This is a genomic window from Christiangramia sediminis (genome assembly GCF_020552705.1).
Taxonomy (GTDB): Bacteria; Bacteroidota; Bacteroidia; order Flavobacteriales; family Flavobacteriaceae; genus Christiangramia; species Christiangramia sediminis.
In genome coordinates, this window is sequence record NZ_JAJBZG010000002.1 from 403,700 (window position 1) to 634,385 (window position 230,686).

215 protein-coding genes, 9 tRNA genes and 1 other RNA gene (2 of these 225 cut by a window edge) are annotated in these 230,686 nt (G+C 37.2%); 110 read left to right on the forward strand and 115 right to left on the reverse strand.

All coding sequences use genetic code 11. The features are described from left to right. Both LGQ90_RS06155 and LGQ90_RS06160 read left to right on the forward strand, forming a co-directional pair. Nucleotides 1–460: the 3' portion of a phosphocholine cytidylyltransferase family protein gene (locus LGQ90_RS06155; protein ID WP_229339245.1), read on the forward strand. Its footprint begins 221 nt before the window's first position; the window shows 460 of its 681 coding nt (coding positions 222–681); the start codon falls outside the window, past its left edge; it ends in the stop codon at nucleotides 458–460. Nucleotide 461: 1 nt separating this feature from the next. Continuing rightward, nucleotides 462–1,505, forward strand: a complete 1,044-nt coding sequence (locus tag LGQ90_RS06160; RefSeq protein WP_229339247.1) for a CDP-glycerol glycerophosphotransferase family protein — start codon at nucleotides 462–464, stop codon at nucleotides 1,503–1,505. 11 nt (nucleotides 1,506–1,516) lie between these two features. Here LGQ90_RS06160 and LGQ90_RS06165 read toward each other — a convergent pair whose 3' ends face one another. The 3 genes from LGQ90_RS06165 to LGQ90_RS06175 are packed head-to-tail and all read right to left on the reverse strand — an operon-like array spanning nucleotide 1,517 to nucleotide 4,189. Then, nucleotides 1,517–2,281: a lipopolysaccharide kinase InaA family protein gene (locus LGQ90_RS06165; RefSeq protein ID WP_229339249.1), complete on the reverse strand. Its 765-nt coding sequence runs from the start codon at nucleotides 2,279–2,281 to the stop codon at nucleotides 1,517–1,519. Nucleotides 2,282–2,285: 4 nt separating this feature from the next. Further along, on the reverse strand, nucleotides 2,286–3,074 hold the full coding sequence (locus tag LGQ90_RS06170; RefSeq protein WP_229339251.1) for a glycosyltransferase family 2 protein: 789 nt from the start codon (nucleotides 3,072–3,074) through the stop codon (nucleotides 2,286–2,288). Next, nucleotides 3,071–4,189, reverse strand: a complete 1,119-nt coding sequence (locus LGQ90_RS06175; protein WP_229339253.1) for a glycosyltransferase family 4 protein — start codon at nucleotides 4,187–4,189, stop codon at nucleotides 3,071–3,073. Before LGQ90_RS06175 ends, LGQ90_RS06170 begins: the two co-directional genes overlap by 4 nt. 94 nt (nucleotides 4,190–4,283) lie before the next feature. Here LGQ90_RS06175 and LGQ90_RS06180 point away from each other — a divergent pair, with 94 nt between their 5' ends. The 6 genes from LGQ90_RS06180 to LGQ90_RS06205 all read left to right on the forward strand — a co-directional run bounded on the left by LGQ90_RS06180 (nucleotide 4,284) and on the right by LGQ90_RS06205 (nucleotide 10,218). Next, complete coding sequence (locus LGQ90_RS06180) at nucleotides 4,284–5,405, forward strand: glycosyltransferase family 4 protein (RefSeq protein WP_229339255.1); 1,122 nt, start codon at nucleotides 4,284–4,286, stop codon at nucleotides 5,403–5,405. Continuing rightward, entirely contained in the window at nucleotides 5,392–5,961 is a 570-nt protein-coding gene (locus LGQ90_RS06185) for an L-threonylcarbamoyladenylate synthase (RefSeq protein ID WP_229339257.1), read from the forward strand. The genes LGQ90_RS06180 and LGQ90_RS06185 overlap by 14 nt, the downstream gene beginning before the upstream one ends. 3 nt (nucleotides 5,962–5,964) lie before the next feature. Next, on the forward strand, nucleotides 5,965–7,398 hold the full coding sequence (locus tag LGQ90_RS06190; RefSeq protein ID WP_229339259.1) for a CCA tRNA nucleotidyltransferase: 1,434 nt from the start codon (nucleotides 5,965–5,967) through the stop codon (nucleotides 7,396–7,398). Between the two features lie 109 nt (nucleotides 7,399–7,507). Beyond that, nucleotides 7,508–8,533, forward strand: coding sequence for a COX15/CtaA family protein (locus LGQ90_RS06195; RefSeq protein WP_229339261.1), 1,026 nt, complete (start codon nucleotides 7,508–7,510; stop codon nucleotides 8,531–8,533). 24 nt (nucleotides 8,534–8,557) lie between these two features. Beyond that, nucleotides 8,558–9,070 carry an IS1096 element passenger TnpR family protein gene (locus tag LGQ90_RS06200; RefSeq protein ID WP_229339263.1) on the forward strand — a complete coding sequence of 171 codons (513 nt, stop codon included), beginning with the start codon at nucleotides 8,558–8,560 and terminating at the stop codon, nucleotides 9,068–9,070. Nucleotides 9,071–9,159: 89 nt separating this feature from the next. Then, nucleotides 9,160–10,218, forward strand: a complete 1,059-nt coding sequence (locus LGQ90_RS06205; protein ID WP_229339265.1) for a nucleoid-associated protein — start codon at nucleotides 9,160–9,162, stop codon at nucleotides 10,216–10,218. 115 nt (nucleotides 10,219–10,333) lie between these two features. Here the strand turns inward: LGQ90_RS06205 and LGQ90_RS06210 are convergent, their stop codons facing one another. Continuing rightward, the gene (locus tag LGQ90_RS06210) at nucleotides 10,334–11,398 is read right to left on the reverse strand and encodes a hypothetical protein (protein WP_229339267.1); all 1,065 of its coding nucleotides are present in this window, start codon (nucleotides 11,396–11,398) and stop codon (nucleotides 10,334–10,336) included. A gap of 94 nt (nucleotides 11,399–11,492) precedes the next feature. Here LGQ90_RS06210 and LGQ90_RS06215 point away from each other — a divergent pair, with 94 nt between their 5' ends. The 5 genes from LGQ90_RS06215 to LGQ90_RS06235 all read left to right on the forward strand — a co-directional run bounded on the left by LGQ90_RS06215 (nucleotide 11,493) and on the right by LGQ90_RS06235 (nucleotide 18,243). Continuing rightward, entirely contained in the window at nucleotides 11,493–12,398 is a 906-nt protein-coding gene (locus tag LGQ90_RS06215; RefSeq protein ID WP_229339269.1) for an ABC transporter ATP-binding protein, read from the forward strand. Beyond that, entirely contained in the window at nucleotides 12,398–13,234 is an 837-nt protein-coding gene (locus tag LGQ90_RS06220; protein ID WP_229339271.1) for an ABC transporter permease, read from the forward strand. The genes LGQ90_RS06215 and LGQ90_RS06220 overlap by 1 nt, the downstream gene beginning before the upstream one ends. 20 nt (nucleotides 13,235–13,254) lie before the next feature. Beyond that, on the forward strand, nucleotides 13,255–14,862 hold the full coding sequence (locus tag LGQ90_RS06225; protein WP_229339273.1) for a T9SS type B sorting domain-containing protein: 1,608 nt from the start codon (nucleotides 13,255–13,257) through the stop codon (nucleotides 14,860–14,862). Between the two features lie 69 nt (nucleotides 14,863–14,931). After that, entirely contained in the window at nucleotides 14,932–16,935 is a 2,004-nt protein-coding gene (gene uvrB / locus LGQ90_RS06230; RefSeq protein WP_229339275.1) for an excinuclease ABC subunit UvrB, read from the forward strand. A gap of 90 nt (nucleotides 16,936–17,025) precedes the next feature. Next, a complete protein-coding gene (locus LGQ90_RS06235) occupies nucleotides 17,026–18,243 on the forward strand; it encodes a hypothetical protein (protein ID WP_229339277.1) in 1,218 nt (405 codons plus the stop codon). Nucleotides 18,244–18,300: 57 nt separating this feature from the next. Here the strand turns inward: LGQ90_RS06235 and LGQ90_RS06240 are convergent, their stop codons facing one another. Further along, entirely contained in the window at nucleotides 18,301–18,744 is a 444-nt protein-coding gene (locus LGQ90_RS06240) for an Hsp20/alpha crystallin family protein (RefSeq protein WP_229339279.1), read from the reverse strand. Nucleotides 18,745–18,942: 198 nt separating this feature from the next. Here LGQ90_RS06240 and LGQ90_RS06245 point away from each other — a divergent pair, with 198 nt between their 5' ends. Continuing rightward, nucleotides 18,943–20,238, forward strand: a complete 1,296-nt coding sequence (locus LGQ90_RS06245; RefSeq protein ID WP_229339281.1) for a DUF2254 domain-containing protein — start codon at nucleotides 18,943–18,945, stop codon at nucleotides 20,236–20,238. Nucleotide 20,239: 1 nt separating this feature from the next. Further along, complete coding sequence (locus LGQ90_RS06250; protein WP_011710164.1) at nucleotides 20,240–20,476, forward strand: DUF1456 family protein; 237 nt, start codon at nucleotides 20,240–20,242, stop codon at nucleotides 20,474–20,476. Nucleotides 20,477–20,556: 80 nt separating this feature from the next. Here LGQ90_RS06250 and ettA read toward each other — a convergent pair whose 3' ends face one another. The 3 genes from ettA to LGQ90_RS06265 form a co-directional block, all read right to left on the reverse strand. Continuing rightward, complete coding sequence (ettA, locus tag LGQ90_RS06255) at nucleotides 20,557–22,248, reverse strand: energy-dependent translational throttle protein EttA (RefSeq protein WP_229339283.1); 1,692 nt, start codon at nucleotides 22,246–22,248, stop codon at nucleotides 20,557–20,559. A gap of 66 nt (nucleotides 22,249–22,314) precedes the next feature. Next, nucleotides 22,315–22,794, reverse strand: coding sequence for a DinB family protein (locus LGQ90_RS06260; protein ID WP_229339285.1), 480 nt, complete (start codon nucleotides 22,792–22,794; stop codon nucleotides 22,315–22,317). A gap of 13 nt (nucleotides 22,795–22,807) precedes the next feature. Beyond that, a complete protein-coding gene (locus tag LGQ90_RS06265; protein WP_229339287.1) occupies nucleotides 22,808–22,987 on the reverse strand; it encodes a CAL67264 family membrane protein in 180 nt (59 codons plus the stop codon). A gap of 184 nt (nucleotides 22,988–23,171) precedes the next feature. On the opposite strand from LGQ90_RS06265, the gene LGQ90_RS06270 reads away from it, so the two are divergent. The 4 genes from LGQ90_RS06270 to LGQ90_RS06285 all read left to right on the forward strand — a co-directional run bounded on the left by LGQ90_RS06270 (nucleotide 23,172) and on the right by LGQ90_RS06285 (nucleotide 27,830). Further along, a complete protein-coding gene (locus LGQ90_RS06270) occupies nucleotides 23,172–24,800 on the forward strand; it encodes an acyl-CoA carboxylase subunit beta (protein ID WP_229339289.1) in 1,629 nt (542 codons plus the stop codon). Between the two features lie 3 nt (nucleotides 24,801–24,803). Beyond that, the gene (locus tag LGQ90_RS06275) at nucleotides 24,804–25,688 is read left to right on the forward strand and encodes a hypothetical protein (protein WP_229339291.1); all 885 of its coding nucleotides are present in this window, start codon (nucleotides 24,804–24,806) and stop codon (nucleotides 25,686–25,688) included. After that, nucleotides 25,681–27,315 (forward strand): M1 family metallopeptidase, encoded by a 1,635-nt coding sequence (locus tag LGQ90_RS06280; protein WP_229339293.1) that lies wholly within the window; start codon nucleotides 25,681–25,683, stop codon nucleotides 27,313–27,315. The genes LGQ90_RS06275 and LGQ90_RS06280 overlap by 8 nt, the downstream gene beginning before the upstream one ends. A 92-nt stretch (nucleotides 27,316–27,407) precedes the next feature. Beyond that, the gene (locus tag LGQ90_RS06285; protein ID WP_229339295.1) at nucleotides 27,408–27,830 is read left to right on the forward strand and encodes a DoxX family protein; all 423 of its coding nucleotides are present in this window, start codon (nucleotides 27,408–27,410) and stop codon (nucleotides 27,828–27,830) included. Between the two features lie 16 nt (nucleotides 27,831–27,846). On the opposite strand, the gene LGQ90_RS06290 is transcribed toward LGQ90_RS06285, so the two are convergent. From LGQ90_RS06290 to holA, 10 genes are all read right to left on the reverse strand, one after another. Beyond that, nucleotides 27,847–29,178 (reverse strand): M24 family metallopeptidase, encoded by a 1,332-nt coding sequence (locus LGQ90_RS06290; RefSeq protein WP_229339297.1) that lies wholly within the window; start codon nucleotides 29,176–29,178, stop codon nucleotides 27,847–27,849. Between the two features lie 186 nt (nucleotides 29,179–29,364). Beyond that, the gene (locus LGQ90_RS06295; protein WP_229339298.1) at nucleotides 29,365–29,706 is read right to left on the reverse strand and encodes a CIA30 family protein; all 342 of its coding nucleotides are present in this window, start codon (nucleotides 29,704–29,706) and stop codon (nucleotides 29,365–29,367) included. Between the two features lie 56 nt (nucleotides 29,707–29,762). Beyond that, nucleotides 29,763–30,860, reverse strand: coding sequence for an AMP-binding protein (locus LGQ90_RS06300; protein WP_229339300.1), 1,098 nt, complete (start codon nucleotides 30,858–30,860; stop codon nucleotides 29,763–29,765). Nucleotides 30,861–30,984: 124 nt separating this feature from the next. Further along, the gene (locus LGQ90_RS06305; protein ID WP_229339302.1) at nucleotides 30,985–31,725 is read right to left on the reverse strand and encodes an LVIVD repeat-containing protein; all 741 of its coding nucleotides are present in this window, start codon (nucleotides 31,723–31,725) and stop codon (nucleotides 30,985–30,987) included. Between the two features lie 6 nt (nucleotides 31,726–31,731). Beyond that, nucleotides 31,732–32,238, reverse strand: coding sequence for a hypothetical protein (locus LGQ90_RS06310; RefSeq protein ID WP_229339304.1), 507 nt, complete (start codon nucleotides 32,236–32,238; stop codon nucleotides 31,732–31,734). 114 nt (nucleotides 32,239–32,352) lie between these two features. Next, nucleotides 32,353–33,270 (reverse strand): CPBP family intramembrane glutamic endopeptidase, encoded by a 918-nt coding sequence (locus LGQ90_RS06315; protein ID WP_229339306.1) that lies wholly within the window; start codon nucleotides 33,268–33,270, stop codon nucleotides 32,353–32,355. Between the two features lie 8 nt (nucleotides 33,271–33,278). Next, on the reverse strand, nucleotides 33,279–34,313 hold the full coding sequence (locus LGQ90_RS06320; protein WP_229339308.1) for an o-succinylbenzoate synthase: 1,035 nt from the start codon (nucleotides 34,311–34,313) through the stop codon (nucleotides 33,279–33,281). Beyond that, on the reverse strand, nucleotides 34,314–34,994 hold the full coding sequence (locus LGQ90_RS06325; RefSeq protein WP_229339310.1) for a metal-dependent hydrolase: 681 nt from the start codon (nucleotides 34,992–34,994) through the stop codon (nucleotides 34,314–34,316). A gap of 93 nt (nucleotides 34,995–35,087) precedes the next feature. Then, the gene (locus tag LGQ90_RS06330; protein ID WP_229339312.1) at nucleotides 35,088–35,990 is read right to left on the reverse strand and encodes a 1,4-dihydroxy-2-naphthoate polyprenyltransferase; all 903 of its coding nucleotides are present in this window, start codon (nucleotides 35,988–35,990) and stop codon (nucleotides 35,088–35,090) included. Nucleotides 35,991–35,992: 2 nt separating this feature from the next. Next, nucleotides 35,993–36,997: a DNA polymerase III subunit delta gene (gene holA, locus LGQ90_RS06335; RefSeq protein WP_229339314.1), complete on the reverse strand. Its 1,005-nt coding sequence runs from the start codon at nucleotides 36,995–36,997 to the stop codon at nucleotides 35,993–35,995. A gap of 83 nt (nucleotides 36,998–37,080) precedes the next feature. Here holA and LGQ90_RS06340 point away from each other — a divergent pair, with 83 nt between their 5' ends. The 4 genes from LGQ90_RS06340 to LGQ90_RS06355 all read left to right on the forward strand — a co-directional run bounded on the left by LGQ90_RS06340 (nucleotide 37,081) and on the right by LGQ90_RS06355 (nucleotide 40,691). Continuing rightward, nucleotides 37,081–37,530 carry a type I restriction enzyme HsdR N-terminal domain-containing protein gene (locus LGQ90_RS06340; protein ID WP_229339316.1) on the forward strand — a complete coding sequence of 150 codons (450 nt, stop codon included), beginning with the start codon at nucleotides 37,081–37,083 and terminating at the stop codon, nucleotides 37,528–37,530. Continuing rightward, nucleotides 37,527–38,519, forward strand: a complete 993-nt coding sequence (locus tag LGQ90_RS06345; protein ID WP_229339318.1) for a glycosyltransferase family 2 protein — start codon at nucleotides 37,527–37,529, stop codon at nucleotides 38,517–38,519. The genes LGQ90_RS06340 and LGQ90_RS06345 overlap by 4 nt, the downstream gene beginning before the upstream one ends. Before the next feature lie 97 nt (nucleotides 38,520–38,616). Further along, nucleotides 38,617–39,462, forward strand: a complete 846-nt coding sequence (locus LGQ90_RS06350; RefSeq protein ID WP_229339320.1) for an OmpA/MotB family protein — start codon at nucleotides 38,617–38,619, stop codon at nucleotides 39,460–39,462. Between the two features lie 128 nt (nucleotides 39,463–39,590). Further along, nucleotides 39,591–40,691, forward strand: a complete 1,101-nt coding sequence (locus LGQ90_RS06355) for a neutral zinc metallopeptidase (RefSeq protein ID WP_229339322.1) — start codon at nucleotides 39,591–39,593, stop codon at nucleotides 40,689–40,691. Between the two features lie 47 nt (nucleotides 40,692–40,738). Here the strand turns inward: LGQ90_RS06355 and LGQ90_RS06360 are convergent, their stop codons facing one another. From LGQ90_RS06360 to LGQ90_RS06375, 4 genes are all read right to left on the reverse strand, one after another. After that, a complete protein-coding gene (locus tag LGQ90_RS06360; RefSeq protein WP_229339324.1) occupies nucleotides 40,739–41,575 on the reverse strand; it encodes an alpha/beta fold hydrolase in 837 nt (278 codons plus the stop codon). Between the two features lie 104 nt (nucleotides 41,576–41,679). Beyond that, the gene (locus LGQ90_RS06365) at nucleotides 41,680–42,300 is read right to left on the reverse strand and encodes an L-threonylcarbamoyladenylate synthase (RefSeq protein WP_229339326.1); all 621 of its coding nucleotides are present in this window, start codon (nucleotides 42,298–42,300) and stop codon (nucleotides 41,680–41,682) included. Between the two features lie 46 nt (nucleotides 42,301–42,346). After that, nucleotides 42,347–42,559 (reverse strand): hypervirulence associated TUDOR domain-containing protein, encoded by a 213-nt coding sequence (locus LGQ90_RS06370; protein ID WP_229339328.1) that lies wholly within the window; start codon nucleotides 42,557–42,559, stop codon nucleotides 42,347–42,349. 300 nt (nucleotides 42,560–42,859) lie between these two features. Next, entirely contained in the window at nucleotides 42,860–45,181 is a 2,322-nt protein-coding gene (locus LGQ90_RS06375) for an ATP-dependent helicase (protein ID WP_229339330.1), read from the reverse strand. A gap of 161 nt (nucleotides 45,182–45,342) precedes the next feature. Here LGQ90_RS06375 and LGQ90_RS06380 point away from each other — a divergent pair, with 161 nt between their 5' ends. The 3 genes from LGQ90_RS06380 to LGQ90_RS06390 are packed head-to-tail and all read left to right on the forward strand — an operon-like array spanning nucleotide 45,343 to nucleotide 48,756. Then, nucleotides 45,343–46,623, forward strand: a complete 1,281-nt coding sequence (locus tag LGQ90_RS06380; protein WP_229339332.1) for an amidohydrolase — start codon at nucleotides 45,343–45,345, stop codon at nucleotides 46,621–46,623. Beyond that, nucleotides 46,623–48,218 (forward strand): FMN-binding glutamate synthase family protein, encoded by a 1,596-nt coding sequence (locus tag LGQ90_RS06385; RefSeq protein ID WP_229340057.1) that lies wholly within the window; start codon nucleotides 46,623–46,625, stop codon nucleotides 48,216–48,218. The genes LGQ90_RS06380 and LGQ90_RS06385 overlap by 1 nt, the downstream gene beginning before the upstream one ends. 16 nt (nucleotides 48,219–48,234) lie before the next feature. Beyond that, the gene (locus tag LGQ90_RS06390; RefSeq protein ID WP_229339334.1) at nucleotides 48,235–48,756 is read left to right on the forward strand and encodes a DUF7935 family protein; all 522 of its coding nucleotides are present in this window, start codon (nucleotides 48,235–48,237) and stop codon (nucleotides 48,754–48,756) included. Here the strand turns inward: LGQ90_RS06390 and LGQ90_RS06395 are convergent. Genes LGQ90_RS06395 through LGQ90_RS06405 form a run of 3 tightly spaced genes read right to left on the reverse strand, consistent with a single transcriptional unit; the run spans nucleotide 48,740 to nucleotide 52,681 of the window. Further along, nucleotides 48,740–49,663 (reverse strand): patatin-like phospholipase family protein, encoded by a 924-nt coding sequence (locus tag LGQ90_RS06395; RefSeq protein WP_229339336.1) that lies wholly within the window; start codon nucleotides 49,661–49,663, stop codon nucleotides 48,740–48,742. The two genes, LGQ90_RS06390 and LGQ90_RS06395, sit on opposite strands and share 17 nt — an antisense overlap. Continuing rightward, entirely contained in the window at nucleotides 49,663–50,565 is a 903-nt protein-coding gene (locus LGQ90_RS06400) for a patatin-like phospholipase family protein (protein ID WP_229339338.1), read from the reverse strand. Before LGQ90_RS06400 ends, LGQ90_RS06395 begins: the two co-directional genes overlap by 1 nt. 1 nt (nucleotide 50,566) lies before the next feature. Then, a complete protein-coding gene (locus LGQ90_RS06405) occupies nucleotides 50,567–52,681 on the reverse strand; it encodes a M1 family metallopeptidase (RefSeq protein ID WP_229339340.1) in 2,115 nt (704 codons plus the stop codon). Nucleotides 52,682–52,807: 126 nt separating this feature from the next. Between LGQ90_RS06405 and recG the strand changes: the two genes are divergently transcribed. The 3 genes from recG to pheT all read left to right on the forward strand — a co-directional run bounded on the left by recG (nucleotide 52,808) and on the right by pheT (nucleotide 58,576). Next, complete coding sequence (gene recG, locus LGQ90_RS06410) at nucleotides 52,808–54,907, forward strand: ATP-dependent DNA helicase RecG (RefSeq protein WP_229339341.1); 2,100 nt, start codon at nucleotides 52,808–52,810, stop codon at nucleotides 54,905–54,907. 197 nt (nucleotides 54,908–55,104) lie between these two features. Continuing rightward, nucleotides 55,105–56,013 (forward strand): tetratricopeptide repeat protein, encoded by a 909-nt coding sequence (locus tag LGQ90_RS06415; protein WP_229339343.1) that lies wholly within the window; start codon nucleotides 55,105–55,107, stop codon nucleotides 56,011–56,013. Between the two features lie 136 nt (nucleotides 56,014–56,149). Beyond that, nucleotides 56,150–58,576 carry a phenylalanine--tRNA ligase subunit beta gene (pheT, locus tag LGQ90_RS06420; protein WP_229339344.1) on the forward strand — a complete coding sequence of 809 codons (2,427 nt, stop codon included), beginning with the start codon at nucleotides 56,150–56,152 and terminating at the stop codon, nucleotides 58,574–58,576. A 58-nt stretch (nucleotides 58,577–58,634) separates the two neighbouring features. Here pheT and LGQ90_RS06425 read toward each other — a convergent pair whose 3' ends face one another. Beyond that, nucleotides 58,635–59,213: a DUF4136 domain-containing protein gene (locus tag LGQ90_RS06425; RefSeq protein WP_229339346.1), complete on the reverse strand. Its 579-nt coding sequence runs from the start codon at nucleotides 59,211–59,213 to the stop codon at nucleotides 58,635–58,637. Nucleotides 59,214–59,348: 135 nt separating this feature from the next. Beyond that, nucleotides 59,349–59,915: a fasciclin domain-containing protein gene (locus LGQ90_RS06430; RefSeq protein WP_229339348.1), complete on the reverse strand. Its 567-nt coding sequence runs from the start codon at nucleotides 59,913–59,915 to the stop codon at nucleotides 59,349–59,351. Between the two features lie 181 nt (nucleotides 59,916–60,096). Here LGQ90_RS06430 and LGQ90_RS06435 point away from each other — a divergent pair, with 181 nt between their 5' ends. The 3 genes from LGQ90_RS06435 to LGQ90_RS06445 all read left to right on the forward strand — a co-directional run bounded on the left by LGQ90_RS06435 (nucleotide 60,097) and on the right by LGQ90_RS06445 (nucleotide 61,337). Next, nucleotides 60,097–60,822, forward strand: a complete 726-nt coding sequence (locus LGQ90_RS06435) for a hypothetical protein (protein ID WP_229339350.1) — start codon at nucleotides 60,097–60,099, stop codon at nucleotides 60,820–60,822. 70 nt (nucleotides 60,823–60,892) lie between these two features. After that, entirely contained in the window at nucleotides 60,893–61,135 is a 243-nt protein-coding gene (locus LGQ90_RS06440) for a putative signal transducing protein (protein WP_229339352.1), read from the forward strand. Then, nucleotides 61,095–61,337, forward strand: coding sequence for a hypothetical protein (locus tag LGQ90_RS06445; protein WP_229339354.1), 243 nt, complete (start codon nucleotides 61,095–61,097; stop codon nucleotides 61,335–61,337). Before LGQ90_RS06440 ends, LGQ90_RS06445 begins: the two co-directional genes overlap by 41 nt. A gap of 30 nt (nucleotides 61,338–61,367) precedes the next feature. On the opposite strand, the gene LGQ90_RS06450 is transcribed toward LGQ90_RS06445, so the two are convergent. Next, complete coding sequence (locus LGQ90_RS06450; protein WP_229339356.1) at nucleotides 61,368–62,378, reverse strand: 3-oxoacyl-ACP synthase III family protein; 1,011 nt, start codon at nucleotides 62,376–62,378, stop codon at nucleotides 61,368–61,370. Between the two features lie 135 nt (nucleotides 62,379–62,513). On the opposite strand from LGQ90_RS06450, the gene LGQ90_RS06455 reads away from it, so the two are divergent. Further along, entirely contained in the window at nucleotides 62,514–64,988 is a 2,475-nt protein-coding gene (locus LGQ90_RS06455; RefSeq protein ID WP_229339358.1) for a S9 family peptidase, read from the forward strand. Between the two features lie 119 nt (nucleotides 64,989–65,107). Here LGQ90_RS06455 and LGQ90_RS06460 read toward each other — a convergent pair whose 3' ends face one another. Further along, complete coding sequence (locus LGQ90_RS06460) at nucleotides 65,108–66,415, reverse strand: ABC1 kinase family protein (RefSeq protein ID WP_229339361.1); 1,308 nt, start codon at nucleotides 66,413–66,415, stop codon at nucleotides 65,108–65,110. 16 nt (nucleotides 66,416–66,431) lie between these two features. Then, nucleotides 66,432–67,103 (reverse strand): TetR family transcriptional regulator C-terminal domain-containing protein, encoded by a 672-nt coding sequence (locus tag LGQ90_RS06465; RefSeq protein WP_229339363.1) that lies wholly within the window; start codon nucleotides 67,101–67,103, stop codon nucleotides 66,432–66,434. A 206-nt stretch (nucleotides 67,104–67,309) separates the two neighbouring features. Here LGQ90_RS06465 and htpG point away from each other — a divergent pair, with 206 nt between their 5' ends. Both htpG and LGQ90_RS06475 read left to right on the forward strand, forming a co-directional pair. Then, nucleotides 67,310–69,199, forward strand: coding sequence for a molecular chaperone HtpG (htpG, locus tag LGQ90_RS06470; RefSeq protein WP_229339365.1), 1,890 nt, complete (start codon nucleotides 67,310–67,312; stop codon nucleotides 69,197–69,199). Between the two features lie 160 nt (nucleotides 69,200–69,359). Beyond that, nucleotides 69,360–70,115 (forward strand): DUF6503 family protein, encoded by a 756-nt coding sequence (locus tag LGQ90_RS06475; RefSeq protein ID WP_229339367.1) that lies wholly within the window; start codon nucleotides 69,360–69,362, stop codon nucleotides 70,113–70,115. A gap of 2 nt (nucleotides 70,116–70,117) precedes the next feature. On the opposite strand, the gene LGQ90_RS06480 is transcribed toward LGQ90_RS06475, so the two are convergent. Then, nucleotides 70,118–72,358, reverse strand: coding sequence for a tetratricopeptide repeat-containing hybrid sensor histidine kinase/response regulator (locus tag LGQ90_RS06480; protein WP_229339369.1), 2,241 nt, complete (start codon nucleotides 72,356–72,358; stop codon nucleotides 70,118–70,120). A gap of 153 nt (nucleotides 72,359–72,511) precedes the next feature. Between LGQ90_RS06480 and LGQ90_RS06485 the strand changes: the two genes are divergently transcribed. Continuing rightward, entirely contained in the window at nucleotides 72,512–72,871 is a 360-nt protein-coding gene (locus LGQ90_RS06485) for a DoxX family protein (RefSeq protein ID WP_229339371.1), read from the forward strand. Nucleotides 72,872–72,874: 3 nt separating this feature from the next. Beyond that, the gene (locus LGQ90_RS06490; RefSeq protein ID WP_229339373.1) at nucleotides 72,875–73,459 is read left to right on the forward strand and encodes an alpha-ketoglutarate-dependent dioxygenase AlkB family protein; all 585 of its coding nucleotides are present in this window, start codon (nucleotides 72,875–72,877) and stop codon (nucleotides 73,457–73,459) included. On the opposite strand, the gene LGQ90_RS06495 is transcribed toward LGQ90_RS06490, so the two are convergent. After that, the gene (locus LGQ90_RS06495; RefSeq protein WP_229339375.1) at nucleotides 73,456–74,238 is read right to left on the reverse strand and encodes a S1/P1 nuclease; all 783 of its coding nucleotides are present in this window, start codon (nucleotides 74,236–74,238) and stop codon (nucleotides 73,456–73,458) included. The two genes, LGQ90_RS06490 and LGQ90_RS06495, sit on opposite strands and share 4 nt — an antisense overlap. A 122-nt stretch (nucleotides 74,239–74,360) precedes the next feature. Between LGQ90_RS06495 and LGQ90_RS06500 the strand changes: the two genes are divergently transcribed. The 8 genes from LGQ90_RS06500 to mqo all read left to right on the forward strand — a co-directional run bounded on the left by LGQ90_RS06500 (nucleotide 74,361) and on the right by mqo (nucleotide 81,383). Further along, nucleotides 74,361–75,221, forward strand: a complete 861-nt coding sequence (locus LGQ90_RS06500) for an SPFH domain-containing protein (RefSeq protein WP_229339377.1) — start codon at nucleotides 74,361–74,363, stop codon at nucleotides 75,219–75,221. Nucleotides 75,222–75,224: 3 nt separating this feature from the next. Next, nucleotides 75,225–75,698 (forward strand): hypothetical protein, encoded by a 474-nt coding sequence (locus LGQ90_RS06505; RefSeq protein ID WP_229339379.1) that lies wholly within the window; start codon nucleotides 75,225–75,227, stop codon nucleotides 75,696–75,698. A 3-nt stretch (nucleotides 75,699–75,701) separates the two neighbouring features. Further along, the gene (locus LGQ90_RS06510; RefSeq protein WP_229339381.1) at nucleotides 75,702–76,640 is read left to right on the forward strand and encodes an alpha/beta hydrolase family protein; all 939 of its coding nucleotides are present in this window, start codon (nucleotides 75,702–75,704) and stop codon (nucleotides 76,638–76,640) included. A gap of 3 nt (nucleotides 76,641–76,643) precedes the next feature. Then, nucleotides 76,644–76,811 (forward strand): type II toxin-antitoxin system antitoxin, encoded by a 168-nt coding sequence (locus LGQ90_RS06515; RefSeq protein WP_229339383.1) that lies wholly within the window; start codon nucleotides 76,644–76,646, stop codon nucleotides 76,809–76,811. A gap of 2 nt (nucleotides 76,812–76,813) precedes the next feature. After that, nucleotides 76,814–77,623: an HAD family hydrolase gene (locus LGQ90_RS06520; protein ID WP_229339385.1), complete on the forward strand. Its 810-nt coding sequence runs from the start codon at nucleotides 76,814–76,816 to the stop codon at nucleotides 77,621–77,623. 67 nt (nucleotides 77,624–77,690) lie between these two features. Beyond that, nucleotides 77,691–78,956, forward strand: coding sequence for a DUF819 family protein (locus tag LGQ90_RS06525; RefSeq protein WP_229339387.1), 1,266 nt, complete (start codon nucleotides 77,691–77,693; stop codon nucleotides 78,954–78,956). A gap of 54 nt (nucleotides 78,957–79,010) precedes the next feature. Then, nucleotides 79,011–79,760, forward strand: a complete 750-nt coding sequence (locus tag LGQ90_RS06530; protein WP_229339389.1) for a DUF4369 domain-containing protein — start codon at nucleotides 79,011–79,013, stop codon at nucleotides 79,758–79,760. A 126-nt stretch (nucleotides 79,761–79,886) separates the two neighbouring features. After that, complete coding sequence (mqo, locus tag LGQ90_RS06535; RefSeq protein ID WP_229339391.1) at nucleotides 79,887–81,383, forward strand: malate dehydrogenase (quinone); 1,497 nt, start codon at nucleotides 79,887–79,889, stop codon at nucleotides 81,381–81,383. A gap of 66 nt (nucleotides 81,384–81,449) precedes the next feature. Here mqo and LGQ90_RS06540 read toward each other — a convergent pair. From LGQ90_RS06540 to LGQ90_RS06565, 6 genes are all read right to left on the reverse strand, one after another. Further along, nucleotides 81,450–81,523 (reverse strand) — tRNA-Thr (locus tag LGQ90_RS06540). Nucleotides 81,524–81,531: 8 nt separating this feature from the next. Continuing rightward, a complete protein-coding gene (locus LGQ90_RS06545) occupies nucleotides 81,532–81,798 on the reverse strand; it encodes a hypothetical protein (protein WP_229339393.1) in 267 nt (88 codons plus the stop codon). 64 nt (nucleotides 81,799–81,862) lie between these two features. Beyond that, nucleotides 81,863–82,315: a peroxiredoxin gene (locus tag LGQ90_RS06550; protein WP_229339394.1), complete on the reverse strand. Its 453-nt coding sequence runs from the start codon at nucleotides 82,313–82,315 to the stop codon at nucleotides 81,863–81,865. A gap of 1 nt (nucleotide 82,316) precedes the next feature. After that, nucleotides 82,317–82,727 carry a 6-pyruvoyl trahydropterin synthase family protein gene (locus LGQ90_RS06555; RefSeq protein ID WP_229339396.1) on the reverse strand — a complete coding sequence of 137 codons (411 nt, stop codon included), beginning with the start codon at nucleotides 82,725–82,727 and terminating at the stop codon, nucleotides 82,317–82,319. Continuing rightward, nucleotides 82,724–83,242 carry an isopentenyl-diphosphate Delta-isomerase gene (idi, locus tag LGQ90_RS06560; RefSeq protein WP_229339399.1) on the reverse strand — a complete coding sequence of 173 codons (519 nt, stop codon included), beginning with the start codon at nucleotides 83,240–83,242 and terminating at the stop codon, nucleotides 82,724–82,726. The genes LGQ90_RS06555 and idi overlap by 4 nt, the downstream gene beginning before the upstream one ends. Nucleotides 83,243–83,310: 68 nt before the next feature. After that, nucleotides 83,311–84,918 (reverse strand): OmpA family protein, encoded by a 1,608-nt coding sequence (locus LGQ90_RS06565; protein WP_229339401.1) that lies wholly within the window; start codon nucleotides 84,916–84,918, stop codon nucleotides 83,311–83,313. Between the two features lie 164 nt (nucleotides 84,919–85,082). Here LGQ90_RS06565 and LGQ90_RS06570 point away from each other — a divergent pair, with 164 nt between their 5' ends. Together LGQ90_RS06570 and LGQ90_RS06575 are read left to right on the forward strand one after the other, a co-directional pair. Then, nucleotides 85,083–86,672: a peptide chain release factor 3 gene (locus LGQ90_RS06570; RefSeq protein WP_229339403.1), complete on the forward strand. Its 1,590-nt coding sequence runs from the start codon at nucleotides 85,083–85,085 to the stop codon at nucleotides 86,670–86,672. Between the two features lie 184 nt (nucleotides 86,673–86,856). Continuing rightward, nucleotides 86,857–88,227, forward strand: a complete 1,371-nt coding sequence (locus LGQ90_RS06575; RefSeq protein WP_229339405.1) for an alanine/glycine:cation symporter family protein — start codon at nucleotides 86,857–86,859, stop codon at nucleotides 88,225–88,227. A gap of 208 nt (nucleotides 88,228–88,435) precedes the next feature. Here LGQ90_RS06575 and LGQ90_RS06580 read toward each other — a convergent pair whose 3' ends face one another. The 19 genes from LGQ90_RS06580 to rpsU all read right to left on the reverse strand — a co-directional run bounded on the left by LGQ90_RS06580 (nucleotide 88,436) and on the right by rpsU (nucleotide 104,487). Further along, nucleotides 88,436–88,756, reverse strand: coding sequence for a DUF3467 domain-containing protein (locus LGQ90_RS06580; RefSeq protein ID WP_229339407.1), 321 nt, complete (start codon nucleotides 88,754–88,756; stop codon nucleotides 88,436–88,438). Nucleotides 88,757–88,797: 41 nt separating this feature from the next. Continuing rightward, the gene (locus LGQ90_RS06585; RefSeq protein WP_229339409.1) at nucleotides 88,798–89,253 is read right to left on the reverse strand and encodes a DinB family protein; all 456 of its coding nucleotides are present in this window, start codon (nucleotides 89,251–89,253) and stop codon (nucleotides 88,798–88,800) included. 69 nt (nucleotides 89,254–89,322) lie between these two features. Further along, nucleotides 89,323–93,624 carry a DNA-directed RNA polymerase subunit beta' gene (rpoC, locus tag LGQ90_RS06590; protein ID WP_229339411.1) on the reverse strand — a complete coding sequence of 1,434 codons (4,302 nt, stop codon included), beginning with the start codon at nucleotides 93,622–93,624 and terminating at the stop codon, nucleotides 89,323–89,325. A gap of 72 nt (nucleotides 93,625–93,696) precedes the next feature. Next, nucleotides 93,697–97,509 carry a DNA-directed RNA polymerase subunit beta gene (gene rpoB / locus LGQ90_RS06595; RefSeq protein WP_229339413.1) on the reverse strand — a complete coding sequence of 1,271 codons (3,813 nt, stop codon included), beginning with the start codon at nucleotides 97,507–97,509 and terminating at the stop codon, nucleotides 93,697–93,699. Nucleotides 97,510–97,641: 132 nt separating this feature from the next. Next, nucleotides 97,642–98,016, reverse strand: coding sequence for a 50S ribosomal protein L7/L12 (gene rplL / locus LGQ90_RS06600; protein ID WP_229339415.1), 375 nt, complete (start codon nucleotides 98,014–98,016; stop codon nucleotides 97,642–97,644). Between the two features lie 57 nt (nucleotides 98,017–98,073). Next, entirely contained in the window at nucleotides 98,074–98,595 is a 522-nt protein-coding gene (gene rplJ, locus LGQ90_RS06605; RefSeq protein ID WP_229339417.1) for a 50S ribosomal protein L10, read from the reverse strand. 9 nt (nucleotides 98,596–98,604) lie between these two features. Next, nucleotides 98,605–99,303, reverse strand: a complete 699-nt coding sequence (rplA, locus tag LGQ90_RS06610; protein WP_229339419.1) for a 50S ribosomal protein L1 — start codon at nucleotides 99,301–99,303, stop codon at nucleotides 98,605–98,607. Between the two features lie 19 nt (nucleotides 99,304–99,322). Continuing rightward, nucleotides 99,323–99,760, reverse strand: coding sequence for a 50S ribosomal protein L11 (gene rplK / locus LGQ90_RS06615; protein ID WP_011710241.1), 438 nt, complete (start codon nucleotides 99,758–99,760; stop codon nucleotides 99,323–99,325). A 73-nt stretch (nucleotides 99,761–99,833) separates the two neighbouring features. After that, complete coding sequence (gene nusG / locus LGQ90_RS06620; RefSeq protein WP_041250350.1) at nucleotides 99,834–100,385, reverse strand: transcription termination/antitermination protein NusG; 552 nt, start codon at nucleotides 100,383–100,385, stop codon at nucleotides 99,834–99,836. A gap of 11 nt (nucleotides 100,386–100,396) precedes the next feature. After that, nucleotides 100,397–100,594, reverse strand: a complete 198-nt coding sequence (gene secE / locus LGQ90_RS06625; protein ID WP_011710243.1) for a preprotein translocase subunit SecE — start codon at nucleotides 100,592–100,594, stop codon at nucleotides 100,397–100,399. A gap of 18 nt (nucleotides 100,595–100,612) precedes the next feature. Next, a tRNA-Trp gene (locus LGQ90_RS06630) sits at nucleotides 100,613–100,685 on the reverse strand. A 58-nt stretch (nucleotides 100,686–100,743) separates the two neighbouring features. After that, nucleotides 100,744–101,931, reverse strand: coding sequence for an elongation factor Tu (gene tuf, locus LGQ90_RS06635; protein WP_229339421.1), 1,188 nt, complete (start codon nucleotides 101,929–101,931; stop codon nucleotides 100,744–100,746). A 57-nt stretch (nucleotides 101,932–101,988) separates the two neighbouring features. Further along, nucleotides 101,989–102,060, reverse strand: a tRNA-Thr gene (locus tag LGQ90_RS06640). 240 nt (nucleotides 102,061–102,300) lie between these two features. Next, nucleotides 102,301–102,373 (reverse strand) — tRNA-Gly (locus tag LGQ90_RS06645). Nucleotides 102,374–102,513: 140 nt separating this feature from the next. Continuing rightward, nucleotides 102,514–102,595: transfer RNA gene (locus tag LGQ90_RS06650), tRNA-Tyr, on the reverse strand. 201 nt (nucleotides 102,596–102,796) lie between these two features. Then, a tRNA-Thr gene (locus LGQ90_RS06655) sits at nucleotides 102,797–102,870 on the reverse strand. A gap of 103 nt (nucleotides 102,871–102,973) precedes the next feature. Beyond that, the gene (hpf, locus tag LGQ90_RS06660) at nucleotides 102,974–103,276 is read right to left on the reverse strand and encodes a ribosome hibernation-promoting factor, HPF/YfiA family (RefSeq protein WP_229339423.1); all 303 of its coding nucleotides are present in this window, start codon (nucleotides 103,274–103,276) and stop codon (nucleotides 102,974–102,976) included. Nucleotides 103,277–103,309: 33 nt separating this feature from the next. After that, nucleotides 103,310–104,200 carry a tyrosine-type recombinase/integrase gene (locus LGQ90_RS06665; RefSeq protein WP_229339425.1) on the reverse strand — a complete coding sequence of 297 codons (891 nt, stop codon included), beginning with the start codon at nucleotides 104,198–104,200 and terminating at the stop codon, nucleotides 103,310–103,312. Between the two features lie 92 nt (nucleotides 104,201–104,292). Next, nucleotides 104,293–104,487 (reverse strand): 30S ribosomal protein S21, encoded by a 195-nt coding sequence (gene rpsU, locus LGQ90_RS06670; RefSeq protein WP_041250351.1) that lies wholly within the window; start codon nucleotides 104,485–104,487, stop codon nucleotides 104,293–104,295. Nucleotides 104,488–104,641: 154 nt separating this feature from the next. Here rpsU and LGQ90_RS06675 point away from each other — a divergent pair, with 154 nt between their 5' ends. Next, nucleotides 104,642–105,511 carry an MBL fold metallo-hydrolase gene (locus tag LGQ90_RS06675; RefSeq protein ID WP_229339426.1) on the forward strand — a complete coding sequence of 290 codons (870 nt, stop codon included), beginning with the start codon at nucleotides 104,642–104,644 and terminating at the stop codon, nucleotides 105,509–105,511. Nucleotides 105,512–105,561: 50 nt separating this feature from the next. Here the strand turns inward: LGQ90_RS06675 and LGQ90_RS06680 are convergent, their stop codons facing one another. The 9 genes from LGQ90_RS06680 to LGQ90_RS06720 form a co-directional block, all read right to left on the reverse strand. Beyond that, nucleotides 105,562–106,728, reverse strand: a complete 1,167-nt coding sequence (locus tag LGQ90_RS06680; RefSeq protein WP_229339428.1) for an acyl-CoA dehydrogenase family protein — start codon at nucleotides 106,726–106,728, stop codon at nucleotides 105,562–105,564. A 90-nt stretch (nucleotides 106,729–106,818) separates the two neighbouring features. Next, nucleotides 106,819–107,682 carry a ComEA family DNA-binding protein gene (locus LGQ90_RS06685; RefSeq protein WP_229339430.1) on the reverse strand — a complete coding sequence of 288 codons (864 nt, stop codon included), beginning with the start codon at nucleotides 107,680–107,682 and terminating at the stop codon, nucleotides 106,819–106,821. Between the two features lie 13 nt (nucleotides 107,683–107,695). Then, entirely contained in the window at nucleotides 107,696–109,783 is a 2,088-nt protein-coding gene (locus tag LGQ90_RS06690; protein ID WP_229339432.1) for an amino acid carrier protein, read from the reverse strand. 205 nt (nucleotides 109,784–109,988) lie between these two features. After that, a complete protein-coding gene (locus LGQ90_RS06695; protein ID WP_229339434.1) occupies nucleotides 109,989–110,219 on the reverse strand; it encodes a PspC domain-containing protein in 231 nt (76 codons plus the stop codon). Between the two features lie 9 nt (nucleotides 110,220–110,228). After that, nucleotides 110,229–111,512 carry a DUF2851 family protein gene (locus LGQ90_RS06700; RefSeq protein ID WP_229339436.1) on the reverse strand — a complete coding sequence of 428 codons (1,284 nt, stop codon included), beginning with the start codon at nucleotides 111,510–111,512 and terminating at the stop codon, nucleotides 110,229–110,231. A gap of 52 nt (nucleotides 111,513–111,564) precedes the next feature. Continuing rightward, nucleotides 111,565–112,257, reverse strand: coding sequence for an SGNH/GDSL hydrolase family protein (locus LGQ90_RS06705; RefSeq protein ID WP_229339438.1), 693 nt, complete (start codon nucleotides 112,255–112,257; stop codon nucleotides 111,565–111,567). A gap of 133 nt (nucleotides 112,258–112,390) precedes the next feature. Then, the gene (locus LGQ90_RS06710) at nucleotides 112,391–114,499 is read right to left on the reverse strand and encodes an amino acid carrier protein (RefSeq protein ID WP_229339440.1); all 2,109 of its coding nucleotides are present in this window, start codon (nucleotides 114,497–114,499) and stop codon (nucleotides 112,391–112,393) included. A gap of 45 nt (nucleotides 114,500–114,544) precedes the next feature. Next, nucleotides 114,545–115,525, reverse strand: a complete 981-nt coding sequence (locus tag LGQ90_RS06715; protein WP_229339442.1) for a PLP-dependent cysteine synthase family protein — start codon at nucleotides 115,523–115,525, stop codon at nucleotides 114,545–114,547. 84 nt (nucleotides 115,526–115,609) lie between these two features. Next, nucleotides 115,610–116,842: an ABC transporter permease gene (locus tag LGQ90_RS06720; RefSeq protein ID WP_229339444.1), complete on the reverse strand. Its 1,233-nt coding sequence runs from the start codon at nucleotides 116,840–116,842 to the stop codon at nucleotides 115,610–115,612. Between the two features lie 6 nt (nucleotides 116,843–116,848). Here LGQ90_RS06720 and LGQ90_RS06725 point away from each other — a divergent pair, with 6 nt between their 5' ends. Then, nucleotides 116,849–118,087: an exo-beta-N-acetylmuramidase NamZ family protein gene (locus tag LGQ90_RS06725; protein ID WP_229339446.1), complete on the forward strand. Its 1,239-nt coding sequence runs from the start codon at nucleotides 116,849–116,851 to the stop codon at nucleotides 118,085–118,087. 266 nt (nucleotides 118,088–118,353) lie between these two features. On the opposite strand, the gene LGQ90_RS06730 is transcribed toward LGQ90_RS06725, so the two are convergent. Next, nucleotides 118,354–118,845 (reverse strand): YkgJ family cysteine cluster protein, encoded by a 492-nt coding sequence (locus LGQ90_RS06730; protein WP_229339448.1) that lies wholly within the window; start codon nucleotides 118,843–118,845, stop codon nucleotides 118,354–118,356. Between LGQ90_RS06730 and LGQ90_RS06735 the strand changes: the two genes are divergently transcribed. Next, nucleotides 118,845–119,549, forward strand: a complete 705-nt coding sequence (locus LGQ90_RS06735) for a class I SAM-dependent methyltransferase (protein WP_229339450.1) — start codon at nucleotides 118,845–118,847, stop codon at nucleotides 119,547–119,549. The two genes, LGQ90_RS06730 and LGQ90_RS06735, sit on opposite strands and share 1 nt — an antisense overlap. Nucleotides 119,550–119,637: 88 nt before the next feature. Further along, nucleotides 119,638–120,417: a hypothetical protein gene (locus tag LGQ90_RS06740; protein ID WP_229339452.1), complete on the forward strand. Its 780-nt coding sequence runs from the start codon at nucleotides 119,638–119,640 to the stop codon at nucleotides 120,415–120,417. Between the two features lie 70 nt (nucleotides 120,418–120,487). Here the strand turns inward: LGQ90_RS06740 and LGQ90_RS06745 are convergent, their stop codons facing one another. Further along, nucleotides 120,488–121,441, reverse strand: coding sequence for an FKBP-type peptidyl-prolyl cis-trans isomerase (locus LGQ90_RS06745; RefSeq protein ID WP_229339454.1), 954 nt, complete (start codon nucleotides 121,439–121,441; stop codon nucleotides 120,488–120,490). Between the two features lie 80 nt (nucleotides 121,442–121,521). Between LGQ90_RS06745 and LGQ90_RS06750 the strand changes: the two genes are divergently transcribed. From LGQ90_RS06750 to LGQ90_RS06760, 3 genes are read left to right on the forward strand one after another with little or no spacing between them, the layout of a single operon-like run. Next, nucleotides 121,522–121,929, forward strand: a complete 408-nt coding sequence (locus LGQ90_RS06750; RefSeq protein WP_229339456.1) for an RNA-binding S4 domain-containing protein — start codon at nucleotides 121,522–121,524, stop codon at nucleotides 121,927–121,929. Next, nucleotides 121,922–122,497, forward strand: coding sequence for a TPMT family class I SAM-dependent methyltransferase (locus LGQ90_RS06755; protein WP_229339458.1), 576 nt, complete (start codon nucleotides 121,922–121,924; stop codon nucleotides 122,495–122,497). The genes LGQ90_RS06750 and LGQ90_RS06755 overlap by 8 nt, the downstream gene beginning before the upstream one ends. Before the next feature lie 3 nt (nucleotides 122,498–122,500). Further along, entirely contained in the window at nucleotides 122,501–123,001 is a 501-nt protein-coding gene (locus LGQ90_RS06760) for a phosphoribosyltransferase domain-containing protein (RefSeq protein ID WP_229339460.1), read from the forward strand. Here the strand turns inward: LGQ90_RS06760 and LGQ90_RS06765 are convergent. Continuing rightward, nucleotides 122,993–123,514 carry a shikimate kinase gene (locus LGQ90_RS06765; protein ID WP_229339462.1) on the reverse strand — a complete coding sequence of 174 codons (522 nt, stop codon included), beginning with the start codon at nucleotides 123,512–123,514 and terminating at the stop codon, nucleotides 122,993–122,995. The two genes, LGQ90_RS06760 and LGQ90_RS06765, sit on opposite strands and share 9 nt — an antisense overlap. Nucleotides 123,515–123,640: 126 nt before the next feature. Here LGQ90_RS06765 and LGQ90_RS06770 point away from each other — a divergent pair. From LGQ90_RS06770 to LGQ90_RS06805, 8 genes are all read left to right on the forward strand, one after another. After that, nucleotides 123,641–123,713: transfer RNA gene (locus tag LGQ90_RS06770), tRNA-Lys, on the forward strand. Nucleotides 123,714–123,814: 101 nt separating this feature from the next. Next, nucleotides 123,815–123,887 (forward strand) — tRNA-Lys (locus tag LGQ90_RS06775). A gap of 81 nt (nucleotides 123,888–123,968) precedes the next feature. Then, nucleotides 123,969–124,052: transfer RNA gene (locus LGQ90_RS06780), tRNA-Leu, on the forward strand. Nucleotides 124,053–124,228: 176 nt separating this feature from the next. Continuing rightward, complete coding sequence (locus LGQ90_RS06785) at nucleotides 124,229–125,131, forward strand: MerR family transcriptional regulator (protein WP_229339464.1); 903 nt, start codon at nucleotides 124,229–124,231, stop codon at nucleotides 125,129–125,131. A gap of 9 nt (nucleotides 125,132–125,140) precedes the next feature. Beyond that, nucleotides 125,141–126,607 carry a phytoene desaturase family protein gene (locus LGQ90_RS06790; protein WP_229339466.1) on the forward strand — a complete coding sequence of 489 codons (1,467 nt, stop codon included), beginning with the start codon at nucleotides 125,141–125,143 and terminating at the stop codon, nucleotides 126,605–126,607. A 1-nt stretch (nucleotide 126,608) separates the two neighbouring features. Then, complete coding sequence (locus LGQ90_RS06795; RefSeq protein WP_229340059.1) at nucleotides 126,609–127,448, forward strand: phytoene/squalene synthase family protein; 840 nt, start codon at nucleotides 126,609–126,611, stop codon at nucleotides 127,446–127,448. Between the two features lie 12 nt (nucleotides 127,449–127,460). Next, the gene (locus LGQ90_RS06800) at nucleotides 127,461–127,910 is read left to right on the forward strand and encodes a sterol desaturase family protein (RefSeq protein ID WP_229339468.1); all 450 of its coding nucleotides are present in this window, start codon (nucleotides 127,461–127,463) and stop codon (nucleotides 127,908–127,910) included. Nucleotides 127,911–127,926: 16 nt separating this feature from the next. After that, nucleotides 127,927–129,063, forward strand: a complete 1,137-nt coding sequence (locus LGQ90_RS06805; RefSeq protein ID WP_229339470.1) for a lycopene cyclase family protein — start codon at nucleotides 127,927–127,929, stop codon at nucleotides 129,061–129,063. A gap of 3 nt (nucleotides 129,064–129,066) precedes the next feature. Here LGQ90_RS06805 and LGQ90_RS06810 read toward each other — a convergent pair whose 3' ends face one another. From LGQ90_RS06810 to LGQ90_RS06830, 6 genes are all read right to left on the reverse strand, one after another. Next, the gene (locus tag LGQ90_RS06810) at nucleotides 129,067–129,627 is read right to left on the reverse strand and encodes a TlpA family protein disulfide reductase (RefSeq protein WP_229339472.1); all 561 of its coding nucleotides are present in this window, start codon (nucleotides 129,625–129,627) and stop codon (nucleotides 129,067–129,069) included. Nucleotides 129,628–129,713: 86 nt separating this feature from the next. After that, the gene (locus LGQ90_RS06815) at nucleotides 129,714–131,981 is read right to left on the reverse strand and encodes an aconitate hydratase (RefSeq protein ID WP_229339474.1); all 2,268 of its coding nucleotides are present in this window, start codon (nucleotides 131,979–131,981) and stop codon (nucleotides 129,714–129,716) included. Between the two features lie 176 nt (nucleotides 131,982–132,157). After that, nucleotides 132,158–132,586, reverse strand: coding sequence for a PLDc N-terminal domain-containing protein (locus LGQ90_RS15070; protein WP_423738444.1), 429 nt, complete (start codon nucleotides 132,584–132,586; stop codon nucleotides 132,158–132,160). Continuing rightward, complete coding sequence (locus LGQ90_RS06820; protein ID WP_229339476.1) at nucleotides 132,480–133,430, reverse strand: AAA family ATPase; 951 nt, start codon at nucleotides 133,428–133,430, stop codon at nucleotides 132,480–132,482. The genes LGQ90_RS15070 and LGQ90_RS06820 overlap by 107 nt, the downstream gene beginning before the upstream one ends. An 8-nt stretch (nucleotides 133,431–133,438) precedes the next feature. Then, a complete protein-coding gene (locus LGQ90_RS06825; RefSeq protein ID WP_229339478.1) occupies nucleotides 133,439–134,887 on the reverse strand; it encodes a peptidylprolyl isomerase in 1,449 nt (482 codons plus the stop codon). Beyond that, nucleotides 134,850–135,710 (reverse strand): peptidyl-prolyl cis-trans isomerase, encoded by an 861-nt coding sequence (locus LGQ90_RS06830; RefSeq protein WP_341481957.1) that lies wholly within the window; start codon nucleotides 135,708–135,710, stop codon nucleotides 134,850–134,852. Before LGQ90_RS06830 ends, LGQ90_RS06825 begins: the two co-directional genes overlap by 38 nt. A 196-nt stretch (nucleotides 135,711–135,906) precedes the next feature. Here LGQ90_RS06830 and LGQ90_RS06835 point away from each other — a divergent pair, with 196 nt between their 5' ends. Continuing rightward, nucleotides 135,907–136,359 (forward strand): SRPBCC family protein, encoded by a 453-nt coding sequence (locus LGQ90_RS06835; RefSeq protein WP_229339482.1) that lies wholly within the window; start codon nucleotides 135,907–135,909, stop codon nucleotides 136,357–136,359. Nucleotides 136,360–136,429: 70 nt separating this feature from the next. Beyond that, nucleotides 136,430–136,972 (forward strand): OmpH/Skp family outer membrane protein, encoded by a 543-nt coding sequence (locus LGQ90_RS06840; protein WP_229339484.1) that lies wholly within the window; start codon nucleotides 136,430–136,432, stop codon nucleotides 136,970–136,972. Nucleotides 136,973–137,037: 65 nt separating this feature from the next. Here the strand turns inward: LGQ90_RS06840 and guaB are convergent, their stop codons facing one another. Further along, complete coding sequence (gene guaB, locus LGQ90_RS06845) at nucleotides 137,038–138,510, reverse strand: IMP dehydrogenase (protein WP_229339486.1); 1,473 nt, start codon at nucleotides 138,508–138,510, stop codon at nucleotides 137,038–137,040. A 244-nt stretch (nucleotides 138,511–138,754) separates the two neighbouring features. Between guaB and LGQ90_RS06850 the strand changes: the two genes are divergently transcribed. Continuing rightward, nucleotides 138,755–138,997: a hypothetical protein gene (locus tag LGQ90_RS06850; protein ID WP_229339488.1), complete on the forward strand. Its 243-nt coding sequence runs from the start codon at nucleotides 138,755–138,757 to the stop codon at nucleotides 138,995–138,997. 2 nt (nucleotides 138,998–138,999) lie between these two features. Here the strand turns inward: LGQ90_RS06850 and LGQ90_RS06855 are convergent, their stop codons facing one another. The 7 genes from LGQ90_RS06855 to LGQ90_RS06885 form a co-directional block, all read right to left on the reverse strand. Next, on the reverse strand, nucleotides 139,000–141,465 hold the full coding sequence (locus tag LGQ90_RS06855) for a TonB-dependent receptor (RefSeq protein WP_229339490.1): 2,466 nt from the start codon (nucleotides 141,463–141,465) through the stop codon (nucleotides 139,000–139,002). Further along, nucleotides 141,446–142,810: an HTTM domain-containing protein gene (locus LGQ90_RS06860; protein WP_229339492.1), complete on the reverse strand. Its 1,365-nt coding sequence runs from the start codon at nucleotides 142,808–142,810 to the stop codon at nucleotides 141,446–141,448. The genes LGQ90_RS06855 and LGQ90_RS06860 overlap by 20 nt, the downstream gene beginning before the upstream one ends. Nucleotides 142,811–142,819: 9 nt before the next feature. Next, nucleotides 142,820–143,932: an imelysin family protein gene (locus LGQ90_RS06865; protein ID WP_229339494.1), complete on the reverse strand. Its 1,113-nt coding sequence runs from the start codon at nucleotides 143,930–143,932 to the stop codon at nucleotides 142,820–142,822. 58 nt (nucleotides 143,933–143,990) lie between these two features. Continuing rightward, nucleotides 143,991–145,193 (reverse strand): DUF4856 domain-containing protein, encoded by a 1,203-nt coding sequence (locus LGQ90_RS06870; RefSeq protein WP_229339496.1) that lies wholly within the window; start codon nucleotides 145,191–145,193, stop codon nucleotides 143,991–143,993. Between the two features lie 132 nt (nucleotides 145,194–145,325). After that, nucleotides 145,326–146,189, reverse strand: coding sequence for a hydroxymethylglutaryl-CoA lyase (locus LGQ90_RS06875; RefSeq protein WP_229339498.1), 864 nt, complete (start codon nucleotides 146,187–146,189; stop codon nucleotides 145,326–145,328). A 109-nt stretch (nucleotides 146,190–146,298) separates the two neighbouring features. After that, entirely contained in the window at nucleotides 146,299–146,913 is a 615-nt protein-coding gene (locus LGQ90_RS06880) for a LysE family translocator (protein ID WP_229339500.1), read from the reverse strand. 1 nt (nucleotide 146,914) lies between these two features. Then, the gene (locus LGQ90_RS06885; protein ID WP_229339502.1) at nucleotides 146,915–147,937 is read right to left on the reverse strand and encodes a quinone-dependent dihydroorotate dehydrogenase; all 1,023 of its coding nucleotides are present in this window, start codon (nucleotides 147,935–147,937) and stop codon (nucleotides 146,915–146,917) included. Between the two features lie 196 nt (nucleotides 147,938–148,133). Between LGQ90_RS06885 and pepT the strand changes: the two genes are divergently transcribed. Together pepT and LGQ90_RS06895 are read left to right on the forward strand one after the other, a co-directional pair. Further along, nucleotides 148,134–149,375: a peptidase T gene (pepT, locus tag LGQ90_RS06890; protein WP_229339504.1), complete on the forward strand. Its 1,242-nt coding sequence runs from the start codon at nucleotides 148,134–148,136 to the stop codon at nucleotides 149,373–149,375. A 15-nt stretch (nucleotides 149,376–149,390) separates the two neighbouring features. Continuing rightward, nucleotides 149,391–149,984 (forward strand): YdeI/OmpD-associated family protein, encoded by a 594-nt coding sequence (locus tag LGQ90_RS06895; protein WP_229339506.1) that lies wholly within the window; start codon nucleotides 149,391–149,393, stop codon nucleotides 149,982–149,984. 55 nt (nucleotides 149,985–150,039) lie between these two features. On the opposite strand, the gene yajC is transcribed toward LGQ90_RS06895, so the two are convergent. From yajC to LGQ90_RS06915, 4 genes are all read right to left on the reverse strand, one after another. Next, nucleotides 150,040–150,342: a preprotein translocase subunit YajC gene (gene yajC / locus LGQ90_RS06900; protein ID WP_229339508.1), complete on the reverse strand. Its 303-nt coding sequence runs from the start codon at nucleotides 150,340–150,342 to the stop codon at nucleotides 150,040–150,042. Between the two features lie 8 nt (nucleotides 150,343–150,350). Then, nucleotides 150,351–150,809: a DUF1573 domain-containing protein gene (locus LGQ90_RS06905; protein ID WP_229339510.1), complete on the reverse strand. Its 459-nt coding sequence runs from the start codon at nucleotides 150,807–150,809 to the stop codon at nucleotides 150,351–150,353. A gap of 53 nt (nucleotides 150,810–150,862) precedes the next feature. Next, nucleotides 150,863–151,807, reverse strand: coding sequence for a transcription antitermination factor NusB (gene nusB / locus LGQ90_RS06910; protein WP_229339512.1), 945 nt, complete (start codon nucleotides 151,805–151,807; stop codon nucleotides 150,863–150,865). Between the two features lie 84 nt (nucleotides 151,808–151,891). Then, nucleotides 151,892–152,995, reverse strand: a complete 1,104-nt coding sequence (locus LGQ90_RS06915; RefSeq protein WP_229339514.1) for a Glu/Leu/Phe/Val family dehydrogenase — start codon at nucleotides 152,993–152,995, stop codon at nucleotides 151,892–151,894. Nucleotides 152,996–153,128: 133 nt separating this feature from the next. Here LGQ90_RS06915 and LGQ90_RS06920 point away from each other — a divergent pair, with 133 nt between their 5' ends. The 5 genes from LGQ90_RS06920 (at nucleotide 153,129) to LGQ90_RS06940 (ending at nucleotide 160,708) form a co-directional block, all read left to right on the forward strand. Then, the gene (locus LGQ90_RS06920) at nucleotides 153,129–154,886 is read left to right on the forward strand and encodes an ABC transporter ATP-binding protein (RefSeq protein ID WP_229339516.1); all 1,758 of its coding nucleotides are present in this window, start codon (nucleotides 153,129–153,131) and stop codon (nucleotides 154,884–154,886) included. A gap of 75 nt (nucleotides 154,887–154,961) precedes the next feature. Then, the gene (locus LGQ90_RS06925) at nucleotides 154,962–155,351 is read left to right on the forward strand and encodes a PUR family DNA/RNA-binding protein (protein WP_229339519.1); all 390 of its coding nucleotides are present in this window, start codon (nucleotides 154,962–154,964) and stop codon (nucleotides 155,349–155,351) included. A gap of 78 nt (nucleotides 155,352–155,429) precedes the next feature. Beyond that, nucleotides 155,430–157,946, forward strand: coding sequence for a M14 family zinc carboxypeptidase (locus LGQ90_RS06930; protein WP_229339521.1), 2,517 nt, complete (start codon nucleotides 155,430–155,432; stop codon nucleotides 157,944–157,946). Nucleotides 157,947–158,099: 153 nt separating this feature from the next. After that, entirely contained in the window at nucleotides 158,100–159,890 is a 1,791-nt protein-coding gene (locus tag LGQ90_RS06935) for a TrkH family potassium uptake protein (protein ID WP_229339523.1), read from the forward strand. 110 nt (nucleotides 159,891–160,000) lie between these two features. Then, nucleotides 160,001–160,708 carry a potassium channel family protein gene (locus LGQ90_RS06940; protein WP_229339525.1) on the forward strand — a complete coding sequence of 236 codons (708 nt, stop codon included), beginning with the start codon at nucleotides 160,001–160,003 and terminating at the stop codon, nucleotides 160,706–160,708. 1 nt (nucleotide 160,709) lies between these two features. On the opposite strand, the gene LGQ90_RS06945 is transcribed toward LGQ90_RS06940, so the two are convergent. Beyond that, the gene (locus LGQ90_RS06945; RefSeq protein WP_229339527.1) at nucleotides 160,710–161,048 is read right to left on the reverse strand and encodes a tRNA-binding protein; all 339 of its coding nucleotides are present in this window, start codon (nucleotides 161,046–161,048) and stop codon (nucleotides 160,710–160,712) included. A 65-nt stretch (nucleotides 161,049–161,113) separates the two neighbouring features. Between LGQ90_RS06945 and LGQ90_RS06950 the strand changes: the two genes are divergently transcribed. Both LGQ90_RS06950 and LGQ90_RS06955 read left to right on the forward strand, forming a co-directional pair. Continuing rightward, on the forward strand, nucleotides 161,114–161,671 hold the full coding sequence (locus LGQ90_RS06950; protein ID WP_229339529.1) for a thioredoxin family protein: 558 nt from the start codon (nucleotides 161,114–161,116) through the stop codon (nucleotides 161,669–161,671). A 99-nt stretch (nucleotides 161,672–161,770) separates the two neighbouring features. Beyond that, entirely contained in the window at nucleotides 161,771–162,415 is a 645-nt protein-coding gene (locus LGQ90_RS06955; RefSeq protein ID WP_229339531.1) for a peroxiredoxin, read from the forward strand. A 33-nt stretch (nucleotides 162,416–162,448) separates the two neighbouring features. Here the strand turns inward: LGQ90_RS06955 and LGQ90_RS06960 are convergent, their stop codons facing one another. From LGQ90_RS06960 to LGQ90_RS06970, 3 genes are all read right to left on the reverse strand, one after another. Continuing rightward, on the reverse strand, nucleotides 162,449–162,994 hold the full coding sequence (locus LGQ90_RS06960) for a YfiT family bacillithiol transferase (RefSeq protein WP_229339533.1): 546 nt from the start codon (nucleotides 162,992–162,994) through the stop codon (nucleotides 162,449–162,451). Between the two features lie 215 nt (nucleotides 162,995–163,209). After that, complete coding sequence (locus LGQ90_RS06965; protein WP_229339535.1) at nucleotides 163,210–164,142, reverse strand: peptidylprolyl isomerase; 933 nt, start codon at nucleotides 164,140–164,142, stop codon at nucleotides 163,210–163,212. Nucleotides 164,143–164,178: 36 nt separating this feature from the next. Continuing rightward, nucleotides 164,179–165,810, reverse strand: a complete 1,632-nt coding sequence (locus LGQ90_RS06970) for an amidohydrolase (protein WP_229340061.1) — start codon at nucleotides 165,808–165,810, stop codon at nucleotides 164,179–164,181. 157 nt (nucleotides 165,811–165,967) lie between these two features. On the opposite strand from LGQ90_RS06970, the gene amrB reads away from it, so the two are divergent. Both amrB and LGQ90_RS06980 read left to right on the forward strand, forming a co-directional pair. Then, on the forward strand, nucleotides 165,968–167,032 hold the full coding sequence (amrB, locus tag LGQ90_RS06975) for an AmmeMemoRadiSam system protein B (protein ID WP_229339537.1): 1,065 nt from the start codon (nucleotides 165,968–165,970) through the stop codon (nucleotides 167,030–167,032). Nucleotides 167,033–167,060: 28 nt separating this feature from the next. Then, the gene (locus LGQ90_RS06980; protein ID WP_229339539.1) at nucleotides 167,061–168,437 is read left to right on the forward strand and encodes an amidohydrolase family protein; all 1,377 of its coding nucleotides are present in this window, start codon (nucleotides 167,061–167,063) and stop codon (nucleotides 168,435–168,437) included. 73 nt (nucleotides 168,438–168,510) lie between these two features. Here the strand turns inward: LGQ90_RS06980 and LGQ90_RS06985 are convergent, their stop codons facing one another. Together LGQ90_RS06985 and LGQ90_RS06990 are read right to left on the reverse strand one after the other, a co-directional pair. Next, complete coding sequence (locus LGQ90_RS06985; RefSeq protein WP_229339541.1) at nucleotides 168,511–170,247, reverse strand: TonB-dependent receptor; 1,737 nt, start codon at nucleotides 170,245–170,247, stop codon at nucleotides 168,511–168,513. A gap of 26 nt (nucleotides 170,248–170,273) precedes the next feature. Then, nucleotides 170,274–173,294, reverse strand: coding sequence for a tetratricopeptide repeat protein (locus tag LGQ90_RS06990; RefSeq protein WP_229339543.1), 3,021 nt, complete (start codon nucleotides 173,292–173,294; stop codon nucleotides 170,274–170,276). Nucleotides 173,295–173,454: 160 nt separating this feature from the next. On the opposite strand from LGQ90_RS06990, the gene LGQ90_RS06995 reads away from it, so the two are divergent. Then, nucleotides 173,455–174,138: a cell division ATP-binding protein FtsE gene (locus LGQ90_RS06995; protein WP_229339545.1), complete on the forward strand. Its 684-nt coding sequence runs from the start codon at nucleotides 173,455–173,457 to the stop codon at nucleotides 174,136–174,138. Between the two features lie 220 nt (nucleotides 174,139–174,358). Continuing rightward, nucleotides 174,359–175,105: a polyphosphate--glucose phosphotransferase gene (gene ppgK, locus LGQ90_RS07000; RefSeq protein WP_229339547.1), complete on the forward strand. Its 747-nt coding sequence runs from the start codon at nucleotides 174,359–174,361 to the stop codon at nucleotides 175,103–175,105. 66 nt (nucleotides 175,106–175,171) lie between these two features. Here the strand turns inward: ppgK and LGQ90_RS07005 are convergent, their stop codons facing one another. Both LGQ90_RS07005 and typA read right to left on the reverse strand, forming a co-directional pair. Next, nucleotides 175,172–176,071: an EamA family transporter gene (locus LGQ90_RS07005; RefSeq protein WP_229339549.1), complete on the reverse strand. Its 900-nt coding sequence runs from the start codon at nucleotides 176,069–176,071 to the stop codon at nucleotides 175,172–175,174. A 155-nt stretch (nucleotides 176,072–176,226) separates the two neighbouring features. After that, a complete protein-coding gene (typA, locus tag LGQ90_RS07010; RefSeq protein WP_229339551.1) occupies nucleotides 176,227–178,029 on the reverse strand; it encodes a translational GTPase TypA in 1,803 nt (600 codons plus the stop codon). Nucleotides 178,030–178,390: 361 nt separating this feature from the next. On the opposite strand from typA, the gene LGQ90_RS07015 reads away from it, so the two are divergent. Further along, the gene (locus LGQ90_RS07015) at nucleotides 178,391–178,939 is read left to right on the forward strand and encodes a hypothetical protein (protein ID WP_229339553.1); all 549 of its coding nucleotides are present in this window, start codon (nucleotides 178,391–178,393) and stop codon (nucleotides 178,937–178,939) included. 52 nt (nucleotides 178,940–178,991) lie between these two features. Here the strand turns inward: LGQ90_RS07015 and LGQ90_RS07020 are convergent, their stop codons facing one another. Then, on the reverse strand, nucleotides 178,992–179,477 hold the full coding sequence (locus LGQ90_RS07020; RefSeq protein WP_229339555.1) for a DinB family protein: 486 nt from the start codon (nucleotides 179,475–179,477) through the stop codon (nucleotides 178,992–178,994). A gap of 129 nt (nucleotides 179,478–179,606) precedes the next feature. Between LGQ90_RS07020 and kdsA the strand changes: the two genes are divergently transcribed. From kdsA to LGQ90_RS07045, 5 genes are all read left to right on the forward strand, one after another. Then, entirely contained in the window at nucleotides 179,607–180,425 is an 819-nt protein-coding gene (gene kdsA, locus LGQ90_RS07025) for a 3-deoxy-8-phosphooctulonate synthase (RefSeq protein ID WP_229339557.1), read from the forward strand. A gap of 82 nt (nucleotides 180,426–180,507) precedes the next feature. Further along, entirely contained in the window at nucleotides 180,508–181,662 is a 1,155-nt protein-coding gene (locus LGQ90_RS07030; protein WP_229339560.1) for a hypothetical protein, read from the forward strand. 20 nt (nucleotides 181,663–181,682) lie between these two features. After that, nucleotides 181,683–183,314 carry a BCCT family transporter gene (locus LGQ90_RS07035; protein WP_229339562.1) on the forward strand — a complete coding sequence of 544 codons (1,632 nt, stop codon included), beginning with the start codon at nucleotides 181,683–181,685 and terminating at the stop codon, nucleotides 183,312–183,314. Then, nucleotides 183,311–184,165 (forward strand): universal stress protein, encoded by an 855-nt coding sequence (locus tag LGQ90_RS07040; RefSeq protein WP_229339564.1) that lies wholly within the window; start codon nucleotides 183,311–183,313, stop codon nucleotides 184,163–184,165. The genes LGQ90_RS07035 and LGQ90_RS07040 overlap by 4 nt, the downstream gene beginning before the upstream one ends. Nucleotides 184,166–184,359: 194 nt before the next feature. After that, nucleotides 184,360–185,676 carry a mechanosensitive ion channel gene (locus LGQ90_RS07045; protein WP_229339566.1) on the forward strand — a complete coding sequence of 439 codons (1,317 nt, stop codon included), beginning with the start codon at nucleotides 184,360–184,362 and terminating at the stop codon, nucleotides 185,674–185,676. Between the two features lie 49 nt (nucleotides 185,677–185,725). Here the strand turns inward: LGQ90_RS07045 and LGQ90_RS07050 are convergent, their stop codons facing one another. Then, nucleotides 185,726–186,556: an endonuclease/exonuclease/phosphatase family protein gene (locus LGQ90_RS07050; protein WP_229339567.1), complete on the reverse strand. Its 831-nt coding sequence runs from the start codon at nucleotides 186,554–186,556 to the stop codon at nucleotides 185,726–185,728. A gap of 282 nt (nucleotides 186,557–186,838) precedes the next feature. On the opposite strand from LGQ90_RS07050, the gene LGQ90_RS07055 reads away from it, so the two are divergent. From LGQ90_RS07055 to LGQ90_RS07085, 7 genes are all read left to right on the forward strand, one after another. Continuing rightward, nucleotides 186,839–187,483, forward strand: coding sequence for a hypothetical protein (locus LGQ90_RS07055; RefSeq protein ID WP_229339569.1), 645 nt, complete (start codon nucleotides 186,839–186,841; stop codon nucleotides 187,481–187,483). Then, on the forward strand, nucleotides 187,480–187,791 hold the full coding sequence (locus LGQ90_RS07060; RefSeq protein WP_229339571.1) for a winged helix-turn-helix domain-containing protein: 312 nt from the start codon (nucleotides 187,480–187,482) through the stop codon (nucleotides 187,789–187,791). The genes LGQ90_RS07055 and LGQ90_RS07060 overlap by 4 nt, the downstream gene beginning before the upstream one ends. 95 nt (nucleotides 187,792–187,886) lie before the next feature. Further along, nucleotides 187,887–188,168, forward strand: coding sequence for a hypothetical protein (locus LGQ90_RS07065; protein WP_229339573.1), 282 nt, complete (start codon nucleotides 187,887–187,889; stop codon nucleotides 188,166–188,168). 18 nt (nucleotides 188,169–188,186) lie between these two features. Then, on the forward strand, nucleotides 188,187–189,431 hold the full coding sequence (locus LGQ90_RS07070) for a hypothetical protein (protein ID WP_229339575.1): 1,245 nt from the start codon (nucleotides 188,187–188,189) through the stop codon (nucleotides 189,429–189,431). Nucleotides 189,432–189,478: 47 nt separating this feature from the next. Continuing rightward, a complete protein-coding gene (locus tag LGQ90_RS07075) occupies nucleotides 189,479–190,249 on the forward strand; it encodes an oxygenase MpaB family protein (protein ID WP_229339577.1) in 771 nt (256 codons plus the stop codon). 21 nt (nucleotides 190,250–190,270) lie between these two features. Further along, a complete protein-coding gene (locus LGQ90_RS07080; RefSeq protein ID WP_229339579.1) occupies nucleotides 190,271–190,993 on the forward strand; it encodes a DoxX family protein in 723 nt (240 codons plus the stop codon). A 29-nt stretch (nucleotides 190,994–191,022) separates the two neighbouring features. Beyond that, nucleotides 191,023–191,427 carry a ribosomal maturation YjgA family protein gene (locus tag LGQ90_RS07085; RefSeq protein ID WP_229339581.1) on the forward strand — a complete coding sequence of 135 codons (405 nt, stop codon included), beginning with the start codon at nucleotides 191,023–191,025 and terminating at the stop codon, nucleotides 191,425–191,427. Here LGQ90_RS07085 and LGQ90_RS07090 read toward each other — a convergent pair. Continuing rightward, nucleotides 191,400–192,608, reverse strand: coding sequence for an NAD(P)-dependent oxidoreductase (locus LGQ90_RS07090; protein ID WP_229339582.1), 1,209 nt, complete (start codon nucleotides 192,606–192,608; stop codon nucleotides 191,400–191,402). The genes LGQ90_RS07085 and LGQ90_RS07090 overlap by 28 nt on opposite strands. A gap of 348 nt (nucleotides 192,609–192,956) precedes the next feature. Here LGQ90_RS07090 and ssrA point away from each other — a divergent pair. Then, nucleotides 192,957–193,356, forward strand: a transfer-messenger RNA (tmRNA) gene (gene ssrA / locus LGQ90_RS07095). Between the two features lie 297 nt (nucleotides 193,357–193,653). Here the strand turns inward: ssrA and LGQ90_RS07100 are convergent. After that, nucleotides 193,654–194,856 (reverse strand): proline dehydrogenase family protein, encoded by a 1,203-nt coding sequence (locus LGQ90_RS07100; protein ID WP_229339584.1) that lies wholly within the window; start codon nucleotides 194,854–194,856, stop codon nucleotides 193,654–193,656. 465 nt (nucleotides 194,857–195,321) lie between these two features. Here LGQ90_RS07100 and LGQ90_RS07105 point away from each other — a divergent pair, with 465 nt between their 5' ends. Beyond that, nucleotides 195,322–195,771, forward strand: a complete 450-nt coding sequence (locus tag LGQ90_RS07105) for a pyridoxamine 5'-phosphate oxidase family protein (protein ID WP_229339586.1) — start codon at nucleotides 195,322–195,324, stop codon at nucleotides 195,769–195,771. A gap of 101 nt (nucleotides 195,772–195,872) precedes the next feature. After that, nucleotides 195,873–196,259: a DUF302 domain-containing protein gene (locus tag LGQ90_RS07110; protein ID WP_229339588.1), complete on the forward strand. Its 387-nt coding sequence runs from the start codon at nucleotides 195,873–195,875 to the stop codon at nucleotides 196,257–196,259. Between the two features lie 96 nt (nucleotides 196,260–196,355). On the opposite strand, the gene LGQ90_RS07115 is transcribed toward LGQ90_RS07110, so the two are convergent. The 4 genes from LGQ90_RS07115 to LGQ90_RS07130 form a co-directional block, all read right to left on the reverse strand. After that, on the reverse strand, nucleotides 196,356–196,802 hold the full coding sequence (locus LGQ90_RS07115; RefSeq protein WP_229339590.1) for a hypothetical protein: 447 nt from the start codon (nucleotides 196,800–196,802) through the stop codon (nucleotides 196,356–196,358). Between the two features lie 59 nt (nucleotides 196,803–196,861). After that, nucleotides 196,862–197,311 carry an Hsp20/alpha crystallin family protein gene (locus tag LGQ90_RS07120; RefSeq protein ID WP_229339592.1) on the reverse strand — a complete coding sequence of 150 codons (450 nt, stop codon included), beginning with the start codon at nucleotides 197,309–197,311 and terminating at the stop codon, nucleotides 196,862–196,864. A gap of 296 nt (nucleotides 197,312–197,607) precedes the next feature. After that, the gene (locus LGQ90_RS07125) at nucleotides 197,608–198,459 is read right to left on the reverse strand and encodes a universal stress protein (RefSeq protein WP_229339594.1); all 852 of its coding nucleotides are present in this window, start codon (nucleotides 198,457–198,459) and stop codon (nucleotides 197,608–197,610) included. 185 nt (nucleotides 198,460–198,644) lie between these two features. Beyond that, nucleotides 198,645–199,700, reverse strand: coding sequence for a response regulator (locus tag LGQ90_RS07130; protein WP_229339596.1), 1,056 nt, complete (start codon nucleotides 199,698–199,700; stop codon nucleotides 198,645–198,647). 232 nt (nucleotides 199,701–199,932) lie between these two features. Between LGQ90_RS07130 and LGQ90_RS07135 the strand changes: the two genes are divergently transcribed. Continuing rightward, on the forward strand, nucleotides 199,933–200,805 hold the full coding sequence (locus LGQ90_RS07135; protein ID WP_229339598.1) for an RsiV family protein: 873 nt from the start codon (nucleotides 199,933–199,935) through the stop codon (nucleotides 200,803–200,805). Nucleotides 200,806–200,842: 37 nt separating this feature from the next. Here the strand turns inward: LGQ90_RS07135 and LGQ90_RS07140 are convergent, their stop codons facing one another. The 3 genes from LGQ90_RS07140 to LGQ90_RS07150 form a co-directional block, all read right to left on the reverse strand. Then, nucleotides 200,843–203,500, reverse strand: a complete 2,658-nt coding sequence (locus tag LGQ90_RS07140) for a cation-translocating P-type ATPase (protein WP_229339600.1) — start codon at nucleotides 203,498–203,500, stop codon at nucleotides 200,843–200,845. 82 nt (nucleotides 203,501–203,582) lie between these two features. Further along, nucleotides 203,583–204,437: a universal stress protein gene (locus LGQ90_RS07145; protein ID WP_229339602.1), complete on the reverse strand. Its 855-nt coding sequence runs from the start codon at nucleotides 204,435–204,437 to the stop codon at nucleotides 203,583–203,585. A 9-nt stretch (nucleotides 204,438–204,446) separates the two neighbouring features. After that, complete coding sequence (locus LGQ90_RS07150) at nucleotides 204,447–205,295, reverse strand: universal stress protein (RefSeq protein ID WP_229339604.1); 849 nt, start codon at nucleotides 205,293–205,295, stop codon at nucleotides 204,447–204,449. A gap of 434 nt (nucleotides 205,296–205,729) precedes the next feature. On the opposite strand from LGQ90_RS07150, the gene LGQ90_RS07155 reads away from it, so the two are divergent. From LGQ90_RS07155 to LGQ90_RS07165, 3 genes are all read left to right on the forward strand, one after another. Next, nucleotides 205,730–206,146 carry a hypothetical protein gene (locus LGQ90_RS07155; RefSeq protein ID WP_229339606.1) on the forward strand — a complete coding sequence of 139 codons (417 nt, stop codon included), beginning with the start codon at nucleotides 205,730–205,732 and terminating at the stop codon, nucleotides 206,144–206,146. A gap of 62 nt (nucleotides 206,147–206,208) precedes the next feature. Then, nucleotides 206,209–206,970 carry an SDR family NAD(P)-dependent oxidoreductase gene (locus LGQ90_RS07160; protein ID WP_229339608.1) on the forward strand — a complete coding sequence of 254 codons (762 nt, stop codon included), beginning with the start codon at nucleotides 206,209–206,211 and terminating at the stop codon, nucleotides 206,968–206,970. Nucleotides 206,971–207,034: 64 nt separating this feature from the next. After that, entirely contained in the window at nucleotides 207,035–207,709 is a 675-nt protein-coding gene (locus LGQ90_RS07165; RefSeq protein ID WP_229339610.1) for a peroxiredoxin, read from the forward strand. Nucleotides 207,710–207,755: 46 nt separating this feature from the next. On the opposite strand, the gene LGQ90_RS07170 is transcribed toward LGQ90_RS07165, so the two are convergent. Then, nucleotides 207,756–208,607, reverse strand: coding sequence for a universal stress protein (locus LGQ90_RS07170; RefSeq protein WP_229339612.1), 852 nt, complete (start codon nucleotides 208,605–208,607; stop codon nucleotides 207,756–207,758). Between the two features lie 486 nt (nucleotides 208,608–209,093). Between LGQ90_RS07170 and LGQ90_RS07175 the strand changes: the two genes are divergently transcribed. Further along, nucleotides 209,094–209,966 carry a universal stress protein gene (locus LGQ90_RS07175; RefSeq protein ID WP_229339614.1) on the forward strand — a complete coding sequence of 291 codons (873 nt, stop codon included), beginning with the start codon at nucleotides 209,094–209,096 and terminating at the stop codon, nucleotides 209,964–209,966. A gap of 99 nt (nucleotides 209,967–210,065) precedes the next feature. Here the strand turns inward: LGQ90_RS07175 and ppsA are convergent, their stop codons facing one another. Together ppsA and LGQ90_RS07185 are read right to left on the reverse strand one after the other, a co-directional pair. Next, complete coding sequence (ppsA, locus tag LGQ90_RS07180) at nucleotides 210,066–212,444, reverse strand: phosphoenolpyruvate synthase (RefSeq protein WP_229339616.1); 2,379 nt, start codon at nucleotides 212,442–212,444, stop codon at nucleotides 210,066–210,068. Nucleotides 212,445–212,456: 12 nt separating this feature from the next. Next, nucleotides 212,457–212,846 carry a hypothetical protein gene (locus tag LGQ90_RS07185; protein WP_229339618.1) on the reverse strand — a complete coding sequence of 130 codons (390 nt, stop codon included), beginning with the start codon at nucleotides 212,844–212,846 and terminating at the stop codon, nucleotides 212,457–212,459. A 314-nt stretch (nucleotides 212,847–213,160) separates the two neighbouring features. Between LGQ90_RS07185 and LGQ90_RS07190 the strand changes: the two genes are divergently transcribed. Next, nucleotides 213,161–213,964 (forward strand): patatin-like phospholipase family protein, encoded by an 804-nt coding sequence (locus LGQ90_RS07190; protein WP_229339620.1) that lies wholly within the window; start codon nucleotides 213,161–213,163, stop codon nucleotides 213,962–213,964. 4 nt (nucleotides 213,965–213,968) lie between these two features. Here the strand turns inward: LGQ90_RS07190 and LGQ90_RS07195 are convergent, their stop codons facing one another. The 5 genes from LGQ90_RS07195 to LGQ90_RS07215 form a co-directional block, all read right to left on the reverse strand. Further along, nucleotides 213,969–214,952, reverse strand: a complete 984-nt coding sequence (locus LGQ90_RS07195; protein WP_229339622.1) for an MlaD family protein — start codon at nucleotides 214,950–214,952, stop codon at nucleotides 213,969–213,971. A 5-nt stretch (nucleotides 214,953–214,957) separates the two neighbouring features. Further along, nucleotides 214,958–215,710, reverse strand: coding sequence for an ABC transporter ATP-binding protein (locus tag LGQ90_RS07200; RefSeq protein WP_229339624.1), 753 nt, complete (start codon nucleotides 215,708–215,710; stop codon nucleotides 214,958–214,960). Continuing rightward, nucleotides 215,710–216,486 (reverse strand): MlaE family ABC transporter permease, encoded by a 777-nt coding sequence (locus tag LGQ90_RS07205; RefSeq protein ID WP_229339626.1) that lies wholly within the window; start codon nucleotides 216,484–216,486, stop codon nucleotides 215,710–215,712. The genes LGQ90_RS07200 and LGQ90_RS07205 overlap by 1 nt, the downstream gene beginning before the upstream one ends. A gap of 302 nt (nucleotides 216,487–216,788) precedes the next feature. Continuing rightward, entirely contained in the window at nucleotides 216,789–217,901 is a 1,113-nt protein-coding gene (locus LGQ90_RS07210) for a leishmanolysin-related zinc metalloendopeptidase (RefSeq protein WP_229339628.1), read from the reverse strand. Between the two features lie 173 nt (nucleotides 217,902–218,074). Further along, nucleotides 218,075–218,953, reverse strand: a complete 879-nt coding sequence (locus LGQ90_RS07215; protein ID WP_229339630.1) for a DUF808 domain-containing protein — start codon at nucleotides 218,951–218,953, stop codon at nucleotides 218,075–218,077. Between the two features lie 185 nt (nucleotides 218,954–219,138). Here LGQ90_RS07215 and LGQ90_RS07220 point away from each other — a divergent pair, with 185 nt between their 5' ends. The 4 genes from LGQ90_RS07220 (at nucleotide 219,139) to LGQ90_RS07235 (ending at nucleotide 223,359) form a co-directional block, all read left to right on the forward strand. Continuing rightward, complete coding sequence (locus LGQ90_RS07220; RefSeq protein WP_229339632.1) at nucleotides 219,139–220,197, forward strand: NAD-dependent epimerase/dehydratase family protein; 1,059 nt, start codon at nucleotides 219,139–219,141, stop codon at nucleotides 220,195–220,197. Nucleotides 220,198–220,221: 24 nt separating this feature from the next. After that, the gene (locus tag LGQ90_RS07225; RefSeq protein WP_229339634.1) at nucleotides 220,222–220,848 is read left to right on the forward strand and encodes an SGNH/GDSL hydrolase family protein; all 627 of its coding nucleotides are present in this window, start codon (nucleotides 220,222–220,224) and stop codon (nucleotides 220,846–220,848) included. Between the two features lie 78 nt (nucleotides 220,849–220,926). Then, nucleotides 220,927–221,790, forward strand: coding sequence for a hypothetical protein (locus LGQ90_RS07230; RefSeq protein WP_229339636.1), 864 nt, complete (start codon nucleotides 220,927–220,929; stop codon nucleotides 221,788–221,790). A gap of 141 nt (nucleotides 221,791–221,931) precedes the next feature. Then, nucleotides 221,932–223,359 (forward strand): exonuclease domain-containing protein, encoded by a 1,428-nt coding sequence (locus LGQ90_RS07235; protein WP_229339638.1) that lies wholly within the window; start codon nucleotides 221,932–221,934, stop codon nucleotides 223,357–223,359. A gap of 8 nt (nucleotides 223,360–223,367) precedes the next feature. Here the strand turns inward: LGQ90_RS07235 and LGQ90_RS07240 are convergent, their stop codons facing one another. Continuing rightward, nucleotides 223,368–224,678, reverse strand: a complete 1,311-nt coding sequence (locus tag LGQ90_RS07240) for a DEAD/DEAH box helicase (RefSeq protein ID WP_229339640.1) — start codon at nucleotides 224,676–224,678, stop codon at nucleotides 223,368–223,370. Nucleotides 224,679–224,921: 243 nt separating this feature from the next. Here LGQ90_RS07240 and LGQ90_RS07245 point away from each other — a divergent pair, with 243 nt between their 5' ends. From LGQ90_RS07245 to LGQ90_RS07270, 6 genes are all read left to right on the forward strand, one after another. Then, nucleotides 224,922–225,440: a hypothetical protein gene (locus LGQ90_RS07245; RefSeq protein WP_229339642.1), complete on the forward strand. Its 519-nt coding sequence runs from the start codon at nucleotides 224,922–224,924 to the stop codon at nucleotides 225,438–225,440. Between the two features lie 58 nt (nucleotides 225,441–225,498). After that, nucleotides 225,499–226,353, forward strand: a complete 855-nt coding sequence (gene rlmF, locus LGQ90_RS07250; RefSeq protein WP_229340063.1) for a 23S rRNA (adenine(1618)-N(6))-methyltransferase RlmF — start codon at nucleotides 225,499–225,501, stop codon at nucleotides 226,351–226,353. 66 nt (nucleotides 226,354–226,419) lie between these two features. Beyond that, entirely contained in the window at nucleotides 226,420–227,550 is a 1,131-nt protein-coding gene (locus LGQ90_RS07255; RefSeq protein ID WP_229339643.1) for a helix-turn-helix transcriptional regulator, read from the forward strand. An 82-nt stretch (nucleotides 227,551–227,632) separates the two neighbouring features. After that, nucleotides 227,633–229,168 (forward strand): alanine/glycine:cation symporter family protein, encoded by a 1,536-nt coding sequence (locus LGQ90_RS07260; RefSeq protein ID WP_229339645.1) that lies wholly within the window; start codon nucleotides 227,633–227,635, stop codon nucleotides 229,166–229,168. A 330-nt stretch (nucleotides 229,169–229,498) separates the two neighbouring features. Next, nucleotides 229,499–230,089, forward strand: a complete 591-nt coding sequence (locus tag LGQ90_RS07265) for an HD domain-containing protein (RefSeq protein ID WP_229339647.1) — start codon at nucleotides 229,499–229,501, stop codon at nucleotides 230,087–230,089. Between the two features lie 280 nt (nucleotides 230,090–230,369). Beyond that, nucleotides 230,370–230,686: the 5' portion of a sodium:solute symporter family protein gene (locus LGQ90_RS07270; protein WP_229339648.1), read on the forward strand. It continues 1,507 nt past the right edge of the window; only the first 317 of its 1,824 coding nucleotides appear in the window; it begins with the start codon at nucleotides 230,370–230,372; the stop codon falls past the right edge of the window.

Below are 230,686 nucleotides of genomic sequence, written 5' to 3' on the forward strand. Positions count from 1 at the left end.
TGACGCCACTAACACTTCAAAAAGTCTTTTAAAAGCCTTGCTTAAATATCGAAATGAGGATGTTCTTTGGCTCAACGGAGATGTGATCTTTGATGCTGAACTTTTCTCCGTTTTAAATAAGGAGATCGAACAAAAAAATTCTTTCGTATCTGTAAATACTTCCCGCGTAGCCGATGAAGAGGTAAAATACACCCTAAAAAATGATCATATTCACAAATTATCAAAACAGGTAAAGAACGGCCTTGGAGAAGCGGTGGGAATCAATTTTATCGCTAAGGAAGATATGGCGGCATTTATTCAGCAGCTTGAAAATTGTGATGATAATGATTATTTCGAAAAAGGAATAGAAATGGCAATTCAGGAAAATAACATGAAAGTGAAAGCGGTGGACATCTCAAAATTCAGGTGTGTGGAAGTCGATTTTAAAGAAGACCTGGAAGCTGCAAATAACATGTTCTAATATGAAATTTATTCTCTTCTGCCAAAATCCCTATGCTTTCGGAATTCTGGAACCTATTATGCAGGTATTGAAGGAAAAAAATTATGACTACCTCTGGTTCTTACCCCCTAATCTTTCAGAGAAATTTCCTTTTCAGGAAGAACCGCATACTTTTGATATAGATGAGCTAATTGCATTTAAAAGCGATGCCATACTTTGTCCGGGTAATGAAGTACCATATTATTTGCGGGGCCTAAAGGTGCAAATCTTCCATGGGCTTGCCGGAGAGAAAAAAGGACATTTCAGGATACGCCATTATTTTGATCTTTATCTCACGCAGGGACCGTACTTCACCGAAAAATTTAAACAGTTAAAAAGAAAGTACAAAAATTTCGAGGTGATTGAAACCGGATGGCCGAAACTGGATATTTATGGAAAGGATTCTGAAAAGTACAAAAGTGAAAAAGAAGAGCTTCTGGAAAATTTCAATGCTTCAGCGATTGTTTTATATGCTCCAACTTTCTCCCCTTCGCTTACCTCTGCTCCTTTTCTTCTGAAAGAAATTGAGCGTCTGGCAGAAAATAAAAATTACCTCGTACTAATAAAGTTTCACGACCTTATGGCTCCTGAAACCATTTCGCAATACAAAGAGCTCGCAGGAAAAATCGATAACCTCATTGTAGAAGAAGAGCCTAATATTGTAAAGTTTCTATTGATGGCAGATATCATGATAAGTGATACCTCATCGGTAGTATATGAATTCCTTTTACTCAATAAGCCAGTGATCACTTACCGGAATAATTCGAAAACGATTCTATGGGATAATGCTACCGAATATAGAGAACTGCCAGAAAAAGTAATCTCCAACCTTGAAAAAGATGAATACAGGGAACAACGACTAAAAGTTATAGAAAATTACCATCCCTATAATGACGGTAATTCTGCGCTAAGGATGGTAGAAGCTATTGAAAATTATATTTCAGCCCATGGGGTCCCCGAAAAAAGAAAACTTTCTTTTCTGAGAAGGCGAAAAATAAACAGCATGTTCAAAAGTAAAAAGAACTGAAGCTAGAATCATTATTTCTTTTTCCAGAATTTGAGTTTTTTCTTTAATTCCTTTTTTCTCTTGAATTTCTCCTGAAACTGATTGGTATAAAACCACATTTTCTCAAAAACTTCTGCGGCAGGTTTATCTATAAGTTTTGAGTACTCATCGGCCATGATCTCCACCATTTCTTTCTTTGGGGTAAGCCGGGAGAAATTGAGCATTCTTTCTTCAAAATTCAATTCTTTAAAGTTCATCCTGTTAAGATCAACGAGAAAAAATTGAAAGCTATCCCCTTCTTTTTGGATCAGCGTATTTCCGGGAGAGTGGTCCAGAAACTGAATTTGCTTTTCATGAAGCTCAAAAGTAAATCTTGTAAATGCTCTTAATATATTTTCATGATCGGGATAATCGGGATCTGTGACAAGCTGACGATAGGTAAGCTCACATTCTAAATGCTTACACACATAAAAACTATTCAGAAAAACAACTTGAGTATAATTTTCTGAATAAGCTACAGGGTCTGGCGTTCCTACACCTTTTTCTTTAAGTATGCTAGCATATTTAAAGGATCTTTCGGCTTTTGATTTTCTGAAGAATTTATAAGAGATCTTGTTTATTAAGTTCGGGATTCGGAAAGATTTCACGCTGAACTTAGCTTCGTTAATTTTAAATATTTTGATAGTATTTCTACCGCTGGACATTAGCTCACCATGTGTAGGATCATCAAAATGATTAATTAAATTTTTAATTTGGGAAGAATCCTTAGAGTATTTAGTATTTATATGATACTTCAAAATATTATTTTAAATATTTATTTACTCCATTATCACAGCTTATCTTGTTGTCTTTTATGGTTGATTGCTGAATTTTATTATTGATCTCAAGATTATCTTTTGAAGCTTCTGGATGAAAGATATGATAAATTATTCCTCCAAATTTTAATCTCCGCCCCATGACACCCGAATTTAACATTCTTAAAATTAATTCTGAATCCTCTCTTCCCCACCCACTAATATCTTCATTATAACCATTGACCTTAAGAAAATCCTTACGCCAAAAAGAAAGGTTGCACCCCCTTACCTTACTACTGAACTCAGGTTTAGCCTGGTATCGATTACGAAGTAATGGAAATCTAAACGTTCGTCCCCTTTTCTTAATTCCCGAACTAAAGAATGAAAAATCGATTTTCTCCCCCTCTAAAACTTTATTTTTTATTTTTTTTCCAATATTTACTCTGGAACCAAAAATAAAAACTTTGTCTTCTGCCATTTGTATATGGTCCTCTATAAAATGATGATGCATTATACAATCTCCATCAATTTGAACTATATAATCTACAGCAGTATTGGCAATTGCTTTATTAAGAATCTCAGATTTTCTAAATCCATTATCCTCATGCCAGAAATGTTTTACAGTAACAGAATACCTATTCTTAAAATCATCAATTACAGATTTGGTTTTATTAGTAGATCCATCATCAGCAATTAGTATTTCATCTGGAAACACACTTTGATGTTCAATACTTTTAAATACCAGATTAAGGGCTTCAGGCCAATTATAAGTGGAAACCAATAAAGCAGTTCTCATCTATTCAATTTTTTTTGCATCATTTCCTTATAAACTTTAAAGGTAGTTTCTCCCAATCGTTCAGCAGTAAATTTTTCCATAAAAATATTATAGGATCGCTCCGCAAAATCTTCTAGTAATTGCGGTTTATTCATTAAAGGAATAATCTTTTCTGCCAGCATTTTTGGTTGCTTAATAGGTGTTGAATATCCATTAATGCCATTTTCAATAATTTCTTCTACTACCCCAACCTGTGTAGAAACAACAGGGGTTTTATAATACAAAGCTTCCACGAGCGATGAGGGCCCGCCTTCTCTATCAGAGGTAATCAAGAACACATCAAATTGTGGTAAAAATGTAGAGGCCTTTTTTAAAAATCCGGTCAATACAACATAATCCTGCAAATTCTTTTCACTGATTAAATTTTTAATTTCAGGAGTTAATTTTGAATATTCCCCAATTTGAATCAGAAAAACGTTCTTTATTCCTTGCTTATTCACGATCTCGTCCAAGGTCTTTACTAACACCAAAAGATCTTTTGCTTTTGTATGATTAGCAATATTGCCAATTAAAAAATGATCTTCAGGAATATTAAATTTATTCCTCATTTGGAAATCAGCTTTCGGTTTTTTATCCAATACTTTAACACCATTGTATACAACTACCAATTTCTCCTGGTTCTTTTCGGTCAGAATCTTTTTAAAATGTTGTTTTACATATTGCGAGATGCAAAGTATAGTATCAATATTTCTGTAATTGTATTTATACTTACTAAGTAAACTTGTTTTACGTCGAATCCCTTTTCGGGCAAAAAGTGTTCGGGTTTTCAGTTTATAAAAAAGATCTGAAACTACATAACCGGTAACTGAATCACTCGTATGTAAATGGATAATATCTATCTGATGACTTTTAATAATATCCTTTAAATAACTTCTATAATTTTTAGAAAAGGGTTTGCAATAAGGAAAAGATAACAATTCTACTGGACGAAGAGAAGCTTCTTTTGCAATTGGGGTATCTTCAAAACAAAACAATTTTTGAGTAACATTATATTTCGGCAGCTCATCCATCAAATACATAAGTTGCTGTTCATTCCCACCCCAGGACCTTGCTCCGGAAATATGTAATACGGTCATTTATATATGTACATTTGATGCAAATATAAATATTGTAATTTAAGGTGGAAATTATCATTTATTATAAGTTTGCCACTTATAACTTATAGTCGCGTTGAAAAAAAGACTAAGCCTTTTACATTTATCTGCCGCTAAGAACTGGGGTGGCGGCGAAAATCACGTAGAGAATCTTTGTTTTGAACTCCAGGAAATGGATGAAAAAGTAAAGAATATTATTCTATGTGTAAGAAATGCCTCTTTTCACCAAAAGATAAAAGACACAGATCTTCATGTGGAAACCGCACCCATGCTTATAAAACTGGATCTCCGCTATACTGCAAAAATTATTTGGGTGTGTAAGAAATATGAAATAGACCTGATTCACATTCACGATTCAACTGCGCTCGCCCTCGCGGTTATGGCCACAAAACTCGGAAAGTTGCCGCCATTTGTTTTAAGTAAAAAAACATCTTTCCCCATAAAAGACCGGCCCAGGACTTTATATAAATACAATCACCCCCAGATTCAGAAAATACTTTGCGTTTCTGAAAAAACTAAAGAAGTGACCTCGAATAGTGTGAATGATGCTTCAAAACTTGTGACTGTCTATCATGGAACAAGAATTAATAAAACTGAAAAAGCTCCCTTTAATCTTAGAGAGAAATTGAATCTTCCTAAAGATAAGATCATCGTTGGCATGATTGCCAATCACATTCGGGCAAAGAATTTGAAAACCTGGGTGGAAATGATCAATTTCACGATCAACATTAAAAAAGAAAAAAAATTCCATTTTGTCCAGATTGGTAGTTATTCAGATAGATCTCAAGCCTATATTGATCGTATTAATGAGCTTAACTTAAAAAAACATGTTAGCTTTCTGGGCTTTATTCCAGATGCAGCTGCTTTAATTCCGCAATTTGACATTTCGCTGTTAACTTCTCAAAGTGAAGGATTACCTCAGTTTATTTATGAAAGTTGTTATTATAAAGTTCCGGTAGTAAGTACCAATGTTGGAGGAATTCCCGAAATAATTGAAGACGGGGTAAATGGCATGTTAAGCAATCCTTACGAAGCGCAATCTTTAGCAGATAAATTAATAGCTTTGTCCCAGGATAAGAATTTGATGGAGAAATTCGCAAAATTATCGCATCAAAAACTCATCGAAAACTTTACCACCAGAAAAATGGCTGAGCAAAGCTTAGCCGAATATAAAAAAGTGCTTTATGGAAAGAATTGAACAGGAAGTTAGAAATTGCCTTGATATACTCAAAAAAGGAGGAATTATTCTTTATCCAACAGATACTGTTTGGGGAATTGGCTGTGATGCCACCAACGCCCGGGCTGTAGACAAAATATATCAGTTAAAGAAAAGAGAAGAATCAAAAGCATTAATATGCCTGGTTTCCAATTTTAAGATGCTTGAACAATATGTTGAAAATGTTCCCGAAACGGCCTACGACATTCTAAAATATGCCAAGAAACCAACTACAGTTATTTATGACAAGCCTGTTCATATAGCTGAAAACCTGGTAAGTGATGATGAATCTCTGGGAATTCGAGTGGTAAGAGATACTTTTTGTTCTGAACTGATCAAGAAATTAAAAAGACCTTTGGTTTCTACTTCGGCAAACATAAGTGGCCAACCTACCCCCCAATCCTTCGATCAAATTACTCCACAAATTTTAAAAGGTGTGGACTATGTAGTAAATTTGCAGCGTTCAAAAAAATCACCTAAACCTTCCGCCATAATCAAGTTAGGTAACGATGGTCTGGTGAAAGTGATACGCAAATAACAGATGCCGAAATACCACAATTACAGTAAAGCTTTACATCATAAAATTTTCAGGGTAATTTCAGAAGCTTCAGAAGAACTTTCTGTGGATTCCTATGTAATTGGTGGATTCGTACGTGATCATATCTTAGAACGCGGAGAACCAAAAGATATAGATATTGTTGCGGTTGGCAGTGGAATTGAACTGGCGAGGAGAGTATCTGAAAAGCTTCCGAACACTCCGAAAGTTCAGGTTTTTAAGAATTTTGGCACAGCGATGCTACGTTCTGAAGATATGGAAATTGAATTCGTAGGTGCCAGAAAAGAAAGTTATCGCCAGGACAGTAGAAAACCCATTGTTGAAGATGGCACCCTGGAGGATGATCAAAATAGACGGGATTTTACCATCAATGCACTGGCTCTAAAACTCAATAAAGATGGTTTTGGAGATCTTTTAGATCCTTTTAACGGCTATGAAGATCTACAGCAAAAGATCATTAAAACTCCTTTGGATCCCGATATTACTTATTCCGATGATCCATTAAGAATGTACCGCGCGATCAGGTTTGCTTCCCAGCTAAATTTTATGATCGAAGCTAATTCCTTAAAAGCAATCAAAGCCAATAATGATAGAATTAAGATCATCTCGAAAGAACGGATTGTTGATGAACTTAATAAAATCATGCTCAGCGATCAACCCTCAAAAGGATTGGCGCTCCTATTCAAAACCGGTCTACTGAAGAAAATATTACCTGAATTAACTGCTCTGCAGGGAATTGATGAAGTTGAAGGCCAAAAACACAAGGATAATTTCTGGCATACGCTGGAAGTAGTAGACAACATTTCTGAAAACACCGATGATCTTTGGTTGAGATGGGCGGCATTACTTCATGATATAGGAAAAGCACCTACTAAGAAATTTCATAAAAAAATAGGCTGGACCTTCCACGGGCATGAATTCGTGGGAGCAAAAATGGTCTATAAATTATTTAAACGCTTAAGATTACCACTGAATGAAAAAATGAAATTTGTTCAGAAAATGGTGTTGATGAGCTCCAGGCCCATTGCAATTGCAGATGACAGTGTCACAGACTCTGCGGTGCGAAGATTAATCTTTGATGCAGGCGATAACATAGAAGACCTTATGACGCTTTGTGAAGCTGATATTACCACTAAAAACCCAAAAAGATTTAAAAAATATCACAACAACTTCAAACTGGTGCGCCAAAAGATCCAGGAAGTTGAAGAACGCGATCATGTAAGAAATTTTCAGCCACCAGTTAGCGGTGAGGAGATCATGAAGACTTTTGACATCCAACCTAGTCGGGAAGTGGGTCTAATAAAAGACGCTATAAAAGAGGCAATTTTGGAAGGCGATATTCCTAATGAATATGAAGCAGCACGAGAGTTTATGTTGAAAAAAGGTAAAAAATTGGGTTTAAAAGTGAGTAGTGAGTAGTGAGTAGTGAGTAGTGAGTAGTGAGTAGTGAAATTAATAAATTATTATAGAAAGGATTTAATCTAAACTTTAGATCCACTTTTTTACTTTCTAACTTTCAAACTTTTTCATGTATAGAAAATCTGTAAAAATATCCCTTATTCTCGTCTATCTCGTAATTATTGCGGGTGCAGTAGTTAGAATGACCGGTTCCGGAATGGGATGCCCGGACTGGCCTAAATGTTTTGGATACTATATTCCGCCTACTGAAAAATCGGAACTGGAATTTCAACCCAACAGGGAATATAAAGAAGGACAGGTTATAATTGTTGATGAAAGGCTGAAAGTAGCTGCAAGTAATTTTACTTCCGAAAAGACTTATGTAGAAGATAACTGGCAAAATTATGAAAAGCATGATTATGCCATATTTAATCCGACACACACCTGGGTTGAATATATAAACCGACTGGCCGGAGCATTAGCTGGCTTAGCGGTATTGATCATGGCAGTATTTTCCTGGAAAAAAAGAAAATATAAAAAAAGGATTCCCATTTTATCCTGGCTCTGTGTATTTCTAATGGGATTCCAGGCGTGGCTTGGAGCAACCGTAGTTTATTCAGTACTGGCCCCGGCAAAGATCACAGTCCATATGGTAATGGCATTGGTGATTGTTGCTGTATTGATCTACCTTTTGAAGATATCTTCGGAAAAAGAAACGAATCAATTCAGAACCAGATCATTTCAAACTTTACTGATCATTGCGGTGATCATGACCCTTATCCAGGTGGTTTTGGGAACCCAGGTAAGACAATTCGTAGATGAACAGGTTCGCAGTTTAGGCTATGATGCAGAAAGTATGTGGTTGGCAAATCCCGACCTGACTTTCTACGTGCATAGATCCTTTTCTATCCTAGTACTTGGAATCAATGCATTTTTATGGTGGAAAAATAGAAAACTGAATCTCAACCTCAACAGGATAAATATCGTAATGGCACTTATTCTTTTGGAAGTTGCTACCGGTGTGGCTATGTACAATTTTGATTTTCCGTTTCTTTCCCAACCACTTCATCTGGTCATTGCCTCCCTCCTGTTCGGATTCCAGTTTTACCTGTTAATGGAAAGTATTTATGCCACTGAGAAAATTAAAAAATTGTAACTTTGCCCTCCAAATTTTTTAGATATGGTTTATAGATTCCGAGTAATTCTCGATGCCGATGAAGATGTTTTCAGAGATATAGAAATGCTACAGGAAAGTACCCTGGAAGACTTGCACAATACTATCGTTCAGTCCTTTGGATTTGATGGATCTGAAATGGCTTCGTTTTACATAAGTGATGATGAGTGGAATCAGGGAGAAGAGATCCACCAATTTGATATGAGTGGGCATGACACTTCTATTAAATTAATGAATGAAACTTCTTTAGACAGCATACTTTCTGAAAAACAAACGAAATTGATCTACGTTTACGATTTCCTTAAAATGTGGACTTTCTTCGTGGAGCTAGGACAAATTGCTGAAATCGAAGAAGGACGCGATTATCCAAATCTTATGTATGTGCACGGCCAGATCCCTGAAAGCGCTCCAGAAAAAGAATTCAAGGGAGAAGACGAAGGCTTACTGAATGGCGATTATGACGATGATTATAATGATGAGGGCTACGACGATTTCGAATTTGATGAAAACTGGAATTAATTCTTCAGGAAATCTCATTGATTTATTCTGAAAAACTTCTTTCAGGATTCACATTTTTCAACTTTATTTAGTCAAAATTTCAGATATAAATGATCAATCTTTTTAATGCTCAAATTGAATCACTTTCCATACATCGTGTTGGAAATAAGAATCGTGGTGAGAATATATTTATTTCGGCTTCCACATTTCATTTGAATGACGAAATAAAACCATTGATCAAGGAATATTTTCTGAAACCTTTCCGTGAAAAAGAAGAAACCTACTATCGTTTTCATCATGAGACCGATATTGAGTTCAATGAGCTTTATAATTTAGCAAATCAGATCTTTGATGATTCTTATAATACTCATGAGTATTCTAAAAAGATCGCCACTTTATTATATGAGCAATCCACACATCCGCATATTAAAAGTGGAGAGGTCTATATCGTCTATTTTGAAGGAATGCAACTAGATAATGAAAAAGTTTCGGCTATTGGAATTTTTAAATCTGAATTAAAGCACGATTTCCTTCAGTTTGAGCAGAAGCAAAGCAATCTTGAAATGGTTGTGGAACAGGGAGTAAATCTTCAAAAATTGGATAAAGGCGCCATCATTTTTAACAAAAACCGGGAGGAAGGCTATAAAATTCTATCTGTAGATTCTAACCGTTACGACACTAAATACTGGCTGGAAAATTTTCTTGGCGTCGATGTGCTGGCTGATGAAAATTACTTCACGAAGAATTATTTGAATTTCGCCAAAAACTTTGCGAAAGATGTAGTTCTGCCTGCGGAAGACAAGAAACAGGAAGTGATGTTCATGAATAGAAGCATGGACTATTTTGCCAAGAATGACGATTTTGAAGAATCAAATTATATCAATTCGGTAATTGACAATCCAGCTTTAATTCCTGAATTTCAGAATTACAAGGTAGAAAAGGCTCCAAAATATAAAGTAGAGGACCTCACCAATTTCCCTATTGCCAACAAAGCGGTGACCGATGCCCGTAAGAAGATCAAAAATGTGATCACGCTGGATACGAATATCCAGATAAAACTGGATTTCGTCAATTCAGAATCTGCCGAGAAATTTGTAGAAAAAGGCTGGGATGAAGAAAAGCAGATGTACTACTACCTGGTTTATTTCAATAAGGAAGAGAAAAAATAAAATTTTAAGCTAAAAGCACATTTTCTGTCATTCCGAGCACAGCGGAGGAATCTAATCAATTTTTTTATCTTTTCCCAAATACCTCCTACCCTTCTTGGAGAGGCAGGGAGAGGGCTTATTCCAGCAGTCGCTGCATATTCACAGTGTCATAATTTCGTTTTACAAAATCAAGCGCTGTTCTAAGGATCTGTCCCATTGTACTCGCTCGCTTGAACTTCATATCTTTTGAAAAGGCATAGAGATCATTCCGAAGCTGCTTCACATTGTCCTTGGTAGAAACATGATCATTGATCATACACCTAATTAATTCTTTATACCTGCTTTGAGTATTGATCATCCTTTTTGCGAGAAGCGATCGCTCCTCTTTACGATATTGCTCGATGGATGAATTCTCCAGTTTATCTGAAACCAATTGCACCATCTGGAAATTCTCTTTGAAGAATTGAGGTCTGTACACCTTCAAATTTCCCTCAAAGCATTGCTGATCAAAATCTATAGCCCGTATCTGGTATTCTACATGATCAAAATCATGAGTTGGAATCACCACGTAATTATAAGAACGCATATCTCCCAATAGTCTTACCGTGCAACGTTCATTGAATTTTACGAATTGCTTAGCAATCTGGGTTTGTGCACGTAGATCACATTTTGGCAAATGATCTTCGATAAAAACATCTCCAGGAATTCCGGCAATATGCTCTTCAATCAAAGTATCCTTATAAACCAGGAAATTTATACGGTGTGGAGAAAGTAAATGTTCAAACTCCAATCCATACAAACGCGATGCATCGGCTTTCTTTACGTAGAAATAAGTAAAACTATCATTTAGAATATTTCGAACCTTTACCCTAAATGGCTTGGAATTTCCGAAAGTACAATAATCGATCGCATCGACGTTCAGATACTCCAGTGAATCGTCACTACCATCTGAATGAAGAATGGTATAAACCTTTTTCAGGCTGATATCTATCTCCACTCTTTCATGGTCTGGATAATAACAGCGAACCCAGAAAGTATCTTCGTCATGTTGGTCATAAACTACTATAGATCCTGAAAACCTAAGAAGATCGTCATAAAAAACGGGAATTTTTGTATTGCGGTTATACTTTGCAAGATATCGGTTAAAGCGTTCATTTACAGGAAATGCAGGCTTCTTCTTAGACATCAGTTTTTCTTCCATAGGTATCCTCGTTTTGCTCAAAATTAAGCTTATTATAGGGAAACCTGTAACAAAATCCTATTTTAGGCGTCGTATTTTAAACACTTCATCAATCTTGGAAACAATTTTAAGTTTAAATAATCTCACAAAAAGATTCGGTAAGGTCACCGCAGTCGACAATTTAAGTTTTAGCATTGAAAAAGGAAACGTCTATGGCATTCTGGGACCTAACGGTAGTGGAAAATCGACTACTCTGGGAATGGTTCTCAATGTTGTAAACAAGACTTCCGGTGATTTTAAATGGTTCAATGGCAAATTATCTACCCATGAAGCCCTGAAAAAAGTAGGTGCTATCATTGAACATCCCAACTTTTACCCATATATGACTGCAGAGCAGAACCTTGCTCTGGTTTGTAAGATCAAGGGAACAAACAGGGATAAGATCCATGAGAAACTGGAAATTGTCGGACTTCTGGATAGAAAAGACAGCAAATTCAAGACTTTTTCATTGGGAATGAAGCAACGTCTTGCGATTGCTTCTGCCCTGCTCAACGATCCTGAAATTCTTATTCTGGATGAACCTACGAACGGTTTGGATCCCCAGGGAATTCACCAGATAAGAGAGATCATTAGAAAGATCGCTGCCGGGGGAACTACTATTTTGCTGGCTTCGCACCTTTTAGATGAAGTAGAGAAAGTATGTTCTCACGTGGTTATCATTAGAAAAGGAGTGAAATTATACAGCGGACCGGTTGATGAAATTATTAACAGTCACGGCTTTTTTGAATTAAAAGCCAGCGATATGCAAAGATTGGAAGAATTATTAAAAGATCATCCAAAGATTGGAAAGATCACGGACAAGGAAGGACTTCTAACCGCATTTTTAGATGACCCCATGGATGCAGAAGAAATCAACCGCTATTTATTTGAAAAAGGTCTTTCGCTCTCCTACCTGATCAAACGTAGAGAAAGCCTGGAAGAACAATTCCTTCAATTAACCAATCAAACCTCCTCAAACTAATGTTACGTTTACTCGAAATAGAATATAACAAATTACGCTATAGTCGTTCAGCAAGGATATTGATCATCACCTACTTTATCCTGATCACTTTTATCGCCTTAATCGCTTCTATTGAATTCAATATTGGTACTATAGAATTCCGTGTGGCAGACCAGGGCATTTTCAACTTCCCATATATATGGCACTTCAACAGCTACATTGCAGCCATTCTGAAATTATTCCTGGCTATTGTAATCGTATCCATGATGTCTAATGAATATAGTAACCGAACTATAAAGCAAAATCTAATTGATGGCTTAAGTAAAAAGGAATTCATCTTATCAAAATTTCTAACTGTTTTAGTGTTTTCAGGAATTTCAACCATATTTCTTTTTATAGTGAGTCTGATTCTGGGATATTCTTTTTCTGATTTCACAGAGTTCTCTATAGTTTTCTCAGATCTTGAATACTTGCTGGCGTATTTTATAAAATTAACCGGCTTCTTCGCCTTTTGTATGTTCCTCGGTATCTTGGTAAAGAGATCTGCTTTTGCCTTAGGTTTTCTAATAGTGTGGTTTATTTTTGAAGGAATTTTATACGCAGTATTAAATTTCAAAGTTTTTAAAGGAACAGATATCGCCACGAATATTATGCAGTTCTTTCCACTGGAATCGATGAGCAACCTAGTGGTGGAACCTTTCTCCAGACTTAATGCTGTACAGACTGCAGCCACTCAAATTGGAGGAGAATTAACCAAAGACTACGGTATTCACTGGTATCAATTATTGATAGTGATCGTTTGGACGATCATCTTTATTTATTCATCGCTTGTACTACTAAGAAAGAGGGATCTTTAAGATCCCTGAAGCAATCAAAAATGAAAAAACCTTTTCTATTATTTTTCTTCATTTTGAATTTATACTGTCTCAATGCTCAAAATCCAGTTAGCGACTGTTCCGGAGCTATTAAAATTTGCGGAGACGGAGCAATATCTAGTAATGCTGATGGGGCAGGAATACAGGAATTAAATGGTTCTAACAACTGTTCTAGCTCTGAAAATAACAGTCTATGGCTTGAAATTGAAATTACCAAAGCAGGATCTCTAGGTTTTGAACTAATCCCTACCAGCAGCGATATAAATATAGATTATGATTTTTTCATATTTGGACCTAATGCTACCTGCGGAAACTTAGATTTTGCCATACGCTGCTCCACCACAAATCCTGCCGGTGCCGGTGCTATAAACAATCATACAGGAATGAATGACCTTGAAACTGATATCAGTGAAGGTCCCGGGCCCGATGGTAATAGCTTCGTAAAATCATTAGATGTCCTTCCAGGAGAAACTTATTTTATAGTAATTGACAGGCCCATTGGCAACAGTCCTTTTAGTCTCAACTGGACGGGTTCAGCAACAGTTGGTGGTTATCCTTTTCCTGAAGGCCCTGAAATAAATGAAGCTGAAGACCTTCAAACCTGTAATGCTAATGGGCTTGCTGAATTTGATCTTTCTCAGAACAACAGTTCCATCACTACTCAAAACAATACTACGCTCACCTATCATGAAAGCCTGGCAGATGCCTCAGATAATTTAATGACGCTGAGAAATAATTATACCAGTAATGAACCCAAAAAAACTATATATGCCAGAGTTGAAAACGACCTCACCGGCTGCTTCAAGATCACAGAATTTGATTTGATCATTAATGATGGCCCACTAATAGAACCTGCTTTAAGTTTAGAAGAATGTGATCTGGATAGAACCGGAGAAGAAAACTATACCCTTACAGATACTAATGCTGAAATCATTTCAGGATTGGATGCTTCTTCTTACGATATTGAATATTTTGCTTCAGAGGCAGATGCCAGGCAAAATCTAAATACACTCGCCAATAATTATAGTTCAGCTGGGAACGAAACGATTTATGCCAGGGTTTCCGAGGTAAGCAATCCAGACTGTTATAATATTTCTGAAATTGAACTCATTCTGAATGCTCCTCCCGAAATTGATTCATATAATATAGTTCAACCTTCAGTAAATTCCAATAACAATACGGTAGAGATCAGCCTTCCTAATGCTTCTGAATATGAATATTCCATAGGCAACATCGACGGTCCTTATCAAACAAGTACTACATTTCAAAATGTAGCATCTGGATTTAAAACCTTATATATCAGGGATTTCAAGCAGTGCGCTATTATTAGTACCGAAATTGCAATTCTTGGATATGATAATTTTTTTACCCCAAATCAGGATGGAATAAATGACTTCTGGCAACTTAACGGAATAACTCCTGAATTTGCTGCAGATAACCAGATTCATATATACGATCGCTACGGAAAATTACTGAAAAAGCTTAATGCTTCTGAAAATGGCTGGGATGGAACTTTCGATGGAAATGATATGCCTGCGGACGATTACTGGTTCAAGGTTCATCTTCAGAATGGTCAAGAATTTAACGGGCACTTCTCACTTGTTAGATGATTCCTAAAAAATTGATTTAGGTATTATTATTGCTTATTTTCGTGAGGCTATGAAAAGAAACGCTGCTGAATGAAATTCAATATACAATCTGATTACAAACCCACCGGAGATCAACCGAATGCTATAAAACAGTTAGTTACCGGAATTGAAAAAAATGAGCAATACCAGACCTTGCTTGGAGTTACTGGTTCCGGGAAAACTTTTACCGTGGCTAATGTGATCGAAGAGGTTCAAAAACCTACCCTGGTCCTGGCCCACAACAAAACACTCGCTGCGCAACTTTATTCAGAGTTCAAGGAGTTTTTCCCGGAGAATGCCGTGGAATACTTTGTTAGTTATTATGATTACTACCAACCCGAAGCTTTTATTCCCTCGTCGGGAACATATATAGAAAAAGATCTTTCCATTAATGAAGAGATCGAAAAATTAAGACTGAGCACCACTTCTTCCCTTTTAAGCGGACGAAGGGACGTGATCGTCATTGCTTCGGTTTCCTGCCTTTATGGTATTGGTAACCCCGTTGAATTCAGAAAAAATGTGGTTTCCATTGAGAAAGACATGGAGATCTCCCGAACCAAATTTCTGCATAGACTGGTTCAAAGTTTATATTCAAGAACCGAAGCTGAATTTAGTCATGGTAATTTCAGAATAAAGGGAGATACCGTAGATGTTTTTCCTAGTTACGCTGATAATGCCTTCAGAATTCACTTTTTTGGCGATGAAATCGAAGAAATTGAAGCTTTTGATCCGGGAACCAATGATATTATTGAAAAATATGACCGCCTGAATATTTATCCGGCAAATATGTTCGTTACCTCTCCAGATGTATTACAGGGAGCGATCCATGAGATCCAGGATGACCTGGTTAAACAGGTAGATTACTTTCGGGATATTGGTAAAAACCTGGAAGCAAAACGACTGGATGAAAGAACCAATTTTGACCTGGAAATGATTAGGGAACTCGGATATTGTTCAGGAATTGAGAATTACTCCAGATACCTCGACGGAAGAAAACCGGGCACGCGACCTTTCTGCTTACTGGATTATTTTCCTGAAGATTATTTAATGGTGGTTGATGAAAGTCACGTCACTATACCGCAGGTACATGCAATGTTCGGTGGAGACCGGTCTAGAAAAGAAAACCTGGTTGATTATGGCTTTAGACTACCTGCCGCAATGGACAACAGACCCTTGAAATTTGAAGAATTTGAAGCGCTTCAAAATCAGGTGATCTACGTAAGTGCGACTCCTGCCGATTATGAACTTCAGAAAAGTGAAGGAATATATGTGGAGCAGGTTATAAGACCTACAGGTTTATTGGATCCGGTAGTGGAAGTAAGACCGAGTTTAAATCAGATTGATGATCTTATCGAGGAAATTCATTTACGTGTGGAAAAGGATGAACGTATCCTGGTAACCACGCTTACCAAACGTATGGCGGAAGAGTTGACCAAATACCTCACAAGAATTAATATTCGTTGCCGTTATATACATTCAGATATCGATACTTTAGAAAGAGTAGAGATCATGCAGGACCTGCGAAAAGGTCTTTTTGATGTGCTGGTGGGCGTTAACCTATTACGTGAAGGCCTTGATTTACCGGAAGTTTCTCTGGTTGCAATAATTGATGCTGATAAAGAAGGTTTTCTTAGAAGTAACAGATCGCTTACGCAGACTATAGGTCGTGCCGCCAGACATGTGGATGGAAAAGCGATTTTATATGCTGATAAGATCACAGACAGCATGCAAAAAACGATAGATCAAACCGAATACAGGCGCCAAAAACAAATTGAATATAATACCGAAAATAATATCACTCCTACGAAACTGGTGAAAAAATTCAACTCTGCGCTTATCAAGGAAAAGCTGGATATATATGATCATGAAACACGTCCAGACCTGAAAGCAGCCGAAGAAGAAGCTGAATACCTGACCAAACCGCAAATGGAAAAAAAGGTTCGGGAAAAACGAAAAGCTATGGAAACTGCCGCCAAAGAACTGGACTTTATGCACGCGGCCAGGCTTCGTGATGAGATAAAGGTACTGCAGGGAAAAATTAGTGAAAAAGCTTAAATAATTATTCGATATAAATTTTTTTAATATATATTTACTTCATCCTAAAGCACTTAGCAATACTACTATGGCAAACTAAATCGTTTGTCCATGAAAAATTTCTATACTCTAATTTTATCACTCCTGTGTTTTACTAGTTATGCTCAGGTAGGGATTGGCACTTCAGATCCGAAGGCGCAATTGGATATTATTGCCACAGATAAAGAGAATCCGGCGAATTTTGACGGTATTCTAATTCCCCGAATTGAAAAATTTCCCATAGAAAATCCCGGCACCGATCAACACGGAATGCTCATTTTTTTAAGCAAAAGCGTGACGGGTTTCCCAACTGGATTTTATTTCTGGAATTATAATGAAGGAAAATGGAAATCCCTGGGGTCTGAAGCTTCCACTGCAAATTTTTATAAACCAGGCACAACTCAAAGTCCGAATAATATTTCTGAGATTATTTATCGGGATGCAAGTGTAGGCATTGGTACCGATCTAATCACATCCAGACTACAGGTAGCCATTGCCAGCGGAAAAGATCTGACCTTAAAGAAAGGGCTTGAAGTAGATAATGCCAATTCGGCTACAGATAATCTTACAACTTATGGGATCATAAATGATAACCGAAGTGCCACCAACGGTAATAAATATGGCATAAAATCGAATGTTGGTGGAGTTGGTACAGGAATTCATTACGGTATTTTCAATGAAACTTATCAAAATACGGGTACTAATGACATCTATGGGATATTTAACCGAGTAGGAAGAACTTTCGGTGCGAAAAGTAATAATTACGGGTTCTATAACGAAATAGGCAGTATACAAGGTGTGGGAAACATTTACGGTATTTATAGCATTGCACTGGGCGATTCTAATAGTAATGTATATGCTGGTTATTTCGCAGGAAGAGTAGGTATAGGAAATACTGCAGAAACCGATTACACCCTGCCGGTAGCAAGAGGACTAGAAGGCCAGACGATGATATTGAATTCTACCGGTCAGGCTTCATGGGCAAATCCCGGCTACCAGAATTATTCTTCTACAACTAGCGCTACCGGAGAATTCATGATTACGGATGAGATTGGTACTTTGAGGATCAACAATCAAATTTCAGGTTTGATAATTCCACAAGCCTCAGCCAATAAAGGTCGCATATTAAGACTGGTAAACTGGCCGGCAAATTCTGAAAAAGCTCTCATATTTCAGGGCGGAGATGATTTATTTGATGTGAAGACCAATTCAAAAATACTAAGTATAAAACCTCAGCAGCTCTTTACTATTCAAAGTGCAGGAAACAGATGGATTTTATTAGATCAATAAAAAAAGCGCTCAACATGAGCGCTTCTTCTCCTTTAACTAACTAACCAAACTAATTTTTTACGAAATATCTATTAATCTTTTCGCCTGTACCTTTGCTTCTTCCTTCTTAGGAAGCGCAATCTCTAAAACCCCATTTTTATAGGCTGCTGAGATCTTAGTACTATCTACCGAATCTGGCAGACTGAAAGCACGTTTAAAGTTGCTGTAACTAAATTCTTTTCTGGTGAACCTGCCATACTTATCGGTTGAATCAACTTCTTTTTTTTCTTCAGAAGAAATTGTCAATACATCATTATCCAGTTCAATATTGAAATCTTCTTTTGCTTTTCCGGGAGCAGCCACTTCAACATTAAAACTGTCTTCGGTTTCCATAATGTTGACCGCAGGGATACTTGTTCCAATGCTGTTCACATTTGTAGTTCCGCCTAACCAGTCTGTTTTAAACATATCATCAAAAACTGTAGGCAACCATCCTGTTTCGTTTGTTTTAATTAGACTCATAGCTTTATAATTTTAAGTTATTATTTATTATTGTTTTCAATTAACTTTTAGCAATTCCAATACCACTTCAGAAATCATGTCTTTCTGTCGCTTTTTTAAAGATTATTCATGCCATTTTGTCTTATTTAGCTAAATAAATATTAAATTACATCGGCTATTAGTAGATTCCTTAACTTTAAAAACTGAAGCTTACACTGAATGAAACAATTTTTCTACCGTACAATCTCCTTTTTTAATGTCATTGAAAGTAAGATTGCTTTCTACCCTACCTTATTAGCATTCCTGGGATTTAATTTTGCCTTCTTTATGCTTTATCTTGAAAACAAGGGTGCTTCCAGGTATTTAATAGAGCATGTGCCAGTATTAGTGGTAGATAACGGGGATACTGCAATGACCATTTTAAGTTCATTAATCTCAGGGCTTATCTCTATGGTAGTTTTTAGTTTCTCCATGGTGATGTTGTTATTAAGCCAGGCATCAAGTAACTTTTCACCAAGATTACTACCTGGTTTAATTAGCGATAAAAGACACCAGATAATCCTGGGAATTTACCTGTTCACAATATTGTATTGCATTTTTGTACTGTTCTCCATTCAACCCACCGGTGACCAATACCAAATACCAGGTTTTGCAGTATTACTTGGAATCATACAAACGGTAATAAGCATCTATGCATTTATCTATTTCATCCATAATATTTCGCAAAGCATTCAAATAAGTAATATTCTTCAAAACATATATAAGGTTGCCAAAAAGAGACTGGACAGACTCATAGATAATGAAGAAAATCAATTTGATGAATTTCCCTCTTCTGAAGACTGGTATGAATATCACAGTGAAAACAGTGGTTATTTACAGAACATATCCTTCACAAACCTGGTAGATATATGTCAGGCAGAAGATATACAGTTACATATACTTCCAGTGAAAGGAATTTTTGTGCTAAACGGGATCCCATTATTTAGAGCTAGCAAAAAATTAGATGAAAATGTTATAAATAAGATCCTAACGAATTTTAACTTCTCACGAGATGAGCTGGTTTCAGATAATTATACCCTTGCATTTAAACAGATCACAGAGATTATCGTCAAAGCCATGTCCCCCGGAATTAATGATCCCGGAACTGCCATCAATGGGATAGATTATCTAACTGAACTTCTCGCCTTAAGAATGAGAAAAAAAGATACAAGTGTTATAATTCGGGAGAAAAAGGCATATGTCAGGATTAACACCATTAATTTTGAGGATCTGCTTCATCAAATCATGGCTTCCATTAGAACCTATTGCAAACATGATATTATTCTGGTTCAGAAATTATTATTGATGTTCTATTACCTGGAAAAGCAGAAATCTCATGATTCTTCATATTCCAAAAATCTTAGGTACGAAGCAGAAAACTTGCTTAAAGATGCTAAAGAATCGATCAAAAATGAGGATGATATAAAAAGTGCTACTAAATTAGCAGCAAAATTTAACCTTCAGACAGAAAATTAGCATGGCACTAACAAATAATGATGTTTTTAAAAAACTGAGAGTAGCTCATAAATTAACCAATGACGATATCGTTAAGATTTGCGAGCTGGTAGATTTTAAGGTTTCCAAAAGTGAACTTGGAGCTATTTTTAGAAGAGAAGACCACGAAAAATATATGGAGTGCGGGGATCAATTTCTAAGAAATTTTCTTGACGGACTTATAATTCACCTCCGAGGCCCCATGCCGAAAAAGAAGTGAGAAATTAGACTTTAGACAAAATAAAAAAGGAGTGGATCAATTGATCACACTCCTTTTTTGTTTGAAATATTTAGAGAAAATTATCTTACAAGTTTTTTGTACTTGATTCGTTTCGGCATAATATCTCCACCAAGACGTTTCTTTTTATTCTCTTCATAATCTGAGAAACTACCTTCAAAGAAATATACCTGAGAATCTCCTTCAAAAGCTAAAATATGGGTACAAACCCTATCCAGGAACCAACGGTCGTGAGAAATCACCACCGCACAACCGGCGAAATTATCCAGACCTTCTTCCAAAGCCCTTAACGTATTCACATCAAGGTCATTCGTTGGCTCATCCAGCAAAAGAACGTTTCCTTCTTCCTTAAGAGTCATCGCGAGATGAAGACGGTTTCTTTCACCACCTGAAAGCATGTTTACTTTCTTGTTCTGTTCACTTCCACTGAAATTGAACCTACTTAAATAGGCTCTTGAATTTACCTGGCGGCCTCCCATCATGATCAATTCCTGCTCATCACTAAAGTTCTGCCAGATCGTTTTTTCCGGATCGATATTAGAATGACTCTGATCTACATAAGCGATCTGGGCTGTTTCCCCTACAGAGAAACTTCCTTTGTCCGGCTCTTCTTCTCCCATGATCATTTTGAAAATTGTGGTCTTACCAGCACCGTTAGGCCCAATGACCCCGACAATCCCGGCTTGTGGAAGATTAAAATTCAGATCTTCATATAGTAATTTATCCCCGAAAGCTTTACTTACGCCATTAGCTTCGATAACATTTGTACCAAGACGGGGACCATTTGGAATATAAATTTCCAGCTTCTCATCCATCTGTTTCTGATCCTGACTTAGAAGTTTATCGTAATTTTTAAGTCTCGCCTTCTGCTTGGACTGTCTTCCTTTAGGACTCATTCTGGACCATTCCAGCTCTCGCTCTAAGGTTTTCTGACGCTTGCTGGCTTGTTTTTGCTCTTGTGCAAGACGTTTAGATTTTTGATCTAACCAGGAAGAATAATTCCCTTTCCATGGAATACCTTCTCCTCTATCAAGTTCTAATATCCATCCAGCTACGTTATCTAGAAAATAACGATCGTGAGTTACGGCGATCACCGTTCCTTTATATTGCGCTAAATGATGTTCTAACCAATGAACAGATTCTGCATCAAGGTGGTTGGTAGGCTCATCCAGTAATAACACATCTGGCTCCTGAAGTAAAAGTCGGCAAAGCGCCACTCTTCTGCGCTCTCCACCTGAAAGCACCGAGATCTTTTTATCAGAATCTGGAGTTCTCAAAGCATCCATGGCGATCTCCAGTTTTGTGTCTAATTCCCATGCATTAGAAGCGTCGATCTTATCTTGAAGCTCAGCCTGCTTATCCATAAGCTTCTGCATTTTATCTGCATCTTCATAAACTTCCGGCAGCCCGAACATATCATTGATCTTGTTGTATTCATCAAGAATTCCAACGGTTTCAGCAACACCTTCTTTTACAACTTCCAGAACCGTTTTATTTTCATCAAGATCTGGTTCCTGCTCCAGCATTCCCACACTATAATTTGGTGAGAAAACAACATCTCCCTGGTAATTTTGATCTTTCCCGGCAATAATATTCAATAATGTAGATTTTCCGGAGCCATTAAGACCCAGGATTCCAATTTTCGCACCATAAAAAAAACTGAGATATATATTTTTTAAAACCGGCGTATTTGCATTTTTAAATGTTTTGGTAACTCCAGACATGGAAAAAATCACCTTTTTATCGTCTGCCATATATTTTTAAAATTTAAATTTTTATTGATTTACAAGTATGCAAATATCCTGAATTTTTCAGAGAAATCAATTATCATAAACACCCAATAATCGTTCAATTATAAGCAATTGCCCCGTATGATAAGCAGTATGTTCTACCACCAGAAATATTTCCCGAAGCAGTGTATGTTCTTTTGAATTCACTACCGGTTTATTCAGGTCGTTGTTAAGATCCAGAATAAATTCTTTCAATAGCCTGCGATCTTCGAAATAGTCGGCTTTAAGATCTTCCCAGTCTTCCTGACTATCTGGAGCCTGTTTTCCAGGCCAGTAATCATCGGGCCAGTTATGTGTTTGATAGTCTCCGGAAATTGTATATTCCAGTATATCTTTTTGAGCAAAAGCCATATGAAAGAAGATCTCATAAAAAGAATAGGGCAAACCGGTTGGTCTTATCCCGATTTTCTCAAACGGGATCGCATCCAAAAAGCTTTCTATCGACGCATAGGCCAGGCCACCTTCCAGATGTTTTACCAGTTGATTTCTTTGTTCAGTATCTTTTGTCATTGTGTCGAATATTTTAAACTCTTCCTTTAAGAGCATTGAATACCCAGGAAATAAAGAAAAATCCTATTCCGGTAACCGAGAAACCTATTGCATAATCCCGATACTTTAAAACCCCTAAAAGCACAAGCGCTGCACCTACAAGAAAGGTCAAAAATGAAGCCCACCCAAAAATGGTATTTTTATTCATTGCCATCTATTCTGTTTTATACAAATATCGTCTAATTTTTAATGATTTTTTTAAAGCTTAGAATTGTTGTGTTTTTGTATTTTAGCCAAAAGCCATTTCTGAATTAAATTCTCAAAATTTCTTCAGAAATCAGATTAATTTCAAATTAATCACATTAAAACAATCGAATTACTGTAAAAAGTTCAAAATAATGGATATCAACTTCAACAAAAATGAAGATCATAATAAGCTCTTAGTTTCTTCCTTGAGACAAAGGCTTGCTAAAGTAAAATTAGGCGGTGGCGAAAAGAGGATCAAGAAACATCATTCTAAAGGAAAAATGACCGCAAGGGAGCGAATTGATTTTCTCCTGGACGATCATGAAAAATCTATTGAAATTGCTGCCTTCGCGGGAGAAGGAATGTACGAAGAGCATGGTGGATGTCCAAGCGGTGGTGTTGTGGTTAAAATTGGTCATGTATCAGGTAAGCAATGTATCGTGGTGGCTAATGACGCCACGGTTAAGGCAGGAGCATGGTTTCCTATTACCGGAAAAAAGAATCTTCGTGCTCAGGAAATAGCAATAGAGAACAGATTGCCAATAATTTACCTGGTAGATAGTGCCGGAGTTTACCTACCAATGCAGGATGAAATATTTCCAGATAAAGAACACTTTGGAAGAATATTTCGCAACAACGCTGTAATGAGCAGTATGGGAATAACCCAGATTGCTGCGGTAATGGGGAGTTGTGTTGCCGGAGGTGCTTACCTGCCCATTATGAGTGATGAAGCGCTCATCGTTGAAAAAACTGGTTCAATATTTTTAGCAGGAAGTTACCTCGTAAAAGCTGCAATTGGTGAGTCTATAGATAATGAAACTCTAGGTGGAGCAACCACTCATTCGGAAATTAGCGGAGTTACCGACTATAAAGCGAAAGATGATAAGGATGCGCTAACGAAGATCCAGAATATCATGGACAAGATCGGTGATTTTGATAAAGCCGGGTATAGTCATAAAAAACCCGCACTACCCAAAGAGAAGCCTGAAGAGATCTATGGAATACTTCCTAAGAAAAGAAGTGACCAGTATGACATGCACAAGATCATTGATAGGCTTGTAGATAATTCAGAATTTGAAGAATATAAAGAAGGATATGGTCAAACCATTATTACCGGTTATGCCAGAATTGATGGCTGGGCTGTTGGTATTGTAGCCAATCAGCGTAAGATAGTAAAGACCAAAAAAGGTGAAATGCAGTTTGGGGGTGTGATCTATTCAGATTCCGCTGACAAGGCTACCCGTTTTATCGCCAATTGTAATCAAAAAAAAATTCCGCTGGTCTTCCTTCAGGATGTAACCGGATTTATGGTGGGAAGTAAAAGTGAACATGGCGGAATTATTAAGGATGGCGCCAAAATGGTAAATGCCGTAAGTAATTCTGTAGTGCCAAAATTTACAATTATTATTGGTAATTCATACGGTGCAGGTAATTACGCCATGTGTGGAAAAGCCTATGACCCAAGACTTATCGCCGCCTGGCCAAGTGCTGAACTTGCCGTAATGGGAGGAACACAAGCCGCGAAGGTGCTGGCTCAGATCGAGACTGCCTCTATGGAGAAAAAGGGAGAAAAAGTTGATGAGAAAAAAGAAAAAGAAGTTTTTGAAAAGCTGAAAGCTAAGTATGACGAGCAAACTTCTGCATATTATGCCGCTGCCAGGATATGGACAGATGGGATCATAGATCCATTAGATACCAGAAAATGGATCTCTATGGGAATTGAAGCTGCCAACCATGCTCCTATCCAGAAAGATTTTAATATGGGCGTAATCCAAACCTGATTTATGCTAAAAACATTTTTTTTAATTATTGCCATAATTACAAGTCTGCAATCCTTCGGACAGGATACAATTACAAAACGAGTAGTAAAGAAGTACATTCCTCTGGAAGTTTACGAAACCACTTTTGGGAAAACTTCAGATACTACAGAGTTTATGTATAAGGATAATGATACCCTAGTTCGTGTTCCGGTAGATTTCGATCCATTCGAAGGAAAGAATTATGTGAAAGTTGAGTATGAACCAAAAGATTCTACTTTTCTAAGCATTTACAAAAATGTGGTTTATAATACTGATAAGTCTAGCGGTGCAAAAGAACGTATGCGTTACTGGAAAGAAGATGTCAAAATATACTTTGACGAAAGCGTCCCGGCTTCTCACGCTAAAGAATTGATGCAATTTGCTAAGAAACTATCGGCCGATGTGGATTCACTGACTATTTCTCAAAATTTTCTTCGGGAAAAAGCTAATTATCTGGTTTACTTTCTTAACAGAGAGCACCAAACCGACTATGAGCCGAGAATTGGAAATTCTAAGTCTGGATATTATATTAATTGGAATGGAAAACAACAGATCTATGATGGCAAGCTGAAGATCAACACAGAATTGGTGAAATCAGATAAATACCAGCTAAGTTTACTGAAATTTCATTTTTTCAAATCACTGGGATATTTCAAATCTTCAAAAAAACTTGATTGTAGTAGTTATCTTTCTGCATGTAATACCCAACGAGAACTCTCTGAAATAGATCTAGAAATTCTTAAGTATCATTATTCATATGGGGTTTGTAAAGGCACCGACCTTAAGAGTTTCACAGAACTCACTAGTAGCATGAATAAAAAACTTGAAGAAGAACCAAACGCTAAATTATACGTTTTACATAATGAATAAATTATTCACCCTCCTTTCCCTTTTTACCTGGATGTTATCTGGCGCCCAGATTGTGGGAGATAACCATTCAGATTACACTGAAGCTGATACCCTTAGGGGTTCTCTAAGACCAGAAAGAACAAATTTTGATGTTCATAAATATCATTTGAAACTTAAAGTTGAACCAGAGAAAAAATTTATTTCTGGATCTAATATTATCAGTTTTAAAGTTGAAAAAGCTCTACCGGTGATGCAACTGGATCTTTTTAAGAATATGGAGATCGATTCCATTATTCACGAAGGAAGGACCTTAAAATATGAGCGAAAGTACAATGCCGTTTTTATTGAATTTGAGAAGGCCTTAAAAAAAGGAACTTTAGACTCCATTCAATTCTATTATCATGGTAACCCTTTGATAGCCGAGAATGCTCCATGGGATGGAGGTTTTGTCTGGACTAAAGACAAAGATGGCAATCCATGGATTGGAGTTGCCGTTCAGGGAACCGGAGCTAGTTTGTGGTACCCAAACAAGGATCATCAAAGCGATGAGCCGGAAGAAGCCAGGATGAACATTGCCGTTCCCAACGGACTCATGAACGTATCCAACGGGCGATTTATCGGCGAAAAAGATCTAGGAAATGGTTTTACAGAATGGAGCTGGAAAGTGGTGAACCCGATCAATAATTATAACATTATGATCAATATTGGAAATTACGAACATTTTTCAGACAGGTATAAAGATCTGGACCTTGATTACTACGTACTTCCCTACAATCTTGAAAAAGCCAAAGAACATTTTGCCGAAGTAAAGGATATGATGGCCTGCTTTTATGAAAAAATGGGGCCTTATCCTTTCGAAGAAGATGGTTTTAAACTGGTGGAAACACCTTACCTGGGCATGGAACATCAAAGTGCGGTTGCCTACGGAAATAAGTACTTAAAAGGATATTTGGGCAATGACCTTTCAGGAACCGGAATTGGTCTAAAATGGGACTTCATCATTATCCATGAATCCGGTCATGAATGGTATGGTAACAGTATTACCTCCAAAGATATTGCCGATATGTGGATTCACGAAGGCTTTACCAGTTATACGGAAGCTATTTATACGGAATGCCGCTGGGGAAAAGAAGATGCCTTAAAATATCTAAAAGGCATACGGCAAAACATCGCTAATAGCAGTAGTATTATCGGGGATTACGGAGTGAATGCAGAAGGTTCTGGTGATATGTACTATAAGGGAGCCAACTTATTGAATATGATCAGAAGTATTTATGATAATGATAAATTATGGTGGAATACCTTAAGAGACTATACAAAAACATTCAAGCACCAGACCATTACCACTGCTGATACTGAAAAGTTTTTTGATGAAGCAACAGCGGTTGACATTAAACCTGTTTTTGATCAGTATCTAAGACATTCTTCATTACCTACGCTTCAGCTAAGACAGGCAGATGATCAAATTCAGTATCGCTGGAAGGCTGATGTGGAAAATTTCAGGATGCCTGTAGATGTAATTATCGATGAAGAGGAAATTAGATTCAATGCAACTTCTGAATGGCAATCTTTCGAGACAGGGGAAGAACTTGACGAGCTAAAGGTAAATGATCTGGAATTCTATATCAATAGTGAGATCGTAAATTAGAACTGCAGAATTTTAAAGCGTATTCAATTTTCACCCGTATAAAAAATATGTTATTACATTGATTTTTAGTAAATTAATGTAAATTTTCCATTATGTTAAGTATCAAATCACTTAATAAGTGGGCCAATGCACATACTTATTACTGGCTGGACATATTGAGAGTAGCTCTTGGCGTTTTCTTTTTTATTAAAGGGGTCAATTTTATTTCTCAAACTGAAACTCTGGTAGAATTGATCGATCCGCTCAAAGGATTTGGAGGAACCATGTTAGTGGTTCATTACGTGGCTTCTGCGCATCTTGTAGGTGGAATATTAATTGCATTTGGACTGCTCACCAGATGGGCCCTGATTGTTCAAATTCCAATTCTTATAGGAGCAATTCTAATCAACTTTGTAGGCGTGATGAATGCCTCCAATTTAATTCTGGCTCTGGTAGTATCTGTATTTACCGTTTTCTTTATTTTCTATGGTTCCGGAAAACATTCCGCAGACTATATGATGAAAATGGGTTATTAGGCCTAACGGACTATTCTTAGTTTTCAGCTTTTTCTTCAGGAATTAGCATAAGATCTGTTTGTCTTTGGTTAACGTATCTAAAACCATCCTCTCCCCAAAATCCTGCTTCTTCCAGCATGATCCTGACACTTTTATCCCATTGCGGGATTTCAACTTCGGTATTTAATTCTATGGCATACACTGTATTTTCAAACAAAGTATAATCCCCGGTTCCGGGAACGCCTGCCTGCTGATCCCACATTCCAATGGTTGGTCCCGCCGAATGCCCGTATAAGCCTAGCGGATGGGTATAAATGGAAGCTTTCAATCCCTCTTCTTTCGCTTCTTCCAGACTTCGGCTCAAGATTTCATTACCTGTAAGTCCTGTTTCAAAATTTGAGGTAAGTATATCCTGAAGTTTATTTCCTTTATTAAAAGCTTGTTGAAGATATTCCGGGGCTTCTGTTTCATCATTTTTCAGCACATAGGCCATCTGCTGGCAATCTGTATTTAGCCTAAGATACGTGATCCCAAAATCACAATGCAAGAGATCTCCGGGAAGAATTACACTGCTGCCATTCTCATCTGAAAATGCCGTAATATGATCTACCAATTTTTCATTACTTCTTTGAATATCGACTGTAGGATGAAACCAGGTTTCCAGTCCCATTTCTGTAACTTTCTGCCTCATCCACCACACCACATCATCTGTAGTGGTTACGCCGGGATCAATTACATTTTCACTAAAAGCTTCTGCAATGATATTATGCGTGACCTCCACCAGCGAACTATAGATCACCATTTCTCTAAGTGTTCTGGTCTCTATCCACCCAACGGCAAGATCTTCAGCAGATACTATTCTATCCTCATATTGAGCCGGTAAAGTAGCTATAAATTCATCATAGTCCGTTTTCACAAGTCCATCTGCAATTCCGAAGTTTTCAGAAATATTCAGACCTATTTTTTCCGGGTTGCGATCTTTTATTATATCTACTAAAGCCTTCCATTGATCTGGTTGTTTTTCCTTATCCCAGGCTGATTCTATATTTTCACCAATATTATACCTGGCGATCGCAAATTTTTCTATGGAATCCTGAGATTTATTTCTGCTGAAAACCAATATGGTTCTTCGTCTTGCATTTAACCAGGTTGCTGGAAGCATCGTTCTTAGAACCGGGTCTTCATTATATTCCCTCGAGATCAAGATCCACATATCAATTCCCGTTCTATCCATAAGGTCGGGTAAAATTTCATTAAATCTTTCAGCAAGAATCTGATCTATAATTTTAGCTCTTTCACGTTCAGCAAGGATCTGACTTTGAACAATTGTGGTAAATAGCATTAAGCCTAATAGAAGTATTTTTTTCATGAATGGGTATAAATTATTTGAGGTATTTTAAATAAAGTCTGAATTATTCTAATTCGATCTTATCAATTAAAAGTTGAAATTTCTCATCCTTTTTATTGCCGATCAAAAAACCAATCTCGTCTATCTGATCGTGCTAAAAGTTTGGCTGATTCAATTTTCGACCTCTAAATGAAGGATACATTTTTTTTAAGGAATTTTAATCTCCTGCCATTTAGAATTGGTTGAAAATTCAGTGATAGATGAGTAAAAATATTGATATCGATTCTTTATTCGAAACTGATATTCTTTTCCATCACCCTTAAGTCTGATCGATACAAATGGATGCTCTTCAATCTCCATTTTTGGCATATCAAATTTTACAGATACAAATCCGCCATTATTATCTAAGGAGACCATTCCTTCCAATTGAGCATGTTCTTCTTCAGTCAAGAAAAATTTTCCATCAGATTCGCCTCCCATTACCCGGTCTTCTACTAAATACCAGTTAGAGATGTCTTTACCTACCTGAAAATCAAAAATCGTCTTCAAATTAAAAATAATTAACAGTGAAATGGGAAGTAGAAGGTATCTCATTATGGAAGGAACTAGGATACTTTACTCTTTAAGGTGTTTTCGCGATGAATTTTCCCATTAGGAGTTTCTTCGAATTTTTCAACAAGGTATATTTTCTTTGGCATTTCATATTTATCCAAAGATTTTAAACTTCTGATAGTACTTTCAAGTTCAGCCAGGGTTTCTTCAGAAAAATCATCCTCCACAAAAAGAACCAGTTTCTCCCCCAGAGAATCATCTGGCAGTGAAGTAACAAAAAATCTGCGATCCAGCACCTTATTGATTTTTCTTTCGATCTCTTCCGGATATAATTTAATTCCACCAGAATTGATCACATTATCATATCTGCCTTTCCACAGGAATTTTTTGTAAGTAACAATTTCAACCACATCGTTGGTTACGATCTCCTCGTCCAGAATATTAGGAGCTTTTATGATCAAGCAGCCTCTTTCATCCTGGGCAATACTCACGTTTGGAAGTAATTTAAAAGACCGGGCAGACTTCTTCTTTTTGGTTGGGTTTAATCTTCTTGCTGCAATATGGCTGCAGGTTTCCGTCATTCCATAGGTTTCATAGATCTTTGAATCTACATCTACTAGCATTTTGGCTATTCTGGGAGAAACCACTCCTCCCCCAATGATCATTTTTTTAACCACATGCAAGCGAGCTATGGAATTGTCCAGTTGAAAAGGGGTCATTGCCGAAAAATCATACACCTTAAAAACCTGGTCTAAAGGATTAGAAGATGGCAGCACGGTATCAAGATGCCAGCCTAAAAACATTGCCCTCACCAACATCATTTTACCCGCAATATATTCTGCGGGTAAGCACATTAGTGCCGTAGTATGTGCAGGCAGGCTAAAAAATTTAGCGGTCGCTAAAGCAGAATTTATCATATGTTGCTTTTGCAGACGTATCTTTTTTGGTGTTCCCGTAGAACCGGAAGTACTAACTTCAATATATGAAGTTGGTTTTAACCAATCCAATAGAAAACTTCCTATTTGTTGCTCAAAAGGTTCTCCTTCTTTAATATAACTGTAAGCAACCTGCCTAAGTTCCGCATTGGTAAAATGCCGTTTATTAAGTCTAAAATCAGGATGGGTTTCAGGTATTTTGTACTTATTTGTCATATTTCAAACTAAGTTGATAAATAACTTATTACTGAAAGTTAACAAATTGCAATGAAATTCTTAAATATCTTCTGAAACATTTATGAGATAAGGCGATAGTAGAGCTTGTTAAATTGTTGAAAACTTAGAATGTGAATGTACTAAGATCTTCATATTCTTCAACATTTTCAGTGTTCAACGTATACTGGTAAAGGGCTTCAGGGCCAATCACGAATAAATGATCCTGCTTAATAATTACATCAAAACCATCTACGGGAATTCCACCCAACAAATCTGGCATGGCAGGATTCGTGACATCAAAGATTCGCACCACTCCTTCGTCTGTAACCAAAAGATTTTCTCCGTAAAGTCCCAGTCCAATTGGTCTGTCCATACTAATCGTATTCAGCAATTCCGGGGCCATAGGATTTTCTACATTATAAATCTCCAACTGATTCACATTCCCTTCACAATTTGAACTTGTATGCAGCGTCACATAGGCAAAAGAACCGTCAGAAACCACAGGATCACAACTTCTTACATGTTCAACTTCGGCTAATTGTAGAGGAAATTCAGGGTCTGAAATATCATAAATGTACATTCCCAACCTGCTTCCCACAAAGAGGTTCTCTCCCAGGCTATAAAGGGTTTCTATGTCGAAACCGATATATTTTTCGTTTACGAATTCAGGTTTATCCCTGTTGGTAATGTCAAAAATTCTTAAAGATTGATCGTCTACCGTGTAAAGGTAATCACCTGCAAGGGTAAAACGGGCAAGCGAGCCTCCACTGCCATCTCCTTTCGCATCCCCGTTGGGGCCACCAGCATTTTCAGTACTACAGGAAATCAATGCTCCAAACAAAAATAATATAAGTAACTTTTTCATATCGTCTTAGTTTAGTGATTGATACCCGATGATTATCTGATTCTCATTAAGGTCGAAATCTTCAGCTGGAAAACCATCCGGGGAATTGAGCCTAGGAAACACATTCCGTTCCCGATGCAGGATCTCTATGGAAGTGGTATTATATCGCATGGCTACCAGGTCTACTGCATGATGAACATAAATGGTATTATTCCTGATGGCAAGGTCTGTGGCTAGCGGAATTTCTATAAATGAAATATTTTTAGGGTTCTTGGGATCTCGGTTATCTAAAACATGAAAGCCTTTATTAAGTTCATTAATAAAGACCATATCTCCATTTACATAGATTTTTCCAGCTTCCTCAATATCCCGGGGAGCACCAATTGCGATGGTACTCTCAAAAGTTTCTCTGTCTACCGTAACGGGCTTAAAGGAACTTTCTATGGGATCAACATTCATTGGTTCATCATCAGGATGATACCAACAGGACTGAAATACAAGACCTATAGAAAGTAAAAGAAGAAATTTCTTCATGCTGGTTAGTTTCTATGTAGATACCAAAAAATATAAATGGTTGCGTCACAAGCAATTCTAAAGTAGAATTATCCTCCAGCAGAAATAGTATTAGTATTCCTGAACCTCTACAACTTAAGGCTTCTCCACTTTTCCGAATAATTTTTCTTTCCAGTTTGACCAGTTATACTTTTTGGCCATTATGAAAAGAAATAAGGGATAAATTATTAATACGGGAATCAAAACATCCCAGCCAGCTGAGGGTTCAGAAATATCCTTGAATATCGAATTTGTTTGGAAAGCGGTCCAGTCTGCTGTTACCAGCAATGCAGTTAAGAGATTGTTAGCTGCATGAAAACCTAAGGAAAGTTCTATTCCTTCATCCATCAATGCCATAATACCCAGCATAAAACCAGTACCTATATAATAGATCATAATGATATTACCCAGCTTGGTAACTTCAGGATTAAAGAAGTGCAGCCCACCAAAAACAACTGAGGTTATAATAAGTGGCAGCCAGCGATTACGGCCTAGCACTCCAATTCCCTGCATTAAATAAGCTCTAAAGAAATACTCTTCAAAACTGGTTTGAAGCGGAACAAATATCACCGCTATTAACATTAAAATGAGAAAAGGTTTTAATTCAAAATTCCACTGGTAGTCCTGCGGATTACTGTAATAATCCCCTACCGTAGTAAGTATTATAAAAACTCCAACTAATCCGAAGGCAAACCAAAACCTGCTCCAGTCAATTTTTTTTCGTGAAGTGGTAAGAGAAAGTATAGTTTGTCCATGTACTTTCTTTACCGCAATAAAAAGGAATACCAATGCTACGGCAAAGGAAAGTAACATTAGAAACAGAAAGTAGTTTGAATCTAAAGCTGTCATCATCTGGCTCTCGGTGAGTGTCACAGTTTCTGCAATTCCCAGTTCTATAAAAAGCGCTGCCGTTAATGGGATCTGTCCTATAAAGACACCCGCTAACACCATTACCACCCCAATGATATACCTCCAAAAATCATATTTATACTTAAATGCCTGAGCTATAAACATATATTAATCTAATAATTTATCTCCCACTGTTTAGCAGGATTATATTGAATATTACCATTTTCAACCTCTAACGGACTTTCAAAATTATTGGTATACAAACCGCCCGTACCAAGACCTTGTGGAAGATCTGAACTTAAGGTGAAAGTATACTGGGAAATAGCGTTGAGTCCAATATTACTTTCTAAAGCACTGGTGATCCACCATCTCACGCCGTTTGTCTCACAAATATTTTTCCATTCATTAGTTCCTCTAAACCCGCCAATTAAACTGGGTTTAAAAATAGCATATTGAGGTTTTATAGTTTGTATGATTTTCTCCTTTTCTGTTACACTCGTAATACCAATAAGCTCCTCATCCAAACCTATGGGCAGCGGTGTTTTTTTACAGAGATTTGCCATTTCCTGAACCTGTCCCTGTTTAATCGGTTGTTCTATGCTGTGTAATTTGAACTTTGAAAGTAATTCCAGTTTTTTTAGTGCATCATCAGAAGTAAAGGCACCGTTAGCATCTACCCTTAATTCAATTTCACTTTCTGAAAAATTACTTCGGATAGATTTTAAAAGATCGAGTTCCGTTTCAAAATCTATGGCCCCAATTTTTAATTTAATACAGTTGAAACCAGCTTCTATCTTTTCTGAAATTTGCTCTTTCATGAATTGCTTATCACCCATCCAGATAAGTCCGTTTATGGGAATCGCTTTTTCCCCGTAAGTAAATGCTGAAGGAAACAAAACAAAAGGATCTTTCGCCTGCAAACTTTTAAAAGCCATCTCCACGCCAAACTGAATACTTGGAAATTCACGCAGCTCCTCCCAAAGCATTTCTTCCCCCAAATTGATGTTATTACACACCCATTTCAATTTCTCTTCATAATCTGGACTATCGTCATAACTTAGGCTTCTAAGGATCCCACACTCTCCTATTCCGTAATTCTCGCCATCTGAAATTTTTAAGAACCAGGTTTCCTTTTCAGTAAGAACGCCCCGCGAAGTTCCGCTAGGGCGTTTAAAATTGAGTATATACTTTTTATAAGATGCGGTCATTTACAATTCTATTGATTCGCCGATGTCTAATAACATCAGATCTTTTCCTTTTTCGTAAAATTTCTTCTTCGCTTCTTCATGATCTATCTCGATATATCCGAAAGTATCATAATGACAACCGATGATCTTATCACATTCAATAAAATCACTGGCGATTATAGCATCTTCCACACCCATCGTAAAATTATCCCCAATAGGAAGAACAGCTATATCAAGCTTTGTTTGCATGGGGATCAATTTCATGTCCATGGTCAAAGCTGTATCTCCGGCGATATAAATATTCTTATGTTCACCTTCGATCACAAATCCACCGGGTTGTCCACCATAACTTCCGTCAGGAAATGAACTGGTATGAATAGCATTTACATATTTCACTTTTCCGAATTCAAAATCCCAGCTTCCGCCGTGATTCATCGGGTGTACTTCAAAACCCTTAGCTTCATAATGATTTGCAATTTCGTAATTGCTCACAATGACAGCCCCGGTATTTTTGGCGATAGCTTCTGCATCCAGCGTATGATCCTGGTGGGCGTGCGTGAGTAGAATATAATCTGCCTTGAGGTCATTTATATCAACCTTGTCTTTAGAAAGATCATTTCCGGTAATAAATGGATCCACAAGAACATTAATATCTCCTATTTTCAATGCCAGCGTATTCTGACCATAAAAAGTAATTTGCATAATCTTAATTTTTCGGTTTTCATTAAAAATAAGGATTCAGCTAAAATCTCCTGAATGCAGCAATATATAATTTTGTTAAACTTAGCCCGGTAACTACCATATTAAGCCCAGAGAAAAAAGTAGCGCAATTCCAAAGGTAGAAAGTGCCACAATTTTCAATTCAGGATCCAATTCTTTAGGATCTTCATTGTTAACCACTCTTTTCAAATGAAAAATCAATGGTATAAAAGCGATGAGATAAATAAAATTATTCAGTTCAGAAGATGTAATCACCGAATACATCACTAAACAAAATAAAGAACCCAGTACAAGGACATAGTGATAATCTTTCCCTCGCTTATCCCCCATTTTCACCACCAGCGTGATCTTCCCAGCTTTTTCATCTGAAATACGATCTCTTAAATTATTCAAATTCAGTACGGCTACACTCAAAAGTCCTATTGAAATTGCCGGAAATATACTTATTAATTCATGATCGTGGCTGTATAAATAATAAGACCCGTAAACTGCCACAAGCCCAAAAAAAATAAAAACGAAAATATCGCCCATCCCTTTGTATCCATAAGCTGAATTACCAACAGTATACTTAATAGCAGCCACGATCGCAGCTATTCCCAGAATAAAGAATATCAATGCTGAAAAAAGCTTTTCACTCCCAAACGAAGCATAAATGAGTAAAATAGCCAGAACTAAGGTCGCTGCGGCGGTGATAAGCATTGCCTGCAACATATCTTTTTGGGTAATCAAACCGCTTTGAATAGCCCGGGCAGGCCCAATTCTGTCCTCATTATCTGTTCCTTTTACCCCATCACCATAGTCATTTGCGAAGTTGGAAAGGATCTGTAATCCCAGTGTTGTACCTAAAGCAAGACTAAAAATCGCCAGATTAAAATGCCCATCGTAAGCAGCAAGGCTGCTTCCTACAAGTATTCCGGAAATTGAAAGCGGTAGTGTTCTCAGTCTTGCGGCACTAACCCAGGATGAAATTCTGCTCATTCTTAATTCATTATTTTTACGAGAAGTTCCTTTAGAAGATCGCCTTGTGATATATTGTTTGCCCCTACACCCTTACTTTTCACATCTGTTTCCTGCAGCAAACTAATGGCATGACTCACTTTCTTCATGGGATAATTTCTGGCGGCTGTCACATAATCACTCACAAAATATGGGCTAATTTTTAACTGCTTTGCCACCACTCCCTTGGATTTATCATTTAGACCATGATATTGCAGGATTTGAGAAAAATAGGAAAATAGCAAGGAAATAGTGACTACCATAGGATTGTCCTTGGGATTCTGCGAAAAATAATTTACAATTCTGTAAGCTCTTAGAGAATCTTTTTCGCCTATTGCTTTTCTAAGCTCGAAATTATTAAAATCTTTACTTATCCCTATATTTTCTTCAATGATCTCAGGACTGATCGTAGTCCCCTGCGGACAGATTAACTGAAGTTTTTCTAATTCATTATCGATCTTTCCAAGATCGGTTCCTAGAAATTCTACCAACATTTGGGAGGCTTTTGGAGAAATTGCATAACCTCTACTCTTCAAATTCCTCGTAATCCAGTCCCCTACCTGATTTTCATAAAGTCTTTTTCCTTCAAAGATGACTCCCGATTTATCAATGGTTTTATAAAGTTTTTTACGCTTATCTATTTTTTTGTATTTGTAACAAACTACAAGAACCGTAGTGGGTTGAGGGTTTTCAGCATAGCTAACCAGATTTTCGATGGTTCTTGACAGGTCTTGCGCCTCTTTTACGATCACCACCTGCCTTTCGGCCATCATCGGGTATCGCTTTGCATTACTCACAATTTCATCTATACTGGCATCTCTGCCATAGATCAACATTTGATTAAAGCCACGTTCTTCTTCAGACAATACATTATCTTCAATAAAATCTGAAATTTTGTCTATATAGTAAGGCTCTTCACCCATCAGAAAATAGATAGGTTTAATATTTCCTTTCTGAATATCATTTACTATCTGTCTGGCTTCGTCCATATGGAATTATGCGGAGTTTTATGCTGAAAGAAATCTAAAAAAGTAACTTGCGAGCCTGTAATATTGTTTATTACTTTTGATGCATGCAAAAATTGAATTTCCCTCAATATTCATTTCGGTTCAAAAATAATCAAAATAAAATAGCGGTTTTTGATGATCTCCGGAAAAAGTTTGTCATCCTTACGCCAGAAGAATGGGTACGTCAACATTGCGTCAAATTCTTACAAAATGAAAAGAATTATCCTCTAAGTCTCATCAATGTTGAAAAGCAACTTAAAATTGCCGGACTCACTAAGAGATATGATATTGTGGTCTTTGAACCAGATGGGAATATCCAGATGATCGTAGAGTGTAAAGCACCTAAAATAAAGATAAGCCAGGAAACTTTTGATCAGATTGCCCGTTACAATCTTACGTTGAAAGCTAATTTCTTAATGGTCACCAATGGAATAGATCATTTTTACTGTAAAATGGATTACAAGAACGAAACTTATATTTTCTTAAAAGATATTCCAGAATATTCCAGAGCATGAAAGTAGGCGTAGTCATATTAAACTGGAACGGGAAAGAGCTGCTACAGCAATTTTTACCATCAGTCATTGAACATTCTAAAGAAGCCACTATCTATGTTGCCGATAATGACTCTACCGATACTTCCGTAGAATATTTAAAACTGAATTTTCCTCAGGTAAATATCATTCAAAATAGTAGAAATGCGGGATATGCCGGTGGTTATAATCTGGCGCTGAAATCTGTGAAAGAAGATATTTATATTTTATTGAACAGTGATGTGGAGGTAACCGAGAACTGGTTGACCCCAATTATAGAAGTTTTTGAGAATGAACCTGAAACAGCAGCTATTCAGCCAAAAATTTTGGATTATCATAAAAAAAATCATTTTGAATATGCCGGGGCCGCAGGAGGATATATAGATAAATTTGGATATCCATTTTGTCGTGGTCGAATTTTTCAGCAGCTTGAAGAGGATCACGGCCAGTATAATGATGATCAATATATTTTCTGGGCCAGTGGTGCATGTTTAGCAATCAGAAAAAAAGCATTTGATGAAGTGGGTGGTCTGGACGAGGATTTTTTCGCCCACCAGGAAGAAATAGATCTCTGCTGGAGACTTTTGAATAAAGGTTATAAGATCAAATATGTAAGTGCTTCGAGAATTTTTCATGTGGGAGGAGCAACCTTACAGAATATGAATCCCAGAAAAACCTTCTTTAATTTTAGAAACGGACTTTTTCTGCTTCTAAAAAATATAGAACCTTCCAGATTATTTTACATTCTTTTTGTGAGAATGATCCTGGATGGCATTGCCGGATTAAAATTTATTTTTGAAGGAAAATTCAAGCATTTTTTTGCAATTCTTAAGGCTCACTCCAGCTTTTACAGGCATTATGGAAGAATGAAAAAAAAGAGACCGAAAGAATTCATTTTCAGGAAATACTATCTAATTTCTTCCGTTGTATATGCTCATTATATATCAAAAAAGGATAAGTTTACAGACCTATAAAAATAAATAAAAAAGGAAATGTTAAAATAGCTTTCCAGCTTACTATTTTTTTGATATTTTTGAGCCATCTAACAATTTAAAATTTAAGAAACGAGTTATGAGAAAAATCATGCTTTTGTCGGCAACAGCTGCCATTTTGCTATCTTCATGTGTTTCACAGAAAAAATACAATGAACTGGAAACCAAGCAAAGAGAAACACAAGATCAATTGAATACTGCCACTGTTAAGCTAAATTCATGTCTTGATGAGAAAGAGCGTTTAAACAGTCAAATTTCAAATCTGAATAATACAAACGCAGCCCTTCTAAATAACGTAGGTGATTTAGCTACTCTTTCTAAAAAAGAAGCTGAAAACATGGAGCGTTCTTTAGAAAGTATCAAAGAAAAGGATCTTGCCATTCGTTCTATGCAGGATGCAATGAACAAGAAAGATTCTGTAACTCTTGCTCTGGTAACAAGCCTTAAAGGAGCTTTAGGAGATCTTAGTGATGAAGATATCGAGATCAATGTTGAAAAAGGTGTGGTTTACGTATCTATTTCAGATAAACTATTATTTGATAGTGGTCGTTACAATGTAACTCCTCGTGCAAAAGAAGTACTTGGAAAAGTTGCTACTGTTGTAAAAAACAAGCCAAACATCGAGTTTATGGTTGAAGGTCACACAGACAACAAACCAATTAGCACTTCAATGTTTCAGGACAACTGGGATCTTAGTGTAAAACGTGCTACTTCTGTGGTAAGAGTTCTACAGGATGAATTTGGTGTTGAACCAGCTCGTATGACAGCTGCAGGTAGAAGTTATTATGTACCTCTTGCTTCTAACGAAACTGCTGAAGGTCGTGCTAAAAACAGAAGAACAAGAATTGTTGTTCTTCCTAAGTTAGACCAGTTCTATAGTATGATTGAAGAAGGAATGGAAAAAGCGACTTCTGGCGAAGAATAAGCATTCTGTTTTTATAATATATGAAAAGCCCTGCATTTGCGGGGCTTTTTTATTTTTAACAGTTAAAATTCTAATAGTCAGTATTTTATATTAATTTTAAACATACCAACCACCTAAATTTTGATGCTATGAAGAAGACAGGTGTTTACATCTGGTGTTGCGGTGTGCTGCTATTAACTTTTATAACACAATCCTGCTCCGGGGAAGATTTAATTGCTGAAGATCGAAAGAAGAATCTTTTTAATTCTCAAACAGATCTTACGAAGAAATCTAAAAATTTTTATTCTAAAACCGAGCCTGATACTTATTCTTTAACTGATAGATTTAAAGATGAGTCGCTTTTAACCCTGCCTTGCGAATCTACAGATTTCGGGGATGTACTTTCAGGATATTTTGAAAGTCTGCTTACTGATCCTGCTTTCGATTTTGATCTTCTAAATTACTATCTGGAACTTAATAGAAAATACGTTACGTTCTACCACGGAGAGAATTATTATGGAGAAAATGGTGAATTTAACAAGCTGGCTGAAAAGAGAATCAGGGAACTTACCAAATTTTGGGATCTCAATCGCGAGATTAGGCTAAATGGGCAGCACAACTCTTTCCTTAATGATCGTGAAATCCTTACCGATATGATCGAAAGTTTTGATAGAACAGTGAGAAACCGAACGGAGGCATATGCAAAAGCAGATCTCTTATTGGAGCTAAATAAAGATTCTCCAAATTTTCCTGAAAACCCATATTTTGCTTTTGATGCCTTTACAAAATCTAATGGGTTATTAGTTATTGGTGATGGACTTCTGGAAGGTATTATGGATACAGGAATAGATGGAGACCTTGCTTTTACAGCTGTTCTTGCCCATGAATGGTGGCATCAGGCCCAGTTTGAACATGAAGACACCTGGGATTATACAGATCAACTTTCCAATCCTACTGAAATTTCAAGATTTTCTGAGTTGGAGGCAGATTTCGCTGCCGCATATTACCTGGCTCATAAACGCGGAGCTACCTATAACTGGAAGAGAATCGAAGAATATTTCAGACTTTCTTTTAATGTAGGAGATTGTCTTATACAAAGTATGGATCATCATGGTACTCCCACTCAAAGGCTTTCTGCTGCTGAATTAGGCTATGAACTTGCAGCCTCTGCTCAAAAGAAGGGTTTTATTCTAAGTCCTTCTGAAGTTCATTTTGCGTTTCTGGAAGTCTTTGAAGATATTACGAAATAAAAAAAGCCCTCAGCTTAGAGGACTTTCTTTTATTTATATTTTCTCAATTAAGATCTTAAAAAATCTAGTAAGATTTTATTAAATTCTGCAGTATGAGTAAGCACTAGTCCATGTGGTGCTTCTTCAATTACATGATATTCACTATTGGATATGATATCAGCACTTTTCTTACCGGAAATATCGTTGGGTACAATTTGATCAGCATCGCCATGCACCACCAAAGTAGGGATATCAAACTTTTCCAGGTCTTTTCTAAAATCTGTAGAACCGAATGAATCTATACATTCCAGGGTTGCATTCAAAGAGGCTGCACAAGCAATATACCAGTAGTAATCCATCATTTCCTGACTAATCCGATCGCCTACCTTATCAAAATTTACAAATTGCTTTCCGAATCCCTGAAGAAAAGCAGGGCGATCTTTTTTTATTTCTTTTCTAAAGCCCTCAAATACTTCTTTTTCCAACCCGTCAGGATTATCATCGGTTTTCAACATATAAGGTGGCACAGCTGAAATAAGCGCTGCTTTTGATAGATTAGCGGTTCCATATTTTCCAATATATCGGGCAACTTCTCCACCTCCCATAGAAAAACCTACAATAGTTACTTCAGAAAGACCGAGTTTGGTGATTATATCATTCAGATCTTTAGCAAGACTGTCGTAATGATAATTAGTCCAGGGCTTATCACTGTCTCCAAAACCTCTTCTATCATAAGCGATGCATCTAAAGCCAGCATCAACTACTTCATTGATTTGATATTCCCACATGCGATGACTCAAAGGCCATCCATGAATTAAGATCACTGGTTTGCCTTCACCGTAATCTTCATAATATAGTTTGATATTTTTTCCTTTTTCCTTACTTGTAGTTTCAATATAGCTCATAACATTAATTTTTTATTTAAAGTATGAATGTTCTTAGCTACTGAAAAATATAAGGTTGACTTTAATATGTAATTAACGAGAAGTCAGGAATTTTGAGAATACTTTTACATAATCTCAATGCTACCCTTACCTTCCCTGATCACTTCCGGTTCCGGAGTGGTGAGATCAATTACCGTAGAAGGAATATTATCTCCGTAACCCCCATCAATTACAATGTCTACTAAATTATCCCATTTCTCCTTGATAAGTTCCGGGTCGGTTCCATATTCCAATACCTCATCATCGTCTCTTATAGAGGTAGAAACGATCGGGTTACCCAGGGCACTTACTATAGCTTTACAAATATTGTTATCGGGTACCCGAATACCTACCGTTTTTTTCTTTTTGAATACATTCGGAAGATTATTTCCACCGGGAAGTATAAAAGTGTAAGGGCCGGGTAAAGACCTCTTCAGTATTTTAAAGGTGGCAGTATCTATTTGTTTGACATAATCTGATAGATTACTTAAATCCTCACAAACAAAAGAAAAATTTGCCTTTTCCAGTTTAACATTCTTGATCTGGGCGATCTTCTCTAATGCTGAAACATTCGTGATATCGCAACCTAAGCCATAAATAGTATCTGTAGGATAAATAATAAGCCCTCCTTTTCGAAGCACTTCAACTACTTTATTAATATGTTTTGGAGCGGGGTTCTCATCATAAATACGCAGTAATTCAGCCATAATTATTATTTTAAAGTTTTTATTTCTTCAACAAAGACCGAAATTATTATTCTGCCTTTTCAACCTCACTCTCGAGCTTTAGAACCTTTGCACCATCTTCCTGTTCTATATATAATGCTTTATTATTCTCTTCTCCATCCCTGGTGACTTCACTTCCATCAATCTGTTTCGTGATCTTTTTTGTATAGCTGGAAATAACTTTTCCGGTTGCGGTCCCATTCCCCCATTTCCATTTTACGGTGCTGCCTTCTCTAATCATTTTTTCCTTTCAAGATAAATAATATAAGTTATATGTTCAGCACAAATATTGTATCAACCTGGTATTTTAAATCATTTTTAACAATAGGATTATTCATACCCACCAATTGGATACAAAAAGCAGAAAGTTTTTAAGCTATGACGGGCTTATTTCTAATTTTAAGACAAAAAAAAAGAGACCTTAATAAGGTCTCTAAAAAACTGTGTTTTTGTTCGGTTTTTTGAGATTGAAATAAAGGTAGGGCTCCATTTTGATCTCAGGGCTAATATATGTAAAAAATACATTTTCACAAACCCCTGATTATGATAGTATTTTCAACTTAGCAAAACGAAGCAACAATTTCTTTATGCCCCCTTCCTCAAAGTCTATTTCAGCTTTTTTATCCTGACCTGAACCTTCTAATTTTAAGACCTTACCTTTTCCAAATCTCATATGCTCCACTTCATTTCCTTCAGAAAGATTTAAGGTGTTGCTTGCTTTGGAAGGTTCTGGAGAAGCTGGTTTTAGTTTTCTAAGTTTCCTTAATTGTTCTTCTGAAGGTTTATGTGCAGGTGGGGGAGTTCCTCCCTTAGGTTTGGTTTGTCTCAGTTTGCTTTTGTCTATATCATCACCAAAAATATCTGTATCTATCAATGGTTTGTATTTATAATCATCCTGAGGCACCATAAGATCAAGATATTGCTCGTCGATCTCTTCAATAAACCTGCTTGGTTCTGCATCAACTAATTTTCCCCAGCGATAACGTGATAAGGTATAAGTTAAATAGGCCTGTTTTTCAGCTCTGGTAATAGCTACATAGAAAAGTCTTCGTTCTTCTTCCAGCTCACTTCGGGTATTCATACTCATGGCTGAAGGGAAAAGATCCTCTTCCATGCCCACAATATAAACGAAAGGAAACTCCAGACCTTTTGCCAGGTGAATAGTCATTAAAGCCACTCGATCATCATCGCCCGTGTCATTATCAAGATCTGTAGCAAGGGCAACATCTTCCAGGAATTCTGAAAGTGATCCCGTAGCATCTGCCAGTTCTTTTTGACCTTCAACAAAGTCGCGAATACCATTTAGCAACTCTTCAATATTTTCAATTCTGGCAATACCTTCAGGCGTACCATCTTTTTTAAGTTCCTGAACCAATCCCGTCTTTTTCGTGACAGCTTCAGCAATTTGAAATGCATTACTGGTCTCATTCATGATGGCGAAACTTCGGATCATATTCACGAAATTCTCCAGCTTGGTTTGAGTTCCCTTATTAATTTTCAAATCGAGCTTATCAAGATTTTGAATTACCTCAAACATGGAACGATTATGTTGATTTGCTGCTATTGCCAACCTATCCATGGTAGTTTGTCCAATTCCGCGGGATGGATAATTAATGACCCTTTTCAGTGCTTCTTCATCCTTAGGATTTAAGATCAGTCTTAAATAGGCAAGTACATCCTTGATCTCCTTTCTCTGATAAAAAGAAAGACCTCCATAAATTCTATACGGAATATCTTTTTTTCTAAGCGCGTCTTCCATTGCCCTACTCTGGGCATTAGTTCTATAGAGGATCGCAAAATCACCATTATCCATTTGATTTTGCATTTTGTTCTCAAAAATAGAACTCGCTACATATCTTCCTTCTTCCCCATCTGTAAGCAATCTGTTTACGATGATCTTTGGTCCATCTTCATTAGCAGTCCAAACTATTTTGTCAAGTCTGGTTTTATTCTTTTCGATGATCGAGTTGGCAGCATTTACGATATTCTTGGAAGAGCGATAATTCTGCTCCAACCGATACATCTGTACATCTTCATAATCCTTCTGAAAATTCAGAATATTATTGATATTGGCCCCTCGAAAAGCGTATATACTCTGCGCATCATCTCCTACCACACATATATTCTGAAATTTATCTGAAAGGGCTCTTACGATCAAATACTGCGAGTGATTAGTATCCTGGTACTCATCCACCAGGATATATTTGAACCTGCTCTGGTATTTGTGAAGCACGTCGGGAAAACGGTTTAAAAGTTCATTTGTTTTCAAAAGCAGATCGTCAAAATCCATTGCACCAGCCTTGAAACATCTGTCTACATAGGCTTTATAGATCTCCCCGAGACGTGGTTTTTTAGACATGGCATCGGCTTCTTGCAGTTCAGGATTTTGAAAATATGCCTTTACTGTAATAAGACTGTTCTTATAAGAAGAAATGCGGTTATAAACCTGCTTGTATTTATAAACATCCTTATCTAGCCTCATTTCCTTTATGATCGCCCGTATTACACTATGGGAATCCTGAGTATCGTAAATGGTAAAATTGGAGGGATACCCCAATTTATCTGCTTCATACCTTAGCATTTTGGCAAAAACTGAATGGAAAGTTCCCATCCATAAGTTTTTTGCCTCGCCACTACCAACGATCTTAGAGATACGCTGCTTCATTTCCCTCGCAGCTTTATTAGTAAAGGTTAACGAAAGGATATTAAATGCATCTACCCCCTGATCCATCAAATATGCGATCCTATAAGTAAGCACCCGTGTTTTACCGGATCCTGCTCCGGCAATTACGATCATGGGGCCATCTTTTTGCAGCACCGGAGCCCTCTGTGCATCATTCAATTCAGCTAAATAAGCTTCCAAATTTTCTCCGTTTTTAAAAACTGAAAGGTAACCAAAATGGTCAAAAAAGGAAACCTGACAGCAAGCCTTTTTTAAACAATTAAGTTTATTGTCAAGTACAAAGGATTATAATTTAATATCTTTAAAACTTTCAAAAAAATAGCGGATTAAATTTTAAAAATATGACCTTAACGAACTACTGCCTTTTGGCAGGAATATTTTTCACGGGGCTTTGTCAGGCACAGGTAAATATTCCTTCTGAAGAATTTGAGAATATTGAAGAGAAAGTGATCGAATGGCGTAGGGATTTCCATGAGCATCCAGAACTTTCCAATCGTGAGTTTGAAACCGCTGAGAAAATAGCCAAGCATCTAAATTCTCTGGGGATAGAAACCCATACAGGAGTCGCAAAAACCGGGGTGGTAGGAATTTTAAAAGGGTCAAAACCTGGAAAAACACTCGCATTAAGAGCAGATATTGATGCTTTGCCGGTTACCGAAAACAATGATCTTCCATTTAAATCTGAAGTAAAAACCGAATTTCTGGGCTCTAAAACTGGCGTAATGCATGCCTGTGGTCATGATACTCACACTGCTATTTTAATGGGTGTCGCCAAAATACTTTCAGAAAATAAAGATAAGATCAACGGAACCGTCAAATTTATATTTCAACCGGCAGAAGAAGGACCACCACCGGGCGAAGAAGGTGGAGCTGCTTTAATGATCAAGGAAGGAGTTCTTAAAAATCCTGATGTGGATGCGATTTTTGGTTTACACATCAATGCGGCTACTCCTGTAGGCACTATTAAATACAAACCCGAAGGTACGATGGCCGCCGTGGAAAGATTTGTAATTAATGTAAAAGGTAAGCAGGCACATGGTTCAGCTCCCTGGAGCGGAGTGGATCCAATCCTGATTTCAGCTAAAATAATTGACGGACTTCAAACGATCATAAGCCGGAATGCTGAACTTACTGAATCGGCTTCAGTTATTACCGTTGGTAAAATTACCAGCGGAGTGAGATTCAATATAATTCCTGAAACCGCGGAAATGATTGGAACCGTAAGAACACTGGACGCAAAGAATAAGGAATTGATCCTTTCAAGAATGAGAGAAATGGTACCGGCGATCGCAAAGGCTTATGGTGGAGAGGCAACTATCGAAATTCAGAATAATACAGCGATCACTTACAACGACCCTGCACTTACCAATAAAATGTTACCCAGTCTTAAAGAAGTTGCAGGAGCAGAAAATGTGAATTTGATGAAAGCAACTACCGGAGGGGAAGATTTTTCATTTTTTCAGGAAGAGGTGCCGGGATTTTATTTTTTTCTTGGAGGTATGCCTGCTAATGCAGAACCAACCAGACATCATACTCCAGATTTCTATATTGATGAAAGTGGATTATTACTCGGCGTAAAGGCGATGACACAATTAAGCCTGGATTATTTAAATAAGTCATGATGAATGAATTTGTGGAGATAATTGGGAATGTCCCCTGGTGGGGCTGGCTTTTGATCTTTTTATTGCTGGTTGCCATTTCAGATGTATTCTTCAATAAGAAACATACCATCATGCATAATTTCCCGGTAGTGGGACATATGCGCTATTTCCTGGAAAGTATTGGTCCAGAAATAAGACAATACCTTGTTGCTAACAATCGAGAGGAACTACCGTTTAACAGAAGAGAACGGGGATGGATCTATGCTTCAGCGAAAAATCAGAATAATTACGAGGGTTTTGGTACAGATCAGGATATCTTCTCCACCCATTATATTTTTATTAATAACGCTCTTTTACCATACAAGCTTCCCGAAGATCATCCCAATAACAAAAATTCTGGTCTTATCCCATGTGCAAAGGTGATGGGCGCCTGGAATAATAGAAAAAGACCATTTCGACCTGCTTCAGTGATCAATGTCTCCGCAATGAGTTATGGTTCCCTTTCAGCAAAAGCGATCGAATCATTAAACGAAGGATGTAAACTTTCAGGAGCCTTTCATAATACAGGAGAAGGCGGACTCTCACCTTATCATCAAAAGGGAGCTGACCTGGTCTTCCAGATTGGAACAGGATATTTTGGGGTACGCGATGAACAGGGGAATTTTTCCATGAAAAAACTGGTGGAAATGGTAAAAAATAATTCGCAGATCAGGGCTATTGAATTAAAACTCTCACAGGGTGCCAAACCAGGAAAAGGAGGAGTTCTACCCGCCGCTAAGATATCCAAAGAAATTTCAGAAATACGGGGTGTACCCATGCATAAAGATGTGATCTCACCACCTTATCATTCAACTTTCAACACTATTGAAGAGATGGTGGATTTTGTAGAAGAGATCGCCAGGGCTACCGGCCTACCTACCGGAATTAAATCGGCGGTGGGACAATTAAAAGACTGGAAAACGCTGGCTAAGATCATGCAGGAGAAAGATTATGGACCAGACTTTATTAGCATTGATGGTGGCGAAGGAGGAACTGGCGCCGCACCGCCAAGCTTTGCAGATCACGTCTCCCTTCCCTGGATCTATGCATTCACTGATGTCTATAAGATCTTTCAAAAATATCAGCTAACAGAGCGTATTGTGTTTATAGCTTCGGGAAGACTTGGATTTCCAGCGAAAGCAGCAATGGCCTTTGCACTTGGAGCAGATTGTATTAATGTTGCCCGTGAAGCAATGATGAGCGTGGGTTGTATCCAGGCACAAAGTTGTCATACAAATACCTGTCCTACCGGAGTGGCTACTCAGAATAAATGGTTGCAAGCCGGGATAAATGTAAAGGATAAGGCGATGAGGACGAATTTCTATTTCGTTAAATTCAGAAAAGAGTTATTAGAAATAAGTCATTCTGCAGGTCATGAGCATCCTTGCCAGTTTGATACAGATGATGTGGATATCAACCTCAGCGATAAGAATCTGGCAAAAACTCTTGCAACTACTTTCTCATACCATAAAGATGAAGTAAATTTCAACTCTGTTAAAGAACTTGTGGAATGTCCTCATTTAGGCGGAAACCTGAATTTGGAGTCCTTACAAAAAACAGAAAAAGCAATAGATTAAAAAATCTTATTTCCTGATGAACGAAAGTCAAATTCTTGATTTATTATATGCTCTCTTACCTGCGATTATTGTTGGTTTGATCTCTTTTTATTTCTTTAATTCCTACTCCAAAAATGAAGAAAACAGAAGGAGATTTCTTCTGCTAAGAGAAAAACAAAAGACTTCTTTGCCCATACGTTTACAGGCTTATGAAAGACTGGCACTTCTCCTGGAAAGAATTTCACCGGGAAAAATTTTATTCAGAGTTCAGGTGATCTCTGAAGATGCAGATTCATATGCAAGCCTTTTAATTGCTAATATCGAACAGGAATTTGAACACAATCTTGCGCAACAGATCTATGTGAGTAATGAATGCTGGGACTATATTAAGACAGCAAAAAATGCCACCATTGCCCTGATTAGAAAAGCAGCTGCTAAAGAAGAAATTAAAACGGCGGACGAACTTCGGGAAATAATATTAAGAAGTCTTATGGATAAACAACCTCCAACAGATGCGGCACTGTCTTACATCAAAAAAGAGGTTAAAAACCTAGCTTAAACCAGGAAGATTTAGCAGCTTTTTTCTCCATTTCCTTCTTCTCGGCATATTCATAACCCTGCTGCCACCACTCGGTCATGGCTTTTTTATTAAACACCAATGAATTTTCAGTGAGTTTAGTCGGTGTATAATAGATGTTCAATTTCACCTTTTTATTCATGGCTGCCAGCTTCCCTTCTACAATATCATGATATTCCACCTGATCCAGTAAAAATCCGAAAAGATTTACCATTAAAGAAAAGGGATTCTTTCCCAGGATCTTATTGTATTCCATATTTTCTGCCTCAAGAATTATGGCATCTACTTCAGTAGCTCCACGTTTGATGGCTTCCCTTATAGGAACTACACAGCCCAGACCACCATCAGCATATTCAAAACCATCTTTTTGGGCGAGGCTCATAAAGGGAATATAATTACAACTTATCCAGATCCAGTCACAAAAATCATCATATTCAAATTCATGTATAGATTTATACTCTACCCTGTTCTTGGAAAGATTTGAGACGGTAACCACAACATCCTTCACATTACTCTTTAAATCTATAAAATCCTGATGTGAAAAATTTTTCCTGATATTTCTTCTTAGGGCCTTACTCTCCCCAAAAGTTCTGCGCTGTCTTATAAACTGCCAGACGGTGTTGAGATAATTAATGGTTACATATTCTCTGCCATCTTTCTTTTTTACAACAAAGGGATTGATGCTGAAAATCTTACGTTGATCTACATTGGTATAGATATCGTATATCTTTTGAAGATTACCCGCCGCAAGATGCGGAATAAGAAGGCTCCCCGTGGAAGTTCCAAGAAACAGGTCGTAATTTCGCTTTTTCTCCTGAATGAGATATTGAGCAACGCCGCCGGCAAAAGCTCCCTTGCTTCCTCCTCCAGATATCACTAATGCTCGCATTAAGGTTCTATTTGGTTCAATTCTTTATTTCTGTGCTTGGCGAATTCATAGCCGCTTTCCCACCAGACCTTCATCTTCTCCTCATCAAAAATAAGGGAATTCGTAGTTAAAACACTTGGAGTGTAATAAAAATTAAGAATCGCATCTTTATTGGCTGCAGAGAATTTCCCGATCTTAATATTTTGTGTTTCTATACGATCCAGCATAAAAGCAAATAAATTGGTAATTAGCGAAAAAACGTTTTTTGAGGGCATCCTGTTAAAATAAGTCACTTCAGTTTGTAAAATGATCGCATCAACTTCAGTGGCACCTCGTTTAATTGCTTCTTCAATTGGTACCATAGAGCCAAGTCCGCCATCAGCATATTCACATCCATTTTTCTTAACCAGGCTCATAAACGGGGTATAATTACAGGATATCCAGATCCATTCTAAAAAATCTTCATATTCGTAATCCCTGATAGATTTGTATTCTACTTCATTTAAAGACAAATTAGATACGGTGACCACAATATCCCTGGGCCCTGCCTTTAACTCTGCAAACTCTTCTTTTGTAAAGGTTTTTTCAAGTAATTTCTTAAGATTATGGCTTTCGCCAAAGGTCTTTTTGCCCTTTAAAAAATTAAGAAGTACATTAAAATGATTGATCGTAATATTCTCATAGCCGTGTTTTTTCTTGATCAAGAAAGGACGATTACTGAAAATACTGGACTGATTGACTGAAGTAAAAACTTTTTTCACCTTCTCTGCCTTCCCCAGAGCCATATGTCCTATTAGAAGACTACCGGTAGAGGTGCCTATAAAAAGATCATAATCCTTTTTTAATTCTTCCGTGAGGTATTGCGCCACACCTCCTGCAAATGCACCTTTACTTCCACCGCCAGAAATTACAAGGGCCCGCATATTATCCGTTGATTTTAGATCTCAAGTAAGTAACTTCCTCTTCAGCCATATTTTCTGATACTTCCTCCAATTTTTGCCGGTATTCTTCATTCTTTAAAAGTTCGTCCAGCAACTGCCGGCAATAATTTCTGAAACTGTAAGTATGATGTTGCGTTCCTTTTATTAAACTTTCCAGGCTTTGGGGATTAAATGCTCCAATTTGATAAAGATAACTAAATGCGTTCTCCCGTACCTGAAATGGCTGGCTGGGTGCCGTATATCCCGCTAACTCCTTATAATACTCTTCAGTAAGTTCCGGTTCAAATTCAGGAGTGACCAGGTTTAAAGTTAGCCAGAGCATCCTGATATTCTTATTATAAAAACCCTCTAAATCTCTGGTTTTCTCTAAATATTTTCTTCTGTCTTCCGGAAATTGCTCCCATAATTTGAATAAGGCCGCTTCAATAGTAAGATAAGATTCATCTTCCAGCAGGGATTCAAATTCAGATTTCAGGGAAGCAGGGATCTTCTCCATGGTTCGGGCAATAGCCTGCCGCACAAAAATATTATTACTCTGGAATGCCTTTTTATAAAGATCAGTTGCCCTTTGCGACTGGAGACCGGCCAGTTGATTTACTGCTTCCTGGCCCACATAATCGTTCACCGGAAAATCCAGCGCATCTTCCAGGTAGGAAGATTTTTGATCGAAAGGAGTTTCTCTTAGAGCTGCTATGTTTAAATAAGTGATAATAAATTCTGATCTTTTCAAAGATTCGAGCGACTGTGTAGCTTTAAAAGCTGATTGCTCCAGCCAGTCTTTCACAAATTGCGAAAGATCTTTACCTGAAGCCATTTCCATTTCAGCTATAAAATTGTCGGTATTTGCATTTTTAAAACTATACAGCTCTAAATAATTTTTAATTCCTTGTTGGAAAGCTTCATCTCCAATTCTTTCTCTTAAAATATGAAGCGCCCAGGCCCCTTTCTGATAAAAGGTCAATGAACCTGCCTTAGGGTTTAAAAGTGCCTCTCCTTTGCCGGAATCGCTAAGCTGTTTAAGACTTTCTGCGGTTTCATAAAGTTTCCAGTAATAATAGTCATCCCCAAAAATTTCCTTTTCTGCCAGTAATGCATAATAAGTGGCAAAACCCTCATGCAACCAGTGATCTTTTCCTTCTGTTTCAGTTACCAGATCTCCAAACCACTGGTGCGCCAGTTCATGTGCATTCACATTCACATAATTTCTGTCTTTAAAACCAATAGAATTTGTTAAAAAAGAAGAAGAAAAAATAGTAGTTCCTGTATTTTCCATTCCTCCATATAAAAAATCTAAAACCGGTATCTGTTTATAATTTTGCCATGGATAAGGCACCCCAATTTCATTCTCCAAAAAATCAAATATTTCAACGGAATGCCTGTAGGTAGGTTCAAATTTCAATGAATCTCCAGGGCGGTAAAAAAGCTCAATATCATCGTCGCTCGCAGAAGTAAAAGTTTTGGAATTAAATTGTCCCGCGGCCATTCCTACCAGATAACTGCTCATTGGCATATTCATATCAAATTTCCATACCCGGGTGCTATCATTAATGTTTTCAGAACTTTTCAGTATTCCGTTAGCAATGACTTTATAATCAGCGGGATATTCAAAACTTAGATCGAATTCCACTTTTTCGGTCATATCATCAAAACTGGGCAGCCAGGTGGAGGTATATTTACCCTGACCCTGAGTCCAGACCTGCTTTATTGATGTATCAGTTTCAGTCGAATCCCAGTTGATAAAATACATCCCGGAGTTCGGGTTAACCTTATACTTTAATGTGAGCTGATTATCCTGTGAAGGAAGAAAATCTGAAATTATATAGATGCCTTTTTCATTTGAATAAAAATTAACCGGTTTACCAGAAAGCATTACTTCGCTAAATTGCATTTTCTTACCGTCTATAAACAGGGTGTCTTCTTGTGCCAGAATATCGAAACTGTAATTTACCTTCCCCTCAACTTGAGTTTTTGAGGGTTTGATCTTCACATAAGCATCGATCTTCTTAAAATCGAAGTGATCTGTTTGGGAAAGCCCTGCATCCTGAGCTATTGAAGTAACTGACCAACATAGGAACAGGAAAAGAAGTGTTTTTCGCATGTAAATTTGAAGAATAACTTCTGCAAATTACGAAATTGGGGTTTTAATACATAAAATTTAAGCTTTAAACATCTTCCCTATGAAGCAGCAGTTCAAAAATCAAACGGTTTTAATATCTTCGTTTGTATGATCCAAAATCTCTTGCAAACCCCTATTGAATATTTAAAAGGAGTCGGGCCAAATCGGGCCGAAGTCCTGAAAAAAGAACTCAATATCCAATACTACAGGGATTTGATCAATTTCTTTCCGAACCGGTATATCGATAAGACCGGTTTTTACAAAATCAATCAACTGCAACAAAATTCTTCGGAAGTTCAAATCGTAGGAAAGATCGTCCATCTGAAAACAGTGGAACAAAAACGGGGAAAACGACTGGTTGCTGACTTTATTGACGACACAGGCAAAATGGAACTCGTTTGGTTTCGGGGGCACAAATGGATAAGAGAAAACATAAAACTAAATACACCTTATGTGATCTTCGGGAAGACCAACTGGTATAATGGTCTTTTTAGTATGCCGCACCCTGAAATGGAACTGGTCGCAGATTATAAAAAGAATTTGCGCACGGCCATGCAACCTGTCTATCCTTCCACTGAATTATTATTAAAAAAAGGGATCACCAACCGGGTAATTATGAAGTTGATGCAGGAAGTACTTCAACAAACCGGGTTGAAATTTTCAGAAAGTTTGAACAGGGAGCTTATTGATGAATTACAACTTATTTCAAAAGCCGAAGCTCTTTTCAATATTCACTTTCCCAAGAACCAGGAGTTACTGGCCAAATCGCAATTCAGGTTAAAATTTGAGGAATTGTTCTTTATTCAGCTTCAGCTTATCAGAAAAAATATGCTGCATAAGCAGAAGATAAAAGGTTTCAATTTTGAACAAATAGGCGATCACTTTAATGATTTTTACCAGGAACATTTACCTTTTGACCTCACCGGTGCACAAAAACGCGTGATCAAGGAAATCCGGAGTGATATGGGCAGTGGCGCACAGATGAACCGGCTCTTACAGGGAGATGTTGGTTCAGGAAAAACCATAGTAGCCCTGATGTCTATGCTAATTGCCTTAGATAATGGTTTCCAGGCCTGTTTAATGGCTCCTACCGAGATTTTATCTATTCAGCATTTTAACGGCCTAATTGAACTTTGTAAAGATCTGGATGTTGAAATTTATCTTTTAACTGGCTCCACTAAAACTGCGAAAAGAAGAGAGATACACGAAAAACTTGAAAATGGTGAAATTGACATTTTAATTGGCACACACGCGCTGCTTGAAGATAAAGTGAAGTTCAAGAATCTGGGCCTGGCCGTGATCGATGAACAACATAGATTTGGAGTGGCTCAACGGGCAAAATTATGGAAAAAGAACCATATTCCTCCACACATCCTGGTGATGACGGCGACCCCAATCCCACGAACACTGGCCATGAGTTTGTATGGAGACCTGGATATTTCTGTAATTGATGAATTACCACCGGGTAGAAAACCGGTAAAAACCGTACATAGGTTTGATAGTAATCGCTTAAAAGTTTTCAGGTTCATTAGAGAAGAGATCCAGAAAGGAAGACAGGTATATGTGGTTTATCCGCTGATCCAAGAATCTGAAAAAATGGATTATAAAGATCTTATGGATGGCTATGAAAGTATCGCCCGTGAATTTCCTGATTTTCAGATCTCCATTGTACATGGACAGATGAAACCTGCCGATAAAGATTACGAAATGGATCGTTTTGTAAGGGCCGAAACCCAGATCATGGTCGCCACCACGGTTATAGAAGTTGGAGTGAACGTTCCCAATGCCAGTGTTATGATCATAGAAAGTGCGGAAAGATTTGGATTATCCCAACTCCACCAGTTACGCGGAAGAGTTGGTCGTGGCGCCGAACAAAGTTTCTGTATATTAATGACCGGCCATAAACTTTCTAACGACAGCAAAACCAGGCTCGAAACCATGACTTCTACCAACGATGGTTTTGAGATCGCTGAAGTGGACTTAAAACTTCGTGGTCCCGGCGATTTGATGGGCACCCAGCAAAGTGGAGTCCTAAACCTGAAAATTGCAGATATTGTCAAGGATAACTCCATTCTTAAATCGGCAAGATATTATGCCACTAGGATTCTAAAAGCAGATCCAAATCTTTCTCAGGAGCAAAATAGTATGGTTAAAAATGCCTATTCCAGACTGGTAAAAAACAAAACTATCTGGAATTATATTAGCTAGACAAAATACTGTACACCAGATATATATTATATATTTTTAAATTTCGTAAACACTTTTTAAGTATCTTTAAACCACTTCCCCGGTTAAAAAAGATAATCCTACTATTCTTTAAGTTTTAGCTCCATTTCTTTTTACCTACAAAAGTTGCCTCAATTCATCATTATTGGAATTATTTACAATCAATAAAAACTGAAATTATGAGTGCAATTACTAAAATTAAACTGGGTATTAGCTTAATGCTAATTTGTTTTACTACCTCCCTAATAGCTCAAAACGGAGCTGAAGATGACATGGGGACTACACTTTATGACGCTTATAAAGACAAGGGAGTAAAAGAGGTTCTAAAAATTTACCAACAAAGTAACAATAACAAAGAGTACGAAGGGATGGCTGAACCTTTGAATGTCCTTGCTTATCGCTTAATGCAGGAAGAAGAAGATCTAAAATCTGCAGAAGTGCTACTAAAAGCGCAAATAGAAGAATATCCTGATGAAGCAAATCCCTATGATTCATATTCAGACCTTCTTTTAGAAATGGATAAAAAAGAGGAAGCAAGAAAGTATATAGAAAAATCTATTGCTATCGCTGAGAAAACCAATCATGAACAAAATGACCTGATTATCGAGGCGGGAAAGGCTAAACTGGCTATTCTGGACAACAAAGACAAGCAAATGAATTTCTTAGTGGGAAACTGGGATAATGAAACCAAAGTTTTCCAAAATGGTGAAGAAGTGAACAGCTCAAAAAGTTCAAATAATATCTCATTTGATTCCAGCGGATCAATCATGATAGTAGATCACGATACACCCGGAAAAAAACCCTGCTGCAAAAGAGTGATGGTGTATAATCCTGTAAAGGATGAATTTGATGTAGCCTTTATGAGAAGAGATCAACCAAACGGCATCTATAACTCAAAAATGCAGTTAAAAGAGGTTGAACCAGATCATTTCGAAATGATTGAAAAATATACCAATGATAATAATGAAGAAGTTGAAGTGAGACATGATATTCAGAAAAAATCAAATGAAGTTGAGTGGATCACCTACAATTCAAAGGATTCTGGCTGGGAAAAAGTTAGAAGCATGAATTTGAAAAAGAAAGGATAAAATTAAATTTTATCCCGAAAAATGAAAGAGGTGTGATCACCTCTTTTTTTATGAACATTCCTCAAAACAAAATTATTTTTCAGATTATGACAAAACCATTCGTAATACTATCTTTGCTGCCTGAAAAAGATTATCCATGAAGATTTCATATAACTGGCTTAAACAGTTCATTAAATTACCTGAAGAAGCTGAGAAAACCGGAGAATTATTAACTGACCTTGGTCTGGAAGTTGAAGGTATCTCCAGCTTTCAAAGTATCAAAGGAGGTCTTGAAGGGGTGGTTGTTGGTCACGTTTTAAGTTGCGAAGCACATCCTAATGCCGATAGGTTACAGCTTACAAAGGTAAATATAGGAAATGGTGAAGAGGTTCAAATAGTTTGTGGCGCTCCGAATATTGGAGCCGGACAAAAAGTTCCGGTTGCAACTATTGGAACGCTGCTTTATGATGAAAAAGGAGAATCCTGGGAGATCAAAAAAGGAAAGATTCGTGGAGAAGTAAGTTTAGGAATGATCTGTTCTGAAAATGAACTTGGTCTGGGACAAAGCCATGAAGGAATTATGGTGATGGATAATGAGCTGGTTCCAGGAACCAAAGTTGCCGATATCTTTGAAGTTGAAAATGACGAAGTTTTTGAGATTGGCTTAACTCCTAACAGAGCAGATGCCATGAGCCACTGGGGTGTTGCCAGAGATTTAAAAGCGGGTTACCAGCAAATGGGTAAACACCTGGAATTAATCACGCCTTCTGTGAGTAGTTTTCATGTGGACAACCGCAGTCTTAAAATTCAGATCAAAGTTGAGGATTCAAATTTAGCACCAAGATATTGCGGGGTGACCTTGTCTGAGATCAAGGTAGGAGAATCTCCAAAATGGCTTCAGAATAGATTAAAAGCAATTGGTCTTACTCCAAAAAATAATGTGGTTGACGCCACAAATTTTGTAATGCATGATCTGGGACAACCACTTCACGCGTTCGATGCCGGAAAGATCGCCGGGAATGAGATCCAGGTAAAAACTTTGAAAGGCGGAACCAAGTTTACCACGCTGGACGAAATTGAAAGGGAATTGCACGAAGAAGACCTAATGATCTGTGATGCAGAAAAACCTCTTTGTATTGCTGGCGTGTTTGGAGGCATTGGAAGCGGAGTGACTGAAAATACTACTCAGGTCTTTTTAGAGAGTGCATACTTTAATCCCGTTAGTGTTCGAAAAACCGCAAAAAGACATGCGATAAATACAGATGCCTCTTTTAGATTTGAAAGAGGAATAGATATCAATTCTGTAGAATTTGCTCTTAAACGTGCCGCACTTCTTATCAAAGAAATAGCCGGCGGAGAAATTACCAGTGATATTGATGATCTTTACTTTAACAAGATTGAAGATTTCCAGGTATTTCTAACCTTCGAGAAGGTCAACAAACTTATTGGAGAAAACCTGGAAGAAGAAACCATAAAGTCTATTCTTGCGTCTCTGGAGATTCGTGTAAATAATGTTACTGAAACCGGGATGGGACTTACTATTCCTTCTTACAGAGTAGACGTTCAGCGGGAATCTGATGTGATAGAAGAGATCCTTAGAGTCTACGGTTATAATAATATCAAGTTTGGAGATAAGCTTAGTCTTTCTGTGGCGAATTCGTCAAGATTTGAAGATTATAAAATCCAGAACCTCATCGCGGGACAGCTTATAGGCCAGGGATTCTATGAAACAATGGCCAATTCTCTAACCACCGCTAAATATAATAACCTAAGCGAGGAGCTAAAAGATGAGTATCAGGTTGAAATGCTGAATCCTTTAAGCCAGGATCTTTCCGTGCTTAGACAGAGTATGATATTTTCCGGTTTGGAAGCAATCAGCTATAATATTAACCGAAAAAGAAATAATATTAAGATCTTCGAATTTGGAAAAACTTACCATTCTTATGTTAGCGGAAGAGAAGAGAACAAACATCTTTCCCTGTTTATTTCAGGTGAAAGAACTTCTGAAAGCTGGAATGGTCTTGCCGGAAAAGGAAATTTCTTTTTCTTAAAAGGAACGATCAATTCCATTTTCGAAAAACTTGGAATCGCCAACCTAAAAAGTAAAGCTGTGAAAAGCGATATCTTTTCTGAAGGCCTTCAACTAAGCAGCAAAAAAGCGAAACTTGTAGAATTTGGGGTGGTAAAGAAATCTATCCTGAAAAAGTTCGATATTGAACAGGAAGTGATCTTTGCAGATTTCAACTGGGATGAAGTAATTGAAATGACAAAACATCAAAAAACGAGCTTCTCTCCTATTCCAAAATACCCAAGGGTAAGAAGAGATTTTGCGCTTTTACTGGATCAATCTGTTACTTACGAAGAGATCGAGCAGATCGCCAGACAATCTGAAAAGAAAATGCTTACAGATGTGAACCTATTTGACGTTTATGAAGGCAAGAATCTTCCAGAAGGCAAAAAGAGTTATGCGGTAAGTTTCACCTTCCAGGACGAAAACAAAACGCTTACCGATAAACAGGTAGACAAAATGATGAATAAACTTCAGCAGAGATTTGAAAAAGAACTCAATGCTGAATTGAGATAATAAAAAAACCGTGTGAGATTTCACACGGTTTTTTTATTCTAATATTTATATAAATACCTTAAAAGAGTTCTTTAAAAATATCATCTATATATTCCCTTGTTTCACGATCTAACCTGCGGGTTTGAATGGTTTCATCTGAAGTACCTCTCCACAAGATTTCGTTGGTTCGCCTATCAATAAAGTCGATTACCAGGGATCTTTCTCTGTAGGGCACCTGCTGAACTCTGGGCCCATTTATTCTTTGAATCGTAAAATAGTTCTCATATAAAGAATCCTGGTAGTAAGGCCCAATATAGAGTCCGGGACGGTAATAAGAATAATTGGTGTAAACAGGATTGGCATTTACTGCCACCTTTTCATCAAACATGGTATGAACATATACCAATACATCCGGTTGCATTTTATCCAGGCGAAATCCATTCTCACGCATATTAGCGTTTATGGTTTCAATTATATTTTGATTAATTGCATTATTGTCATAATCCCGGTTGATGATGGTATCCTTATTTGGCAGATACGCATAGGAATCATAGGACTTTAATTTTTTTACATCATCCTTCACGGTAGGTCCACTAGACCCACAGGATGCGATTAGTACTGTAAACAGAATTAATAAATTGGCTTTTAAAAATTTCATAGCATTAAAATTTTTTATTTGTCTCAAAATAACTTCAAAGTGTGCAATAACAAAAGACTGCAGCTTATTTGACGTTTATTTAACGGAAAAAGCGGCCTAATGCCGCTTTTTCTAAACTTTATTCAGAATTTCTTCTTATTTAGAAGGTAGGATCACGGAATCAATTACATGAATTACTCCATTAGATTGATTCACATCTGCCATGGTTACCGTTGCAACATTTCCAGCAGCTCCTTTAAGTTTCACCTTATCACCATCTAACATTGCCCAAACTTCAGCTCCATTAACGGTAGTGAATTTAGCTTTACCATTACCTTTTTTAATGGCAGCAACAATATCAGCAGCCTTGTAATCTCCGGCCAATACATGATAGGTTAGAACAGCCTGTAACTTTTTTTGATTTTCTTCTTTCAGTAAAGTTTCAACAGTTCCGGCAGGAAGTGCTTCAAAAGCCTTATTTGTAGGAGCGAAAACTGTAAAAGGTCCTTCACTTTTTAGGATATCCACCAATTCCGCAGCTTTAACCGCAGCAACCAACGTGGTATGATCTTTAGAATTTACGGCGTTCTCTACAATGTTTTTAGTAGGATACATTTCTGCTCCACCTACCATTTTAGTTTCAGCCATTTTATTCTGACCAATTGCAATTGTTCCAACTAAAAGGAACATACTTAGAATAGTTAAAAATCTTAGATTTTTCATAATTAAGGGTTTGATTATTTATATATAAAATTACGAGGAGAAGCCATAAACAGTTTTTAAATGACCGCTAATTGGCTTAGAATTAACTTCTGTAGAGGCTTGGCAGAATGAACTTTTAAAAACTTTTCAATTGCTATTCTAAACCTAATTGTCTAATTTAGTGATGCTAAAGAAAAAGAAAATGGAGTTGAACTTTCCCCGTACCAATATCGAGCAGCAACTATTAAAAGTTCGAAATAAAAGTACCAGTGAAGAGAAAATCATTAATGAGGTCAGGTTGATTCTGGCGGAAACTGATGCCAGGGACGAAACTATCCAACAGGAATTACAACAAGGAAATAGTTCAGACTACAATCATTTTGATTTCGATCTAATGGAAACAGATCGCATCTTTCATCTGGATGATATTTATAAAATATGTGTGAATTATAGATTGAGATTCCTGGACTCCCGTTTCTTTAAGTCAAAGATTCCTTATGAAGCGCTTATGGAAATCAAGGAGCTGGAGAAAAATCATGATACTAGCCTTAAAGGATTTAAAATTATTGCACCCTCCAAACTTTTCAAACTGGAAAATGCTGATGATCCCCTGCTTTTTGTACCTATAGGGAATGATTACTACTATCTTGTTCACAAATGGGGTAATGATCTTCATCCGTTTAGAAAATTGATAATGTGGCCTTTTAAAACCCTGGAAAATTTTGTTGTGCTGTTGTTGGCAACAAGTTTCTTAACTGCCCTGATTATTCCTGACGGTCTTTTCACTCCACAGCAATCTACCACTCAATTTTTTATGATCTTCTTTTTTATCTTTAAATGGTTTGCAGGACTATCTATTTTTTATGGATTTAAGATGGGTAAAAATTTCAGTACAGAGATCTGGAATAGCAAATATTATAATGCATAAGTTAATTTCAGACTAAAAAATTATCATAGCCTGCCGCATATTTGTAATTTAGATAGATAAATTATATAAAATGAGTGAAGACGAAAGTTATAAAAGAGTATACACCGGTCCAGATACCAATGTTCAATATCTTCAGGAATTATTTGAAAAATCAGGAATACATTCCCGGGTTAGAAACGATTTTGAATCAAGTATAAGGGCAGGTTTTGGCTCCACGCCAGGACAGGTTTTATTATTTGTATTTAATAAGGATTACGAAGAAGCCGTAAAAATTGCGAAAACAACCTTTCCTAAAGACTTTACAAATAAATGATCAGGAAATTAGTACTGAAGAACAAAAACCACAAAGAAACATCTGGAATTTAGTACTGGGAATTGTCTTCCTGGGGTATGGAAGTTTCAGACTTTACCAAAAAACGCAGTTACAGGAATCTGATACCTTCGGAATTATTCTAGCCGTTGGTTTTATCATTTTCGGGATCTATGATCTCTATAAATACTATAAAGGAATATAAAAATGGCCGGGTTAACCCGGCCTTTATTTATTACCATTTTATAATGGCGCTTCCCCAGGTAAAACCACTACCAAAAGCAGCAAGCACTACTATATCACCTTCTTTTATTTTTCCTTCTTCCCAGGCTTCAGTTAATGCAATGGGAATTGATGCCGCAGTGGTATTACCATATTTCTGAATATTATTATATACCTGATCATCTGCAAGTTTAAATTTCTGCTGAACAAATTGAGAAATTCTAAGATTCGCCTGATGAGGAATAAGCATATCTATATCGGAAACTTCCAGACCATTTTCCTTTAATCCCTCGTTAATTACTTCAGAAAAACGCTGAATGGCATTTTTAAAGACGAATTGCCCGTTCATATAAGGATAATAAGGAATATCCTCTCCCTGCGGATTATCTGCAATGATCTCAGTGACCCAGTAATTTGTACTTGGACCTTTTAAAGATAATTCCAAAGCATGCTTCCCTTCAGAATGTAAATGGGTAGAAAGTATGCCCTGTCCATTATGATCACTTCTTGTTAGCACAGCGGCACCTGCCCCATCTCCAAAAATTACAGATACGGAGCGGCCCCTGTCCGTAAAGTCAAGGCCTCCACTATGATTCTCGCTTCCAATTACCAGCACGTTATTATACATACCGGTTTTAATGAATTGATCTGCTACAGAAACAGCATAGATAAAACCACTACATTGATTGCGAACATCAAGCGCCGGACATGTATCTATTTCCAGCATTTCCTGAACCTGAACCCCGCAACCAGGGAAGTAATAATCTGGACTTAAAGTTGCGAAAACAATAAGATCTATGTCATCCTTAGAGATTCCTGAACGTTCTATAGCAACTTTGGCAGCTTTAACTCCCATTGTGGCTGTAGTATTTCCATCGCCTTTTTTAATATGTCTTCTTTCTTTGATTCCGGTACGTTCGGTGATCCACTCATCATTAGTGTCCATCAATTTTGAAAGATCATCATTTGTGACCACATTTTCCGGGACATATTTTCCTAATCCTGCAATTTTTGTTTGATACATGGACGATTTATTATGATATTAAAAATTATTCTTATTAAATTTAAGCAAAATGTAAAAAAACAGACGCGCAATATAATAAACATTAACATTCCAAATGTAGCTGCCGTCCTTAAACTTTCATCTAAAATTTTATTTATGAACCGACTTTTTATTTGTCTTTCGGCCATGTTCCTGTTTATTTCGGGAATGTTTGCCCAGGAAAACCTGGATTATCAAAAACCACCCAAAGAGATCCTGGATCTTATTGACGTACCGCTTGCTCCCGCAACTCTTATAGATAGTGATGCTGAAATGATGATCTTTCTATATCGGGATCAGTTTAAAAGTATAGCAGAATTGAGTGAAGAAGAAATGCGCCTGGGCGGATTAAGAATTAACCCTGTTACCAATATAAATAGCAGGGCAAGATATTACAATGACTTAAAGGTTAAGCCTGTAGATGGAGATCAACCTAAAAATGTCACTGGTCTTCCAGAAGCACCGAGACTTACAAATTTCAGCTGGTCCCCAGATGAATCTATGATCGCTTTCACCCATACTACTGATAAAGGAGTAGAACTTTGGGTTTTAGACATTAAAAATGCTTTGGCAAAAAAATTAACCGAAGGAACCCTGAATGCAAATATGAGAAGTACTCTTAACTGGTTCAGAGATAATTCTGCTTTACTAGTTACCATGCTTCCCTCAGACAGAGAAAAACTAATTGATACTGAAACTTCAGTACCTACGGGCCCTACCATTTCGGTAAGCGATGGAAAAGAAGCTCAGAACAGAACTTATCAGGATCTGCTCAAAAATCCAAATGATGAATATAATTTTGAACAACTGGCAAGATCTGAACTGGTAAAAGTAAATCTTGACGGAACTACCTCCAAATGGATGGCTCCCAAAATGTACAGCGATATTTCCTTTTCACCAGATGGAAAATATGTGATGATAACCAATATTAAAAAACCATTTTCATATTTGGTTCCATATTACAGGTTCCCTTCCGAAACCAATATTTATGATGCTTCAGGAAAATTGGTTAATATGATCAATGATGTTCCACTTATTGAAGACCTTCCAAAAGGTTTTATGGCGGAACGTGAAGGAAAAAGAGATTTTCAGTGGCGGGATGACAAACCAGCTACTTTAGTGTATGTAACTGCGCTGGATGGTGGAGATCCTGAAGTAGAAGCCGAATACCGGGATGAATTCTTCCAGTTAGAAGCTCCTTTTAAAGGGGAAGGCAAATCGTTATTAAAAGTAAAGAACAGAGGTAGCAGAATTTTATGGGGAGATGATGAGATAGCTCTGGCAACAGACTACTGGTGGAATACGCGAAATACAAAAACATATGTTTTTGATCCTTCAGATTCTTCAGAAAATCCCGAAATCATTTTTGACAGAAATTACCAGGATGTTTACAGTGATCCCGGGAGTTTTGTTACGGCAAAGAATAAATTCGGAAGAAGTATTCTAAAACTTGATGGTGAAAATGCATTTTTATTAGGATCAGGTTTTACTGAAGAGGGACAGTATCCATTTGTAGATAAAATTGATCTTGAAGATGGAGATACCAAAAGATTATATCAATCTAAATTTGAGGACAAAAAAGAAAGCCTTGTAGAAGCACTGGATATCGAAGAAGGAAAAATCTTAGTTAGAATTGAAGCCTCTACTGAATATCCTAATTATTACATTCGAGATATAGCCTCAGATGATAATTTAACCCAGATCACCTCATTTGAAAATCCTTTCAAAAGTCTGGAAGATGTCAGTAAAGAAGTGGTCACTTATAAACGTGAGGATGGCCTGGAACTGAATGCCACCTTATATCTTCCCGCTGGTTACGACAAAGAGAACCCCGAGAAGTTACCAATGTTGATGTGGGCCTATCCGCGTGAATTTAAAGACAAAAATTCTGCTTCCCAGAATACCTCCAATGCAAATGACTTTACCTATCCTTATTACGGTTCTCCTATTTACTGGGTGAATTTGGGGTATGTGGTCCTGGACGATGCTTCTTTCCCTATTGTGGGTGAGGGAGATGAGGAGCCAAATGATACTTTTAGAAAGCAACTGGTAGCAAATGCAAAGGCTGCCATAGATGCAGTGGACGAAATGGGATATGTAGACAGAGATAGGGTTGCCGTGGGAGGGCACAGTTATGGTGCTTTTATGACCGCTAATTTATTATCTCATTCAGATCTTTTTGCCGCGGGAATCGCCAGAAGCGGCGCTTACAATAGAACGCTTACTCCATTTGGGTTCCAAAGTGAGGAAAGAAGTTACTGGGAAGCTCCCGAGGTTTACAATACCATGTCTCCTTTTATGCATACCGATAAGATGAAAACTCCTTTGTTGCTTATACACGGGGAAGCCGATAATAATTCAGGAACCTACCCAATGCAAAGTGAGCGTTATTTTAATGCTTTAAAAGGACTTGGGGCAACGGCCAGGCTGGTAATGCTGCCAAAGGAAAGTCATGGATATAGCGCCAAGGAATCTGTATTGCATGTACTTTGGGAACAAGACCAATGGCTGGAAAAATATGTGAAGAATAAAAAGGAAAATGAAGAAAAAGCAGATGAAATGATAATGCCTGAAGAAAGTCCGGGAAATTAAAAGCGCTGCAAATACAAAACAAAAAACCCGGCAAATTGCCGGGTTTTTTGTTTAACTAAGGAAGCGCAGTCAATTGGGATCGACTACGCTTCCTAACAACCTAACCAATAAATCAACCATTAGAGATACACTCTAAACTTATTAATTTCAACATTTGCTTTAAGATCATGTAATAGATTGTAAAGGCCAAAAAAGGTCCTACTCATATAGAGAAAATGTCTACTTCCTCTATTTCCATTCATTCTTCGCAATTCAGGGTCTTTTGAATATTTTTCACTTAATTCTGAAAGATGCTGCCAGAACTTCTCATCTGTAAAATCAAATCTTTCTTCTTGATAAGGAGTAGAGAACATACTAAACATTTCATAGAACATTTCTGAAAAGAATAATTTCTCTTTCTCCGTATCTCTTTCATTTAGAATCTCAAGCTCCAGAAGTCTTTCGAAAAAGAATTCCTTATTATTTAAATTTGCTCTATCTGTCAGAGAAAAATATGGATCGTAAAAATCTTCCGGGATCTGTTTTATGCATCCAAAATCTATGGCGATAAGGTTATGATCTTTATCCACCATAAAATTTCCCGGATGAGGATCTGCATGAACCTGTTTTAAACCATGTATCTGAAACATATAGAAATCCCATAATGCCTGTCCAACTTTATTCGCTAGTTCCTGATCATCATTTACTTTGCCAAATTCACTTAAATGAACACCGTCCATCCAATCCATGGTAATAATACGCTCGCTGGACAGCGCTTCGTAATATTTAGGAAATTTCAGATTAGGGATATGCGCACAGGCTTCAGAAATTTCTTTACTCTGTTTTACTTCCAGAATATAATCTGTTTCCTCAAGCAGTTTTCCCTCTACTTCTTTAAAATATTTTTCAGAATCCTTAGCCTGCATATTGAACATCTTCAAGGCAATTGGTTTTACCATGGCCAGATCTGAACTGATACTGTCTGCAACTCCCGGATATTGGATTTTCACAGCAAGTTTTTTCCCATCTTTTGTAGCCTTATGCACCTGTCCGATGCTGGCTGCATTTACCGATTGAGTTGCAAACGTATCATATAAATTTTCAGGATATTCTCCATTATACTTTTTGAATGTCTTTCTTACCAATGGTGCTGAAAGTGGAGGAACGCTAAATTGCGCCAAACTAAATTTTTCCACATAAGCCCCTGGCAATAAGTTCTTCTCCATAGAAAGCATCTGCGCTACCTTTAAGGCACTACCCTTCAAACTTTTTAAACCATCATAAATATCACTTGCATTATCTTCATCAAGTTCATCTCTTGTCAATTCAGAATTAAAAGCTTTTTTACCGTAATACTTCAGGTAATTACCGCCTATTTTTACACCGGTCTGAACCAGTTTTCCGGTTCTGCCTATTTTTCCTGTAGGTATATTGTCTATGGTTTTCATCTATCTCTTCTCTAACTTATGCCATTCGTTCTTTCCACAGAAATTTACCCAGATCTACTACTCTTTCTAAAGGAGTGTTATCGAAAAGGTCGAAAACTGTATTTACAGATTTTTCTATAGCGACATCTGTACTTTCAAAGGCTGCAGAATTGTCGTCCATCCAGAATTTCAATAAGAATAAGAACTGTACCCAGACTCCTTCAGAAAAGATCATTTCATTCTGCTGAAAAAGCTTTAGAGTTTTATCGCTATTACCGTCTTGAATCAGTGTTTTTGCATAACTTCTAATTCGCTTACGCAAATTCTTAAGTTGATCTAAATTCTTGAGTGGCATTTCATGTTCACTCAAGGTGTAGAGTACATAACTTCTATTCGCTGTAAGAACTTCAAAAAAGGTATAGAAAAAAGTGAGTAGCTTTTCCCGGTTAGAGAAAGTTGCATACTCTTTAGATTTTTGCATTACCTCCATCGCGTTTTCAAAAAACCTGTCCCAGATCGCTTTTCTTAAACCTTCAAAACTTCCATAAAATTTATAGAAATCCTGCTCGGTCATATCATTGTCTTTCGCAAATTTATAAACGCTCCTTGGTGTTTTTTCATGCTCCAGTACATAGTCCATATAAACTGCGATCAATGTATCTGCATCGGGTTTTTTCTTCACTTTACTATTTGCTGTTTTCTTTGCCATAATTCTTTCTTCTTTTCAAAAATACAACTTTGTTTAATTTATTTTAAAAAACTTTAAACAAAACTTTGTTAAATATTTCCTCTTCAATGAATTCGGTTGTTTAGACGTGTGTCAAGCCTATAAATTACAGGTGCCAGTTTGACAGCGAATCGTGAATGGTATTTTTTTTGAAATAGGGAGTATGAATCAAAATTAAATTTTAAAATATGGCAACCGGAAAAATAAATGTATCTGTTGAAAACATTTTTCCGCTCATCAAGAAGTTTTTATACAGTGATCATGAAATCTTTTTGAGGGAGCTTATATCAAATGCAACCGATGCTACCTTAAAACTTAAACATTTAAGCGCTCTTGGGGAAGCAAATGTAGATTACGTAAACCCTTTTATTGAGGTAAAGATCAACGAGGAGAACAAAACCCTTCACGTAATAGATCAGGGTATAGGTATGACAAAAGAGGAAGTTGAAAAGTACATCAATGAAGTAGCTTTCTCTGGAGCAGAAGAATTCCTTGAAAAATATAAAGACTCAGCAAAAGATAGCGGAATCATTGGTCACTTTGGACTTGGATTCTACTCTGCCTTTATGGTAGCTAATAAAGTAGAAATAATTACCAAGTCTCATAAGGACGAACCGGCAGCTCACTGGATTTGTGAAGGAACTACTGAATTTACCCTGGAAGAAGGCAATAAAGAAACACACGGTACCGAGATCATTCTTCATATTAATGAGGAGGATAAGGAATTTCTTAAGGAGAATAGAATTCAGGAATTACTGGTGAAGTACAATAAGTTTATGCCAATTCCGATCAAATTCGGAACGAAGGAAGAAACTTTACCCCTTCCAGAAGATGCAAAAGAGGATGCTAAGCCAGAAACTAAAACCGTTGATAATATTATCAATAATCCGGAACCGGCCTGGACAAAGCAACCTACAGATCTTGAAGAGAAAGATTACAACGAGTTCTACAGGGAATTGTATCCTATGCAATTTGAGGAACCGCTTTTCCATATCCACCTAAATGTTGATTATCCTTTCAATCTTACCGGGATACTTTATTTCCCCAGGATGACTCAGGATATGAATGTTCAGAAAGATAAGATCCAACTGTACCAAAATCAGGTTTATGTGACCGATAATGTGGAAGGAATTGTACCAGAATTTCTTACCATGTTACGCGGAGTCATAGATTCTCCCGATATCCCTCTAAATGTATCCAGATCCTACCTTCAGGCAGATGGAGCTGTTAAAAAGATCTCCAGTTATATTACCAGAAAAGTAGCGGACAAACTGAAAAGTCTATTCAATAATAATCGTGAAGATTTCGAAAAGAAATGGAACGATATTAAGATCGTTATTGAATATGGTATGCTTTCCGAAGATAAATTTTTCGAAAAAGCTGAGAAATTTGCCCTTTATCCAACTACCGATGGTGAATATTATATCTTCTCTGAATTAGAAGAAGCGATCAAAGAAAACCAGACCGACAAAGATGGTAATATGGTAATTCTTTATGCTTCCAACGAAAATGAGCAGCACAGTTATATTGAAGCTGCTAAAAACAAAGGTTATAAAGTATTACTGTTGGATTCTCCAATTGTTTCTCACTTACTTCAGAAACTGGAAACTTCGAAAGAGAAAATATCCTTTGTTCGTGTAGATTCAGATCATGTGGATAACTTGATTAAAAAGGATGATGAAAAGATCTCTAAACTTTCAGATGAGGAAAAGGAACAGCTTAAAGCTGATTTCGAAAAAGTGATCCCTGCTGAAAAATATACCATTCAGATGGAAGCGATGGACAGTAATGCTGCACCATTGATCATCACGCAACCGGAGTTTATGCGAAGAATGAAAGAAATGCAACAAACCGGCGGAGGCGGCGGAATGTTTGGAATGGGTAATATGCCTGAAATGTATAATCTGGTCGTAAATACAAATCACGACCTTATCAATACAATTCTAAACACGAAAACTGAGAAAAAACAGCAACGTCTTATTAAGCATTCATTAGACCTGGCCAGACTTTCTCAAAATCTGCTGAAAGGTGAAGAACTTACCAGTTTTATCAAGAGAAGTTTTGATATGGTAAAATAACAGGATAACAATAATTTATAAGGAGCCGCTTTCCGTTTGGGAAGCGGTTTTTTTATGATAACTATTTTTCTTTCGTACTTTTAAAAAAAAATTCCCTGCTATGAAAAAGTTGACATTTCTATTAATATTCCTATCAATTATTAGCTGTAAACAGCATAATATGGAAGAAAAAATCCCTGTAGAACCAGATAACGGTATTGGAGATGGAGCAACTCCACCAAAGGTTTTTTCCTTTTCAGAAAATATTGAAGAGGCGCATAATAAAACCGCATTTATGATGAAGGAAGCCGTTTCTTTTGACATTAATTTAAAATTTAGAGGAAACACCAGACTTGAAGGAACCGTTAGCATGACTACCAACTCTTCCAGGGTCAGGTTAGATAATGTAGATGGTAGTGTTCTGGTTTTTGATGGCGAGAACGTATACATTAACCCAGTTTCTGCTAAAAAAGAAGGCGCCAGATTTGATATTTTTACCTGGCAATACTTTTTTGCCATGCCTTTTAAATTAACCGATCCCGGAACTGTCTGGGAGAAACTGGAACCAAAAATGATAGATAGCACTACATATGACACCGCCAGACTTAGTTTTGAATCAAATGTAGGGGATTCACCAGACGACTGGTATGTTGTATATAAAGATCCTCAAACTAACAGGCTTAAAGCGGCGGCATATATAGTTACTTTCGGGCAGAAACAGGAAAAGGCCGAAGAAGATCCCCATGCCATCATTTATTCAGACTATAAGAGTATTGAGAATGTTGAGATTGCTTCTAAATGGAGCTTTCATAACTGGAATTCACAAGATGGTTTTGGAGAAAAACTGGGGGAAGCTACAATCTCAAATATAAACTTCTTTTCACCGGAAAATGATTTCTTTAAGGCTCCAGAGAATTCTGAAATTATAAAGAAATAATTTTAGGCTTCTTCCGGCATCTTCTGGATGCTTAGATTTTTATATACTATCTGGTAGAACTGCTGGACATCATAAGGCTTAATAATAATTCCAGTCATCCCGGCGGAATGGATCTCTTCCCTGATCTCTTCTACTTCCACCGCGGTAAGCGCAAGAATTGGAATTTCTATGTTGAATTTCCTGATCTCTTGCGAAGCTTCAAGTCCTGTCATCCCCGGCATATTGACATCCATAAGAACAAGATCAAAATTACCTTTTTTAACCAGCTCAATTGCCTCGAACCCGTTTCCAGCAACCTCACAGATAAAATCCTTCTTCTCCAGTATTCTGCGGGTTACCACCTGATTGATGCGGTTATCATCTACGATAAGAATGCTCTTTTGATCTGAATTTTCATTCAGTACTGAGTTTTCTTCTAATTCGATGTTTTCTGTTTTTGCAGTATCAACATCAAATAAGATCGTAAAACTAAAGGCAGAGCCTTCTCCTTCCCTACTCTCCAGCTTTATTTCTGAATTGAACAGCTTTAATAGTCTCTTTACAATTGGAAGCCCTAAACCGGTTCCCTGATAATTATAATTTGAATTGTCTAACTGGGAAAACTCTTCGAAAATAACCTTTTTCTTACTCTCAGGAATTCCGGGGCCATCATCACGAATCTCAAAATATAGCTTGGACTGATCGTTATTGCTTTCAATTTGTTTAACAGTAAAAAAGATATTCCCTCTTTCGGTAAACTTCATGGCATTCCCCACTAAATTCATTAAAATTTGTGATAGCCTTATAGAATCCCCGATTAAAAAACCCGGGATATTTTCATCAAAGTCCAGGTGAAGTTCATTCTTGTTCTGAACACGGGTAAATTCAAAACTATTCAAAATACTATTTATCTGATCGCGAATATTGAAGGAAACGCTTTCAAGAATTACCTCATTAGACTCCATCTTATTCATCTGAAGCACATCATTTATTAGCGCTAAAAGGTAATCTGCAGAAAATTTAAGGGATTTGAGATCAGACTTATGCTTTCCTAAACTTTTTTCTTCCAGCAATAATGAAGTAAGACCTATCACCCCGTAGAGTGGAGTTCTTATTTCATGACTAACGGTACTAAAAAATCGGGTTTTAAGCCTGGAAAGGTTCTCTGCTTCTACTTTAGCTTCTTTATATTGTTTGTTCTTATTTTTTAATTCTAGAATAAGACTCCTTCGATCCCGATTGATCTTGTAAAGAAAAATGAGTATAAAAACTAAAATCAAGGAAGAAATGACCATAACTGCCACCTTCTCCTTAGATTTTTCAATGATATCGTCCTGGTATCTTTGTTCTCTTTCCGCAACATCAAGGTCTTTCCGGTATTTATTAATATTAAACCTTGCGTTAGCTATTTCCATCTGTTTCAGTTTCTCACTTTCAAAAACTTTGGAATTGTATTCATTATATTTTAACTGTGCATTATAAGCAGCTTCAAAATCACCTTTTTCCTCCAGCATTTCTGAATAAGCCTTATACGCTTCTACCGCCGGCAGGATCAAAGAATCTTTTATGGCCAGACTTATAGATTTATTGAAGAAATAACTCGCCGTATCATATTCTTTAGTATGTGTAAAATATTTCCCATGCAACATGTAGATCTGGGAAAATAGATAACTATTTCTGTCAGAATCAAAATCTTCTCTTTGTGAAAGAGAATCAATTAATTGTAGTGATTCATTTAAATAGGGATAGGCTTTTTCATATTTACCATTATCCAGATAGGTCCAGCCGATATTGGTTTTAGGAATAATCAATTCAGCAGGAGCTTTTAATTTGTTTGCAATGTTAATGACCTTATTATAATAATCTATTCCCTTATTAGTAGTCTCAGGAATTTCGGAATATATATTTCCCAAATTATTATAAGAGTCCATCAGTAAAGTATCGTTCTCTACTTTTTGAGCATATTCCAGACCAAGTGAATAATTTTTACGAGCACGGGCACTATCTTTTTGATCATAATATACATGACCTAAACCGTTATATGCCTTGGAAACATAATAGTAATCATTACTCGCTTTTGCTTTATTAAGGAGATAATGAGAGTCATCTATAGCGAGCTCATAATTGTATTTTTCAATATGAGCATTGATCTCACTCATGATATCCTTTAGGGAATCATTTTTTGAAGAATGAGGTGTCTGCGCAAAACTAACGCTCCAGCATAGAAAAAATACCAGAAAAAAGACTGAAATGTTTTTTAGCAAAAGTAACAGTTAGGTTATTTAAAAAGATTTCGGGCGTTGAAATTACTCTATTTAAAGTACTTACGCAACATTTATTTTTTACAGTATAATTATACTCTTATGAATTTCCAGAAATCATCAATTAGTTTATCTTGAAAAAAATTGTTCAAACATATGACCTATCCGTGGCACCTCTATCTAATGGCTGCAATGTATATTATTGCAGGTATTTTTCATTTTATAAGACCTAAAATGTATATGCGTATAATGCCTAGATACCTTCCCTCACATAAATTATTAGTCTATCTGAGTGGAATGGCAGAAATTAGCCTGGGTGTTGGCCTATGCTTCCCTGAAACCAAGGATCTAGCGATATATGGCATCATCCTTATGCTTTTAGTTTTCTTATTAGTCCATTTTTATATGTTATCGTCCAAAAAAGCGGGAGCGGGTATTCCCCAATGGATTTTAATCGTAAGACTTCCCCTACAGTTTTTATTGATCTGGTGGGCCTGGTTTTATTTACAATTTTAAGAAATGAGAGAAATAATTAATCTTCAGGATGCCGAATTAGAGTATTTCCCGAACTTTTTGAATGAACAGGAGGCAGATGCGACCTATGAATTTTTAATGGAATGGTCTACCTGGAAACAGGATAAAATAAAATTATTTGGTAAAGACATCCTCCAACCCAGGCTAACTACCCTGTTTGGAGAAAAAGGAAAAACATATAAATATTCGGGGCTGGAAATGTCTCCCATCTCCTTTCCCGATGAGTTAAATGAACTAAAAATTAAAGTTGAAAAGAAAATTTCTGGTATAAAGTTTAATGTTTGTCTGGCAAATTTATACCGGGACGGAAATGACAGCATGGGGTGGCATGCCGATGATGAAAAAGAATTAGGGGTAAAACCTGTTATCGCTTCAGTAAGTCTCGGTGCGGAAAGGATCTTTCATTTAAAACATAAAAAAGATCCTACTGTTAGACATAAAATAAGGCTGCAGCATGGCAGCCTTTTGATTATGAAGGGAAAAACTCAGGAATTCTGGAAACATCAACTTCCAAAAACAAAAAAAATAGTTTCGCCCAGGATTAATTTAACTTTCCGGAAAATTTACTAGGAATAAATATCATTTAAAATTTTGGCGAGGCGTACTCCTCCTTTTTGAAGTTGGTTCAAAACAGTGGGCATGTGTTCATACATATAAGAGTAACCCAGTTTTTCGCCATTATCCACTTCTGCGTAAAGATCTTCAGCCATTGCTCTGGATTCATATACCCAATCTAATAACTTTCCTTTTTCTATAGATTTTATTTGAGCCCTGGAAAGATCTCCAGTATTCAAAGCCAATTCTGTATAACTCATTTGATAAAAATTGATCATTTCACTATCCCATACCCTATGGATATTAGAGCCATCATTGAACCATCTTACCTGAATATCATTTCCTCCTTTATCTTCTGCATGTCCCGTATGAAATGGCTGATGTAAATCCCCAACAAAATGAACCAGCATTTTTAAGTGAAATTGCTTTTGCTCTTTTGAGGCATTTTTATCTTTTAAGACCTCAACACATTTTCTGATTGCCTGTACAAGGTCTCCTCCTTCATTAGCTTCTTCAATTTTATACTCAGCTGTTTCAGGATCTATATTCACATAATGCCAGGGACCAAATTCTCTGTATTCTGGATCGCTTTTAATATCATCGGCATAATTTGCTACAAATGCCAAACCCTGTCCGCTTAAAAGATCATCAATTGCTTTTTTAGCTTTCTTATTTAGATAACTTTCTGCTATTTCTGCGGTCGCGCGGTGTCCCGTTTTTCCCCAATCAGCATCATTAGCAAAACTTGTATTTGCAATAAACAGACTGAACAAAACCAATAAAAACTTTCTCATTTTTTTCAATATTTCCAGCAAATATAAACAAGCTGAAAAAAATAACAGTCAGTAACACTAAAGATTAAAATTTAATATTATATATTTATGATATCAATTTAATATCAAATACTATTTCAATCATGACTCAGGAAAAATCAATTAAAGCTTTTAACGGTTACTTAATGCTGTTTCTATTTCTATTATTTCTAATTGGGAGTATTGTTGGGTTTTTAACCACAGGAAGTCCTATCTGGGCTATCACTCTTTTTATTGCCCTATTGATTTTACCGGGGCTTATCCTGGTTAATCCAAATGAATCCAGGGTGCTTTTGCTTTTCGGAGATTATAAAGGAACAGTAAAACAGAATGGTTTATTCTGGGTAAACCCGTTCTATACCAAAAAGAAAATCTCTTTAAGAGCTAGGAATTTTGACAGTGAACGTTTGAAGGTAAACGACAAACTGGGTAATCCTGTCATGATAAGTACGATTCTTGTTTGGCGGGTTATGGATACCTTTAAAGCCTCTTTTGATGTTGATAACTTTGAAAATTTTGTGGTGGTACAAACTGATGCCGCAGTAAGAAAACTCGCCAGTTTATATCCCTATGACAATTTTGCTGATGAAGGTCTTGATGAAGATATTACTTTGCGCTCTAGTATGAATGAGGTTAGTGAGGCCCTCGAAAAAGAACTGGAAGAAAGACTAAATATTGCTGGAATAGAAGTTCTTGAAGCAAGAATTGGTTATCTGGCCTATGCAAATGAAATCGCAAGTGCGATGCTTAAGAGACAGCAGGCCACGGCCATTGTCGCGGCGAGACACAAAATTGTGGAAGGCGCGGTAAGTATGGTAGAAATGGCCCTGGATGAACTCAGTAGAAAAAAGGTCGTAGAACTTGATGGCGAAAGCAGGGCTGCGATGGTGAGCAATCTTATGGTAGTATTATGTGGTGACAGGGACGCAACTCCGGTGGTAAATGCAGGTACCTTAAACCATTAATAAATGAGGGTTTTTAAAGAAGAACAGGCATTCAGGCAGTGGTGGATTCTGCTAATTCTGGGAATTACATTAATTGGAACTTCCTTCCCTCTTTTCAGAAGTTATGAAAATTCTGATCTAAGCATTTCAGGATTTATTGGCTTCGGGTTAGTGCTTCTAGTATTGATACTTTTCTTAACCCTAAGACTTCATACAAAAATCGATTCCAATGGGATAAAAACAAGCTTTGAACCCTTAACTTTTTTCAGAAAAGAATATAAATGGAATGAAATTAGCAAATGCTATGTGAGAAAATATGCTCCCATAAGAGAATATGGTGGTTGGGGAATACGTGGTTCTGGAAAATCTAAAGCTTATAACGTTTCAGGAAACATGGGAATTCAGATTATCACAAAAGATCAAAAAAAGTTCCTTATCGGGACCAATAAACCTGAAGAAGCCAAACGTGTATTGGAACGCTATCAGGACAAACTATAAACTATGAAAAAATATATTTTTACAGGTTTTCTCCTAATTATTCTTCAAATGGGATATGCCCAGGGAGAAAATTATATTGAAGAAGAATTAAAGGTCCATGAGCTTACTGAGGGTACGCTTACTAAACCTTCTGATGAGAAATCGGAGAGTCTTGTTATTTTCATTCAGGGTTCCGGTCCTACAGATCGTAATGGCAATCAATCCATGGCAAAGAATGATGGTATTAAGAAAATGGCTCATCAACTTGCTGAAAATGGGATTACATCCTACCGCTTTGATAAACGCATATTTAAAATGCAAAAATTAAAGATCAAGGAAGAAGATCTCCGTTTTGATGATTTCGTTACGGACGTGAAAAATGTTCTAAACTTTTTCAAGGAGCAAGATAATTATGAGAATCTAATCATAGCAGGACATAGCGAAGGTTCATTAGTGGGCATTCTTGCTTCTGAAGATCTCGCAGATGCGTTCATTTCTTTAGCCGGAGCTGGAGAACCTATAGACAATATCATAGTTGAGCAGGTGACCAAAATGGCACCGCAATTAGGCGAAAATGCCCGAATTGCTTTTGATGAAATTAAAGAAAACGGAAGCACTACTAATTACAATCCTATGCTCGAGTCCCTTTTTAGGGCAAGTGTACAGCCATATATGTCCAGTTGGATGCAATATGATCCTGCTGCAGAAATCGCTAAGCTGGATATACCAGTATTGATAGTAAATGGAACTTTTGATATTCAGACCGAACCCGAACAAGCAGAATTGTTGCATAATGCCAATGAAAATTCTAAACTGGTTCTTCTTGAAAACATGAACCATATTTTTAGAAAAGTAGATAGCAAAGACAGGTTAGTTAATACAAAATCATATAATGAACCAAACAGGCCTTTACATCCTGAATTGATACCGGTAATTACCGAATTTATCAAAGAACTTGAGTAAATTATGGGCAAAAAGAAAGCATTCGCCTTAAGAGTTGATGAAGATATGCTTAAAGCTATCGAAAAATGGGCTTCTGATGAATTCAGAAGTACTAATGGACAGATTGAGTGGATGCTTAACAAGGCCCTGAAAGACGCTAAAAGACATCCTAAAACTAAAAAGCAAGAATAATAATGTTTAAGATTATTTTCTCAGATATAGACGGCACCTTATTGAATGCCGAAAGAGAACTCTCAGCATATACCATTGAAACTATAAGAAAACTCTCAAAAGCAGAGATCCCCTTTATACTAATTTCGTCCAGGATGCCTGCCGCTATGAGACATCTACAAATGAAAATGGATATTGAGCATCTCCCACTTATAAGTTATAATGGGGGGTTAATTCTAATAGATGGTAAATCGGTGAGTTCTACCGAGATCCCTATCCAAATTCTTACGGAACTACATGACTTCAATAATAACCATGATGTTCACCTTAGTCTTTTTCATAATGATGAATGGTATGTACCAAGAGACGATTTCTGGACGCAAAGGGAGATCAATAATACTAAAGTTCAACCTGCCTTTCAAAGCAATCTGGATGTATTAGAGAAATGGCAGAAAGAAAATAAGGGAGCTCACAAAATTATGGCTATGGGCGAAGAAGAAAAAATAGATGCTATCAAAGAATTTTTACTTCAAAATTTCCCTGATGAACTTCACCTCTACCGTTCTAAACCTACCTACCTGGAAATTGCTCCGAAAGCAATTTCAAAATTAACTGCAGTCCAGTACTTACTTGACAATCACTTTAAATTACCATTATCACAAAGCATGGCGTTTGGTGATAATTATAATGATGTGGAAATGATAAGGGGTGTTGGTATGGGTATCGCAGTTGGAAATGCCAAGCCTGAAGTTTTGGAAATAGCGCATATGGTTACGACCCCTGGAAAAGAAGATGGAGTGGCTAAAAGTATCAGTGAATTACTTAAAATATAAGTTGAAATTCTCTTATAGCCGGCTACAATAAAAATTGTATTTTGCCGGCCAACCTATTCAAAATTATATGGAAACTACTACCGTGTTCACTAATGACGCTATCGTTTTTGGTTTACTAATGCTTGCTCTGGGATTTGTTTTTTACACTTCCTCAAAAAAAGAAGGATTCTGGAGTAAATTCTATAAAATAGTTCCGGCTTTATTAATGTGTTACCTCATTCCGGCTATCTTTAATTCCCTGGGCTGGATAGACGACAGCACTTCAGAATTATATTTTGTGGCCAGTAGATACTTATTACCAGCTGCTCTGGTTCTTATGACTTTGAGTATTGATCTAAAAGCCATTTTCAATCTTGGACCAAAAGCACTTATAATGTTCTTTGCGGGAACCATAGGAATCATAATTGGAGGACCGCTAGCCATACTTATTATGTCGGTGATTTCTCCTGAGACCCTCGGCGGGGTTGGTCCAGATGCGATTTGGCGTGGTTTATCCACAATCGCCGGGAGCTGGATCGGTGGTGGAGCGAATCAGGCGGCCATGCTGGAAATCTACGAATATAATCCTGATCTTTACGGCGGAATGGTGCTCGTAGATATTGTCGTTGCGAACCTGCTAATGGCCGGATTACTTATGGGAATTGGCAAAAGCGATCAACTGGACAAATGGCTTAAAGCCGATAATTCAGCTATTACAGAACTCAAGCAGAAAGTATCTAATTACGCAGAAAGTGTTACCAGAAATCCCCAATTACCAGATTATATGATCATGCTGGCACTCGCTTTTAGTGCCGTAGGATTTGCACATTGGGGAGCCGATAATATTTCGGCCTGGCTGCTGAATAGTTTCGAAGTTTTTAGTGATACCAAGAGTGCCCTATCATCTTTTTCTTCAGAATTCTTCTGGATGATCACTATTGCTACGGCGATTGGTATCCTGCTTTCATTTACAAAGTTTAAAACTTATGAAGGAGTCGGCGCCAGTAAACTTGGAAGCATTTTCATATATATACTGGTAGCCACCATAGGTATGAAAATGGACTTAACTACTATCTTCGACAATCCCGGACTTATCGGAATTGGTTTAATATGGATGCTTATCCACATTATTTTACTGTTCGCCACTGCAAAGATCATAAAAGCACCATACTTCTTTCTTGCCGTAGGTAGCCAGGCGAATGTAGGTGGTGCAGCTTCGGCTCCGGTTGTAGCGGCAGCATTCCATCCTTCCCTTGCAACGGTTGGAGTACTTCTTGCAGTCTTTGGATATGTGGTAGGAACCTATGGCGCAATCCTGTGTACAATTTTAATGCAAATAGCTGCCGGTAGTTAGCATTAAATAGAAAATTATAAGATATTTGCGCTCCTTAAAATCTGAATATAAAAAATGAAAAAATTAGCTCTTCTTTTAGTCATCCTGATCAGTATCACATCCTGTTCTGAAAAAGAAAGCAATCTTATTGTTAGCGGTGAAGTTAAAGGTCTCAAAAAGGGAACTTTATATCTACAAAAAATAGATGATACCGTATTGGTAAATATAGACTCGGTAGTAGTAGATGGAGATCCCATGTTTTCCATGGAAACCTATATTGAGAGTCCTCAAATGATGTACCTGTACCTGGAAAAAGTAGATAATAATCAGTATGATGACCGTATAGATTTTTTCGCCGACGAAGGCCAGGTAACTATCACTACCAAACTTGAAAAATTTGAAACCAGTGCCGAGGTTATAGGTTCAGTGAATCAGGAGAAATTAATGGAATATCGTAAGATGATCAACAGGTTCAATGATCAAAATCTAGACCTTATCAAAGCCAGTTTTGAAGCTGAAAAAGCCCAGGACGAAGAAAAATTAATGGAGATAGATAAGAAGTATGACGGATTATTAAAACGAAAGTACCTGTACACCGTAAATTTTGCGATCAATAATAAAGAACATGAAATCGCACCTTATTTGGCACTTTCAGAGGTTTTTGATGCGAATATCAAATACCTGGATACCATTTATAATTCCTTAGCACCTAAGGTCAAAAAATCAAAATACGGGAAAGATCTTAAAGACTTTTTGAAAGAACGACGTAAGGAAGAAAAACTCGAAGAAAAAGTAGAAGCACAATCTGTTGAAGATAATTCATAAATTCAATTCTGATGATATTTAAAGGGAAGCCAATTGGCTTCCCTTTTTTGTTTATAACAACTTCTTAATATTTTATTGGGTTAAATTAATTTCTGGATTACTTACATTGAAGCAAATCCAGAAATAATGAAATATACCAATCGTGAATATGATCTTATTTGTGTTGGCGGGGGAATTATGAGTGCGACGCTTGCTCTGATCCTCAAACTGTCTGATCCCAGTATAAAAATATTAATTCTTGAACGGCTTGATAAGGTCTCGGAAGAAAGTACAAAGGCCTGGAATAATGCAGGCACCGGTCATTCTGCCTTCTGTGAATTAAATTATACCCCACAGGATAAGGACGGAAATGTTGATATTTCAAAAGCTATAGATATATTCCAGCAATTTGAAAGGTCAAAGCAATTCTGGTCTTATTTAGTTAGTCAAAAACTAATAAAAGATTCCCAAAGCTTTATACACTCTATCCCCCATCATGCGTGGGTTCGAGGAGAGAAAGATGTTGACTTTCTCAAAAAGAGGTTTGATGCTATGAGCTCTCAGTTCATGTTCGAGAAAATGAAATTCTCAGAGGAGCATTCTAAATTAAAGGAATGGTTTCCTTTGATCATGGAAAACAGAGATCCAGATGAAGTGATGGCCGCTACCAGAATGGAACTGGGAACAGGTGTAAATTTCGGGTCGCTTACCAGGCAATATTTTGAGATCCTTGAAGAGCAATTTGATGTTCCGGTATTAAGAAATAAAGAGGTTAAAGATATAGATCCAGACGGACCTGAGGAATGGACCGCTGAAGTTGAAGATCTTAAAACCGGCGAAAAGTCTTATTATGATGCAGAACATATATTTATTGGTGCCGGTGGAGGTGCATTACCCTTACTTCAGAAAGTAGAAATAGAAGAAAAGGATGGCTACGGAGGATTTCCCGTAAGTGGCCAATGGTTATTCTGTAAAAACAGGGATATCATTGAGCAACACCACGCGAAAGTGTATAGCAAGGCTGGGGTAGATGCTCCGCCCATGTCTGTCCCTCATCTTGACGCCAGGTATATAAATGGGAAAAAAGAATTGCTTTTCGGGCCTTTTGCCGGTTTCAGCACCAAATTTTTAAAAGAAGGTTCTGTGCTGGACCTTCCAAAATCTATAAAATTTGATAATTTACCCTCCATGTGGGGAGTTTTCTGGCATAATCTTCCTTTAACCAGTTATCTAATTAAGGAAGTAAGCATGGATCACCATGACAGGATCAACGATCTGAGAGTTTTTATTAAAGATGCCAAACCTGAGGACTGGGAATTGAAAGTTGCCGGCCAGCGGGTACAGATCATAAAAAGAGATGAAAATGAAGGAGGAGTGCTTGATTTCGGAACCGATGTGGTGCATAGCAAAGATGGAAAAATAACGGCTTTACTGGGAGCTTCTCCCGGCGCTTCCACCGCTGTTCACATCATGCTTGAAGTCTTGAAAATCGCTTTTCCTGAAAAGTTGGAGTCTAAGGAAATTAAGGCTAAACTGGAAAATATGATCCCTTTCTGGAATAAGGATGTACGAGAAGACGAGAAGCTTTTTAAACAGGTTCAGAAAAACAATTCAAAAAATTTGAAGTTGCAAGCACTGCATTAACGTAAACTTTGGCTCAAAAAATTTTCAATAAAAAAGCCCCTTCTTTCGAAGAGGCTTTTTAATAAGAGCCGATGGAGGGACTCGAACCCACGACCTGCTGATTACAAATCAGCTGCTCTAGCCAGCTGAGCTACATCGGCAACTTTTATTAAAGCGCGTTCAGCTTTTCAATCAAAGCATTCGCTTTTTTCTCAAGATCTACCTGAACTTCCTTAAAATGTTTCTGTTTATTTTCAACATCACGATTATTAATCTTAGTGATTAATTCATCGTAATCTTTGATAGCCTCATCCACGATCGCCTCAGATTTCGCCGGGTCTTCTTTTGGATTAGCCATTTGATGAATGTAGGCAGCATCAATGATGTCTCCCATTACATAATTCACATCTTTTTTAAGTAATCTTTTACTCGCCATTATCAATAAATTTCGGCTGCGAATTTAAACTATTTTTCGAAATGAATACAGATTTGAAGAAAAATTAATTTCTATTTTTTTTCAATACCGTCAAAGCTTCAGGCATATGTCTGCCTGCATTCATACTATTGAACTTATGCAACAATTCTCCCTGTTTATTGAAAACGAATGTTTCTCTTCCCGGTAATAAGCCAAGTAAATTAGGTTTTACTCCAAATGCCTCCCTGGCTTTCTTGTTGGGATCTGAAAGAAAAATATAAGGCAGATTATACCTATCGATGAATTTAGAGTGCGATTTTGAAGAATCGGCACTAATCCCTATCACTTCAGCCCCCAGTTCTTTAAAATCTTCATAGCTGTCTCTAAAACTGCAAGCTTCTTTGGTACAACCGGGCGTAAAATCTTTTGGATAGAAATAAACAACGAAAGCTTTCTCGCCTACTAAATCTCTAAAACTGAAATGTTCACCATGCTGATCCTTTAATTCCAGATCGGGCACTTTTTCACCAATTTTCATATTAGTTTCCTTTATAACTTACAAAATTCCTTGGTGTCTCATATAAAGTAACTTCTAGGTCATGGCTCTCCTGAATTTTATTTCGAAGTTTATTCCAGATAACCACGGCTATATTTTCAGCAGTAGGAATGAGGTCTTTAAATTCAGGAACTTCCACATTGAGATTTTTATGATCAAAAGCCTCCTCCACTTCCAGATAGATAAGCTCTTTTAAAACCTTTAGATCCATAACAAAACCGGTTTCAGGATTCGGCTCACCCGTTACCGAAACTATAAGTTCGTAGTTGTGCCCGTGATAATGCGGATTACTACATTTTCCAAAAACCTCAAAATTGCGATCATCATCCCAATCTTTTCTGAAGAGGCGATGTGCCGCATTAAAATGAGCCTTTCTGTGTACCGTTATTCTCATTGCTGAATGTGTGAATAATATTTCTCAAAAATGATCTTAAACCATTCTGTATAAATATGAGGATTTTTCTCCATATCTACCTGAAGATGTTCCAAAGAAACCCATTTCCAGGAAGCAACCTCATCAGGATTAAGATTCGGTTTTCCTTCAAAATTCCCCACCAGAATATGATCAAATTCATGCTCGGTAAGCCCGTTGTCAAAAGGTGCCTTATATATAAATGAAATCGTATCCTTAAGCTCTGTAGAAAAACCCATTTCCTCCTGAAGCCTGCGTTTTCCAGCTTCAATATTAGATTCACCTTCTCGTTGGTGGCTGCAGCAGGTATTGGTCCACAAGCCGGGAGAATGATATTTTGAAAGCGCTCTTTGCTGAATCATCAGCTCATTTTTATCGTTGAAAACAAAAACAGAAAATGCTCTGTGAAGCAAAGCTTTTTCATGGGCTTCAATTTTCTCCATGAGCCCGATCTGTTGATCTTTTTCGTTGACTAAAATTACTTTTTCTTCTGCCATTTTTTTATTTGAAGCTCAAATGTACAAAATCGGATATTTTTATCACAAGGAAGCTGATTAAGCAATTCCTAAAGTTTTAGATTTCCATTATAGATCTCACAGTTTATAGATAATATAAATTCAGATCTTCGGTTTTTTTCATGAGCTGCTTCAGAACAGCGTACTCCATTTCTGCAATTATTGACCAATTCTGTCTCCCCATAGCCTCTTCCTGAAATACGCGCTTCATCAACCCCCATATTAACCAGATAATCCTTAGTCACATTTACCCTGTTTTGAGATAACTTGATATTATACTTATCATCGGCTCGGCTGTCTGTATACGACCTTATATCAATAAGAAGTTCAGGATATTCTATCATGTATGCCGCGATCTCATCCAGTTGACGGGCAGCTTCCTGCTTAATTTCAGCTTTATCAAGATCAAAAATAATAGGATCTAAATTCAACATTTTCACAAGATCGTCTCCTACTCTTGCCGCAAATATCTTATCCCCTTCCAAATTCTGAAATTGAATGATATTCTCTTTTCTTTTTACTTCCGTAGCATAAAAACTCCAGTTAAAAAAGGCACGAATGGCGGCTATATTCTCAGGAGCATTTCCTGAAAAATCATGAGATACCTGGTACATTACCAATCCATTACGGGGATGGTCGAATCCATTTCCGTAAATAAGAACACATCCCGGCCCATTGGAAAGGGACGGTATATCGGGTGCCGAAGCGTCAATGATAATCTGCCTGATTCCGCGGCGCCAGACATTGGCTTTTTTTGGATACAAAATACGCTCAGAACCATTAATTAATGCCTTATCACTTCTACCAAGATACTGCGCTATAGGATCTGAAGGGAATTGATGTTCGTAAGGCGGAGTGGCATAACGATGCTCGTAATAAGGAATGAGCCCCGTGGTCCTGGCTCCTGCACTACCTTCAGATAAAAAATTTAACTGAATGAGTTCCGGCTTGGTTTCTTTGTTAACATAACCGTGAAGATTTTCCAGTTCACTTCCGGCATGGCAGCCCGCCCAGATCGCTCCCTTGAATTTCCTGTTCCAGAAATAGAGATTTTTATGAGTTTCAAATTTCGGTTCGGCGTGAGGCATTACGAATAGATCATCGCAAATATCCAACTCGTCCGGCAGTTTCCAATTTTTTGAACTATAACCCCCGTGTGCTGAACCTGGAATTCCTGCTGCTTTGAAATACGCCAGGGCAATACTACCATTTTGTTTATCCAGTGTCCATTTTGGAGCGACAGATAGATCTGAAAAGACTGGTAAACGAAGGTCTTCCTCAAGGTAAGAACCCACTACTCCTCTATCTTCCCAGTTTTGAATCGTATTTTTTAGTTCCTCAGTTATATAAGAAACCGGGATAATAAAAGACCCCGACCTAAAAACTTCTTCGCCCACACTAAAATCAATTCCATCCTTATTCTTTTCAGGATTAATCACCCATTTAATTTCGATCGGGTATTTTGTAAGTAATTCATATATAAACCCATAAGGCTTTAGGGCGTTGGCATTGGTTTGTGGAGTAATGCCCATGTTTACAGCATAGGAACCCTTGCCAATAACCTCGGAAGAATTTTGAGAATAAAGATGGCTGCCGAGAATTAGATTCACAGCTAAAATAAAAACGAACAGTTTTAGGCTTTGTAGGGTAAAAACCATGTTTTCTCACAGAATTAACTCAAATATCCATTAAAATGACCACGCACCCTATAAAGTTACTGTTTAATGGTTTAAATGATATGTTTTGACGTTAAAAAGGCTGGTTCTTAAAAAAGGAAATTCATGAAAATAATAGTATTTTTGCCGCTCCAATATCAGCAGGTATGAAGCATTATCAGAAAGAGATAAATAAAAGAAGAACATTTGGTATCATTTCCCACCCCGATGCCGGTAAAACCACGCTTACTGAAAAGTTATTGCTTTTTGGAGGTGCGATCCAGGAAGCGGGAGCGGTGAAATCTAACAAGATAAAAAAAGGTGCTACCAGTGACTTTATGGAAATTGAACGCCAGAGAGGAATCTCTGTTGCTACTTCTGTACTTGCTTTTGAATACCGTGATATTAAGATCAATATCCTGGATACTCCCGGCCACAAGGATTTTGCGGAAGATACCTTCAGGACTCTTACGGCGGTAGACAGCGTGATCGTGGTAATTGATGTTGCCAAGGGTGTGGAGGAACAAACTGAGAAATTAGTTGAAGTTTGTAGAATGCGTAACATCCCCATGATCGTTTTCATAAACAAACTTGACCGTGAAGGGAAGGATGCCTTTGAACTGCTTGATGAAATTGAACAAAAACTGAATTTGACCGTTACTCCTTTGAGTTTCCCTATTGGGATGGGGTATGACTTTAAAGGAATTTATAATATCTGGGAAAAGAATGTAAACCTTTTCACCGGTGACCCCAGGAAAGATATTGAAGAGACGGTTGAAATTAGCGATTTGAAATCTGAAGAACTTGACGGATTAATTGGAGATAAAGCCGCAGATACCCTTCGAGAGGAACTGGAACTCGCCCAGGGAGTCTATCCTGAATTTGACCGGAATGCTTACCTGGAAGGAAGGTTACAACCGGTATTCTTTGGTTCAGCTTTAAACAATTTTGGAGTAAGAGAATTATTAGATTGTTTTATTAAGATCGCTCCACCACCACGACCAAAAGAAAGTGATACCAGGTTGGTAAAACCAGACGAAAAAGATTTCACTGGTTTTGTATTTAAGATCCACGCGAACATGGATCCCAAACACCGCGACCGTTTGGCCTTTATCAAGATCGTATCGGGTAAATTTGAAAGGAACAAGAACTACCTTCATGTACGAAATAACAAGAACATGAAGTTCTCTTCTCCCAACGCCTTCTTTGCCGAAAAGAAAGAAATTGTGGACGTTTCTTATCCCGGGGATATTGTAGGCCTTCACGATACTGGAAACTTTAAGATTGGAGATACATTAACCGAAGGTGAAAACCTTATGTATAGAGGAATCCCGAGTTTCTCTCCGGAACACTTTAGATATATTAATAACGCCGATCCTATGAAATCCAAGCAATTGGAAAAAGGAATCGACCAGTTGATGGATGAAGGGGTGGCCCAGTTATTCACCCTGGAATTGAACGGAAGAAAGATCATCGGAACCGTGGGGGCACTTCAATTCGAGGTTATTCAATATAGATTAGAGCATGAATATGGTGCTAAATGTACCTATGAGAATCTGAATGTACATAAAGCGACCTGGATCGAAGCTGAAGATGAAAAGAGCGAGGAATTCAAGGATTTCAAGCGTGTAAAATCTAAATATCTGGCCAAAGATAAATCTGGCCAACTGGTTTTTCTTGCAGATTCACAGTTCTCATTGCAAATGACCCAACAAAAATATCGAACGATCAAATTCCATTTTACTTCTGAGTTTTAAAAACAGGATTTTAACCTCGTCACCATTAACTCGTTTCAGGATCTTTTTGAGTTGCTGAAATCGTAGATTCAACGAAGTTAAACAAGTTCAGCATGACCAAATAATCGTTCGAGGTTTGAAAAGACCATTTCCAAAAAGATAAATACACCCACAAATTTTACTATTTTCGGGACAAAGTATATCTATGTCCCAAATTGATCAGTTTATTGCAGATTTCGCCTCGGCCGTGTGGGGAATTCCGCTGGTGATCCTTCTTATTGGAGGAGGAATTTTTCTCTTAATATATTCACGCTTTCTACCTTTCAGATATCTGGGTCATTCCATAGAAGTCCTTCGTGGGAAATATAACAATCCTGATGATCCAGGAGATATTAACCATTTTCAGGCACTTTCAACTGCCCTTTCTTCTACGGTAGGAATGGGAAATATTGCCGGAGTTGCCGTAGCGATCGCTGTTGGTGGTCCCGGAGCTATTTTCTGGTTATGGGTTAGTGCTGTGGTTGGGATGGCGACAAAATTCTTTACGAATAGCCTCGCCGTAATGTATCGGGGGAGAGACACAGAAGGAAAGATCCAGGGAGGCGTAATGTATTTTATTGTTGAGGGACTTGGCAAGAAATGGAAACCTCTGGCGGTATTCTTTGCCGTGGCGGGATTGGTAGGTGCTTTGCCTGTTTTCAATGTAAATCAGCTAACCCAGGCGATCAATTATATCCTTTTGGAACCCAATAATATTGAAACAGGATTTATGAGCAGCCTAATTATCGGCATCGCTCTTACTCTTATTACGACAGTGGTTATTATTGGAGGATTGGACCGCATAAGTAAAACCGTTTCCAAGTTGGTGCCCGCAATGGTTGCCTTATACTTTGTATCTGTATTAGTAATCCTCTTCGTGAATTACGATGTGGTTTTTCATTATTTCGGAATGATCTTTACCGATGCTTTTGCTGCAAATAATTATAAAGGCGATCCGCTTCTAGGTGGTGCTCTGGGCGGACTTATTCTTCTAGGGATTCGTCGTGGTGCATTTTCTAATGAAGCTGGTATCGGAACTGCAACCATGGCTCATGGAGCCAGTAAAACCTCTGAACCGATCAGGGAAGGTTTAATTGCCATGTTAGGCCCGGCAATTGACACCTTAGTAGTTTGTACACTTACGGCAATGGCTATTCTTGTTACAGGAGTTTGGCAAACCGAAGATGTGAATGGGGTGAGTCTTACGGCTGCTGCTTTTGACCAGGCGATCCCTTATGTTGGGAACTATTTGCTTCTTCTTTGCATCCTGGCTTTTAGTATTTCCTCGCTCTTTTCATATTCTTATTACGGAACAAAATGCCTGTCATTCTTATTAGGGGCTAAAAACAAGAAATACTACAATTACGTTTATATTTTAAGTATCATAGTTGGAGCAACAACTTCGCTAAGTTTTATTTTGAATCTGATTGATGGATTCTTTGCTCTAATGGCGATACCTACGATGATCTCAACCTTAATCCTTGCGCCAAGGGTGATGAAAGCTGCGAAGATCTATTTCAAGAAGTATACTCCCTGATAATTGATGATTGATAATTGATAATTGATAATTGATAATTGAATTTCAGGAATTAAACTGAAACAAAAAAAGAGATTTCTCGCTTTGCTCGAAATGACATATATTATTGATTATCTTTTCGAAGGAGCACAGCGACTGACAAATCTCTTTTTTGTAAAATTCAGTAGCATACAAGCTGCTTACTGTCTACTATTCCCTGTTTACTGAACTAAGCCTGTCCCGTAGGTCCAAAATTAAGCGGTAAAGGCGACTTATCGTAGTCACGTATCTCACCATGAGCCTTTTCAAATTTATTGATATTTTCTCCCAAAGCTTTCAATAATCTCTTTGCATGCTGAGGAGTAAGAATAATTCTTGACTTCACCTTACTTTTTGGTCTTCCCGGCATAATATTTACAAAATCCACTACAAATTCTGAAACCGAATGATTGATTATCGCCAGGTTCGAATAGGTGCCTTCTGCAACAGCTTCATCTAACTCAATATTGATCTTTCCTTTCTGGTTTTTATTTTTTTTCTCTTCGTCCATGATTTAAATTTTATTCAATTTAATATTTAATTTGATATCCCCTATTTATCAAGTTTATAATATACAAAGTCTGAAACTATGGGATCGATCCCCTCTTTCCTGAATTCAGTCGCGATCTGTCCGCGATGATACGTAGAATGATTAATCACGTGGAAAATTATATCCCTTACAGAATTCTCATAGCGCTCTCCCCTGGAATTTTTAAACTTTACCACTCTACCTAGTTCTTCTTTCTCAAGTAAGGCCAGGGTTTCCTGAAAATTTTCATTTTCAGCCGACTCCAATTGATCCACTTCAAGATTTTTCCAGACTTCAACCTGATCTTCTTTTCCTTTAATTCTATTATTCCAGATCTTCTGGGCATTCAGCGTATGAGATAATAATTGTATAGCTCTTTTCGGAACCATAAAATGCAGATCTCCATCGTTAAATTTCTTAATGATCTCCAGGTTATAATAATGTGAATATTCCAGTAATTCTTTAAAGTACTCCTTCATATCTCAAATATCGTTATAAATAAAAAAAGGCCCGCAACAGCGAGCCTTTTTTCTAATTATTATCAGGAATTAGTTATAATTAACTTCCTGTTTCTTCTCCATCATTTCGTCGAATTCTTCTTTAGAACCAACGATGATGCTATCATACTTTCTCATACCTGTACCTGCAGGAATTCTGTGTCCTACAATTACATTTTCCTTCAATCCTTCAAGTTGATCGATCTTACCGCTTACTGCAGCTTCGTTCAATACCTTAGTTGTTTCCTGGAAGGAAGCAGCCGAGATAAATGACTTGGTCTGAAGTGAAGCTCTGGTAATTCCCTGAAGAACCGGATTAGCTGTAGCTGTGATTACGTCTCTGGCAGTAGCAAGATTCTTATCTTCTCTTCTAAGAATAGAGTTTTCATCTCTAAGTTCTCTTGGAGTGATAATTTGTCCAGCTTTCAGTTTTTCAGAATCACCTGCATCTTCGATAACTTTCATTCCGAATAACTTGTTGTTCTCTTCGATGAAATCATCTTTATGAACAAGTTGGTTTTCAAGGAATATAGTATCTCCCGGATCAACGATTCTTACTTTACGCATCATCTGTCTTACAACAACCTCGAAGTGCTTATCGTTAATCTTCACACCCTGTAGTCTATAAACCTCCTGAACTTCGTTCACAAGATACTGTTGTACAGCGTTTGGCCCTTTGATGTTCAGAATATCTTCTGGAGTAATAGAACCATCAGAAAGTGGCATTCCAGCTCTCACGTAGTCATTCTCCTGAACAAGGATCTGGTTAGAAAGTTTCACTAGATACTTCTTAACCTCTCCAAGTTTAGACTCAACGATGATCTCACGGTTACCTCTTTTGATCTTACCAAAAGAAACAACACCATCAATCTCAGATACAACCGCCGGGTTAGATGGGTTACGTGCTTCGAAAAGCTCGGTTACCCTTGGAAGACCACCCGTAATATCCCCTGCTTTAGAAGATTTACGTGGAATCTTAACCAGAATTTTACCAACTCCAATTTTCTCAGCATTGTCTACCATAAGGTGAGCACCTACCGGAAGGTTGTAAGAACGAATCACTTCGTCTTTCTTCCCTAAAATATGAAGGGTTGGGATCAATTTCTTGTTACGGGATTCAGAAATTACTTTTTCCTGGAATCCTGTCTGCTCATCGATCTCTACCTGATAAGTTACACCCTGATCAATATTCTCATACTTGATCTTACCGGCAAATTCAGAAATAATTACACCGTTATATGGATCCCATGTACAAATAACTTCACCTTTCTTCACCGCAGCTCCGTCATTAATATTGATCTGAGAACCGTAAGGAATGTTGTTGTTACTTAATACAACTCCTGTTTTCTTATCTTTTATCTTAAGTTCAGCAGTACGAGAGATCACGATGTCTGCAGTTCCACCATCAGGGGCTTCACCTTTAACAACTTTAAGATCTTCGATCTCAGCAATACCATCAAACTTAGCTTCAAGTTTATTATCTTCAGAAATGTTACCAGCAATACCACCCACGTGGAACGTACGTAGTGTAAGCTGTGTACCAGGCTCTCCAATAGACTGTGCAGCAACAACACCCACAGCTTCACCTGTTTGAACGATCTTGTTGGTTGCAAGGTTTCTACCGTAACACTTGATACAGATCCCTTTCTTCGCCTCACAGGTAAGTGGTGAACGTACTTCAACACTCTCGATTGGCGCAGCTTCGATCTTAGCAACGATTTCTTCAGTTATTTCTTCATTTCCACCAACTATAAGTTCATCTGTAGATGGATTTACAACATCATTAAGAGCGATACGTCCAAGGATTCTCTCTCCTAATGATTCTACGATTTCCTCGTTTTTCTTAAGTGGCTTAACTTCAACTCCTCTTAATGTTCCACAGTCATCTTCATTTACAATAACATCCTGAGAAACATCTACCAGACGACGGGTTAAGTAACCAGCATCGGCCGTTTTAAGTGCGGTATCGGCAAGACCTTTACGAGCACCGTGAGTAGAGATAAAGTATTCAAGAATCGAAAGACCTTCCTTAAAGTTAGAAAGAATCGGGTTTTCAATAATTTCACCTCCACCAGAATTAGATTTCTTCGGCTTGGCCATAAGACCACGCATACCTGTTAACTGACGAATCTGTTCTTTCGAACCACGCGCACCAGAATCAAGCATCATATATACTGAATTGAATCCTTGCTTGTCTTCACGAATTCGCTTCATAGCCAAATCAGTTAGACCTGCGTTCGTTGAAGTCCAGATGTCAATTACCTGGTTATAACGTTCGTTATTGGTAATAAGACCCATGTTATAGTTACCAATGATACCCTGAACCTGCTCGTTGGCTTCATCGATCATAGATTGTTTCTCTTCAGGGATGATAATATCACCTAAGCTGAAAGAAAGTCCTCCACGGAATGCGAATCCATATCCAAGACCTTTGATCTCATCAAGGAATTCAGAAGTTTCTGGTACACTGGTAATTTTAAGGATCTTACCAATAATCTCACGAAGTGATTTTTTAGTAAGTACTTCATTAATATAACCTGCCTTTTCTGGAACAGCTTCATTAAATAATACCCTACCAACTGTGGTTTCCTTGATCATCATAACCAATTCACCAGCTTCGTTGAAATCTTTAGTTCTAATCTTAATTCCTGCGTTAAGATCTACTCTCTTCTGGTTGTAAGCTATTACAAGCTCTTCCGCAGAATAGAAAGTAAGTCCTTCACCAATAACAGGCTCTTCTTTTGTAGATTTTTTGTGCTTGGTCATGTAGTAAAGACCAAGTACCATATCCTGAGAAGGTACTGTAATTGGAGAACCGTTTGCAGGGTTCAATATGTTATGAGAAGCAAGCATTAATAACTGTGCTTCCAGAATAGCTTCTGGCCCAAGTGGTAAATGAACTGCCATCTGGTCACCATCGAAATCGGCGTTGAATGCAGTACATGCAAGTGGGTGAAGCTGAATTGCTTTTCCTTCAATAAGTTTAGGCTGGAATGCCTGAATACCCAGACGGTGAAGCGTAGGAGCACGGTTCAATAATACCGGATGCCCTTTAAGTACGTTCTCCAATATATCCCAAACTACAGGTTCTTTCTTATCGATAATCTTCTTAGCAGACTTCACTGTTTTTACGATACCTCTCTCTATCAGTTTTCGGATGATGAAAGGCTTGTAAAGTTCAGCTGCCATATTCTTTGGAAGACCACATTCGAACATTTTCAATTCTGGTCCTACAACGATTACCGAACGTGCTGAATAATCCACACGTTTACCAAGTAAGTTCTGACGGAAACGACCCTGCTTACCTTTCAATGAATCTGAAAGTGATTTAAGTGGACGGTTAGAGTCAGTTTTTACTGCTGATGATTTTCTTGTATTATCGAATAATGAATCTACAGATTCCTGAAGCATACGTTTTTCGTTACGTAGAATAACTTCAGGAGCTTTGATCTCCATTAAACGTTTCAGACGGTTGTTACGAATAATTACACGACGGTAAAGATCGTTCAAATCTGAAGTCGCGAAACGACCACCATCAAGAGGCACAAGAGGTCTAAGTTCCGGTGGAATAACCGGTACAACCTTCATGATCATCCATTCCGGATTGTTTTCACGGTTTTTGTTTGCATCACGAAGTGCTTCCACAACCTGAAGTCTCTTAAGAGCCTCCGTTTTACGTTGCTTGGAAGTTTCGTTATTTGCTTTATGTCTTAATTCATAAGAAAGTTCATCAAGATCTATTCTCTTAAGAATTTCGATAAGACATTCAGCTCCCATTTTAGCGATAAACTTATTTGGGTCGCTGTCTTCTAAATATTGATTTTCCTGAGGAAGTTCATCTAAGATGTTCAGGTACTCTTCTTCAGTTAAGAAATCCATTTTCTTTAATGGTTCCCCTTCTTCATTCTTCGCGTTACCTGCCTGGATCACTACATATCTTTCGTAGTAGATGATCATGTCAAGTTTCTTAGAAGGAAGACCTAGCAAATAACCAATTTTGTTAGGCAAAGAACGGAAATACCAGATATGAGCAACAGGTACCACAAGGTTAATGTGACCAACACGGTCTCTACGAACCTTCTTCTCTGTAACTTCTACACCACAACGGTCACAAACGATCCCTTTGTAACGAATTCTCTTATATTTTCCGCAGGCACACTCATAATCCTTTACAGGACCAAAAATACGCTCACAGAACAATCCGTCACGCTCTGGTTTGTGCGTACGGTAATTGATCGTTTCAGGCTTAAGAACTTCACCACGAGATTCCGCAAGGATGGACTCGGGAGAAGCTAAACCTATAGAGATCTGGTTGAACCTCTGTACTGTATTTTTATCATTATTTCTAGCCATAATAAATGCTGCTAATTATTGTGAATATTCCGTTTAATTGGGGCTGAATGAACAGCCCCGATCAACAGAATGTTATTCTTCAAGTTTTATATCCAATCCAAGACCTTTCAATTCGTGCATAAGTACGTTGAAAGATTCTGGTAGTCCAGGTTCTGGCATTGGCTCACCTTTAACAATAGCCTCATAAGTCTTAGCTCTACCGATCACGTCATCAGACTTCACCGTTAGAATTTCTCTTAGAGTACTAGATGCTCCGTAAGCTTCAAGAGCCCAAACCTCCATCTCTCCAAATCTCTGACCACCGAATTGTGCCTTACCACCAAGCGGCTGCTGAGTAATAAGTGAGTATGGTCCAATAGATCTGGCGTGCATCTTATCGTCGATCATATGACCTAACTTAAGCATGTAAATCACACCAACAGTTGCACGTTGGTCAAATCTCATTCCGGTTCCACCATCATACAGATAAGTATGACCGTATCTTGGAATACCTGCTTTATCTGTAAGATCATTGATCTCATCGATAGTTGCACCGTCAAAAATTGGAGTCGCATATTTCTTCCCGTTTTTCTGACCAGCCCATCCAAGAACTGTTTCGTAGATCTGACCGATGTTCATACGTGATGGTACCCCAAGTGGGTTCAACACGATATCAACCGGAGTTCCGTCTTCAAGGAATGGCATATCTTCCTGACGAACGATTCTGGCAACAATACCTTTGTTACCGTGACGTCCTGCCATCTTATCCCCTACTTTAAGTTTACGCTTCTTAGCGATGTAAACCTTAGCCAGTTTAAGAATTCCTGATGGAAGTTCATCTCCAACAGAAATGGTGAATTTCTCTCTTCTTAGGTTACCCTGAAGATCGTTTTCCTTGATTTTATAATTATGTATAAGATCTGCAACAAGTTCATTAAGGTGATCATCTGTAGTCCATGTACCCGTTGTTAAGTGAGTATAATCGTCTACAGCGTTCAACATCTTCAGCGTGTACTTCTTACCTTTTGGCATTATTTCTTCACCCAGGTCATTCTGCACTCCCTGAGCTGTTTTACCACCGATGATAGTGAAAAGTTTTTCAACCAATTCTGCTTTTAGATTCGCAAACTTAGCGTCATACTTTTTCTCTAATGCTGCAACATCTTCTTTATCTTGAGCTCTCTTACGCTTGTCTTTAATTGCTCTTGCAAACAATTTCTTATTGATAACAACACCACTTAATGATGGAGAAGCTTTTAAAGAAGCATCTTTTACATCACCTGCCTTGTCACCAAAGATCGCACGTAGAAGTTTTTCTTCCGGAGTTGGATCGCTTTCTCCCTTAGGAGTGATCTTACCGATAAGAATATCACCAGGCTTCACTTCAGCACCAACTCTAATCATTCCATGCTCATCAAGGTCTTTAGTAGCCTCTTCTGAAACGTTAGGAATATCATTCGTCAGTTCTTCGTTACCCAGTTTTGTATCTCTAACTTCAAGAGAGTATTCATCTATATGGATAGAGGTGAAAATATCATCTCTTACCACTTTCTCTGAAATTACAATCGCATCCTCAAAGTTGTAACCTTTCCAGGGCATGAAGGCAACCTTCATGTTTCTACCTAGTGCAAGTTCACCTGCTTCAGTAGCATATCCCTGACAAAGTACCTGTCCTTTTGTAACTCTGTCCCCTACACTTACGATTGGCTTCAGGTTGATACAGGTTCCCTGGTTCGTCTTACGGAATTTGATAAGGTTGTAAGATTTTGAATCATCATCAAAACTTACCATTCTCTCCTCTTCCGTACGATCGTACTTAATTACAATCTTATTAGCATCTACATATTCTACTTCTCCTTCTCCTTCAGCATTGATCAATACTCTAGAATCTGTAGCAACCTGTCTTTCTAGTCCTGTTCCAACGATAGGAGAATCAGTTCTTAAAAGTGGTACTGCCTGACGCATCATGTTTGATCCCATCAATGCACGGTTAGCATCATCATGTTCCAAAAATGGAATTAATGAAGCCGAAATAGACGAGATCTGGTTTGGAGCAACATCGGTATAATGTATCTCCTTAGGATCTACAACCGGGAAGTCACCTTCCATTCGTGCAATTACACGATCTGTATCTATGGTACCATCATCTTTTAATGGAATGTTAGCCTGAGCTATCTTCTTACCTTCTTCTTCCTCAGCACTTAAATAAATAGGCTCTTCAGAAGTGTTTATCTTACCATCGGTTACTGTACGGTATGGTGTTTCAATGAATCCCATTCCGTTCACTTTTGCATATACAGAAAGTGAAGAGATCAAACCAATGTTCGGACCTTCAGGAGTTTCAATAGGACAAAGTCTTCCGTAGTGAGTATAGTGAACATCACGTACCTCGAAACCTGCTCTTTCTCTTGAAAGACCTCCTGGTCCTAATGCCGAAAGTCTACGCTTGTGCGTGATCTCTGCAAGAGGGTTGGTCTGGTCCATGAACTGAGATAACTGGTTGGTTCCAAAGAACGAATTGATCACAGAAGACAATGTCTTCGCGTTGATCAAATCTATTGGAGTAAACACCTCGTTATCACGAACGTTCATTCTCTCACGGATCGTTCTTGCCATACGGGCAAGACCAACACCGAACTGCTGAGATAACTGCTCACCTACAGTTCTAACACGACGGTTAGATAAGTGATCAATATCATCAATCTCAGCTTTAGAGTTAATAAGCTCAATTAAATATTTAACAATAGTGATAATGTCTAATTTGGTAAGCACTTGCTTATCCATTTCAACATCAAGACCAAGCTTTTTGTTCATTCTATATCTACCAACTTCTCCAAGGCTGTAACGCTGATCTGAGAAGAAAAGCTTGTCGATAATTCCACGAGCAGTTTCCTCATCTGGCGGTTCAGCATTACGAAGCTGACGATAAATATGTTCTACCGCTTCTTTTTCAGAGTTGGTAGGATCTTTTTGCAATGTATTATGAATGATCGCATAATCACCGGTTTGGTTATCCTCTTTATGAAGAAGGATAGTCTTACTTCCGGTCTCAAGAATTTCTTCTATGTGATCTTTTTCTAATTCTGTATCACGGTCCAGAACGATCTCGTTACGCTCAATAGAAACAACTTCACCAGTATCTTCATCTACGAAATCTTCATACCATGTATTAAGCACTCTTGCCGCAAGTTTACGTCCAAGGTACTTTTTAAGTCCTGTCTTAGAAACTTTAACCTCTTCAGCAAGGTCAAAGATCTCCAGGATATCCTTATCACGCTCGAACCCGATAGCACGGAAAAGAGTAGTAACAGGTAATTTTTTCTTACGATCGATATACGCGTACATAACGCTGTTAATATCGGTAGCAAATTCAATCCATGATCCTTTAAAAGGAATTACACGGGCAGAATATAATTTAGTTCCATTAGCATGGAAAGACTGTCCAAAGAAAACCCCCGGTGAACGGTGTAGCTGAGAAACTACTACTCGCTCGGCACCGTTGATGCAGAAAGTTCCGCTAGGTGTCATATAAGGGATAGTTCCCAGGTATACGTCCTGTACGATGGTTTCAAAATCTTCGTGTTCAGGGTCGGTACAGTATAACTTAAGTCTAGCCTTAAGTGGCACACTGTAGGTCAATCCGCGTTCAATACACTCCTGAATGGAATACCTCGGCGGGTCCACAAAATAATCTAAGAATTCTAGTACAAATTGATTACGGGTGTCCGTAATGGGGAAGTTTTCTAGGAAGGTGTTGTAAAGACCTTCATTTCCCCGTTCTTCTGATTTTGTCTCTAATTGAAAGAAGTCCTGAAAAGACTTAATCTGCAGATCCAGAAAGTCCGGATAAGCAGGCTTGTTCTTAACAGAAGAGAAACTCAATCTTTCAGTTTGCTTTGCTAACATCAATGGACGGGATTATAATTTATATATAAAAAACTGCGATTTTTGAACTTAAGTTCTATATACGCAAAATGGTTTAGACCTCCAGGAGTGAATCCTGAGGTCTAAACCTAAATAATATTGCTTGTGTTAAGCTTATTTAAGCTCAACCTCAGCTCCTGCTTCTTCTAATTGCTTTTTAAGAGCTTCTGCTTCGTCTTTTGCTACTCCTTCTTTTACTGGTTTTGGAGCATTGTCTACTAATTCTTTAGCATCTTTAAGACCTAATCCTGTAAGTTCTTTTACAAGTTTAACTACAGCTAATTTAGATCCTCCTGGAGCAGTAAGAATAACATCAAATTCAGTTTGTTCTTCAGCTTCTTCACCACCAGCGGCAGCACCACCAGCAACAGCTACTGCAGCAGCAGCAGGCTCGATACCATATTCTTCTTTTAAAATATCAGCTAATTCGTTTACTTCTTTTACAGTAAGATTAACTAATTGTTCTGCGAAATCTTTTAAATCTGCCATTTTCTATCGTTTTTAAAAAGTTCTTTAATTTATAATTGTTAAAAAGTGCGTACTATTTTATCCCTCTTTTTCTGAAAGGGTTTTAAGGATTCCTGCAAGTTTTCCACCACCTGATTTAAGTGCAGAAACAACATTTTTAGCAGGAGATTGAAGTAATCCAACGATATCCCCGATAACTTCTTCTTTAGACTTGATATTAACAAGTGTATCAAGATAGTCATCACCTACATAAATAGCTTCTTCTACAAAAGCTCCTTTAAGTAAAGGTTTCTCAGATTTCTTTCTAAATTCCTTAATTACTTTCGCCGGAGCATTTCCGGTTTCAGAAAGCATGATTGAGGTATTGCCTTTTAAAACTGTAGGAAGATCACCGAAATCTTTTTCAGCAGCTTCCATAGCTTTAGCAAGCAATGTATTTTTAACTACCGCCAACTTAACGTTTGCTTTAAAACAAGCTCTACGTAAGTTCGAAGTACTTCCAGCGTCAAGGCCAGAAATATCAGCTAGATAGATAGTTTGAGTATCGGCTAACTGGGCAGTTAAAGCTTCTATAACTTGTGCTTTTTCTTCTCTTGTCATAATCTTAAATTATTGCTCAGTAAACCTTTTAGTATCTATTGCTACACTCGGGCTCATAGTGCTTGACATATAAATACTCTTTATATAAACACCTTTAGCTGCCTGAGGTTTCAATTTTACCAGCGTAGTTAATAATTCCTTTGCGTTACCTGCAATTTTCTCAGCATCAAAAGATGCTTTTCCAACTCCAGCATGCACAATTCCGTGCTTATCTACCTTAAAGTCAATTTTACCAGCTTTCACATCTGAAACCGCTTTAGCGATATCCATAGTTACAGTACCAGTTTTAGGGTTAGGCATTAAACCTCTTGGTCCAAGAACACGTCCTAGTGGTCCAAGTTTACCCATAACGCTAGGCATAGTGATGATCACATCAACATCTGTCCAGCCTCCTTTAATCTTATCAAGGTATTCATCCAATCCAACGTAATCGGCACCAGCTTCTTTAGCCTCTTCTTCCTTATCTGGAGTCACAAGAGCCAAAACTTTAACGTCTTTACCAGTTCCGTGAGGAAGTGTTACCACACCTCTTACCATCTGATTTGCTTTTCTAGGATCTACGTTCAAACGAACCGCCAAATCCACAGAAGCATCAAAATTTGCGTTGGTAACTTCTTTTATCAAAGCTGAAGCTTCGGCGACTGTATAAGTCTTGCCGTTCTCAATCTTAGACTGAGCTTCTTTTTGCTTTTTAGTTAATTTTGCCATTTTTTAATTTCTTTTTGGATTAAAACGGTGCATCACCTTTTACAGTTATTCCCATCGAACGAGCTGTTCCGGCAACCATTTTCATTGCAGACTCTACAGTAAATGCATTAAGATCCTGCATCTTGTCTTCTGCAATCGCTTTAACCTGATCCCAAGAAACACTAGCTACTTTTTTTCTGTTCGGTTCACCAGAACCTTTTTTAGTCTTAGCCGCTTCCATCAATTGTACTGCTGCAGGTGGAGTCTTGATAACAAAATCAAAAGACTTATCCTTATAAACAGTAATTGCAACTGGAAGTACCTTTCCTTGCTTATCCTGAGTTCTACCATTGAATTGCTTACAGAATTCCATGATGTTTACCCCGGCAGCACCTAAAGCAGGTCCAACTGGTGGTGATGGGTTAGCAGCACCTCCGCGAACTTGTAGTTTTACAACTTTACTTACTTCTTTTGCCATTTTTCAAATTTTTAAATGATCGTTTATTGAGTGGAAGCTTAAAAAACAATCAAAAAATATGTAACAGTTATTATTATACTTTTTCTACTTGCATATAGCTTAGTTCCAATGGTGTTTTTCTTCCGAAAATCTTAACCATTACCTCCAGCTTACGCTTTTCTTCATTAATCTTCTCTACAGTACCATTAAATCCATTGAACGGTCCGTCAATAACTTTAATAGTTTCACCAATTGTGAACGGAATCGCAACATTATCAGCTTTCACAGAAAGCTCATCTACCTTTCCTAACATTCTATTCACTTCAGATTTTCTAAGCGGCACAGGATCTCCTCCTTTTGTTTCACCTAAAAACCCAATAACTCCGTTTATTCCTTTTATAATATGAGGAATCTCTCCCCCAATATTTGCCTGAATCATTACATAACCAGGAAAATAGACTCTTTCTTTGTTTACCTTCTTACCGTTACGAATTTGAATCACCTTTTCGGTAGGAACAAGAACCTGATCTATGGCGTCTTGAAGCCCCAGGTATTCGATCTCTTTTTCAATATAATCTTTAACCTTATTCTCCTGTCCGCTAACGGCACGAACCACATACCACTTTTTCTCTTTTGCTTCTGCCATAGCTATCTTAATTATGATTTAACCCATTCGAAGTACTGCTCAATCGCTCCACTAAAAAGCGTATCGACACCCCAAATAGCCAATGAAAAAATAATCGAGAATACTGCAACAATAACTGTTAGCCTTTGAGCTTCAGACCAGCTTGTCCAGGTAACGTGGTTTCTTAACTCGTTATATGATTCTGATATGTAATTAACAATTCCTGCCATTTTATAAAAAGATATTTGCACGGGTTGAGAGGCTCGAACTCCCGACACCTGGTTTTGGAGACCAGTGCTCTACCAACTGAGCTAAACCCGTAAATATAAGTGAAGGTATCCCGCTCTTCACGGGATACCTTTTTATATTAAGATAATTCTTAATCTAGAATTTCAGTTACCTGACCAGCACCTACAGTTCTACCACCTTCACGTATAGCGAAACGTAGTCCTGTATTCATTGCGATTGGCTGGATAAGCTCTACTGTAATAGTAAGGTTATCACCAGGCATTACCATTTCTACACCATCAGGAAGGTTAATTGTTCCTGTAACATCAGTTGTACGTACGTAGAACTGAGGACGGTAGTTGTTATGGAATGGAGTGTGACGTCCACCTTCTTCTTTCTTAAGGATATAAACCTCTGCTTTGAATTTTGCGTGAGGAGTTACAGATCCTGGCTTAGTAATTACCATACCTCTAGAGATCTGAGTCTTTTCAATACCTCTTAGAAGGATACCAACGTTATCACCAGCTTCACCTCTATCAAGAATCTTACGGAACATTTCAACTCCAGTAATAGTAGAAGTAAGTTTTCCAGCTCCCATACCAATGATCTCTACAGGATCTCCAGTATTAGCAACACCAGTTTCGATACGTCCAGTTGCAACAGTACCACGACCAGTAATAGAGAATACATCTTCGATAGGCATCAAGAAAGGCTTATCAACATCACGCTGTGGAAGCTCAATCCAAGTATCAACCGCTTCCATAAGATCAAGAACAGTCTTAGACCATTTCTCATCACCTTCAAGAGCTCCAAGTGCAGAACCTGAAATTACAGGACCATTATCACCATCATACTCGTAGAAAGAAAGAAGATCTCTTACTTCCATTTCAACTAGTTCAAGAAGTTCCTCATCATCAACAAGGTCAACTTTATTTAAGAATACAACGATTCTTGGAATACCAACCTGACGTCCAAGAAGGATGTGCTCACGAGTTTGTGGCATAGGACCATCAGTCGCAGCAACAACAAGAATAGCACCATCCATCTGAGCAGCACCAGTTACCATGTTCTTTACGTAATCGGCGTGACCAGGACAGTCAACGTGTGCATAGTGACGCTTCTCTGTTGAATACTCAACGTGAGAAGAGTTAATTGTAATACCTCTTTCTTTTTCTTCTGGAGCGTTGTCAATTTGATCAAACGCACTAGCTTCTGAATATCCAGCATCAGCCATTACTTTAGTAATAGCAGCTGTTAATGTAGTTTTTCCGTGATCTACGTGTCCAATTGTACCAATATTTAGGTGCGGTTTGGAACGATCGTAAGTTTCCTTTGCCATAATTAATACTTATTTAATCTTAGTTATATATTAGTGTTCAATTTTATACAAAACTAGAGCCAACGATGGGAATTGAACCCATGACCTCTTCCTTACCAAGGAAACGCTCTACCCCTGAGCTACGTCGGCCAGACAATTGACTGTTTTAAACAGCGATAACCATAAACCAACACGGGGTTTATGGATAAGATCAGGACTGAGGTAATGTTGCCGATATAACCCAATTTGGATCACTTTTTACAGACTAACAAAAGAAATTTAAAACACAAAACTTTAACTTTCTTCTAATCTAATAACCGGGGGATATCCTGATTCAATTTATTAGAGCAAAAAGATCACGCTTTTCAGCATGAGACATTTTCGCTTTTGAGCGGGAGACCGGGTTCGAACCGGCGACATTCAGCTTGGAAGGCTGACGCTCTACCAACTGAGCTACTCCCGCATTACCATATTTAGATCTACATCTATTTGGATTATCTCGCAAAAGCTCGATGATCCAGTTTGGGTGACCCCAAACTTCGATTTTAAAAACACTGTCTTTCAAAAGCGAGCTTTTGACGCCAGCTTATTTTAAAATCTTAGTGGGGAGAGCAGGATTCGAACCTGCGAAGACGTAGTCAGCAGATTTACAGTCTGCCCTCGTTGGCCGCTTGAGTATCTCCCCAATTTTACCACTATTTCATAGAACCATAGCTGAAACAGCTAAGCTTCTGATGGTTTTTAAAACGGCTGCAAATTAAAGCAAATTTGAAGCACCATCCAAAGCATTTTTTAAAATTTCAAAGGATTATTTTTTAACTTTTTCAACCTTAAGGTTTTAAAATTTAAATTTTCTCCAAAATTTTGGTAATTCCAGTATTTCAAGAGCCGATGGAGGGACTCGAACCCACGACCTGCTGATTACAAATCAGCTGCTCTAGCCAGCTGAGCTACATCGGCCTTTTACGCTGCTTTTTCAGCATAAAAAAGTCCGCTATTTCTAACGGACTGCAAATGTATATAAATTATTCCTTTATCAAAAAATAATTTTGAAAAAAATTAGCTAAACATGTGCGCTCATTTTTTCCTTCTTTTTAATCAATTGCCTTTGTAGTGAACTAACACATTCATCTACACATGCTTCAAATTTATTGCAGGTTTTTTTAACTATAATCTCTCCACCGGGTATACTAAGCAAGATTTCTGTGATCTTATTATCCTTTGCACTTGTATTTTGAACTTTAAAAAATACATCGGCATGAATAATCTTATCAAAATAAGTATCCAGTTTATCCAGTTTCTTTTGAGTGAAGTCGATTAATTTTTGATCGGCATTGAAGTTTACAGACTGCAGATTCATTTTCATATCCAGTAGAATTTAATTAAACAAGAGATTAAGTTAATTCTTATTGTTCCGGGGATGAGCATTTTGGTGTATTTTACTCAATTCGGCAATGCTGTTGTGAGTGTAGACCTGAGTCGCTGCCAAACTGGAGTGACCCAACAATTCTTTTACCGCATTTAAATTGGCTCCCTGGTTCAATAAATGAGTGGCAAACGAATGTCGCAAGATATGCGGACTCTTTTTTAGTTTCCCAGACACCTCACTAAAATAATTATTTATAAGTCTATAAACAAAACTTTCATAGATTTTATCACCTCGGGAAGTCAAAAAAAGATAACCTGAATTAGGCAATCCTCCGTCTTCACTTCTAAACTCAAGATATTTAGCAGCAGTTTCTTTTACAGAAGATATCAATGGAATATATCTTTCCTTATTTCTCTTTCCCAATACTTTCAACACCCCTTTTTCGAGATCTAGATCCGGGAGTTTAATATTGATCAATTCAATCCTCCTAATACCTGTGGAATAAAATAATTCCACTATCAATCTATCCCTGATTCCTTCGAAGGTTGAATCATCTATTCTCTCAAGGACCCGCACGATCTCATCTTCAGAAAAGGGAATTTGTATTTTTTTAGGTGTTTTTAAAGCTTTATGCTTTGTTAGCGGAGAAAGTTCAATTTGTTCTGTTTTAAGAAGAAAACGATAATAAGCTTTTAAAGAAGATATTTTCCTGTTGATAGTTCGGTTTGAGATTCTAGCTTCAGAAAGCTCAACGATCCAGCTTCTAATTTGAGGATAGTTCACCTCCTCCACACTTTTTTGCTCGAAGGTATTCTCTATAAAACTTTGAAATTCACAAAGGTCTGCCTTATACGCGGTAATAGTATGAACCGAGTATTTTTTCTCAAGTTCCAGGTAATCAAGAAAAGCAGAAAAGGGCATAAAAAAACTGTTGATAAACAAAGTTAGTAAACTTTAGCCTATCAACAGTCTTAAATATTGTCGACTGATTTTACAATCGTCTAGTAAATTTACTAGATATCTTCTGCGTCTCTCAGATGCTGAATGTATTCAGCTTTCTGAACTTGAGCTCTACGCTCTACAGATGGTTTTGTAAAATGCTGACGATCTCTTAGCTGGCGCATAGTTCCGGTCTTATCAAACTTTCGCTTGAAACGCTTAAGAGCTCTATCTATATTTTCTCCGTCTTTAACTGGTATAATTAACATAGTGTCATAACCTCCTCTCTTTTGGAATCGGCTGCAAAGATAAAGTATTTATATAAACTCCCAATCATTTTATTATTTATTTCATCCTGAAAGCTTTGTTTAAATTCATCAACAATTCTTTTCTGTAAATTAGGCTAATATTAAACAACAAATTATGAGACCAGTCAGGATATTATTCATCGTATTTATACTATTCAGTTCTCCCCTTTTCGCTTTTCAGAATATGGAAGAGGTAGAGATCAAAATCATTCCGGTAAACGAAAATGTTTACATGCTTAAAGGCGCCGGAGGAAATATAGGAGTGCTTATTGGTAAAGATGGTATCTTCATGATAGACGATCAGTTTCCTGCACTAAGTGATAAAATTAAAAGCAAATTAAAAACTCTGAGCGATCACCCGGTAAAATTCCTGGTAAATTCTCATCATCATGGCGATCATACTGGAGGAAATTCTAATTTCCAGGAAGATGGCACCCTTATCTTTGCTCATGAAAACGTTAGAAAAAGACTAAAAGCAGATACTACCAAAACCAGCGGCTTACCCATTGTTACTTTTAACGACAAGATGAATCTTCATATAAACGGAAATGATATTGTGGTGGCACATGTACATAATGCACATACAGATGGAGATGCTTTGATCTATTTCCCGCAAAGCAATGTTTTACATACAGGCGACACTTTCTTTAACGGAATGTTCCCATATATCGATCTTAATAGCGGCGGAAGTATTGATGGAGATATAGAAGCAGCGCGAACCGGATTATCCATGATTAATAATAAGACTAAGATCATACCGGGGCACGGGGAGGTTGCCAGCTATTCAGATTATGAAGCTTATTTAAAAATGCTGGAAAAAATCCGGAAGAATATTCAGAAAGCCATGGATGCCGGAAGTTCTGAATCTGAGATTATCAATAATGAGGATCTCACCAGTGAATTCTATACTGATGAAGCCTCCAAAGATTTTTTTATAACCGGACCCAAAATCAGAAAAACGGTTTATGATAGTTTAAATAAATAACCCCGAACACTATGTCCAGGGTCTTTATTAAATAATTCTTACCAAAATTCTTATTCTGCAGCAGGTTTATATTCCTTTTGATCGATCACCATTTTGGCGATAATCTCTTTCAGGATTTCAGAAGTTCCACCTCCAATTGGCCCCAGCCTGCTATCTCTAAACAATCTGGCCATAGGATAATCTTCCATATAACCATAACCTCCAAGCATCTGAAGGCATTTGTACATTACCTCATCTGATATTTTAGTAGCTAATAATTTAGACATACTAGCTTCTTTAACTACATATTCTCCATCATTCAGCCTTTGGGCAGTGGCATAATTAAATTCCTTAATAACTTCCACCTCACTAACCATCTCAGCAAGAGAATGTCTTAGAACCTGAAACTTATCTAAGGTTTTTCCAAAAGCCTCACGCTCTTTCATATAACCCATTGCATAATCCAATGCAAATTCAGATCTCGCATGGGCGTTGATCCCCATGATCAATCTTTCCATCGCAAAATGCTGCATGATATAGTTGAAGCCTTTTCCCTCTTCACCTAAAAGATATTCTGCAGGAATTTCAACATTATCGAAAGCGAGTTCTGCCGTATCTGAAGCTCTCCATCCTAATTTATTCAATTTGGTTGCAGAGATGCCTTTAAATTCTTTATCCACCAGAAAAATACTCATCCCTTTATTACCTTTCTCTGGAGCAGTTTTAGCAGCCACTACATAAAAGTCTGCGTAGACACCATTGGTTATAAAAGTCTTGGAGCCGTTTATTACGTACTTATCACCTTTTTTCACAGCAGTTGTTTTCATCCCTGCCACATCTGACCCTCCAAAGGGCTCAGAAATACAAAGACAACCTATCTTCTCCCCTTCAATAGCCGGAGTAAGATATTTTTCCTTGAGATCATGGTCTGCCTCTACTTTCAAATGGGTCATTGCCAAATATGCATGAGCCCACATGGCCGCGGCAAAACCTCCAGAGTTAATTTTCTGTAGTTCTTCAAGAAATATCACCGTATAAAATAGATCCAGTCCCATTCCCCCATATTCCTCCGGTTGGTTGAGACCGAAATAACCCATTTCACCGAATTTCTTCCATATAAAACGTTCTATGGTTCCCGTCTCTTCCCATTTTTCTATATGAGGTACGACTTCTTTCTGCAAAAATTCCTGAAAACTTTTCCTGAATAAATCATGTTCCTCTGTAAAATATCTGCTCATTTCTATATTATATTAAAGCTGCTATCAACATTTGATACAGCACTTCCTAATTATATTATTGTGAATTTGGGTACGAAAATTTCCCAAAAATTACTCTATGGCCAAATATAATTTAATTCTATCAATTTTATCGTAAGGAAAAGCGTTGATTTTTGCTAATTCTTCAAATGAAGAAATCCCCTCATGAAGTTTGCGATAGGTAATAATTTCTTTAGCTATTTTGCTGTTAAAATAAGGTATTTCAGCCAGCTCCTCCTCATTAATCAAATTGAGATTCTTTATAGTTACATCAGGCCTGGAAAGCAGGTCAAACTTTTGATCAATTCGTTCTACAACTTCCGGAGTAAGGCCATACACATCTTTTAGCTGAATAAGAGAAAGGAAACCTCCTATACTATTTCTATATTTTATAATTCTTTGGGAAAGCACTTCCCCAATTCCATTAACTACTTTTAAATCTTCAGCATTTACTGAATTAAGATCAAGAATATTAATTTCTGCAGGGGCAGATGTTGTAGACTGAATTTTTACTGAATTTAGCTTTTGAGTCCATTCAGGAAAACGAAAAGACGGACTGATCTTTAACAACAGGCTATCTGAAATGCCTGTAATCTTCTGAAAATCTTCCGCAGAATTCATCCATTTTCCGGATGCTCTATACGCTAGCAGTCGATCTATTTCCTCAATACTCATCCCCAGCTGATAACCCTTAAAATCTGAAATATAATTTGGATTGAAAGGATAGATAGTATCCTTTCTTTTGATAGAATTTTGATTTAAGGAATCCAGTTTTTTCTGAAACTTATCAATTCTACTTTGATCTATCATAGGCTGAGCTTCAGACGGAAAATTCAGAAATAAGAATATCTGGAAACCAATAATTAACAGCACTAAAACAAAAATCCCATTTTGCTGACCTTTTGAAAGCGCAAAATGGGATCTTAAAAATTTCATTATTTAGAAGGACCTAAGAAGCGGCCTCTGCTTTTTTACTTTTTTCAGGTTTGTGAAATAATTCACCTGCTTTAAGTCTGTGCGAGTATTCTTTTAGGTCATTACTAACCTCTCCAATCATAAAGTATAATCCTATAATATTAGGGAAAGACATCGCAAGTATCATCATATCCGAGAAATCCAGTACCGCTCCCAAACTTACGGAAGCACCAACCACTACAAAAATAAGGAAAAGTGATTTGTAGATAATCTCATTTTTCTTACTCTTTCCAAACAAATACGTCCACGCTCTCATTCCATAGTAAGACCAGGAAATCATAGTAGAGAATGCGAAAAGGAATACCGCGGTTGCCAGTACATAAGGGAACCAGGAGATCACACTACCAAAAGCAGTTGAAGTAAGCTCAACCCCTCCAACACCTTCAACTTCATGCATTCCTGTAAAAATAAGCACCAATGCCGTAAGCGTACACACTACAACCGTATCGATAAATGGCTCTAATAAGGCCACAAATCCTTCAGATGGCGGATGATTCGTTTTCGCCGCACTGTGGGCTATCGCCGCAGATCCAACACCAGCTTCATTCGAGAAGGCAGCACGTTGGAATCCAACTATTAAGACCCCGATTATACCACCTTTTAAGGCACTGGGACTAAATGCCCCATCCCAGATTGCAGTAAATGCAGGTCCTATATTTTCAATATTCACTCCAATAACTATAAGTGCTCCAAGAACATATACTGCTGCCATAATAGGCACAATCTTTCCGGTCACCTTGGCAATACTGCTAATACCACCAATAATAACAATACCTACAAGTACTGCTACCACTATCCCGAACCAGAATCCATTTCCAACTAGCATTGGAAATTCTCCTGCTAAAATCGAAAATGACTGATTTGCCTGGAACATGTTACCACCACCAAAGGAAGCTCCAATTGCCAGAATAGCAAAAAAAGCAGCCAGGAATTTACCTAAACCTCTTTTATTTCTCTTTTCAAGACCGTATCTAAGGTAGTTCATTGGACCACCAAACACCCGTCCTTCAGAATTGATAAATCTATATTTTACACCCAGGGTACATTCAACAAATTTCGAGGACATCCCCAGCAAACCTGCAAGGATCATCCACATAGTTGCTCCGGCTCCACCTAAAGAAATAGCAACTGCTACTCCCGCAATATTACCCAGCCCTACGGTACCAGAAACGGCTGTAGCCAACGCCTGGAAGTGAGTTACCTGTCCAGGTGCGTTTGGATCATCATACTTACCTTTTGCAAGTTCAAGAGCATGCTTAAATCCTCTAATATTGATAAATCCTAAACGAATCGTAAAGAATAATGCCCCAAGTACTAACCATACTACAATAAAGGGTATACTCTTTTGTTGCGGATCACCATTAGGATGCAAGAGAGCTATAGGCTCATCATATTCGATCGCTGCGAAATACTGTGCTCCCTGCTCAATTACGTGTTGCTTGTTTTCTGAATTATAAATAACCTCTCCTTCTTCAAGGAAATGCTTCAGGTTACCATCTGCATTTGCATTTACAGTTACGCTCTGACCATTCTTAGAAACTATAGCAATAGGATCGCCCTCATTCACATGTTGCCCTTCATCAACCAACCATTCTTCAAGAACAAATCTTGAAGTTTCCTGTGGATCAAATTGCGGTGCTTCTACTCTCTTAAGATCGGCATAAACCACGGGATCGTAAATTCCCATTGCTGAAAATGGATCCCAGAAAAGAACACTTCCCATACTTGCAACAATTGGAGCAAATGTTCCATTAAAGTGCTCTGTGATTGCTTCAGCATCTACCTGATATTCTTTCTCCACAGAATTCCCCTGGCTGTCACTAACTACAACACTATAAGGAATACCTTCAGTAAGACCCTCCGTTCGGTTAGATTCAAGCTTGGTGCCCTGATTAGACCACTTGTACTGATAAGGAGGAGTTCCTCCGGTTACATCTAGTTCGATGAACCCATTATTAATCACTTTTGAAGGATTACCTACTTTGGCCTTTACATCTAGTTCTTGTGCAGACAATCCAAAAATTGAAAATAAAAAGAACATTGAAAGCAAATACTTTCTCATATAGAATTGAAGTTATTTATTTGAAGTTAAATTTTCAGCGGGTGAATATGCTAAAAAATTAGGCTATTTCAAACTTTTAGCCGTTAAATTGTGAATTTCTTGTTAAAAATAATACAGATCTTTAAAAGGAATTTAGCTCTGATATTTTAAATTTAATTGTACTTCTTTAAGCCTTAAAAATATTCCGGTCTTCTAGGTCTAAAATTTAAAGATCAAATACCGAAGTTCGCTTTGTATAGATTAGATCCTTTAATTTTAACCAGAAGGCGAGGGTAAGATATACTATAAAACCAACTCCCATGGTGAAGAATGATGCGTATATAAAAAATAATCTCACACTTTTAGCCCGCATCCCCAGTTTATCAGCAAGCCGTGTGGAAACGTAAAAACCATGCTTTTCCAGATAATATCTAATATTGGAAACAAAAGTCGTCATGCCACAAATTTAATTGTATTTGGGTGATTTTCTTAATAAAGAAGCACCCAATTCACATTGCAAGCATTTGTTAGCATTGCAATATTCCGTCTTTAACTGCAGCAATCCCTGTGAATGCATGGCTGTAACTGCCGTATTGGGGCGTAATGTATTAAAAAGCTCTATCACTGTATTCTTCTCAGATTTTATTTCATTTATAAGATCCTGAAGAGATTGTTCATCCTTTTCCTCGATAAACTGAAAATAACTATGCTTTATGGGGATGATACAATTTATTATGATAAGGTCTAGAAATGAAGAACTCAGCTTTTTATCCTTTTTTAGTTGAGTTTTTCCAAAGTTATAATGGCATTTCCAATACGGGGAAATATTCAATTTAAACAGATCTTTAATTGACTGTACGTCTTTTGAATACATTATATCCTGAAAAATGCTCTTTCTTTTAGAATATACAGAAGCAAGTTGGGCCAGTCGTATGGTAGGAAAATTATCAGGTCTTAACCTGAAAAATTGCGGAGATTCGAGAAATTCATTTTCCAGGGAAAATTTATGTTTTAAATAAATATATTCTTTCTCCAGATCAAGACCGTATTGATCTACATTCTTAATAATACCGGCCTGTCCTAAAAAAAGAGCCTCCAGTGAAAACTGATTCCCAGATAATTTCTGCACAAGCTTAAAATCCAAATTAAGCGCCATGTTCATAAAAGCTTCAGCATTCACTTTCGAGCCAAAACTTCTGGAAAGCATAATAAATAAAACTGCATCCCAGTTATTTCCTGTTTTCCTTAAAAGATCTAGAATAAGATCTGATTTCTTTTCCAGCCGTTCAAAGAACATGCGCTCTAACCAATGTTGTATTTGAAATTCAGAAAAATTTCCAAAGTCCTTTTCACAATTCAACTTAAAATGGTCTTTTTCTAGAAGACTTTTGTAGGTTTCAAGAATGCTATCATCAACTTTATCATTCAAAATGAGCGTGGGAATAATAGAACGATCGTTACGGTATATTTCAACATCGTGTTCCCAGACCACATGAAGTATCACATTATCGTAGGCTGGATCTTTTTCATGCTGATGCGCATACCAGTCTGAAGATTTTAAGTGCATCTCTACATTTCCTGCCCAGAGCTGCTCGCCTATTTGTATTTTTGCATTGAAAAAATCTGGTCCCGCTAATTCATTCTGGAAACCGGGATGGAGTATTTTTAATAGCTGCCTTTCTGAAGTTTTTAGAGCTTCAGTATCATATTTTCGGAACTTCCATAAATGATATAAAAAATCCTCTCTCACCTTTCAAATATATCAATTTAAACAATTGATAATTAGAGGCTAAAGAATTTAATTAAGGTAATTTATCTGCCACCTGATTCACTATCTGATCTACCCAATATTGATACATTAAACCGCTGGGATGAAGCCCGTCGCTGGCAACCAGATCAGGATTATTTTCTGCATCGCGGGAAATAGGAGTGATATTATAAAAAGGGACATTGAATTCATTGGCTACCCTTCTAAAAATCTCATTAAACCTGTCTATCTCTGCACTGATCTCTTCCTGATTTGAAGATCCAAAAGGAGTGTAACCGTAATCTGGAATACTTAGGGCAAAAACTCCCTTTTCCATAGTTTTTGAATGGTTTATCGCCTTTCGGAAGATCGTCCTGAGGTCTTCCTCATATTCGGTGGCCGGTTTACCCTGGTATTGATTATTTACACCTATAAGGATAGAAACTAGATCAAAGTCCCGCTGAATATTTAATTCGTTTTCCATTCCTCTCAGAAGATCTTCGGTGGTCCAGCCCGTCTTGGCGATAATTTTAGGAGCTGCCATTTTATAGCCTCTAGCTCTAAGCTGCTCTGCCAATTGTACCGGCCAGCGCTCTGTCTCTACCACACTCTCTCCTATAGTATAGGAATCTCCCAGAGCGAGGTAAGAATAATTTGGTTCAGCAGGCTCTTCATTATCCCGAACATCTACGGTAGAGCTACAGGAAAAAAGAATAAGGCTTAAAAACAGAAAGTAGATTTTTTTCATAATTATCTTTTGAGGCCTGAAAATAACATATTTGAAATTATCCTGAAATTTTTAGATTGAGTTTAGCCTTTTCTTAGCAAAAAAACTCTTCCGTATGCTGGAAGAGTTTTTTAAAATTCTTAAAAATTTCGAATTATGCCGCATCCCTGAATTTAGGATTTATAAATAATTCGCCATTCTTCAATTTTTGCCAGTAAACATTCATGTCCCCTCTTACTTCAGAAGACATTATATAAAGACCTATTATATTAGGAAATGACATGGCCAGGATCATCATATCGGAAAAACTTAGAACTGCTCCAAGACTTACTGATGCTCCAACTACCACAAATAAAAGGAATAGAACTTTATATATAATTTCAGATTTTTTACTTTGTCCAAATAAATAGGTCCAGGATCTCATTCCATAATAAGACCAGGATACCATCGTGGAAAAAGCGAATAAGAATACTGCTAAAGCAAGTACCGCAGGAAACCAGGAGATCACACTCCCAAAAGCGTCTGCAGTTAATTCTACCCCCTGCATACCTCCATCAACTTCGTGCATTCCGGTAAAAATAAGAACCAAAGCGGTCATGGTACAAACCACCATAGTATCTATAAAAGGCTCAACCAGGGAGGTAAATCCGTCTGCTATAGGGTTCTCAGTTTTGGTAGCACTATGTGCAATCGCTGCTGAACCAACCCCGGCTTCACTTGAGAATGCAGCCCGCTGGAGACCGATGATAAGCACTCCTATAAATCCACCTTTCATAGCACTGGCTGATAAAGCTCCATTATAGATCGCAGAAAAAGCTCCCCCAATATTTTCAATATTAACTCCAATTACCACCGCACATCCCAGGATATATATTATTGCCATTACGGGAACCACCTTACCGGTTACGCGGGCAATACTATTTATACCTCCAAGAATTACAGCTCCTACAAGAAGTGCAAAAACAATTCCGAACCAAAAGCCCTGTCCCTCTAAAAAAGGGAGCTGTTCAGAAACAATTTTAAATGCTTGATTAGACTGAATCATATTTCCGCCCCCAAATGAGGCTCCAACACCTAGTACGGCAAATAAGCCTGCAAGAAATTTACCCAGGCCTTTCATGTTTCTTTTCTCCAGACCATACCGTAGATAATTCATTGGTCCTCCAAAAATTCTTCCGTCTTCATTTATCTTACGATACTTAACCCCCAATGTACATTCTGTAAACTTCAGAGACATTGCAAAAAATCCGGCGGTAAACATCCAGAATGTTGCCCCTGCACCTCCAAGAGAAATCGCCACGGCTACCCCGGCAATATTACCCAGACCCACGGTAGCAGAAACTGCGGTAGCCATGGCCTGGAAATGAGTAATGGTTCCCGGAGCATCCGGATTATCAAATTTTCCTTTGGCCAGTTGAATGGAATGTTTGAATCCCCGGATATTTACAAAGCCAAGTCTTAGGGTAAAAAAGATACTTCCAAGAATTAGCCAGATAACTATAAATGGAATCGCATTTTTTCTAACATCTCCATTTGGGTGGTGTAAAGGTTGTGGATCGTCATATTTAACCTGAGCGATCATATGAGCATTTTGCTCGATGACATCTTCTTTATCGTTGGGATCAAAGATCTCACCACCTTCCTTAACCAGGTAAGACACTTGTCCCGAAGCATCGGAATAAACATCAATCTCTTCCCCTGCATCACTTTGAACTACAGCTATTTTATCTCCTTCAGAAACAGAAGTCCCTTCCTTCACCAGCCATTTCGCGAGAGAGTAGGAGTTATTGGTCGTCGCATCCCAACTTGGAATCGGGATTTCCTTCTGATCTGTATAAACTACCGGATCATAGATCCCAATTGCTGCAAAAGGATCCCAGAAAAGGATATTGCCCAAAAAATCTACGGCAGGCTGTACTTTACTATTGAATATTTCGGTAATTGAATTCGCTTTTATGCTAAAATCCTTCTTAACGGTATTACCTTCAGAATCTGTAACGGTAACTGAATAATCAAGACCTTCTATAAGACCCTGAGCTTTTTTAGAATCAAGAGCAACACTTTGTTTGCTCCATTTAAACTGGTAAGGTGGCTGACCTCCCTGAACTTTTACACGAGTCTCGCCATCATTGATCTCCTGGGTGGGGTTGATAAGCTTTAGAGAAACCTCCAGATCTGAGGCTTTCTTTTCCTCATTTTGAGCATTTACAATAAGAGTTAATATTAAGAATAGACTGGTTAATAACCATGAATTCTTTACCATATAAAATATTTTTCATTAAAATTATAGAAAGTACACTTTCAGAATTTAATCTATGTATCCCATTTTTCTCATCCACTCATCATTGTACATTTTACCAACATATCGGCTTCCATGATCGTGAAAAAGCACTACCACCACATCATCCTTCTTAAAATGTTCTTTTAACTGAAGTAATCCTTTTGCTGCTGCACCTGCACTATTTCCCAGAAAAAAACCTTCTTCTTTAGACAGCTTTTGAGTATATACAGCCGCATCCTTATCAGTAACCTTGGTAAAACCATCAATGACACTAAAATCTACATTCTTCGGAAGGATATCTTCTCCAATACCTTCAGTCACATAAGGGTAGATTTCTTTTTCATCGAAAACTCCGGTTTCGTGATATTTCTTAAAAACAGATCCGTAGGTATCGATTCCCCAAACTTTAATATTTGGATTTTTCTCTTTTAAATATTTTCCAACGCCAGAAATAGTTCCACCGGTTCCTACTCCAACCACAAAATGAGTTACTTTTCCATCTGTCTGTTTCCATATCTCGGGACCGGTAGTTTCATAATGAGCCTCACGATTTGCAAGGTTGTCATACTGATTAACATACCAGGAATTTGGAGTTTCTTCTGCCAGTCTTTTTGAAGTTGAATAATAAGAACGAGGATCATCCGGCTCAACATCAGTAGGACAAACGATCACTTCACTTCCAACTGCCTTAAGAATATCCATCTTTTCCTTACTCTGCTTATCACTTAAAACACAGATCATTTTATAACCCTTTACAATGGCTACCAGGGCAAGGCCCATCCCTGTATTTCCTGAAGTACCTTCAATAATAGTTCCTCCAGGTTTTAACCAACCTTTTCTTTCAGCATCTTCAACCATCTTCACCGCCATGCGATCTTTAACAGAATTCCCGGGATTAAATGTTTCATATTTTGCAAGTACCAGTGCATCTATCTCCTCCACGATCTTGTTCATCTTAACCAGTGGAGTATTTCCAATTGTACCTAATATATTTTCAGCGTATTCCATTTTCAATTTTTAAGAGTGCAAATGTAAAAAATCCTGCAGCCTTAAACCAAGGATTACAGATGCTTATATTTTGGTCGGCAATTTTTATTCGAACTTAATTGCTTTTACCGGAGATATTTTTGAAATGATCACGGAAGGGATCAAAAGCATTAACATGCAAAGGAGTAATGTTCCCAGGTTCACGGCAAGTATATAATCCCAGTTGAGATAAATAGGGACTTCAGTTACATAATAAGTACGTGGATCTAAAGGGATTAATTTAAAATATTTCTGAAGCGCTAAAATTCCTATTCCTATTAAATTACCCCAGAACAATCCCAGGATAATCAGGTACCCGGCATTATAAAGAAATATTTTCCTGATTCCCCAGTCTCCCGCACCAAGCGCTTTTAAAATTCCGATCATCTGGGTACGTTCTAATATCAACACCAGCAGGGCCGTGATCATATTGATCCCCGCTACCAGGATCATAATTCCAATAATAAGAGCAATATTAAAATCAAAAAGAGATAACCATTCAAATATCGAATAGTACTTCTGACTTATGGTTTGGGTGTCCAGAAAAGATCCTGTATTCTCATAAACTTCATTTCCTTTTTGATCCAGTTCATCAAAATCTTCCACAAAAACCTCAAAATTTCCTACCTGATCGTCTTCCCAATTATTGATACGCTGAATATGCCTGATATCGGCAATGAGATAAAGTTCATCAAATTCCTGAAATCCTGATTCATAAATACCGGTGATCTCAAAACCTCTTGCCAATGGACGCTCACTATTTTCCCGCAGAAAATAGGTTGGAACTTTATCTCCAACCTCTAATTGAAGCCGGTTAGCCAGATATTGTGAAATAAGGATCTCATCATTCAGGTTATTAGAAAAATCGGGAAGTTTCCCAGCCGTCAAAAATTCTTCGAAGTAATCCCAGTTATAATCGTCTCCAACTCCTTTTACGATAATTCCTTCAAAATCTTCTTCGATTCTTATGACCCCGAATTTAGTAGCAACCGCCTGAATATGCTTTATTCCCTCTACGGTAGTAAATTCCGGATAAAAATCCTGATCTTTTGATACGGGAATCAAAGATACCTTTGAGCTATTATTATCGTAACTGGAAATATTAATGTGCCCGTTGAAAGCAGCGATCTTATCCCTTATTTTTTCCTGTAGACCCAGGCCGGTAGCAAAGGATACAAGCATCATGATAACACCAATAGCAATCGCCGTGATCGCTATTTTTATTATAGGTGCAGATATGCTACTTTTATATTTTTTAGCGCTGATTAGACGCTTTACAACGAAATACTCGAAATTCAATATCCTATGATTAAGAGGTTGCTCAAAAGTACATTTTTATTCTTTCTTATCGGAACTCTTTCCTGCGGAAACACGCACAAGCAATCTGATCCTACATCAGAAAAAGTTACGGAAACGAAAATACCGGAACCTGCCTCGGCAGAAATAATTACGGGAGCAAGCAGAACTGAAGAATATCTGCCTCTTCTGAAAAATAAAAATATAGGGATCGTAGGCAATCAAACTTCGATCATCAAGACTGAAAAAGGCAATTATACCCACCTGGTAGATTCATTACTAAGTTTGAATATTAAGATCGAAAAAGTTTTTGCTCCGGAACATGGTTTTCGGGGAACTGCTGATGCCGGTGAAATCGTAAAGAATGGTATAGATACCAAAACGGGGCTTCCTGTGGTCTCGCTTTATGGCGACAGCAAAAAACCCACTGCCCAAGCTCTCAATAATATTGACCTGATGATCTTTGATATTCAGGATGTAGGCGCCAGGTTTTACACCTATATCTCTTCCTTACATTATATAATGGAAGCCTGTGCTGAGAATGATATTCCGCTTTTAATTTTGGACAGGCCAAATCCCAACGGACATTATATAGATGGACCTATCCTGGAACCCGAGCATAGCAGTTTTGTGGGTATGCATCCTGTTCCTGTAGTCCACGGAATGACGATTGCTGAATATGCTCAGATGATCAATGGTGAAAAATGGCTGAAAAATGGAATTCAATGTGAACTGAAATTAGTGAAAATGGAAAATTACGATTATTCCAAAGCATATTCCTTGCCGGTAAAACCATCGCCGAATCTGCCGAACGACAAAGCCATAAACCTCTATCCCAGTTTATGTTTTTTTGAAGGCACCAATGTCAATGCCGGCCGCGGGACTACGAATCAGTTTCAGGTTTTTGGGTCCCCTTTTTTAGATAAAGAATTTTACAATTACTCGTATATTCCGGAACCTATGGATGGAGCAAAATATCCCAAACATTCTGGAAAAACTTGCTATGGAAAAAATTTAAGTAATTCAGAAAAACTAGATTCTCTGAATTTGGAGTGGCTCATCGAGGCCTATAATCGCACTAACAATAAGTCTGAATTCTTTAATTCGTTCTTTACAAAATTGGCAGGAACAGAAAAACTTCAGGAACAAATTGAAAACGGTAATTCCTTTCAGGAAATCAGAAATAGTTGGCAAGAAGGATTGGAGAGCTTTCGAAATAAGAAACAGCAATACTTACTTTATAATTAGGATATATGAGAGAAATTTTCTTCTGCGCCCTGCTTTTATTAGTAATAGGTTTCACTATTAAAATGTTCTTACATGTATTGAATAGCCAACTTAGCGTGCTGTCTAAAATCATATGGTGCCTCGTCATAATAACAACTACGCTACTGGGAGCAAGTTTATATTTTATTTCTGACCATGGAAAAAGTCAAAATAAATTGTAAAATGTTTTTAAACTATTGAAATAGAATTAAACTTTAAAGACAAAATTTCAGCAGAATTTTAGAAAATTATTTCAATCTTTTTTTCATTTCCTCCACGATGTTATAAGCTGCAGGACACACTGCCGTATTCCTTATCGTGATATTTGAGATCTTATGAAAGTCTTTTCTATCTGTATGAGGGTATTCCCTACAGGCTTTTGGTCTTTTTTCATAGATGGAGCAGTAATTATCGGCTCCCAGAAATGGACAGGGAACTTGTTGCAGTACAAAATCATTCTCCTCATCAAGCCTTAGGTAAGTATCTATAAATTCACCGGGTTTCATCCGGAAATGCTTCGCTATTCTTTCAATATCTTTCTGCGTAAATAAAGGTCCGGTAGTTTTACAACAATTCGCACAGGTAAGACAATCGGTTCTTGAAAATTCATCCTCATGAAGTTCAATCATAATAGCATCGAGATCTTTCGGAGGTCTTTTCTTTAGCTTAGAAAAGAACTTCCTATTCTCCTTCTTCTTATCTTTGGCCCTTTCAGGTAAACTTTTTAGAATCTCTTCCATTGGACAAAAATAAGGATATATTCGGCATCGCCCTCAAAGCATTTTATGAAGAAAATGACAAAACAGCTATCAATGTACATTCACCAGATTTTGATGATGACATTATTCCAGTAGAATATCTTTTCAGGGATTTCGAAGAAATGCCTAAAGTAGAACAAACCGCATTAAAACGTTGTAAGGGTAAGGTTCTCGATGTTGGCTGCGGGGCCGGAAGTCATGCTCTATATCTTCAGAAAAATAAAGACCTACAAATACATGCTATAGATACTTCGCAAGGCGCTGTGGAGATCGCTAAAAAAAGAGGGGTTGAAAGTGTGACCCATCAGGATTTCTTTCATATCGAAAATGAAAAATTTGATACTATTCTTATGCTCATGAATGGAAGCGGAATTATTGAGAAACTGGAAAATCTTGAAAATTTCTTCCAACACTCCAAATCACTATTAAATGAAGGCGGGAAAATATTGATGGACTCTTCTGATCTTATTTATCTTTACGAGGATGAGATTATAGATCCTGATAAATATTATGGAGAATTTGAATATAGCGTGAGTTACAAAGAGTTTAAAGCAGATAGTTTCAACTGGCTTTATATAGATCCTGAACTTTTAATGAAATACGCTGAAGCAAATGGTTTTCAATGTGAAATATTGGAAGAAGGTGAAAATCATGATTACCTGGCCGCTCTAAGACTTAAACAGTAATTTATTCACAAAAAAATCTTCTGACAGATCTAAAAAAATAGCTAAGTCACTATTTTTCATATTTTTGCCACAATGTATTATACTTATCATGATTAAATTTAGAAAGTTATTTATATTTTTCTTTGCTGTTTCTCTAGTTGTTTCCTGTACAAGAGATAATCCGAATGACCCCGGAAGTGGTGGCGTAAATCGCACCGCCAACCTCAAAAGCCTTGGCTCCTCTGCTTCAGACCTACTCAATGATGCCACCTTCACTTCCATGAATATTGAAATAGTTTATGTAGAAGGAAACCGCCCCACAGATGAAGCAATTAGCAATTTCCAAAGTTTTCTACAAGCACGTATTTATAAACCAGATGGAATAGAAATTAATTTAAGAAGTGCTAATTCCTCTGGAAAATCTCCTTTTACGATTGAAGAAATTGTTGAGATAGAAAAGGATGAACGCACCGCTTATAATGTTGGAGATGAGATAGCAGTATGGATTTATTTTGCTGATGGGAGTAATGAAAAGGATACCAATGAAAAATTTGTTCTAGGTTCGGCTTTCAGAAATACATCTATGGTTATCTATGAAAAAACTATTAGAGCATTTGCTAGCAGAACCGGCGCTCCCAGCCGAGCTACTATTGAGGCTGCTACCCTAAATCATGAATTTTCCCATTTATTTGGACTTGTAGATTTGGGCACTCCCCCAGTTACAGATCACAAAGATCCTGAAAACGAAGGCCACTGTATCATTGAAGGCTGTTTAATGAGAGCTTCCATAGAATTTGGAAGTGGTGTGGTGAATGTTATTGATGGTTCAGGAATCCCGGAATTAGGAGATGCCTGTATTGAAGATCTACAATCTGCCGGAGGAAGATAAAGTTTTAATTAGTATCATAAAAAAAGCCGGTTTTGATACCGGCTTTTTTTATTTATGTATTTTACGTTTCTTATTTAAAAAAGTTAGGATCTAAATAATCTGGTGTACCATCACTATTAGTATCAGTATATATAATAGTTCCATCTTCATTAATAACAATCTCATCGATTGTTGGTGTTCCATCTCCGTCATCGTCTGAATCTGAATGATTAGGCAGTCCATCTCCATCTGTATCATCATTAAATACATCTCCATCTCCATCTAAATCTTCTATGAAAGAGGGTATTCCATCCCTATCATGATCTGCTTTCTTTACACGGAACATATTGATTTTAAAAATTAAAGGAGAATAATCGGGAATCGCTACCGTTGGGGCACTATTAAAATATGCGAGGCCTGAAGGCATAAAAACTGCTCCAATACCATAATCATCATTCCAATCGATTGTATTATCAGCCTTTACCTTGAATCCGCTGGCTCCTCCGAATTCTTGAAGACCTTCATTAAACCCCTTTACAGTTCCTCCTCTTGGAGCAAAAGAACCTGTAGCGTTTCGTGCTAAATAAGCTACCAAACTAAACCATACGGGAGTTTTTAAATTTCCATCAAAAACATCACTGGTTAACAGTTGACCTTCATAAGTAACCAGGGTGGAATCTGCAAATTTAGGTTTTGCACCTACACCTTCTCTAACTTTCAAAATGTATAATTGCTGATCTACCCCTTCGTTATTGATAGTTTTAGTGATAAGTTTATCTGAATCTATAATTGGAGTTTTATCTCCATTTTCTCCGGAAATTGTATCAATCACTATTTGATAATCGAAATTTTCTGCGGGATTTTCAAATTCTTCGTAATTATAAAAATGGGTAGAAAGATAATCGATCAAAGCCTGATCATCCTCAATAGCCACCTCTCCTCTATCCCTTGGAGGAACCGGAGCTGGATTATCATCATCTTCATTATCACATGAAAAAACAAGAAAAGCGGTTAGGCAAATCAGTAAAAGTTTGTTTATTCTCATCAGAATTCTATTTTGGAGCCGCAAGATACAATAATCTTGTATTTTTGCTCAATATTGAACGTTGATTTAGAGGTCAAATTATGAGAGTTGATAAGTTTTTATGGTGCGTGCGATATTTTAAGACCCGAAGTATTGCTACGAATGCTTGCAAGACAGGGAAAGTAAGGCTTGAAGATGAAATATTGAAACCATCAAAAGATGTGTTTCCCGGGGATAAATTAAGGGTAAGAAAAAACCAGATCAATTACGAAATAGAAATACTGGACTTACCAAAAAGCCGGGTGGGTGCAAAACTGGTCAACATCTATGTTCATGATATCACACCAAAAGAGGCCTTCGAAAAACTTGAACTCCTTAAATATTCTAAAGATTATTATCGTAAAAAAGGCACTGGGAGGCCTACCAAAAAAGATAGAAGGGATATCGATGACTGGTTTGAAAATGCAGAAGATGATATAAAGGAAAAACCAGATAAAGAAAATGAATAAAGAATTTTGGTCTTCGCGATATAAGGAAAATAATACCGGTTGGGATGTAGGTCAGGTATCCACACCTCTAAAAGAATATATTGACCAGTTGCAGGACAAGAACCTCAAAATTCTTATCCCCGGCGCAGGTAATTCTTATGAAGCCGAATATCTTTTTAAAAAAGGTTTCAGAAATATCTGGATCTGTGATATTGCAAAAGAACCTATTGTGAATTTTAAAAAAAGGCTTCCTCAATTTCCCGAAAGTCAAATCCTGAATGTTGATTTTTTCGAATTAAATGATCAATTTGATCTTATCCTGGAACAAACTTTTTTCTGTGCTCTTCCGGTTGACCTCAGACCTGATTATGCAGAAAAATCTTCTGAACTTCTAAAGTCTGGTGCTAAGTTATGTGGACTACTTTTTGACTTTCCACTTAGTCCGGATGGCCCTCCCTTTGGAGGTAGCAAAGAAGAATATTTGACGTATTTTAGCCCTTACTTCAAAATTAATATTTTTGAGAGGTGTTATAATTCTATAAAACCAAGACAGGGGAAAGAATTGTTTTTTAATTTCAGTAAAAAGTAAAAGATGAAAGAACATCACTTAATCTTAGACCAAAAACAAATAAAGCACAAGATACGCCGTATTGCCTATCAAATTTACGAAAGCAATGTAGAAGAGAAGGAAATAATTATCGCAGGGATAGCTAAAAATGGCTTTATTCTGGCTGAAAAACTGGAAAAAGAGCTACATGATATTTCTCCACTTAAAACCTCTTTATGCAAAGTAGAAATAGATAAGAAAAATCCCCTGGGAGAAATTAAAACTTCATTAAGTGCGGAAGAATATACTAACAAATCTATCATCCTCGTAGATGATGTTCTAAACTCTGGTACTACTTTGATCTACGGAGTACGCCATTTTCTTGAAGTTCCTCTAAAACAGTTCAAGACTGCTGTTCTTGTAGATAGAAACCATAAAAAATACCCGGTTAAAGTAGATTTTAAGGGTATTTCCCTTTCTACTTCTTTGAGTGAGACCGTACAAGTGATCTTTAAAAAGAATAAAGAGGTGGTAGAATTATCCTAGACTTTCCTGAATTTTTGCAATAATTTCTTCCGAAGATTTATCATTACAATATATAATATAATCACTTTGATTATAATAGAAGCCTCTTTCAAAGAGATGCTTTCTAATAAACTCCTCCAGTTTATTTTTTTCTTCTAAATGACTAATCATTGGCCGGTGTGCTTTTTCAGCTTCCAGTCTTTCGGTGAGGTTTTCAATATTCAATTTAAGATAAAAAGAGGTTACCTCGTTACTGGCTTGGATAAGCTCCATATTATTACCATAACACGGAGTTCCCCCACCTAAAGAAATGACTACATCTTCTTTTAATGCAATTATTTCTTCCAGTATCTTACGCTCTAATTTTCTAAAAAAGATCTCTCCTTTTTTTTGAAAAATTTCATTGATCGTAGAGTTTTCACGTTTTTCGATTTCTTCATCAAAATCTATAAAATTTTGATCAATTCTCTCTGCTAACCGCTTTCCTATATAAGATTTCCCAGAACCCATATAGCCTAGTAAAAATATTTTCATTATCTAATCTGCTTAAAATGAGACAAAGGCAAAACTATGATAAAATTATAGCAAATAAGGCTTGAAAAATAAATTAATCAATGTATATTTGCACCCGCATTCGCAAAACGACGGATGTTTTTTATTGATCTGGTAGCTCAGTTGGTAGAGCATCTCCCTTTTAAGGAGAGGGTCCTGGGTTCGAGCCCCAGCCAGATCACTTTTTAGTTATAATTTTTTTTGCTTCAAAAGCGTTTCTTATGGAAAACTAGAGGAGCCTAATTAAAATCACTGAATACGTTCAAAATTTATTTTGTTCTAGATCTGGTAGCTCAGTTGGTAGAGCATCTCCCTTTTAAGGAGAGGGTCCTGGGTTCGAGCCCCAGCCAGATCACTTCTTAGTTCTAAACCGGTAACTTTTTTCGGTTCTATTATTTAACTCAGCCTTATGGATCACTTATTTCCATAATCTTTTACCCGGGTGCTGGAATTGGTAGACAGGCATGGTTGAGGGCCATGTGTCCATTAGGGCGTGCGGGTTCAAGTCCCGCTCCGGGTACTACTTTATAAAATACTTCTTAGATACACTCATTGAAAACTGGCTATTTAGCCATATTTTTTTGTCCTATTTTTCTTTTGTTTAATTATTTAACCATAAAATTAAACATTTTAACATTTCAATTATCAGAATAAGCTTTATAATTGTTTAGTTTTGTTTAACTCCTATAATCAAACATGGAACATATAAAGCAAAATTTCAGTATTAAAGACCTCGAACATCTTAGTGGAATAAAAGCCCACACCATTAGAATTTGGGAAAAAAGATATGATATTCTAAATCCCGACCGAACAGATACTAATATTAGAACCTATAATGGTGATAATTTACAAAAGCTCTTAAACATAGCTTTCCTTAATAGCCATGGTTATAAAATTTCCCGAATTTCCAAAATGCAGGAAAATGAGATTAATGATCTGGTTAAAAGAATTTCCGCATCAGCAAGTGAAGAAAACAGGGCCAGGAACTCTTTCAAGCTGGCCATGATGAACTTTGATGACAGGCTTTTCCAAAGGACCTATAATAAATTGAGAGAAAAGAGAGACTTCAGAGAGGTTTTTCATGATGTCTTTCTACCTCTGCTTGAAGAAATCGGCCTCCTATGGCAAACCGATACCATTAAACCAATTCACGAACATTATATCGTAGAATTGATCAAGCAGAAGATCTATTTAAATATAGCCGATCTCAAGGCTGAAATTCCTAATGAGGACGACGAAAAACTATATGTTCTTTTTCTTCCTGATAACGAAATTCATGATGTAGGTATACTTTACCTGAATTATGAATTATTAAATGCAGGTAAAAATGCCATTTACCTTGGTCCAAGCCTGCCCTTAAGTAATATGGATTATCTTATGGAAATCCATAAGAACATAGTTTTCGTAAGTTATCTTACCGTCTCGCCTTTAAATACTAATATTCATGAATTCATCCAGGACTTTCAGGATAAGATATGTCAGGAAAAATATCATGATTTCTATTTATTTGGACAAAGAACGAAAGAAATTGATAAGGAAAAGCTTTCAAGCAACATTAAAGTAGAGCATTCTATTTCTGAATTTATTAATAGCCTTTAAATACCCCTAATGCCTCAAAAAATAAATATTATAGGATCAGGTTTTTCCTCACTCGCAGCCTCCTGTTATTTAGCTAAGGCTGGCTATCAGGTAGAAGTATTCGAAAAAAACAGCAGCGTTGGAGGTAGGGCCAGACAATTCAAAAAAGATGGCTTTACATTTGACATTGGTCCTACCTGGTACTGGATGCCTGATGTTTTTGAACGCTTTTTTTCAGACTTCAACAAAAAATCCTCAGACTATTACAGCCTTGAAAAATTAGATCCTGCTTATCAGGTATATTTTGGCAAGGATGATTCAGTAATTATTCCTGGGTCTCTGGATGAGATCTTTGAAAGTTTTGAAAAGGAAGAGACGGGAAGTTCAAAAAAACTTCAGAAATTTATTACGAAAGCTCGCGACAACTATAATATCGCAATCAAGGAATTGGTATACCGCCCGGGGATTTCTCCAATGGAATTAATCACGCCGGAGACAGCAAAAAGATTGGGAAGGTTTTTCACCAATATCAGCAGTGAAGTAAGAAAGGATTTTACAAATCCCAAACTCAGAAAAATACTGGAATTTCCTGTATTATTTTTAGGCGCAAAACCAAGTGACACCCCGGCTTTCTACAGTTTTATGAATTATGCCGATTTTGGTCTTGGCACCTGGCATCCCACCGGTGGAATGTATAAGGTTATTGAAGGTATTAAGGAGCTGGCTGAATCTCTGGGTGTTAAATTTCATCTGAATTCACCCGTTCAAAAAATTATTACGGAGAAAGGAAAGGCCAGAGGAATAATGGTTAATGGAAAAGAATTTACCGCCGATATCATTTTATCGGGGGCAGATTATCACCATTCAGAGCAGCTCTTACCGGAAAAACTAAGACAATATTCTGAATCTTACTGGAAAAAGAAAACTTTTGCCCCTTCCTCCCTTCTATTCTATGTAGGCTTCGATAAAAAAATAAAAAATGTTTCTCATCATACCCTTTTCTTTGATTCCAGCTTCGAAGATCATGCGAAAGACATTTATGATGATCCAAAATGGCCAGATAACCCCTTATTTTATGCCAGTTTTCCGTCAATAACTGATGGCACTTGTGCTCCCGAAGGAAAGGAAGCCGGAATATTTTTGATTCCATTGGCTCCAGATCTGGAAGATACGGAAGAACTTAGAGAACATTATTTCAATATTATTCTTGAACGTTTTGAAAAAATCACCGATCAAAAATTGAAAACAAATATTATATTTAAAGAATCCTTCTGTGTAAAAGATTTTAAAGAAGCTTACAATTCCTATAAAGGCAATGCTTACGGAATGGCCAATACACTTTTCCAGACGGCATTTTTAAGACCTAAACTAAAAAGTAAAAAAGTTGACCAACTTTATTTTACGGGACAATTAAGCGTTCCGGGTCCCGGTGTACCACCCTCCCTTATTTCAGGGAAACTTGCCGCGGGGCTTATTGAAAAATATGAAAAAAATTAATATGAAAGCTATCTTTGACATTGTATCCAGAGAATGCAGTAAGACCGTAACCAATTCTTACAGCACTTCTTTTTCTCTGGCTACTAAAATGCTTGCCCCTTCTATAAGGCAGGATATTTATAATATTTATGGATTTGTGCGATTTGCTGATGAGATCGTAGATTCTTTCCATGATTATAACAAGGAAAAACTTTTTGCAGATTTCGAAACTGATCTGTATAAAGCCATAGACTCAAAAATTTCTTTGAACCCCATATTAAACTCCTTTCAGGAAACCGTACATAAATATGCTATTCAGCCAGAACTCTACAGTGCATTTATGGACAGTATGCGTTTAGATTTACATAAGTCTGAATACTTAAGCATGGAAGAATATAAGCAGTATATTTACGGAAGCGCTGATGTGGTTGGTCTTATGTGCCTTAAAGTCTTTGTAAATGGAGATAAAGAAAGATATGAAGAGCTTAAAGAATCAGCGATGAGCCTGGGTTCTGCATTTCAAAAAGTAAATTTCTTAAGAGATCTAAAGGCAGATTATGATGACCTAAGCAGAAGTTATTTTCCCAATGTTGATCTTTCCCAGTTGAATGAAGTTAATAAGGAGCAGATTATTCTAGAGATAGAAGAAGATTTCCACAAAGGCTTAAAAGGTATTGCTCATTTACCGGTAGAAGCTAAATTTGGTGTTTATACAGCTTATATTTATTATAGAAAATTATTACAAAAATTAAAGAGAATTCCGTCTCTCGAGATTAGGAAACGTAGAGTAAGAGTACCAAATTATCAAAAAGCAGGTTTACTTGCAAAATCCTACATTTCGTACCGGTTGAATCTAATATAAAATTATAAAGAAATGAATGTTTTATTATGGATAGTAGTATTTCTGGGAACTTTCATGATCATGGAAGGAATGGCCTGGTTTACCCATAAATACGTAATGCATGGTTTTTTATGGAAATTACATAAAGATCATCATAGAAAGGACCACAGCAGTTGGTGGGAAAGAAATGATCTCTTCTTTGTATTTTATGCTTTGGTAAGTATAGGATGTTTCTTATTATGGAGATATGAAGATATTTGGATAGGTCTTCCCATCGGGCTGGGAATTCTGGCTTATGGGATCACTTATTTTACGGTGCATGATATTTTTATTCACCAGCGTTTTAAGATTTTCAGAAACGCTAATAATAAATACGCGAAAGGAATTAGGAGAGCTCATAAAATGCATCATAAACATTTAGGAAAAGATGAGGGTGAATGCTTCGGAATGCTTTTCGTACCTTTCAAATACTTCAAAAAATAATAAAATCTTCAACTAAATGATAACGCCAGATTATTACTACGTCATTGTGGGTGGTGGTCTGGCGGGACTTCAACTCGCTCTAACAATAAATCGTGATCTCTTTTTTAAAGGAAAGAAAATAGCGATAGTTGAACCATCCAGTAAATCTTCTAACGATAAAACCTGGTGTTTCTGGGAGGAAGGTCGTGGTAAATGGGATCATTTAGTTTCTCAACAATGGCATAAGGGAAAATTCATTACTTCTGAATTGACCAAAGATCTTCAGTTGGCTCCCTATTCATATAAAATGTTGAAATCCCTGGATTTTTACAATTATGTAAAAGCTGAGCTGAAAAATTCTGAAGATATTATTTTTATTAAAGATAAGATCACAAACATAGACCAGGTAACCAGAACTGCCATTGGTGAAAAAGATAATTATACGGCCACACATTTCTTCGACAGCCGGCCTCCTACAGACTTTAAAAATGACGAGAAATCGTCAGTAATTTATCAGCATTTTAAAGGAATAACTATACAGACCGATAAAGATCATTTCGATCCCGAAGTGTTCACGATGATGGATTACAGGATCAAGCACGAAGAAAGTACTTGTTTCACCTATATTCTTCCTTTATCAAAAAATAAAGCACTTATTGAATTTACTTTTTTCACTCCCTTTCTTACTGAAGATGTTGTTTACGATCGTAAGCTTGAAGAGTACATCAGAACTATTCTGAAAATAAAGGATTATAAGATCATAGATTCGGAAAAAGGAATTATTCCAATGACTGATTATCCTTTTCATAAGTTCAATACAAAATATGTGACCAGGATTGGAACCGCAGGAGGCTGGGTAAAGGCTTCTTCAGGCTATTCCTTTAAGAATACCGAGATCAAAGTGGATAAGCTTATAGATAACATTAAAAGTGGCTTAAAACCTTCTACAAATCTCTTTAGTAAGAAATTTCAGAAATACGATGCTATTTTTCTGGATGTTCTGGAAAAACGCAATGATCTGGGAGAATCGCTTTTTACAAAATTCTACACCAAGAATTCCATTCAGGATATTTTCAGGTTTTTGGATGAAGAAACCAGTTTTTCAGAAGAGTTAAAGATCATGCTATCTTTATACCACCCTCAATTCCTGAAATCTTTTTTTAATAAAGTCTGATCTTTATTCTGCTATAAGTTTATCCAAAGTCTTTCTAAAACTTTCGCTATTCCAGTCGGCAGCACCCACTTTATCAATTACTATACTCCCGTTTTTTGAAAGTACATAAGTGGTTGGCAGGGTTCTTCCATCCATAGGCTCCGGAGCTTTGGTTAGCATTTTATAGGAAGGCAGGGTAAATCGCTTTCGTTTCATATAATTATCCACAGTTTCATGCTGCTCTCCGGAAACGAATAAAAAAGTTACTTTATCGCCATAATCTTCATATAATTCCTGAAAACTTGGCATTTCTGCGATGCAGGGAGGACACCAGGTGGCCCAGAAATTGATTACGATCACTTCATTTTCAAATTCTGAAAATTCAATTCTTTTACCCCGATTGTTTTCCAGTACCCAATCATAACTGGCAATTTTCTCCCGGTCCTCTTCATCGTTTACTGAAGGAGCGAAGGAAATGAGTTTATTTACAAAGATCTGTATTGGTTTTCTCGTCTGCGGAATGATCATCGCCAGTATGATTACGATAATAATAATATTAGACCACTGATTCTTGAATAATTTCATGTGATTGGAGACTAAATTTCTGCAAAGTTAAGACATAAAAAAACTCCCTGAAAAGGGAGTTCTCTTTTTATAATTTCAGCTGAAAATTAAGCTGCGTTTTGCTTCTTGATAAGGTTAAGTGCTGAACCGTGCTTATACCACTCAATTTGAGGCTGGTTATAAGTATGATTAGCCTTAATAGTATCCTTACTACCATCAGCATGGACGATCTCTATCGTTAACGGTGTATCTGGAGCAAAATTCTCAAGATCTACAAAATTGAAGGTATCATCTTCCTGGATAAGATCGTAATCGTTCTCATTCGCGAAAGTAAGACCTAACATTCCCTGTTTCTTAAGGTTAGTTTCGTGGATACGAGCGAAAGATTTTACCAATACCACCTTAACACCTAAGTGTCTTGGCTCCATTGCCGCATGTTCTCTAGAAGAACCTTCCCCGTAATTATGATCTCCCACTACTACCGTTGGAATTCCTTCTTTCTTGTATTCTCTCTGTACTGCTGGCACACCATCGTACTCCCCAGTCATTTGATTCTTAACAAAGTTTGATTTCTTGTTATAAGCATTTATAGCTCCAATCAAACAGTTGTTTGAGATATTATCTAAATGACCTCGGTAACGTAACCATGGTCCTGCCATAGAAATATGGTCTGTAGTACATTTACCCCAGGCTTTAATAAGCAATTTAGCTCCGGTTAGGTTTTTACCATCCCATGGCTCAAATGGAGTTAATAACTGAAGTCTTTCACTGTCTTCAGCTACTTTTACTTCAACACTGCTTCCATCTTCATTTGGAGCAACATATCCAGCATCTTCTACTGCGAAACCTTTGGTAGGAAGTTCAATTCCCTGTGGTTCGTCTAACATCACTTCTTCACCATCCTCGTTCATCAATTTGTCACGAGTCGGGTCAAAATCAAGACGTCCGGAAATTGCAATTGCTGCAACCATTTCTGGTGAACCTACAAAGGCGTGTGTATTTGGATTCCCATCTGCACGCTTAGAAAAGTTACGGTTAAAAGAATGCACGATCGTATTCTTCTCCTCCCCTTTTCTGTCTGAACGATCCCACTGACCTATACATGGTCCACAGGCATTCGTAAAGATTGTCGCATCAAGATCTTCAAAGATCTGAAGCAATCCATCTCTTTCTGCTGTAAACCTAATTTGCTCAGATCCCGGGTTAATTCCGAAATCAGATTTTGCTTTTACTTTTTTATCTACTGCCTGTTTGGCAATAGAAGCTGCCCTGGTCAAATCTTCATAAGAAGAGTTTGTACAGGAACCAATAAGACCCCAATCTACATTAATTGGCCAGTCGTGTTCCTTAGCTTTTTTACTCATTTCAGAAATAGGAGTAGCAAGATCTGGAGTAAACGGCCCGTTAAGGTGAGGCTTCAATTCATCTAAATTGATCTCGATCAATTCATCAAAATATTGCTCTGGATTTGCATAAACCTCATCATCACCAGTTAAGTGCTCACGTACTTCATTTGCTGCATCGGCAACATCTGCACGATTTGTAGCTCTTAAATAACGCTCCATAGAGTCGTCATAACCAAAAGTTGAAGTAGTTGCACCAACTTCAGCTCCCATATTACAGATAGTACCTTTACCTGTACAGGAAAGATTACGTGCACCTTCACCAAAATATTCAATAATAGCGCCTGTTCCACCTTTTACAGTTAGGATACCGGCTACTTTAAGAATTACATCTTTCGAAGAAGTCCAACCAGAAAGTTTTCCGGTTAATTTAACTCCAATAAGTTTCGGGAATTTAAGCTCCCATGGCATCCCTGCCATTACATCAACAGCATCTGCTCCACCAACACCAATGGCTACCATTCCCAATCCACCTGCATTCACAGTATGAGAATCTGTACCAATCATCATTCCTCCAGGGAAAGCATAGTTTTCCAGAACTACCTGGTGAATAATACCTGCACCCGGCTTCCAGAATCCAATTCCGTATTTATTTGATACTGATTCCAGAAAATCGAAAACTTCACTACTACTTTTATTAGCAGATTGTAGATCTATCGCAGCTCCCATTTTCGCCTGAATGAGGTGATCACAGTGAACAGTGGTAGGAACAGCAACCTGCTTCTTACCAGCCTGCATGAATTGCAATAATGCCATTTGTGCCGTCGCATCCTGACAGGCAATTCTATCTGGTGAAAATTCAACATAATCCTTTCCTCTGGTGTAAGCATCTTTCGCTGCTCCGTCCCATAAGTGAGAATAAAGGATCTTTTCTGAAAGTGTCAAAGGCTTACCAACAACTTCACGCGCAGTATTTACACGTTCTGCCATTTGGCTATACACCTTTTTAATCATATCAATATCGTATGCCATATTCTGTTTAATTTATGTTCTAAAAAAGTCTTGCAAAAATAGGGATTTTAAAGGGATTTTGAAAATTAGAAGCAATACTCAGAAATTAGTATAAATATTTTCTGAAATTATAATTTTCACCTCTAAAAATTCAGTAAAAAACAATTTAAGGGTGTAAAATTGAGAATTTGGTAATTTTATTTAAATCTACGACCAGATTTAAATTTATTCTCCTCTAAATGAATCAGGTTTTTTCTTCTGAAAATATATACTATCGGAGCGAAAAATGGAAGGAAAATCATTGACAGGATCCAGAAGGTTTTATCTCGAATTTCGTTTCTGATCATATCCATTAAAATTATAAGCCAGAAGATAAACAGAATAATATTGGAAGTCCAGATCATTACTTCGCTACCTGTTTCACCCAGGTTTAAAACATTTGCAAAGAAAGAAGCTCCCCACAACAGATAAAAAATAACGCTAACAAAAATCTTATAACGTAGTATAAATTGAATCAAACTAAAATAGTTTTTTAATAAGCTCCTCTTCTGTGATTCCTTCTGCCTCTGCTTTGTAGTTTTTAATAATTCTATGACGAAGTATCCCAAATGATACCGCCTGAACATCTTCTATATCTGGTGAGAATTTACCGTTAACCGCAGCATGCGTTTTTGCAGCCATAATAAGGTTTTGAGAAGCTCTTGGCCCTGCTCCCCAATCAACATAATTTTTTATAAGATCTGGCGCTCCATTTAAAGGCCTGGTTTTACCTACCAATCTTACCGCATATTCCACAACATTATCAGGAACAGGAATTCTCCTGATTACATGTTGAATATCTGAAATTTCCTGCGCAGTGAATAAAGCATTTACTTGCTGCGGTTCATCTGAAGTGGTTGCTTTTACTACATCTACTTCCTCCTGAAAGCTTGGGTAATCCAGATTGATAGCAAACATGAACCGGTCTAATTGAGCTTCAGGCAAGGGATAGGTTCCCTCCTGCTCTATGGGATTCTGCGTAGCCAGCACAAAATAAGGAAGATCTAACTTATAATGATGCCCTGCCACTGTTACCGCTCTTTCCTGCATGGCTTCCAATAGAGCTGCCTGGGTTTTAGGCGGAGTTCTGTTGATCTCATCTGCCAGAAGAATATTGGTAAAAATGGGACCCTTTATAAATTTAAATTTTCTGTTCTCATCCAGAATTTCAGAACCAAGAATATCACTCGGCATCAAATCTGGGGTAAACTGAATCCTTTTAAAATTTAAACCCAGGGCCTGGGCAATAGTATTAACCATCAGGGTCTTCGCCAGGCCAGGAACTCCAATTAATAATGAATGACCACCGGAGAAAATGGATAACAGGATCTGGTTTACTACCTCATCCTGACCTACGATAACCTTCGCGATCTCTCTTTTAAGTTCGAGATGTTTATCTACCAGTTTTTCTACCAATGCAACGTCAGACATATATTAATTTAATTTTTTACCCAATCACTAGTGTATTCACAGTCACGGTATTTACCATTTACCTTTACATAAGTATCATTTATTTTCTCTGTTTGCCATTCTTCAATAGCCTCCAACTGCTTATCTCTAAGTGCAAGTTCCTTTATTTTCAGATAATCTGTGGCATAATCTGCTTCATGCTCTTCTATCTTTTTAGTCACTTTTATGATCTTAAACTGAGGTCTTCCTGTTCTGTCTTTTTGTGTAAGAACTAAAGAAACATCTCCTTCATCAAGTTCTTCAACCTGTTTGAATAATTCAGGATCGATTTTCGTCAATTCAAATCTGGTATCCCCGGTTCTTGGATTTATAAGTTTCCCACCGTCATTCTTTGTTTCTTCCTCATCTGAAGCTTCTCTCGCTGCGGCAGCAAATTCTATATCTCCGGCAACTATTTTACTTCTCAAGGTATCTATCTCTTTTCTTGCAGCTTCTACAGAAGCATTGGTAACATCAGGAATTAGAATAATATGTCTTAATTCTACTGTTTGCCCTCTAATTTTATCAACCTGAATGATATGATAACCAAATTCAGTTTCAAAAGGATCACTTATCTCACCTTCCTGAAGACTAAAGGCTACATCTTTAAATTCCTTTACAAATGCGTCTTTACGAGTAAGGGTAATTCTCCCTCCGTCTGAAGCATTTCCGGGATCTTGAGAGTATAGCACCGCTTTGGTTGCAAAGCTTGCTCCGTTTTCCAGAATATCGGCTTTAAATTCGTTTAATCTGTCAATTACTTTTTGTTTTTCAGATTCAGGGATTTCCGGTTCAATTACTATTTGAGATAACTCAACCTCGGTACCAAACATTGGTTTTTCATCCATGTTCACATAATACTGCCTTACCTCTTCGGGAGTCACTTCTATTTCTTCAATGATCTTTTGCTGCATTCTTTGAGCCAGCTGCCTCTGCTTGGTTAGCTGAAAGATCTCATCTCTAAGTGCAGCTTCGCTTTCTTTCTTATAGAATTCAAGAACTTTTTCCATGGAACCGGCCTGTTGAGCGAGTCCCTGAATTTGCTGATCTACTACTCCATTTATTTGAGAATCGGGAATAATGATACTATCCTGAATGGCATGGTGGGCATAAAGTTTGTTTTCCATTAAAGACCCGGCAAGGTTACAATCGGTCACTTCCGCAGTAGACATTCCCTGGCTTTGCATGTCTTTATACATAAGATCTATATCACTGTCCAGAATTATATATTCACCAATAACCGCAGCAATCCCATCAACTTTCATTCTTTGAGAGCCTTGTTTGGTTACATCTTCCTTCTTCACCTCAGCATCTGGCTGTATAGAAGTACTATCTGTAACGATCACTTCCTGCGCATTGGCATAAGAAGATAGCAGCACAGAAGCCGCGACTAAAACAGATTTAATTGTAAATTTCAAATTCATTATTCTTAATTGCATCTTTAGTAATATCTTTTTCTAATTCTTTAATCAACGCCTGCTTTCGCTTGTTCAGCAAAATTTCGCGTATAGTTGCCGAAGCATATTCAAGTGGAGCCTGCTCATTTCGGCTTAAAACATCATTTACGTATACAAGATACACATTTAGTGAATCCTGCAATTCCATAAAATTAGATTTCTTAAGCAAGCTGGCCCTGTCTTCTACTGAAAGTGGACCAATTTTATTATAAACCGATTTGGTTTTTACCCAAACCGAATCATTCAGGGAATAATTCTTAAACTGTAAAGCTATATCAATTAAATCCTGCTGATCCTTTTCATTGAATCGCCTGAACTTTGTTTTTAGTTCATCTAAATTATTACTATTCTTAGCCAGGTTGATATATCTTAGTTTTACCAGATCTTCATTCAGGATAAAGTTCTCCTTATTTTGGGCATAATAATCTTCTATTTCTGCCTTATTCAATGAAGTATCCAAATCCCGGGAAACCACAGCTTCTGTATAGGCATTAGTATACAACTCATTCCTGTAATTGCTTACCAGGTCACTGAATTCCTTCTGCTGAGATTCTGGTAAATTTAACTCTGCGCGATCTATTAATAACTGTTGGGTTGCCCAGCGGGTTATATAATTAGAAACAATTATTGAACTGTCTTCAGGAGAAGTATCTTCATTTATCAATGAGGCGATATCTTCTTCGTAAAGATAAGAATCATTAACTCTTACTACTACCGTACGATCTTCTGAGGGTTCAAAATAATCACAAGCTTGCGTTAGTAGCGCGGCAAAACCTAAAAAAAATCCAAGAAAATATTTCTTCAAAATCAACTTTTTTAGCATCACTCAATTTGAATGCCAGAAGAGACTTTCTAATTAACAAAAGTCTTCACCGGCGCAAAAATAAGAATTAGTTAAGGTTCTGCAAGCTAAAGGCATAACGAAAAGCAGCGATTTAAATTATAAATTTCAGAAATATTTATTTCTGTCATATCTTTAATAAACAACAAACCAGCTAGTTATGAAATATCAACAGGAAATCAGCATTAATAGACCCCGAAATGAAGTAGTAGAAAAGTTTTCAGATCCCGATAATCTCGAACATTGGCAGCGTGGGTTTATTTTTATGAAACCTATAAATGGAAAGTTGGGTGCTGAAGGTTCTCAAAATCTTTTAAAGTATGAAATGGGAAAACGAGAGATAGAAATGACTGAAACTATCCTCAAGAACGATCTACCTAAAGAATACAGCGCTACCTATGAAGCTAAGGGAGTTTATAATTTCCAGATAAACAGATTTAATGAAACGCCGGAAAACGCAACTATCTGGATCACTGATAATGAATTTAAGTTTAGTGGATTCATGAAACTTTTTGGCTGGTTTATGCCCGGCGCATTTAAAAAACAGTCCTGGAAATACATGGAAGATTTTAAAGCCTTTGTAGAAGATGGGAAAAGTGTGAAGAACGAGTAATTTCTATTTTAAAATAAAAATCTAGTTATATTTTACTCAGCCTGTTATATTTGCGAAAAAATAACACATAATGAGACAAGTAATTTTAGGAATTTTATTAATGTTTATTGCATTTTCAGGAAATGCCCAATCTAAGATCGGTACTATAGATGCTGATTATATTCTATCACAAATGCCTGAAAATACCGAAGTGAACAAAAGCCTCGAAACATATAATACCGAGCTTCAGGGAGACCTTAAAGCAAACATTCAGGAATATGAAACTTTGGTAAAAGACTATCAGGATACTAATGAAGATCTTGACGAAGAAGCAAGAAAAGAAAAAGAGACCAAGATCATAGAACTGGAAAATGACATTAAAAGTTTCCGTCAGAAAGCTTCTGTAATGATGCAGGTTAAACGTAATGAATTAACCGGTCCTTTGTATCAAAAAATTGATAAAGCCATGCAGGAAGTAATAGCTGCAGAAGGTTTTACTCAAATATTTCTTTCAGGAGCCACCGGGCTGGCCTTCTCAAGAGCTGAAGATGATATTACTTTAAAGGTAATGGATAAATTAGGTATTCAACCTAAGGAGCCACAGCCTGCTGCTGAAAACACCGTAGAGAATTAAAACCAAAATTTTAGTCAATAAAAAAACCCACAAAATGTGGGTTTTTTTTATATCTACTTTACTTGTTATCTGCTATAATTTGGTGATTCATTGGTAATGGTAACATCATGAGGATGACTTTCATTCACTCCTGCAGCTGTAATTCTTACAAACTTACCTGTCTCCTTAAGCGTTTCTACATCCTTGGCTCCGCAGTAACCCATACCGGCTTTAATACCACCAATGAACTGATGTATACTTTCTTCCAGTTCTCCTTTATAGGGCACACGACCTACAATTCCTTCCGGCACTAATTTCTTAATATCATCTTCCACATCCTGGAAATATCTGTCTTTAGAGCCTTTTTCCATAGCTTCCACAGATCCCATTCCCCGGTAAGACTTAAATTTACGTCCTTCATAGATGATCGTTTCCCCCGGAGATTCTTTAGTTCCGGCAAGTAATGATCCCAGCATTACACTATCGGCTCCTGCCGCAAGCGCTTTAGGAATATCTCCAGTATAACGTATTCCCCCATCTGCGATCACAGGCACTCCAGATCCTTTTATTGCTGCAGCTACTTCCAGTACCGCTGAAAATTGAGGAAAACCAACTCCGGCAACTACACGGGTTGTACAAATAGAACCAGGCCCTATCCCAACCTTTACAGCATCTGCTCCGGCATCTACCAAGTATTTCGCAGCTTCCCCGGTAGCAATATTTCCTACCACTACGTCCAGATCGGGAAATTTTTTCTTTACATCCTTCAGCACCAGCACCACTCCTTTGGTATGCCCATGTGCCGTATCAATAATTATGGCATCTACCCCGGCATTCACCAAAGCTTCAGCTCTATCTACCGCATCGCCTGTAACCCCTACGGCTGCGGCAACTCTTAATCTACCAAAGCTGTCTTTATTAGCCATTGGTTTCTGGGTAAGTTTTGTAATATCCCGAAATGTAATAAGTCCCACAAGTTTCTTCTCCTTATTAATCACAGGTAGCTTTTCGATCTTATACTCCTGTAAAATATCTTCAGCCTCATCTAAGGAAGTTCCCTCTGCAACCGTCACCAGGTTTTCTGAAGTCATTACTTCTGAAATAGGCCGATTCAAATTCTTCTCGAATCTTAGATCCCTATTAGTTACTATTCCTAAAAGTTTTCCAGCTTCATCTACGATAGGAATTCCGCCAATACTATGCTCTTTCATAGATTCCTTGGCATCCCTAACTCTTGCAGAAATTGGAAGGGTCACCGGGTCTATGATCATTCCGCTTTCAGCACGTTTTACTTTACGAACTTTTAAAGCCTGCTGTTCTATACTCATATTCTTATGCAGAACACCAATACCTCCTTCTCTGGCCATGGCAATAGCCATACGGGATTCTGTAACTGTATCCATCGCTGCGGAAACGATAGGGACGTTAATTGAAATATTACGGGTGAATTTAGATTGAATGTTTACATCTCTTGGAAGAACTTCAGAGTAGGCTGGTACTAGAAGTACGTCGTCGTAAGTGAGTGCGTCACCAAGAATTTTTGAATCGTGTGCGATCATAGCAATTAAGAATTTAATTGCATGCAAATGTAAGGCTAATATGTGAGAAAACGAGGCTTTTAAATGTTAACTGAATATAAACCCAAGCTTATACTTTCTTATGCTCTTAAATAGCCTATTATAAAGAGACTTATGAAGCTTAGAATATCTCAAAATAATTTTCAAACCACTGATCTAAAACTATTTATATTGTTTCTTAAAAGTCCCTATCGTAAATTTAAATACATCAAAAAAAAACAAGCTCATGAGTATTAGATTAGGAAACAGCTGTATAAATTGTGAAAGGTTCAAAAACAATTTTTGTCTCAAACACGAAACCAGTGTGGGCTATCAACATACCTGTGATAGCTTTAAAATGAAAGCAGCTATTAAAAATGAACCAAACTGCCTGAATTGTAGCCGATATAATTCTCCCACCTGTGCAAATCCTCAGAAAGCCGCGCCGGGAATGCTTTGCAACCACTGGGCCCCACAGGCAACAGCCTGATTCTAAAGTTTAATTTGTACAGTAGCATACCATGTAATTGGCTGCGCCGGAATAATTCCCGGTCCGGGATAACCTGTAGCTCTTCTGGTGAAATAGGAATTATTGAGAAGGTTGTTTATTCCTGCTTCTAGCCTAAATCTTCCAAAACTATAAGAGGATGAAAAATCAACAATTCCATAAGAAGGTACCGCACCTTGAATTCCACGATTGTTTTCATTTTTTAGTTGAGGTGCATTTGTAGCATCGGTGAATTGTTCACTCAAATAAGTATATTGTAAACCGGCGAGGAAGTTCTTATAACCAAAATTAAGCCCGGTTTTTAAATTCACTGCAGGAATAAATTCAACTTCATTTCCTTTTACGTTCACTTCTTCAGAAGCTACATATTCAGACCTGGTGAATGCTGCATTCACAAAAACACTTAACCTGTAGTTTTCCGCAGCACTAAAGAATGAGTTTCTTAAGTTCCATTCGGCAAAAGTTTCCAGGCCATAGATAAATGCATCCCCAATATTACCTCGAAATCTTACCAGCCTCCCGGTTTCTTTAAGCTCACCTTCTGCATTTACACGCTCTTCTGGTTTCAGTGTCTCTCCAATCCTGTCATTATACCTTAAAGCAAAAACGCTGGCGTCATAAGAAAGAAAATCCTTAAGCCGACCTCTAATTCCCAGATCTGAAGTAAAGCCTTCCTCGTCATTAATATTAGGATCTACCTGGAAACTTGGATTTACCACTCGAATATCGTTAAATGTTACCGATCGATAATTCTGAGAGAAATTAGCATACAATTCATTAGAGGCATTTAAATTATAACTACTTCCTACTCCTAAAAGAACAAAGCTTCTTTCAAATTGACGATCATCCTCAAGAGTCTCATTCAGTAAGGTATTCTGGGCATTATCCTTTACTATGTTCTTATAGAATCCGTCTGACTGAGTATTAATATACTCAAATCTAAAACCCGGAGTTACTGAAAAGTTATTAGTAATATTGAATATGTTTTCCCCAAAGAACGCAAGGTTCTTATTTGGGAATTCAAATTTTGATTGTCTTTCGTAATTTGGAAAACTTTCCAGTGCAAAATCAAAATCAGGATCTGCCGAAATACTTCCGGGCCCTTGCTGCTGTTCGTTATAAGCCTGGTAATATTTACTTCCTAATAATAAGACTGATTCCTCCCCGAACAAATCATATCTGGTAAGTACTCTTGCTTCTGCTCCCCAATTAGAAAAATCGTCTACTAACAATTCTCTTGGTTCTTCCAGATCATCAGAAAGAGCAACTCTATTTTGCCTGAAACCTAAAGCTTTTCTGGTCGCATTTAAACCGAAGACATTTAAGCTAAGATCCGTCTTGTCAGAAAGTTTATGTTCCAGTTTTAAAGCAAAAAGATTCCAGTTCACATCAAACCAGTTTCGCTCTCTGTTACTAAAATCCGGATCTTTATAAAACTGACTATCGGTTAAACCTCCCGGTTGCTGAGCCAAATAATCCAGATACGTGTATTCTAAACTGATATTAGTCCTGTCATTAAATTTCCATCCTAAATGCGCAAAGGCATTATGGGAATCATATTGTGAATTTGGACGGAAACCTTTTCCTCCCTTATAATTATAGTAGGTATAGTAACTAAATTTACCAACCGTCCCACTCAGACTATTGAAGCTGGTAAAAAGATCGTAGGATCCTACCGATTGTCTTGAGATCAATTCGATCTTTTTATCTTCAACCGGTTCTTTAAATCTAAAATTGATTAGCCCGCCGAACTGAGTTCCATATTGCAGGGAAGCTGCCCCACGAACCACCTGAATTTCTCGAAGCGCTTCCGGCGGTGGCGTATAATAACTCTCAGGGTAACCCAATACGTCTGCAGAAATATCATAACCATTCTGTCGCGTATTGAAGTTCTGCGTTCTATTAGGATCAAGTCCCCGACCTCCAATATTCAATTGCAAGCCCGCATCCCCATTATCGTAAATATTTAAACCAACTACCTGACTGTAGATCTGCCTGGCATTATTGGCAGCCAGGTTTCCGGAAACTTTATCCAGTAAAACCACCTCGCTCTTTTTTCCGGCATAGATGGCGGTTCCCTCCACTTTTCGAAGTTTACGAAGTGCAAAAAGTTGCTCCCTTCTATCGGTGATCATCACTTCGCTCAAACTTTCTGCTAGAGGTGATAACTGAAAATTTTCAATGGTATTTTGATCCAGTAAAACTTCCCTTTCCAGGATTTCATACTCATAACTAAAAACTGCAAATACATAGGAGCCTTCTTCGAGACCGGTAATTTCAAATTCACCATTCTCATTTGCAACGACAAGCTTACCGGTTGTTTTATTCCAAATCTCGGCATTAGCAACAGGTTTGCCAGATTCTGAAGAAGTAACTTTCCCGCTTAATGAATACTGTGCATTCATAAACAGGCTGAAAAAGAAAAATACACTAAAGACCTTTAATCTCATCTTCGAAGGGTAAAATATATGTTTTGTGTTCAAACGAATCGGCGAAATTAAGCAAATTAACGTCAGGGCTTATATAGGGCGCGCTTTTTCTGCCATTGAGACCTACGTAACTATCTACATAAATTTCAATATTCTTATGTCCGTCTTTTCTGAAATGTTCCGCTAAAAAATGGGCATATTCCAGGATGAAATCCGGCTGAAAAGACATTTGTTTCTCCTGGAAAGGAGTAAGAAAATCTGAATTATCCACGTAGAATCGTTTTCCCGTTTCCGAATCCACCACTTTAAATTCTGCATATCCGGCCTTTTCCATTAACATCACTCTCCAGGAAAACCTGAAACCTTCTTCGGTCCAGAATAACTCTCCCGGATACAGCAAATATCTCCATGGTAATAATAACTGAATTACGAAAAATGCGGCAACTACAGATATGATGAATTTTCTTTCTCGCGGTTTTTTGAAAAGCATTCTATTATTGTCAAATTTCGTCTTGGCTATGCGGAAAACAGCAGAAATTTTATTCAGAATTTGGTGATGTATTTTCGGGCTGAAAAAGATAAGCGCACTAATGATCATGATATAAGGAAACATCCCGATGGGAAACAGGACACGGGTCATTATATGAAAAATAATCACGGCCAGGAATGCCACAAAACGGGTTCTTCTGTACAATAATAAAAATGGAATAAATAGGTCATATAACATGCCGCTCCAGCTAAAAGTGTAAGCCACCCATTCCTGTTGCATAAGATCTCCAAGAAACGGAAGATCATATTTGGAAGGCAACCAGATCTTTAAGGGCATTGCTTTAAATAACCAGTCTGAATTTAGTTTTGCAAGACCGGCATAGAAATACACAATCCCCAGAAGAAGTTTAATAGAGTCAATACACCAGCGTGGAATCTTCTGAAATGCTTTAGCGGGATTCTTCCAGGCATCTACGGAGAAATAAGCATTAGCGGGCAAAAAGATCAGCAAAAAGCTAAGAATACTTATAAAATAGTAGTGGTTAAGGTAAGTTGTCTTATCCATGAGCTCGATATAGGTGAAGCTCAGGAAAAAAGTGATAATAGCTATTAAATACTTATAACCTATCGCCACAAAAATTGCCGCGATTCCGCATATTATAAAAAGTAAATAGGTGAAATCGCCAAGCGGTTTCACCCATTCAAATCCGTAATAACTAAAATGAAATTTTGGAGTTATATAAAGTTTTTCTATCCATCCGTTCAGCCAAAATCTAAGAATACTGGCAAACATCATAATTCCAAAACCTATTCTGAAAACTGCCAGTGGCGCCGCTTCCGTATAAGAATTAAGATATTTTGAGATGGAAAGATTCATCTAAACAGATTAATCTCCGTCAGAATCTACATAATCAACGCTAATAGAAAGTGCCTGAAGCATATCCAATTTCAAAAGAACTACCTCTTTTTGCAATTCATCGTGAACTTCCAGCATTAAAGTATTATTAGTTTCCACTTGGTTTCTAAGGCTTTGATCCAATTCTTCTGAACGAGTTTGGATCGTATTGAATTGTGCTAAAATATCATCGGCAAGATCTCCTCTATCCAGAGCTTCTAAATATGACTTATAACTTTCCCCTGTCTGGCTATTTCCAGAATGTTTCCCGTTGAAAAAATCTATGCTACTGGATAAAGCCTGAAGATATAGTTGTTTCGAGAAATCTTCACTATAATAGGATTCTACATTAATTGGCGAAGGAGATCCAGTGATAGCTCCTGAAGGAAATCCAATTTTACCAGAACGCAAGAACTTTTCAAAATACATAACATATTTATTAGTCAAACGATCTACAGAGCCGTTGCTTGAAGAACTTGTATTATCTACAAAAGCATCTCTATAGTCGCCCTCCCAGGATGCCGTAACTTCACCTGTAAGTGCATTGATTCGCGTTGCCACGTCCAGAAGGTATGCCTTATAATTCTCAGCGTTTTCATTGCTAGTATATTTTTCAAGCACTTCATCACTGTTAGATCCTAAACCAAAAAGAAGATAGTCCAGTGCTGGAAAACCCTGCTCAGCATAACTCGATGGTAAGTTAAGATCATAACTCCCTGAGGTTATTTTAGATTCCACATCACCCGAATTCAGCGGATAGGTATTCACAAAACTTCTATAATTCAGCTCCTCGGCTTTCCCTATATCAAACATAGAAACATTCTGAAAATCCAGATAAGCAACCTTAAATTGATTTCTTAAAGCTGTTAATTCACTACTTCCAGGATTCTCTGCAAACGAATTTGCAAGTTCTTCCAGTGTCTGGGTTTCTTTATTTAAATTTTGGTATGAAGGAAGAATGATATTATCTGCCCAGTTGGCAAGCATGGCAGCCCGATCAAAATTATCATCAGTATTTCCTCCTACTTCGCTCCCGCCATCATCTTCAGTAGAACAGGCCGCAAAAACAAGACAGGCTAATATTAATATTCTTGAAATCTTCATTATTATAAATTTTAAAAACCGGAGTGGAAAAATTTCCAACTCCGGCTAATTATTCTATTTATGCTTCGCTAACTGAAAAACCAAAAGCAGCTGCTATTTCTTCTGAAATCGCATCTAAAGTTTCCGGGGTCACATCCCAGAATCCATTTCCTGAAAGTAACTGTTCTTTATAAGTATCAATTTGGGCCTTTGAAAGATAAGGGGCTCCGGTTGACGGATTGTGGGTAAATCTCAGACTATAGATAAATCCAAATCCTTCAGATAGTTCATGAAAAGCAGAACCATAATTTCCTTCTTCAATATTTGTTTTTCCGCCCTGTAAATAATGTACCGCACGAACTGCAACAACTTTAGAAAGGTTTTCTTGGATTATTGCCACCTGCTCATCACGTAATTCATAATTTCCAGCTACGATTGCAGCACGACCTATTTTAAAAGCTTCGAAAGTTTCTTCAGCAATACCTGCAAAATCTTCATCACGGTCTACCTGGCCCAGGTAGTTGAATAAAAGTCGGTCATCGCTTTCATTTAAAACTGAATTAGGATTTGCTGAAGGAATTGAAGGATCACCATATAGATAGCCATATGCCTCATCCCACTTATGCTCCATAGTAGTATAAGCTTTGCCTTCTTCTGTAATTTCAGCATCGTTATTGGCTCTGTTATCACCTTCATCCAATACTGCCGAAGAAAGGTAGTTATTGGCGATCTGATCCACTAAAAGTGCTCCTATCAAACCCTTGGCAAATGCCTGGTTGTATTCTAAACCTTTTTCATTCACATAACGCTCACTGGTTCCATCTGCGATTTGTCCCGGAACTCCAGCTTCAGCAAGCTGATCTTTAGCAGATTTCACGGTGGTCATTTGTTCAGAAATATAAGTATCGAAATCATTTTTGATCTCTGTGCTTTCAACCGTATTTGTTGAAAAATATAAATTTGAAGCTGCAACTTTAGATTTTACACTTTTTGAAGACTCATTAAGACTTGCGTTCTCGAACGGAGCATTCTCATTGACAAACATGTTTAATAAAAGCTCTTCTGTGGCGTTATCAAAATCATTGAAATTTGAATTAAGTTCTGCAGCCATTTGTAATCTTGTGGTCTGGCCATTAAAATCTACGGTTGAACTATTATCTCTTTCAAAATTATAGGTTGCCGGAGTCTCTACGTTTTCGTTTTCCGGGCTTAAGGAATCATCTGAAGTACATGAAACTAATGTGACTCCTGCTAGTACTGCTGAAAATAACAGCTTTTTCATATTGCTTTATTTAGACTGGTTTAAAATAATATTCGGCCGCAAATATAAAAACCCCTTTTGGCTACGGCAAGTTTATTTAGATTAATTTTAAATAAACTTTTCCGATAGACTTATAAAAAGCAATAAGTTTCTTTAATGATATTGATTGAAGATTTTGGAGGCTTCATTATAAGCCGATTCAAAACTGGTCATTTTGACATTGGTATCAGCTTTAGCAGCATTAAAATAAGAAAGCATCTTTTCTGAAGGCATATTACCCGTAAGCTCATCTTTAGCCATAGGACAACCTCCAAATCCCTGAATAGCCCCATCAAATCTATAACAACCGGCTTTATATGCTGCATCTACTTTTTCATGCCATTTACTTGGCGTAGTATGCAAATGCGCTCCAAACTCGATATTTGGATATTTCGGGATAAGATTGGAAAATAGATAATCAATAATTTCCGGGGTTGAAGTTCCCACCGTATCAGATAGTGATAAAATCTTTACTCCCATTGCGGAAAGTTTTTCTGTCCACTCCCCTACGATCTCCACATTCCAGGGATCTCCATAAGGATTCCCAAATCCCATACTTAAATAGGCGACCACTTCTTTTCCGGAAGCATCGGCAATATTCAGGATCTCCTGTAAGACTTGCACAGATTCTGCTATGGTCTTATGCGTATTACGCATCTGGAAATTTTCTGAAATGGAGAAAGGATAACCCAGATAATCTATTTCTTCAAATTTAGAGGCATCATCAGCTCCACGAGTATTGGCTACTATAGCCAGAAGCTTACTGGAAGTTTTAGAAAGATCAAGTTTAGAAAGTACAGCTGCGGTATCCTTCATTTGAGGAATAGCTTTGGGAGAAACAAAACTTCCGAAATCTATGGTATCAAAACCGCAGCGCAAAAGAGATTGGATATATTGCACCTTTTTTTCCGTTGGAATAAATTCCCGGATTCCCTGCATAGCATCCCGGGGACACTCAATAAGCTTCACTTTACCCATATGCCCAAAGATAGCATTTTAGAGAAAATTGAAAAAGAATATCGATTTATTGATAATAATAAATTTCAAACCTCATTTTCAGAAATAATGATACTGAATTCTTAATCTATTAAAGAAGAATTAAAGCTGCTATCAATATAAAGATCACCACCTGCATCCATTTTAAAAATACCCCAGATTTAGGATGTGATTTTATATATACCGAAATTTTATCAGCAAGTACCGCAACGCCGCTAAAGATTAAAAGTGCCTGCAGCATAAAAACAGCGCCAAGAATGTAGAATTGAACTACCGTATTACCATTTGGTTCCCAGAGAAATCCTGGAAAAAAAGCCAGGAAAAATATCCCCACCTTGGGATTGAGAACATTCATGATAAAACCCTGTTTGAATAAACTGAACATACTTTTATCACTAATCCCTTCAGAAGAAAAAGCAATTTTGGGATCACTTTTGTAAACCTGATACGCCAGATAAAGTAAATATAGCGCGCCCAGGATCTTTATAAAAAGAAAGATGTTATCAGATTGTTTAATAATTGCCGAAACCCCAAAAGCCACCAGACTGGTATGGATCAGAATTCCGCTTACCAGGCCAAGAGCAGTTATAATTCCCTGTTTATACCCATAAGCCATAGACCTTACCAGTACATAAATAATATCCGGTCCCGGTGAAAAAGTAAGGAGAATGGAGGCGGTTAAGAAAGGAATTAGCTGGTCTAACATCTTACAGACCTTTCTCCAGTATCTTCTGATTTATCGCTTTAATAAGCGCCGGACCTTCATATATAAAACCGGTATAAAGCTGAACCAGGCTTGCCCCGGCTTCGAGTTTTTCAATAGCATCATCGGCTGTATGAATCCCGCCGACTCCTATTATGGGAAATGCTTTTCCACTTTTTTCAGATAAAAACCTGATAACTTCTGTAGATCTTTTGGTCAAAGGTTTTCCGCTAAGTCCGCCCATTTCATGTTTGTTCTCAGACTTCAATCCTTCCCTTGAAATGGTGGTATTCGTTGCGATTACCCCGGCGATCTTTGTTTCCTGAACGATCTCGATGATATCCAATAACTGGTCATCGGTAAGATCTGGAGCGATTTTTAATAATATAGGTTTGGGAGTTTCTTTCTGTTCGTTCCTTTTCTGAAGGGTATTCAAAAGATCCTTTAGCGGTTCCTTATCCTGAAGCTCCCGAAGATTAGGAGTATTAGGCGAACTAACATTCACCACAAAGTAATTCACATAATCGAACAAAGCCTCAAAACTGAATAAATAGTCTTCCCTGGCTTTATCATTTGGGGTTACTTTATTTTTCCCAATATTCCCCCCTATAAGTACATTCTTATTCTTCTTAAGACGAGAGACCATCTCTTCCACTCCATGATTATTAAAACCCATTCGGTTAATAATTGCCGAATCTTCCTTGAGTCTGAAAAGTCTTTTCTTTTCATTTCCAGCCTGAGGTTTGGGGGTTACGGTTCCCACTTCAATAAATCCGAAGCCCAGGGAGGATAATTCATTATATAATTTAGCGTCCTTATCAAATCCTGCGGCAAGGCCCACCGGATTTTTAAATTTTAATCCAAAAACCTCCCTTTCCAGTCTGGGATCTTCAACCTGGAATTTTGATCTCAAATATGAAGTCGCCCCTGGAAGCTTACAAAACTTCCTTAAAAAATTGAATGTGAAATAATGTACCTCTTCAGGATCAAATTTGAAAAGTGCAGGTCTTAAAAGTGATTTATACATTTCTGGAAGGTTTATGCAAAAATAGAATGAAAATGGAAAAAACTATACGAAATGAGCCTAAATAGCAAACAATTATGATACTTAAATATTGAGAATTGCATCTGAACTTAAAAAATTAATAAAATTGACCAGATGAAAACTTAAAAGGTTTTGAAGCAGCATTCTATATATGTATTTTTGACCTAAACCTAACTACATGACCAATAAACAGCATATAATTGATAGATTCATCAGTTATGTAAAGATTGATACGCAAAGTGATCCCAACAGCGATACTACGCCAAGTACCGAAAAGCAATGGAATCTTGCCAATAAACTAGTTCAGGAATTAAAAGATATAGGCCTGCAGGAAGTAAGCATTGATGAGCATGCTTATGTAATGGCAACTTTACCGGCAAATGTACCTCATCAGGTTCCCGTAATTGGTTTTGTATCTCACTTTGATACCACGCCAGATTTTTCAGGCACGAATGTGAATCCTCAGATCATTGAAAATTATGATGGAAAAGATATTATTCTGAATAAGGAAAAAAATATTATTCTTTCTCCTGATTATTTTGAAGACCTGGAGCAGTATAAAGGTCAGACTTTAATAACTACCGACGGAACCACCTTATTAGGAGCTGATGATAAAGCCGGAATTACAGAGATCATTACCGCCATGGAATACCTGGTGGATAACCCGGAAATTCCACACGGGAAGATCAGGATCTGTTTTACTCCCGATGAAGAGATTGGGAGAGGCGCTCATAAATTCGATGTTGAAAAATTTGGTGCGGAGTGGGCCTACACGATGGATGGTAGCCAGATCGGTGAGCTGGAATACGAAAATTTTAATGCTGCCAGTGCAGTAGTAAGGGTTTTGGGAAAAAGTGTACATCCGGGATATGCCAAGGATAAGATGATCAATAGCATGTATATCGCTCAGGATTTCATCAATTCTCTTCCCAGATTAGAAACCCCGGAACACACTGAAGATCGCCAGGGATTCTTTCACCTGAGCAGTATTAAAGGGGATGTGGAAGAAACGGTACTGGAATATATCATCAGGGACCATGATAAAACCCATTTTGAGGCGAGAAAACAGATGATGTCTGACCTGGTCTCAGAAATTTGCTCTCAGTACGAAAGAGATTGTATAAGTATAGAAATCAAAGACCAGTACTCGAATATGCGGGAAAAAGTTGAGCCTGTATTACATATAGTGGACCTGGCCGAAAAAGCGATGGAAGAAGTAAATGTCAAGCCTATCATTAAGCCCATTCGAGGAGGAACAGATGGAGCCCAGTTGAGTTTTATGGGACTTCCCTGCCCAAATATTTTCGCGGGCGGACATAATTTTCACGGAAAATACGAATATGTTCCTGTAGAAAGCATGCAGAAAGCTTCAGAAGTTATCGTTAAATTAGCAGAGCTAACCGCAAAGAAATACGAGTAACTAAAACTTTTTATCATGGCTGTAAAAAACGCTGAAGAATATATTTCCTGCCATACATACTGGGAGGAAGAATTAAGACAGCTTCATGAAATGATCCTGACCACCGACTTAAAATCTGAAATTAAATGGGGCGCACCTGTCTACACTTTAGAAGACAAGAACGTAGTGGGTTTAGGAGCATTTAAGAACCATATTGGAATATGGTTTTTCAACGGAGCTCTCTTAAAAGAGAATACCTCAATGTTGGTAAACGCTCAGGAAGATAAAACAAAAGCACTTCGGCAGATACGATTTGAAAAAGGAGATGAGATCAATAATTCAATTTTATTGCCTTATATAAAAGAAGCGATTCAGAATCAAAAAGAGGGAAAAGAAATTAAACCCATAACCCAAAAGGACCTGGTAATGCCTCCTGAACTTTCCAAAGCTCTAAAGACAGATGCCGAACTGGAAAAAAGTTTTAATCAACTTACCGGGGGAAAACAGCGGGAATATGCCGATTATATTTCAGAAGCTAAACGGGAAGCCACAAAAATTAGGCGATTAGAGAAGATCACTCCCATGATAAAAGAAGGAATTGGCTTAAACGATAAGTACAAAAATTGCTAAACAAAAAAGGCAGCTATCTCTAGCTGCCTTTTTTTATTAAAGTAATCTTTAAATTTTATTTTTTCTCCTTTACAGGTTTCGCTGGTTCATTGAGTTTCTGACTCATTTCCATGGAAATGGAAGAACGATCGAAAGTTATTTTTCCTGCTCCGGTTTCAATTATCACCGAATTATTTTTTTCGCTGAAATCAACAATTTTGCCATGCATACCACTTTTAGTGATTATCCGATCTCCTTTTTTAAGCTCGGCAGCAAAATTCTTTTCTTGTTTAGCCTTTTTCATTTGCGGGCGTATCATAAAAAAATACACTACCACAAACATTAAAATAATTGGTGCAAACTGCGTTAATTGATCCATATATGCTTTTAGCTAGCGTTTTCGTCAGCTTCTACAAAAGCTTTGATTTTAATTTGTTCTTTACCTGATTCTGTATTTGCAGATACAGTAACTGTTTTAGTAACCTGTCCGTTTCCAGATCCGTTAAACTTAACTAACATCTCTCCAGTTTCTCCAGGAGCGATAGTTTCATTCTTAGGATATGTTGGTACAGTACAACCACAAGAACTGGCTGCATTGGTGATTACTAAAGGCGCATCTCCGGTATTTGTAAATTTAAATACGTGCTCTACATTCGTTCCTTTGGCGATATTTCCAAAATCGAATTCAGTTTCTTCAAAAGTAATTTCTGGATAAACTGTTTCTTTAGCATCACGCTCTGCAGATGCCTCGACATTTTCAGCTTTTACTTTATCAGAGGCATTATCTTTACATCCGGTGAACAGCATCGCCCCTACTGCTGCAAACATTAAAATTGTTTTTTTCATGGTGAAGTTATTTTGTTTAATTTCTAATTGATAAAAATAATAAAAAATCTTTACTACATAAGACCTCTTCCGGTTTTATTTAGCTTGTCGTCTGTTTGATATTCCTTGGATAGTTTGTCCAGAACCCCATTTATGAAAATACTACTTTTTGGGGTACTATATTCCTTGGCAATTTCGAGATATTCATTGATAGTTACCTTTACCGGGATACTGGTGAATTTTAAAAATTCGCAAATAGCCATTTTTATAAGCACCATATCCACTTCAGCAATTCTGTCTTTATCCCAGTTGGGTGTTTTACCCAGCATTTCTTCAGAAAGATCTTCATCATTAAGGTAGGTCTTTCTGAAAAGTTTTATGGCAAACTCCTTATCCTCTTCGTTTTTGAACAACTGAGTGATCCTTTTTTCTCTTCCTGTAGATTCTTTCAGTTTCTGAAGGAATTTTAAGATCGCAGTATTCACTAATGGAAGGTCATCTACCCAGGTAAGCTTTTTATCCTCAAGATACTCGTAAAGCTTATCATTAGGCGCAATGATCTCTTTGAAAATATGAACTATAAAATTTTTATCTTCTTTAAAACTACTCTCGCGTGTTTCCATGTATTCCTGGTACGTAGAGCTGTTTCTAATCTCATTCCAAATGATCGCCACATATTCATCGTCCTGTTTCCAGTGATTGATCTTATGTTTTTCCAGCGCATCCTGGATACTTTCATTCTCGTTAAGTATCTGGAAGACCTGATTATCCACAAACTTTCGATTAGGATCTTTCTCTTCGCTGGTCGCTAAATGCTTCTGTTGTGATTTTTCTAAATAGGTTTCTGCATGTTCCCTTATCTCCGTGATCAGACTAATTTGGAGTAAGTATAGATCATACATTTCCTGCATACTTTTGAGCAGGAATTTTTCTTCAGTGGCAAGGTTATCATTCTGGCTTTGGTTAAAAGCGTATAGAGACTGCATTACTTTAACCCTGATATGTCTTCTTGTCAACATAATTGTAAAAGAACTTTTAGAAATTAGAAAGGGCGAAAGAGTTTTCTCTTTCGCCCTGCAAAAATATCAATTAATTAGAACTGACTAATTTAAATTTTGATTTTTTCTGTCCTCAATTCTTTGTTTTGCGATCTGCAAAGCAGCAAAATGAGTGGTAATATCGTCTTTAGCCGCTTTTTCAAGAATTCTAAGCGTAGTATTATAGATATTTTCAGTCTTACGCATAATTTCCTGACGGTCATAATTCTCAAGTTCAGCATACACGTTTATAATCCCACCTGCGTTAATAAGGAAATCTGGCGCATAAACGATACCCTTTTTCTGAAGGATCTCACCATGGGCAACCTCATCTGCTAATTGGTTGTTAGCTGCACCGGCAATGATATCTACCTTAAGTCTCTGGATAGTTTCATCATTAATGGTGGCTCCCAAAGCACATGGCGCATAAATATCCATATCTGCACCGTAAATATCTCTTTCCGTAAAAATATGAACTCCGTGTTTTTTACTTATTTCCTGTAAACGCTCTTCGTTAATATCACTTATATAAACCTCAGCTCCGTCTGAAGAAAGGTATTCAACAAGTGTTTCACCCACGTGACCAATTCCCTGAACCAATACTTTCTTTCCTTCAAGATCATCAGATCCATATTTGAATTTTGCAGAAGCTTTTATTCCCATAAAAACCCCGTATGCTGTAATGGGTGAAGGATTCCCGGAACCTCCTTTAGATTCTGAAATTCCCGTTACATAAGGAGTGACCTCACGTACCGTATCCATATCTGAAGTTTCCATTCCAACATCCTCTGCCGTGATATATTTCCCGCCTAAAGAATGTACAAATTCACCAAATCTTTTCATAAGCGCCGGAGTCTTATCTTTCTTCGCATCACCGATAATTACCGCTTTTCCGCCACCAAGATTTAAACCCGTGATCGCACTTTTAAAAGTCATTCCACGGGAAAGACGTAAAACATCATTCACGGCCTCCCATTCACTGGTATAATTCCACATCCTGGTTCCTCCCAAAGCAGGACCTAAAACCGTGTTGTGAATACCAATTATTGCCTTTAAACCTGTATCTTTGTCGTTGCAAAAAACGATTTGCTCGTGTTCATCGAACGACACCTGTCCGAATACCGGGGCAGACTTTTTTAGTTCATTTGCATTTAGAACGTCAACTTGCATATATTGTTGATTTTTAAATTATTCAGATTTTGAATTTGATCAAAAATCCGCTGCAAAAATAATAATATTTTAAAAAGCAGTGATTTTATACGTGTTAAATTACAGAATCCTCAACTAAAGCTATATATCCTGAATGAAAAATCTTCAGCATCTCAATAAATATTTTTATAAGTATAAATGGAAATTACTAATTGGACTGGTAATTACCATAGCCGCCAGAATATTTGCCATTTATTACATCCCGCTTATTGGTAAAAGTACGGTGATCATCGAAAAATATATCAATGGTACTATTACAGATATTTCAGTCGTAAAGAGCGAACTGGCTTATAATATCGCCCTCATTGTGGGAACCACGCTTATAGCAGCCTTCCTAACTTTTCTTATGAGGCAAACATTCATTGTGGTCTCGAGGCATATGGAATATGACCTAAAAAATGAAGTTTTTGAACATTACCAGGACCTATCACTTAATTTCTACAAAAAGAACAGAACCGGTGACCTGATGAACAGGATCAGTGAAGATGTTTCTAAAGTGAGGTTATATCTGGGGCCCGCCATCATGTATAGTGTTACGACCTTTACTTCTACTATCGTGGTGCTTATTTTTATGATTCAGGCCGCGCCCGAGCTTACTTTATATACCGTAATTCCTTTACCTATCCTGGCTTTTTCAATTTATAAACTAAGTGTTGCCATTCATCAAAGAAGTACGGTGGTTCAGCAATATTTATCTAAACTTAATACGTTCACCCAGGAAAGTTTCAGTGGGATCGCGGTGATAAAATCTTACGGGATAGAACCTCAAACCAATACTAATTTCACTGAACTTTCTAACGGAAGTCGTGATAAAAATATAGATCTGGTAAAAGTCCAGGCCTTCTTCTTTCCATTAATGGTTTTATTGATCGGGATTAGTAATATTATAGTAATCTATATCGGCGGAAGGCAGATCATCTCGGGTCAAATTGCCAATATAGATGTACTGGTGGAGTTCATTCTGTATGTTAACATGCTCACCTGGCCGGTAGCATCTATAGGCTGGGTAACTTCGCTCGTTCAACAGGCCGAGGCTTCGCAGGAACGTATCAATGAATTCCTGAGTGAAAAACCCGAGATCACAAATCCAAAGACAGAACCAGATAGCATTCGAGGAGATATTGCCTTTAAGAATGTGACTTTCACTTATGATGACACCAATATTACTGCTTTAAAGAATATTTCTTTTGAAGTTAAAAAAGGTGAGACACTGGCTATTATTGGAAAAACCGGGTCAGGAAAATCGACGATATTGGAATTGATAGGTAGACTTTACGATATAGATCAGGGGGAGATCTTAATTGACGGAAGAAATATAGAAAAGCTGAATCTGGAAAGTCTTCGTGAAAGTATAGGATATGTCCCGCAGGATGCTTTTCTCTTCAGTGACAGTATTCGGAATAATATTAAATTCGGAAAAACTGAAGCTACCGAAGAAGAGATCATCACTGCTGCCAAGAATGCTTCTGTACATAAAAATATTATGGGCTTCAGCAAGGGCTACGATACGGTATTGGGAGAACGGGGTATTACCCTTTCAGGAGGACAAAAGCAGCGCGTATCTATTGCCAGGGCCATTATTCATGATCCTGAGATTCTTCTTTTTGACGATTGCCTTTCCGCAGTAGATACAGAAACCGAGGAAGAGATCCTGAATAATCTATTCCAAATCTCTAAGGAAAAGACCACTATAATTGTAAGCCATAGAATTTCTTCCGCTAAAAACGCTGATAAAATAATCATTCTTGAAGACGGGCAAATTGTTCAGGAAGGGACTCACCAGAACTTATTGAATACTCCCGGATACTACAAAGAACTTTACGCAAAACAGCTAAATGAAAAAGAAATGTGAAAATTTTTTGTTAGATGTTAAAAATTTTTAGATTTTTGGACTCGACAATAACAAACCTATTAAAGAATCTATTTTATGAGCGACAAGGGAATGATGGAGAAAGAAGAAATATTCTCTAAAGTTTTAAGAGCGGGAAGAAGAACTTATTTTTTCGACGTAAGATCTACCCGGGCTAACGATTACTACCTCACAATCACCGAGAGTAAGAAGTTTACCAACGACGATGGCTCTTTCTACTACAAGAAACACAAGATCTACCTTTACAAAGAAGATTTTGATGGTTTTAGAGAGATCCTGGAAGAAATGACGAATTATATCGTTAATGAAAAAGGTGAAGAAGTAATAAGTGAACGCCATCAAAAAGATTTCAAAAAGGAATATGATGACGATGACAGCGAGAAAAATGCTGCTGCCACCTCTTCAAATGCTGAGAAATTTACCGATGTAAGTTTCGACGACATATAAAAAATTACTTGCATTTAATTCAAACCGTCCCTTATCAGGACGGTTTTTTTTATCTTAGGCTTTTCCAAAATCACAATAATGCGCTTTATAACAAGTATCCTTCTATTATTTTCAGTTTTCTTCAGTCAGGCTCAGCAGGAAGAAATCAGCCTTGACTACTATCTTCCCGCTGATATTTCCTACAATTCAGAAATCCCAACTCCTCAGGAGATTATAGGTTTTGTTCCCGGTGAATGGCATGTAAGTCACGACCGCCTTTTAACTTATATGAACAAGCTGGCCGAGGTCTCGCCAAGAATTCAAATTGAAAACCGTGGTTTTACCTATGAAGGAAGACCTCTGGTTTTACTTACTATTTCTTCGGAAGAAAATCTGGCAAATATTGAAGACATCAGGCAGAAACATGTGTCGCTGGTAGAGAATAATTCCGAATCTTTAAATACGGAAGAAATGCCGGTGGTGATAAACCAGGGTTTTTCTATTCACGGGAATGAGGCCAGTGGATCAAATTCAGCCTTATTATATGCCTATTATTTAGCGGCGGCTGAAGGCGAAAAGATTGAAAAAGTACTGGATAACACAGTGATATTGCTTGATCCCGCATTTAACCCTGATGGCTTACAGAGGTTTGCATATTGGGCTAATACCAACAAAAGTGAAAATATAAATCCAGATCCTCAGGATCGTGAATACAGTGAAGTATGGCCTGGGGGTAGAACCAACCATTACTGGTTTGATATGAACCGTGACTGGTTACCAGTGCAGCTTCCGGAATCTCAGGCCAGAATAGCCACTTTTCATCAATGGTACCCAAATATCCTTACCGATCATCATGAAATGGGTTCTAATTCCACATTCTTTTTTCAACCTGGAATTCCTTCGAGAACACACCCGCTAACTCCGGAAATGAACCAGGATCTTACCAGGGAAATTGGCACCTATCATGCCCAGGCATTTGATGAAATTGGTTCTTTATACTATACTGAAGAAAATTATGACGATTTCTACTATGGTAAAGGCTCCACTTTTCCTGATATAAATGGGAGCGTGGGAATTTTGTTTGAACAGGGAAGCTCCCGAGGACATGCCCAGGAAACCGAAAATGGAATCCTAACTTTCCCGTTCACGATAAGAAATCAGTTCACCGCGGCACTTTCTACCCTGGAAGCCTCTCAGAAAATGAGAAAAGAACTGCTTAATTATCAGCGTAACTTTTTTCAAGAAGCCCGGGATTCAGCTGAATCTGGCGCCTATGCTTTCGGAAATTCACAAGATCCTGTAAGTGCCTATAAACTTGCAGAGATCTTGAAAAGACATAAGATCGAGGTTTACGAAACGGGAAATAACTTCAGTGATAATAATGAGAATTTTGAAAAAGGTTCCTCATATATAGTTCCTAAAAACCAACGCCAGCAACGCTTATTAAAAGCGATGTTTGAAAAACGTACACAATTTCGGGACAGTCTTTTCTATGATATTTCGGCATGGACATTTCCTTTAGCATTCAACCTTGATTATACGGAAGAAGCTTCCATGAAAAATGCCGGAAATAAGATAGATAAACTTTCTATGCCTTCCCCAGAATTACCTGAGGAAAGTGATTATGCTTATTTATTGAACTGGAAAAATTATATGGCTCCAAAGGCTTTAAATAACATCCTGGAGAAAGAGATTCGCGCTAAGGTAGCCATGGAGGATTTTCAGCTGGAAGGAAAAAATTACGGGTATGGAACGATCATGATACCGGTTCAGAATCAGAAACTGAACAAAAGCGAGTTACATCAATTCCTTAAAAAGATCTCAACAGAGAGCGGAGTGAAGATCACTGCCATTCAAACAGGAATGACGCAGGGTATTAATCTTGGAAGCAACCAGTTTAGGGCGATAAAGCCGCAAAAAGTTGCTTTGATCGTAGGCGGCCCGATAACTTCTTATGATGCGGGAGAGATCTGGCATTTATTTGATCAGCGTTACGACATGAAAATCACTAAACTCGATGTTAGCGATCTAGACCGGGCTGACCTTAGCCGATATACAGATATCATACTTTCGAATTCCTGGGGAAGTGGTATCGATAAAGAATTTGTACCAAAATTGAAGAAATGGACGAAAGACGGAGGAACCATCATCGCTTACAGAAACGCTGTTGGTTGGATGAAGAAAAATAAATTTATTGATTTCAATACCAAAGAAAATAAAATGACCGCCCAGGATATAAGTTTTGGTGAGCGTGGAGATTTTCGTGGAGCACAGGTTATTGGAGGGGCTATTTTTGAGGTTAAACTTGACAGAAGCCATCCTATCGCATTTGGGTATAAGGACGATAAGATTGCCATGTTCAGGAATACTACTATTTTCATGGAAGCAGACGAACAAAGCTATAACAATCCTATTCAATATACAGAGAAGCCCTTGTTAAGCGGATATATTAGCAAGCCTAATCTTGATTCCATAGCCAGAACCGTGCCTTTTAAACATGAAAGTCTTGGACGCGGGGAGGTTATGTTATTTACAGATAATACTAACTTCAGAGCTTTCTGGTACGGTACTAATAAATTACTGATGAATGCTATTTTCTTTGGAGATGAAATGTAGCAGGACGATTATAGTTTAGGGAAATTTTAATAGTCTTGTTTCAAATTTAGATAACTTTGTAAGAGACTAGCGATAAATTCAGAGTCCGGAAGTCTTTCTTTTCGGACTTTTTGGATTCAGAAAAATACTCTACATGCAAAAAACTACTCTTAAGTGAAATTTTCAGGATTCAGAAGCTGGCTTCAAAATGAAAAGTTCCTTAGTTATCTAAACAGATTTTCATTTGTATTAAGCCTGGTTACACTACTGGTGGCTATTTATGATCTTGGTTTTCGCCATGCTGAATATGAAGAGACACAACTAAACCATTTCTATTTTGGGGCATTGATTGTAGGAGTGATTTCGATTCTGTTACGTTATTTTCTGTTCCGGGTACATTTTCGACTAAAGGTTCGAATTTTTGATAGTGTTCTGGGAGCACTCTTTGCCCTATTAATTTTCATAAAAATCGAGGGAATTCTTGAAAACTTCCCCATGATGGAGTTTATGAATAAAATGGTGTATGTATACCTGGCTGCTCTCATTTACTTTGTTCGGGAATTTTCTACGGTAGAGTTCAATTTCAGTAACCAGTATCTTAATCCGGCACAATTATTCATAACCAGTTTTTTACTCATCATCCTGGGCGGTACTTCATTATTGATGTTACCCAAGGCTACCTATGAAGGAATAAGCCTGCTGGATGCACTATTCACTTCAACCAGTGCAGTTTGTGTTACCGGACTAATCGTTGTGGATACCGGCTCTTATTTTACACTTTTTGGCCAGACCATTATTTTGATGTTGATGCAAATAGGTGGTTTGGGGATCATGACATTTGCCAGTTACTTCAGTTATTTTTTCAGGGGGCAGACATCTTATCAAAATCAATTGATGCTCAAGGACGCTACAAATTCTGAAAAGATTAGTGAAGTTTTTAATGTACTTAAAAAGATCCTTTTCATCACTTTTATTATAGAATTGCTCGGAGCGATTTTTATTTATTTCAGTCTTAGCAAATCAGAGATCTCACATATTGGAGACCGCTTATTCTTTTCAATATTTCATGCGGTGAGTGGTTTTTGCAATGCAGGTTTTTCAACCCTGGAAAACAGCCTTTACGAACCTGATTTCAGATTTAATTATCCGCTGCATCTTGCGATTGCATTTCTGTTTATTCTTGGAGGGATAGGTTTTCCCATTGTACTTAATCTTTATAAATACGCTAAGTACAACTTTAAAAATTTATTCCTGAAATTCACCAGAAGAAGACCCCTTCCCCATTCCCCCTGGGCCATTAATTTAAATACTAGAATTGTGGTGGTGACCACCATTATTTTGTTAAGCCTGGGCACGATATTTTTCTATGTTTTAGAATACAATAATACTTTAGCTGAACATAATTGGTTTGGGAAAATCGTAACGGCATTCTTTGGTGCGTCCACTCCAAGAACAGCCGGTTTTAATACAGTAGATACTGGCGCCTTGAATTTTAGTACTCTACTGATGATCTTTCTACTTATGTGGGTGGGTGCTTCCCCGGCTTCTACAGGCGGTGGCATCAAAACCAGTACGCTTGCCATAGCAACGCTTAATTTTTTGAGTCTGGCCCGCGGAAAAGACAGAATTGAGGTTTACAGAAGAGAAATTTCGCAGGCCTCCTTAAGACGTGCCTTTGCAATAATATCCTTATCGCTCATGGTGATTGGATTTGCCATATTCTTAATAGCAACTTTTGACCAGGATAAAACACTTTTAAGTATCGCTTTTGAATCATTTTCAGCTTATAGCACTGTAGGCCTTTCCACTGGCATTACTGCAGACCTATCTTCATACTCAAAAGTGGTTCTTATCTTTACAATGTTCATAGGTAGAGTAAGCATGCTCACCCTTTTAATTGCCATTTTAAGACGTGTGAAACATATGAATTATCGCTATCCAACCGATGAAATTTTAATCAACTAAAGGAAAATCATGAAATGCCATTATAAGATTTTGAAACCAAACAAAATATTTATTGGCGTTCCGAAAACTCGGGAACATCTAAGCGATTAATAACAGATAAATTTAAACAGATGAAATATATAGTGATAGGACTGGGAGTTTTTGGTTCATCAATAGCCGAAAAACTAACCGAGATGGGAAACGAGGTGATTGGGGTAGATATTAGTATGAGTAAGGTTGAAGGAATTAAAGAAAAGATCACTCATGCAATAAGTCTTGATGCTACAGATATGGAAGCGGTTAAAAATCTACCTCTGGAAGATACCGATATTGTAATAATTGGGATAGGCGAAGATAAAGGAGCCAACATTATGGCTGCCGCTCTTATGAAACAAATGCATGTAAAAGGACTCATTAGTCGTGCGGTAGATCCGCTGCAACGTTTAGTTCTGGAAGCAATGGGAATTGATGAAATTATTCACCCTGAAAAAGAAACTGCAGATCGCTGGGCGCAAAGACTTAATCTGGAAGGGGTGGTAGACAGTTTTGAACTGGACAGCAATTACAGTATTGTAGAAACCAGAATCCCTAAAGAATACCACGAAAAGACCATTAAAGATCTCAATATAAAAGCTGAATTTGATATCATTATTCTAACTACCATGAATGTTTCACCCACTCGTAATGAACTGGGAGCTCAAACCGAAAAGGCTTCAGTCCAGGGAATTGCCAGGGCAGATACCGTTCTTTATAAAGATGAAATAATGGTACTTTATGGTCATAATAAAGATATTAAAAGACTTCTCGAGGAACATCGTAAATTTAAAGAAGGCATATAAACTATGCTATCTTAGAGCCGTTTGGCATTTTTTGATCGGGAGTAAGCAGCACCACATCTTTACTTTCACCCAGTACTCCAAGCACCAGGCATTCACTTTTGAAGCCGGCAATTCTTTTTACAGGAAAATTAATCACGGCAATAATTTGTCTTCCGGGTAGCTCTTCACGGGTATAGCGCCTGGTTATCTGGGCAGAAGATCTCTTTTCGCCAATCTCTTCACCAAAATCTATATTTAATTTATAGGCCGGCTCCTTAGCTTCCGGAAAGGCTTCCACAGAAATTATAGTTCCCACACGCATTTCCACTTTTTCAAAGTCACTCCAACTGATCTCTTCCATCTCTAAATTTTAAGAAGTCCAAAATAGAGAATATTCAACATTAATAATTAATTTTAAGAAAAAAGATGTCACTTACTTCTTCGAATAAGATAAAACTGGGCATGGAAGCTCCCAACTTCAAATTGATGGATACCATTACAGATCATTTGGTAACACTTAATGAAGTAAAAGGAGAACGTGGAACCTTGATCATGTTTATCTGCAATCACTGTCCCTTTGTAAAACATGTAAATGATGAAATTGTGCATATTGTCAATGAGTATCGTCAATTAGGTTTTGGCTTTGCCGGGATCATGAGTAATGATGTTAAAAAATATCCACAGGATAGTCCTGAAAAGATGAAGGAGCATGCGGCAAAACATCAGTATTCATTCCCTTATCTCTTTGATGGAACCCAGGAAATCGCCAAAGCCTATGATGCTGCCTGTACACCCGATTTCTATCTCTTTGACGATGAATTAAAATTGATCTATCACGGGCAATTAGACAGTAGCAGACCAGGAAATGGTCTTCATTCTAACGGTAGAGATCTTAGAGAAGCAATGGATGCCGTATTAAATAACCGTAAGGTAGACGAGGATCAAAAACCCAGTATTGGGTGCAATATAAAATGGAAGGAATAATTTAACGACATCTTGCATTTTTGGGATATTATTTTTTTTTACTTTTATAAACCTATAGATTTAATAGGTTATTATTTTAAATAAAAAATTATATTGATTATGAGTGATTTAAGATTAGGAGAAAAAGCCCCAAACTTTGATGCCGAAACTTCGGAAGGAAAAATCAATTTTTACGATTACCTGGGAGATAGCTGGGGAATTCTATTTTCCCATCCTGCAGATTACACGCCGGTTTGTACTACAGAATTAGGGACCGTAGCAAATTATAAAGCTGAATTTGATAAGCGGGACGTGAAAGTGATGGCACTGAGCGTAGATGGACTAAAATCCCATGAAGGCTGGATAAAAGACATCAATGAGACCCAAAATACCAGGGTTAATTTCCCCATTATTGCTGATGAAGATAGAAAGGTTTCAGATCTCTACGGAATGATACATCCAAAGGCAGATGATACACTTACGGTAAGATCTGTATTTGTGATCGCTCCAGACAAGAGTATCAAAATGACCCTTACGTACCCTGCCAGTACCGGAAGAAATTTTGATGAATTGCTACGTGTAATAGATTCACTTCAATTAACTGCCTATAACAAGGTAGCAACCCCAGCTAACTGGAAAAACGGAGAGGATGTAGTGATAAGCCCTTCAGTAAGCAATGAGGAGGCAGATAAAATGTTCCCGAAAGGTTATAAAGTAGTGAAGCCTTATTTAAGGACTACCGCTCAACCTGAACTAAAAAAATAAGATCTCTTTTTTAGAAATTTTAAGGCTGGCATATTATTGCCAGCCTTTTCTTTTTAAAAGATTCTCCAACTGTGCAAAATGATGCCGGCCGTGCCAGGAATAATGGGCTAGACTTTCCTTTAATGTAAATCTATGTCCGGAGACAGGATGAACAAAGGTTTTTTCAAAATCTGAGACACTCATATTCTCCAACAGGATCACCCATTTGGCATGCAAAGCACTTATAAGATCCAGTGATATCTCCACAGGAGCCAGTTTTGAATCATCCAGGTCTGCAAATTGTTTCTCATCAAAAGCTTTAATGGTCGGTTCATCTTCTGTCAGAGCCCATTTAAAACGAAGCAGGCCGTTCATATGACTATCGGCAATATGGTGCAACAATTGCTTCAATGTCCAACCTTCCGGCCTGTAAGGTGTGTCCAATTGCTCCTTGGTAAGTGTTCTCGTCGCATTATTGAATTTTAGAGGTAATTCACTAATGTCACTTATCCACTTTTGAATATCTGTGGAAGATATTTTCTCAGGAACCTTACTTTTCCCGATAGGATATTTTAAGTCTTCAATTTCTTCTGTAGTCATTCTTAAAAATAAAAAAACGCGCTGAGAATTCAGCGCGTTTTATGATTAGATATTATTTCGGCTTTTAAGTTTCTGTTACCGCATTTGGTTTGCAAAAACTAAAACTAATTGGTCGTCATCCTGAACTCCTTTCAGCATCTCAATAATATTAAATTTAGAAACTGAAATAAGTTCAGGGAGACGTAACCACATAAAGTTAAATAGAACTGAAAAATCTATTTTACATCCATCAATTCTACGTCAAAAATAAGCACCGCATTTGGAGGGATCACTCCGCCGGCTCCTCTTTCACCATAAGCAAGGTGTGAAGGAATAACCATTCTTGCCTTATCTCCAACTTCAAGAAGCTGAATACCTTCATCCCAGCCCGGGATCACATGTCCTATTCCAACTGGAAATTCGAGAGGTTTGTTTCTTTTATAAGAAGAATCAAAAACAGTCCCGTCTGCAAGCTGACCTTTATAATGTACAGATACATTATCGCCTTTATTCGCTTTTTTACCATCACCTTTTTGGATGATCTGGTAACGAAGACCACTGCTGGTTTTTTCAAAACCTGTTGCTAGTTTTTCAACTTCCGCTTCAGCTTTCTTTTCTTCTTCTTCTTCTTTCTGGGCTTTTTGAGCAGTAAAATTCTTAAATGCTGCTGTAGCATTGAAATTTTCAGCTTCACTTCCCTCACGAATGATCTCTACTTTTTCAAGCTTATCTCCCTGCTGGATCTTATCAACCACATCCTGACCTTCCACTACATTTCCAAAGACCGTATGTTTCCCGTCTAGCCACGGAGTTTCCACGTGAGTAATAAAAAACTGACTACCGTTAGTTCCGGGACCGGCATTGGCCATAGAAAGTTTTCCGGGGGCATCATGTTTTAATTCAGGATGAATCTCATCATCGAACTGATAACCGGGACCTCCAGCTCCGGTTCCCTGAGGATCTCCTCCCTGAACCATAAAATCTGGAATTACTCGGTGAAATTTTAATCCGTCATAATAAGGTTCGCCCTTTTCTTTTGGGTCATTTTCTATTTCCCCTTCTGCAAGTCCTACAAAGTTCCCTACAGTTCCGGGAGTTTTTTCATATTCCAGCTCTACCAGGATCTCTCCTTTTGAAGTATGGAATTTAGCATATAATCCGTCGTTCATTTTATTGAATTTTAATAAAGTGCAAAGATACCCAGTTTAATTTTTATAGACCTGCTCCCCGTTCACAAAAGTTGAGATCACTTTAGTGTCTGGTACGCTATCTATTTCAACTTCCATAATGTCCCTGTCCAGGATCACAAAATCAGCAAACTTTCCGGCTTCGATACTTCCCTTCTCCTCCTCTTCAAAATTTGAATAGGCTGCCCAGATGGTCATTCCTTTTAAAGTTTCTTCTCTGCTTAAAGCCTGGTCTTTCATAAAACCACCTTCAGGAAAATTATCGGTATCCTGACGATCTACGGATGCATAAAAGGTCAAAAACGGATTCACTTTTTCCACAGGGAAATCGGTTCCCAAAGCCACGATTCCGGCCTGCTCCAGTAATTTTTTGTAGGCATACGCTCCCTTTATCCGGTCTTCCCCAAGTCTATCTTCTGCCCAGTACATATCACTGGTCGCATGCGTTGCCTGTATTGAAGGAATAATATTTTTACTGAAATATTGGAAATCTGCAGCATCTATTACCTGAGAATGTTCTACTCTCCAACGGCGGTCATCAGTATCTCCCAATAATGAGTCATAGGTTTTTAGCACCAAATAATTGGCAGAATCACCAATGGCATGAGTGTTCATTTGAAATTCAGACTTTGCGATGCGTTCTGCAGTTTGTTTAAATTCTGAAACCGGAGAAAGCAAAGCTCCAAAATGATTTTCCCTGTCTGAATATTCTTCTTTTAACGCCGCTCCCCGTGAACCCAAAGCTCCATCGCCATAGAATTTAACCGATCTCACATTTAACCTTTCGGTCTTGTAAGGCCCATTCTCAAGATAATAATCAAGATTTTCTTTAGTATTACTGATCATTGCATATAACCTGATCTTTAATTCTCCCGAATTATTCAGGCTGTCTATCAGCTCAATCACCTGCTTGTCTATCCCGGCATCATCTACCGTAGTAAGCCCATAGCTAAAACAGATCTCCTGGGCATCCATAAGTGCCTCTACCTGGGTGTCGATGTCTATATCATCGGTAATTTTTTCGATCAATAACATCGGGTTATCTACCAGGATCCCGGTTAACTTTCCGTTCTTTTGCTCAATATCCCCACCCTCAAATTCAGTTTCTGTAGTGATATTAGCTTTATCTAAAGTCGCCTGATTTACCAGCATCGCATGCCCGTCAATTCGGGTAATGGCTACAGGAGTATCCGGAAACAAACGATCCAAGGTATCCTTTACCGGAAATTCTTTCACCTCCCAATCATTCTGATCCCATCCTCTTCCGACAATAAAATCCACTCCATTCTTCTGCTGAAATTCCACGATCTTTACCACAACCTCCTTAAAACTTTTGGTACCGGTAAGATCTACCCGTTGTTGCTGCATTCCCAATCCATAAAAATGGGCATGTGCATCTATTAGTCCGGGATAGACAGGTTTTCCTTCGGCATCAATACTTTCTGAAAACTCATATTTGTCCTGTAAATCTTTTAAATTACCGACTTCCAGGAATTTTCCGTCTTTTACAACGAACGCATCAGTCGTAGAAAATTCATTATCAACGGTATAAATTTTTCCGTTAAAAACTAAAAGATCAGCATCTTGTTTTGAGCTTCCACATGAAAATAACAATAAGCTAATGCTGAGTAAAGCGAGATATTTCTTCATCATTAATTAAATTTTAGCCTAAAATAAAGAAAGCTTTTTAGATACCTACTCCTATGCTGAAATATTCAAAGCTATTGGTCTTGCTTCATTTGCATTCTCAGTTCTGAACTTTATAATAAAAGCCATATTTTAGATCATTCTGAAAATCAAACATTTCATGAAACTGAAATTTCACTCTTTACTGATTGCTATAATTATTAGCACGAGTTTGCAAGCTCAAAAATCATCTGAAGCTAAAGTCAGGCATTTTCATGATACTATAGGTTTTGCAAAGCATAGCTGGCAAATGGACAGTATTATCTCCAGAATTGGAGATTCTGATAAAGTTCAGAATCAGGAAGTCTATAAAGCGGTGATAAATCCGCATGACGACTATAAGTATGCAGCAGGTCTTTATGCTAAAACGCTTTCTGGTATCAAAGCAAATACGGTTGTTTTAGTTGGAGTTGCCCATCGTGCGCGAAATTTCGATCTTCAGGACAAAATTATTTTTGGTTCCTTTAATTCCTGGGAAGCACCCTATGGAAATGTGAAGGTTTCAGCAATTAGAGAGGAGATACTCAAAAACCTAAAAACTGTTACGTACGTGGTGCATGATAGTATGATGCAATTGGAACATTCTCTTGAGGCTATCGTTCCATTTCTTCAACATCAAAATAAGGAGGTACAAATTATTCCACTTCTGGTTACTTACATGAAATTTGAAGATATGCAGCGCTTTTCGAAAGAATTATCTAAAACACTTTCAGAAATTATGAAAGATAAAAAAATGCAATACGGAAAAGACCTTGCGGTAGTAATTTCCAATGACGCTATTCATTTTGGAAGCGAAGATTGGGGCGGAAGCGATCTTGCACCTTTCGGAACTGATGAGGAAGGGAATGAAAAAGCTCACCAAAAAGATCTGAGAATCATCGCAGAAACGCTGAAAGGGAAATTAGAGGATGACAAAATTAAAACGTTCAATAATTATACGGTAAAACCAGAGAATTATAAAGAATACAATTGGACCTGGTGTGGGCGATATTCTGTCCCATTAGGACTTCTTTTCGCCAATGAATTAAATAAAATCACCCAAAATAAAAACTTGCATGGTGAAATGCTGGATTATCGTTCCAGTCTCAAAAATGAACATCTGCAAGTAGAAGATCTCGGGATGGGCACTACCGCTCCTTCCAAACCAACACATTGGGTCGCTTATGTGGGAATGGCCTATCAATAGAACAAAAGACCAACTAAAATCTAAATCTATGAAAAAACTTTTTTTACTATTTCTTATCACTCTGATCTCCTGTAATAATGATCCAGAAAAAGTTGATCTATTAATTACAAATGCCACCGTACTGGATATAGAGCAAAACAAAAAATGGGTAAACAGGCTCGTTGCTATTCGGAATGATACTATAGTGGCAGTAAAAACCATGCGTGATAGCGATGAATTCATAGCGGACGAAACCTATGATGCTAAAGGCAATTTCCTGATGCCTGGTCTTTGGGATAATCATGTACATTTTAGAGGAGGCGATAGTCTGGCATCTGAAAACAGGGATTTGCTACCTCTTTTTCTGAAATATGGCATAACCACCGTTCGGGATGCGGGTGGTGATATTAGCAAAGAAGTATTCAAGTGGAAAAAACAAATCGAGAATAAAGAACTCACTGGACCGCGTATTTTTTCATCAGGTCCTAAGCTAGACGGGGAAAATCCAGCCTGGCCAGGATCAATTTCTGTAACTTCTGAAAATGATGTTGAATTAGGTCTGGATTCATTAGAAAAAATGAATGCCGATTACGTCAAAATATACGATGGAAGCATTACTAAAGAGATGTATTACGAAATCATCAAAGAGGCTGAAAAAAGAAAACTTAAAGTAACGGGGCATATGCCAATGTCTGCAGATGTGACTGAAGCTGTAAAGTTTGGATTGGATGGTACCGAACATCTGTATTATGTGATGAAAGCAGCTTCAGTAAAAAAGGATAGTATAGAAAAAGTAAATTCCGGCTATTCTATGATTATCCCGCTTGCTCAGACCTATAATGATTCTGTGGCAAAAATCGTTTTTGATGAATTGGCGGAAGCAGACTTTTATGTTACACCTACACTTCATATTGGAAACGTACTGAAAGAATTGGCCGATACGGATCATAGTGAAGATAATTTGCTTGAATATATTGGTCCTGGAATACAAAAGTCTTATCAAGGGCGGATAAATTCTGCAAAACGTGCAAAAGAATCAGGGACCAGTATGCGTGATTTCACAGAGGATGTTTTTCAGAAAATGATCAGGCCTATGTATAATTCTGGAATAAAGATCCTGGCAGGTTCAGACTGTGGGCCTTTTAATTCTTTCATCTACCCAGGGGAATCCTTGCACGAGGAACTTAAAGCACTGGAAGATGCTGGATTAACAACTCAACAAGCATTGCTGACATCAATAAGGAACGGTCCCAGATTTTTTGATCTTCAAAATTCATTTGTAAAAGTAAAAGAAGGTAGAGTAGCAGATTTGATCATACTTTCAGAAAATCCCATGGAAAAAATAGACAATCTTAAATCTATTGAGGTTGTGGTGAATAAAGGCAGAATTTTAAAAGTTTCGGAATTGCCTGAAAAAACACCTTAATCTTTTCGAAATAGTGCCATTAAAAAAGCCCTCTTCTTTGAGGGCTTATATATTTGAAAAATTTCAGAATTAATTAATTGAAATCAAATTTATAGGTAACTCCACCCAGCACCTGAATTCCCTGAACATCATAATCCAGCCACTTCTGGTAATTGTTATTTAGAAGGTTGCTTCCTTTCACAAATGCAGAAAGCTGATCATTAAAACGATATCCAAGATGAGCATTCGCATCAAAATAACTATCTAGCGTAATTATTGGATCATCAAAAACAAGACTAATAGATCTGTTCTCATCTTTACGTTCTCCGATATAAAATAGATTCGCTCCGGTATACCATTTTTCGGTGATCTGGTAATCTGCATTCAAACTAGCCTTCATAGTTGGCAGATTCCAGGCTTCTGCCTGTGAATCGGTATTATAATCAAAAAATTCACCATTTATACCCAGTCGGAAGTTTCTGTTTACGTCTACATTCAATTCCGCATAGAATGATAAGGTCTTCACCTCGTCGTACACTACATCGAAACTATTACCGTAGGTATAACTTTCTCCTTCCAGCGTTGAGGCATCATAATTTCTCTTGAATAATGGCTTATTGTATTGCGACTGATAACTTCCGCGTAAATTATAAGAAACTGCATTGCTGAGTTTACCCTTACCTCCTACATAACCTTTATATTGATTATCTGTAGGCATGATATTTAGTGTTGGCGAAACATACGGGTTCTCCTGGAAAAAATTGTAATATGTATTTTGTTGAAGATCTCCATCTACACCCGCATAAGCTGTAAAATAATCACCCGCTAACCTGTAACTGGCAGATACGGCCGGGTAAATATAGAAACTACCGTCGCTGTTTTCCACATCCATACCATACACAAAATTCACTCCCAGGTTAATGCTAAGATCATCTCTTAAGATCAACAGACTTGGAGTCGCATTGAAATTCATGAATGTATAGTCATAGCCAGGATTTGAATCGTATGTTCTATCGAACTTACCATTCACGATATCAGCACCGATCTTTGTTGAAATAAGTTCTTCAGCGATCTCTACTTCAAAAAGTCCTTCGGCGTTGAAATGATTTTCAGCGGTACTGTAAGAATCCCCGGAATGACGAAAACGAGCCTTCGCACTATCAAAGAAAGAATCATAAAGCTCTATCTCACTCCCCACATAAACGGAATAATAATTTTGTGCGGGATCCAGATTAAGCAATTCCGGGTCGCTTTCGGGATTTGCAGGAATATTATATTCCGGAAGACCGTACCAGTTAAATAACTGATGTTCGGCTCCTACTTCAGCCATCCAGGACAAATCACGATTTCGAGTATTATAGTTCAAATTCAATTCGGTATCATAGAATTTATCATCCAGTACCACATCCTCAATACCTCCCTGCGAAGAATTATGGGTAAGGAAAATTCCGAAATTACTACTTCGGTCTATTTCCAGACTTGAGTAGAATTCGGCCAGCACATTTGAATAATTTCCGAATCCTAAAGTGGCATAATTATCATACACTTTAGGCGGTCTTTCCCTTTCCACGGTTGTTGCCCTTCCTTTCGCAGGAGTAAAAGTTGAAGCAACCGGGACTGAAAATATGGAATATTGCACCGGTTTTTTCTGAAAGCTTACCGAATCGTTTCTGGTTGGGGTCGCTTTTATTTTGCTCGCATCTCTAACCGATGGAGTATATGGCTTTACTACTGTTACCGTTTCGCTTCCAATAGGATCCTGGGCATATAGGATCCCACTAAATATGAACAGACTAAAAAACAGACTTTTCTTGATTGCTTTAAATCGCATATAGCAGTGAATCTATTAGATTAAGTTTAGTTATTTGTTTCTACGGAAGAATTGGTCTTTGCTTCCTGGGCTTTGATTTTGGACAATTCGGCTTTTGCTTCCTGAACTACCTCTGGAAACTTCTGGAAATTTTTGGTTACATTCTCTAAAATATAGGTCGCCTGGTAAGCATCCCCGAGGGCATAAAAGTTCTTAGCCATAAGCACCAGACCTTTTGCTCCCCATAATTTATATCCAGAAAAATCTTTTGCCAGAATTTGTACCGCTGCGTTTGAAGCTTCAAAATTTCCATCTTTATTTTTGAAATAAGCATCATAATAAAGTGCTTCTGCAGCCAATTCTCCGGTAGCGGTTTTTTGAACTTCTTTGTAAGCTGAACGAGCTTTGTTATCGTTTCCAGATTGTATAGCAGCTCTGGCAACCATGACCCTTGCGTCATTTCTGGCTTCAGTTTCTGCTGTGGAATTATTCAATACCTTATCAGCATACTCATTCGCTTTGTTGAAATTTCCGGTCTCGTAATAAGACTTCATCAGGTTTTGCTGAGCGAAAACAACATTTTGCTCATTATCGGCTTGTTTCTCCAACTTTTCTAATAATGGAAGTGCCTGGGTATAATCTTTCTTTTCAAGATATATCTGAGATAACCTTGCCAGCGCCTGTTCAGAAAATTCATTCTTTGGCTTGGAAGTCACATATTTATAATTCGGAATAGATTTATCAACTTTTCCATCTCTGTAATACAACTGAGCCAGGTAGAAATTGGCATTTATTGAATGAATCCCATTCGGGAAATTCTGAATATATTTTTCAAAATTGGCAATAGCTTTTTCAGAATTATTATTCAGATATTGATTTTCAGCAGATTCATACGTGGCGTTATCAAGGTCTGCATCGCTAACCTCTACAAAGTCTATATTTCTAACCCAGCTGGCATACTCATCTGTTCTCCCAAGATCCACATAAACATTTCTTGCAGTAGAAACTGCCTGCTTGGCCTCCGGAGTATTTGGATATTCGGCAACGATCTTTCTCAATCTCTCGAGAGCTTTGTTACCTTCATTATTGTTATAGTAAATAAGTCCCTGTCTCAACATAGCTTTAGGAACCAATGCGCTCTCGGGGACATCTCTTATCAATCTATTGTAAGACTGAATCCCCTGAGTAGTATTATTAGTTGCTACATAAGTATTTCCTAATTCATACATCGCATCATCACGATATGGAGAACGCGGATACTTACCGGTAAAACTATTTAGTTCTTCAATCTTAGTGTCATTTCTATCTACAAATCCGTAGCTGATGGCTTTTTGAAATGCAGCATAATCGGCATTGCTTACTCCATTATCAATAGCATTCTGGTAAGCTTCCATGGCAGGCCAGTACTGGCTGGTAACGTAGTAAGTATCACCAAGCCTTAAAAGCGCATCATTTTTCTTAGCTCCTTCCGCATTCGCACTGGAAGCATAAGATTTGAAATAGTTAACGGCCTGGGAATAATCGTTTTTCTTAAAATAAGCATATCCAATGTTGTAATCCAGGTCTGTATACTCATCTGTATTCCTGGCAGCACTCATTCCTTTGAATTCACGGTAGCCGAGAATAGCATCGTCCATTCTATTTACATTATATTCACTCTCAGCTTTCCAGAAAGTTGCCCTGGCCGTGATATTCTGATCTCTTGGCTCTTTTAATGCTTTGTCGAAATTTTCTATGGCGGCGTAATAATCTCCTTCTTCAAAAAGCTCCAGTCCGTAGAAATAAGCTACTTTTTGATAAGCCTGCTTGTCGCTGAAATTTCGGTTGTTCTCCAGCAATCTCATCGCTTCCTCATAATTCTTTGAAGTAATGAAAGAATCTATTAAGAGAGTTTCCATCTCCTGACGTTTATCAGAATCAGGATATTTATTTAAGTAATTTATCAAAACCTGGCTGGGGCTCTCGTAAGAGTTCCCAATTTCATAACTAAGTTTTGCATAGTTGAGTAAAGCATCCTGCTGAATCTTTGCATCGAATTCCATTTCACTGGCATTCTTAAAGGCATTCAAAGCCTGTTGTTTTTGATCTGACTCTAAATATGACTGCGCGAGATGATAATAGGCATTTTGAGCGATCGCATTTTTACCGTCAACGATCTTATTGAATTCGTTGATGGCAGCCTCGTAATTTCCCTGTTTGTAATAAGCGTAACCTAACTGGTAATAATCGGTATTATTCCATTTACCACGTAATCCATTATATCCTTTCAAATAAGGAATAGCTTCTTCGTACTGCTCTAAATTGAAATAGCTTTCCCCGATGATCTTATTAAGTTGAGGAATTTCCTGTCGGTTGGCTTTTGGAAGTTGCTCCAACCCCTGTTCAATAGCTTTTTCAAAATTCCCCAGTTTGAAGTTCATATCGGCTTGGAAATAGGAAAGATCCTCCGTATAACGATCATTCCCTTTTACTTCTTCAAAATATTCATTCGCCTCTTCGTAGTCGTCCCCTTCATAAGCTATATATCCAAGATAATATTTTGCCTGAGCTCCATATTCTTTGGAATCGCGAACCCTATTAAAATATGTTTGAGCATCTTCAAACTGATTCGCTCTAAAATAGGCATACCCGTTATTAAAGTAAAAACGCTCGCGATCTTTTTTACTCATCGCATTTTCGTCTACCCTATCATACCATCTTCTGGAAAGTGCGTATTTTCCGGTTTGGAAATAATAATCAGCCACATCAAGGTATGCTGAATTTGTTTTTGTGCTCGTGGGATATCTGGTCACAAAGTTTTCCATTAACCTATCGGCTCCCGGCTGATTTAGTCGTACCGCGGCATTTGCAATATAATAGGCCGCATCTCCTTTGATCTTCTCGTCATCGGTCTTATCCTTAACGTCATCAAACAGATTCTGGGCAGCTAAATATTGCTCATTATTGTATAATTCCAGGGCGCGATTAAAGTCCACCAACTCGTGCGTGTAAGCAGCAGTTTGCTGACAAATAGCGGAAAATGAGATAGATATAAAAACGACTAGCAGATAAGCTCTCTTAAGTGTCATTTATTGTGTTTTAGATTGGAATTCAAAGATAATTTAAAGCTTGCTTCTATAACGCCGATAAAGTTCTATAATTATGTTAACGGAAAAAAAAGTATGTCAACGCCTTTTGAAAAATGTATATTTGGAAATAATTTGCAACCCGAATCAACGTTAGAAATTCATGGCTGAAACTGTTCTGGAATTAAAAAACGCGGCAATCTATCAACGCGAAAGTCTTATTTTATCTGAAGTAGACGTTACCGTATACAAAGGTGATTTTGTTTATCTCATCGGGAAGACCGGAACCGGAAAGAGTAGCTTTATGAAAACACTTTATGGTGATCTTCCACTTACCGAAGGTGAGGGCCATATTGTTGATTTTAACCTTAGAACCTTAAAGGAAAAAGATATTCCATATTTGCGCCGAAAACTGGGCGTGGTCTTTCAGGATTTCAAATTACTTACTGACAGGAATATTAAGGAAAACCTGCTATTTGTATTAAAAGCCACCGGCTGGAAAGATCAAAAAGGAATGGACAGTAAGATAGATGAAGTTCTGGACAAGGTTGGAATGAAAACGAAAGGATTCAAATATCCCTACCAGCTTTCTGGTGGTGAACAGCAAAGAGTGGCGATCGCCAGAGCTTTATTAAACGATCCTGAATTGATCCTTGCAGATGAGCCTACCGGGAACCTGGATCCACAAACTTCAGTAGAAGTAATGGAAGTACTTCAGGAAATAAGCAGAAATGGGAACACTATTTTAATGGCTACGCATGATTATGCACTGCTGCTGAAATATCCTTCAAAAACTTTGAAGTGTGACGGCCAGCGTGTATTTGAAGTGGTACAGAAATCTTTATAAATAAAAGTTTAAAATAATACTGCGTCGCTCTGCTCGCAGTATTATTTTAAAATTCCGCATAAACTTTTTTAAGGCTCTCACTATTATAATAACAATTAAAAAGAGCTGCGGAAATAAATTCAGGACAACAAATTTTAATAAGCTCTAAATCTTAATCATTCCTAAAATCTTTTCGGAAGAATATCATTTTTGATAACTTGTGAGTTCTTCAATTTATTTAATGGAAATATTAGGAATAGATATAGGTGGTTCAAGTCTGAAAGGCGCTATAGTTGATGTTAACTTAGGGGAATTAAAGACTGATACACACCGGATTCCTACTCCAGAATCCCGGGAACCGGAGGCTATGGCCCAGGCTGTAAAAGAGATGGTAGCACATTTTAATTATAAGGGGATTGTAGGTTGTGGATTTCCAACCATCGTAAAAAAAGGCATTTGTAAAGACGAAGGAAATCTAAGTGAAAAATGGGTGGGTGTTGATGTAGATGCACTTTTTGAAAAAACCACCGGATTAAACTTTACCGTGATCAATGATGCTGATGCGGCCGGCCTGGCTGAAACCCAATTTGGAGCGGGAAAAGATAAACATGGATTTGTTCTTATGATCACCGTGGGCACCGGATTGGGCAGTGGAGCTTATCTCAACGGAGAACTGATCCCTAATTTTGAACTGGGCCAGATCCCGTATAAGGAATTTGAAAAAATTGAAGAATGGGCAGCTTCCTCTATAAAGACTGAACAGAACTTAAGTTACAAAGAATGGGCTTTTCGGTTTAATATTTTTCTAAACTATATACATAAGATTTTGAACCCGGATGTGATCATGGTGGGGGGAGGAATTTCTAACGACTGGAATAAATTTGAAAAATATCTGCAAGTAGATACAAAAATTATTCCCGCAGAACTTCGAAATGATTCTGGCGTTTTAGGAGCTGCAATTGCGGCTTACCAAAAATATTCAGGCTAGGAATTCAGTCGGTCGCTTGGCAATCTTTCTACATTAGTAAATTTTCAGTAAAAGTTTAAAGCAAGTTTAAACCATCTTCCGCTTTCTCTTCCTTAGGTTCATTTGCACTACCGCCAGGAGAATAAGTACGATTCCCAGCCATTGCCAGATATCCACCCGTTCATTTAGTAAAAAATAAGCCATAAGTACAGCTGCAGGTAATTCAATTGAAGAAATTATCGCACCTAATCCCACATCAATTTTAGGCATTCCGGCAGTGTAAAGAAGTGGCGGTAGGATCGTCCCGAAAAGAGCTAAAATCAAACCCCACTTTAAAAGAATTTCAGTGTTGTACTCAACAAATAAGTATGGCAGAGAAATTATGCTCACTACTAAAAATCCGCCGATCATCATCCAGAGACTACGTTTTATAGATTGCATTTCTAGAGCAACCGTATTAGAGTAATAAATGGTACCTGTATAAGACAATGCTGCCAGGATTCCCCAGCCAATTCCTCTCCAGTCTACCACAAATTCATCGTTAAGAACATTGGTAGCCAATAAAGTTCCGAGAAGTATGGCAATAACCGCCAGGATTTTTTTTATGCCTGGTTTTTTACCTGCGATTATGGCTTCCAATACTACTCCTATCCATACACTTTGCATCAACATTACAATTCCTATCGATACCGGAATATATTTTACCGCGAGATAATAGAAAGTACTGGTAAGTCCCAGCGTAGTTCCGGCAGCGATTAGCTTTAACTTGCTTTTCGTTTTCGAATTTGCCGGTGTCCCCTGCTCTTTTTTTCCGAAGAAGATATTTATTAGTAAGATCCCTAATAGTCCCAGAGCCATTTGAGAAAACGTAACTTCATGAGAAGTATAACCTTCAGCATAGGCCATCTTAACAAAAGTAGTTAGCATACCATAACTGCATGCTCCCAAGGCAACTAGTATAGAACCTTTGAGTATAGATTTATCCATATTATAAACTGTAAAAATCGACTGGATTCTTTTCTATCCTGCCAGTCGCCAGATTTATTTAGCTAAAATGAAATAGCTTATGATCATATTTTCAGGCATAAAAAAGCTGCCTTAAATCTTAATTCAAGGCAGCTTTAAAATCTTAAGATCTAAGATTACATAATCTTATTTCTCTTACGGTCATTTTCCGTTAAATATATCTTTCTTAAGCGCAAGTGATGCGGAGTTACCTCAACATATTCATCTTTCTGAATATATTCCAAAGCTTCTTCTAAAGAGAACTTGATTGCAGGAACGATCTTCGCTTTATCGTCCGCTCCAGAAGAACGTACGTTAGAAAGTTTTTTCGTTTTAGTGATATTCACCGCCATATCATCCTGACGTGAATTCTCTCCAATTACCTGACCTTCATAAATATCTTCACCCGGATCTACGAAAAACTTACCTCTATCCTGAAGTTTATCAATAGAATAAGGAATCGCTTTTCCTTTTTCCATAGAAACTAAAGAACCATTCTGTCTTTCCGGAATTCCACCTTTAAGTGGCTGGTATTCTTTATATCTGTGTGCCATGATCGCTTCACCCGCCGTAGCAGTAAGCAACTGGTTTCTTAAACCGATAATACCTCTGGATGGAATAAGGAACTGAATATTCATTCTTTCTCCTTTAGCCTCCATAGAAAGCATCTCTCCTTTTCTCATGGTTACCATCTCAACGGCTTTTCCAGAAACATCTTCGGGAAGATCAATGGTAAGCTCTTCAACAGGCTCACATTTCACTCCGTCAATTTCTTTAATAATAACCTGTGGCTGTCCAATCTGAAGCTCATAACCTTCACGTCTCATAGTTTCAATAAGAACAGATAAGTGAAGTACTCCGCGGCCATAAACTAAAAATTTATCGGCACTGTCAGTTTCATTTACACGAAGTGCAAGGTTCTTTTCAAGTTCTTTGTAGAGCCTCTCTTTAATATGCCTTGAAGTCACAAACTTTCCATCCTTTCCGAAGAAAGGAGAATCGTTAATGGTAAAAAGCATACTCATGGTAGGCTCATCAATAGCAATAGTTTTTAATCCTTCAGGATTTTCAAGATCGGCAACAGTATCGCCAATTTCAAATCCTTCTAGACCTACGATCGCACAAATATCACCCGCCTGTACCTCTTCGATCTTTCTACGGCCTAAACCTTCGAAAGTATGTAGTTCTTTAATTCTTGTTTTTTTGATGCTACCATCACGCTTCACTAAAGAAACCTGCTGATTCTCTTTTAGAGTTCCTCTTTGTAATCTACCAATCGCAATACGACCTGTAAATGAAGAGAAGTCAAGAGAAGTGATCAACATTTGAGGAGTTCCTTCCAGATCTACTTTAGGAGCAGGAATATGTTCCATCACCATATCAAGCAATGGCTCAATATTATCAGTTTCATTTTTCCAGTCTTCACTCATCCAGTTGTTCTTTGCAGAACCGTATACAGCTGGGAAATCCAGCTGCCATTCTTCAGCACCAAGTTCAAACATAAGGTCAAATACCTTTTCATGAACTTCGTCTGGAGTACAGTTTTCTTTATCAACCTTATTGATCACCACACATGGCTTTAAACCAAGATCGATCGCTTTTTGAAGAACGAAACGAGTTTGCGGCATTGGCCCTTCAAAAGCATCTACCAATAGTAGTACACCATCGGCCATGTTCAATACTCGTTCTACTTCTCCACCAAAATCGGCGTGACCAGGAGTATCAATAATATTGATCTTAGTATCCTTGTAGGTTACAGAAACGTTTTTGGAAGTAATGGTAATTCCACGCTCTCTTTCAAGATCATTATTGTCCAGGATAAGTTCACCCGTAGACTGGTTATCACGGAACAATTCACAGTGATGCATTATTTTATCTACCAGGGTTGTCTTACCGTGGTCAACGTGTGCGATAATCGCGATATTTCTAATAGCTGTCATGAAGCCTTATTTTTAAGGCTGCAAATGTACAGCTATTTTTCGCTAAACCAGCCTAGTTTTAAAAGATTTTAATTTATTGAAAATCAGCAACTTTAAATGTGTTTTTAGATTTATGCCTATTCTGTTTTTCCCGTAGAATCTTCCGGAATTGATCAAAGTCCAAAAAATCTCCTAAAAAAGTTAATTCCATTATGTCCTCAAATTCTCCTTCTCTCCTCTATTTCCCTGACAAACAAACAGATTAATTTTTCAGCAATTTATTATACTGTTAAACCTAAAAAGTTTTGCTGTTAAAGGCCTTTAAATTATTTGAAAGCTCTTTCACTTAATTCTAGTTTTGATCCAAACAAAAAGAATTATTATGAAAATTATCAAAGGATTATTTCTATCAATTTTAGCTTTAGGCGTTGTGAGTTGTGATGATGACGATGACAACGAAACTATGGAAACTACGACGTCGTACACGGCTCAATTAGGTTCTATCAACGATTCTGGAGCAAGCGGTACTGCGACAGTTTCTGTACAGGGCGATATGCTTACAGTAAATGTAATGGCCCAGGGAATGGTGCCAAATCAGGCACATCCACAACACATTCACGGATTAATGGATGATGAGGAAGCAACCTGTCCTCCAGCATCTGCTGATACTGATGAAGACGGAATCATTACTATTCCAGAAGGAGCTCCTTTCTATGGTGAGGTTCTGCTTCCACTTGATGACTTTCCAATGGCAGATGAGAATGGAAATATCAGCTACGAAAAAACTTTCATGCTAGGTGAGAATGGTACTCCAACTGCTGAAGAACTGGACGATCTTGAAGACAGAGTGATCGTACTACATGGTCTGAATAATAATGATGAGTATGTAGCTACTATTCCTGTTGCTTGTGGTGAGCTTGATGAAATGTAGAGAAACACCATTATAATAAAGAGAAAACCGCCAATTCGGCGGTTTTTTTATTTTATGATTCGTCTGCTGAAGGTCCGTAAGTTGTGGGAACTGATATTTCCAACAACCTGAAATAAACTCCTAATTGAGCCCGGTGATGAGGAAACTGGCTCATCACCATGGTTTGAAGCACATTGAACCTGGGCATTTCAAAAAGGGTCTCTCCTTCTTTGGTCATTTTCCAGGTATGCTCATATTCTTCATCAGCTTGTTTCAAAGCTTTTTCAGCTGCAGCGGTATTTTCTTTTAGTGTTTCGATAAGTCCTTTCACTGTTTCTTCCTCAGGCGGTTTATATCCTGCGATATCCCATTCTCTAGCATCCATGGTTCCGGTGATCCATGATGGTATTTCTGCCAGGTGATTGGCCAATTGCTTAATGGTCATTGATTTTTCATGAGGCTTCCATCCCATTTTATCTTCCGGTATTCGCTTTAAAAATTTTTCGGTTAAAGCCACTTCCTGCTGTAATTGGGAAATAAAAAATTCATGAATTTTCATAGTATCGAGATTAGTATCAAACAAGCTTCTAATTTATGAAAAATTAGCCTTAAAATTTATCGCTTTAGAAAAACTGAACTAATTGCAATGCGCTATTAAATCAATTATCTTTGCCTCAAATTCAAAAAAATGGATCTAAGTAAAATTCCGAATATAAAACATAGTGATTCCAATAATTTCTTCCTGCTTTCGGGGCCCTGTGCTATTGAAGGAGAAGAAATGGCTTTAAGAATTGCTGAAAAAGTAGTTTCAATAACCGATAAACTGGAAATCCCATATATTTTTAAAGGCTCTTTTAAAAAAGCAAACCGAAGCAGGATTGATAGTTTTACCGGAATTGGAGATGAGAAAGCATTAAAGATCCTTAGAAAGGTTTCGGAAACTTTTGATATTCCCACGGTAACTGATATACATGAAATCAACGATGCGAAACTAGCTGCAGAATATGTAGATGTGCTTCAGATTCCCGCTTTTTTGGTTAGACAGACAGACCTTGTAGTGGCAGCTGCCGAAACCGGAAAAGTTATAAATCTGAAAAAAGGCCAGTTCATGAGTCCCGAAGCTATGAAACATGCCGTTACCAAAGTGACCGACTGTAATAATGAACAGGTGATGGTAACCGATCGTGGAACTATGTTTGGCTACCAGGACCTGATCGTGGATTTCCGTGGAATTCCAACCATGCGTGAATTTGCCCCTACTGTACTGGATGTGACCCATTCGCTTCAGCAACCCAATCAAAGTACCGGCGTTACCGGCGGAAGACCCGACATGATAGAAACCATTGCGCGGGCCGGGGTTGTAAATAATGTTGATGGTTTGTTTATTGAAACTCACTTTGATCCGGCGAATGCAAAAAGTGATGGAGCGAATATGTTGGACCTGGCACATTTGGAAAAATTACTGAGCAATCTGGTGGCGATAAGAAAAACCATTAACCAAATCTAAAAATTTTCCCAAAGTTTAATTACGCTTGCGTCTAAAGAGGAATTTTCGGGCTAAATTATAATTTAACTTATATTTCCCTACAATGCGAAGTCATTCCTCTTCAATATCCGGCATTCTGCTGGTTATATTCTTATTATTATCTTTTCTCATCCCGGGGAATTATGCCTATGCTCAGGAAAAACCCCAAATAAATGTGGGTGGTGCCCTAAGATTCAATTATAATCTATCTTCCTGGAAGGACGGACAAAAAGAAAGAGGTGGAGATTTTGGATATGATATGTTCAGGATCAATTTCGATGCTGCCTGGAAAGATATTTATCTAAATGCTGAATACCGTCTTTATTCTGAAGCCTTTGGAGGTGGATTTTTAAAACAGGGCTGGGTTGGTTACAGGTTCAATGATCGCGACGAGATACAAATAGGATTAAATCAGGTTCCTTTTGGTTTACAGCAGTATAATTCCCACAACTGGTTCTTCAATCTCACTTATTATTTTGGATTGGAGGATGATCATGACATGGGGATCAAATATCTGCATGTAGGTGAGACCTTTGAATATGATCTCGCTTTCTATAAAAACGCGGAAGAATTACGCTTTGGCGGAGATACTGAAACTTCTCCTAACCGATATTCTTATGACGTGGTGGGGAGAAATAAAGAAGTGAACCAGGTAAACGGAAAAGTGGTTTATAAGTTTGGCGACTCCATAAAAAATCGTCTGGGAATTTCTGCACAGTATGGGGGTCTATATAATCTGGACACTAAAGAAACAGGCTCGCACAATGGTCTTGCCTTACACTACGAACTGGATTTTAGCAATTGGAATTTTAAGTTACAGGCTATGAATATCAATAATGATCCGAAGAATTTACCTGGAGAATCTGATGAGATTTTGCAAATGGGAGCTTACGGAGTTCCTTATGAAGTAGCTTCAGATTTTAATATTTACAGCCTCGCTTTTTCCAAAAGTATCCCTGTTAAACTAGGCCCCATCAGTAATCTTGAATTTTATAATGACTTTGGGTATATGGATAAAAAAGTGGAGAGTTTCGAAGATTCCTTCATGAATGTAACCGGAGTTCTCATAAGTGCAGGGCATGTTTATACCTATGTAGATTATGCCGCCGGATATAATCACTCCTGGCTGGGTGGAAATTTTGTAGATGATTTTTCCAATGGAAATCCAGATGCCAAGTGGGAAGCAAGATTCAATATCAACATAGGCTATTACTTTTAAGAATAAACTAATAAATTTTTATGGCAGAAAAAGTTACCAGAAGCGACGAAAAGAAATCAATATTTGGTCTTGAAGTAAACGGACCGGTATTTTTTACCTCGTCTATTTTTATTATCGTAAGTATCGCTCTCACTCTGATCTTCAAAAAGGAGGCAGAAACCTTCTTTGCCGATCTTCAAACCTCTGTGGCTGAAAATGCAGACTGGTTTTTTATCCTGGCAATTAACCTGTTTCTAGTATTCCTGATCTATCTGGCAGTAGGTAAATTTGGGAAAATGCGAATAGGCGGGCAAAATGCAAAACCTGAATTCAAAAAACTTTCATGGTTCGCCATGCTCTTTAGTGCAGGGATGGGAATTGGATTACTATTCTTCAGCGTTGGAGAACCCGTAATGCATTTCAATTCGCCACCCACGGCTGAAGCCGGTACAGTAGCAGCAGCTAAAGAGGCTATGAACTTCACTTTTCTTCACTGGGGTTTTCATGCTTGGGGCGTATACGCACTGGTAGGTTTATCACTCAGCTATTTTACTTACACCAGGGGTTTACCTTTGACAATAAGGTCCATTTTTTATCCTTTTCTAGGAGATCGTATCTATGGTAAAATTGGAGATATTATAGATATTTTTGCAGTATTGGCCACACTTTTTGGGCTCGCAACTTCCCTTGGTTTTGGAGTTCAACAGATCGCTTCAGGCTTAAATCATGTCTTTGGACTAGCTGACGGAATAACCACACAAATAATTATAATTGCTATTATAACCATGATCGCAACAGCCTCGGTGGTACTGGGAGTAGATAAAGGTGTAAAGGTACTTAGCGAATGGAACATGAGAATTGCCGTGGTACTGTTGATCCTCGCTTTAATACTTGGTCCAACCATCTTTATTTTCAGATCTTTCGTGGAAAATACCGGAAGTTATCTCTTTAACTTTCTGGATATCGCCACCTGGAGTGAAACCTATAGCAATAGTTCCTGGCAGAATGACTGGACTGTATTTTACTGGGGCTGGTGGATTGGCTGGTCTCCCTTCGTTGGAATGTTCATTGCCAGAATTTCTAAAGGAAGAACTATTAGAGAATTTATATTAGGGGTTCTCCTTGTCCCATCTCTAGTTACCTTCTTCTGGATGTCCGCTTTTGGAAGTGTGGCCATCGATGATATTATGAGTGGAAATGATGTTCTAACTAAAGCTGTAGATAATGATATAGCCACGGCACTTTTCGTGTTTTTCCAAGATTACCCACTGGCAATGGTTATTAATGTGGTAGCTGTATTGCTTATTGCAGGATTTTTCATTACCTCATCAGATTCAGGATCCCTGGTTATTGACAGTCTTACCTCGGGAGGTAAGATAGATGCTCCCGTTGGACAGCGAATTTTCTGGGCAGTCACTGAAGGTACGGTAGCCGCAGTATTGCTTATTGGAGGAGGTTTACAGGCGCTACAAACTGCTACGATTGTTACCGGCCTCCCCTTCGCCTTAATTTTAATAGTGATGTGCTATTCTTTACACAAGGGTCTCCGGGAAGATTTGAAAAAACTCGAAGAGAAAAAATCTGAACAACAAATGGAAAATTATGAAGAGATCGTTTCAGAAATAGTAAATAAAAGGAATATAAAAACTTCAAATAAAAAAGAAGACTCATGAAAAGCGTAGATAACATTCTGGTCGCATTGGACCTTACTTCAACCGATGCCGAAATTATTAAATATGCCTCGTTTCTTTCTGAACAACTAAAATCGAAAAAGGTATATTTTGTTCACAATATTAAAAAATATGAGATTTCAGATCTTTTTCAGGAACAACTGAAAGATTTAAATCTGGAAGAGGCCATTAGCGAAGAACTGGAAGAAAAAGTTTCTGAGAATTTCACCGCTGATGTTCCTTCCAAAGTTCTTATTTCTGAAGATCCCTATACAGAATCACTGGTGAATTATATCGCTCATAAATATGCGATAGATCTGGTGATTTTAGGAAATAAATCCAGGAAAAAAGGTACTGGGGTCGTTTCAGATAAATTAATGAGACTATTGAAATGTGATATACTTTCCGTTCCGGAAACCGCTCAATCGAGATTAAAGAATATCTGGACGGGAACCGATTTTTCTAAAGAATCTGTCAAAGCCTTCAGACTGGCGGCAAACCTTAAGAAAATGACCCAGGCAACAATAACTGCAACCAATATTTATAATGTCCCGGTACAATTTACCCCTTATCTGGATAAAGAAGAAATGGTGCCCAAGATCGAGAAACATACTATAGAGAAATTTGATAAATTCCTTAAGCGAAATGAAATTTCTGAAATCGAGAAGAAAATACTGCGCGGCCGTGACGCCAGTGTGGCCGAAAAACTTTCCCGTGAAGCTGAAAAGGCCGGGGCAGATCTTTTGATCGTCGCAGATAAGGGTGGAAATGTTTTTTCATCGCTTCTGGTGGGAAGTGTCACAGATGAACTTTTTGATCTGGATTTGAAAATCCCGCTTTGGGTCGCTAAGTAATTTAAGCCAAAATTTCATTTATAACTTATAATCATTCTCTCATAAAAAAGTTCTCTCATACAGGGGGCTTTTTTTATTCAGTAACGCTAGAAAATTACATTTCCTTCACGAAATAATTAAACTATTGTTAATCAGTTAATTAATAAGAAACATAAAAAGTATATTAAGGTTTAACTAACTTAATTATACTAATTATGAGAAATGAACTGGAAAATATCGCCGTGCGTATTGGTGAATTTTTACCTGATCTCCTTGGAGCCTTATTGGTTCTATTGGTAGGCTGGTTAATTGCGAAAGGTATAAAAGCACTTATCGTAAGATTACTTAAAAAAACGCATTGGGATGAAAAAGTATTGTCCCGCACGAGTGTTGGAGATTCCAACGTTTTTATCGCTAATATTTTTTATTATGTAATTATGATCATTGTAATAATGATCGTACTGGAAATACTTGGCGTTAATCAGGTTCTTACCCCATTGGAAAACATGGTGGGAGAGTTCCTGGGATTTATCCCAAACCTAATAGGGGCCGTCCTTATAGCATTCATAGGTTATTTACTGGCAAAATTTGTTTCTAATCTTATCAATATCACCGGGGGTTTCCTGGATAGAATGGTAGATAAAACTGGTTTTAAAGACACCGCTCAATTGATTGATATTATTAGAAAAGTTGTTTTTATCATCATATTTATTCCTTTTCTAATTCAAGCCTTTAATGCACTGGAACTGGAAGCAATCTCAGGACCGGCAAATGATATTCTTACAGATTTCACCAATCTCATTGGAGAAATTATAATCGCTGCCGTTATCCTTATCATCTTCATTTGGGGAGGGCGCTATTTAGCCAATTTCCTTGAAGATCTCTTCAGAAGTCTTGGATTGGACCAGGCTGCGGAAAAGATCCAGATACACAACATGATTGGAGCTAATCAATCCCTATCTAAAATTGTAGCCAACCTTGTTTATTTCTTCCTGGTATTCTTCGGAATCATCACGGCAGTAAATATTTTAGGACTGGATCAGTTGACTGAAACGCTGGATCAGATCCTTGAAGTTACCGGACAAATTATTTTTGGACTGATCATACTGGCTGTAGGTAACTATATTTCACTGGTTATCTATAACACCATGAGCAAGACCAGGAGCAATAATTTTATTGCCAGTGTGGTAAGATGGGCTTCCTTAGCACTTTTTCTTGCTATTGCCCTTAGAACGATGGGTATTGCCAACGAAATTGTGGAATTAGCCTTCGGACTCATCCTGGGAGCGATTGCCGTGGCAGTAGCGCTTAGTTATGGTCTTGGTGGTCGTGATGCTGCCGGAGAACATTTTAAAGAGATCATTCAAAAATTTAAGGATGATAAATCTGTAAAAAGTTCTGATCCAAACACGAAGCCTACACCTTCTAAGCATCCAGACAATCCGTCACATCCCCGAAGAGATGTAAATGACCCGGCGAATCCAAACAATCCGGATAATCCAGAACCAAATGATCCAAGACTGGATCTATAATTAAAATAAACCCCGCCGTGAGCGGGGTTTTTTCTTTATTATCGCTTTCTTAATTTTCTAGTTCAGCAATGATCAGCACCGGAAAATGATCTGATGGATATCTTAGATCTTTAGAATCACTCAAAACGCCATATTTCTTCACTTCGACCTCATCATTCACAAAAATATAATCGATCCGGCGGGTTACTGACTCTGAAAAATTATAACCATTAAAAGTACCCACTGGACCAAAAGTAAATTCAGCTTCTTCCCTGGAATCATTTAGAAAATCCTTGATGATAGCTATACCCTCGGTTTTGGGTTCCAGGTTAAAATCTCCCATTAGGAAAACCGGAAGTTCCTCCGTGTTCAGTTCCTTTATTTTTTTAGTGATCAATTTTGAGCTTTCAAGCCTCGCTTTATCGCCTACATGGTCAAAATGTGTATTAAAAACGTAGAACTTTTCTTCTGTTTCTTTATTCTGAAATAAAACATAAGTGCATATTCGATTAAAATCTGCATCCCAGCCCTTACTTATCTCTTCAGGCGTTTCCGAAAGCCAGAACGTATCAGATTCAAGCACCTCGAACTTTTCATTTTTATATAGAATCGCACTGAATTCTCCCTTGTCCTCTCCTTCCCTGCCTAGACCCAGTACCTCATAAGCATCAATATTTTCGGTAAAATGATCCAGCTGAGATTTCACCGCTTCCTGTACTCCCAGGATATCCGGTTCGTAAAACCTAATCTGGTTGGTTATCCAGTCTTTTCGCTTAGACCAGCTATTTTCCCCATCGTTCTCATTGGCATATTTGATATTATAGGTCATGATTTTAGTTTCCTGACTGTTCATCGCTGTAAGGCCAAAGAAAATGCTGAATAAAAGAAGTAGATTTTTCATAGGTGCAAATTGTAATAGATATCCGTTTTCAGTTGTAAAAGTCGTCAGCATGTTCTAATATTTATCGGGATTATTTCAGACCCCTCATATTGTAATGATATACATGAAATGAGATTCTGAAACAACTTCAGAATGACGTTATTTTTCAGTTAGTATACGAACAAACTAATTTTTTATAAAGTTCGGAATATTTAAAAGAAATAAAGTCAATCCAAGATTTTTAAAATTTTTCATCAGGAATTGAACTTTTTTAACTTACTTTGTTTTTCAAAGTACTTTAAAATGAAAAACGAAAAGTATCTTCAGGATCTTAGCGAGATCAAAGAAATGATGAACCGTTCCTCGCGCTTTATATCCCTAAGCGGACTTTCCGGGGTATTTGCCGGAATATATGCGATCATTGGCGCGGTGATCGCAAAGATGCTGCTGGCTGAAAATGCTTCAGTTTATAATGAATCTTATGCTTCGGTTTCAGTAGGGAATATAAATTCAGATTTAAGTCTGCAATTATTTCTAATTGCAGTTGCTGTTCTCCTCCTGGCGATTGGAACCGCCATATTTCTTACCACGAGAAAAGCGAGGAAAAACAATCAAAAGATCTGGGACAGCACCAGTAAAAGATTATTGATAAACTTTTTTGCGCCCCTGGCCGCCGGCGGAATATTTTGTCTGGTACTCCTGCAATATAAACTGGTAGGATTAATTGCCCCAGGCATGCTTATTTTTTACGGATTGGCTTTAATTCACGGAAGTAAATATACCTTTGCCGATCTTAGAAGCCTCGGTTACGCAAACCTGCTTCTCGGTCTTATCGCCACCCAGTTTATTGGATACGGAATATATTTCTGGGCGATCGGTTTTGGGATCTTTCATATTATTTACGGCATCTGGATGCATAATAAATATGATAGAAAAAGTGCTGAATGAAGAATATCATAAGTAATATTAATAAAGCCTTTGATCATAGGATACGCCTCGGAATCATGAGTGTATTGATGGTGAATGAATATGCCGATTTTAAAACCCTGAAAGAGCTCCTGGGAGCGACAGATGGAAATCTTGCCAGCCATACCAAAGCTCTGGAAAAGCAGAAATATATTAAGGTTGAAAAATCTTTTATTGACAGAAAACCAAATACCAGGTATATCGCTTCAGATAAGGGCCGAAAGGCATTCCAGGATCATCTGGATGCACTGGAGAAATTATTGAACTCTAAGAATGAACTGAAAAATTAAACCAAAAAAAAGAGAAGAAGTAAACTATATTTTTTTACCTGTTTACTTTGAATTTCAAAGTACTTAAAAATAAATAATCATTTAAATCAATCATTATGAAAACAAACAGAATTTTAATCATCTTATTAATTGTAGGATCACTCTTATTAATCCCCTTTACCGCCATGCAGGTAAGTGAAGAAGTAGTATGGTCTACATTCGATTTCCTTGTTGCAGGAATATTACTTATGCTAACAGGACTGGCGATAAACCTTGTTTGGAGAAAATTTATTTCTACCAAAAAAAGGATATTATTTTGCGGAATCCTGGTGGCACTCTTCGTGATTTGGGCAGAACTGGGCGTGGGTATTTTTGGAACTCCATTCGCGGGTAATTAAAATTTAAAATTATTTATTATGAGAGATGCTATAATATCCGGCTTAGATAATCCATCTGAACTGGAGCAACTATACAGAAAAAATAAGGCGGAGTTTAAAGAAAACTTCAACTCTGTATATACTGATTATCAGGAAAAGCCTATCGTAAAATTCTGGTATGAAAGATTGAATTATGAAGCTACAGATATTTCATGGGGCTCAACTAAGGAATTAAAATTTTTATTTATTGCCGCAATTATCGCTGGTTTTCTGGCAAAACTGCCGGATATTCTTACTATTGAAGAAGACTTTTTTTATCCAAGAAATATTGGATTCCTCGTATTTCCATTTTTGACTTTTTTCTTTGCCTGGCGAAATAAATTATCTAAAAACAAAATTTTAATTATCGCCGGGATTAGCTTGGTAAGTCTCTTATACATCAATCTTTTACCAAATGAACCTGATAGTGACACTTTGATCCTGGCCTGCATTCACTTACCCTTACTTCTATGGGTGGTATTAGGAATTGCTTTTACTTCTTCCGGAATTAAAAATTATAAGAAACGTCTTGAGTTTTTAAGCTTCAATGGAGAGCTTCTGGTCATGAGTGCCATGCTGGTAATTGCAGGTATTATTCTAACAGGAATTACCGTTGGCCTTTTTGAACTTATAGGCCTCAGCATCGTGGAGTTTTATTCCCGGTATATCATTATATTTGTGCTGCCTTCAGTCCCCCTACTCGCTTGTTTCCTGGTGCAAACCAATCCTGGAATGGTAAATAAGGTATCTCCGGTAATCGCTAAAATCTTCAGTCCCATAGTACTGGTCACTTTAGTTATCTACCTGGGTGCAATTATTGCTTCGGGGAAAGATCCTTATACAGACAGGGATTTTCTTATACTTTTCAACATCGTGCTATTAGGAGTGATGGCGCTAATCTTTTTTTCGGTTACTGAAGGATGGAAAGAAGATCGACTGGGATCTAATAAATACATTTTATTACCGCTTGCTTTAGTTACCATAATTGTAAACCTCATCGCACTTTCTGCGATCATTTTCAGGATCTCTGAATGGGGCTTTACTCCCAATCGCCTCGCTGTACTGGGTGGTAATATTTTAATTTTGCTACACTTATTGCTGGTCACATTTCAACTATTTAGATGCAGCCTTAAAAAGCTGAATATTTCAGAAGTCGGAAGATCGATCGTTACTTATTTGCCGGTATATTTTATCTGGGTGATCGTGGTCATTTTTATGTTTCCACTGATCTTCGGTTTTAAATAAAATATTTGGTAATATGAAAATGCTGGGATCACTTTAAAACTGAAAAAATGGAAAAGGAAAATTTTGTAGCGAAAAATTCGATAGTCCGGGAGATCTGGGGTAAAAGTGATACTATTCTGCTCATTTTTGCCGGGGCTTCCGCAGAATTCGCCTTGAATAAAGCAGTAGACTGGCTATATTTTACCGGAAAGCTTCCAAAAGATCCATTAGGAAGACTTTTTTCTACAGTCAATTACGCCAGGGAAATAGTTTTTGCAGATAGAAATTCAGCCATAAACGCCATCGAAAGAATGAACAGGATACATTCTTCCGTAGAGAATATTCGGGGAAAAAATATTCCCGCCTGGGCTTATCGCGACGTATTATTTATGCTGATTGATTATTCAATTCGCTCGTTTGAAATACTAGAAAGACCACTGAAAATTGCTGAAAAAGAAGAAGTCTTTGAAGTCTTTTCCAGGCTAGGAGAACATATGCACCTAAAAAACTTACCCCAGAATTATGAAAACTATTTAAAAATGCGTGATTCGCATCTGGAACAGCACTTGTTTTATGGAGATTATACCCGGGACCTTTATAAACAATACCGCAAAAACCTGGGATGGCTTCGCTATATGCTATTACTGGAAAGCCAGACGATGATAGTCCCAAAAAAAGTTCACAACTATTTAAATTTGAGAAGGTTATCTTTAATTAGTCCGTTTATTAAAGTTTTTAAAATAAGCAGAAGGATACGACTGGACGACCTCATGAAAGCTATGATCCTGCCACCTGAATATAAGACCAAGATAAGATCTTTAGATCACCAATCATCCTAATATGAATTCAACTTCTAATCAATGAACTTAGCAACCAGACTGGATTCGTTTCATCAACGTGTTCGTTGTAATCAATGGCTTGGATATTTTACGATTTTTGTCCGCATATTGCTGGCCTATGCTTTTATTTTTGCCGGATTTGTAAAAGTTAACGGAGAACGTTTTACCTCTCTATCCAATAACCACCCGATGGGGCAATATTTGGAAGCCCTTTTTCATACCGGATACTACTATACTTTTATAGGTGTGGTGCAAATGCTGGCAGGTATCCTTTTATTGATTCCCAGGACGGCCCTTATAGGAGCTATGCTTTATTTTCCTCTAATTCTGAATATCTGCATTCTTTCTTATGCCGTAAGATTTGACGGCTCGCTACTTACCTCGCCATTAATGGTAATGGCAAACCTGTATTTATTAGGCTGGGATTATCATCGGCTGAAATATGTTCTGCCATTTAAAAGATCGGCTTTTAAAAAAATGCTTCCGGCTAAAAAAAATAGAAGTAAAAAGTTCGCCTTTAAATTCTTAAGTGGAGTTTTTGTTATCACCGCGACCGCGGTAGGATTTATCGTGCTTATGAACTTTAAGGTGATCATGCCCAGAAATACAATTGATGATTGTGAGTATCAATGCCCGGAAAGTTCTAACGAAACAGCCTGTATCTCATTTTGCGAATGTATCCACGAACAGGGGAATTCACTGAATGACTGCCTCGAAAAATTTGGTAAAGATTTTAATAAATAAACGTAGTTTAGAGTAATTAGATTTAGCAAGTGACCATTCTTATACGAAACCGTAAGCAAAACTATCTTTTAGGATTTCTGGGATTATTTATCCTGGAGACTTTTATCGCCATGTATGTAAAAGACGATTTTATAAGACCATACCTGGGAGATTTCCTGGTGGTGATCCTACTCTACTGTTTCCTGATGGCAATTTCCAAGATTTCAGTCTTAAAAGGACTTTTTGTGGTATTGTTATTCTCCTTTGCCGTGGAATTCTTTCAGCTGATCAATATCGTAAAAGTGTTACAATACCAGCCGCCGAAAATGGTCATGATCGTGCTGGGCAGCAGTTTTTCAGTTTGGGACCTGCTGGCTTACAGCCTTGGATTGGCTACTTGTTTTCTCTTAGAATACCACCGAAATTTTTATACAGAAATTTCTACAAAATCCTGAAGATAGGAATATAAAGGCGTAAGCTTTCCATCTTTAGTCATTCTGGCTCTGCCTAAAATTCCATCCTTATCATCATTAAAAAAGGCAGGAATTACATTTTCCAGGAACATTTCTCCAAAACCTTCGCTGGCATCTTTAGGCAGTTCACAGGGCAGGTTATCTACTGCCATAATAGTTATAGCCCTGGATTCCCGGAAATCTATTTCTGTTCCTGTCTGCGGATCATAGCCATAAAATGGCTCGGCTATGGTTGAAGGACGAATGGTGCTCGCCACAGGACCGGCTATATCACAGGAAATATCGGCTACATATTTTATTCGGAAATCTCTGTCTTTTATATCCTCTGAAGAATAAAAGACCGGCGCTCCCTGACCGTAAAAATGCCCGGCAATAAATACATCGCTGGTTTTGGCAAATTTCATGAAATCTGATTTGTAATTTTCAGGAACTTTATAAAATTCTTTGCGGCTTCCCTCGGCGCCATCTTTACGTTTAGCATAATCCAGTACGTCTATGAGACAAAATACCGGTTCATCAAATTCATTTTCGAGGTAAGTTTCAGGTTTCACCTGTTTCATCTTAAGATGATCCAGGATCTCTTTAGCGCCACGGGCTACTTTACCACTGCCGGTGAGAACAAATTTATAATTAGGAAGTTCAATCTTATCGAGTTCGGCGAACATAGACTTAAGATCTGGCAGGTTTTCTGCTTTGGGAAGTTCAAATCGTTTTTCTTTTATCCCTATGGAACGAATGCCATTGTAAGCTCCAACCAGTCCGGCATATCTTCCAAAACCTATCAGCCGGGCGTTATTTCTATTTGTTACCACCTCATGATCATAAAGTTCAATATTCCGTGTCAGGATTTCCCGAAGCAGATCACGATTATATGGCTGTTTTTTGATGGTATGGGAGAAGAAAAAGTACTTTTTGTCAGGTATCAAATTTGGAATAGGAACTTCTTTCACCCCTAATAATACCTCGCAATCGCTAACATCTTCAGAAACTTCAAAACCTGCATCGTGATATTCCTGATCGCTAAATATTCTGATATCAGAACTTTCCACTTTAAATGAAGCTTCCGGAAACCGGGATACCACTTTTTTTAGCATTTGTGGAGAAAAGACTACTCTTCTATCTGGCGGAGTTTTTCGTTCTTTTATCAGGGCGAATTTTATCATATATGGTATAGCTTTTGTACAAATTAGAAGTGTCTCAAAGATATAAATAAAAAAATTCCAAAAAATTTTTTTACCCCTCACCCGGAACTACAAATAATAGTTCCGACCTCTCCCCAGGTAGAGGTGAAATAGGAAAATATTAGACAGGGTAAGCTAATTGTTATTGAATTGAGTATCTTTGCTGGCCCGACTGGAAACACTGGTTGGTTTATTTTGAAAGTTTTGCGTTAGGGATTGCAGCGGATAGCTTTTTGTGAGGTAACGAACAAAAACTATGAGCGGAAAGCCCGACCGACGAGCGTAAGCGAAGTGGGAACGCCCAAATGATCAAAAAAGTTCTTTACATATGGGGTCGACTTGGTTTTGACAGCGAGTCTAATTGAGTTGTAAGCACGTAGAGCGCCGGGATATAGCTCTTAAATCTCATGTTTCACACTTTTTTAAACGGCGAGAATAACTACGCCTTGGCTGCGTAACCGAATTACAGTAGGTTATACTTAGTCCCTGCAAGGCAGGGAGCCGAGATGTCTCGTGGAGGCCTTGATTTACGGCATCCACACCAGAGGCACCGATAAAGTAAATATAGGGAGCCCAGGGCCTTGATGGGTTTCCGAAACTTAATTGAGGATACGTGTAAAGTTGGTGGTTTTCGGCCGGCTTTGCATCGACAATCAAGTGAAAACTAAACGTGTAGAAAGCATCTGAATTGCTTGTTTGGACGAGGGTTCGAACCCCTCCGACTCCACTTTTTGAGTACTAAACTCAATCAAAAACCCCGAAATCCTAGGATTTACGGGGTTTTTCATTTTTAAGGATGTCGTTTAATATCAAATTAAACCGCATTTTTGATTACAAAACCGGCGACCAATTTTTCATTCAAAAATTACACATAAACCGGCTTAAAATACTTGTATATCAGTTATTAACAATAATATAAAAGTTTTATATCGCATGTGCTTTTTAGCACTTTGAAGGTGAATTTTAAGACTGCAAAGGGTTCAATTTTATATCGATCCCATCTAATTCAGCATGAGTAATGAAAAGATTACGCTACTATTTGCTCTTTATTTTGAATCCCTTCTTTACGGCGATTGATCTCCCCATTTAATAACGTAAGTTCACGGCTGGTTTGTCCTTTCACTGAAGAATTTTCTTCCGCTCTTCTTAGTAGATATGGAACCACGTCCGTGACAGGTCCAAATGGAACAAGCTTAGCTGTATTATAACCTTTACTCGCCAAATTGTAGCTAATTTGATCACTCATTCCGTATAACTGACTAAACCACACTCTCTGATCGTTTTTTGCAATATTCTGATCTTCCATAATTTGTAAAGCAAGATAATTGCTCATTTCATTATGGGTCCCGATAAATATTGAAATATCATTAAGATGATCCAGACAATAAGCCATCACACTATTAAAGTTGACATCGGTGGCTTCTTTATTAATACAAATAGGCGATTTTTTACCGAATTTATGTGCTCTTTTATTCTCTTTCTCCATGTAAGCACCACGTACTACCTTTGCCCCGATCTTAAAATTATCTTTTTTGGCGGTTTTATGAAGTTCTTTTAGATAATCTAACCGATCCCAGCGATAACATTGAAATGTATTAAAGATAAGTGCTTTTTCTTTATTGTATTTCCGCATCATTTCTTCCATGAGATCATCGGCAGCATCCTGCATCCAGCTTTCTTCAGCGTCAGCATACAGTCTGACATCGAATTTTTTTGCCTCTTTACAAAGCCCCTCAACCCTATCTTTGACACGCTCCCATTCTGCACTTTCATCCTTAGAAAGACTTACATGACTGCTCACTTTATTCCATATTTCAAAACGGCCTAAAGCTGTTGGTTTAAAGATGGCGAAAGGCACTTCCGATTCTTCCTGAGCAAAAGCAATAAGTTCTTTTTTCACCTTAAAAGCCGAATCGAATTCATCTTCATTCACCTTTCCTTCTACAGAATAATCCAGAATGCTTGAAAGATTTACATCATCCATTTCCCTAATAATGGGCTTGCAGTCGTCGATACTGGTCCCTCCACAAAATTGATCAAAAATGGTATTTTTAATCAGTGGCTGAACCGGAAGTTTAGCTTTCAGGGCAAATTTTGTAAGAGCTATTCCCGGTTTGATCAGGAAAGGTTTTCCCATCACACTAAAAAGTAAAACCGCACGCTTTAGTTCCAGATCAGATTTTAATCGAAAGGCCGTTGCTGTATCGTTGAAAATTTTTTGCTTTATCATTCGGCGAACATACTCAACATTGATCCCGAATAAAAGCAGCTTATAGAAACCTTAACCAGAATCAGGCTGGTTTGCCCCATTGAGTTAAAAATGCTTTGCTTAGTGATATAATGAAATATTAAAATCATTTAATTTTTAATATTATTTTAAGGTTTTTTATTTCAAGGTTCTCTTAAAACCTTCAATGTTAGGTCGCATCATACCTTTTGCATGCTCATATTAGATACAACATTTGAGTAATAATTAATAAAAAAAGAAGAATCCAGTATAAAACAAACATCTTTCAAATTTGTCTTAGTAAAAATGATGTTTAATAAAATTCCCGCAATTTTTAATTCAACTGACCAATATCATATCTATTCCCGTAAAAAGGATTTAGATTGGTATTCCCAAATACATACATGACATAATAACTTATTACCGGCGAATTAATAAATCGTTTAATTATTTTCTAAATAGGATGTCATGAAAGATTTAACCCATAAAGAATGTCTCGATCTTCTTACTCGTAATTATATTGGTCGTATTTCATTTATTTCTAAAGGAAATCCTGAAATCATTCCCATAACTTATTATTACAATCCAGAGAAGAATAGCATTATTAGCTATTCTGGGGAAGGTTCTAAAATTACTGCTATGCGAAAGAATAATTCGGTTAGTTTTCAGGTTGACGAAATTTCTGATCTGGATAAATGGAAATCGGTACTTGTATATGGCAAGTATGAAGAGTTAAGCGGAATAGATGCAAAACACGTTTTGCGTTTATTTTCTGAAGGGGTAAAAAACCTACTTCAAAAAAAAGAGAAGAACAACGCAAATTTTATCAGTGAATTTTCCAGCAAGATTGACAGTGAGGGTACACCTGTAGTTTACCGTATTAATATTTCAAATATTACTGGAAGACAAAGGGTTTAAATCAAATTCCAAAAACTACTTAAAAAACAAGTAGTTTTTGGATGAATAATGTCCCTTAAAATTCATTATACTAAATCAATTCTTATTATAAAATTATACTTATGGAATATTATTTTTCTAAAACAGTGAATAAAAGTTTTGAAAACGTTGTGGCTAAAGTCACAAAAGAACTGGAGTCAGAAGGCTTTGGGGTTTTAACTGAAATCGACGTTACCGCTACCTTAAAGAAAAAACTGGATGTTAATTTTAAAAAATATCTAATTCTGGGTGCGTGCAATGCACCTTATGCACATAAAGCATTGCAGGCAGAAGATAAGATTGGCACCATGCTGCCTTGCAATATTATAGTACAGGAACTGGAAAAAGATAAAATTGAGATAGCAGCGGTAAATCCAAAGGCTTCCATGCAGGCTGTAAAAAACAAGGATTTGGAAAAGATCGCTACAGAGATTGGAGAAAAATTACAAAAAGTAATAAATAGGGTCTAAATCGTTTATTGAAAACTTAATTAAGCCCCTTAAAATGATTTTGAAGAAAACAGAAGCTTAATTCTATGAACTAAATTGATTGGATCGCTTCTGCAATTATTTACTCAAGAATCTTCCTTGTTTATTCTTTTTTATCATTTCTTTTATAAGAGAAAACAGCTGACGTTTCAGGATTTTCAATTGAATAGTATATTCTTCAGCTTCGTAAAGTAATTTATAGTGCTGAGCCTTATAGGCTTCCTTTTCATATTCCACCTCTGTCTCATCCAGTAAGTCCTTCAAATTATTTCTATGAGCCTGGAGTCCTTTTAAAAGGAGCGCTATGTTTTTCTGTAATTTCAATAAGTCATTCGCTATTTGTTTGGCTGTATCTAATTTTTTATCAGAAATTATATTTAAAGTATGCTCTTTAAGCAAATCACTCAAAAACATTATTTCATCCATTGTAAATTCAATTTCCGAAATTGTCTTTATACTATTTTCATGAAGTGTTATGGGATCACTCCATTCAATAAATTTTAAGAAAGGTTCTTTAATTTTCATGATTTTTAAGTTTTAAAAAACACAGAGCAAGTATTAATTTACAAGCTCTGTGCTAGGTTTTAAACTTCCTCTATATCAATTAGCTTTTTGGGTATTGCTTTTGAAGGTTCCATTTTACTGAGTTGCAGCTTTAACACCCCATTCTTGTACGATGCTTTAACTTCCTGATCCCGATTCACATTTTTTGGAATTTGCAATCTTCGATCAAAGGAGTTATAACTAAATTCTCTTCGAGTGTAATCCTCTTTATTTTCTTCATCTTCCAGACTTTTTTCTGCGGAAATATGAAGAATATCATTCTCTAAAGAAACTTCGATGTCTTTTTTTGAGAAACCGGGAACCGCCAATTCTATTTCAAAATTGGCCTCATTTTCTTTAACATTCATCGCAGGCAAATCACCCCCTCTACCAAAGAAGTCATCTGTGAAAAAATCATTGGTATTTAACCAATTGGAAATCTCACCGTCAAACCACGGCCTTCTGTTTTTTCTAAATTTTACTAACGACATAATATTTATATTTAAGGTTTAACTTTAATCTTCATTCATAATTAGTGTTACAAAGCCTATATTTAAAGGTTTGAACTAAACCAAATTGACTTCTCAAATTATTCAGAACTAAGTTAAATTTACGATAGGTATAGTATTAATTCCATGATATTTATCAGTCCGAAAAAAAAATTCTAAAGGATAATTTTTACTAACTAATCATTGTCCCTTCTGTAAGTTTCAAAGGTACTTCGTGGAAAACTCACCTATACGTGCGATGGTTTTGATATTACCTAAATTTGCTGAATGATTACACCTTAGTTTCTTAGATCATGCATTACCAGCACAGGTATTTTTGAATAGTGCCCCAGATATTTCACCATCGGGTATGAGAAAACCGAACTAAAGAAGGCGTGCTTTTTATTAATAAAAGTAATCATCTCACTACCCCTTGTCTGCACAAAATTTTGAAGTCCTATTTGAATATCAATTTTTTCCATCCAGTGAAAGCTATAGTCCAGGCCTTCCAAAATATCTTCCAGTAGTTCTTTATTATTTAATTGGCTCTCACTTAAGGATTTCTTTTGATTAATGTGAAGAATTCTAAGCTTTGAATTAGTGATTCGAACAAATTCATATAAGATATTCAATTCCCTTCTTTTAAAAGGTGTTTTGAAATTTGTGGGAAAGACAATTTCATTTGGCTTTTTAAATATCAAATTATATGGTACAACCAGAACAGGACAATTCCTTATTTTCTCCATCACGTCTATAGTCTTACTACCAAAAACTGTATTTGAGGCATTTGACTTTCCTTTATTGCTTAAAACAATAATTTCAATATCTTTTTGCTCCACTAATTCCCTGATAGCCCCCAACACAGAATTATACATGGAGATGGTATAATAAATATGCTTCTTATTATCTTCCTTTAATATTAATCGGGATAATTCTTTTTCCAGATTTTCCTTTGATTTTGCTTTAGCATCTTCATAATTTTTTTCCCCTGGTTCTGGTACCATCATACTATCGGTCGTATAAAACTTGCTTTCAAAAGCATTTAAAATATAGAATTCACATTCTTCATTTTTAAATAAAGTGCGTGCATAGTTCATTGCATTCCACGAATTCATTGAAAAATCTGTGGGTAATAAAATTTTCTTTTTCATCACTCATTCATTTAGGATCAAAAAGAAAATTAATCCATAAACAGACCTAACCCAATGATATTTATCACCTTAGCTAACACCCTATATCTAAGGGCTATGGAATTTAAATCCTTAAGATATTGAACAAGTCTTAGTCTTAGCGCTCTATCAATGGTAATTGCGTAGAAAAAATAGCAGAGAGAAACTTAAATATTTATTTGTTTCAATCCGTTTAGGTCTAAGATCTTAATAGAATGTCCTTCAATTTCTATTAAACCATCCTTACGGAAACTCGATAGGGTGCGTATCAAACTTTCAGTGGCTATGCCAGCTGCACTGGCTAGATCTGAGCGGCGAATTTTAAAAGCTTGGGTGGGATTTTTACTAAGAGTGGTAGAAAAATCAATGAGGGTTTGAGCAGTTTTTGAATAAACTGAACTATAAACTAGATGCAATAACTGTTCGTGAACTTCCAAAATATTCTTATTCATAAGGTCCATAAATTCAAAGCAAACATGCTGATTGTTATTCAGTATTTCCTTTAAAATATTCTTTGAAATAGCCGCCAATTCTACAGGTTGTACTACGACAGCCGACTCATGATAAGCATTATTTTCAATAAAAGAAGTCAGGCCCAAAAATTCATCTTTTTTATGTAAGGCAGTTGTAAGCTCTTTCCCAGCCTTATTTATTTTAAAAGATTTCACTACCCCCTTTAAGATTAAATAGATTCTATTGGTGTGTTCTCCCTCACTATATACAAGCTCACTCTCATTATAATTCAAAATTTCGCCACGCATTTCAAAAAAGTTTTTTAGTTCAGATAAATTCCTCACCGAATTTCCGTTCTCAGTGGTGGAATTTCTCTTTTCTGAAAATATTTTCGTGAGACTTTCTGATTTTGTTATTCTACTTTTTATAGCTTTTAGTAAGTCCTCTTCTTCAAAAGGCTTGGTAAGATAATCATCTGCACCCATCTGCATCCCCTTTCTTATGTCAACATACTCTGTTTTAGCCGAAATAAAAATAAAAGGGATATGCGAGGTAGAAAAATCAAGACTCACTGCTTCAAGCACTTCGTACCCGTCAACCTCTGGCATCATAATATCACAAATTATCAAATCTGGTAAAAACTCCTTAACCCCCATTATTCCCTTTCTACCAGTAGAAGCCTTAGCGACCTGGTAACCCTCAAGCTCGAGTAACTCAGCAGTATTATCCAGTAATACCAAATCGTCTTCTATGATAAAAATTTTTTTCATGATCCTCCCCTGTATTTTGAATCAATCCTTGTAGATAGTTAATTATCAAAATTTTCAAGACATTTCCATAGCGTCAGAATAAAATTCATATAGATAAAGAAATTAAGCTCAAAAAAATTCACACATAAATTTAGTGAAAAATAGGCTATTAAATTTATGTCCATAAAATAGTAAACTGATGAAAATCATATAAATAGATCTTTTATTTAGCTAGCTTCATTTCAAATAAAAAATGATGAAAACCCTGTTTATTTTAATGTTGATTTTAAGTTTTTTTTCCTGCCAGGATGACCCAAAAGAATCCAAGTCTTCAGCACCTGATGAGCCATTAGAGTTTGAAACGGAAATTCCCCGGGAAGCTCAGGAAGAATTGGAATTTTTAAAAGAGAATAGCTTAAAATTTAAAGTAGATTCTTTACTTCTTGAAGAAGACGATAGCGATGTTTTAAAAGATCTTATAACCTCTAAATCCTACCTTAAAATTGAAGATTATTATATGTTGAATTTGAAATACCCCCTTTTAAACGAGAATATTAAGAGTTCTTACGCAAACTTTAATGATTATATGACCAGAGAGTTTATAGATTTAAATAAAATGGAGAGCGATATAACTACAAAGAAAGAAGGAAGTGGCGATTCATTGGAAATTATAAAACATCCTGAAATTAGAAGAATAGACTATAAAATATACCAGGTTAATGAGCAGTATATTAGTATACTTTTTTATAAAGAAAATTATTTTTCTGATTATCCGCTGCCATCTTATTCATTTCAAACCTTAAATTATGATCTGGAACATGCAGTATTCATGAAGTATGAAGATTTCTTTTTAAATAATACGGAAGATGAATTTCTATTAATATTAAATGATATTCTTAGAAAGAAAATCAATTCCGGGGAGATATATTATAGTTGCTGGGAAATTTCAAAAGAAGACTTTTATAATTACAAGAATAACTTTGTATTAAATCATAACGGCATTGAGTATTATTTCGACGATTGCATAATGTGTCCCTCCTCCACAGGTATCTTTTCTATTAAAATTCCTTTTGATATTTTGAGATCTATTCTCAGAAAACACAATACAGACCGCATTTTCTCCTGACTGGGTCTACAGCCCATAAAAACTGAAAGATTTCAGTTTAAATTTTCACAAGCCCCAGGCGTTTGACAATTTGTGAAATTAAAAGTGAAAATAGGGCGAACAACACTACTAGTAGAATCTGATTGAAATCTAGAGTAACCAGGGATAGAGTTTCACGTAGAAAGGGAATATAATATCCCATATAGGTTATAAGAATTGAAACTACCAGTGAAATCCAAACCCATGGATTAGAAGTAACCTCATTTTTAAAGAATGAAGTTTTCCAGGAGGGTAAATTGAAGATATTAAACAATTGAGCTAATACCAAAGTGTAAAAAGCCATATTATTTATTGTCAGGCTGGGTAAATTCAATTTGAAATTCGCATAAATTACTATACCTATTACTGCAATTGTAATAGAAAGCCCATAAATAACAGTTGCCAGCCAGTGATCTTTTGTTAGAATCTGCTCTTGCGGATCTCTGGGAGAGTTTAACATGATACCCTTGCTACCTTTTCCCATTCCTAATGCCAGTGCTGGAAAAATATCAGTTACTAAGTTTAAATATAGAATTTGTAAAGGGAGCAGGGGTAATGGTAAATTAGTTAAAGAAGCGGTAGCAACGGAAATAACCTCAGCGAGATTACAGGAAACAAGGAAAATTACGAAATACCGGATATTTTCAAAAATTGCCCGTCCCTGATGTATAGCTAATCTAAGGGCTGTGAATTTATCATCCATTAAAATAACATCGGCCACTTCCTTGGCTGCTTCTGTTCCGCGGATACCCATGGCAATGCCTATATCTGCTTTTTTTAGAGCCGGGGCATCATTCACTCCATCACCTAGCATTCCTACTACTCCCTCATGTTTCTGATAAAAACTGACCAGATCTAGTTTTTGTTTTGGTAACATCCGTGCAAATACAGAAGCATTCAATAAGAGCTTCTCTTGCTTTAGAGTAATTTTTTCAAAGTCGGGATAGTCTGAGCCAAGCACTGTTTTTTCATTGACATTCTCCAACCCTACCAGACCAATTTCCTGGGCTATTTTTAAGGATGTTCCCGGATGATCACCGGTGAGCATTTTTACCTGTATCCCGGCATCTTTATAAATTTTTATTGCTTGTGCGATATCCTGCCTTGGCGGGTCAAGAAATCCTACAATTCCTATCAACACCAATTCCTCCAATAATTTCTCCTGTGCCGGAATATCTGTAGTGTTTCTATAGGCAAAAGCCAATACTCTCAAACCATGAGAAGCCAGATTATCTGCACAGTTATTCCATGCATGAGCATCTGTAAGCTTTTTTTCCCCGCCTGCCACCAATATATATTCACAATACTTCAAAACATTTTCCGGCGCGCCCTTTACACAGGTGATAAATTTTCCATGATCTTCATTCAGCGTTAGCATTAATTTAAGTTCCGCATCAAATGGCATTTCGTTTACTTCAGGATATCCTTCTGCAATAGCATTAGCCTGGTATGAAGTATTGTTTACAAATTCCATTAAAGCCGTATCTATGGCATCGCCATTAGCTTTTGATTTTTTTGGATTTGAATTATTACATAAAACTGCAACTTTTATTAGTTGATCCAGATCGGGTTCATTTTTATGAGTTTTTAGATTTTTTTGATCTATCGGATTTTCCAGATCAATTTTAGAATTTTCAAACACAATGCTTCGAACAGCCATTTTATTTTCGGTAAGGGTTCCCGTTTTGTCTGTACAGATAATATTTGTTTCCCCTAAGGTTTGGACCGATTCCAATCTCTTGATCACAACTTTTTGTTTAGATAATTTAAGCATGCCCCTGGCCAGGGTTATAGTAGCAACCACAGGAAGTCCTTCAGGAATAGCAGCGACAGCCAATGCGATCCCGGTTTTTATCATTAAAACTGGATCATTAGCCGTTAAAAATCCGGTCATTGCTATAAGGACCGCTAAAACCACCGTAAATAATATAAGCCAGTGGGTCAAAGAATTAAGCTTTTTTTCCAGGGGTGTACGCTTCTTTTCAGCTTCCTGGGTCATATAACTAATTTGCCCTATAGCCGTTTCATCCCCCGTAGCTGTTACTACTGCTTTTGCGTTCCCACGGGCAATTATTGTCCCATTAAATATCATATTAATACGTTCTGTAAGACGTGTTTCTAATGGAAGCGTGTCCAGTTTTTTTTCTACCTGTTCACTTTCACCGGTAAGCATAGATTCTTTCAGGGAGAGGCTTTTCTGAGCTATTAATCTTGCGTCGGCAGGGACTACATCCCCCGCCTGCAGTAAAATAATATCTCCGGGGACCAGTGATCGAGAAGCTAAACGTCGTTCTTCTCCATCCCGGATAACAGTAGATTCTGTTTCCACCATTTTTTGAAGGGCGACCAGAGAGCGCATCGCCTGCCATTCCATAAAAAACCCAATTAGTACGGTGATAAAAACCACAAAAAGAATAGCAAAGCCTTCAATAATTTCATTGAATAAGAAAGCAAGTATCATCGCCCCTAACAGGATATAAATAATAGGACTTAAGAACTGCTCGAGAAAAATTTCCCAAACGCTTTTGGCTTTCTTGCGTTTAAGAATATTTTCTCCACATAATTTCAGGCGTTCAGAAGCAAAGCTTGCATTTAAACCCTTTTCAGAATTAGATTGCAAACGTTCTAAGACATTTTTTATAAGAAGCGAATGAGCATCGGGTAACATAGATACCATTATTTGAATTATTAAACCAACATCTGAAAAACCTCACTTTGTAAATATTCTTTAAACTCAATTTACTCCTTATATGTCTAGTCTATTTCTCTGTTTTTATACCAGAAGGGATAACTAAAAATGGAATATTAGTATGATAGACCAACTGATTGATCACAGGTTTAAATAAGATGTTTTCAAAAAATGAATGTTTATTATTTACCATTATGATAAGGTCAATTTCATTGTCTTTTTGAAATTTCTCTATAGCATGTGCTATGTCTTCCCCTTCTGTGATATGTAAAATGGGTTTATTGGGAGCAAAGTAATTCATGATCAATTTCTTATTCCCTATCTGCGCACTATTCTGAGGTTCACCTTCGTAAACATTTAATATATGCAGGTGCCCCTTATATAAATTCTGGAATTCTTTAATTAAATCTAGATCCCTTTCGATGATATTCTTATAGTCTGTGGCAAAAAGAGCTTCGCCAGGAATTTTAAAAGTATACTTAGAAGGCACCGCCAGTACTGGACATTTTACTTTTTTGATAGTATACATGGTATGGGTACCTAGAAAAATTTCCCTGGATCCAGTAGCTCCCTGTGTGCCCATTACTATTAATTCTATTTTTTTTTGTTCTATAACATCTTTAATTTCACTTACCAACACATTAAAGGATACTATAGTTTCAAATTGATGTTTGCTATTTCTAAATTCATCAATTAAATCCTGCTTTAATTTTTTAATGTTTTCTTCAGCATTGTTTTTAATGATATCCATTAATTCCAGTGAGGAAAAACTATTGAGCATTTTTCCGGAATGATAAACAGCTGGTGTATAGGTATGCAACAAATAAAATCGGCATTTTTGATTTTTAAACAATTGAAGAGCATAACGCATAGCATTATGTGCATTCTTAGAAAAATCTGTTGGTAAGAGTATATTTTTCATCATTTAGGGAATTTAGATCCGTTGTAAATTTTGTAGTACTAGAAACGGAATTTGAATCTTTAAGCCAATCTTTTCAATGGAAGAGGTATACAATATATTTTCAAGGTAAGAATGACGTGCATTGGTCATTACCAAAAGATCAATATGCTTATCCTGAACATAGGCATTGACGGTTTCAGTTATATCCTTGCCTGGGACCCTATCGAATTTCACATCAATTCCGGAAGTAAAAGACTCTATAAAATTCTTATTTTCCTTTTGTCTTGATGACAGCTCCTTACTATTAGAAATATATAAGAAGTGTAATCTTGCGGCATAACTTTTAGCGATGCTACAAATAAGTTTAAGTTCCCGGCGCTTGAAAGGAAGTAAAAAATCAGTTGAAAATAATATATTCTGTGGATGCAAACCATGATAACTTTCTGGAACAGCAAGAACGGGACATTTAACATATTTTATAACCTGTAGGGTATTACTCCCAAAGGTTATTTTTTTATCCCCGGTCTTAACCCGGGTTCCCATTATTATCAGATCTACGTCTTCAAGATCGGCATAATCCCTGGTCTCATCCAGGAGTAAACCAAATTTGGCAATACTAGAGATTTTATGTTTTGGATTTGGTGATATTTTTTTTATTTCTTCTTCTATGCCATATAATTTAGTAGTCACCATTTTAGAAATACGTTGTTGTAAGCTTTTTAAAAAATGGGGTTCCATTAGAGGATCTAACTGATAAACTTCAGCTGCATAGGCATGCATGATATAAATTTCACAAATTTCATACTTAAATAGTTCCACCCCTAATTTAGTAGCATTTTCTGCATTCTTTGAAAAATCGGTGGGAATCAATATTTTTCGCATGATGGTAACTTTAAAAGAACTTTAAAATTACATAAGCTTAGGATTTGAAAGTATGATATTGGTCATTCCTGTTATCTTCTTAACCAGAAATTTTAAAAATTTTTCATCATCATTGGTGAATGATTAAAATCTTATTAAAATCACCTAACCCTTTCATTAGGTGCTACAATAATTTGAGACTAATTCATCCCAATAATTACGTACTTAATTTACATCCACATTCCAACTAGAAAAATATTGTTCTGTTAGCCTTTGATATTTTACTAAGCTTAGGATGATATCGCAAACTTGCATACGCTTAAAAGTAGAATTCTCTATAAACTCTTAATAAAAAGGAATGATTTTTTCCTAAAGTAAATCTATTTGATACTAACTGATAAATATCATTTTTCCAGCATTTGAAGTTAATTAAATTTAACTACAATTTACTAATAATGAAACATATAGACCCAGTTCAGAATTTGTTTTATCAGAAGCTAGGAGAATTGTTCTACGCTATTGCGGCGGCTGATAAAGTTGTACGAGAGGAAGAATTCAAAATGCTCAAGGATCTGGTTTTGTCCCGCTGGATAGATATTGATGATTATATAGATTCTTTTGGAACCGACTCTGCTTATCAAATGGAGATCGTGTTTGAGTGGTTTGATTATGAAGGAGTGGACGCTCAGGAATGTTATGAGAGTTTCCGGGAATTTATGCTGGAACATCAGGAGTTATTTACGGAAAAACGGAAAAAATTAATTTTAGAGACAGCAAGCAAAATAGCCCGGGTGTTTTCCGGGATCAACAAGTCTGAACTCGTCATCCTCTCTAAATTGGATGCTTTATTCAAAAAGACTTCCAAGAATTAATTAGCTATAGAGGAGTAAAAATTGACTTACCTCAAATCCTGTATTAATAAAAATGTTATAAGATGAAAAAATTAAAAAATAAGGTTGCCCTTATTACCGGTGGAGCCGGGGGAATAGGTTTAGCTACAGCCAAACTATTTTTGGAAGAAGGCGCCAAAGTAATGCTCGTGGATGTTAACGAAGGTGAACTGAAGAAAATTGAAGAGTCCATAAATTCTAAAGATTTGGCTTATTGCGTGGCTAATGTGGCTACTTCCAAAGATACCAGTACTTACCTAAACACCACACTTCAGAAATTTGGGAAGATTGATATATTTTTTAACAATGCCGGAATTGAAGGGGATTTTCATCCAATTTCTGAATATCCGGAGGAGATGTTTGATAAAGTTATAGCTGTAAATTTAAAAGGAGTTTGGCTAGGCTGCCAGCAGGTGATCCCAAAAATGGAAAATGGGGGTAGTGTAATGATCACCTCTTCTGTTGCCGGTCTCAAAGGATTTAAAGGTTTAGGAGCATATGTCACTTCAAAACACGCCTTAATAGGAATTATGAGAGTAGCAGCTTTAGAGTTTGCAGATCGCCAGATTCGCGTGAACACAATTCATCCCGGGCCTGTGAATAACAGGATGATGCGTTCTATAGAAAAGCAAATTTCACCTAACAACCCCACCGAAGCTGAAAAAGGTTTTGAAGCCAGCATCCCTTTTGGGAGATATGCCGAATCTCAGGAGATTGCTAATATGGCTTTATTCCTGGCCTCCTCAGAAAGTTCATACATTACTGGAACTACGCAGGTAGTTGACGGTGGAATGCTGCTTTTATAACTTAGGATTACAATTTTCAAAAAAATGTTTTTATAAAAAGTTTTAGCTTTTAAATCGTGAAATAATGGAAAACTTAGAAAATAATAACCTAAATATTATGCCCCGTATTGGAGATAATGCCCCAGATTTTGATGCTATGACGACTCACGGGAAAATATATTTTTCAGATTTTGCCAGTGGAAAATGGGTGGTGTTATTCTCCCATCCGGCAGATTTCACTCCGGTTTGTACCACAGAACTTATTGGATTTGCTGAAAAAAAGAAAGAGTTTGAAGCTTTGGAAACAAAACTCATCGGGTTAAGCATAGATAGTATACATTCCCATCTGGCCTGGATCAATAATGTAAAGGAAAAAACAGGGGTATATCTTGATTTTCCTATTATTGCCGATATCGATATGAAGGTTTCTAAACTGTATGGGATGCTGCAACCCAATGAACATGAAACAGAAGCTGTTCGGGCTGTCTTTTTTATAGATCCGTTTTTTAATATACGGTTGATAATGTATTATCCTTTAAATATTGGTAGAAATATGGATGAAATTTTAAGAGTGCTTGAAGCTTTACAAATTTCTGATAAGCATAAGGTGGCCATGCCTTTAAATTGGAAAAGAGGCGATAAAGTAATAGTTCCTCCTCCAAAAAATCTTAAGGAAATGGAAAGCAGGCTTACAGATAATTCGAATGAGAAAGTAGATTTTTATTTAATAAAAAAGGAATTAAAATCGAAACATAATTAACAGTATAAATGCACCCCGATAATTTAATTAAAATAGCAGAATTCAGCTAATTATCATTGCTTCTATCAGAAGTATGAATTTTAAAGGTGAGTACCGGTATTACAAAATGGTTCGCAATTTCTTCACCAACGCTACCAAAAAATTGATATGCAATTCCTTTATGGCCGTGGGTAAGAATTACGATAGCATCTGATCCTGTTTCTCTGGAGAAATTTAAAATCCCTTTTTCCAGAGAGTAATCATTATAATAAACAACTTTGTCCTGAATTCCCATATCTTCCATTCCGGCTTCTTCAAAGAAATTATGAACCCTCGCCCTCATATCGATGGTACTTAGAAAATTCTGAACCAGATTCACATATAACAGGGCTGGCTCACAATTAAAGTTCTTTAGAAAGTTTAAAGCTTCCTTAAATGTTTTAATTCCTTCCAGATCAAAATCAAAAGCGATTACTGCTTTTTTAATATTGAAATCTTTTATCCTTTTTTTAATAACCAAAACCGGGGTCTCTGACCAGCGGATAACTTTTTCTGTATTAGAACCTATAAAAAATTCTTTTATCCCGCTACTACCCTGAGAACCCATCACAATCAAACTTGACTTATATTCTTTCGAGATTTCATTTATTTCCCGAAATAATTTATCGTTCCTTATTGTGACTACTACTGGAATGTTTTTTAAATATTCTTTTTTCAGAAATGATTTAAACCTATCTTTTGCTATTTGCCTATAGTGAGGAGCTTGGTGCTCTTCATTTTTAATAAGTACAGATTCAGACCACCCCAACATATGTAATACTACTATTTTGCTATTTTGCCTTCTGGCAATACTGGCAGCAACCTCCAGGGCATATTCAGAATATTCTGAAAAATCTACAGGAACTAGTATAGTCTTCATGATCTATGGAATTATAAGGATATAATAAATAATTAAACCCCATTAAAATACTCATTATCAAATTACTAAATAAGACTTTAAATTTAATTTATTCTGAATTTAGAAAATATGATAATTATCAAAGCATATTTTAGAATAAGAAGCTTTCAGGGTTTTTGTTCCAAACACTTCCACTTTCATTGAAACTCCTAATCAACTCATTTAAGCGCAACTGATCAATGTCATTTCACTTCTTTATACTCTTACTTAACTTTAAAACATATACGGCTAAGAAACCCAAAATATGGGAAGGTTGTATGTATTAAAGAATTAAAAAGTTTAGAAATTCAGAAAACCTAAATCTCGAATAATTAATCAAAACGTGAATTTCTAGAGGTTTCAAGCTAAGTGTAGGTGAGATATAATTTCGGCTTTGGTTCACTGGAGATTTAGATTAGCCTGGCTTTGGGATTGGACTTAAACCTATCAAAATTTAAATAATGAAACATGAAAAATATACTTCTAGCTACAGATTTTTCTAAGAATGCTTACTGTGCACTCCACTATATCACTAATCTCTTAAGGGAGGAAGAATGTAGATTTTTTATTGCTAATTTTTATGGGGAAAATATCAATCAAAGGATGTATTCCAGGATTGGTGAAGAAAAAAACAAAAAAATAGAGGCATTAAGGATCGAAGCTGAAGAAGCAGCCTTAGAACTTAAGCATCAAATAATTCGAGATAGTCCGTTTAAAAAGCATCACTTTCAAACGATAGTATCCCAAAATAAGCTCATTGAGGGAGTTAAAAACTTAATTGCAGAAAAGAATATCATGCTAATGGTTATGGGCGCGAGAGGTATTTCCAATTTAAAAACCAGGCTATTTGGTACCAGCACTACAAAAGTGGTTGAGAGCTCACTATCCATACCTCTCCTGGTAGTCCCCCGGGAAGTGAATTATAAAATTCCTAAAAAGATTGCATTTGCTTCAGAACTGATACTCCCCTTTTATGACAACAGTTTAGATCTATTGGTGAATATTGCAAGTACTTATAAGTCTAAAATAATTCTGGTCCATATTGGTGAGGAAGATTCATTACTTTCACAACAACGGGAGAATTTGAATAAATTTCAGAATTTAATGCCTAAGAAAGAAATAACCAAAATATGGCTATCCCAGGAGGGCTCCCTGTCCAAAACCATTGCAGATTATGTGAAGCGGTATCAAATAGACCTGCTCACTATGATTTATTATAAACATAATTTTCTGGATAAATTATTTCGTGAAAATATAATGATGAAGATAGATCTACACTCCTCTTTTCCTCTTCTCATTCTCCCCGCTTTCCCACGTTTAATCCCCAAACAGGAAAGTTAGATGCAGTGTAATCAATAAAAAACAGGTATACTAAAATAACCACCTAAGGTATCTTAAACGTGATTTGTATCACACACAATTTTTATTATAAATCATTTTCTAAACTTTTACCTCCCTCTCTGCGATATTCATATTTTTAATTCCTTTAATTAGCGCATCCGGATTATAGGAAATACTGTCTATTCCATTATTAATTAAAAATATTGCAAATTCAGGAAAATCGCTTGGAGCCTGGCCGCATAAACCAATTTTTATCCCAGATTCCTTAGCTTTTTTAATCGCCAGTGCAATCATCTGTTTAACTGCCGGGTCATTTTCATCAAAAATTTCTGCCATAAGCTGGGAATCACGGTCTACTCCCAGCATTAGCTGGGTGAGATCGTTAGATCCAATAGAAAAACCATCAAAAATCTTAGCAAATTCACTGGCAAGGATAATATTGCTGGGGATTTCTATCATCATATAAATCTCAAGATCATTTACTTTTTGTTGTAACCCATAATTTGCCATGATGTCAATTACTTTTTTTCCCTCCTCTAAAGTTCTGCAAAATGGGATCATCACTTTTACATTGAACAATCCCATCTCATCCCTAACTCTTTTTATAGCCTCACATTCAAGTTTAAAACCTTCACTATAAAGTTCACTGTAATATCTTGAAGCTCCTCTAAATCCGAGCATTGGATTTTCTTCTTTTGGTTCAAATTGTTGTCCTCCAATCAGATTTGCATATTCATTCGTTTTAAAATCGCTCATCCTCACAATTACTTCTTTAGGATAAAAAGCTGCCGCAATAGTCCCTATACCCTGGCTAAGTTTATCGATAAAAAAAACTTCCTTGCTAGGATAATTTTTAGTTAGGATTTCAATTTGGTTCTTTGCTGCAGAGTCGAGTAAATCCTGGAATTTAACCAAGGCCATTGGGTGAGCCTTGATCATATGGGTTATTATAAATTCCATGCGTAACAATCCTACCCCATTATTGGGGTAAAATGAAAGTTCAAAAGCTTTATCAGGGTCTGCCAGGATAAATTTGGCTTCTGTTTTGGGTAGATGAAAATCATCAAAATTGATCTTATTTTCCACATAATGAATTTGTCCTTTGTAGACTTTTCCCGTACTACCTTCAGCACAGGAAACAGTTATAGGTTCACCGTTCCTTATGATATTTGTAGCATTATTGGTACCCACCACTGCCGGCACCCCTAACTCCCGGGCCACAATAGCGGCGTGACTGGTCCTGCCGCCACTATTTGTTATGATACCTCCCGCTTTCTTAAGTAAGGGATCCCAATCGGGGCTGGTGTTGTCTGTAACTATAATATCTCCGCTCTCCAATTTATGGGAATCTCTTGGGGAATCCAGAATTCTGGCGGTTCCAATAACAATTTTAGAACCTATCGCACTTCCTGTAACAAGAACTTCTCCCTGTTCTTTTAATTTATATTCTGTAAAAGAGCTGGAAGATTTAGAATGATGCACTGTTTCTGGCCTGGCCTGCGTAATGAAAAGATTTTGGGTGATCCCATCTTTTGCCCATTCAATATCCATAGGTTTATTGTAATGATCTTCAATGGCCAAACACCATTTGGAAAGCTGTAGTACTTCGGCATCTGTTAAAATATACCGGTTTTGTTTTGAGACTTCTGTATTTATATTCGTTATAGAAGAATGTCCATTGGAATCAGCATAAATCATGGTTTTGGCTTTATCCCCCATTTTCTTTTGAATAATTGCATTTTTACCCTGCTTTAGAGTTGGCTTAAAAACATAAAATTCATCTGGATTTACGGTTCCCTGTACAATGTTTTCTCCTAATCCCCAAACTCCCGAAAGATGTATAACCTCTTTAAAACCAGATTCGGGATCTATAGTGAAAGCAATACCGGAGCATCCGGCATCAGACCTTACCATCTTTTGAACCCCTACAGATAATGCTACGCTATCGTGTTTAAAACCCTTATCTTCTCTATATTTTATTGCTCTATCGGTATAAAGTGAAGCAAAGCATTTTTTCACTGCCTCCATTAGGGATACTTCTCCCTTAATATTTAAATAGGTTTCATGCTGCCCTGCAAAACTTGCTGTGGGTAAATCTTCAGCAGTAGCGCTGCTCCTTACGGCAACTTCAATAGGCTCATTGCCACTTAACTCACGATAAAATAATTTTATTTCTTCTGTAAATTTTTCTGAAAAACTGGCAGCCATGATTAGCTTTCTAGCCTCGGAACCTATCTTTTCAAGATTGGAGTACTCTTTTCTATCCAAGTTATTTAAAAGGTTTATCAAAGACTGTCTGATATTGTTTTCTTTTAAAAAAATTCTAAAGGCCTTAGCAGTGGTGGCAAAACCATTGGGAATATGAATTCCCTTGCCCGATAATTCATTATACATTTCTCCCAAAGAAGCATTTTTCCCGCCTACCATCGCTATATCGTGGAGACCTATTTCCTGAAATTTCACAACCAGAGCTTCCATTATTTAAAGTATTTAATATAAAATCAATTGATATCCCATATTCAATAAATACAATCCCAGGATAAATAATAACATGTATAACACCTGTACCAGTTTAATATTTACTTCTAATAAAAAATTAGTGGCCATTTGCTGAAAAGCGAATAATACAATTCCCAGAATTAGAGAAGTCCATCCAATAAGGGTGATTATAATCGTCCAGTTGGATTCCCAGGAATTGTGCAGTAAAATATTGACCAAACCAATTACAGTGGCCAGAAACGAAGCGATAATCACAAACTTCTGGTCTTTAAGATCCTCGAAAATCTGTTTAATTCGGGAAGGTCGTACGCTTAAGGTGGTAAAGAAAATAAGTAGATACCATCCCCAAAATTTCGCTAAAATGATAGATACTTCCATCATGAGTTTTCTTTAATTCATCATCTAATTTAGAATGCATCAACCACATTAGAAATGATATATATCATTCTAAAGTTTGGAGTAAAACTGGAAATTTGATAAAATAAGAAGATATGATTGAGCTGAAGTAAATGTTGAAAATCATACTTACAGATGTTTACCGTTATGAATTTCAATTCATTTTAGATAGATGTTGAAGCTAGGTTCTACAATGATCTTTTATAGGAAAAACATCAATACTCAAATTAATTCTCAGAAAATCCGTATTTTAAAATTAGCTGAAATAGCTTGGGATTTTAATGCAATAAAAGATTTATATGAATATAGGTTTGGTGTTATCTGGTGGTGGGGCGCGCGGAGTAGCGCAAATTGGCTTTATAAAAGCTTTGGAGGAATACGGGATCAATATCACCCATATTTCTGGAACCAGTGCGGGTGCTATCATTGGAGCTATGTATGCTTCCGGCGCTTCATGGGAAAGAATTCTTGGGTTCTTTAAATCGGTGCCTATTTTTCACTATAAACGTTATGCCCGTAATAAACCGGGATTTATAGATACAGCAAAATTTCACCAGGAGTTCTTAAAATTTTTCACAGAAGATAATTTCAGTATCCTGCAAAAAAAACTCTATGTAAACACCACTAATTTAATAGATGGAAATTTAAGGATCTTTGAAACCGGAGAGCTCATTAATCCCTTATTAGCATCTGCATCCATCCCGGGTATATTTACTCCCGTTCAATTTAAGAAAGGTTTATTTGCCGATGGCGGTATTGTAAATAATTTCCCCGTGGAACCATTACAAGCCAGTTGTGACAAAATTATCGGGGGTTACGTGAATCCGTTGAAAAACATTCATCCAAATGGTTTAAAGCATTCCTATCAGGTTATTACCCGGGCATATCAAATTAGCCTGGATCATCAATGTCTTTCAAAATTCAAATACTGTGATATCATGTTTTGTCCAGGCGAACTCGAAAACTATGGAATATTCAGCTTAAAAACCATGGATAAAATTTTTAACATAGGCTATATGGAAGCTAAAAAAGTATTGGAAGAAAAAGCTCCTCTTTTTATTGAAAATACTGAAAAGATCAAAAATAGTATCGCCAAAGAATAAGCTTCTAATTTTTTTGAGCCTCTCTATTCTTTTGTCGCTCCAGTTTTCTAAAATATCCACGAAAGAAAAAATTGTGTTTCAATGCTTCCATATTTTCGTTGAGCTTTATTGAGGACTCTTTAAAATTAATCATGGTCGTATCTATATTCTCAACTAATTCCCTGTTCTGAGTGAAATAATTTAAAGCTCCTTCTCCTTCTTTAATTTCCTTTATCATTGCGTTTACATTCTTTGTAATACCAGAAATTTCGTGACTGGAAGAGTCAAGACTTATAATTATTTTTTCCAGACGATTCCGGGCCAGCGTATCACTCAATAAAGTACCGGCAATACTTTCATTGAAATCAATGTTAGCCAGTTCTCTGTTTATTTTTTGCATTGCCAGGGTGGTTTGTTCACTTGTTTCTTTTAGATTATTTAGAATTAGTTTTATATCCTGTGCAAGAATAGTATCACTAACCAAAACTCCTAAAGTTCCCTTTGCTTCCAGTATTTTATTAGTGATCTTAAGGAGATCTGAGGTAAGCAACGCAGCATTTTCATTGGTTTGATTCAGAGTGGACAGCATATCGTCGGCACCTATTCTACTATAGGTTTCTATGGTATCACCAGGAATGACGGACTTTAAATTTTCTTTTCCAGGTAAAATGTTTACCACCATGCTTCCCACCAAACCATCTGAGCCTATCGTGGCAATGGCATCTTTTTTAATAAACTTACCTGTAGATTCTTCCACCACCATTTGAACCAGGATTCTGGATTCGGCCAACATTTCAATTTTACTAACCGTTCCTACATTGATCCCCGAATATCTAACATTATTACCAATTTGTAATCCATTTACATTTTCAAATTGGGCATAAATAGAAATGTTTTTAGTGAATAAATGCTGCCTGTTTCCAATAAAGAAAAGAGCTGATATAAGTATGAGTGTTCCGAGGATCACGAAAACACCAAGTTTTATTTTTTGTGAGGTTGTTGTTGCCATGAGCTTTAATTTTTAAAAAAGGCCTGTACTTTTGGATCTTTAGAATTTGATAGCTCTTCAAAAGTTCCCTGCATATAATTGATACCATCCACCAGGAGAATCATTCGGTTGGAGATCACCCTGGCACAATCCACATCATGAGTTATTATCAAAGAAGAGGTATTATAGGTATGTTGGATGTTTCTCATTAATTCTATGATCTCTTTAGATGTAATGGGATCGAGTCCTGTGGTTGGCTCATCATACAAGATAATTTCCGGTTTGAGTATAAGAGCACGGGCCAGCGCCACTCTTCTTTGCATCCCTCCAGATAATTCTGAAGGCATTAGATCTATCGTATGTTCCAGACCTACATTTCTTAAAGCTTCCTGAACCAGACTTTCAGTACTTTCATTTAGCTTAAGTTTTTTCTTGTGCCTTCTAAGTGGAAATTCAAGATTTTCACGAACCGTCATGGAATCATACAAAGCGCTACCCTGAAATAAAAAACCAATATGGGTTCTCAATAAATCTAATTCGGCCCGACCCAGAACTTCAATATCCTGGTCTTTAATCCTTATGATTCCGCTATCAGCTTGTAAAAGACCTACCAGACATTTTATCATCACAGACTTTCCTGAACCAGATTTTCCCATTACTACAAGATTTTCACCTTCAAAAAGCTTCAGATTAAATCCGTTCAAAACAGCATTCCCGGCAAAAGATTTTTTCAGATCTTTAATCTCCAGGATAGGTTCTATGTTCTTTAGATCTTCCATTAGCCATAAAATATATCTGCTGCAAAAACAGCAATAAAATCTATTACGAATAGAAGCATAGAAGTATAGACTACAGCCGCATTAGAGGCTTCCCCCACTCCCACTGTGCCTTTAGAACAATAATAACCTTTATAACATCCTACCAGACCTATGGCAAAACCAAAAAAGAAAGATTTTATGGTAGCGGGTATCACATCTGCAAAAGTAAGTGCATCAAATACCTGATTGAAATAAAGCAGAAATGAAACTTCTCCTTTTAAATTCTCTATGATCGCGGAACCAAAAAGTGCAATAGCATCCCCAATGAGTATTAATAGAGGCAACATTAATGTTGTTGCTACAATTCTGGTTACCACCAGATATTTAAACGGGTTGGTGCCTGAAACTTCCATGGCGTCAATTTGTTCGGTAACTCTCATAGAACCGAGTTCTGCACCAATTCCTGAACCTATCCTGCCGGCACAAATAAGCGCGATGATCACAGGGCCAATTTCTCTAACAATGGAAATACTAACCATAGATGGCATCCAGGATTCTGCTCCGAATTCCATAAGAGTAGGCCTGGACTGTAGCGTAAAAACCAAACCAAGGATGAATCCCGTTACACTTACAAGCAATAGTGAGCGGTTACCCATATTATAACATTGGCGTAACAGCTCCCGGAATTCAAATGGAGATTTAAATACTTCAATAAAAAAGCGACCGGCAAAATAAGCCATATCCCCTACTTCAGCAAAAAAACTTTTGACATTACCCCATATGGTATTGGAATCCATGATTCATAATGAATTGATTTTAAGTTAAATATACAGTATTCGTGTGCTGTAATTAATGACATTCATCAGATTAATCTCTAATAAGGAACAAATTCATTGAAAGACTATGGAAAAAGCTTTTTAATGCTTTAAAAAAACTCATAATTATTGCCTTCTCAGATCTTTAATTTTTATTGTGAAGAATTATTATAATTAGAATCAAATTCGAAGATATTTAAAATAAAAAAGCCCGATCGCATTATGTAATGAATCGGACTTTTAAATTTTGACCATACTTTCAATATCAGAAAGTCTGGTAATTTCTATTTATCTACAACTTCTCCAATTGGAGCAAGAAGAATCTCGCTATCAGCAATATTTAATCCTTCACTGCCATCAGCATTCATAGCATCAAGTTCACTGATATCCACTCCAGGAGTACCTTTAGCTAAATCGTACTGTTCACCAACAGTAGCAGCTCCATATCCTAGATCTTTCATAGATCCAGCTGTAATACGGCTTAGAGGATTCTCTCCCAGGTTGATAAATCCGGTCATCAGTTCGTTACGCAATAAAGATTCTCTCCAGTGTCCCCCGGCAGTACCTGGACCACCTATATTTTCTATAGGAAGTTCAAATTCTCCACCTTCAGCATTCCAAAATACATTTGCCATTTCTCCTGTGAAATAAGGATTGCTCGCAGGTCCCTGGCTTAACATTTTACCTCCAGAATTCCATAATGTACCTACTCCTAATACGTGTCCCATTTCGTGAACAATCACATCCTCAAATAGGTCTAATTCATCTAAAAATGCTAGGTCCTCTACATCAAATCGCATCACTCCGCTAAAAGGCAAACGGTTACTGGTACGTACAAATCTAGGTCCTGCAGAACCCAGAACTTTTCCAGGTCCATCAATTGGCGTTAAAGCTACTTCAATTACCACATCATCAATAGCAGCGTCGGCATTTACAGCTGGAAATCCTACAAATGCTGAAGGAAGAGCAAATCCTGCCACATCTGCCTGAGGAAAGGAAGACTCATCTTTTATAATAATTCGCTCCCATCTCGCTGCGGCTGCTTCAAATACTTCTCTCTGTCTATCTGTTACTGGTACTAAATATTTTAAAGAAATATTGAATCGCCCGCGATCTACACCTGGAGCTTCGGTCGCTCTTTTATTAAATTCGTCGCTGGACAGCTTAGATTTTGGATCAATTCTAATCATTCCGTTTTCGGGAGTAAACAACTCAAACTCTTGCTTTGCACTTGTATCCATATCTGACTGAACTGAATCTACAGAATCTTCAGAACAGGAAACTAGCAGCATTGAACTTATAGCTACCGTAAATAAACCTTTATACAACCTTTTACCAGGTTGAGTGAAAGATTCTAGTAATCCGGAAGTTTCCGGAGACTTGAAAAAATTTCTCATATAATTTTATTTGTTTAAAACTGACTCTCACCAGTTATTTTGAATTTTGACGGAAATTAGAATAAATAAGATGAAATCATAAAATTATATTCTTAATTAACAATTGTTCAGGAGAACTTATTAACGGAAAACAGAAAAAAAAGAGAAATTAATATTAGTAAACTCAAAGATTCTCAGTTTTTAAAAACTGCCTTCCAGGCTTTTTTAAGTAAGCCTACTATTGGAAGAATAACGAATCCTACCACCAATCCCACCAGAAACTCTCCTACAATAGAAGGTAAACTATGCACCAGCTCATGTATAAAATGAAGATTATGAACAAAGATGCCTCCGGATACAAGTATTAATGCAATAGTCCCTATGATACTTAAAGATTTTATTATCCAGGGAAGTGAATTGACCAGAAAGTGACCCATTTTATCTGAAAAACTATTCTCCTGTTCGTTCATATTAATAAGCTTTACCCCAAATTCATCCATTCTTACAATTAAGGCAACAATACCGTATACGCCAACGGTTGCTACAATTGCAATTATGGATACTACTATAATTTGATTTAAAAGCTCTGCCTGTTCCACAGTACTTAAGGCAATAATTACTATTTCAACAGATAAAATAAAATCAACTAAGATTGCAGATTTAATTTTATCTTTTTCATGTTTCAGCATTTCTTCCTTTGAAAGGTCCTGCAAATCGTGAACATCTTCTTTTTCTTTATGAGGAACGATCCATTCATAAATTTTATGAGCCCCTTCATAGCCTAAATATAAACCTCCAATAATCAATATGATTTTAATAGCAACTGGGACAAATGCACTGAGCAGAAAGGCAACAGGTAGTATTATTAGTTTATTAATGAAAGAGCCTTTAGTAATTTCCCAGAGAACAGGGATTTCTCTTTTAGAAAGAAAACCGGAAGCCTTTTCGGCATTTACTGCCAGATCGTCCCCCAGTAGGCCGGCAGTTTTTTTACCCGCCACCTTACTCATTACTGCTACATCATCCATAAGTGTAGCGATATCATCCAAAAGTGCAAAAAATCCTGAAGCCATAAATCCCTGGTTAGTTTAGAGGGTGAATTTCCGTTTTTTTAGCCTAAACGAAAAATAAATAGTTCTTTCTTAACTTAAATCAGGATAATAAAGTAAAATGAATCTTGATTTCATCACAATATGTTCTGAATAAGGAATAAAAGCCTACATTATAGCTTAGAATTGAACCCAACATAAAATTTTTCATGGCAATTATAGATAATACAAAACCAGTACTGGTAACCGGAGCGACGGGATATGTTGCAGGATGGTTAGTAAAAAGACTTTTAGAAGAAGGATTTACTGTTCACGCGGCAGTTCGCGATCCAGATAATGAGGAAAAAGTTCATCATTTAAATGGAATTGCCAAAAATACTACAGGATCAATAAAATATTTTAAATCTGATCTTTTAAATGAGGGTTCGTATGCAGATGCTATGAAAAATTGTGAATTAGTTTTTCATACAGCATCGCCATTTACTTCAGAATTTGACGATCCTCAAAAAGAATTAATAGAGCCGGCAGTGAAAGGCACTGCTAATGTTTTGAAGCAGGCAAATAAAACCCAGGGCGTAAAAAGAGTAGTTTTAACAAGTAGTTGTGCGGCCATCTATACTGATGCTATCGAAGTTAAAGAGACACCCAATAATATACTTACCGAAGAAATCTGGAATAATACTGCCTCTTTAGATTATCAGCCGTATTCCTATTCCAAAACCCTGGCAGAAAAGAAGGCGTGGGAGATCAGCAAAGAGCAGCAGCAGTGGGATCTGGTTACTATTAATCCCTCTTTAGTAATGGGACCGCCCTTAAATCCCAATGCCACTACTTCTAAAAGTTTTAGTTTATTAAAACAATTGGGCGATGGAACATTTAAAATGGGAGCGCCAAAATTGGGAGTTGGACTGGTAGATGTTCGTGATGTGGCTGAAGCACATTTCCAGGCTGGATTCACCCCAGCAGCAAAGGGCAGGTATATCACTTCTGGGCATAACACCAATTTTGTTGAATTAGGAAAAACTTTAGAACCTAAGTTTGGTGATAAGTATCCTGTACCTACGAAACCGCTTCCTAAATGGTTATTATTCCTCATTGGACCTTATGTGAATAAAAATTTATCCAGAAAATTCATTCGAAATAATGTAAATGTAACATGGAAAGCAGATAATTCGAAGATTAAAAATGATCTGAAAATAAACTTCAGACCATTACAGGAAACAATGGAGGATTCTTTTCAGGTTTTAATTGATAATGATATTATTTAGAAAACATTTATTCCCTGTTTAAAAATGAGAAACTTACGAGTTGTTCTGTTGTTAACGGCATTCTTGATTTTCGGAATTTCCTTTTCCCAGAACTCAGAAATAAAAATACTGTTTATTGGAAATAGTCTGACCTATACCAATGACCTACCAAAACTTGTTGAAAATACTGCTGTAAAAAAAGGTATTCATCTAAATACCGAAATGATCGCTCATCCCAATTATGCTTTAATAGATCACTGGAGAGATGGGAAGGTTCAGAAATTAATCTCCGGTAATAATTTTGACCTGGTGATTATTCAGCAGGGCCCGTCATCACAGAAATTTGGCAGGGATATATTAATTGAATACGGAAAAAAATTCAGTGAACTTTGTAAAAACAATAAAACCCGCCTTGCTTATTTTATGGTGTGGCCTTCCTTAACCTATTACCATACTTTTGATGAGGCCATAAAAAATCACAAAGAAGCCGCTAAAATCAATAATGCTCTTCTATTTCCGGTGGGAGAAGTTTGGAAAAAACATTTTGAGGCTACGGGAGATTTCGATTATTATTCCGCTGATGGATTTCATCCCTCAAAAAAAGGCAGTAAGCTAGCTGCGAAAATTATCGTGGAAGAATTACAGAAATTAAAAATTTCTGGTGAGATTTGAGGAAGTAACACTCCATAAAATAAGTTACTTTAACCGGTTTATAATAAAAAAAACCGTTTCCTAAATTGCAGCAAAGATATGAGTAAAATTCAGGTTGGCTTTTTAATGTCTTATGATTACGAATTACTTAAAAAATCAATTCCCCCTGTATATTCAAAAGCAGACTCCATTTTCATCGCATTAGACAAAGATCATAAAACCTGGTCTGGAAAGACAATCGAAATCGATCCTTCTTTTTTCACCTGGCTTGAAAATTTTGATACCGATAAAAAGATCACTATTTACAAGGATTTTTTTTATGACGCTTCCTTAAATCCCATGGAAAATGAAGTACGGGAACGTAAAATGCTTGGTCAAAAAATGGGAATTGGGAATTGGCTCATTCAGATAGACAGTGACGAGTATTTTGTAAATTTCAAGAACTTCGTAAAAGACTTGAGAAATAATGATCATTATCTGAAACGGCCTGAAAAAAATCAGGTTCAAATTGCTGGGTTCTTCATCAATTTATATAAATATGTGGAAGGTGGAATTCTATATGTAGATGAGTCCAGAAATCAAAAATTTGCCACTAATTATCCCAGCTATCAAACCGGAAGGAATACGCGCAAAAGGGTTATTTATACCAACAATCTTGTGCTCCATGAATGCCTGTCCAGGACTGAGGCAGAGATCAAAACCAAATTTGAAAACTGGGGACATTCACATCAGGTGAATTTCAAAAGCTTTATAACTAAATGGCGTAAACTTGATCATACCAATTATAAAGACTACCAAAACTTTTTTTATTTAGAACCGGAAAAATGGAAAAATTTGGATTTTGTAAAAGGGAATAGTATTTCTGAAATTTCAGATAACCTTGAATATAAATCCTTAATGCCCTCTCCCTTATTCTTATGGAAGAAGAATTTTGGCCAGTGGTTTAAATTTCTTTTCAAATAATTTCTAAAAATTTTCTCGGTGAAAAAATCGAGTCTACATGAAAAACACCAATACCACTACGCATTAAGACTAATTCTAAAGTAATTATAGGATTATTTCCTATCATTTGGATATTTTCCATTTATGCAGTAATTTTCCCGCATGAAAGATGTGAAGTTCGCCATTACTGATATCGAGACCACCGGCAATGGGATCAAAGGAAACAGGATCACCGAAATTTGTGTGATCGTGGTACAGAATGGAAAAGTGATAGATGAATATTCATCTCTGGTAAATCCCAGCCAGGCAATTCCGCTTTATATTGAAAGTCTTACGGGAATCAATGATGAAATGCTTTGCAACGCTCCCCAGTTTTCAGAAATAGCCGACGAAGTTGATAGGATCACCCAGGATTGTGTCTTTGTAGCTCATAATGTGAACTTTGATTATAATATTGTTCGGGCTGAATTTGCCTCTTTAGACCGGGATTTTAAAAGAAAAAGGCTTTGTACCGTTAGGCTCACTAAGAAACTGATCCCCGGCTTGTTTTCTTATAGTTTAGGAAATATTTGTACTTCTATAAATATCCCCCATCTGGACAGACACAGGGCAAAAGGAGATTGCGATGCTACAGTAACCCTGTTCCACAGATGCCTATCCCTGGATCCGGAATTCGAGGTAATTAATCAGCTACTAAATCAGAAAACAGCGGCTTCTTATTTACCTCCAAATTTTAAAAGTTCAGATTTTGAAAAACTGCCTACCTCAACGGGGGTTTATTTTTTTAAGGATAAAGACGGAAGGCCTATATACATTGGAAAAGCGAAAAATATAAAGAGCAGGATAAAATCCCATTTTCAGGAAAGATCCAATCGAAAATATAAATTGATGCAGGAAACCTATAGCATCGATTATGAGCTTACGGGAAATGAACTGCTTGCCTTATTAAGAGAATCGGAACTAATCCTGAAGTATTTTCCTAAATTCAACAAAGCACAGAAAAAAGTTTCACGCCCCTACACCCTTACCTCCTATCATAATCAAAAAGGTATCGAACAATTCGCTTTACATAAAAATAAAATAGCGCCGGTAAGCTGGATGAAATTTTATACCCGGGAAGAAGCGATAAAATTTATGGAATTTCTTTGCGAGGAGTTTGAACTTTGTCCAAAATATTGCGGATTACAGGCCGGGGTAAAAGTTTGCAATCATTATAAGATCAAGAATTGCAGCGGTGTTTGTCAGCATGAAATTAGCATAGATGAATATAATGCCCGGGTAGCAAAAGCTGTTGATTATATTGCCAAATATGATGATTCATGTCTTGTGCTCGAAAATGGACGAACCAAAGAAGAAAAATCTTTTATTTATCTGAATAAAGGAAAATATGCAGGTTATGGATATATAGGGCCTTCAGATGATTTTAACCACCCTGAAGAATTTAAAAATTTTCTAACCCCTTCTAAAACTTCCAGTTATGCTGACAGGATCGTGAGCAGATACTTAAACACCAAAAAGAATCTTTCAAAGATCGCTCTGAACAAAGAGAACGAAGAAGAATCAATTGAAAACGAAATATGGTTCGGTTAACCTGGATTCTAAACCAATCTTATTCTTACTTTTTTCTTTTTCAACCTGGAATTGTCTAAATTTTTAATAATATCGTCTGCTTTTGCAGCGGCTACAGATACAAAGCTGCAATCCTGTTTTAATTCGATAGTTCCCAGTTCATCTTTATCAAGCTTGCCCTGTTTGAAAAACAGGCCCGCAATGTCTCCTTTCGATATTTTATCTTTTCGCCCTCCGGAAATAAAAAGGGTTTTCCACTCGGTTTCCTTTTTAATAGCATTAGATTCCAGTTTTTGAACTGCAGATTCCCGAATAAATTCTGGTAATGCTTCTTTCTCCCATTTCAGAACATAGGCCGTACCTTTTACTTCCATTCGGGCAGTTCTGCCGTTTCTATGAGTGAATTCTGCTTCTTTTAACGGAAGCTGGTAATGAATAATGAAATTAAGTTCAGGAATATCGATTCCCCTGGCGGCAAGATCTGTGGCAATAATGATTCGGTGGGTTCCATTTCTGAACTTTATCAAGGCTCTTTCCCGATCCTGTTGCTCCATTCCGCCGTGAAAAGTCCCATGCGGAATATTTTTTTCTGAAAGAAATTCGCTAACCCGCTGGATACTATCCTTAAAATTGCAAAAGATTATACCCGGTTTATTGCCAATATGGCCTAGTAGATCCAAAAGACTTTCCAGTTTATCCCGGTTCTTTGAATTGACCGTTTTTACTTTAAGAAGTGGTTTTTCTTTAGAGAGATAATTGATCTTTTTAGCATCTTTCATGCCCACAAAACGAGGAATTTCCACATTCTGCGTAGCCGAAGTCAAAATACGTCTTTCGATATTGGGCAAAAGCTCAAAGATCTCAGACATTTCTTCTTCAAATCCTATTTCCAGCGATTTATCAAATTCGTCCAGAACAATAGTTTTGATAGCTGCTGAAGAAAAAGTTTCCCTGCGCAAATGATCTGCGAGTCTCCCGGGAGTGCCAATAATTATAGCTGGTGGATGTTTTAACTCGATCCTGTCCCTGGCCGATGATCTGCCTCCATAAACGGCATTCGCTTTAAAACCGGTTCCCATTTCACGAATTACTTGCTCTATTTGGATCGCCAGTTCGCGCGATGGCACCAGTATCATTGCCTGAACTTCTCTAATTTCAGCATCCAATTCATTAAGAACTGGTAAAAGAAAGGCGAGTGTTTTCCCGGTTCCGGTAGGTGATAACAAAATAGTATTGTTAGTTGAGCCTATCGCTGCACCCGCTTCTTTTTGCATCGGGTTGAGCTTTGATATCCTCAGTTTTTTAAGAATCTCTTCTTCAGATTTAATGTTATTGGCCATGTCGCAAAAGTACACCTAAATTGTAGAGTTTATATAATCTTCTATCAGGATGAAAATTATAACCTCTAAAACTTTTATTTGAATCCAAAACACAATAAAAATGATTTTCCAGTTACAAGGCTATTCAATTATTCCTTAAATTTATAGGAGGTTGCTTTAAAGAATTCAAAAGCAACCACTTATCTCGCCCTATTAATTATTTCTCCAGAGAAAATAGCCTATTCGTTCATTAAAATAAATATGATGAGAAAGGCATTATTAATATTTTTCGTTTGTTTGAATACATTTTTCTGCCGAAGTCAGGAACAGGAAAAGTTCAATATTACAGGTGGAATTGGAATTCCTGAATTGATAAATCTTGGAGGACGCTTTCAATTTAACCAAACCGAATTAGGTTTTAGTGTGGGTACATTCCCTGAGAAAGATGAAGATATCATTTCCTTACAGGCAAATCTTCTTTACCATTTTGCAGGTGCTTCCAGTTTATCTCCCAGGCGCCCCTGGTATTTGCGAGGAGGCTTAACTTATAGCAGGTCTGAAACTGAGTTTGAATTAGGGAAGTATTTCTTTTTGGATTTAAGAATTGGAAGAGATTTTAATTTCTCAGAGAAGTTTGGAATACAAATAGACCTAGGTGGATTGTATATCATTTCAGAAAATATAAAAGAAAAAAAACCACAAGAGAATTACTGGTTCTGGGATATTGATTTAGAATACAACATCATACCAATAATAGGCATTACTTTCTTTTACAGAATTTGATAAGAATATTAAATAAGTTTGAAAAAATCTACCTTTGAGCCAATTCCAAATTCAGAAAATGCACTCGAATAATATTCATCAAGCTCCTTATAATTTTGATGCCTTAACCAAATCTAATCCAGATCTCTCAAATTATGTATTTCTGAATAAATATGGTACAGAAACTATAAATTTCGCCTATCCGGATGCGGTACTTCAGCTAAATAAAGCTTTGCTGAAATTTCATTATGAGGTTGACAACTGGAATATTCCGAAGAACTATCTGTGTCCGCCTATTCCCGGAAGAGCAGATTATATTCATCATCTTTATGACCTGCTATCAGAAGAAAATATAAAAGGAAAAATCAGGGGGATCGATATTGGTGTGGGCGCCAATGCTATTTATCCCATTCTTGCCAGTAGAATTTACGGCTGGAAAATGCTGGGAACAGATATTGAAGAAAAATCGGTAGAAGCTGCAAAAGCGAATATTCAGGCCAATCAAAATCTTTCAGAAAATATTGCAATAAGACATCAAAAAGACCGCGGAAGCATTTTTAAAGGAATGATCAAAGAAGGGGAGTATTATCATTTCAGTATGTGTAATCCTCCTTTTCATGCTTCAGAAAAAGAAGCGAATAAAGCAGCTTTCAGAAAATTAAAGAATCTTGGTATAAAGACAGCAGAATTAAATTTTGGCGGACAGGCAAACGAATTATGGTGCAACGGTGGTGAAGCCCTGTTCATTAAACGAATGATAAGAGAAAGTGTCTTGTTCAAAACTCAGGTAGGCTGGTTTACAAGCCTGGTCTCTAAAAAAGAAAAATTAGCCGGGATCTATAAGCAGCTGAAAAAATTAAATGCTGATTTTAAACCTATTGAGATGGGTCAGGGAAATAAGATCAGCAGAATTATAGCCTGGAGATTTCAATAAATGGCTTTTATATTTTCTGAAATATATAATATCTAAATTTCTATATCTTAGTAAAAATAGAAATTTATGCTCTCAACCATTGAATTTACAATTACGGCGATCGTATGCACCATTACTGCCATTGTGATTCAACGAATTTTCATAAAGGAAAAATTAAGGGGGACAACAAAAAAATCTATTCAGGGTATCAAATGGTTTGGTCTGGCAATTTTTGCCTGGGGTATTGGGGCAATCCTGAATCTCATCTTTACAGAAGTTTTGAATCTAAAAGTTACTCACCAAATTGTGATCTATACAGGAGTGATCATTTCCCTGGCGAATTCTCTATTTATCTTACTTTCTCTACCATCCATAGAACATTCAAAAAATCGAAGTTTTATAGTCAAACTTGTAAAAAGATTCGGAACCAAAGAATTTATAGGACTGTATTGCGGGGTAATGGCGATGATATCTGTTGTGTTTATTGCGGCTTCTTATAACAACACCGGGGTAAGTAATAATTTTATCTGGATTATAGATATTCCGGTTTCAATCTTTGTGGCTTTATCTCTTTTATACGAATTGAATAGCGCTTTTACTTCACGAAAAATGAAGTTTATGCTGTTAGCAACCTTTTCGCTTTTTGGGCTCATCTTAATTGCGGTTAGCCATCGTATAATTCCCCAGGATCGTGCGCTGGAACTTTTAGATCAGCAGTTCTGGGCAATGACAGGAAGTATCACAGCGATTTCATTCAAATTTCTTTTCATTCTATTGTTTTCAATTTTACTCTACAGCTGGAAATTCCTTTCTGAAAAAGAACATCATGAATCTCTTGCCGAAAAATTGAATACAGAAAATTTAGAATTGAAAGCAAAGTTAGATCGAATGGAACTTTCCAATGAAAGTCATTTAGATACCATCAGAAACATGAAAAATGAGTTGTCTGTATTGAAAGAAAATCAAAAAGTCAGTTTTTCAGATCGACAGAAAGAAGTCCTGGGGAATCTGGCTTATTTTGGGGCTGACAATTCATATTCAGACATTGCAAATGCCATGAATATAAGTCTGGAAGGTTTTCAAACCCATATCTACCAGATCAAAAAACTTCTTAATATTAGTGGTAGCGGCGGAAAAGAACAATTAATAGCTTTCGCCAAAGAGAATGGTTTTATCTCTTTTGCAACTCCTCATGACGATACTCAAACACATGCTTAAGCATTCAATTTAAAATAAAACAGCAGTACTTAAGCTTTACTTACGAAGGTTTTTAGATCAACTTGTCTCGAAATCTTCAACTATGTACATGCTATTATTAAATGCTTCTCAAAATTTAGATGAGACGATTAATAACTATTTTAAAAATGCGACGACCTGGTTTATCGATGGCGTTTTTGCAGAAATTCCTTTAACCCAGAATGTGGGAATTCCCTGGGTATTAATAGTCCTTATTCTTGGAGCTCTTTATTTTACTATCTATTTCAGATTTGTGAATATCAGGGAATTCTTTACCGCAATAAAAGTTGTGCGTGGAAATTATGAACATCTGGAAAATCCCAATCCGAAGGAAAGTATAGTTAAAATTAAAGAAGATGAATCTGAACCTGTAAAAGTTGAAGGAGATGGTGAAGTAACCCATTTTCAGGCCTTAACCGCGGCTATTTCAGCAACAGTAGGTTTGGGAAATATTGCCGGTGTGGCGATTGCCCTGGGAATTGGTGGGCCGGGCGCAACTTTCTGGATGATTCTAATTGGTCTTTTAGGGATGTCTTCAAAATTTGTGGAATGTACCCTTGGGGTAAAATATCGTGAAGTAAATTCTGAAGGAACCATTTTTGGCGGACCTATGTACTATTTAAAGAAAGGACTGCAAGAGAAAGGGCTTCAAAAACTAGGGAAAATCCTCGCAATAATTTTTGCAGTGATGTGTATCGGCGGAAGTTTTGGCGGCGGAAATATGTTCCAGGTAAACCAGGCTTTTAAACTCTTTGAACATGTAACCGGAGGCACTGAAAGTATCCTTTATGAACGAGGGTGGATATTCGGGCTTATCATGGCCATGCTCGTTGGAATCGTAATTATAGGCGGGATTCGTAAAATAGCGAAGGTGACAGATAAGATCGTGCCCTTTATGGTGGTTACGTATATTCTGGCTGTGCTCATTATTCTAGGTATGAACTACCAGCAAATACCCAATGCATTTCAGTCTATTTGGAATGGCGCATTTAATCCTGAAGGGGTTATTGGTGGTTTTGTCGGGGTTTTGATTCAGGGATTCAAAAGAGCGGCATTTAGTAATGAAGCAGGAATAGGAAGTGCTTCCATTGCTCATAGTGCTGTAAAAACAAAATACCCAGCCAGTGAGGGCTTAGTGGCATTGTTAGAGCCATTTATTGATACGGTCGTAGTTTGTACCATGACAGCGCTTGTTCTTATCATCACGAATGTAATTACCCCCAATATGACCTTAAGCGACGAAGAAGGAGTATTATTAACGGCTCAGGCTTTGGAAAGCGGGATCTCATGGTTTCCTTATTTATTATCCTTTGCAGTGATCTTATTTGCATTTTCCAGCATGATCTCCTGGTCTTATTACGGTTACCAGGCCTGGAGTTATCTCTTCGGAAGAGGAAGAAAAACAGAATACGCATATAAACTCTTATTCTGTATTTTCACTGTAATAGGTGCAGCTGCAACTCTGGGCGCTGTAACAGATTTTAGTGATGCGATGATTTTCTCCATGTTAGTTCCCAACATGATCGGATTATTTATTCTATCACCAAAAGTAGCTGAAGAATTGAAACGCTACCGTAAACTAATAAAATCACAAAAATGAATACAGTCAATAATTTATAGGAAAGCGTCATTGAGCAATTACTGTCTGAATTATATTTAATTGGTTCAATTTTTTTAAAAGGAGATAGACATTGGGGAGTCTATCTCCTTCTTTGTTTAAAGCCTTTATTATTCAAAATCAAATTTTTGAAGTATATTGGTATGAACCTGCGGATCAAATTCTGAATTTGGGATCGCAAATTATTCGGTATGAGTGCACCTGATACTATCAAACGGAAAAACCGCTTCCTTCTCTGTTCTCTAACTATCCGTTATTCCACTTTTGTTGAGGCCTTTATGCAGAAATTATTGCCGGTAAAAATATATAAGAATGAGCAAATCTGATATTTTCAATAATGTTTATGAACGCCTTGAAAACAATCTTCCGGGCTCTCTTTCTTATCATGATGCTGAACACACAAAATCAGTTGTTGAGAAGTCTGTCTATCTTGCGGAAAAGGAAGATCTAAGCGCATCTGAAATTGAAATTATCAAGGTAGCAGCACTCTATCACGATGCCGGTTTTATGCTGGGAAGGGATGAGCATGAGGATAAAAGTTGCAAGCTGGCCACCAAAGAATTACCTGCCTATAATTATTCTAAGGAACAGATAAAGACCATTTGCGGAATGATCAATGCCACCAGAATCCCTCAGAAAACCCATAATATATATGAAGATATTGTAGCAGATGCGGATCTATTCTATCTGGGAACTGAAACTTATGATTATTATTCGAATAAATTATACCTGGAAATAAAACACTCCCGGCCTGATATATCTGAAAAAGATTGGCTTAAGATTCAGCTTGATTTTCTCCAGTCCCATAAGTTTCATACTAAATATGGAATTGAAATACTTGCACCCGTAAAAAAGAAACACCTGAAAAAGTTAATAAAAAGATGGGCAAAACTACAAAGCTGATCAATCTTTTACTCCCATTTTTAAGGGATTACTCTGTATTGGATAATAAGAAAAATATCGATAACTTTAAAAATCAAAGTTTTGGTTATCGAGTAAGTATATAGCATAGGTGATATTTTTAAACCTTATTCTTTAACTAACCAACTCAAGAAAAGGGATGACATACGTTATCCCTTTCTCATTTTAGATAAATTTCATTCAGTTTTTTATTTTACATACCTTAAAATATCAGAATTATTTTCGTTATTGAGTCTCCAAATTCTCTTGCATCCATATAACTATGATAGATTTAGCTATAATCGATTATATCCTGATTTTTTCCTTTTTTGCAATTAGCCTTGGTGTTGGATTTTACGTATCAAAAAAATCTGGTAAAAGTTCTAAAGAATATTTTTTATCAGGAAAGACGATGCCCTGGTGGCTTTTGGGAGTATCCATGGTTGCCACTACATTTTCTACAGACACCCCAAATTTAGTAACCGATATTGTTAGAAATAATGGGGTTTCCGGAAACTGGGTCTGGTGGGCATTCTTACTGACCGGCCTGCTTACGGTTTTTATATACGCGAAACTTTGGAGAAAATCCAATGTAGATAC

What these genes read in the sequence shown, in the direction of transcription:
- htpG (WP_229339365.1), top strand. Translation starts at nt 67,310, where the DNA reads ATGGCAACCGGAAAAATAAATGTATCTGTTGAAAACATTTTTCCGCTC.
- LGQ90_RS07195 (WP_229339622.1), bottom strand. Translation starts at nt 214,952, where the DNA reads ATGGCAACAACAACCTCACAAAAAATAAAACTTGGTGTTTTCGTGATC.
- rplA (WP_229339419.1), bottom strand. Translation starts at nt 99,303, where the DNA reads ATGGCAAAATTAACTAAAAAGCAAAAAGAAGCTCAGTCTAAGATTGAG.
- LGQ90_RS07200 (WP_229339624.1), bottom strand. Translation starts at nt 215,710, where the DNA reads ATGGAAGATCTAAAGAACATAGAACCTATCCTGGAGATTAAAGATCTG.
- LGQ90_RS06405 (WP_229339340.1), bottom strand. Translation starts at nt 52,681, where the DNA reads ATGCGAAAAACACTTCTTTTCCTGTTCCTATGTTGGTCAGTTACTTCA.
- LGQ90_RS07055 (WP_229339569.1), top strand. Translation starts at nt 186,839, where the DNA reads ATGAAAAACGAAAAGTATCTTCAGGATCTTAGCGAGATCAAAGAAATG.
- LGQ90_RS06785 (WP_229339464.1), top strand. Translation starts at nt 124,229, where the DNA reads ATGGAACATATAAAGCAAAATTTCAGTATTAAAGACCTCGAACATCTT.
- LGQ90_RS06505 (WP_229339379.1), top strand. Translation starts at nt 75,225, where the DNA reads ATGAGGGTTTTTAAAGAAGAACAGGCATTCAGGCAGTGGTGGATTCTG.
- LGQ90_RS07045 (WP_229339566.1), top strand. Translation starts at nt 184,360, where the DNA reads ATGAGAAATGAACTGGAAAATATCGCCGTGCGTATTGGTGAATTTTTA.
- LGQ90_RS06530 (WP_229339389.1), top strand. Translation starts at nt 79,011, where the DNA reads ATGAAAAAATTAGCTCTTCTTTTAGTCATCCTGATCAGTATCACATCC.
- LGQ90_RS06260 (WP_229339285.1), bottom strand. Translation starts at nt 22,794, where the DNA reads ATGACAAAAGATACTGAACAAAGAAATCAACTGGTAAAACATCTGGAA.
- nusG (WP_041250350.1), bottom strand. Translation starts at nt 100,385, where the DNA reads ATGGCAGAAGCAAAAGAGAAAAAGTGGTATGTGGTTCGTGCCGTTAGC.
- LGQ90_RS06320 (WP_229339308.1), bottom strand. Translation starts at nt 34,313, where the DNA reads ATGACCGCATCTTATAAAAAGTATATACTCAATTTTAAACGCCCTAGC.
- LGQ90_RS06280 (WP_229339293.1), top strand. Translation starts at nt 25,681, where the DNA reads ATGAATAAATTATTCACCCTCCTTTCCCTTTTTACCTGGATGTTATCT.
- rpoC (WP_229339411.1), bottom strand. Translation starts at nt 93,624, where the DNA reads ATGGCTAGAAATAATGATAAAAATACAGTACAGAGGTTCAACCAGATC.
- LGQ90_RS06750 (WP_229339456.1), top strand. Translation starts at nt 121,522, where the DNA reads ATGAGAGTTGATAAGTTTTTATGGTGCGTGCGATATTTTAAGACCCGA.
- LGQ90_RS07035 (WP_229339562.1), top strand. Translation starts at nt 181,683, where the DNA reads ATGGCAGAAAAAGTTACCAGAAGCGACGAAAAGAAATCAATATTTGGT.
- LGQ90_RS07245 (WP_229339642.1), top strand. Translation starts at nt 224,922, where the DNA reads ATGAGAAAGGCATTATTAATATTTTTCGTTTGTTTGAATACATTTTTC.
- LGQ90_RS06370 (WP_229339328.1), bottom strand. Translation starts at nt 42,559, where the DNA reads ATGATTAGAGAAGGCAGCACCGTAAAATGGAAATGGGGGAATGGGACC.
- LGQ90_RS06435 (WP_229339350.1), top strand. Translation starts at nt 60,097, where the DNA reads ATGGAGTTGAACTTTCCCCGTACCAATATCGAGCAGCAACTATTAAAA.
- typA (WP_229339551.1), bottom strand. Translation starts at nt 178,029, where the DNA reads ATGACAGCTATTAGAAATATCGCGATTATCGCACACGTTGACCACGGT.
- LGQ90_RS07155 (WP_229339606.1), top strand. Translation starts at nt 205,730, where the DNA reads ATGAAACATATAGACCCAGTTCAGAATTTGTTTTATCAGAAGCTAGGA.
- LGQ90_RS06300 (WP_229339300.1), bottom strand. Translation starts at nt 30,860, where the DNA reads ATGACAAATAAGTACAAAATACCTGAAACCCATCCTGATTTTAGACTT.
- guaB (WP_229339486.1), bottom strand. Translation starts at nt 138,510, where the DNA reads ATGATCGCACACGATTCAAAAATTCTTGGTGACGCACTCACTTACGAC.
- LGQ90_RS06895 (WP_229339506.1), top strand. Translation starts at nt 149,391, where the DNA reads ATGGCTGTAAAAAACGCTGAAGAATATATTTCCTGCCATACATACTGG.
- pepT (WP_229339504.1), top strand. Translation starts at nt 148,134, where the DNA reads ATGACCAATAAACAGCATATAATTGATAGATTCATCAGTTATGTAAAG.
- LGQ90_RS07240 (WP_229339640.1), bottom strand. Translation starts at nt 224,678, where the DNA reads ATGGCCAATAACATTAAATCTGAAGAAGAGATTCTTAAAAAACTGAGG.
- LGQ90_RS06955 (WP_229339531.1), top strand. Translation starts at nt 161,771, where the DNA reads ATGAGTGATTTAAGATTAGGAGAAAAAGCCCCAAACTTTGATGCCGAA.
- LGQ90_RS07220 (WP_229339632.1), top strand. Translation starts at nt 219,139, where the DNA reads ATGGCAATTATAGATAATACAAAACCAGTACTGGTAACCGGAGCGACG.
- LGQ90_RS07040 (WP_229339564.1), top strand. Translation starts at nt 183,311, where the DNA reads ATGAAAAGCGTAGATAACATTCTGGTCGCATTGGACCTTACTTCAACC.
- LGQ90_RS07145 (WP_229339602.1), bottom strand. Translation starts at nt 204,437, where the DNA reads ATGATGAAAAATATACTCTTACCAACAGATTTTTCTAAGAATGCACAT.
- LGQ90_RS06225 (WP_229339273.1), top strand. Translation starts at nt 13,255, where the DNA reads ATGAAAAAACCTTTTCTATTATTTTTCTTCATTTTGAATTTATACTGT.
- LGQ90_RS07110 (WP_229339588.1), top strand. Translation starts at nt 195,873, where the DNA reads ATGGAATATTATTTTTCTAAAACAGTGAATAAAAGTTTTGAAAACGTT.
- LGQ90_RS07100 (WP_229339584.1), bottom strand. Translation starts at nt 194,856, where the DNA reads ATGATAAAGCAAAAAATTTTCAACGATACAGCAACGGCCTTTCGATTA.
- LGQ90_RS07070 (WP_229339575.1), top strand. Translation starts at nt 188,187, where the DNA reads ATGAGAGATGCTATAATATCCGGCTTAGATAATCCATCTGAACTGGAG.
- LGQ90_RS07215 (WP_229339630.1), bottom strand. Translation starts at nt 218,953, where the DNA reads ATGGCTTCAGGATTTTTTGCACTTTTGGATGATATCGCTACACTTATG.
- LGQ90_RS07005 (WP_229339549.1), bottom strand. Translation starts at nt 176,071, where the DNA reads ATGGATAAATCTATACTCAAAGGTTCTATACTAGTTGCCTTGGGAGCA.
- LGQ90_RS06485 (WP_229339371.1), top strand. Translation starts at nt 72,512, where the DNA reads ATGACCTATCCGTGGCACCTCTATCTAATGGCTGCAATGTATATTATT.
- LGQ90_RS06160 (WP_229339247.1), top strand. Translation starts at nt 462, where the DNA reads ATGAAATTTATTCTCTTCTGCCAAAATCCCTATGCTTTCGGAATTCTG.
- LGQ90_RS06865 (WP_229339494.1), bottom strand. Translation starts at nt 143,932, where the DNA reads ATGAAGATTTCAAGAATATTAATATTAGCCTGTCTTGTTTTTGCGGCC.
- LGQ90_RS06930 (WP_229339521.1), top strand. Translation starts at nt 155,430, where the DNA reads ATGCGCTTTATAACAAGTATCCTTCTATTATTTTCAGTTTTCTTCAGT.
- ppgK (WP_229339547.1), top strand. Translation starts at nt 174,359, where the DNA reads ATGGAAATATTAGGAATAGATATAGGTGGTTCAAGTCTGAAAGGCGCT.
- holA (WP_229339314.1), bottom strand. Translation starts at nt 36,997, where the DNA reads ATGGACGAAGCCAGACAGATAGTAAATGATATTCAGAAAGGAAATATT.
- LGQ90_RS06425 (WP_229339346.1), bottom strand. Translation starts at nt 59,213, where the DNA reads ATGAAATTTTTAAAAGCCAATTTATTAATTCTGTTTACAGTACTAATC.
- LGQ90_RS06550 (WP_229339394.1), bottom strand. Translation starts at nt 82,315, where the DNA reads ATGAAAATTGGTGAAAAAGTGCCCGATCTGGAATTAAAGGATCAGCAT.
- yajC (WP_229339508.1), bottom strand. Translation starts at nt 150,342, where the DNA reads ATGGATCAATTAACGCAGTTTGCACCAATTATTTTAATGTTTGTGGTA.
- LGQ90_RS07190 (WP_229339620.1), top strand. Translation starts at nt 213,161, where the DNA reads ATGAATATAGGTTTGGTGTTATCTGGTGGTGGGGCGCGCGGAGTAGCG.
- LGQ90_RS06765 (WP_229339462.1), bottom strand. Translation starts at nt 123,514, where the DNA reads ATGAAAATATTTTTACTAGGCTATATGGGTTCTGGGAAATCTTATATA.
- LGQ90_RS06390 (WP_229339334.1), top strand. Translation starts at nt 48,235, where the DNA reads ATGAACGAAAGTCAAATTCTTGATTTATTATATGCTCTCTTACCTGCG.
- LGQ90_RS06490 (WP_229339373.1), top strand. Translation starts at nt 72,875, where the DNA reads ATGAGAGAAATAATTAATCTTCAGGATGCCGAATTAGAGTATTTCCCG.
- LGQ90_RS06575 (WP_229339405.1), top strand. Translation starts at nt 86,857, where the DNA reads ATGTCCCAAATTGATCAGTTTATTGCAGATTTCGCCTCGGCCGTGTGG.
- kdsA (WP_229339557.1), top strand. Translation starts at nt 179,607, where the DNA reads ATGGATCTAAGTAAAATTCCGAATATAAAACATAGTGATTCCAATAAT.
- LGQ90_RS06200 (WP_229339263.1), top strand. Translation starts at nt 8,558, where the DNA reads ATGGTTTATAGATTCCGAGTAATTCTCGATGCCGATGAAGATGTTTTC.
- LGQ90_RS06990 (WP_229339543.1), bottom strand. Translation starts at nt 173,294, where the DNA reads ATGACACTTAAGAGAGCTTATCTGCTAGTCGTTTTTATATCTATCTCA.
- LGQ90_RS07160 (WP_229339608.1), top strand. Translation starts at nt 206,209, where the DNA reads ATGAAAAAATTAAAAAATAAGGTTGCCCTTATTACCGGTGGAGCCGGG.
- LGQ90_RS06580 (WP_229339407.1), bottom strand. Translation starts at nt 88,756, where the DNA reads ATGGACGAAGAGAAAAAAAATAAAAACCAGAAAGGAAAGATCAATATT.
- LGQ90_RS07090 (WP_229339582.1), bottom strand. Translation starts at nt 192,608, where the DNA reads ATGATAAAATTCGCCCTGATAAAAGAACGAAAAACTCCGCCAGATAGA.
- LGQ90_RS06220 (WP_229339271.1), top strand. Translation starts at nt 12,398, where the DNA reads ATGTTACGTTTACTCGAAATAGAATATAACAAATTACGCTATAGTCGT.
- LGQ90_RS07205 (WP_229339626.1), bottom strand. Translation starts at nt 216,486, where the DNA reads ATGGATTCCAATACCATATGGGGTAATGTCAAAAGTTTTTTTGCTGAA.
- LGQ90_RS07265 (WP_229339647.1), top strand. Translation starts at nt 229,499, where the DNA reads ATGAGCAAATCTGATATTTTCAATAATGTTTATGAACGCCTTGAAAAC.
- LGQ90_RS06440 (WP_229339352.1), top strand. Translation starts at nt 60,893, where the DNA reads ATGAGTGAAGACGAAAGTTATAAAAGAGTATACACCGGTCCAGATACC.
- LGQ90_RS06515 (WP_229339383.1), top strand. Translation starts at nt 76,644, where the DNA reads ATGGGCAAAAAGAAAGCATTCGCCTTAAGAGTTGATGAAGATATGCTT.
- amrB (WP_229339537.1), top strand. Translation starts at nt 165,968, where the DNA reads ATGAAACTGAAATTTCACTCTTTACTGATTGCTATAATTATTAGCACG.
- LGQ90_RS06285 (WP_229339295.1), top strand. Translation starts at nt 27,408, where the DNA reads ATGTTAAGTATCAAATCACTTAATAAGTGGGCCAATGCACATACTTAT.
- LGQ90_RS07165 (WP_229339610.1), top strand. Translation starts at nt 207,035, where the DNA reads ATGGAAAACTTAGAAAATAATAACCTAAATATTATGCCCCGTATTGGA.
- LGQ90_RS07050 (WP_229339567.1), bottom strand. Translation starts at nt 186,556, where the DNA reads ATGAAAAATCTACTTCTTTTATTCAGCATTTTCTTTGGCCTTACAGCG.
- LGQ90_RS06810 (WP_229339472.1), bottom strand. Translation starts at nt 129,627, where the DNA reads ATGAAATTATTCAAGAATCAGTGGTCTAATATTATTATTATCGTAATC.
- LGQ90_RS06170 (WP_229339251.1), bottom strand. Translation starts at nt 3,074, where the DNA reads ATGAGAACTGCTTTATTGGTTTCCACTTATAATTGGCCTGAAGCCCTT.
- LGQ90_RS07225 (WP_229339634.1), top strand. Translation starts at nt 220,222, where the DNA reads ATGAGAAACTTACGAGTTGTTCTGTTGTTAACGGCATTCTTGATTTTC.
- LGQ90_RS06800 (WP_229339468.1), top strand. Translation starts at nt 127,461, where the DNA reads ATGAATGTTTTATTATGGATAGTAGTATTTCTGGGAACTTTCATGATC.
- LGQ90_RS06665 (WP_229339425.1), bottom strand. Translation starts at nt 104,200, where the DNA reads ATGCCCTTTTCTGCTTTTCTTGATTACCTGGAACTTGAGAAAAAATAC.
- LGQ90_RS06290 (WP_229339297.1), bottom strand. Translation starts at nt 29,178, where the DNA reads ATGAAAAAAATACTTCTATTAGGCTTAATGCTATTTACCACAATTGTT.
- LGQ90_RS07150 (WP_229339604.1), bottom strand. Translation starts at nt 205,295, where the DNA reads ATGCGAAAAATATTGATTCCCACCGATTTTTCAAAGAATGCAGAAAAT.
- LGQ90_RS06310 (WP_229339304.1), bottom strand. Translation starts at nt 32,238, where the DNA reads ATGAAGAAATTTCTTCTTTTACTTTCTATAGGTCTTGTATTTCAGTCC.
- LGQ90_RS07115 (WP_229339590.1), bottom strand. Translation starts at nt 196,802, where the DNA reads ATGAAAATTAAAGAACCTTTCTTAAAATTTATTGAATGGAGTGATCCC.
- LGQ90_RS06415 (WP_229339343.1), top strand. Translation starts at nt 55,105, where the DNA reads ATGAGTGCAATTACTAAAATTAAACTGGGTATTAGCTTAATGCTAATT.
- LGQ90_RS06755 (WP_229339458.1), top strand. Translation starts at nt 121,922, where the DNA reads ATGAATAAAGAATTTTGGTCTTCGCGATATAAGGAAAATAATACCGGT.
- LGQ90_RS06565 (WP_229339401.1), bottom strand. Translation starts at nt 84,918, where the DNA reads ATGGTTTTTACCCTACAAAGCCTAAAACTGTTCGTTTTTATTTTAGCT.
- LGQ90_RS06325 (WP_229339310.1), bottom strand. Translation starts at nt 34,994, where the DNA reads ATGCAAATTACTTTTTATGGTCAGAATACGCTGGCATTGAAAATAGGA.
- pheT (WP_229339344.1), top strand. Translation starts at nt 56,150, where the DNA reads ATGAAGATTTCATATAACTGGCTTAAACAGTTCATTAAATTACCTGAA.
- LGQ90_RS06730 (WP_229339448.1), bottom strand. Translation starts at nt 118,845, where the DNA reads ATGGAAGAGATTCTAAAAAGTTTACCTGAAAGGGCCAAAGATAAGAAG.
- LGQ90_RS06495 (WP_229339375.1), bottom strand. Translation starts at nt 74,238, where the DNA reads ATGAGAAAGTTTTTATTGGTTTTGTTCAGTCTGTTTATTGCAAATACA.
- hpf (WP_229339423.1), bottom strand. Translation starts at nt 103,276, where the DNA reads ATGAAAATGAATCTGCAGTCTGTAAACTTCAATGCCGATCAAAAATTA.
- LGQ90_RS06970 (WP_229340061.1), bottom strand. Translation starts at nt 165,810, where the DNA reads ATGAAGAAATATCTCGCTTTACTCAGCATTAGCTTATTGTTATTTTCA.
- LGQ90_RS06380 (WP_229339332.1), top strand. Translation starts at nt 45,343, where the DNA reads ATGACCTTAACGAACTACTGCCTTTTGGCAGGAATATTTTTCACGGGG.
- LGQ90_RS07210 (WP_229339628.1), bottom strand. Translation starts at nt 217,901, where the DNA reads ATGAGAAATTTTTTCAAGTCTCCGGAAACTTCCGGATTACTAGAATCT.
- LGQ90_RS06185 (WP_229339257.1), top strand. Translation starts at nt 5,392, where the DNA reads ATGGAAAGAATTGAACAGGAAGTTAGAAATTGCCTTGATATACTCAAA.
- LGQ90_RS06460 (WP_229339361.1), bottom strand. Translation starts at nt 66,415, where the DNA reads ATGAAAACCATAGACAATATACCTACAGGAAAAATAGGCAGAACCGGA.
- LGQ90_RS06715 (WP_229339442.1), bottom strand. Translation starts at nt 115,525, where the DNA reads ATGGAATACGCTGAAAATATATTAGGTACAATTGGAAATACTCCACTG.
- LGQ90_RS06815 (WP_229339474.1), bottom strand. Translation starts at nt 131,981, where the DNA reads ATGGCATACGATATTGATATGATTAAAAAGGTGTATAGCCAAATGGCA.
- LGQ90_RS07260 (WP_229339645.1), top strand. Translation starts at nt 227,633, where the DNA reads ATGTACATGCTATTATTAAATGCTTCTCAAAATTTAGATGAGACGATT.
- LGQ90_RS15070 (WP_423738444.1), bottom strand. Translation starts at nt 132,586, where the DNA reads ATGTTCAGGCGGTATCATTTGGGATACTTCGTCATAGAATTATTAAAA.
- LGQ90_RS07065 (WP_229339573.1), top strand. Translation starts at nt 187,887, where the DNA reads ATGAAAACAAACAGAATTTTAATCATCTTATTAATTGTAGGATCACTC.
- LGQ90_RS06555 (WP_229339396.1), bottom strand. Translation starts at nt 82,727, where the DNA reads ATGAGAATAACGGTACACAGAAAGGCTCATTTTAATGCGGCACATCGC.
- LGQ90_RS06345 (WP_229339318.1), top strand. Translation starts at nt 37,527, where the DNA reads ATGAAAGTAGGCGTAGTCATATTAAACTGGAACGGGAAAGAGCTGCTA.
- LGQ90_RS07030 (WP_229339560.1), top strand. Translation starts at nt 180,508, where the DNA reads ATGCGAAGTCATTCCTCTTCAATATCCGGCATTCTGCTGGTTATATTC.
- LGQ90_RS06250 (WP_011710164.1), top strand. Translation starts at nt 20,240, where the DNA reads ATGGCACTAACAAATAATGATGTTTTTAAAAAACTGAGAGTAGCTCAT.
- LGQ90_RS06465 (WP_229339363.1), bottom strand. Translation starts at nt 67,103, where the DNA reads ATGGCAAAGAAAACAGCAAATAGTAAAGTGAAGAAAAAACCCGATGCA.
- LGQ90_RS06835 (WP_229339482.1), top strand. Translation starts at nt 135,907, where the DNA reads ATGAAATATCAACAGGAAATCAGCATTAATAGACCCCGAAATGAAGTA.
- LGQ90_RS06520 (WP_229339385.1), top strand. Translation starts at nt 76,814, where the DNA reads ATGTTTAAGATTATTTTCTCAGATATAGACGGCACCTTATTGAATGCC.
- LGQ90_RS06690 (WP_229339432.1), bottom strand. Translation starts at nt 109,783, where the DNA reads ATGAGAAAGTATTTGCTTTCAATGTTCTTTTTATTTTCAATTTTTGGA.
- LGQ90_RS07230 (WP_229339636.1), top strand. Translation starts at nt 220,927, where the DNA reads ATGAGTAAAATTCAGGTTGGCTTTTTAATGTCTTATGATTACGAATTA.
- LGQ90_RS07170 (WP_229339612.1), bottom strand. Translation starts at nt 208,607, where the DNA reads ATGAAGACTATACTAGTTCCTGTAGATTTTTCAGAATATTCTGAATAT.
- LGQ90_RS06365 (WP_229339326.1), bottom strand. Translation starts at nt 42,300, where the DNA reads ATGGCTGAATTACTGCGTATTTATGATGAGAACCCCGCTCCAAAACAT.
- LGQ90_RS07185 (WP_229339618.1), bottom strand. Translation starts at nt 212,846, where the DNA reads ATGATGGAAGTATCTATCATTTTAGCGAAATTTTGGGGATGGTATCTA.
- LGQ90_RS07125 (WP_229339594.1), bottom strand. Translation starts at nt 198,459, where the DNA reads ATGAAAAAGAAAATTTTATTACCCACAGATTTTTCAATGAATTCGTGG.
- recG (WP_229339341.1), top strand. Translation starts at nt 52,808, where the DNA reads ATGATCCAAAATCTCTTGCAAACCCCTATTGAATATTTAAAAGGAGTC.
- LGQ90_RS06270 (WP_229339289.1), top strand. Translation starts at nt 23,172, where the DNA reads ATGGATATCAACTTCAACAAAAATGAAGATCATAATAAGCTCTTAGTT.
- LGQ90_RS06400 (WP_229339338.1), bottom strand. Translation starts at nt 50,565, where the DNA reads ATGCGGGCCCTTGTAATTTCTGGCGGTGGAAGTAAAGGTGCATTTGCA.
- LGQ90_RS06385 (WP_229340057.1), top strand. Translation starts at nt 46,623, where the DNA reads ATGAATGAATTTGTGGAGATAATTGGGAATGTCCCCTGGTGGGGCTGG.
- LGQ90_RS06875 (WP_229339498.1), bottom strand. Translation starts at nt 146,189, where the DNA reads ATGGGTAAAGTGAAGCTTATTGAGTGTCCCCGGGATGCTATGCAGGGA.
- LGQ90_RS07120 (WP_229339592.1), bottom strand. Translation starts at nt 197,311, where the DNA reads ATGTCGTTAGTAAAATTTAGAAAAAACAGAAGGCCGTGGTTTGACGGT.
- LGQ90_RS07015 (WP_229339553.1), top strand. Translation starts at nt 178,391, where the DNA reads ATGAAAATTATCAAAGGATTATTTCTATCAATTTTAGCTTTAGGCGTT.
- LGQ90_RS06545 (WP_229339393.1), bottom strand. Translation starts at nt 81,798, where the DNA reads ATGGCGAGTAAAAGATTACTTAAAAAAGATGTGAATTATGTAATGGGA.
- LGQ90_RS06395 (WP_229339336.1), bottom strand. Translation starts at nt 49,663, where the DNA reads ATGCGAGCATTAGTGATATCTGGAGGAGGAAGCAAGGGAGCTTTTGCC.
- LGQ90_RS06985 (WP_229339541.1), bottom strand. Translation starts at nt 170,247, where the DNA reads ATGCGATTTAAAGCAATCAAGAAAAGTCTGTTTTTTAGTCTGTTCATA.
- LGQ90_RS07020 (WP_229339555.1), bottom strand. Translation starts at nt 179,477, where the DNA reads ATGAAAATTCATGAATTTTTTATTTCCCAATTACAGCAGGAAGTGGCT.
- LGQ90_RS06305 (WP_229339302.1), bottom strand. Translation starts at nt 31,725, where the DNA reads ATGAAAAAGTTACTTATATTATTTTTGTTTGGAGCATTGATTTCCTGT.
- LGQ90_RS06920 (WP_229339516.1), top strand. Translation starts at nt 153,129, where the DNA reads ATGAAAAATCTTCAGCATCTCAATAAATATTTTTATAAGTATAAATGG.
- LGQ90_RS06570 (WP_229339403.1), top strand. Translation starts at nt 85,083, where the DNA reads ATGAAGCATTATCAGAAAGAGATAAATAAAAGAAGAACATTTGGTATC.
- LGQ90_RS06760 (WP_229339460.1), top strand. Translation starts at nt 122,501, where the DNA reads ATGAAAGAACATCACTTAATCTTAGACCAAAAACAAATAAAGCACAAG.
- LGQ90_RS06510 (WP_229339381.1), top strand. Translation starts at nt 75,702, where the DNA reads ATGAAAAAATATATTTTTACAGGTTTTCTCCTAATTATTCTTCAAATG.
- LGQ90_RS06745 (WP_229339454.1), bottom strand. Translation starts at nt 121,441, where the DNA reads ATGAGAATAAACAAACTTTTACTGATTTGCCTAACCGCTTTTCTTGTT.
- LGQ90_RS06195 (WP_229339261.1), top strand. Translation starts at nt 7,508, where the DNA reads ATGTATAGAAAATCTGTAAAAATATCCCTTATTCTCGTCTATCTCGTA.
- LGQ90_RS06725 (WP_229339446.1), top strand. Translation starts at nt 116,849, where the DNA reads ATGATTAAGAGGTTGCTCAAAAGTACATTTTTATTCTTTCTTATCGGA.
- LGQ90_RS07105 (WP_229339586.1), top strand. Translation starts at nt 195,322, where the DNA reads ATGAAAGATTTAACCCATAAAGAATGTCTCGATCTTCTTACTCGTAAT.
- LGQ90_RS06355 (WP_229339322.1), top strand. Translation starts at nt 39,591, where the DNA reads ATGAAGAAGACAGGTGTTTACATCTGGTGTTGCGGTGTGCTGCTATTA.
- LGQ90_RS07135 (WP_229339598.1), top strand. Translation starts at nt 199,933, where the DNA reads ATGATGAAAACCCTGTTTATTTTAATGTTGATTTTAAGTTTTTTTTCC.
- LGQ90_RS06980 (WP_229339539.1), top strand. Translation starts at nt 167,061, where the DNA reads ATGAAAAAACTTTTTTTACTATTTCTTATCACTCTGATCTCCTGTAAT.
- uvrB (WP_229339275.1), top strand. Translation starts at nt 14,932, where the DNA reads ATGAAATTCAATATACAATCTGATTACAAACCCACCGGAGATCAACCG.
- rplL (WP_229339415.1), bottom strand. Translation starts at nt 98,016, where the DNA reads ATGGCAGATTTAAAAGATTTCGCAGAACAATTAGTTAATCTTACTGTA.
- LGQ90_RS06585 (WP_229339409.1), bottom strand. Translation starts at nt 89,253, where the DNA reads ATGAAGGAGTACTTTAAAGAATTACTGGAATATTCACATTATTATAAC.
- LGQ90_RS06840 (WP_229339484.1), top strand. Translation starts at nt 136,430, where the DNA reads ATGAGACAAGTAATTTTAGGAATTTTATTAATGTTTATTGCATTTTCA.
- LGQ90_RS06960 (WP_229339533.1), bottom strand. Translation starts at nt 162,994, where the DNA reads ATGACTACAGAAGAAATTGAAGACTTAAAATATCCTATCGGGAAAAGT.
- LGQ90_RS06265 (WP_229339287.1), bottom strand. Translation starts at nt 22,987, where the DNA reads ATGGCAATGAATAAAAATACCATTTTTGGGTGGGCTTCATTTTTGACC.
- LGQ90_RS06870 (WP_229339496.1), bottom strand. Translation starts at nt 145,193, where the DNA reads ATGAAAAAGCTGTTATTTTCAGCAGTACTAGCAGGAGTCACATTAGTT.
- rpoB (WP_229339413.1), bottom strand. Translation starts at nt 97,509, where the DNA reads ATGTTAGCAAAGCAAACTGAAAGATTGAGTTTCTCTTCTGTTAAGAAC.
- LGQ90_RS06790 (WP_229339466.1), top strand. Translation starts at nt 125,141, where the DNA reads ATGCCTCAAAAAATAAATATTATAGGATCAGGTTTTTCCTCACTCGCA.
- LGQ90_RS07075 (WP_229339577.1), top strand. Translation starts at nt 189,479, where the DNA reads ATGGAAAAGGAAAATTTTGTAGCGAAAAATTCGATAGTCCGGGAGATC.
- LGQ90_RS06235 (WP_229339277.1), top strand. Translation starts at nt 17,026, where the DNA reads ATGAAAAATTTCTATACTCTAATTTTATCACTCCTGTGTTTTACTAGT.
- rplJ (WP_229339417.1), bottom strand. Translation starts at nt 98,595, where the DNA reads ATGACAAGAGAAGAAAAAGCACAAGTTATAGAAGCTTTAACTGCCCAG.
- LGQ90_RS06695 (WP_229339434.1), bottom strand. Translation starts at nt 110,219, where the DNA reads ATGACGACTTTTGTTTCCAATATTAGATATTATCTGGAAAAGCATGGT.
- LGQ90_RS06330 (WP_229339312.1), bottom strand. Translation starts at nt 35,990, where the DNA reads ATGAGCAGAATTTCATCCTGGGTTAGTGCCGCAAGACTGAGAACACTA.
- nusB (WP_229339512.1), bottom strand. Translation starts at nt 151,807, where the DNA reads ATGTTGACAAGAAGACATATCAGGGTTAAAGTAATGCAGTCTCTATAC.
- LGQ90_RS06705 (WP_229339438.1), bottom strand. Translation starts at nt 112,257, where the DNA reads ATGAAAAAAATCTACTTTCTGTTTTTAAGCCTTATTCTTTTTTCCTGT.
- LGQ90_RS06965 (WP_229339535.1), bottom strand. Translation starts at nt 164,142, where the DNA reads ATGAACGACGGATTATATGCTAAATTCCATACTTCAAAAGGAGAGATC.
- LGQ90_RS06675 (WP_229339426.1), top strand. Translation starts at nt 104,642, where the DNA reads ATGAGACCAGTCAGGATATTATTCATCGTATTTATACTATTCAGTTCT.
- LGQ90_RS07140 (WP_229339600.1), bottom strand. Translation starts at nt 203,500, where the DNA reads ATGGTATCTATGTTACCCGATGCTCATTCGCTTCTTATAAAAAATGTC.
- LGQ90_RS06430 (WP_229339348.1), bottom strand. Translation starts at nt 59,915, where the DNA reads ATGAAAAATCTAAGATTTTTAACTATTCTAAGTATGTTCCTTTTAGTT.
- ppsA (WP_229339616.1), bottom strand. Translation starts at nt 212,444, where the DNA reads ATGGAAGCTCTGGTTGTGAAATTTCAGGAAATAGGTCTCCACGATATA.
- LGQ90_RS06340 (WP_229339316.1), top strand. Translation starts at nt 37,081, where the DNA reads ATGCAAAAATTGAATTTCCCTCAATATTCATTTCGGTTCAAAAATAAT.
- LGQ90_RS06685 (WP_229339430.1), bottom strand. Translation starts at nt 107,682, where the DNA reads ATGAAATTTTTAAGATCCCATTTTGCGCTTTCAAAAGGTCAGCAAAAT.
- LGQ90_RS06850 (WP_229339488.1), top strand. Translation starts at nt 138,755, where the DNA reads ATGAGTATTAGATTAGGAAACAGCTGTATAAATTGTGAAAGGTTCAAA.
- LGQ90_RS06860 (WP_229339492.1), bottom strand. Translation starts at nt 142,810, where the DNA reads ATGAATCTTTCCATCTCAAAATATCTTAATTCTTATACGGAAGCGGCG.
- LGQ90_RS06995 (WP_229339545.1), top strand. Translation starts at nt 173,455, where the DNA reads ATGGCTGAAACTGTTCTGGAATTAAAAAACGCGGCAATCTATCAACGC.
- idi (WP_229339399.1), bottom strand. Translation starts at nt 83,242, where the DNA reads ATGGCAGAAGAAAAAGTAATTTTAGTCAACGAAAAAGATCAACAGATC.
- rplK (WP_011710241.1), bottom strand. Translation starts at nt 99,760, where the DNA reads ATGGCAAAAGAAGTAAGTAAAGTTGTAAAACTACAAGTTCGCGGAGGT.
- LGQ90_RS07255 (WP_229339643.1), top strand. Translation starts at nt 226,420, where the DNA reads ATGCTCTCAACCATTGAATTTACAATTACGGCGATCGTATGCACCATT.
- LGQ90_RS07235 (WP_229339638.1), top strand. Translation starts at nt 221,932, where the DNA reads ATGAAAGATGTGAAGTTCGCCATTACTGATATCGAGACCACCGGCAAT.
- rlmF (WP_229340063.1), top strand. Translation starts at nt 225,499, where the DNA reads ATGCACTCGAATAATATTCATCAAGCTCCTTATAATTTTGATGCCTTA.
- LGQ90_RS06525 (WP_229339387.1), top strand. Translation starts at nt 77,691, where the DNA reads ATGGAAACTACTACCGTGTTCACTAATGACGCTATCGTTTTTGGTTTA.
- LGQ90_RS06905 (WP_229339510.1), bottom strand. Translation starts at nt 150,809, where the DNA reads ATGAAAAAAACAATTTTAATGTTTGCAGCAGTAGGGGCGATGCTGTTC.
- LGQ90_RS07175 (WP_229339614.1), top strand. Translation starts at nt 209,094, where the DNA reads ATGAAAAATATACTTCTAGCTACAGATTTTTCTAAGAATGCTTACTGT.
- LGQ90_RS06710 (WP_229339440.1), bottom strand. Translation starts at nt 114,499, where the DNA reads ATGGTAAAGAATTCATGGTTATTAACCAGTCTATTCTTAATATTAACT.
- LGQ90_RS06245 (WP_229339281.1), top strand. Translation starts at nt 18,943, where the DNA reads ATGAAACAATTTTTCTACCGTACAATCTCCTTTTTTAATGTCATTGAA.
- LGQ90_RS06805 (WP_229339470.1), top strand. Translation starts at nt 127,927, where the DNA reads ATGATAACGCCAGATTATTACTACGTCATTGTGGGTGGTGGTCTGGCG.
- rpsU (WP_041250351.1), bottom strand. Translation starts at nt 104,487, where the DNA reads ATGTTAATTATACCAGTTAAAGACGGAGAAAATATAGATAGAGCTCTT.
- LGQ90_RS06455 (WP_229339358.1), top strand. Translation starts at nt 62,514, where the DNA reads ATGAACCGACTTTTTATTTGTCTTTCGGCCATGTTCCTGTTTATTTCG.
- LGQ90_RS07130 (WP_229339596.1), bottom strand. Translation starts at nt 199,700, where the DNA reads ATGAAAAAAATTTTTATCATAGAAGACGATTTGGTATTACTGGATAAT.
- LGQ90_RS06825 (WP_229339478.1), bottom strand. Translation starts at nt 134,887, where the DNA reads ATGCAATTAAGAATAATGAATTTGAAATTTACAATTAAATCTGTTTTA.
- LGQ90_RS06450 (WP_229339356.1), bottom strand. Translation starts at nt 62,378, where the DNA reads ATGTATCAAACAAAAATTGCAGGATTAGGAAAATATGTCCCGGAAAAT.
- LGQ90_RS06175 (WP_229339253.1), bottom strand. Translation starts at nt 4,189, where the DNA reads ATGACCGTATTACATATTTCCGGAGCAAGGTCCTGGGGTGGGAATGAA.
- LGQ90_RS07060 (WP_229339571.1), top strand. Translation starts at nt 187,480, where the DNA reads ATGAAGAATATCATAAGTAATATTAATAAAGCCTTTGATCATAGGATA.
- LGQ90_RS06820 (WP_229339476.1), bottom strand. Translation starts at nt 133,430, where the DNA reads ATGTCTGACGTTGCATTGGTAGAAAAACTGGTAGATAAACATCTCGAA.
- secE (WP_011710243.1), bottom strand. Translation starts at nt 100,594, where the DNA reads ATGGCAGGAATTGTTAATTACATATCAGAATCATATAACGAGTTAAGA.
- LGQ90_RS06915 (WP_229339514.1), bottom strand. Translation starts at nt 152,995, where the DNA reads ATGCAAGTTGACGTTCTAAATGCAAATGAACTAAAAAAGTCTGCCCCG.
- LGQ90_RS06315 (WP_229339306.1), bottom strand. Translation starts at nt 33,270, where the DNA reads ATGTTTATAGCTCAGGCATTTAAGTATAAATATGATTTTTGGAGGTAT.
- LGQ90_RS06240 (WP_229339279.1), bottom strand. Translation starts at nt 18,744, where the DNA reads ATGAGTCTAATTAAAACAAACGAAACAGGATGGTTGCCTACAGTTTTT.
- LGQ90_RS06475 (WP_229339367.1), top strand. Translation starts at nt 69,360, where the DNA reads ATGGAAGAAAAAATCCCTGTAGAACCAGATAACGGTATTGGAGATGGA.
- LGQ90_RS06205 (WP_229339265.1), top strand. Translation starts at nt 9,160, where the DNA reads ATGATCAATCTTTTTAATGCTCAAATTGAATCACTTTCCATACATCGT.
- LGQ90_RS06940 (WP_229339525.1), top strand. Translation starts at nt 160,001, where the DNA reads ATGAAATATATAGTGATAGGACTGGGAGTTTTTGGTTCATCAATAGCC.
- LGQ90_RS06950 (WP_229339529.1), top strand. Translation starts at nt 161,114, where the DNA reads ATGTCACTTACTTCTTCGAATAAGATAAAACTGGGCATGGAAGCTCCC.
- LGQ90_RS06350 (WP_229339320.1), top strand. Translation starts at nt 38,617, where the DNA reads ATGAGAAAAATCATGCTTTTGTCGGCAACAGCTGCCATTTTGCTATCT.
- LGQ90_RS06795 (WP_229340059.1), top strand. Translation starts at nt 126,609, where the DNA reads ATGAAAGCTATCTTTGACATTGTATCCAGAGAATGCAGTAAGACCGTA.
- ettA (WP_229339283.1), bottom strand. Translation starts at nt 22,248, where the DNA reads ATGGCAGACGATAAAAAGGTGATTTTTTCCATGTCTGGAGTTACCAAA.
- LGQ90_RS06500 (WP_229339377.1), top strand. Translation starts at nt 74,361, where the DNA reads ATGACTCAGGAAAAATCAATTAAAGCTTTTAACGGTTACTTAATGCTG.
- LGQ90_RS06885 (WP_229339502.1), bottom strand. Translation starts at nt 147,937, where the DNA reads ATGTATAAATCACTTTTAAGACCTGCACTTTTCAAATTTGATCCTGAA.
- LGQ90_RS06880 (WP_229339500.1), bottom strand. Translation starts at nt 146,913, where the DNA reads ATGTTAGACCAGCTAATTCCTTTCTTAACCGCCTCCATTCTCCTTACT.
- mqo (WP_229339391.1), top strand. Translation starts at nt 79,887, where the DNA reads ATGAAATATACCAATCGTGAATATGATCTTATTTGTGTTGGCGGGGGA.
- LGQ90_RS06360 (WP_229339324.1), bottom strand. Translation starts at nt 41,575, where the DNA reads ATGAGCTATATTGAAACTACAAGTAAGGAAAAAGGAAAAAATATCAAA.
- LGQ90_RS06680 (WP_229339428.1), bottom strand. Translation starts at nt 106,728, where the DNA reads ATGAGCAGATATTTTACAGAGGAACATGATTTATTCAGGAAAAGTTTT.
- LGQ90_RS06740 (WP_229339452.1), top strand. Translation starts at nt 119,638, where the DNA reads ATGATTAAATTTAGAAAGTTATTTATATTTTTCTTTGCTGTTTCTCTA.
- LGQ90_RS06190 (WP_229339259.1), top strand. Translation starts at nt 5,965, where the DNA reads ATGCCGAAATACCACAATTACAGTAAAGCTTTACATCATAAAATTTTC.
- LGQ90_RS07080 (WP_229339579.1), top strand. Translation starts at nt 190,271, where the DNA reads ATGAACTTAGCAACCAGACTGGATTCGTTTCATCAACGTGTTCGTTGT.
- tuf (WP_229339421.1), bottom strand. Translation starts at nt 101,931, where the DNA reads ATGGCAAAGGAAACTTACGATCGTTCCAAACCGCACCTAAATATTGGT.
- LGQ90_RS06855 (WP_229339490.1), bottom strand. Translation starts at nt 141,465, where the DNA reads ATGAGATTAAAGGTCTTTAGTGTATTTTTCTTTTTCAGCCTGTTTATG.
- LGQ90_RS06210 (WP_229339267.1), bottom strand. Translation starts at nt 11,398, where the DNA reads ATGGAAGAAAAACTGATGTCTAAGAAGAAGCCTGCATTTCCTGTAAAT.
- LGQ90_RS06945 (WP_229339527.1), bottom strand. Translation starts at nt 161,048, where the DNA reads ATGGAAGAGATCAGTTGGAGTGACTTTGAAAAAGTGGAAATGCGTGTG.
- LGQ90_RS06275 (WP_229339291.1), top strand. Translation starts at nt 24,804, where the DNA reads ATGCTAAAAACATTTTTTTTAATTATTGCCATAATTACAAGTCTGCAA.
- LGQ90_RS06925 (WP_229339519.1), top strand. Translation starts at nt 154,962, where the DNA reads ATGAGCGACAAGGGAATGATGGAGAAAGAAGAAATATTCTCTAAAGTT.